Source organism: Vreelandella profundi (genome assembly GCF_019722725.1).
GTDB classification, from domain to species: Bacteria; Pseudomonadota; Gammaproteobacteria; order Pseudomonadales; family Halomonadaceae; genus Vreelandella; species Vreelandella profundi.
Window position 1 is genome coordinate 3,219,536 of sequence record NZ_CP077941.1, and the last position, 230,686, is coordinate 3,450,221.

General features: G+C 54.8%; 207 protein-coding genes, 1 tRNA gene, 6 pseudogenes and 1 other annotated feature (2 of these 215 cut by a window edge). Of the genes and pseudogenes, 103 read left to right on the top strand and 111 right to left on the bottom strand.

Annotated features, from left to right (window positions below):
* The 5 genes from KUO20_RS14725 to gmtY form a co-directional block, all read right to left on the bottom strand.
* Positions 1 to 281, bottom strand: the 5' portion of a protein-coding gene (locus KUO20_RS14725) for a hypothetical protein (RefSeq protein ID WP_235040584.1). The gene continues 238 nt to the left of window position 1, outside the view; only the first 281 of its 519 coding nucleotides appear in the window; its start codon is at positions 279 to 281; its stop codon lies off the left edge, out of view.
* 209 nt (positions 282 to 490) lie between these two features.
* A complete protein-coding gene (locus KUO20_RS14730; protein ID WP_235040585.1) occupies positions 491 to 871 on the bottom strand; it encodes a DUF1198 family protein in 381 nt (126 codons plus the stop codon).
* 108 nt (positions 872 to 979) lie between these two features.
* Entirely contained in the window at positions 980 to 1,648 is a 669-nt protein-coding gene (gmtX, locus tag KUO20_RS14735; protein ID WP_235040586.1) for a gamma-mobile-trio protein GmtX, read from the bottom strand.
* Entirely contained in the window at positions 1,645 to 4,278 is a 2,634-nt protein-coding gene (gene gmtZ, locus KUO20_RS14740) for a gamma-mobile-trio integrase GmtZ (RefSeq protein ID WP_235040587.1), read from the bottom strand. Before gmtZ ends, gmtX begins: the two co-directional genes overlap by 4 nt.
* Positions 4,279 to 4,280: 2 nt before the next feature.
* The gene (gene gmtY / locus KUO20_RS14745; RefSeq protein ID WP_235040588.1) at positions 4,281 to 5,747 is read right to left on the bottom strand and encodes a gamma-mobile-trio recombinase GmtY; all 1,467 of its coding nucleotides are present in this window, start codon (positions 5,745 to 5,747) and stop codon (positions 4,281 to 4,283) included.
* A gap of 203 nt (positions 5,748 to 5,950) precedes the next feature.
* On the opposite strand from gmtY, the gene KUO20_RS14750 reads away from it, so the two are divergent.
* Positions 5,951 to 6,418, top strand: coding sequence for a TspO/MBR family protein (locus KUO20_RS14750; RefSeq protein ID WP_235040589.1), 468 nt, complete (start codon positions 5,951 to 5,953; stop codon positions 6,416 to 6,418).
* A 96-nt stretch (positions 6,419 to 6,514) separates the two neighbouring features.
* On the opposite strand, the gene KUO20_RS14755 is transcribed toward KUO20_RS14750, so the two are convergent.
* Positions 6,515 to 8,104, bottom strand: a complete 1,590-nt coding sequence (locus tag KUO20_RS14755; protein ID WP_235040590.1) for an ABC-F family ATPase — start codon at positions 8,102 to 8,104, stop codon at positions 6,515 to 6,517.
* 94 nt (positions 8,105 to 8,198) lie between these two features.
* A complete protein-coding gene (locus tag KUO20_RS14760; protein WP_235040591.1) occupies positions 8,199 to 9,053 on the bottom strand; it encodes a sirohydrochlorin chelatase in 855 nt (284 codons plus the stop codon).
* A gap of 187 nt (positions 9,054 to 9,240) precedes the next feature.
* Between KUO20_RS14760 and KUO20_RS14765 the strand changes: the two genes are divergently transcribed.
* Positions 9,241 to 9,825, top strand: coding sequence for a gamma-glutamylcyclotransferase (locus KUO20_RS14765; protein ID WP_235040592.1), 585 nt, complete (start codon positions 9,241 to 9,243; stop codon positions 9,823 to 9,825).
* Between the two features lie 2 nt (positions 9,826 to 9,827).
* Here KUO20_RS14765 and KUO20_RS14770 read toward each other — a convergent pair whose 3' ends face one another.
* The gene (locus KUO20_RS14770) at positions 9,828 to 10,355 is read right to left on the bottom strand and encodes an HPP family protein (protein WP_235040593.1); all 528 of its coding nucleotides are present in this window, start codon (positions 10,353 to 10,355) and stop codon (positions 9,828 to 9,830) included.
* Positions 10,356 to 10,529: 174 nt separating this feature from the next.
* Positions 10,530 to 10,823 carry a hypothetical protein gene (locus KUO20_RS14775; RefSeq protein ID WP_235040594.1) on the bottom strand — a complete coding sequence of 98 codons (294 nt, stop codon included), beginning with the start codon at positions 10,821 to 10,823 and terminating at the stop codon, positions 10,530 to 10,532.
* A 149-nt stretch (positions 10,824 to 10,972) separates the two neighbouring features.
* Here KUO20_RS14775 and KUO20_RS14780 point away from each other — a divergent pair, with 149 nt between their 5' ends.
* From KUO20_RS14780 to madM, 5 genes are all read left to right on the top strand, one after another.
* Positions 10,973 to 11,734 carry an SDR family NAD(P)-dependent oxidoreductase gene (locus KUO20_RS14780; RefSeq protein ID WP_235040595.1) on the top strand — a complete coding sequence of 254 codons (762 nt, stop codon included), beginning with the start codon at positions 10,973 to 10,975 and terminating at the stop codon, positions 11,732 to 11,734.
* 406 nt (positions 11,735 to 12,140) lie between these two features.
* Positions 12,141 to 13,448 carry a malonyl-CoA decarboxylase gene (locus KUO20_RS14785; protein WP_235042494.1) on the top strand — a complete coding sequence of 436 codons (1,308 nt, stop codon included), beginning with the start codon at positions 12,141 to 12,143 and terminating at the stop codon, positions 13,446 to 13,448.
* A 27-nt stretch (positions 13,449 to 13,475) separates the two neighbouring features.
* Positions 13,476 to 15,017 (top strand): malonate--CoA ligase, encoded by a 1,542-nt coding sequence (locus tag KUO20_RS14790; protein WP_235040596.1) that lies wholly within the window; start codon positions 13,476 to 13,478, stop codon positions 15,015 to 15,017.
* A 138-nt stretch (positions 15,018 to 15,155) separates the two neighbouring features.
* Positions 15,156 to 15,596: a malonate transporter subunit MadL gene (gene madL, locus KUO20_RS14795; protein WP_235040597.1), complete on the top strand. Its 441-nt coding sequence runs from the start codon at positions 15,156 to 15,158 to the stop codon at positions 15,594 to 15,596.
* Between the two features lie 15 nt (positions 15,597 to 15,611).
* Positions 15,612 to 16,373: a malonate transporter subunit MadM gene (madM, locus tag KUO20_RS14800; protein ID WP_235040598.1), complete on the top strand. Its 762-nt coding sequence runs from the start codon at positions 15,612 to 15,614 to the stop codon at positions 16,371 to 16,373.
* A gap of 15 nt (positions 16,374 to 16,388) precedes the next feature.
* Here the strand turns inward: madM and KUO20_RS14805 are convergent, their stop codons facing one another.
* The 8 genes from KUO20_RS14805 to ltnD all read right to left on the bottom strand — a co-directional run bounded on the left by KUO20_RS14805 (position 16,389) and on the right by ltnD (position 24,540).
* Positions 16,389 to 17,261, bottom strand: coding sequence for an NAD(P)-dependent oxidoreductase (locus tag KUO20_RS14805; protein ID WP_235040599.1), 873 nt, complete (start codon positions 17,259 to 17,261; stop codon positions 16,389 to 16,391).
* 28 nt (positions 17,262 to 17,289) lie between these two features.
* The gene (locus tag KUO20_RS14810) at positions 17,290 to 18,747 is read right to left on the bottom strand and encodes an aldehyde dehydrogenase family protein (protein ID WP_235040600.1); all 1,458 of its coding nucleotides are present in this window, start codon (positions 18,745 to 18,747) and stop codon (positions 17,290 to 17,292) included.
* Positions 18,748 to 18,796: 49 nt separating this feature from the next.
* The gene (locus KUO20_RS14815; RefSeq protein ID WP_235040601.1) at positions 18,797 to 20,071 is read right to left on the bottom strand and encodes a TRAP transporter large permease; all 1,275 of its coding nucleotides are present in this window, start codon (positions 20,069 to 20,071) and stop codon (positions 18,797 to 18,799) included.
* The gene (locus tag KUO20_RS14820) at positions 20,068 to 20,646 is read right to left on the bottom strand and encodes a TRAP transporter small permease (protein ID WP_235040602.1); all 579 of its coding nucleotides are present in this window, start codon (positions 20,644 to 20,646) and stop codon (positions 20,068 to 20,070) included. The genes KUO20_RS14815 and KUO20_RS14820 overlap by 4 nt, the downstream gene beginning before the upstream one ends.
* Before the next feature lie 61 nt (positions 20,647 to 20,707).
* Entirely contained in the window at positions 20,708 to 21,703 is a 996-nt protein-coding gene (locus KUO20_RS14825) for a TRAP transporter substrate-binding protein (RefSeq protein ID WP_235040603.1), read from the bottom strand.
* Between the two features lie 104 nt (positions 21,704 to 21,807).
* Positions 21,808 to 22,770, bottom strand: a complete 963-nt coding sequence (gene denD / locus KUO20_RS14830) for a D-erythronate dehydrogenase (RefSeq protein ID WP_235040604.1) — start codon at positions 22,768 to 22,770, stop codon at positions 21,808 to 21,810.
* A gap of 50 nt (positions 22,771 to 22,820) precedes the next feature.
* A complete protein-coding gene (gene otnI, locus KUO20_RS14835; RefSeq protein WP_235040605.1) occupies positions 22,821 to 23,618 on the bottom strand; it encodes a 2-oxo-tetronate isomerase in 798 nt (265 codons plus the stop codon).
* Positions 23,619 to 23,667: 49 nt separating this feature from the next.
* On the bottom strand, positions 23,668 to 24,540 hold the full coding sequence (gene ltnD, locus KUO20_RS14840; protein WP_235040606.1) for an L-threonate dehydrogenase: 873 nt from the start codon (positions 24,538 to 24,540) through the stop codon (positions 23,668 to 23,670).
* 193 nt (positions 24,541 to 24,733) lie between these two features.
* On the opposite strand from ltnD, the gene KUO20_RS14845 reads away from it, so the two are divergent.
* Positions 24,734 to 25,768 carry a LacI family DNA-binding transcriptional regulator gene (locus KUO20_RS14845; RefSeq protein WP_235040607.1) on the top strand — a complete coding sequence of 345 codons (1,035 nt, stop codon included), beginning with the start codon at positions 24,734 to 24,736 and terminating at the stop codon, positions 25,766 to 25,768.
* A 30-nt stretch (positions 25,769 to 25,798) separates the two neighbouring features.
* Here KUO20_RS14845 and KUO20_RS14850 read toward each other — a convergent pair whose 3' ends face one another.
* Positions 25,799 to 26,686 carry a LysR family transcriptional regulator ArgP gene (locus tag KUO20_RS14850; protein ID WP_235040608.1) on the bottom strand — a complete coding sequence of 296 codons (888 nt, stop codon included), beginning with the start codon at positions 26,684 to 26,686 and terminating at the stop codon, positions 25,799 to 25,801.
* Positions 26,687 to 26,783: 97 nt separating this feature from the next.
* Between KUO20_RS14850 and KUO20_RS14855 the strand changes: the two genes are divergently transcribed.
* Positions 26,784 to 27,398, top strand: a complete 615-nt coding sequence (locus KUO20_RS14855) for a LysE/ArgO family amino acid transporter (protein WP_235040609.1) — start codon at positions 26,784 to 26,786, stop codon at positions 27,396 to 27,398.
* A gap of 148 nt (positions 27,399 to 27,546) precedes the next feature.
* Here the strand turns inward: KUO20_RS14855 and KUO20_RS14860 are convergent, their stop codons facing one another.
* Positions 27,547 to 29,682 (bottom strand): PhoX family protein, encoded by a 2,136-nt coding sequence (locus KUO20_RS14860; protein ID WP_235040610.1) that lies wholly within the window; start codon positions 29,680 to 29,682, stop codon positions 27,547 to 27,549.
* 245 nt (positions 29,683 to 29,927) lie between these two features.
* Between KUO20_RS14860 and hemP the strand changes: the two genes are divergently transcribed.
* From hemP to KUO20_RS14905, 9 genes and pseudogenes are all read left to right on the top strand, one after another.
* Positions 29,928 to 30,107, top strand: coding sequence for a hemin uptake protein HemP (hemP, locus tag KUO20_RS14865; RefSeq protein WP_235040611.1), 180 nt, complete (start codon positions 29,928 to 29,930; stop codon positions 30,105 to 30,107).
* A 108-nt stretch (positions 30,108 to 30,215) separates the two neighbouring features.
* Positions 30,216 to 30,584 carry a TonB-dependent receptor plug domain-containing protein gene (locus KUO20_RS14870; RefSeq protein WP_235040612.1) on the top strand — a complete coding sequence of 123 codons (369 nt, stop codon included), beginning with the start codon at positions 30,216 to 30,218 and terminating at the stop codon, positions 30,582 to 30,584.
* Positions 30,563 to 30,691, top strand: a pseudogene (locus tag KUO20_RS14875) (iron chelate uptake ABC transporter family permease subunit); the annotation flags it as partial. The gene KUO20_RS14870 and the pseudogene KUO20_RS14875, both read left to right, overlap by 22 nt.
* Positions 30,685 to 31,446: an ATP-binding cassette domain-containing protein gene (locus KUO20_RS14880; RefSeq protein WP_235040613.1), complete on the top strand. Its 762-nt coding sequence runs from the start codon at positions 30,685 to 30,687 to the stop codon at positions 31,444 to 31,446. The pseudogene KUO20_RS14875 and the gene KUO20_RS14880, both read left to right, overlap by 7 nt.
* 286 nt (positions 31,447 to 31,732) lie before the next feature.
* Positions 31,733 to 32,107: a YbaN family protein gene (locus tag KUO20_RS14885; protein WP_235040614.1), complete on the top strand. Its 375-nt coding sequence runs from the start codon at positions 31,733 to 31,735 to the stop codon at positions 32,105 to 32,107.
* Positions 32,108 to 32,289: 182 nt separating this feature from the next.
* Positions 32,290 to 33,576 (top strand): 3-oxo-tetronate kinase, encoded by a 1,287-nt coding sequence (otnK, locus tag KUO20_RS14890; RefSeq protein WP_235040615.1) that lies wholly within the window; start codon positions 32,290 to 32,292, stop codon positions 33,574 to 33,576.
* A complete protein-coding gene (gene otnC / locus KUO20_RS14895) occupies positions 33,573 to 34,220 on the top strand; it encodes a 3-oxo-tetronate 4-phosphate decarboxylase (protein WP_235040616.1) in 648 nt (215 codons plus the stop codon). Before otnK ends, otnC begins: the two co-directional genes overlap by 4 nt.
* A 335-nt stretch (positions 34,221 to 34,555) precedes the next feature.
* On the top strand, positions 34,556 to 35,911 hold the full coding sequence (gene mgtE / locus KUO20_RS14900; protein ID WP_235040617.1) for a magnesium transporter: 1,356 nt from the start codon (positions 34,556 to 34,558) through the stop codon (positions 35,909 to 35,911).
* Between the two features lie 160 nt (positions 35,912 to 36,071).
* The gene (locus KUO20_RS14905; protein ID WP_235040618.1) at positions 36,072 to 36,815 is read left to right on the top strand and encodes a sulfite exporter TauE/SafE family protein; all 744 of its coding nucleotides are present in this window, start codon (positions 36,072 to 36,074) and stop codon (positions 36,813 to 36,815) included.
* Here the strand turns inward: KUO20_RS14905 and KUO20_RS14910 are convergent.
* From KUO20_RS14910 to KUO20_RS14930, 5 genes are all read right to left on the bottom strand, one after another.
* The gene (locus KUO20_RS14910; protein WP_235040619.1) at positions 36,787 to 37,524 is read right to left on the bottom strand and encodes an HAD family hydrolase; all 738 of its coding nucleotides are present in this window, start codon (positions 37,522 to 37,524) and stop codon (positions 36,787 to 36,789) included. The genes KUO20_RS14905 and KUO20_RS14910 overlap by 29 nt on opposite strands.
* Before the next feature lie 87 nt (positions 37,525 to 37,611).
* Positions 37,612 to 38,517 carry an NAD-dependent epimerase/dehydratase family protein gene (locus tag KUO20_RS14915; protein WP_235040620.1) on the bottom strand — a complete coding sequence of 302 codons (906 nt, stop codon included), beginning with the start codon at positions 38,515 to 38,517 and terminating at the stop codon, positions 37,612 to 37,614.
* Positions 38,518 to 38,716: 199 nt separating this feature from the next.
* Entirely contained in the window at positions 38,717 to 40,021 is a 1,305-nt protein-coding gene (locus KUO20_RS14920) for a TRAP transporter large permease (protein WP_235040621.1), read from the bottom strand.
* 47 nt (positions 40,022 to 40,068) lie between these two features.
* Positions 40,069 to 40,632: a TRAP transporter small permease gene (locus tag KUO20_RS14925; RefSeq protein ID WP_235040622.1), complete on the bottom strand. Its 564-nt coding sequence runs from the start codon at positions 40,630 to 40,632 to the stop codon at positions 40,069 to 40,071.
* Between the two features lie 81 nt (positions 40,633 to 40,713).
* On the bottom strand, positions 40,714 to 41,697 hold the full coding sequence (locus tag KUO20_RS14930; protein WP_235040623.1) for a TRAP transporter substrate-binding protein: 984 nt from the start codon (positions 41,695 to 41,697) through the stop codon (positions 40,714 to 40,716).
* 320 nt (positions 41,698 to 42,017) lie between these two features.
* Here KUO20_RS14930 and KUO20_RS14935 point away from each other — a divergent pair, with 320 nt between their 5' ends.
* From KUO20_RS14935 to KUO20_RS14945, 3 genes are read left to right on the top strand one after another with little or no spacing between them, the layout of a single operon-like run.
* A complete protein-coding gene (locus tag KUO20_RS14935; RefSeq protein ID WP_235040624.1) occupies positions 42,018 to 42,770 on the top strand; it encodes a 5-oxoprolinase subunit PxpA in 753 nt (250 codons plus the stop codon).
* A 26-nt stretch (positions 42,771 to 42,796) separates the two neighbouring features.
* Positions 42,797 to 43,495, top strand: coding sequence for a 5-oxoprolinase subunit PxpB (gene pxpB / locus KUO20_RS14940; protein WP_235042495.1), 699 nt, complete (start codon positions 42,797 to 42,799; stop codon positions 43,493 to 43,495).
* Positions 43,492 to 44,442 carry a 5-oxoprolinase subunit C family protein gene (locus tag KUO20_RS14945; protein WP_235040625.1) on the top strand — a complete coding sequence of 317 codons (951 nt, stop codon included), beginning with the start codon at positions 43,492 to 43,494 and terminating at the stop codon, positions 44,440 to 44,442. Before pxpB ends, KUO20_RS14945 begins: the two co-directional genes overlap by 4 nt.
* A 65-nt stretch (positions 44,443 to 44,507) precedes the next feature.
* On the opposite strand, the gene KUO20_RS14950 is transcribed toward KUO20_RS14945, so the two are convergent.
* From KUO20_RS14950 to KUO20_RS14970, 5 genes are all read right to left on the bottom strand, one after another.
* Positions 44,508 to 45,539: a 2,5-dihydroxypyridine 5,6-dioxygenase NicX family protein gene (locus tag KUO20_RS14950; protein WP_235040626.1), complete on the bottom strand. Its 1,032-nt coding sequence runs from the start codon at positions 45,537 to 45,539 to the stop codon at positions 44,508 to 44,510.
* A 158-nt stretch (positions 45,540 to 45,697) separates the two neighbouring features.
* Positions 45,698 to 47,206: a sodium:solute symporter family protein gene (locus KUO20_RS14955; RefSeq protein ID WP_235040627.1), complete on the bottom strand. Its 1,509-nt coding sequence runs from the start codon at positions 47,204 to 47,206 to the stop codon at positions 45,698 to 45,700.
* On the bottom strand, positions 47,199 to 47,402 hold the full coding sequence (locus KUO20_RS14960) for a hypothetical protein (RefSeq protein ID WP_235040628.1): 204 nt from the start codon (positions 47,400 to 47,402) through the stop codon (positions 47,199 to 47,201). The genes KUO20_RS14955 and KUO20_RS14960 overlap by 8 nt, the downstream gene beginning before the upstream one ends.
* A 21-nt stretch (positions 47,403 to 47,423) precedes the next feature.
* Positions 47,424 to 50,459, bottom strand: coding sequence for a c-type cytochrome (locus KUO20_RS14965; protein WP_235040629.1), 3,036 nt, complete (start codon positions 50,457 to 50,459; stop codon positions 47,424 to 47,426).
* Positions 50,452 to 50,940: a (2Fe-2S)-binding protein gene (locus KUO20_RS14970; protein WP_235040630.1), complete on the bottom strand. Its 489-nt coding sequence runs from the start codon at positions 50,938 to 50,940 to the stop codon at positions 50,452 to 50,454. Before KUO20_RS14970 ends, KUO20_RS14965 begins: the two co-directional genes overlap by 8 nt.
* Positions 50,941 to 51,400: 460 nt before the next feature.
* Here KUO20_RS14970 and KUO20_RS14975 point away from each other — a divergent pair, with 460 nt between their 5' ends.
* The 4 genes from KUO20_RS14975 to KUO20_RS14990 are packed head-to-tail and all read left to right on the top strand — an operon-like array spanning position 51,401 to position 54,861.
* Positions 51,401 to 52,567 carry an FAD-dependent monooxygenase gene (locus KUO20_RS14975; protein ID WP_235040631.1) on the top strand — a complete coding sequence of 389 codons (1,167 nt, stop codon included), beginning with the start codon at positions 51,401 to 51,403 and terminating at the stop codon, positions 52,565 to 52,567.
* Complete coding sequence (locus KUO20_RS14980) at positions 52,564 to 53,382, top strand: alpha/beta fold hydrolase (RefSeq protein WP_235040632.1); 819 nt, start codon at positions 52,564 to 52,566, stop codon at positions 53,380 to 53,382. Before KUO20_RS14975 ends, KUO20_RS14980 begins: the two co-directional genes overlap by 4 nt.
* A gap of 30 nt (positions 53,383 to 53,412) precedes the next feature.
* A complete protein-coding gene (locus KUO20_RS14985; RefSeq protein WP_479715081.1) occupies positions 53,413 to 54,165 on the top strand; it encodes a maleate cis-trans isomerase family protein in 753 nt (250 codons plus the stop codon).
* Positions 54,166 to 54,195: 30 nt separating this feature from the next.
* The gene (locus KUO20_RS14990) at positions 54,196 to 54,861 is read left to right on the top strand and encodes an N-carbamoylsarcosine amidohydrolase (RefSeq protein ID WP_235040633.1); all 666 of its coding nucleotides are present in this window, start codon (positions 54,196 to 54,198) and stop codon (positions 54,859 to 54,861) included.
* Here the strand turns inward: KUO20_RS14990 and KUO20_RS14995 are convergent.
* Complete coding sequence (locus KUO20_RS14995) at positions 54,858 to 55,340, bottom strand: MarR family winged helix-turn-helix transcriptional regulator (RefSeq protein ID WP_235040634.1); 483 nt, start codon at positions 55,338 to 55,340, stop codon at positions 54,858 to 54,860. The two genes, KUO20_RS14990 and KUO20_RS14995, sit on opposite strands and share 4 nt — an antisense overlap.
* A gap of 199 nt (positions 55,341 to 55,539) precedes the next feature.
* Between KUO20_RS14995 and KUO20_RS15000 the strand changes: the two genes are divergently transcribed.
* Together KUO20_RS15000 and KUO20_RS15005 are read left to right on the top strand one after the other, a co-directional pair.
* Positions 55,540 to 57,804: a xanthine dehydrogenase family protein molybdopterin-binding subunit gene (locus KUO20_RS15000; RefSeq protein ID WP_422823084.1), complete on the top strand. Its 2,265-nt coding sequence runs from the start codon at positions 55,540 to 55,542 to the stop codon at positions 57,802 to 57,804.
* Positions 57,791 to 58,231, top strand: a pseudogene (locus tag KUO20_RS15005) (XdhC family protein); the annotation flags it as partial. The gene KUO20_RS15000 and the pseudogene KUO20_RS15005, both read left to right, overlap by 14 nt.
* A 109-nt stretch (positions 58,232 to 58,340) precedes the next feature.
* On the opposite strand, the gene KUO20_RS15010 reads toward KUO20_RS15005, so the two are convergent.
* The 7 genes from KUO20_RS15010 to KUO20_RS15040 all read right to left on the bottom strand — a co-directional run bounded on the left by KUO20_RS15010 (position 58,341) and on the right by KUO20_RS15040 (position 68,984).
* Positions 58,341 to 59,378, bottom strand: coding sequence for a hypothetical protein (locus tag KUO20_RS15010; RefSeq protein WP_235040635.1), 1,038 nt, complete (start codon positions 59,376 to 59,378; stop codon positions 58,341 to 58,343).
* 188 nt (positions 59,379 to 59,566) lie between these two features.
* Positions 59,567 to 61,720: a catalase/peroxidase HPI gene (gene katG / locus KUO20_RS15015; protein WP_235040636.1), complete on the bottom strand. Its 2,154-nt coding sequence runs from the start codon at positions 61,718 to 61,720 to the stop codon at positions 59,567 to 59,569.
* Positions 61,721 to 61,907: 187 nt separating this feature from the next.
* Positions 61,908 to 62,912: an aldo/keto reductase gene (locus KUO20_RS15020; RefSeq protein ID WP_235040637.1), complete on the bottom strand. Its 1,005-nt coding sequence runs from the start codon at positions 62,910 to 62,912 to the stop codon at positions 61,908 to 61,910.
* Between the two features lie 25 nt (positions 62,913 to 62,937).
* Positions 62,938 to 64,704 (bottom strand): ABC transporter transmembrane domain-containing protein, encoded by a 1,767-nt coding sequence (locus tag KUO20_RS15025; protein WP_235040638.1) that lies wholly within the window; start codon positions 64,702 to 64,704, stop codon positions 62,938 to 62,940.
* A 154-nt stretch (positions 64,705 to 64,858) separates the two neighbouring features.
* Complete coding sequence (locus tag KUO20_RS15030) at positions 64,859 to 66,301, bottom strand: NAD(P)(+) transhydrogenase (Re/Si-specific) subunit beta (RefSeq protein WP_235040639.1); 1,443 nt, start codon at positions 66,299 to 66,301, stop codon at positions 64,859 to 64,861.
* A 16-nt stretch (positions 66,302 to 66,317) separates the two neighbouring features.
* Positions 66,318 to 67,889 (bottom strand): Re/Si-specific NAD(P)(+) transhydrogenase subunit alpha, encoded by a 1,572-nt coding sequence (locus KUO20_RS15035; protein ID WP_235040640.1) that lies wholly within the window; start codon positions 67,887 to 67,889, stop codon positions 66,318 to 66,320.
* 153 nt (positions 67,890 to 68,042) lie between these two features.
* The gene (locus KUO20_RS15040; protein ID WP_235040641.1) at positions 68,043 to 68,984 is read right to left on the bottom strand and encodes a LysR family transcriptional regulator; all 942 of its coding nucleotides are present in this window, start codon (positions 68,982 to 68,984) and stop codon (positions 68,043 to 68,045) included.
* 162 nt (positions 68,985 to 69,146) lie between these two features.
* Here KUO20_RS15040 and speB point away from each other — a divergent pair, with 162 nt between their 5' ends.
* Positions 69,147 to 70,049 carry an agmatinase gene (gene speB, locus KUO20_RS15045; RefSeq protein WP_235042497.1) on the top strand — a complete coding sequence of 301 codons (903 nt, stop codon included), beginning with the start codon at positions 69,147 to 69,149 and terminating at the stop codon, positions 70,047 to 70,049.
* A 60-nt stretch (positions 70,050 to 70,109) separates the two neighbouring features.
* On the opposite strand, the gene KUO20_RS15050 is transcribed toward speB, so the two are convergent.
* Positions 70,110 to 70,505 carry an amidase family protein gene (locus KUO20_RS15050; protein WP_235040642.1) on the bottom strand — a complete coding sequence of 132 codons (396 nt, stop codon included), beginning with the start codon at positions 70,503 to 70,505 and terminating at the stop codon, positions 70,110 to 70,112.
* Positions 70,506 to 70,858: 353 nt separating this feature from the next.
* Here KUO20_RS15050 and KUO20_RS15055 point away from each other — a divergent pair, with 353 nt between their 5' ends.
* Both KUO20_RS15055 and KUO20_RS15060 read left to right on the top strand, forming a co-directional pair.
* Positions 70,859 to 71,215, top strand: coding sequence for an aspartate racemase/maleate isomerase family protein (locus tag KUO20_RS15055; RefSeq protein ID WP_235042498.1), 357 nt, complete (start codon positions 70,859 to 70,861; stop codon positions 71,213 to 71,215).
* Between the two features lie 97 nt (positions 71,216 to 71,312).
* Positions 71,313 to 72,083 carry a fumarylacetoacetate hydrolase family protein gene (locus KUO20_RS15060; RefSeq protein WP_235040643.1) on the top strand — a complete coding sequence of 257 codons (771 nt, stop codon included), beginning with the start codon at positions 71,313 to 71,315 and terminating at the stop codon, positions 72,081 to 72,083.
* A 114-nt stretch (positions 72,084 to 72,197) separates the two neighbouring features.
* On the opposite strand, the gene phnP is transcribed toward KUO20_RS15060, so the two are convergent.
* From phnP to phnC (KUO20_RS15125), 13 genes are all read right to left on the bottom strand, one after another.
* Positions 72,198 to 72,983 carry a phosphonate metabolism protein PhnP gene (gene phnP, locus KUO20_RS15065; protein WP_235040644.1) on the bottom strand — a complete coding sequence of 262 codons (786 nt, stop codon included), beginning with the start codon at positions 72,981 to 72,983 and terminating at the stop codon, positions 72,198 to 72,200.
* Positions 72,984 to 73,006: 23 nt separating this feature from the next.
* On the bottom strand, positions 73,007 to 73,561 hold the full coding sequence (gene phnN / locus KUO20_RS15070; RefSeq protein ID WP_235040645.1) for a ribose 1,5-bisphosphokinase: 555 nt from the start codon (positions 73,559 to 73,561) through the stop codon (positions 73,007 to 73,009).
* Entirely contained in the window at positions 73,561 to 74,709 is a 1,149-nt protein-coding gene (locus KUO20_RS15075; RefSeq protein WP_235040646.1) for an alpha-D-ribose 1-methylphosphonate 5-triphosphate diphosphatase, read from the bottom strand. The genes phnN and KUO20_RS15075 overlap by 1 nt, the downstream gene beginning before the upstream one ends.
* 2 nt (positions 74,710 to 74,711) lie before the next feature.
* The gene (phnL, locus tag KUO20_RS15080; RefSeq protein ID WP_235040647.1) at positions 74,712 to 75,434 is read right to left on the bottom strand and encodes a phosphonate C-P lyase system protein PhnL; all 723 of its coding nucleotides are present in this window, start codon (positions 75,432 to 75,434) and stop codon (positions 74,712 to 74,714) included.
* 40 nt (positions 75,435 to 75,474) lie between these two features.
* On the bottom strand, positions 75,475 to 76,293 hold the full coding sequence (gene phnK, locus KUO20_RS15085) for a phosphonate C-P lyase system protein PhnK (protein ID WP_235040648.1): 819 nt from the start codon (positions 76,291 to 76,293) through the stop codon (positions 75,475 to 75,477).
* The gene (locus KUO20_RS15090) at positions 76,290 to 77,159 is read right to left on the bottom strand and encodes an alpha-D-ribose 1-methylphosphonate 5-phosphate C-P-lyase PhnJ (protein ID WP_235040649.1); all 870 of its coding nucleotides are present in this window, start codon (positions 77,157 to 77,159) and stop codon (positions 76,290 to 76,292) included. Before KUO20_RS15090 ends, phnK begins: the two co-directional genes overlap by 4 nt.
* Complete coding sequence (locus tag KUO20_RS15095; RefSeq protein WP_235040650.1) at positions 77,156 to 78,259, bottom strand: carbon-phosphorus lyase complex subunit; 1,104 nt, start codon at positions 78,257 to 78,259, stop codon at positions 77,156 to 77,158. The genes KUO20_RS15090 and KUO20_RS15095 overlap by 4 nt, the downstream gene beginning before the upstream one ends.
* Positions 78,259 to 78,993: a phosphonate C-P lyase system protein PhnH gene (phnH, locus tag KUO20_RS15100; RefSeq protein ID WP_235040651.1), complete on the bottom strand. Its 735-nt coding sequence runs from the start codon at positions 78,991 to 78,993 to the stop codon at positions 78,259 to 78,261. Before phnH ends, KUO20_RS15095 begins: the two co-directional genes overlap by 1 nt.
* Before the next feature lie 2 nt (positions 78,994 to 78,995).
* On the bottom strand, positions 78,996 to 79,490 hold the full coding sequence (phnG, locus tag KUO20_RS15105; protein WP_235040652.1) for a phosphonate C-P lyase system protein PhnG: 495 nt from the start codon (positions 79,488 to 79,490) through the stop codon (positions 78,996 to 78,998).
* Positions 79,491 to 79,550: 60 nt separating this feature from the next.
* Complete coding sequence (gene phnF, locus KUO20_RS15110; RefSeq protein WP_235040653.1) at positions 79,551 to 80,285, bottom strand: phosphonate metabolism transcriptional regulator PhnF; 735 nt, start codon at positions 80,283 to 80,285, stop codon at positions 79,551 to 79,553.
* Positions 80,286 to 80,356: 71 nt separating this feature from the next.
* Complete coding sequence (gene phnE, locus KUO20_RS15115; RefSeq protein WP_235040654.1) at positions 80,357 to 81,151, bottom strand: phosphonate ABC transporter, permease protein PhnE; 795 nt, start codon at positions 81,149 to 81,151, stop codon at positions 80,357 to 80,359.
* A 99-nt stretch (positions 81,152 to 81,250) separates the two neighbouring features.
* The gene (phnD, locus tag KUO20_RS15120) at positions 81,251 to 82,291 is read right to left on the bottom strand and encodes a phosphonate ABC transporter substrate-binding protein (RefSeq protein ID WP_235040655.1); all 1,041 of its coding nucleotides are present in this window, start codon (positions 82,289 to 82,291) and stop codon (positions 81,251 to 81,253) included.
* Between the two features lie 48 nt (positions 82,292 to 82,339).
* Positions 82,340 to 83,197 carry a phosphonate ABC transporter ATP-binding protein gene (phnC, locus tag KUO20_RS15125; RefSeq protein ID WP_235040656.1) on the bottom strand — a complete coding sequence of 286 codons (858 nt, stop codon included), beginning with the start codon at positions 83,195 to 83,197 and terminating at the stop codon, positions 82,340 to 82,342.
* A 360-nt stretch (positions 83,198 to 83,557) separates the two neighbouring features.
* Here phnC (KUO20_RS15125) and KUO20_RS15130 point away from each other — a divergent pair, with 360 nt between their 5' ends.
* Complete coding sequence (locus tag KUO20_RS15130; protein WP_235040657.1) at positions 83,558 to 84,727, top strand: M20 metallopeptidase family protein; 1,170 nt, start codon at positions 83,558 to 83,560, stop codon at positions 84,725 to 84,727.
* 59 nt (positions 84,728 to 84,786) lie between these two features.
* The gene (locus tag KUO20_RS15135) at positions 84,787 to 86,292 is read left to right on the top strand and encodes an AbgT family transporter (RefSeq protein WP_235040658.1); all 1,506 of its coding nucleotides are present in this window, start codon (positions 84,787 to 84,789) and stop codon (positions 86,290 to 86,292) included.
* Positions 86,293 to 86,304: 12 nt separating this feature from the next.
* On the opposite strand, the gene KUO20_RS15140 is transcribed toward KUO20_RS15135, so the two are convergent.
* The 3 genes from KUO20_RS15140 to KUO20_RS15150 form a co-directional block, all read right to left on the bottom strand.
* Positions 86,305 to 87,201: a LysR family transcriptional regulator gene (locus tag KUO20_RS15140; protein WP_235040659.1), complete on the bottom strand. Its 897-nt coding sequence runs from the start codon at positions 87,199 to 87,201 to the stop codon at positions 86,305 to 86,307.
* A gap of 88 nt (positions 87,202 to 87,289) precedes the next feature.
* The gene (locus KUO20_RS15145; RefSeq protein WP_275415645.1) at positions 87,290 to 88,096 is read right to left on the bottom strand and encodes an alpha/beta fold hydrolase; all 807 of its coding nucleotides are present in this window, start codon (positions 88,094 to 88,096) and stop codon (positions 87,290 to 87,292) included.
* 15 nt (positions 88,097 to 88,111) lie between these two features.
* A complete protein-coding gene (locus KUO20_RS15150) occupies positions 88,112 to 89,857 on the bottom strand; it encodes a sensor domain-containing protein (RefSeq protein ID WP_235040660.1) in 1,746 nt (581 codons plus the stop codon).
* Positions 89,858 to 90,028: 171 nt separating this feature from the next.
* On the opposite strand from KUO20_RS15150, the gene mapR reads away from it, so the two are divergent.
* Positions 90,029 to 91,450 (top strand): GntR family transcriptional regulator MpaR, encoded by a 1,422-nt coding sequence (gene mapR / locus KUO20_RS15155; RefSeq protein ID WP_235040661.1) that lies wholly within the window; start codon positions 90,029 to 90,031, stop codon positions 91,448 to 91,450.
* Positions 91,451 to 91,452: 2 nt separating this feature from the next.
* Here the strand turns inward: mapR and KUO20_RS15160 are convergent, their stop codons facing one another.
* Entirely contained in the window at positions 91,453 to 92,109 is a 657-nt protein-coding gene (locus tag KUO20_RS15160; protein WP_235040662.1) for a hypothetical protein, read from the bottom strand.
* A gap of 375 nt (positions 92,110 to 92,484) precedes the next feature.
* Between KUO20_RS15160 and KUO20_RS15165 the strand changes: the two genes are divergently transcribed.
* A complete protein-coding gene (locus KUO20_RS15165; protein WP_235040663.1) occupies positions 92,485 to 93,348 on the top strand; it encodes a sensor domain-containing diguanylate cyclase in 864 nt (287 codons plus the stop codon).
* Positions 93,349 to 93,424: 76 nt separating this feature from the next.
* Here KUO20_RS15165 and KUO20_RS15170 read toward each other — a convergent pair whose 3' ends face one another.
* From KUO20_RS15170 to KUO20_RS15180, 3 genes are read right to left on the bottom strand one after another with little or no spacing between them, the layout of a single operon-like run.
* Positions 93,425 to 94,831, bottom strand: a complete 1,407-nt coding sequence (locus KUO20_RS15170; protein WP_235040664.1) for a Na+/H+ antiporter NhaC family protein — start codon at positions 94,829 to 94,831, stop codon at positions 93,425 to 93,427.
* Between the two features lie 34 nt (positions 94,832 to 94,865).
* Positions 94,866 to 96,155 (bottom strand): NAD(P)/FAD-dependent oxidoreductase, encoded by a 1,290-nt coding sequence (locus KUO20_RS15175; RefSeq protein ID WP_235040665.1) that lies wholly within the window; start codon positions 96,153 to 96,155, stop codon positions 94,866 to 94,868.
* Between the two features lie 6 nt (positions 96,156 to 96,161).
* Positions 96,162 to 96,971, bottom strand: coding sequence for an IclR family transcriptional regulator (locus tag KUO20_RS15180; RefSeq protein WP_235040666.1), 810 nt, complete (start codon positions 96,969 to 96,971; stop codon positions 96,162 to 96,164).
* A 236-nt stretch (positions 96,972 to 97,207) separates the two neighbouring features.
* Here KUO20_RS15180 and KUO20_RS15185 point away from each other — a divergent pair, with 236 nt between their 5' ends.
* Together KUO20_RS15185 and KUO20_RS16860 are read left to right on the top strand one after the other, a co-directional pair.
* Positions 97,208 to 98,482, top strand: coding sequence for an O-acetylhomoserine aminocarboxypropyltransferase/cysteine synthase family protein (locus tag KUO20_RS15185; protein WP_235040667.1), 1,275 nt, complete (start codon positions 97,208 to 97,210; stop codon positions 98,480 to 98,482).
* Positions 98,483 to 98,701: 219 nt separating this feature from the next.
* On the top strand, positions 98,702 to 98,749 hold the full coding sequence (locus tag KUO20_RS16860; protein WP_479715083.1) for a hypothetical protein: 48 nt from the start codon (positions 98,702 to 98,704) through the stop codon (positions 98,747 to 98,749).
* A 98-nt stretch (positions 98,750 to 98,847) separates the two neighbouring features.
* Here KUO20_RS16860 and ovoA read toward each other — a convergent pair whose 3' ends face one another.
* A complete protein-coding gene (ovoA, locus tag KUO20_RS15190) occupies positions 98,848 to 100,995 on the bottom strand; it encodes a 5-histidylcysteine sulfoxide synthase (RefSeq protein ID WP_235040668.1) in 2,148 nt (715 codons plus the stop codon).
* Positions 100,996 to 101,693: 698 nt separating this feature from the next.
* Here ovoA and KUO20_RS15195 point away from each other — a divergent pair.
* Positions 101,694 to 103,001 carry an ATP-grasp domain-containing protein gene (locus KUO20_RS15195; protein WP_235040669.1) on the top strand — a complete coding sequence of 436 codons (1,308 nt, stop codon included), beginning with the start codon at positions 101,694 to 101,696 and terminating at the stop codon, positions 102,999 to 103,001.
* Between the two features lie 284 nt (positions 103,002 to 103,285).
* On the top strand, positions 103,286 to 104,908 hold the full coding sequence (locus KUO20_RS15200; RefSeq protein ID WP_235040670.1) for a BCCT family transporter: 1,623 nt from the start codon (positions 103,286 to 103,288) through the stop codon (positions 104,906 to 104,908).
* A 207-nt stretch (positions 104,909 to 105,115) separates the two neighbouring features.
* Here KUO20_RS15200 and KUO20_RS15205 read toward each other — a convergent pair whose 3' ends face one another.
* The 7 genes and pseudogenes from KUO20_RS15205 to KUO20_RS15235 all read right to left on the bottom strand — a co-directional run bounded on the left by KUO20_RS15205 (position 105,116) and on the right by KUO20_RS15235 (position 110,306).
* Positions 105,116 to 105,328: a hypothetical protein gene (locus tag KUO20_RS15205; protein WP_235040671.1), complete on the bottom strand. Its 213-nt coding sequence runs from the start codon at positions 105,326 to 105,328 to the stop codon at positions 105,116 to 105,118.
* Positions 105,325 to 105,819: a hypothetical protein gene (locus KUO20_RS15210; protein ID WP_235040672.1), complete on the bottom strand. Its 495-nt coding sequence runs from the start codon at positions 105,817 to 105,819 to the stop codon at positions 105,325 to 105,327. The genes KUO20_RS15205 and KUO20_RS15210 overlap by 4 nt, the downstream gene beginning before the upstream one ends.
* A 185-nt stretch (positions 105,820 to 106,004) precedes the next feature.
* On the bottom strand, positions 106,005 to 106,934 hold the full coding sequence (locus KUO20_RS15215) for an IS3 family transposase (protein ID WP_235042500.1): 930 nt from the start codon (positions 106,932 to 106,934) through the stop codon (positions 106,005 to 106,007).
* Positions 106,862 to 107,125: a transposase gene (locus tag KUO20_RS15220; protein ID WP_078087611.1), complete on the bottom strand. Its 264-nt coding sequence runs from the start codon at positions 107,123 to 107,125 to the stop codon at positions 106,862 to 106,864. The genes KUO20_RS15215 and KUO20_RS15220 overlap by 73 nt, the downstream gene beginning before the upstream one ends.
* A gap of 938 nt (positions 107,126 to 108,063) precedes the next feature.
* Positions 108,064 to 108,576 (bottom strand): annotated as a pseudogene (locus KUO20_RS15225) (molybdopterin cofactor-binding domain-containing protein); the annotation flags it as partial.
* A 69-nt stretch (positions 108,577 to 108,645) separates the two neighbouring features.
* Complete coding sequence (locus KUO20_RS15230) at positions 108,646 to 109,128, bottom strand: hypothetical protein (protein WP_235040673.1); 483 nt, start codon at positions 109,126 to 109,128, stop codon at positions 108,646 to 108,648.
* A 755-nt stretch (positions 109,129 to 109,883) separates the two neighbouring features.
* Positions 109,884 to 110,306: a hotdog fold thioesterase gene (locus tag KUO20_RS15235; protein ID WP_022523788.1), complete on the bottom strand. Its 423-nt coding sequence runs from the start codon at positions 110,304 to 110,306 to the stop codon at positions 109,884 to 109,886.
* 564 nt (positions 110,307 to 110,870) lie between these two features.
* On the opposite strand from KUO20_RS15235, the gene KUO20_RS15240 reads away from it, so the two are divergent.
* The 10 genes and pseudogenes from KUO20_RS15240 (at position 110,871) to KUO20_RS15280 (ending at position 122,609) form a co-directional block, all read left to right on the top strand.
* Entirely contained in the window at positions 110,871 to 111,104 is a 234-nt protein-coding gene (locus KUO20_RS15240) for an MbcA/ParS/Xre antitoxin family protein (RefSeq protein ID WP_235040674.1), read from the top strand.
* A gap of 178 nt (positions 111,105 to 111,282) precedes the next feature.
* Positions 111,283 to 111,396 (top strand): annotated as a pseudogene (locus tag KUO20_RS16845) (hypothetical protein); the annotation flags it as partial.
* A 557-nt stretch (positions 111,397 to 111,953) separates the two neighbouring features.
* Positions 111,954 to 114,929: a xanthine dehydrogenase family protein molybdopterin-binding subunit gene (locus KUO20_RS15245; protein WP_235040675.1), complete on the top strand. Its 2,976-nt coding sequence runs from the start codon at positions 111,954 to 111,956 to the stop codon at positions 114,927 to 114,929.
* Positions 114,926 to 115,753 (top strand): FAD binding domain-containing protein, encoded by an 828-nt coding sequence (locus tag KUO20_RS15250; protein WP_176305019.1) that lies wholly within the window; start codon positions 114,926 to 114,928, stop codon positions 115,751 to 115,753. The genes KUO20_RS15245 and KUO20_RS15250 overlap by 4 nt, the downstream gene beginning before the upstream one ends.
* Entirely contained in the window at positions 115,737 to 116,252 is a 516-nt protein-coding gene (locus KUO20_RS15255) for a (2Fe-2S)-binding protein (protein ID WP_022523793.1), read from the top strand. Before KUO20_RS15250 ends, KUO20_RS15255 begins: the two co-directional genes overlap by 17 nt.
* Positions 116,245 to 117,774, top strand: a complete 1,530-nt coding sequence (locus tag KUO20_RS15260; RefSeq protein ID WP_235040676.1) for an AMP-binding protein — start codon at positions 116,245 to 116,247, stop codon at positions 117,772 to 117,774. Before KUO20_RS15255 ends, KUO20_RS15260 begins: the two co-directional genes overlap by 8 nt.
* A gap of 31 nt (positions 117,775 to 117,805) precedes the next feature.
* A complete protein-coding gene (locus tag KUO20_RS15265) occupies positions 117,806 to 118,609 on the top strand; it encodes an enoyl-CoA hydratase/isomerase family protein (protein WP_235040677.1) in 804 nt (267 codons plus the stop codon).
* A 144-nt stretch (positions 118,610 to 118,753) separates the two neighbouring features.
* Positions 118,754 to 119,983, top strand: coding sequence for a benzoate/H(+) symporter BenE family transporter (locus tag KUO20_RS15270; RefSeq protein ID WP_176305015.1), 1,230 nt, complete (start codon positions 118,754 to 118,756; stop codon positions 119,981 to 119,983).
* Between the two features lie 682 nt (positions 119,984 to 120,665).
* Positions 120,666 to 121,634, top strand: a complete 969-nt coding sequence (locus KUO20_RS15275; RefSeq protein ID WP_235040678.1) for an XdhC family protein — start codon at positions 120,666 to 120,668, stop codon at positions 121,632 to 121,634.
* A gap of 114 nt (positions 121,635 to 121,748) precedes the next feature.
* Positions 121,749 to 122,609 carry a helix-turn-helix transcriptional regulator gene (locus KUO20_RS15280; RefSeq protein WP_235040679.1) on the top strand — a complete coding sequence of 287 codons (861 nt, stop codon included), beginning with the start codon at positions 121,749 to 121,751 and terminating at the stop codon, positions 122,607 to 122,609.
* Positions 122,610 to 122,709: 100 nt separating this feature from the next.
* On the opposite strand, the pseudogene KUO20_RS15285 reads toward KUO20_RS15280, so the two are convergent.
* A pseudogene (locus KUO20_RS15285) lies at positions 122,710 to 123,878 on the bottom strand (IS3 family transposase).
* Positions 123,526 to 123,635: a sequence feature (AL1L pseudoknot), on the bottom strand. Its footprint overlaps the pseudogene before it by 110 nt.
* Positions 123,879 to 124,315: 437 nt before the next feature.
* On the opposite strand from KUO20_RS15285, the gene KUO20_RS15290 reads away from it, so the two are divergent.
* Positions 124,316 to 125,335 (top strand): IS30 family transposase, encoded by a 1,020-nt coding sequence (locus KUO20_RS15290; RefSeq protein WP_235040680.1) that lies wholly within the window; start codon positions 124,316 to 124,318, stop codon positions 125,333 to 125,335.
* Between the two features lie 8 nt (positions 125,336 to 125,343).
* The gene (locus tag KUO20_RS15295) at positions 125,344 to 126,981 is read left to right on the top strand and encodes a hypothetical protein (protein WP_235040681.1); all 1,638 of its coding nucleotides are present in this window, start codon (positions 125,344 to 125,346) and stop codon (positions 126,979 to 126,981) included.
* Between the two features lie 77 nt (positions 126,982 to 127,058).
* Here the strand turns inward: KUO20_RS15295 and KUO20_RS15300 are convergent, their stop codons facing one another.
* Both KUO20_RS15300 and KUO20_RS15305 read right to left on the bottom strand, forming a co-directional pair.
* Positions 127,059 to 127,988, bottom strand: coding sequence for an IS3 family transposase (locus KUO20_RS15300; protein ID WP_235042500.1), 930 nt, complete (start codon positions 127,986 to 127,988; stop codon positions 127,059 to 127,061).
* Positions 127,916 to 128,179, bottom strand: coding sequence for a transposase (locus tag KUO20_RS15305; protein WP_078087611.1), 264 nt, complete (start codon positions 128,177 to 128,179; stop codon positions 127,916 to 127,918). The genes KUO20_RS15300 and KUO20_RS15305 overlap by 73 nt, the downstream gene beginning before the upstream one ends.
* A gap of 378 nt (positions 128,180 to 128,557) precedes the next feature.
* On the opposite strand from KUO20_RS15305, the gene KUO20_RS15310 reads away from it, so the two are divergent.
* Complete coding sequence (locus KUO20_RS15310; protein WP_235040682.1) at positions 128,558 to 130,264, top strand: class I SAM-dependent methyltransferase; 1,707 nt, start codon at positions 128,558 to 128,560, stop codon at positions 130,262 to 130,264.
* Positions 130,265 to 130,421: 157 nt separating this feature from the next.
* Here the strand turns inward: KUO20_RS15310 and KUO20_RS15315 are convergent.
* Positions 130,422 to 130,498, bottom strand: a tRNA-Arg gene (locus KUO20_RS15315).
* Between the two features lie 143 nt (positions 130,499 to 130,641).
* On the opposite strand from KUO20_RS15315, the gene KUO20_RS15320 reads away from it, so the two are divergent.
* Positions 130,642 to 131,640, top strand: a complete 999-nt coding sequence (locus KUO20_RS15320) for a TRAP transporter substrate-binding protein (protein ID WP_235040683.1) — start codon at positions 130,642 to 130,644, stop codon at positions 131,638 to 131,640.
* A 92-nt stretch (positions 131,641 to 131,732) separates the two neighbouring features.
* On the opposite strand, the gene KUO20_RS15325 is transcribed toward KUO20_RS15320, so the two are convergent.
* Positions 131,733 to 133,118 carry an FAD-binding oxidoreductase gene (locus KUO20_RS15325; RefSeq protein WP_235040684.1) on the bottom strand — a complete coding sequence of 462 codons (1,386 nt, stop codon included), beginning with the start codon at positions 133,116 to 133,118 and terminating at the stop codon, positions 131,733 to 131,735.
* 301 nt (positions 133,119 to 133,419) lie between these two features.
* Between KUO20_RS15325 and KUO20_RS15330 the strand changes: the two genes are divergently transcribed.
* The 4 genes from KUO20_RS15330 to fdhD all read left to right on the top strand — a co-directional run bounded on the left by KUO20_RS15330 (position 133,420) and on the right by fdhD (position 137,133).
* Positions 133,420 to 134,418, top strand: coding sequence for a TRAP transporter substrate-binding protein (locus KUO20_RS15330; RefSeq protein WP_235042501.1), 999 nt, complete (start codon positions 133,420 to 133,422; stop codon positions 134,416 to 134,418).
* 1 nt (position 134,419) lies between these two features.
* The gene (locus tag KUO20_RS15335; RefSeq protein WP_235040685.1) at positions 134,420 to 134,944 is read left to right on the top strand and encodes a TRAP transporter small permease; all 525 of its coding nucleotides are present in this window, start codon (positions 134,420 to 134,422) and stop codon (positions 134,942 to 134,944) included.
* Complete coding sequence (locus tag KUO20_RS15340; RefSeq protein ID WP_235040686.1) at positions 134,941 to 136,203, top strand: TRAP transporter large permease; 1,263 nt, start codon at positions 134,941 to 134,943, stop codon at positions 136,201 to 136,203. The genes KUO20_RS15335 and KUO20_RS15340 overlap by 4 nt, the downstream gene beginning before the upstream one ends.
* Before the next feature lie 84 nt (positions 136,204 to 136,287).
* Positions 136,288 to 137,133, top strand: a complete 846-nt coding sequence (gene fdhD / locus KUO20_RS15345) for a formate dehydrogenase accessory sulfurtransferase FdhD (protein WP_422823086.1) — start codon at positions 136,288 to 136,290, stop codon at positions 137,131 to 137,133.
* Positions 137,134 to 137,378: 245 nt separating this feature from the next.
* Here the strand turns inward: fdhD and ureG are convergent, their stop codons facing one another.
* From ureG to KUO20_RS15380, 7 genes are all read right to left on the bottom strand, one after another.
* Complete coding sequence (gene ureG, locus KUO20_RS15350) at positions 137,379 to 138,014, bottom strand: urease accessory protein UreG (RefSeq protein WP_235040687.1); 636 nt, start codon at positions 138,012 to 138,014, stop codon at positions 137,379 to 137,381.
* A gap of 61 nt (positions 138,015 to 138,075) precedes the next feature.
* Entirely contained in the window at positions 138,076 to 138,789 is a 714-nt protein-coding gene (locus KUO20_RS15355; RefSeq protein WP_237673381.1) for an urease accessory protein UreF, read from the bottom strand.
* A complete protein-coding gene (ureE, locus tag KUO20_RS15360) occupies positions 138,779 to 139,318 on the bottom strand; it encodes an urease accessory protein UreE (RefSeq protein ID WP_235040689.1) in 540 nt (179 codons plus the stop codon). The genes KUO20_RS15355 and ureE overlap by 11 nt, the downstream gene beginning before the upstream one ends.
* A gap of 209 nt (positions 139,319 to 139,527) precedes the next feature.
* Positions 139,528 to 141,243: an urease subunit alpha gene (gene ureC / locus KUO20_RS15365; protein ID WP_235040690.1), complete on the bottom strand. Its 1,716-nt coding sequence runs from the start codon at positions 141,241 to 141,243 to the stop codon at positions 139,528 to 139,530.
* A complete protein-coding gene (locus tag KUO20_RS15370; protein ID WP_096277282.1) occupies positions 141,240 to 141,560 on the bottom strand; it encodes an urease subunit beta in 321 nt (106 codons plus the stop codon). The genes ureC and KUO20_RS15370 overlap by 4 nt, the downstream gene beginning before the upstream one ends.
* Before the next feature lie 23 nt (positions 141,561 to 141,583).
* Complete coding sequence (locus KUO20_RS15375; RefSeq protein ID WP_235040691.1) at positions 141,584 to 141,886, bottom strand: urease subunit gamma; 303 nt, start codon at positions 141,884 to 141,886, stop codon at positions 141,584 to 141,586.
* Between the two features lie 37 nt (positions 141,887 to 141,923).
* Entirely contained in the window at positions 141,924 to 142,841 is a 918-nt protein-coding gene (locus KUO20_RS15380) for an urease accessory protein UreD (protein ID WP_235040692.1), read from the bottom strand.
* Positions 142,842 to 143,164: 323 nt separating this feature from the next.
* Between KUO20_RS15380 and KUO20_RS15385 the strand changes: the two genes are divergently transcribed.
* The 4 genes from KUO20_RS15385 (at position 143,165) to KUO20_RS15400 (ending at position 147,656) form a co-directional block, all read left to right on the top strand.
* Complete coding sequence (locus KUO20_RS15385) at positions 143,165 to 143,407, top strand: DUF1272 domain-containing protein (RefSeq protein ID WP_235040693.1); 243 nt, start codon at positions 143,165 to 143,167, stop codon at positions 143,405 to 143,407.
* A 122-nt stretch (positions 143,408 to 143,529) separates the two neighbouring features.
* Positions 143,530 to 143,964 carry a DUF2946 domain-containing protein gene (locus KUO20_RS15390; RefSeq protein ID WP_235040694.1) on the top strand — a complete coding sequence of 145 codons (435 nt, stop codon included), beginning with the start codon at positions 143,530 to 143,532 and terminating at the stop codon, positions 143,962 to 143,964.
* A gap of 76 nt (positions 143,965 to 144,040) precedes the next feature.
* Positions 144,041 to 146,212, top strand: a complete 2,172-nt coding sequence (locus KUO20_RS15395) for a TonB-dependent receptor domain-containing protein (protein ID WP_235040695.1) — start codon at positions 144,041 to 144,043, stop codon at positions 146,210 to 146,212.
* Positions 146,213 to 146,297: 85 nt separating this feature from the next.
* The gene (locus tag KUO20_RS15400) at positions 146,298 to 147,656 is read left to right on the top strand and encodes a PepSY-associated TM helix domain-containing protein (RefSeq protein WP_235040696.1); all 1,359 of its coding nucleotides are present in this window, start codon (positions 146,298 to 146,300) and stop codon (positions 147,654 to 147,656) included.
* Positions 147,657 to 147,759: 103 nt separating this feature from the next.
* Here KUO20_RS15400 and KUO20_RS15405 read toward each other — a convergent pair whose 3' ends face one another.
* The 14 genes from KUO20_RS15405 to KUO20_RS15470 all read right to left on the bottom strand — a co-directional run bounded on the left by KUO20_RS15405 (position 147,760) and on the right by KUO20_RS15470 (position 163,434).
* The gene (locus KUO20_RS15405; protein ID WP_235040697.1) at positions 147,760 to 148,338 is read right to left on the bottom strand and encodes an SCO family protein; all 579 of its coding nucleotides are present in this window, start codon (positions 148,336 to 148,338) and stop codon (positions 147,760 to 147,762) included.
* A 27-nt stretch (positions 148,339 to 148,365) separates the two neighbouring features.
* Positions 148,366 to 148,806 (bottom strand): copper chaperone PCu(A)C, encoded by a 441-nt coding sequence (locus tag KUO20_RS15410; protein ID WP_235040698.1) that lies wholly within the window; start codon positions 148,804 to 148,806, stop codon positions 148,366 to 148,368.
* Between the two features lie 127 nt (positions 148,807 to 148,933).
* Positions 148,934 to 149,278 carry a hypothetical protein gene (locus KUO20_RS15415; protein WP_235040699.1) on the bottom strand — a complete coding sequence of 115 codons (345 nt, stop codon included), beginning with the start codon at positions 149,276 to 149,278 and terminating at the stop codon, positions 148,934 to 148,936.
* 159 nt (positions 149,279 to 149,437) lie between these two features.
* A complete protein-coding gene (urtE, locus tag KUO20_RS15420) occupies positions 149,438 to 150,148 on the bottom strand; it encodes an urea ABC transporter ATP-binding subunit UrtE (RefSeq protein ID WP_235040700.1) in 711 nt (236 codons plus the stop codon).
* Positions 150,148 to 150,984, bottom strand: coding sequence for an urea ABC transporter ATP-binding protein UrtD (urtD, locus tag KUO20_RS15425; protein WP_235040701.1), 837 nt, complete (start codon positions 150,982 to 150,984; stop codon positions 150,148 to 150,150). Before urtD ends, urtE begins: the two co-directional genes overlap by 1 nt.
* Positions 150,981 to 152,144: an urea ABC transporter permease subunit UrtC gene (gene urtC, locus KUO20_RS15430; protein WP_235040702.1), complete on the bottom strand. Its 1,164-nt coding sequence runs from the start codon at positions 152,142 to 152,144 to the stop codon at positions 150,981 to 150,983. Before urtC ends, urtD begins: the two co-directional genes overlap by 4 nt.
* A gap of 3 nt (positions 152,145 to 152,147) precedes the next feature.
* Positions 152,148 to 153,758, bottom strand: a complete 1,611-nt coding sequence (gene urtB / locus KUO20_RS15435; protein ID WP_235040703.1) for an urea ABC transporter permease subunit UrtB — start codon at positions 153,756 to 153,758, stop codon at positions 152,148 to 152,150.
* Positions 153,759 to 153,845: 87 nt separating this feature from the next.
* Entirely contained in the window at positions 153,846 to 155,135 is a 1,290-nt protein-coding gene (gene urtA / locus KUO20_RS15440) for an urea ABC transporter substrate-binding protein (RefSeq protein ID WP_235042503.1), read from the bottom strand.
* Positions 155,136 to 155,642: 507 nt separating this feature from the next.
* The gene (locus tag KUO20_RS15445; protein WP_235040704.1) at positions 155,643 to 157,136 is read right to left on the bottom strand and encodes a tripartite tricarboxylate transporter permease; all 1,494 of its coding nucleotides are present in this window, start codon (positions 157,134 to 157,136) and stop codon (positions 155,643 to 155,645) included.
* Between the two features lie 52 nt (positions 157,137 to 157,188).
* Positions 157,189 to 157,671 (bottom strand): tripartite tricarboxylate transporter TctB family protein, encoded by a 483-nt coding sequence (locus KUO20_RS15450; protein WP_235040705.1) that lies wholly within the window; start codon positions 157,669 to 157,671, stop codon positions 157,189 to 157,191.
* A 147-nt stretch (positions 157,672 to 157,818) separates the two neighbouring features.
* On the bottom strand, positions 157,819 to 158,817 hold the full coding sequence (locus KUO20_RS15455; RefSeq protein ID WP_235040706.1) for a Bug family tripartite tricarboxylate transporter substrate binding protein: 999 nt from the start codon (positions 158,815 to 158,817) through the stop codon (positions 157,819 to 157,821).
* A gap of 273 nt (positions 158,818 to 159,090) precedes the next feature.
* On the bottom strand, positions 159,091 to 160,419 hold the full coding sequence (locus KUO20_RS15460; RefSeq protein WP_235040707.1) for a CitMHS family transporter: 1,329 nt from the start codon (positions 160,417 to 160,419) through the stop codon (positions 159,091 to 159,093).
* A gap of 478 nt (positions 160,420 to 160,897) precedes the next feature.
* Positions 160,898 to 161,635: a response regulator gene (locus KUO20_RS15465; protein ID WP_235040708.1), complete on the bottom strand. Its 738-nt coding sequence runs from the start codon at positions 161,633 to 161,635 to the stop codon at positions 160,898 to 160,900.
* Between the two features lie 119 nt (positions 161,636 to 161,754).
* Positions 161,755 to 163,434, bottom strand: coding sequence for an ATP-binding protein (locus KUO20_RS15470; RefSeq protein WP_235040709.1), 1,680 nt, complete (start codon positions 163,432 to 163,434; stop codon positions 161,755 to 161,757).
* 142 nt (positions 163,435 to 163,576) lie between these two features.
* On the opposite strand from KUO20_RS15470, the gene KUO20_RS15475 reads away from it, so the two are divergent.
* The 3 genes from KUO20_RS15475 to KUO20_RS15485 all read left to right on the top strand — a co-directional run bounded on the left by KUO20_RS15475 (position 163,577) and on the right by KUO20_RS15485 (position 167,136).
* Positions 163,577 to 164,305, top strand: coding sequence for a DUF481 domain-containing protein (locus KUO20_RS15475; protein WP_235042504.1), 729 nt, complete (start codon positions 163,577 to 163,579; stop codon positions 164,303 to 164,305).
* Positions 164,306 to 164,527: 222 nt separating this feature from the next.
* The gene (locus KUO20_RS15480; RefSeq protein WP_235040710.1) at positions 164,528 to 166,084 is read left to right on the top strand and encodes a BCCT family transporter; all 1,557 of its coding nucleotides are present in this window, start codon (positions 164,528 to 164,530) and stop codon (positions 166,082 to 166,084) included.
* A gap of 137 nt (positions 166,085 to 166,221) precedes the next feature.
* Positions 166,222 to 167,136 (top strand): LysR substrate-binding domain-containing protein, encoded by a 915-nt coding sequence (locus tag KUO20_RS15485; RefSeq protein ID WP_235040711.1) that lies wholly within the window; start codon positions 166,222 to 166,224, stop codon positions 167,134 to 167,136.
* A 61-nt stretch (positions 167,137 to 167,197) separates the two neighbouring features.
* Here KUO20_RS15485 and hglS read toward each other — a convergent pair whose 3' ends face one another.
* From hglS to trhO, 6 genes are all read right to left on the bottom strand, one after another.
* Positions 167,198 to 168,559 (bottom strand): 2-oxoadipate dioxygenase/decarboxylase HglS, encoded by a 1,362-nt coding sequence (gene hglS / locus KUO20_RS15490; RefSeq protein WP_235040712.1) that lies wholly within the window; start codon positions 168,557 to 168,559, stop codon positions 167,198 to 167,200.
* Between the two features lie 294 nt (positions 168,560 to 168,853).
* Entirely contained in the window at positions 168,854 to 171,268 is a 2,415-nt protein-coding gene (gene ybiO / locus KUO20_RS15495; RefSeq protein WP_235040713.1) for a mechanosensitive channel protein, read from the bottom strand.
* Between the two features lie 136 nt (positions 171,269 to 171,404).
* Positions 171,405 to 171,836, bottom strand: a complete 432-nt coding sequence (locus KUO20_RS15500; RefSeq protein WP_235040714.1) for a YqaA family protein — start codon at positions 171,834 to 171,836, stop codon at positions 171,405 to 171,407.
* Positions 171,837 to 171,882: 46 nt separating this feature from the next.
* A complete protein-coding gene (locus tag KUO20_RS15505) occupies positions 171,883 to 172,704 on the bottom strand; it encodes an IclR family transcriptional regulator (protein ID WP_235040715.1) in 822 nt (273 codons plus the stop codon).
* 216 nt (positions 172,705 to 172,920) lie between these two features.
* On the bottom strand, positions 172,921 to 173,646 hold the full coding sequence (locus KUO20_RS15510) for an enoyl-CoA hydratase (RefSeq protein WP_422823153.1): 726 nt from the start codon (positions 173,644 to 173,646) through the stop codon (positions 172,921 to 172,923).
* Positions 173,647 to 173,822: 176 nt separating this feature from the next.
* Complete coding sequence (gene trhO / locus KUO20_RS15515; protein ID WP_235040717.1) at positions 173,823 to 174,797, bottom strand: oxygen-dependent tRNA uridine(34) hydroxylase TrhO; 975 nt, start codon at positions 174,795 to 174,797, stop codon at positions 173,823 to 173,825.
* A 229-nt stretch (positions 174,798 to 175,026) separates the two neighbouring features.
* On the opposite strand from trhO, the gene KUO20_RS15520 reads away from it, so the two are divergent.
* Positions 175,027 to 175,716, top strand: coding sequence for a pirin family protein (locus tag KUO20_RS15520; RefSeq protein ID WP_235040718.1), 690 nt, complete (start codon positions 175,027 to 175,029; stop codon positions 175,714 to 175,716).
* Positions 175,717 to 175,805: 89 nt separating this feature from the next.
* Here KUO20_RS15520 and serA read toward each other — a convergent pair whose 3' ends face one another.
* A complete protein-coding gene (serA, locus tag KUO20_RS15525; RefSeq protein WP_235040719.1) occupies positions 175,806 to 177,050 on the bottom strand; it encodes a phosphoglycerate dehydrogenase in 1,245 nt (414 codons plus the stop codon).
* 236 nt (positions 177,051 to 177,286) lie between these two features.
* Here serA and KUO20_RS15530 point away from each other — a divergent pair, with 236 nt between their 5' ends.
* The 3 genes from KUO20_RS15530 to dxs are packed head-to-tail and all read left to right on the top strand — an operon-like array spanning position 177,287 to position 180,443.
* Positions 177,287 to 177,601 (top strand): exodeoxyribonuclease VII small subunit, encoded by a 315-nt coding sequence (locus KUO20_RS15530; RefSeq protein ID WP_235040720.1) that lies wholly within the window; start codon positions 177,287 to 177,289, stop codon positions 177,599 to 177,601.
* A complete protein-coding gene (locus KUO20_RS15535; RefSeq protein ID WP_235040721.1) occupies positions 177,595 to 178,503 on the top strand; it encodes a farnesyl diphosphate synthase in 909 nt (302 codons plus the stop codon). The genes KUO20_RS15530 and KUO20_RS15535 overlap by 7 nt, the downstream gene beginning before the upstream one ends.
* Positions 178,504 to 178,520: 17 nt before the next feature.
* Entirely contained in the window at positions 178,521 to 180,443 is a 1,923-nt protein-coding gene (gene dxs / locus KUO20_RS15540; RefSeq protein WP_235040722.1) for a 1-deoxy-D-xylulose-5-phosphate synthase, read from the top strand.
* A gap of 27 nt (positions 180,444 to 180,470) precedes the next feature.
* Here dxs and KUO20_RS15545 read toward each other — a convergent pair whose 3' ends face one another.
* Both KUO20_RS15545 and KUO20_RS15550 read right to left on the bottom strand, forming a co-directional pair.
* A complete protein-coding gene (locus KUO20_RS15545; protein ID WP_235040723.1) occupies positions 180,471 to 180,767 on the bottom strand; it encodes a MarR family transcriptional regulator in 297 nt (98 codons plus the stop codon).
* A 16-nt stretch (positions 180,768 to 180,783) separates the two neighbouring features.
* Positions 180,784 to 183,108 carry an FdhF/YdeP family oxidoreductase gene (locus tag KUO20_RS15550; protein ID WP_235040724.1) on the bottom strand — a complete coding sequence of 775 codons (2,325 nt, stop codon included), beginning with the start codon at positions 183,106 to 183,108 and terminating at the stop codon, positions 180,784 to 180,786.
* Positions 183,109 to 183,327: 219 nt separating this feature from the next.
* On the opposite strand from KUO20_RS15550, the gene djlA reads away from it, so the two are divergent.
* From djlA to mnhG, 9 genes are all read left to right on the top strand, one after another.
* Positions 183,328 to 184,086, top strand: coding sequence for a co-chaperone DjlA (djlA, locus tag KUO20_RS15555; RefSeq protein WP_235040725.1), 759 nt, complete (start codon positions 183,328 to 183,330; stop codon positions 184,084 to 184,086).
* Between the two features lie 78 nt (positions 184,087 to 184,164).
* Positions 184,165 to 184,536: a hypothetical protein gene (locus KUO20_RS15560; RefSeq protein WP_235040726.1), complete on the top strand. Its 372-nt coding sequence runs from the start codon at positions 184,165 to 184,167 to the stop codon at positions 184,534 to 184,536.
* Positions 184,533 to 185,150 carry a glutathione S-transferase family protein gene (locus tag KUO20_RS15565; protein WP_235040727.1) on the top strand — a complete coding sequence of 206 codons (618 nt, stop codon included), beginning with the start codon at positions 184,533 to 184,535 and terminating at the stop codon, positions 185,148 to 185,150. The genes KUO20_RS15560 and KUO20_RS15565 overlap by 4 nt, the downstream gene beginning before the upstream one ends.
* Positions 185,151 to 185,421: 271 nt before the next feature.
* Positions 185,422 to 188,352: a monovalent cation/H+ antiporter subunit A gene (locus tag KUO20_RS15570; RefSeq protein WP_235040728.1), complete on the top strand. Its 2,931-nt coding sequence runs from the start codon at positions 185,422 to 185,424 to the stop codon at positions 188,350 to 188,352.
* The gene (locus KUO20_RS15575) at positions 188,352 to 188,696 is read left to right on the top strand and encodes a Na+/H+ antiporter subunit C (protein WP_096277176.1); all 345 of its coding nucleotides are present in this window, start codon (positions 188,352 to 188,354) and stop codon (positions 188,694 to 188,696) included. Before KUO20_RS15570 ends, KUO20_RS15575 begins: the two co-directional genes overlap by 1 nt.
* Positions 188,693 to 190,306 carry a monovalent cation/H+ antiporter subunit D gene (locus tag KUO20_RS15580; protein ID WP_235040729.1) on the top strand — a complete coding sequence of 538 codons (1,614 nt, stop codon included), beginning with the start codon at positions 188,693 to 188,695 and terminating at the stop codon, positions 190,304 to 190,306. The genes KUO20_RS15575 and KUO20_RS15580 overlap by 4 nt, the downstream gene beginning before the upstream one ends.
* Positions 190,303 to 190,806, top strand: a complete 504-nt coding sequence (locus KUO20_RS15585) for a Na+/H+ antiporter subunit E (RefSeq protein WP_235040730.1) — start codon at positions 190,303 to 190,305, stop codon at positions 190,804 to 190,806. Before KUO20_RS15580 ends, KUO20_RS15585 begins: the two co-directional genes overlap by 4 nt.
* Before the next feature lie 12 nt (positions 190,807 to 190,818).
* Positions 190,819 to 191,097 (top strand): K+/H+ antiporter subunit F, encoded by a 279-nt coding sequence (locus KUO20_RS15590; RefSeq protein ID WP_235040731.1) that lies wholly within the window; start codon positions 190,819 to 190,821, stop codon positions 191,095 to 191,097.
* Positions 191,094 to 191,471, top strand: a complete 378-nt coding sequence (gene mnhG / locus KUO20_RS15595; RefSeq protein WP_235040732.1) for a monovalent cation/H(+) antiporter subunit G — start codon at positions 191,094 to 191,096, stop codon at positions 191,469 to 191,471. The genes KUO20_RS15590 and mnhG overlap by 4 nt, the downstream gene beginning before the upstream one ends.
* A gap of 19 nt (positions 191,472 to 191,490) precedes the next feature.
* On the opposite strand, the gene ribA is transcribed toward mnhG, so the two are convergent.
* Positions 191,491 to 192,126 carry a GTP cyclohydrolase II gene (gene ribA, locus KUO20_RS15600; RefSeq protein ID WP_235040733.1) on the bottom strand — a complete coding sequence of 212 codons (636 nt, stop codon included), beginning with the start codon at positions 192,124 to 192,126 and terminating at the stop codon, positions 191,491 to 191,493.
* A 239-nt stretch (positions 192,127 to 192,365) separates the two neighbouring features.
* Here ribA and hemE point away from each other — a divergent pair, with 239 nt between their 5' ends.
* The 7 genes from hemE to KUO20_RS15635 all read left to right on the top strand — a co-directional run bounded on the left by hemE (position 192,366) and on the right by KUO20_RS15635 (position 199,932).
* Positions 192,366 to 193,478: a uroporphyrinogen decarboxylase gene (hemE, locus tag KUO20_RS15605; protein ID WP_235040734.1), complete on the top strand. Its 1,113-nt coding sequence runs from the start codon at positions 192,366 to 192,368 to the stop codon at positions 193,476 to 193,478.
* Positions 193,478 to 194,338 carry a polyamine aminopropyltransferase gene (speE, locus tag KUO20_RS15610; RefSeq protein WP_235040735.1) on the top strand — a complete coding sequence of 287 codons (861 nt, stop codon included), beginning with the start codon at positions 193,478 to 193,480 and terminating at the stop codon, positions 194,336 to 194,338. The genes hemE and speE overlap by 1 nt, the downstream gene beginning before the upstream one ends.
* An 89-nt stretch (positions 194,339 to 194,427) precedes the next feature.
* Positions 194,428 to 195,438: an amino acid ABC transporter substrate-binding protein gene (locus KUO20_RS15615; RefSeq protein WP_235040736.1), complete on the top strand. Its 1,011-nt coding sequence runs from the start codon at positions 194,428 to 194,430 to the stop codon at positions 195,436 to 195,438.
* A gap of 241 nt (positions 195,439 to 195,679) precedes the next feature.
* On the top strand, positions 195,680 to 196,705 hold the full coding sequence (locus KUO20_RS15620; protein ID WP_235040737.1) for an amino acid ABC transporter substrate-binding protein: 1,026 nt from the start codon (positions 195,680 to 195,682) through the stop codon (positions 196,703 to 196,705).
* A 99-nt stretch (positions 196,706 to 196,804) separates the two neighbouring features.
* Positions 196,805 to 197,995, top strand: a complete 1,191-nt coding sequence (locus KUO20_RS15625; protein WP_096277161.1) for an amino acid ABC transporter permease — start codon at positions 196,805 to 196,807, stop codon at positions 197,993 to 197,995.
* A 15-nt stretch (positions 197,996 to 198,010) separates the two neighbouring features.
* Positions 198,011 to 199,111: an amino acid ABC transporter permease gene (locus tag KUO20_RS15630; protein ID WP_235040738.1), complete on the top strand. Its 1,101-nt coding sequence runs from the start codon at positions 198,011 to 198,013 to the stop codon at positions 199,109 to 199,111.
* 59 nt (positions 199,112 to 199,170) lie between these two features.
* Positions 199,171 to 199,932, top strand: coding sequence for an amino acid ABC transporter ATP-binding protein (locus KUO20_RS15635; protein ID WP_273543214.1), 762 nt, complete (start codon positions 199,171 to 199,173; stop codon positions 199,930 to 199,932).
* Between the two features lie 42 nt (positions 199,933 to 199,974).
* Here the strand turns inward: KUO20_RS15635 and KUO20_RS15640 are convergent, their stop codons facing one another.
* Positions 199,975 to 200,574: a histidine phosphatase family protein gene (locus tag KUO20_RS15640; protein ID WP_235040739.1), complete on the bottom strand. Its 600-nt coding sequence runs from the start codon at positions 200,572 to 200,574 to the stop codon at positions 199,975 to 199,977.
* 242 nt (positions 200,575 to 200,816) lie between these two features.
* Here KUO20_RS15640 and phnD (KUO20_RS15645) point away from each other — a divergent pair, with 242 nt between their 5' ends.
* From phnD (KUO20_RS15645) to KUO20_RS15665, 5 genes are all read left to right on the top strand, one after another.
* Entirely contained in the window at positions 200,817 to 201,809 is a 993-nt protein-coding gene (gene phnD / locus KUO20_RS15645) for a phosphate/phosphite/phosphonate ABC transporter substrate-binding protein (protein WP_096277155.1), read from the top strand.
* A gap of 57 nt (positions 201,810 to 201,866) precedes the next feature.
* Positions 201,867 to 202,664, top strand: coding sequence for a phosphonate ABC transporter ATP-binding protein (phnC, locus tag KUO20_RS15650; protein ID WP_096277153.1), 798 nt, complete (start codon positions 201,867 to 201,869; stop codon positions 202,662 to 202,664).
* Positions 202,651 to 203,463, top strand: a complete 813-nt coding sequence (gene phnE / locus KUO20_RS15655; RefSeq protein WP_235040740.1) for a phosphonate ABC transporter, permease protein PhnE — start codon at positions 202,651 to 202,653, stop codon at positions 203,461 to 203,463. The genes phnC (KUO20_RS15650) and phnE (KUO20_RS15655) overlap by 14 nt, the downstream gene beginning before the upstream one ends.
* Positions 203,457 to 204,266, top strand: a complete 810-nt coding sequence (gene phnE / locus KUO20_RS15660) for a phosphonate ABC transporter, permease protein PhnE (protein ID WP_235040741.1) — start codon at positions 203,457 to 203,459, stop codon at positions 204,264 to 204,266. The genes phnE (KUO20_RS15655) and phnE (KUO20_RS15660) overlap by 7 nt, the downstream gene beginning before the upstream one ends.
* A gap of 80 nt (positions 204,267 to 204,346) precedes the next feature.
* Complete coding sequence (locus KUO20_RS15665; RefSeq protein ID WP_235040742.1) at positions 204,347 to 204,775, top strand: host attachment protein; 429 nt, start codon at positions 204,347 to 204,349, stop codon at positions 204,773 to 204,775.
* A gap of 28 nt (positions 204,776 to 204,803) precedes the next feature.
* On the opposite strand, the gene KUO20_RS15670 is transcribed toward KUO20_RS15665, so the two are convergent.
* Positions 204,804 to 205,730 carry a LysR family transcriptional regulator gene (locus KUO20_RS15670; protein WP_235040743.1) on the bottom strand — a complete coding sequence of 309 codons (927 nt, stop codon included), beginning with the start codon at positions 205,728 to 205,730 and terminating at the stop codon, positions 204,804 to 204,806.
* Positions 205,731 to 205,896: 166 nt separating this feature from the next.
* Here KUO20_RS15670 and KUO20_RS15675 point away from each other — a divergent pair, with 166 nt between their 5' ends.
* Positions 205,897 to 206,673, top strand: coding sequence for a ferredoxin--NADP reductase (locus tag KUO20_RS15675; RefSeq protein ID WP_235040744.1), 777 nt, complete (start codon positions 205,897 to 205,899; stop codon positions 206,671 to 206,673).
* Positions 206,674 to 206,830: 157 nt separating this feature from the next.
* Here the strand turns inward: KUO20_RS15675 and glnK are convergent, their stop codons facing one another.
* The 3 genes from glnK to KUO20_RS15690 form a co-directional block, all read right to left on the bottom strand.
* Complete coding sequence (gene glnK / locus KUO20_RS15680) at positions 206,831 to 207,169, bottom strand: P-II family nitrogen regulator (RefSeq protein WP_235040745.1); 339 nt, start codon at positions 207,167 to 207,169, stop codon at positions 206,831 to 206,833.
* Positions 207,170 to 207,351: 182 nt separating this feature from the next.
* Positions 207,352 to 208,599, bottom strand: a complete 1,248-nt coding sequence (locus tag KUO20_RS15685; protein WP_235040746.1) for an ammonium transporter — start codon at positions 208,597 to 208,599, stop codon at positions 207,352 to 207,354.
* A gap of 45 nt (positions 208,600 to 208,644) precedes the next feature.
* Entirely contained in the window at positions 208,645 to 208,983 is a 339-nt protein-coding gene (locus KUO20_RS15690) for a P-II family nitrogen regulator (RefSeq protein ID WP_096277138.1), read from the bottom strand.
* 347 nt (positions 208,984 to 209,330) lie between these two features.
* Between KUO20_RS15690 and KUO20_RS15695 the strand changes: the two genes are divergently transcribed.
* The 4 genes from KUO20_RS15695 (at position 209,331) to KUO20_RS15710 (ending at position 214,087) form a co-directional block, all read left to right on the top strand.
* Positions 209,331 to 209,675, top strand: a complete 345-nt coding sequence (locus KUO20_RS15695; protein WP_235040747.1) for an accessory factor UbiK family protein — start codon at positions 209,331 to 209,333, stop codon at positions 209,673 to 209,675.
* A gap of 198 nt (positions 209,676 to 209,873) precedes the next feature.
* A complete protein-coding gene (locus KUO20_RS15700) occupies positions 209,874 to 210,788 on the top strand; it encodes a helix-turn-helix transcriptional regulator (protein WP_235040748.1) in 915 nt (304 codons plus the stop codon).
* Between the two features lie 173 nt (positions 210,789 to 210,961).
* Positions 210,962 to 213,082: a TonB-dependent siderophore receptor gene (locus KUO20_RS15705; RefSeq protein ID WP_235040749.1), complete on the top strand. Its 2,121-nt coding sequence runs from the start codon at positions 210,962 to 210,964 to the stop codon at positions 213,080 to 213,082.
* Positions 213,083 to 213,211: 129 nt separating this feature from the next.
* On the top strand, positions 213,212 to 214,087 hold the full coding sequence (locus KUO20_RS15710) for an ABC transporter substrate-binding protein (RefSeq protein WP_235040750.1): 876 nt from the start codon (positions 213,212 to 213,214) through the stop codon (positions 214,085 to 214,087).
* Positions 214,088 to 214,109: 22 nt separating this feature from the next.
* On the opposite strand, the gene KUO20_RS15715 is transcribed toward KUO20_RS15710, so the two are convergent.
* Positions 214,110 to 216,173, bottom strand: a complete 2,064-nt coding sequence (locus tag KUO20_RS15715) for a TonB-dependent siderophore receptor (RefSeq protein WP_235040751.1) — start codon at positions 216,171 to 216,173, stop codon at positions 214,110 to 214,112.
* Positions 216,174 to 216,367: 194 nt separating this feature from the next.
* Between KUO20_RS15715 and KUO20_RS15720 the strand changes: the two are divergent.
* Together KUO20_RS15720 and KUO20_RS15725 are read left to right on the top strand one after the other, a co-directional pair.
* A pseudogene (locus KUO20_RS15720) lies at positions 216,368 to 217,216 on the top strand (YifB family Mg chelatase-like AAA ATPase); the annotation flags it as partial.
* 80 nt (positions 217,217 to 217,296) lie between these two features.
* The gene (locus KUO20_RS15725) at positions 217,297 to 219,066 is read left to right on the top strand and encodes a hypothetical protein (RefSeq protein ID WP_027957951.1); all 1,770 of its coding nucleotides are present in this window, start codon (positions 217,297 to 217,299) and stop codon (positions 219,064 to 219,066) included.
* Positions 219,067 to 219,176: 110 nt separating this feature from the next.
* On the opposite strand, the gene KUO20_RS15730 is transcribed toward KUO20_RS15725, so the two are convergent.
* Complete coding sequence (locus KUO20_RS15730; RefSeq protein ID WP_235040752.1) at positions 219,177 to 219,866, bottom strand: bile acid:sodium symporter family protein; 690 nt, start codon at positions 219,864 to 219,866, stop codon at positions 219,177 to 219,179.
* A 435-nt stretch (positions 219,867 to 220,301) separates the two neighbouring features.
* On the opposite strand from KUO20_RS15730, the gene KUO20_RS15735 reads away from it, so the two are divergent.
* From KUO20_RS15735 to KUO20_RS15750, 4 genes are all read left to right on the top strand, one after another.
* Complete coding sequence (locus tag KUO20_RS15735; RefSeq protein WP_016916432.1) at positions 220,302 to 221,216, top strand: cation diffusion facilitator family transporter; 915 nt, start codon at positions 220,302 to 220,304, stop codon at positions 221,214 to 221,216.
* A gap of 113 nt (positions 221,217 to 221,329) precedes the next feature.
* Positions 221,330 to 222,007, top strand: a complete 678-nt coding sequence (locus tag KUO20_RS15740; RefSeq protein ID WP_016916431.1) for a DsbA family protein — start codon at positions 221,330 to 221,332, stop codon at positions 222,005 to 222,007.
* Entirely contained in the window at positions 222,007 to 222,996 is a 990-nt protein-coding gene (locus KUO20_RS15745; protein WP_016916430.1) for a M23 family metallopeptidase, read from the top strand. The genes KUO20_RS15740 and KUO20_RS15745 overlap by 1 nt, the downstream gene beginning before the upstream one ends.
* Positions 222,997 to 223,108: 112 nt before the next feature.
* Positions 223,109 to 223,891, top strand: coding sequence for a ZIP family metal transporter (locus KUO20_RS15750; protein WP_016916429.1), 783 nt, complete (start codon positions 223,109 to 223,111; stop codon positions 223,889 to 223,891).
* Positions 223,892 to 223,919: 28 nt separating this feature from the next.
* Here KUO20_RS15750 and KUO20_RS15755 read toward each other — a convergent pair whose 3' ends face one another.
* Complete coding sequence (locus KUO20_RS15755) at positions 223,920 to 224,378, bottom strand: MerR family transcriptional regulator (protein ID WP_027957954.1); 459 nt, start codon at positions 224,376 to 224,378, stop codon at positions 223,920 to 223,922.
* Between the two features lie 86 nt (positions 224,379 to 224,464).
* Here KUO20_RS15755 and KUO20_RS15760 point away from each other — a divergent pair, with 86 nt between their 5' ends.
* The 4 genes from KUO20_RS15760 to KUO20_RS15775 are packed head-to-tail and all read left to right on the top strand — an operon-like array spanning position 224,465 to position 229,785.
* The gene (locus tag KUO20_RS15760; protein WP_235040753.1) at positions 224,465 to 226,651 is read left to right on the top strand and encodes a heavy metal translocating P-type ATPase; all 2,187 of its coding nucleotides are present in this window, start codon (positions 224,465 to 224,467) and stop codon (positions 226,649 to 226,651) included.
* A complete protein-coding gene (lspA, locus tag KUO20_RS15765) occupies positions 226,648 to 227,151 on the top strand; it encodes a signal peptidase II (RefSeq protein WP_027957956.1) in 504 nt (167 codons plus the stop codon). The genes KUO20_RS15760 and lspA overlap by 4 nt, the downstream gene beginning before the upstream one ends.
* Before the next feature lie 4 nt (positions 227,152 to 227,155).
* Entirely contained in the window at positions 227,156 to 228,688 is a 1,533-nt protein-coding gene (gene lnt, locus KUO20_RS15770) for an apolipoprotein N-acyltransferase (RefSeq protein WP_027957957.1), read from the top strand.
* A gap of 53 nt (positions 228,689 to 228,741) precedes the next feature.
* A complete protein-coding gene (locus KUO20_RS15775) occupies positions 228,742 to 229,785 on the top strand; it encodes a L,D-transpeptidase family protein (protein WP_035539261.1) in 1,044 nt (347 codons plus the stop codon).
* Between the two features lie 126 nt (positions 229,786 to 229,911).
* Here KUO20_RS15775 and KUO20_RS15780 read toward each other — a convergent pair whose 3' ends face one another.
* Positions 229,912 to 230,686, bottom strand: the 3' portion of a protein-coding gene (locus KUO20_RS15780) for a hypothetical protein (protein WP_027957958.1). Its footprint extends 131 nt past the window's final position; the window shows 775 of its 906 coding nt (coding positions 132-906); its start codon lies off the right edge, out of view — the gene reads right to left on this strand; it ends in the stop codon at positions 229,912 to 229,914.

Sequence of the window (230,686 nt, forward strand, 5' to 3'; positions counted from 1 at the left end):
GCATGATTTCCGCCCATATTCCCAGGTATGTGAACTAGAAAATCCGGTTTCACGCTATCCAGATCATTTCCTCTAATTAACCTGTGCCCGGCTTTATCAATCTCTCCTCCAAGAGAATAGTCGCAATTTTTCGGCCAAATGCTACGCAACTGGTGGTAAAGCTCGTAGCAATATACCCTCTCCCTATAAATCGGATCTTCTTGGCCATCTATAGGTAGCTGAAAGTACTGCCTTGGAATCGCAGCGGCAGCTTGGGCAAGTAATTCATTCAGGAAGTGCATCTGACTCCTTCCGTATAATAGTTTATTAATAAGTATTGTGAGCAACAGAATGAAGTGAATATGTAATTCTGGGAGAACGAGCGCAATAGGCCGCCTTAGGCCTTAAGAAGTATCAATACTTCGCAGACAAGCTTGATCGGCTCTAACCTCTCGAATTTTCCAAGAGATTATCCAATAAAAATTAAGTACCGGTAAACTTTTTCAATCACTTACATGAAGTGTTTCTTATAATCATGGAGGAACTCACTTGCCAAGCTAATATCCGCTCCGGCATCTCTTAAGAACATGAACGCCGCTTCAACATCTTGGATGTTTATATCTGGGCTGTAGCTGCTCTGGGCCAGCTGTGACTGCCACCAGAGCACATTCTTTGGATGAGAGTTTTTGATAACCTGGTAGATGAAAAATGTTTTAATTCCAATTTCTAAAACATCTGGGTCTCGACGGCGATCACTTACTGTTGTTAAAAACAACTTCCCTCGCTCAGCTCCCATTCTACTTACCATTTCTTCTACAAATTCAGGCTTGATGTTTATTTCATGCCCTATTCTATCGGCCACACTGTCGTTTTTCTTAAAAAAACCAAACATTATGTCACCTGCCATTATCCATTATGAGAAAGCCTAGTGCGATCATTGAAGACTTTCAATATTTTTGGGATGTCCGCATCGAGTTGACTTTATACCTTCGCTTGACCACTATTCACCGACTTCACCAAGTATTTTTTTTAGCCCTGTCAGGAATCCGCGAGGCAAGATTTCCATACCATACTCATCCTTCACTTGACCCAGCGAATTTGCCTGAAACCCCAGCTTCTCCAGCCACTCCTCGGAGCTGATGGTTTGTAGTGCCTTAATCTCATTGTCAGAGCAAATTCTCTTCAATGATGGAAGCCAATCTACGCTGCCTTCAGTCTGGGATTCAGTGAATGCTGTGGGGCGCTTATCAATGATGATTTTGGTTTGATTCTTAAGCATACTGGCTTCGCTTTTGTAGCGATCCCGCTCACGAATGATCTGTCCAAAGAGAGCACGCACAGCCGTATCGTCGATACGCTCTAGCAGCTGGTAATCCTGACCGGTTTTCTTGGCTGGCCCCATGGGCGGCTTCTTGGTTGTTGTCTGGGCCTTCACGGCCCAAGCTTCGATCAAGTCACGATAATGCTTATTCGCGGTTGCACGAATAGACTGGTAACCCACTCCGCCATTTTCCTCTGACACTCGACCGATTGTGGTGACGGAGAAATCTCGTGCACCCGATTCGTAATAGTGCTTGAGGGTCTTACTGAGTTTATCCAGTGACGCTTGGGTTTTAGCCGTTTTACCGTCTTTGAGGGTTTCCAAAACAGCGTCAATGTCGATATTCATTCGCCAACCTCCATTGAAGGTATTCGTTTCATGGAGCTAGGCGACAGCTTGACTGGTGTAATGTTCTTCACTGCCTCAAATCCGGATTTCAGCAGCCCGGCATCACTCAGGTACTCTTGCGCTTCGATGTAGTTTGCTGCGATTCGATAGCCCTCCAGCTTGTTATCTGGATCGGCAATCTTCGCCATCTTCCGCATGATGGCATTGCCCGCGATAAGCTGGGCGTGCTCGTCCATTTCAAGAAAGATTGGCTGATAACCGGAATAAGCCATCATGCGGCTCAGGGCATTAGTGCGCTTTGCGATAGCTGGCGTTTTGCGAAGATCATCGTGCAGGTCGGGGTAAAACTCAGCATCCTCACACATCAAGGATAAGTGCAGTAATTCTGAGTTTGTTTCGATGAACTTCATGCTGACGTTGAGATCCTCCGGAGAGCCAACTGCGATAAGCTTTTGAGTTTCATCGTCTTCTTCGCGATGATTCTCGATTTTAATCACGCGGTTGATCAGGTTGAAGGTGGCGATATAGTCCTTCACATACTCATCAGATTCCACTCGCTGCTTTTCGTAGCGGCGCTCCAATGCCTGCAATTCGCTATTTTTGAGGAACACTTCGCCTGCTTCCTCGGCTATGAATAGTTCATCCTTCAGCGCCTCTAGCTGCCCCTCGATTTCAACGGCCAGCTCAGCCGCTTGATGGGCCTTGTAACTGATCTGATTGAAATGGGCATTAAGCGCTGGAAGGTAGGTGGCATCGGTGATGAACCAGCGGCACCGAGTACAATTTTCAGGTCCGTGTGGTACAGGGCCATAAACCCTTGATTGTGCCGATTCTGAATCTCTGACAAGGGAGCCGCCATTCCAGCAACCGCCCAAGGTAGACAACTCATCAGAGCGTACTGAGTTACCTCCAACCAGGCATAACCCTGTTGCTCGTTCCTCCCATCCAATTGGATTCCGATTTGCGAGCACTGCTTCCACAGAATTGTATTTATCGCTGTTATACGCACTGCGGAGTTGGATTTGATTCATCTCTGCATCTTCGAGGAAGTTACGAAGCGAGACTTCACCTTTTTCAACCAAAGCGGCGTCAGCCTCTTTCATCTTCTCGGCCATGACGGAAGGGGTGATCTTATTGTAATAGATCGTCATGAGTAGTCGGGTATGCCCTGCAAGAAGCTTGGAAATCACCGGCAATGGCAGGTCGGTGTCCATCGTATAGCAGGTAATTAGGGAGACCCGAAGGCTATGAAGTGGGTATTCCGTTGCTACTTTTGCGGTTTTTTGCCCTTCATAATCCTCACCGTAGTCTTTCACGAACCGCAAGCATTTTCCGTTAGACAGTGTTTGACCCGTCCGGAACACATCTTTTTCCAACTTGTACAAAAGGCGATACCAAGGGGAATACACTGTATTTTTAGCAATTGGAAAGTGTGAATTACTCTCTCGAAATAGGAAAGAGAATTCGCCCATCGCTTCCAATTGTTTCTTGGATTTTACTGCGCCTATATGCGACCGCCCAAGCTCTGTTCCTTTGGTTAACCGATCAATGGGATTGTATTTTTCCTGCCAGTTGCGTAGCTTTTCCAGCCAATATAGAAGCTCTTCATGCTGCCAAGGGATAGTGTATCCACGCTGAATTTCATCTTTATTCTGATCGGCGGTTTTGTTGGTAGAGACATAGAGCCCCGTAGAAAAGCACTCGCTCATTGAGTCATACATCCGCCGAAACACGCCTTTTTGGTATGACCGTTTAGGGGAGCCGTATTTGAACGCATGCAGTGTGTTTTCGCTCCATTGACCTTGTTCGTAACGCCACGTATCACCTTCCCCCGAGTCAAGAAATCGCACCTGGAAGGTGCGTAATGGCATATGCAGCTTGGTAAACAGAAACATCGCCATCACGGGCGACCAGATTTCGTGGATCTCAACAAACTTTCTCAATGTTCCGATTTTTCGAAAAACCATTCGAGTGCGAGCAATGCAGTCAGGATCGCTGGGGTCAATCCTCTCCGGAGGAACCTCCATCCAAGCTAAATTGCCGTATTGAAGATGGTTGATTGTCCAATGCCAGTCTCGAAAATGATGGCCCACCCATGGTGTATTATTGCCGGAGTCACCAGTTGGATACGGGCAGAGAATTTGCCTTAGTTGCTGGATATAGCGATAAGGCAATGGGCTGTGAACGGTCTCAGTATTCGATGTAAATTTCTTAATTCTCTCAAATGGATTTCTGAGCAGGGGCGTTGGAGCCCCATCATCATCTTCGGTACTCAAATGCTGCTCCAGGATGTAACCGCATAGTTCAATCACATAAGCAACGAATTTTTGGTTTGCCGCTTTTGATCCACATGCAAGCAGATAGACATTAAACTCTTCGCTAGACACTTTGTGACCACCTTGATGCCCCTTAAACATCGTCGTTACATCGACGGCGTAAGGGGCCTTTGTGTTTAGGTAGTTCAGAAAATGTTTTAACGCTTCCATTCGCCAGCTCACGCCTTGGTCTTTCGTGGCGAGCCATTCGGCGCCGTACTGCTGCCATTGAAGCCATTCCGAACCAAAGTCTTGAGTGACCCATCCAAGCGTCAGGTCGGTGGTATATCCTTTGCCGTTCATCTTTTTTGGCACTGTTAGCGCTTCCCTAGACGTGGTTTTTTGCCCGTCAAGTTGCTGTTTGGGTCGATATCGTTAAAGCCGTGTTCTGCCAGCGTCTTCCAATCAAAGGGTGTGGCGGTTTTAGATGTCGCTGAACCCAATTGAAGTTGCTTAGATGCCTGGGAAAGCGCTTTTGACGCCTTGGCGTTTGATGGCAGGGTGTAAACAACTTGCGAGTCCAAACTTTTGTGATGCAAGCACTTTTTCCTTATGAGCGGATCGACTTCAGCATCTGTCAACCTGCGCCCATAGTTATGGCGATGCCCATGGGGGTCTAAGCCTTCAGCCTTATTAGGTTCCAGGCCGATTCGCCTTAGTCCCGACGCATAACTCTGGTTGAAGGCGTTGTAGGTATAGGGGTTTCCTAAGAACCGGGAATCGAAGTTGATGAACGCATAAGGGTGGTGGCACTGCACGGAGGCCCGGTAAATCAGATACTGTCGCCACAGGGACATGAAGACCCGCGCAAACTCCTGTGGGAAGAAATACGCCTCCAGGTAGCCGTCCTTGTGATCAACTACCTTCGACTTCCAGCCGAGATGCTGGGTGCTTTGCATCTCCTGCCGTGGCGAACGCGCATATTTTTCTTGCAGGTAGGCCTTGCGGGTCTTTATTCCTCTCCGGCTTTTCCAGCCTTCAGGCGCTACACCTTCTACCTCGTTGTAGATTCTCACGATTGCCTGATCAGGATCGGAGGGGTTTTCAAATACGTCAGTGACCCAAAGCAGAAGTGCCTCGCTACGTCTGAATCCCGCACCATGCACAAGAAGCAGTATGAGCTTGTCTCTCAAGGCAACACGCGGGTCTTTCGCGCCGCCCAAACCGTTCAGGTAAAAGTCTTCAAACTTGCTCGAAGGGAAGGCTATGGCGTCATCTTCTGTTTTCGCCAAAGGCGTTCTGCCTTTGATGCTGCGTGCTCTTTTTACTGTGGCATTGATCGATTTGTCTTTGATATGCCCCAAAAAGTCGTTCTGATTCCGGCGGAACCAGGCAGCATATTGGATGCGCTCCTCATGACGGGTAGCTGTTCGTAGGTTATTTAATGGTTTTCCCAGGCCTTTATCAGAGACCCAGCTAGTGAAGTTTGTCAGGTGGCTGATGTGTCGAGCTACCGTGCCTGTGGTTGCCGGAATCCAGTAGAGTCCTGAAGGGTCTAGCCCATTCTCACCTACGGTTCCGCTGTAAAGCCTTCTGACAAAAACCGAAAACATCTCTTCTGGACTATCAAACATGTCTTTGTTGGCATCCATGAACTCAATCAGCAGTATGATCGACTGGATATGCTTGTTGATAGTGGAAAGTGAGGTGCCATTGAGGTGTAGGCTGAGTACGTAATCTGTAACAGATTGCAAAACGCCTTCGTCGGTCAGAATGATAGGAATATCAGTGGTCACGCCGCTGTTGTCCTGTGCGATTTTGGCAATGACTTTCGTGGCGATCATAGCTGTTCCTTACATGAACTACATATATTACACTACACGCCTACATGGATATCAAGCATAAAATAACCCCCTAAGAAGGAGGTTATTATCAAAATTACATACTTTTAAGCACTATACGTACCATACGTGATGCTTTTTTTATGCCTACTCCTTTTCAAACGCTGGTAGGCTATGACTCTTTGCGCTAACGGAGCAGCGTTAAAATGCTTGAATCACTGATTGTGTTACTGATTTCGATAGCGCTGGTGGGATTAACGGCGAGTACCGGCGCGCGCTTTCGGCCTGACAGCTGGTATCGCGAATTGAATAAGCCTTCCTGGACACCGCCAGATATCGCGTTCCCGATCGCCTGGGGAATACTGTATATATTGATGGCGATAGCCGCATGGCGACTGTATATGGCCGATGAATCATCTTGGCGAACAGCGGGTTTAGCCGTTTACGCACTACAGTTACTCGTTAATGCTGCGTGGTCTTGGCTGTTCTTTGGCCGTAAGCAGATTGTTGCAGCGCTTGCCGATATCGTGGGGCTACTGAGCCTGATAACGGTCGCTATTGCGCTGTTTTCCCAGGTAAGTACCCTAGCCGCATGGCTAATGGTGCCCTACTGGCTGTGGGTAGCTCTTGCGCTGGCACTCAATGCATCTATTTGGCGGCTGAATCGACGTTAATTGAATGAGCAAACATCACGAGATATTCCAGGGCGGGCGGCTCAATGCTGATCGAGCCGCCCGCCACTGACGCTACTTACATCAGCGTGTTATCCCTTAAACAACGCCCTGGCTGCGCAGGTAGTCGTCATAGCTGCCGCTGAAATCGACAATGCCTTCCGGCTGCATATCAATAATGCGCGTGGCCAGCGATGACACAAACTCGCGGTCGTGGCTCACAAACAGTAGCGTGCCGGGGTAGTTTTCCAAAGCCAGGTTTAACGCTTCGATAGACTCCATATCCAGGTGATTGGTCGGCTCATCCATCAGCAATACGTTGGGCTGAGTAAGAATTAACTTACCAAACAGCATACGGCCCTGCTCACCACCGGAAATAACCTTCACCGACTTGCCGATATCGTCGCTGGAAAACAGCATCCGCCCTAGTGCGCCGCGAACTACCTGCTCGCCACCATTGGTCCAGCTAGACATCCACTCAAACAGCGTAGCGTCGACAGCGAAATCATCGCTATGATCCTGGGCAAAAACACCCACATCAGCGGCTTCCGTCCATTTCACTTCGCCAGCATCCGGGTGCAACTCGCCAGCCAGCGTTTTAAGCAGCGTGGTTTTGCCGATACCGTTGGGCCCGATAATGGCAATACGCTCACCGGCTTCAACGGTCATGGATAAGCGCTTAAACAGCGGCGCGTTGCCATCGTAGGCTTTGGTAATCGCATCCACATTCACAGCGTTACGGTGGATTTTTTTGGCCTGATCAAAACGGATAAACGGGCTAACGCGGCTGGAAGGCTTAATGTCTTCGAGCTTGATTTTATCGATTTGACGCGCACGCGATGTGGCCTGCTTGGCTTTCGAGGCGTTGGCAGAGAAACGGCTAACAAACTGCTGTAGCTCAGCAATTTGCGCTTTTTTCTTGGCATTATCAGAGTGCTGACGCTCGCGAACGGCGGTAGCAGCGGTCATGTAATCATCATAATTACCGGGAAACAGAGTAATCTCACCGTAATCCAGATCCGCCATGTGCGTGCATACGCTATTCAGAAAGTGGCGGTCGTGAGAAATGATGATCATGGTGCTGTTGCGCGCTTTAAGCATATCTTCCAGCCAGCGGATCGTGTTGATATCCAGGTGGTTGGTAGGCTCATCCAGCAGTAACACATCAGGATCAGAGAACAGCGCCTGGGCCAGCAATACACGCAGTTTCCAACCAGGCGAGACTTCACTCATCGGGCCAGTATGCTGCTCAATAGGAATACCCAAACCCAGCAGCAGTTCGCCAGCGCGCGGCTCGGCGGTATAGCCGTCCAACTCAGCAAAGCGTACTTCAAGGTCAGCGACGGCCATGCCGTCTTCTTCGCTCATTTCTGGCAAGCTATAAATACGCTCACGTTCAGCGGCTATTGACCACAGCTCAACGTTGCCCATGATCACGGTATCGATTACCCGCTCGTTCTCAAACGCGAACTGATCCTGGCGCAGTTTACCTAGCCGCGTGCTGCTATCCAGCATCACCTGGCCGGAAGAGGGCTCCAAATCACCACCTAGAATTTTCATAAAGGTGGATTTTCCGCAGCCGTTTGCGCCAATCAGGCCGTAACGGTTGCCGTTGTTGAATTTAACGGAAACATTTTCAAACAGGGGCTTAGCCCCAAACTGCATGGTGATATTGGCGGTTGCGATCACAAAAGGAGCCCAGTTAGCGTGTCATTTACTATACGAAAGGCTCGCGATTCTACGCGCTCTTGGGCGCGTATTCATCCATCATCCGTTAGTGGTTTCAGGCAATTGCCGGAATATCGAGCAGAAAGCGTTCACCATCAATCGCTTGGCGCAATCGAGTGATCAAAATATCGACAATGCCAGGGTGCTCCCCTACAAGCCGAGTAACGCTTACCTCTAAGTGTGAATGTCGCTGCTGGGCCGCTGTGTAAATCTCAGCAATGTCTCCACCCTCACCTGCATGGCGCCCTGGCGAAAGAAACAGCATGGCTAAGATAACCGGGCCGGCGCTGAATTCAGGCGAGTCCAGCAGGCTTTCCAACAGCGGCTCGTTAAAGCGGTACTCTTCACCCTCACGGCGCTCCATAGAAGCAGCGGTAACGCTAGTGACATCCTCACCCAGCAGCACGCTAAGCTGCCCCGCTAAGCGATTACGTACCGCAGTGACCTCAGGGATCGGGCTGCCGTGATCGACCAAGGCCACGCGAGGAGCGGTGCCGGTCGGGTACTTTTCGCGCACGTTATCAGCCAGTAAATGCGCAAGGCGCAGATCGTTATCGCCGCGTTCATCGACCAGCGGCTGGGCCACGCGTATCTTAACGTGTGGAAAGCGCGCCTGTAGTGTAGCCATGCGTTCAGGCAGATAGCCGGTGAGCGCTTTACTCGGCCCGAAAAAAAACGGTAAAACGATAATCTCCGTTGCCCCCTGCTCGGCGCTGCGCTCAGCGGCGGGGCCAAGCGTCGTCGCGGGAAGTCCTTCAACGGCTTCCACGGGAATCTTATTGGAGTGCAGGAGCGAAGCAGCCTGTACGTTTTCACCCATCTGTTGGCTAAGCATAGACGCCACGCGACGCAAGTTGAGCGTTGCCTGCGGGCGTAACGAGCCGTTATCCACCAAAAAAATTGCGCGCATGCCTGCCTCCTGCCGCCGTTAGATAAGCGATCACCAGTGACATGATAAGCTAGATTATTGTCTTATAACGCACTGGCTCGCACTGTTATTTACAAAGCCATAGGTATTTATAAAACTAGGTATTTATAAAACTATAGGTATTTACAAAATCATAAGTATTGATAAAACCATAGGGTGCTTGATAACGATGTTAGATACCACAGCCCTTAATCAGCAAAGAAATTTCTTCGATGGCCATTCGAGCCTATGGCTGTTCGGCTACGGGTCGTTAATCTGGAAGGCTGACTTTGACTATCTAGAGCGCCGTTCGGCGTATATTCACGGCTGGGAACGAAGGTTTTGGCAAGGCTCCCACGACCACCGCGGTACTCCTGAAGCACCGGGGCGTGTTGCCACACTGATTCGTGCCCAAGGAGCAGTTTGCCACGGCATGGCCTATCGCATTACGCCAGACGTACTCGCGCCGCTGGATACGCGGGAAAAAAACGGCTATTTGCGGGAAAAAGTACCGCTCACCTTTGTTGATGGCAATGTTGGTGACAATGGCGATGCCGCTGAGCAAAGCGAGGGGCTGATTTATTTGGCCAGCGACGACAATCCGGCCTTTTTAGGCGAGGCGCCGCTTGCCGATATTGCCCAGCAAATTGCTTATGCACACGGGCCCAGCGGCGCTAACGCAGAGTACTTGCTAAACCTTGCAACCGCCCTACGTGAACTGGGCGCAGAAGACGCCCATATCTTTGCGTTAGAACACCAGTTGAAGCTTCTTTAACGTTACCAGTAGCTTGGGTAGCGGCGATGTCGGGCAAGATTATTAACTAATATCGCGATGATCAGCATCAGTACGCTGCCGGCCCCGATCGGCAACAGCGGGTACCACCAGCCCAATTGATGAACGCTTGCGCCACCCGCCACAGCAATCAATGCCGCCGCTGCTCCCGGCGGGTGAACCGTGTGCGTTAACTGCATGCCAAGCACCGATAGCGATACGGCCAGCGACATGGAAAGCGGAGAGGTACCCAGCAGCTGATAGCACGCAACGCCAATGCCTGCTGATAACATACTGCCAAACAGTACGTGGCTTGGCTGAGCAAAAGGACTTTCAGGCGCTGCATAAATCAGCACTGACGTTGCCCCAAAGGAACCTACGATGAGCAGCTGCTGCGACAGCCACGCTGAACTGAGCAAACAAATGACTGCCATACCGGTAAAGGCGCCAAACCAAGACCAACATGCATCCTGCCAACCCACTCGCGCACGCTGTATTCGTTGCCCCCGCATCTTGCCAAGATAAGTTTTCATCGCCATCGCTTTGCACAAAAATAGTGCGACATAATGGCAAATTGCACCAAATAGGCAAATGACAATTGATCATAGCGTTATGAATTAAGTTCAGGCGCTTACCGTCAGTGCGAATTAATGCTTTCCACACAAATACTTAGCAAGCTTAATTAAATCCCAAGATCGAAATTCGGGTTACATCATTAGCCACGAGAGGATAAATAATCCCAGTAAAGTGCGCACAATACCGCCTATCAGTGAGCCGCGCAGAAAGGCGCGCAGCCCGCCCCATAGGATCAATAGGCCCACAATCAGCACGGCAATGCTGAAAAATGAATCATTAATACCTAAAGAACGAGTGAGGCCATCAATAAAATCACCGAAGGCACCAAAGAAGTTGGTGAAAATGCCTAGCAGAAACTCAACCACCACGCGGATTGCTTCGCCGATGGTTTCACCTATTTCGTCAAAAAAGCCGTTTTCCTGCATCGGTAGTACCTAAGGCTGAGAAGGATAAGCATGGCATTGTCAGCTAAAATGCTAGCGCAGGCAAAAACAGCGTCATAAGGCTCAACACTAATAAAGTGTGAGAGCGCCGCGTCGCGTTTTAATGCGTTAACTAACATGGAGATACTGCAATGCCTAGTGTACTCATCACCGGTGCTACTTCCGGCTTTGGTAAAGCCGCCGCCCAACGCTTTGCTAAAGCAGGCTGGTCGTTAATTCTCACGGGGCGCCGAGAAGAGCGACTAAAAGCACTTGAGAAAGAGCTTTCTGAGCACGTGCCCGTGCTAACGCTGACGCTCGACGTACGCGACAGCGCCGCGGTAGCCGACGCCATTGGCAATCTGCCAGAAAGTTTTTTGCCGCTCACCTGCTTAATTAACAATGCGGGGCTAGCGCTAGCGCCAGAACCGGCGCAAAAGGTGGATTTGCAAGATTGGCACACCATGATCGACACCAATATCACAGGGTTGGTCAACGTGACTCACGCAGCGATGCCGCTACTGCTTAAAACCGGGGCTGGTGCGAGCATCTTGAACCTTGGTTCAGTCGCGGGGCAGTGGCCCTACCCAGGCGGACATGTGTATGGGGCGTCCAAAGCCTTTGTCCAACAGTTCAGCTACAACCTGCGCTGTGACCTGCTGGGTACCGGCGTGCGCGTCACCGACCTTGCTCCCGGCATGGCCGAAACCGAGTTCACGCTGGTGAGAACGAAAGGCAATCAGGCGGCCTCCGACGCGCTTTATCAAGGCACCACGCCACTCCAGGCAGAGGACATTGCCGAGCAGCTTTTCTATCTGGCAACGCTGCCCGCGCACATCAATATAAACCGCCTTGAAATTATGTCGGTACGCCAAGCATGGTCATCCTTTGCGATTGATCGCGATCCTAAATAGTTAGCCCTCGCTACCGCAACATTATCCAAGCGACCGCGTCATTGCTTACGATAAGCCATGGCATGGTCGCCTAGCGTCTATTTAGCACCTCTCTAGTCCTACTTTGCGCCCCGCCCTAACTGCCACTATTGCCGCCATCTTCAAGAATGCACGTCCCGTTTCGTTAGTCGCTAAAACTAGCTGCTTAAAGCTAGTCACTTAAAACCAGTCGCTTAAAACCAGTTGCTTAAAACCAGTCACTTAAAACATAGCCCGCATGCGTGCGCCTTGGCCAAAGGTCGGGGGGTGTCTGCCTTGACTAAGAAATCCCAAAAGGCTATCTGTTATATATATCAATCGTAGATGATAAATTTATTACTCATTTCCTTGGAACCGCCGTTTTTAATCTCGAGGTTGGCGCATGAATATGAACATGTCGTTTTTACAGGATCTGCTTTCCAACATAAGCGTGCGCACCCGAGGCCGAAGCAGTCTTTTCGGCACGCTGGACAAGAACGCCAGTTCTTTGCAAACCCTTATATCGGCTTGCGATACGCTGATGCATCGTGGCGGCGAGGCCTCGCAAATACTGACCGCACAGCGGGCACTGGAACATTATCGACGCTTAAGCGATGAGGAGAAACTGGCCTTTTTCACGCTGCTGGCCGACGATTATTCCGCTGACCCTGCTCCTATTCATGCCGCTTATCAGCTTTATTGCGAGCATCAAGATAACGCTGCTCTTGAACGCCTCTTTAATGCTTGTGAACCACGCCGACAGGATTTACTACGACGCCTGAACCTGTGCCCGGGCGGCACCTTTGAACTGGTTCACATGCGTGCGGACTTGCTTAAACGGCTCAAGCAGAACCCTGAGCTTTCAGCCTTGGACGCCGACTTTGCTCATCTGTTCGCGTCTTGGTTTAACCGTGGCTTCTTAGTGCTGGAAAGCATCGACTGGAATACGCCGGCAGCGGTTTTGGAGAAGCTGATTCGGTACGAGGCCGTGCATGAGATTGGTGACTGGCATGACCTGCGCCGCCGTTTAGACCCCGAAGACCGCCACTGCTACGCCTTTTTCCACCCGGCCACCGGCGATGAGCCGCTGATTTTCGTTGAAGTAGCGCTTTGCCGCGGCATCCCTGGCAACGTGCAAAAAATACTCGAGCACGGTGAGGAAGTGCCGCTAGACGAGGTGGATACGGCGGTGTTTTACAGCATCAGCAACTGCCAAGCGGGCCTTAAAGGCGTCTCTTTCGGCAACTTCCTGATTAAGCAGGTGGTCCAGGAGCTCAGCCGGGAACTGCCTCAGTTAAAGAATTTTGTCACGCTGTCGCCAATCCCTGGGTTCTCAGCCTGGCTGGATCAGCAGCTGGAAAGCCCGCAGGCTGGCGAGGAAGATGCGCCCGATAGCGGTACTCAGAAAGAGTTATCGCGCCTTGCCGCCACGTATTTAGTCAACGCCAAACATCGCAGTGGTCAGCCGCTAGATCCCGTTGCACGTTTCCACCTTGGCAATGGCGCCAGCCTGCATCGTATTAATTTTCAAGCAGATATGTCCGCAAAAGGCTTGCAGCAATCTAAGGGCCTGATGGTCAACTATCTCTATCAATTAGACCGGATCGAACATAATCACGAGACCTTCAGCCGCGACTATAGCGTGGTATGTACGAGCGACATTCGTCGCTTGGCCAGCCAGGCCAAACAACCATTGAGCTTAGAGCCCAGCGCCTAAGCGTAACGACAACAAGAAGGAGTCCCCATGAGCGACAACCTTTATTTACAGTTTTACCCCCATTTCGAGCGCCAGCCCGACAAAGTGCTAATGCATACCCAGGAAGGCACTGACTACCGTTACGCTGATGTGCTTGCGACCAGCCGCCGCATGGCGAGCGTACTGATTTCCTTAGGCATTACGCCCGGCGACCGGATTGCGGTACAGGTCGACAAAAGCCCTGAAATCGTCATGCTTTATTTAGCATGCCTGCAAGTGGGCGCTGTTTACCTTCCGCTCAATACCGCCTATACCGATAACGAAATTCACTATTTCCTCAGCGACGCTGAGCCCCATGTCTTTATCTGCCGCCCACAGGATCACGCGACCACTCGTGCGACCGCCGAGCAGTGCGGCGTCACGCACATTGAAAGCTTGGGAACGCATGCTGACGGCAGCTTCATGGAGAAGGTGGCAGCAGCAACACAAACGCAGGAGGTGTGTGAAGTGGCTGGCGATGATCTTGCGGCTATCCTTTATACGTCAGGCACGACCGGCCGCTCTAAGGGTGCGATGCTCAGCCACACCAACCTGGCATCCAATAGCCAGGCCTTAACCAAAGCCTGGCAGTATAGCGAGCACGACCATCTTCTCCATGCCCTGCCGATTTTCCATACCCACGGCCTTTTCGTCGCGTGCAATATCACCCTGCTTAACGGCGCCTCCATGACATTCTTGCCCAAGCTGGATGTCGACCAACTGATTGATTTAATGCCACGCGCCACCGTATTAATGGGCGTACCGACGTTCTATAGCCGGCTGCTGCAGTCACCGCGCCTCAGCCGTGAGGTGGTCAGCAATATGCGCTTGTTCATCTCAGGCTCGGCGCCGCTACTGGCGGAAACTCACGAAGCCTTCGAGCAACGCACCGGCCATGCCATTCTTGAGCGATACGGCATGACAGAAACCAATATGAACACGTCTAATCCTTATCAGGGCAAACGCCGCCCAGGCACCGTGGGCATGCCACTATCGGGCGTGGAAATCCGTATTGCTGACCGTGAAAGCGGTGTCTCACTCCCCCAAGGGGAAACGGGCATGGTCGAGCTACGCGGTCCCAATGTGTTTCAGGGCTACTGGCGTATGCCTGAAAAGACCCAGGCTGAGTTTCGCGACGATGGCTTCTTCATTACCGGCGACTTGGGCTGCATCGACGAGCACGGTTATCTGAATATCGTTGGTCGTGATAAAGACTTAGTTATTTCAGGCGGTTACAACGTCTATCCCAAAGAAATCGAGCTCTTGATCGACGATCTCTCAGGCGTCTCAGAATCCGCGGTGGTCGGTGTACCGCATGCAGACCTGGGTGAGGGCGTTATTGCCGTTGTCGTACGCGAAGCGCAAGGCGAGGTTAGCGAAGCCAGTATACTGGCGGCCCTGAGCGATCAGTTGGCGCGTTATAAACAGCCTAAGCAGGTCTTCTTTGCCCCCGCCCTGCCTCGCAATGTGATGGGCAAGGTACAAAAAAATCAGCTGCGCGATACCTTCGCCGACACCTTTGTATCGAAACAGACCGCTGCCAACGCTTAATACTATCCTAAATACTATCCTACGCCGCAGAGGGAAACCGGGAGATAACCCCTGCGGCTAAAATCTATGTAGCAAAAACCTATGTAGCAAAAACCTATACAACGCCACTCAAAATAAAGATAAAACAGGAAGTTAACTATGGTGATCTACGGAGTTGCCCTTCTCGCAGGGTGTATGTTGGTTGGCCTATGGGCCGGAGATGTGCTCGGCATGCTGCTGGATATCGACTCTAATGTCGGTGGCGTGGGTATTGCGATGTTGCTGCTGATTTTTATCGGCGGCTATCTTAGCGACAAGCACAAAATGCCGGCCAGCACTGAGAGTGGCATTACGTTTTGGAACGGTATGTATATCCCCATTGTGGTTGCCATGGCGGCCAGCCAGAACGTCGCGGCAGCTATCGATGGCGGCCTCATTGCACTGTTCGCAAGCCTTGCTGCCGTTAGCGCCAGCTTTGCTCTGATTCCTCTTTTTGGTCGCTCAAGTAAGAAAAAGCCTTCATCAGACGCGCCTTCTACCGATCAGGCTCCGCTATCTGCTCCGTCCGTGGCGAGCAGCCACTCACGCCCTACGCGCTAAAAAGAGGCCATATTTATGCTTGAATCACTGCTTACTCAGCTGGAAAAACAGCACCTGATTGCCGCCTTTGCACTAGTCGGCGGGGCCATGTACCTGTCTTATATTGTCAGCGATAAGCTAACGCGTGGCCGCGTTCATGGATCGGCTATCGCTATCATGGTCGGTTTGATACTGGCCTACGTAGGGGGAATTGCGACCGGCGGTACGAAAGGGCTTGCCGACATCAGCCTGTTCGCGGGGCTAGGGCTGATGGGCGGCGGCATGCTGCGCGACCTGGCCATCATCGCCACGGCGTACGGCGTTCGTTTTCAGGAGATACGCGAAGCGGGAATGAGCGGCGTGGTGGCCTTATTTTTAGGCGTTATCGTGTCGTTCGTTGCCGGTGTCGCGATTGCCTACGCCTTCGGCTACCGCGACCCGGTCATCTTAACCACTATCGGTGCAGGTACCGCCACGTATATCGTCGGCCCGATTGCCGGTGCCGCCATTGGCGCCTCTTCTGAAATTATTGCGCTATCCATTGCTGCCGGTCTGTTCAAATCAATATTGGTTATGATAATGACGCCCATGCTGGCACGTCATATTGGCTTGGATAACCCACGCTCGGCCATGATCTTCGGCGGGCTAATGGGCACTACCAGCGGCGTTGCAGCAGGGCTTGCGGCAACCGACCCTAAGCTTGTTCCTTATGGCGCGATGACGGCGACGTTTTACACCGGGCTTGGCGCATTGCTAGCGCCGTCGGTGCTTTACCTAGCCGTTCGCGCCATTTTCTAACCTGACGACTTGCCGTTAACGTTTCGCCAAAACGCCAATGAGCTCGGGAATGGAAAGGCTCTGATCCTCAACGGAGGTGTAGAGGCTGTGAACAGCGGCGGCAACGCCTCCTTCAACGCCAAGATCATCGGTCATCGTGTGGTAATAGCCCAGGTCTTTACTGGCATTGGCGACGGAGAATCTAAAGCCCGACGGATCGTTCTCAGCAATATAAGGACGCAGCCGCTCTAACACGACCCCGCCGCCGCCGCCGGCGCCTAGCACTTCAAGCAATGCGTTATCGCTGATCCCCGCTTTGCGGGAGGCAGCGGTGGCCTCCGCCAATACCGCCGAAAAGCCTAACGATACAAAATTATGCAGCAGCTTCAGAGTATGGCCCGCGCCAACGTCGCCCGCATGGGCAATGTTTTCCGCAAATCCCTGCAATAACGGGAGCGTTTCATCAAACAGCGCCTTCGGTGCGCCCACGATGAGATTGAGCCGCCCTTCGGCCGCCTCTTTAGGCGTGCGCGTCATGGCCGCATCCATAAAGCGGCCGCCTGCCTCAGCAACTCGGGCAGCGACTTTTTCCGTTGAGCTAGGCAGCGCCGTGGAACAGTCCATCACAATGCTGCCAGGCTTCAATCCTTCCAGCACACCGTTAGGCTCAAAGAGTACGGCCTCCACCTGGGGCGATCCCGTCACGCACAAAATCACCACATCAACGCTCTGCGCCAGCTCGCGTCCTGAAGGCTGTGCGTGGGCGCCGGCGGCTAACAAATCGTCCACGGGCTGATTGCCCGGGTGCTCTAGAAAACTGACAAAATGGCCTGCGCGCTGCAGGCTGCTGGCAATGCCGTGGCCCATCAGGCCCACGCCGACGATGCCTACCTGGCGTTTTGCTGTCATTGGTGTCTCCTTTAAGAGAAAGCGCCTGTTAATGTTTAATCGCAATGGTTTTAATACGCGTGTAACTACGCAGTCCCTCAAAGCCTTTCTCACGACCATGCCCCGAGCGGCCAATACCGCCGAAAGGTAGCTCTACGCCCCCCGCTGCACCGTAATTATTGATAAATACCTGGCCACTGCGAATGCCTTTGGCCAAGCGCAGCTGACGACCGCCATCACGCGTCCAAACACCCGCACAAAGGCCAAAATCAGTCGCATTCGCCAAGGCCAGCGCTTGCGCTTCATCATCAAAAACCTGGACGACCAGCACAGGGCCAAACAACTCTTCGCGCAGTACTTCGTGCCCGTCGGGAATGTTGGTTAGCAGTTGCGGCAGCACGAAGTGCCCGCCAGCCGGTGCGCCATCAGCTAACTGGCCTTTGGCGGCCACCCGAATGCCGTCGACTTCAGCCGCTGCCAAACGCTCTTCCAGCTTGGATTTCTGGCGCGCATTGATCAGCGGCCCGCAGTCGGCATCGGCTTCACCCACATCGCAACGCAGTGCCGCAAACAGCTCAGACAGCGTAGCGACAACGCTATCGGCAATATCGCGCTGTACTAACAGCCGGCTGCCGGCCGAGCAGGTCTGACCCGCATTTTGGATAATGCCGCGCACCACGGCTGGCAGCGCTGCATCGAGATCGGCATCGGCAAAGACCAGCTGAGGTGATTTCCCGCCGAGTTCTAGGGTCACCGGCACATGGTGCTGAGCGGCTGCCTGGGCAACCTGGGTACCGGTTTCTGGCGAACCGGTAAACGACAGATGATGAATATCCGCATGTGACGCAAGCGCAGCGCCTGCCTCATAACCCAGCCCTGGCACTACGTTAAGCGCACCGGCAGGTAAGCCATGATCGGTCGCAAGCTCAGCAAGGCGCAGCACGCTCAAACAGGCATCTTCTGCAGGCTTCAGTACGATGGTATTGCCTGCTGCCAACGCTGCCGCCGCGCAGCGTCCAAAAATTTGTGCGGGGTAGTTCCAGGGAATAATTTGTGCACACACCCCGTAGGGTTCACGCAGCGTCATGACGGCAAAGTCATTTTCAAAGGGAATGGTTTCGCCATGCAGCTTGTCCGCCGCGCCGCCGTAAAAGCGGAAGTAGCGCGCGCAGGCGGCAATATCCCCCTTCGCCTGGGTCATGGGTTTACCCGTATCGGCACATTCAAGCTGCGCCAGCTGCTCGTGATGGGCTTCAATCACGCCTGCAAAGCTCAGCAGCCATTCGCTGCGAAGGCGTGCAGACCAGCCAGACCACTCGCCTAATTGGCCAGAAAAAGCGTTTTGGGCTGCCTGCACTGCGGCGTTCACCTCTTCAGCTTGGCTGCGAGCAATACGCGCCAACGGTTCCCCGGTGGCGGGTGCCTCAACCTGAATCGTTGCAGCGGTATTTATCCACTGCCCGCCAATTAACGCCTGCTGAGGTGGCAAGGCCAACGCATGGGACATAGGTCACTCCTTCATTGTGGCTATATGTATAAATTGAAAAGCCATGTATCTAACCGTAGAAAATATTGACTAACCCCATCGAAATCCATGGCATATAGGTAATCATCATGAGACAAACCAGCACCACCAGCACAAACTGCACCAGCCAGGGCAGCATTTGATCAATCGATATTTTGGCGACGGCACAGGCTGCGAAGAGATTCACGCCCAGCGGTGGCGTAATCATACCCAGCGCCAGATTCACCACCATCACCAGGCCAAAGTGAACGGGATGGATGCCGAACTGCATTGCAATCGGGGTAAGAATCGGCGCCAGCACCAAAATGGCAGCGCCGGTTTCAATGAACATTCCGACAACGAGCAGCAGCGCATTGACCGCCAACAAAAATGCCCAGGGGCTATCGAACACGGCCGTTACCCAGGCGGCAACGTGAACCGGCAGCCCAGAGCGGCTGATAAGAAAACTGAACAGCGCCGCCGCGGCAATAATCAGCATCACAGCGGCCGTTGAGATAACGCTTTGGCGCAGCACCGGCATCAGCTCCGCAAGCTTAAGCTCCCGGTAGCAAGCGCCGACGACTAAGGCATAAAACACCGCCACGGCCGAGGCTTCCGTCGGGGTGAAAACACCGCCATAGATACCGCCAATCACCACGATGGGCATGAGCATCGCTGCCCACGCCCGCTGGAAAGCCGTCACGAAATTAGTACGGCCTTTACTATCCTCAAGGCCAAAACCACGCAGCTTGCAGAAGACATACAGAAAGAGCAGCAGCGCACTGCCGATAAGAATCCCTGGACCAATACCGGCGATGAACAGCTGGCCAATGGAGGTATCGGTGCTCACCCCGAACAAAATCAGCGGAATAGAAGGAGGAATCAGCACCCCAAGCTCCGCAGAGGATGCCTGAATAGAGGCAGCGAGCGGCTTCGGATAGCCATGCTTAACCATCGCCGGAATAAGGATCGCACCGATAGCAAAGGTCGTTGCCACGCTTGAACCTGACACCGCAGCAAACATCATGCAGGTCAGTACGCACGTCATCGCCAAACCGCCTTGAACGCCGCCGACGATAGATTTGGCCAAGTCGACAAGGCGACTAGAGATGCCGCCAGCCGCCATCAGGTTGCCGGCTAGAATGAAGAAAGGAATCGCCATTAACGGGAAGTTATCAAGCCCCACAAACAGCTGCTGAGGAACCATGACCAGCGGCAGCCGTGAGAAAAACTCGATACCGATGATCGATGCCAGCAAGATAGAAATCGCGATCGGCACGCCAGTGGCGAATAAAATCAGCAGAGAAAGGCCAATGGCTAAGTTCATGAGTGTGGCTCTCTCTGGGTCGACCCTACATTTTGTTTGATAGCGTCTTTGTTGGTCGCATCTTGCTCAATAGCTTCGTCATGCATAGGCCCCAGCGCTTCAAGACCACAGCTTTGCGCAAGCAGCCTCGCCATCACGGCCAGCATCGCAAACGCGCTGCCCACGGGAATCGCCGCGTATGCCCACGCCATTGAAACCTCAAGCGCCGACAGCGTCTGGCGGCTGACTCGCTGGGTCATTTGAATGCCGTAATAAACCAAGACCGCCAGCACCAGCAAACAGCACAGCCCAATCATCCACTCCAGCGCCAGCAGGGTGCGCTTGGGTACTAACTTATAGATCACCTCTACCGCCATCATAAAGCCACCACGGAACGTAGCCGCCGCCGCCATAAAGACACACCAGATCATCGATGCCCGTGATAGCGTTTCCGACCACGTAGAAGGCGCATTAAAGATAAATCGAGTGAGCACCTGATAGAAACTCAGCGACACCGATATGATCAACATCACAATAGCGATCGCTAGTGCCAGACGAGTCAAGACATGTTCGACACGCAGAAGCCAAGAAACCATGAGTCACCTCACCCCGTCAGGTTGTGGGAAGGTGGCGCCCAGCGGGCGCCACGGGATGGGCTCAGCAGCTGCTGTTACGAATGCGCTCTAGCATGTCATCGCCGTACTGCTCAACAAAGCGAGAGTAGACATCCTCGACGGCCTCTTGGAAAGGCGCTGGATCAATCTTGTCCGTCACTGTCATGCCTTGTTCTTGTAGAAACGCGACGCCTTCTTCTTCTAACCGTGACACCTCAGCACGCGTAGCGACGGTGGCGGCTTGAGCGGCCTCATCGAACCACTCTCGTTCTTCATCACTCAGCCCATCAAGTAGCACCGGGGAGCCCAGCAGAATAGCAGGCGAGTAAACATGACCCGTTAGAGACAGCTGGTCCTGCACTTCGTAAAGATTCGCGGCAACAATGACCGCAATCGGGTTTTCTTGGCCATCGACCGTGCCCTGTTGCAGCGCGGTGAACAGTTCAGGCATGGCCATCGGCGTAGGGCTTGCGCCTAATCCTTCAAAAGCCTGCTGGTGAATACGGTTCTCCATGGTGCGAATCTTCAGGCCACTTACGTCCTCAGGCGCAGCGATGGCACGCTGGCTATTGGTGATATGACGGAAACCGTTTTCCGACCAGGACAGGCCAACCAAATCGTGCTCGCCCATTTTATCCAGCAGCTCCTGACCGATCTCGCCATCAAGCACACACCGCGCCTGCTCGTAGCTAGTGAACAAAAATGGCAGGTCAAGCACATAGGTTTCCGGAACAAAGTTACCCAGCGGCCCGGTAGAGGTGATCACGACATCGACGGTACCGATCTGCAGCCCCTCGATCATGGCGCGCTCTCCGCCAAGTGAGCCGCTAGGATGATCCGACACGGTAAATTCGCCGTCAGAAAGGCGTTCTAATGTTTCTTTAAAGGCGCGCGAGCCCTCGCCGTAGTGGGAGTTGCTGGAGATGGCGTAGCCCACGCTGATTTCCGTGGCTGCCTGGGCTTGAAACGCAAGCCCCGTCAGGGCGATAGCGGTGCCGATGGCCGTTACGAGCGTGCGTTGAGTGAAACGAGTGGTCATGGTGATGCTCCTTCGTTGTATTTATTAGTAAGGATGACGGGAGTCTTGGCTCCCCTTATTGCTCGCCCATCAACTAGGCGTCGTGACATCTAGGAATAGCGACATCAGTGATACTCGGCCACATAGGCATCAACAATCTGCCGGAAGTCACGATCTCCGACAAAGCCAAGCTGAGTAGCCTTCGCCGTTTCAAAGCGGGCGGGCCAGCTAGCCACTAAGGGCTCAATGCGAGGATCCTGCTCATGATGCACAAGCGCTACCGCCTCTGGCCCGGCGACCTCCTGCAAAGCATCCAGCATCTCAGCGACATGGGTGGTGATGCCGGGCAGGATGAACGCGCGGAATTTACCGAGCGCCTCTTGAGCAATATCGGCCCCTTGTACCAGCGCATCAATCACCTTGTCCGGCGACATCACGAACAGCGCCTGGTTTATCGAGACAGGGCAAACGGCCTTCTCACCGTTCAAAGGCTCACGCAGAATACTTGAGGCAAAGCTTGAGGCCGCTGCATTCGGCCGCCCAGGGCGAATCACAATCGTTGGCAGGCGCAGCACAAGGCCATCGATAAACCCACGACGGCTGTAGTCGTTAATTAACAGCTCACACATCGCCTTTTGCGTGCCGTAAGACGTTTGCGGCTGCAAAGCGGTCATATCATCAAGTACTTCGGGCAAATCACCGCCATAAGCAGCCACGGAGCTTGCCATGATCAAGCGAGTGTTACTCAGATCACGAGCACGGCAACCTTCTAGGAGCGCTCGCGTGGCATCAAAATTGACCAGCATCCCCAGGTCAAAATCTGCCTCGGCGGCGGAGCTCACCACCGCGGCCAAGTGATAAATAACGTCAGGGCGTTGATCCAGCACGCTATCCAGCGCACCGAGCTTAGTAATGTCGATTGCCAGCGATGTCACCGAGACATTGCTTTGTGATGGCTGCGGCGCCTCAACTTGGTCAATCAGCGTTAGCCGGGTGATAGGCTGCTGACGAAGCTCGCCTCGCGCCAGTAATTGCTGAACTAAGCGCTGGCCGAGAAAGCCGGCCGCCCCGGTAATAGCGATATGCATTGTGTCGATCCTATGTGGCAATTGTTATTGTGTCTTCAGCTGAAGTTAGCTCAGCGATCCGTTAAACCCCACGGCTTACCCCAGCCTAAGCCTGAGCGGGTGTCTGCCTGCGGACGATACTCGCAGCCGACCCAGCCGCTATAGCCCAAGGTGCCCATACGCTCAAAAAGGGCGGGGTAATGCACTTCCCCAACGTCAGGCTCGTGACGCGTTGGCACACCCGCAATCTGAATATGGCCGATGGCGCTAAACTGGCGCTCAAGATGACGTAGCAAATCACCGTCCATAATCTGGCAGTGATAAAGGTCAAACTGAAGCTTCACATTATCTGCCCCGACCTCTTCGAGTACCGCTATGGCCTGGGCTTGGCGAGACAGAAAAAAGCCGGGCATATCGCGAGTATTGATGGGCTCGATCAGGATATCTCGGCCGACTTTCGCCGCCTCGCGCGCCGCATAGCGCAAATTGCTGATATAGATCGCGTGATGCTCAGCCGCGGTATCGGCATCGGCGCCCTGCGGTAGCAGCCCTGCCATGGCATGTATCCGCGGGCAGTTGAGCGTTTCAGCGTAGCGTAGGCCCTCAATTACCGAGTCACGAAATTCACCTTCGCGCCCCGGCAGGCTCGCCAAGCCTCTTTCACCCGCATCCCAATCGCCTGGAGGCAGGTTGAACAGCACTTGTTCCAACTGCGTTTCTGCCAACGCATGGCGTAATTCTTCCGCAGCAAACGCATACGGAAACAGGTACTCCACGCCCTTAAAACCAGCCTCTACGGCGGCTGAAAAGCGGTCTAAAAAGGTATGCTCGTTAAATAGCATGCTGAGGTTGGCGGCTAGTCGAATCATCGCGGGGCTCTTTTGAATAGCGGTGCTGTTTTTATGGGCTGCATTGCTCTCAGCCTCCGCAGGCATCGTTAGCCGCTTCAGGTAACGTGATGCCCGATAAACGCTGATACACTTTTATCACCGCCGAGTCGTCTTCACGTCCAAAACCTGCGCCGCTGGCAGCGGTAAACAGCTGCAGCGCGCTAGCCGCGATCGGCGTGGTTAGCGCCAATTCCCGCCCGGTTTGATGCACGATATTGAGATCTTTAACGAAAATATCCACCGCTGAAAGCGGCGTATAGTCACCGCTTAGAATATGCGGCACGCGATTTTCAAACATCCAAGAGTTGCCTGCCGAATGGCTAATGACGTCAAAAATCACCTCTGGGTCGAGCCCCATCCGAATACCTAGCGCCATCGCTTCAGCAGCGGTGGCAATATGCACCCCGGCCAGCAGTTGATTCACAAGCTTCATACTAGAACCAACGCCCGGCGCATCGCCTAGGCGATAGACTTTGGCTGCCATGGCATCAAGCACAGGCTGAGCGTAGCTGAACGCCTCGGGCGAACCGGACGCCATCACTGATAAGTCACCGCTTTTCGCTTTAGCCGCCCCGCCGCTAATCGGGGCATCAAGCATCATTAAGCCTTCCGCCGCTAAGCGCTTGCCAAGCTGCTTTGCTTGGCTAGGCGCCACCGTCGCGCACTGCATAACGAGGCTGTCCGGTGCCAAATGGCCGGCGACTCCCTGCTCACCAAACAACACTTGCTCAACCTGGCCGCCGTTAACAACTACCACCAGCACAATATGGCAGTCGGCAAGCTCTGCAGGCGTTGCAACGCTTTTGCCACCCTCTGCCGTGAAGGCTTCGCGGGCTGCCTGCGAAATATCACAGCCTGTCACATTAAGCCCACGCTGAAGCAAGGCGGTAGCGGTTCCCATCCCCATAACGCCTAGGCCTATGACTCCAACCCGAAGGGCTTGTTGGCTACGTTCACTCACCTGGCGGTACCTCGCTGCGGTTGTATTGGCTGTCGCTGTACTGGCTATAGCAGTGCTGCGAATGATAGCGCTACCATCCTTTCTAGATTATTCTTTGCGTATCGACAAGCTGAACATGAGGGATGCGCGACCAATGTCTAAAGAGCCTACCAGCGGCACTAAACAGCGCCGCCGCTCCGATCAGGTCACGCTTAGCCAAGTGGCTGAGGCCGCAGGCGTATCACCGATTACCGCCTCGCGAGCGCTGAATCATCCCGATAAAGTGAGCGACCGCGCTCGGCTCAGCGTTCATGACGCGGTGGAGCGTTTAGGCTATGTCCCTAATCTAATCGCAGGCAGCTTAGCTTCTTCCCGCTCACGGCTAATTGCGGTCATTGTGCCTTCGCTGGTTAATACTGTTTTTGTTGAGGTTATTCAGGGGCTTCAAGAAACGCTAGAGACACAGGGCTACCAAATCCTGCTCGGCAATACCGATTACGACCTGGATCGTGAATATCAGCTGGTGCGCACCTTTTTGGGCTGGTCATGCTCGGCACTGGTCACTGCAGGCCTGCGCCATAACCAGGCATGTCATACGCTGCTCGCCAACTGGGACTATCCCATTATGGAGGTGATGGAGCTGGGCAAAGCGATGGATCTGAACGTTGGGCTCGACCATGTGGCCGCAGGGCGCTGCATGGCTCATCACCTTATTAAAAAAGGCTATCGCCATATTGTTTATGTCGGTGCTCGTCTGTCTCAGGATTATCGCGCAGGCATGCGCTTTGAAGGCCATAAAGCGGTGCTGCAAGCGAACGGGCTTGCAGCACCGCTGGTAGAGCTAAACACGCTGGGTAGCCTGCAGGCTGGCGCGGAAGGCCTAGCCCAGGTGCTGGCACACTACCCGCAAACTCAAGCCATCCACTTCGCTAACGACGACTTGGCCGCAGGCGCTTTGCTTGCCGCCCAGCGCCAAGGCCTAAGGGTGCCAGAAGATATCGCCATTGCCGGATTCAATGGTTTGCCGCTAGGCCAACACGTAACGCCACAGCTCACCACTATTCTCTCACCCAGAGAAGAGATGGGGCGTTTAGCCGCCAGCGTCTTAGTACAGCGGCTCAGCGGCAAAGCCGTTGAACACCGCCAGCATGATGTTGGCTTTACCCTCCAAGCGGGTGGCAGTACTTAAGCCGACACTCTCTACACTTGGCACGGATCACTAAAGCGGCACCAACACTTTTAACGCTGTGCGGCGAAGGTGCTGCGTCAAACCGGATAGCAGGCGCCCGCCATTACGCCAGGAGTGCCAGTACAGCGGCACGTCGATGGATCGTCCTGGAATCAGCTCCACTAGCTTGCCTTGCGCCAACTCATTACGCACTTGCAGCTCCGGCACCATTCCCCAGCCAAGCCCACTTTCGAGCAAGCGTACAAAGCCCTCAGAAGAGGGACACAGGTGATAGGCAAAGCTGCCCGTTACGCCAAACGTTGCTAAATAGCGATGCTGCAGTAAGTCATCTGCACCAAAGACGATAGCGGGCGCCTGGGGTAAAACCTGCGCCCGAACGCCACCTGCGAAATACCGCGCGATGAAGGCTGGGCTTGCCACGGCAAGATAGGGCATAACGCCCAGCACTTCGCTATTCGCTCCCGCCACCGGGCGCTCGGCGGCGCATACGCAGCCCGCGACCTCACCAGCGCGCATGCGCTTTAATCCCACTTCCTGATCTTCGACTATCAGCTCCAGCAGTACGTTTTGATGGGCGCAAAAACCGCCAACCGCCGCCGCCCACCACGTCGCCAAACTGTCAGCATTGATCGCTAGACGTAGACGCTCCGGCATGGCGTCATCGAGCATTGGCACTTGGTCTTGAAGGTCGCGTTCAAGCAAGCGCACCTGCTGCACATGATTGAGCAATCGACGGCCAACATCGGTCGGCGCGGGCGGCGTCGCTCGAATCAGCACAGGCTGGCCAATGCGTGCTTCAAGCAGCTTAATACGCTGAGAGATAGCCGACTGCGACAGCCCCAGCGCTTGTGATCCCCGCTCAAAACCACCCTGCTCGACGACTGCCGCTAACGCCGCCAGTAATTTGTAATCAAGCAATTCATTTTCCTAATGGTATATCAGCAATATTCGTTTTCCTTATACACGCAGCGGCAGCACACTTACCAACAATTTCATCAACATTAAGTAGGGCGCTATGTGGCAGGGTGTGTGGCAAAGTTATATCAACGGCCTGCTGGTCGCTATCGGTCTAATTATGGCGATTGGTGCTCAGAATGCGTTTGTGCTCTCACAAGGCCTGCGCCGTGAATATCATCTAGCCGTAGCGTTGGTATGCATGGTTTGCGACGCGGTGCTGGTAGCCGCGGGCGTATTCGGATTGGCAGGCATATTGATGCAAAGCCCGCTACTGCTCGGCATTGCGCGATGGGGAGGCATTGCTTTTCTGCTTTGGTACGCAAGCCAAGCACTGTGTCGCGCTTGGCGCCCCGTTACGCTTGAGGCAAACGGCACGCAGGCGCGTTCTTTCCACGCGGTGATGCTGGCGACACTGGCCGTGACCCTGCTCAATCCGCATGTTTATCTCGATACGGTCGTACTGATTGGCTCGCTAGGTGCCCAGCAGCCAGTGCCGAGCGCCTACGCGCTGGGCGCAGCTAGCGGCTCGGCGCTATGGTTTAGCGCGCTAGCCCTGGGAGCTTCCTGGCTAGCGCCCTGGCTATCACGGCCACTAACTTGGCGACTGATCGATATTGGCGTGGCCATTATGATGGCGACCATTGCCTTTCAGCTGCTTGTGGGTGGGCTTTAAGGCCATAGACAGGAGGATGCTTAGTGGACCAATCAGCGCCCATTGAAGATCGGTGCCTTTGAGGCGTTGGATGCCCGGCAGAAAAAGCGTCGAACCTGGGAGTGGTTCGACGCTTTTAACATGACATCAAGATATGGTGGCTAGCTGCCTACACCCCCACCGGGCCACCGTCGCGCTTCTGAATGACCACGGTCGCGGCTCTAGGGCGCACCTGACCGCTGGCGACCATGGTGGCATCTTGAGTCAGCGCGTTAGCATCAGCGGGCCAGTTGCCTGGGTGCTGAATATTGATGAACAGCGCAGTCTTATCCGGTGTGGCAAAGATGCCGGTGACTTCGCCGCCGTTAGGCCCTACCGCGAAACGTTTTAGCTGCTGCTGATTGCTACTATTAATCACCGGGCCGGTGCCTTGAATATCGTCCAGCCCTTTGGGTACGACCGCAAGTAACTGGTCGTTGGTGTACTCCGTTAGCCCGTCATAACCGTTATCGGTTTGAATCCAAAGAATGCCCTGACCGTCACCACGCTCATCGAACCACAGCCCGTCGGGGCTTGCGAACTGGTTCATCTCGCTCAGGCCAGAGTGGTTATCCATATCGCTTGCCGCGGCACCAAACACAAACACTTCCCAGGTGAAGGCATTCGGCAAACGGCTTTCGCGCCAGCGAATAATATGCCCCGCTTCGTTATTGGCGCGCGGATTAGATGCATTGGTGGGCGCTGTGTCATAACCCACCCCTAGCTGCTCAATGTCGTCACCTGTATTAGTAAACGTCGGTGCGGTTTCTGCGGCGGTACGCTGCGTGTTATTGGTCAGCGTGAGGTACACCTCGCCTGATGTGGGGTCGACAGCCGCCCATTCTGGCCGGTCCATTGGTGTGGCGCCCATAAAATCCGCCGCATCGCAGGTATTAATAATAATTCCTGCGTAGTCATCGTCTGCCAAGCCCAGCGCCACGGCTAGCGTGCGGCCATCTTGCGTTGTCGCATCAGGCGTCAGTGCTAGCCACTCACCGCTGCCGTCGGCATGGAAACGGGCCACATACAGCGTGCCGTTATCCATATATTTACTACCGATAGCCAGGCGGTCGTACTCTTCGCCGGGGCGATTAGCATCGGCGGGATCCCACGCAGCATCGGAGACGTACTTATACACATACTCATTGCGGGAATCATGGCCGGAGTAGTACACCACCGGCTGACCGGCTTCCAGCTTGCCCAGCCAGCAGCCTTCGTGGCGGAAACGGCCCAGTGCCGTGCGCTTAACGGCGAGCGCATCGCTATACGGGTCGACTTCCACCTGATAGCCAAACGAGCGCGCCTCGTTGCGATAATCGTCAGCCGCGTTTTCGCTCCGGGGCGTGATATCAAAACGGCCAAACTCGTCGTTTTGTTCGCTGGCATCACCTGCGGATGTATCCCAACCGTAGCGGCTTTTATCGGTAGGAATACCGATGCGCGCATCGTCCTGGAAACGTTCACCACGATTCACGAAAATATCCGGCCAGTTCTCTTCGCAGGCAATATAGGTGCCCCAGGGAGTGACGCCATTGCCACAGTTATTGTTGGTGCCACGGGTCTGTATCCCCGACGGTGAAAACTGCGTTTTGACGTAGTCACTACCCGCCACAGGGCCTGCGATATCCATCACGGTGGCACTCGTCAGGCGACGGTTATAGGCCGACCCCGGCACATGCGCCCAGTGGCCGTTAGCGTCTTTCTCAACTTCAACCAGGGTCACACCGTGCGCATTGATCTCAGTGCGTGACTCATCGGCGGGTCGCTTACCGCTTTCAGCATTCGTCGGGCCACCCTGAGGTGCCCACAGCGCCTCTTGATCGATATATTCATTATTGAGCGCCAGTACAAACCGGCGCGATGCGTTATCGGCATCCAGCGCAAACCCGGCCATGCCGTCATGGTGCATGCCTACGCTCGCTGCCTGGCGATCAGGCGTCATCGGCTGGTCAGCCTGCCATGTAGCGCCAGCGCTGAGCGGCGTACCCCAAGGCACCAGCACCTGGGCTACATAGCCTTCTGGCACTATGATGGCATCAGTGAGCGACCCGCGAACCGCTTCAAACGCCAGCGTAAGCGGTGTTTTTTGCGTGCCGTTTGAGGCAAGTGCCTGAGCGGCGCCACCAAAACTCAGCATTGAGACCGCCGCCATACTCAAGCCGCCCCGCATCACATCGCGCCGAGATACATGCTTTGCCAATATCGCTGCAAATGGTTCATTGCGGCTTTGGTTAAACAACCGATGATCTTCGATCTCTTTACTCATTTTGGGTCTCCCTCTTATCGTTTATCAGCCAACGACTAAATTTCAGAAGACTCTAACGGAGCTAAATGACAGCGCGATGACGGTCTGCATGTTTGTCTGTAGGTAAATTAAGGACACACTTTGGCACTGTTACTGCCCGTCGTCGCATGACAACACTCGCTTGCCCTCCAAAGGCTATTGAGTGATATTCTCGACTCTGTTAAATTAACGCTAATAGTTATCATTAACACAGGAGTCATTATCGCATGCAGTTTCCCGACGAGGGCGCTGAGCAACGTCATGTGCCTGTAGTGGCGCCGATAGTGGCGCGTGAAGTAGAGAGTAAAGAGCTGCTGGGCAGCGCGGGCCAGCTGATCATTCATCATGAGCAAAGACGCTATATCCTGCGTCGGACCAAAAGTGGCAAGTTAATCCTTAACGCGTAAGCACGGCCTAATCTTAAAAACTGATACAGCAACAACCAGCCAAATTGCAGCCTGACTGCACTCAGCCAGCGATGTATTCCACCTCTTCTTGTTGGAACTATCCGGCTCATGAAATACACATGTGCGTTCAGCGGCCTTTGCCTCACTCTTTTCCCTTTACTCGCCGCTTTTGCAGGCGATGCCGAACTTAATCCGGTAACGGTGACGGGCACTCGCGCGCCGACGGACCTCTCTCGGGCGCCGCTGATTATCGACATCATTAACCGCAATGATGCGGTGCTAGCAACGGCTAGCCGAGTGGAAGACATCCTTAGCCGCCAGCCGGGCCTGCATGTCGCTGGCCAGGGACGTCGCAACGGTCAAACCTTGAGCATGCGTGGTTTTGGACGTTCAGGCGTGCTGGTACGTTTAGACGGCGTGCGGCAGGGCTGGATGCCTCGCGCCTCAAGCGTCGCGTCGTCGTCGCCGACACGTTAGCACGCACGCTAGGCGCACCGGCTGAGATTCCGGTAGGTCTTCTTACTAGCCTCCTGGGTGGGCCTTACTTTCTTTACTTATTGATGCGCCGGAGCCCGTCATGCTGACCCTGCATAAAGCAGGATTATCGACGACGCCCGCCTTAGCCCCCATCGACGGCACCATTCGCCCTGGTGAGCTACTCGCTATTGTCGGCCCCAACGGTGCGGGTAAAAGCACGCTACTCAGCCTGTTGTCAGGCTATCGCCCTTGCGAAGAGGGCGAAGTCCGCCTGGATGGTCGTTTACTACAGGAATGGGAGGTGGGCGCCCTCGCCAGCCGCCGTGCGCTGGTCGTACAGCAAGAGCCGCTAGGCTTTGATTGGCGGGTGGAGGAGTTAGTGTGCTTAGGCTGTAACCCAGAAAAAGCGCTCATTGCCGAACTGCTCGATGACTTAGACCTCATCCATCTTGCTAAGCGCAGTGCACTCACTCTTTCCGGCGGCGAACGCCAGCGGGTCATGGTCGCGCGAGGCGCCTGCCAGGTTCTCTCCAGACGCTCTGCGACCGCCAAGGATGGGGGGCTTCTGCTACTGGACGAACCGACAAGCGCACTGGACATTGGCCAACAGCAGCGACTCATGCGCCAGCTGCGTGTCTGGGCTGAACAGCATCAGATGGCAGTCGTCTGTGTGCTACACGACCTGAATCTGGCCAGCACCTACGCTGATCGGGTGTGGTTGCTCAATAAAGGCCAGCGCATTAGCCACGGTTTACCAAACCAAGTGCTCAGTCTCGACACTATCGCTGACATTTATGCAGCTGAACTCCAGCTCATTCGCGCCAGCCCCGCAGCGTCGCCTTTTCTTGCCCTTAGACCTTGATGCTTTTATTTATGCGATGAGCAAACAGCGTGTACGCCCTTGCTTCGCAGGCTCTAGACTCATACTTGGCTAAGCAGTCATGATGGGCTTGCTCTACTTATTGGCCGAGTTCACGGTCACGACGCATGAAAAAAATAGAAGCCTGCGCTATAAAGACGCAGGCTTCGTTCATAATAGCGATAAGTAACGATTCACTTACCGGTCATTAGCATGAAAAAATAGAAACAGAGTAGGGACACACGAGTCGGTACACATCGTGATCCAGACATGTCCCCGGGGAGAATCTATGGCGCTAGTACGTATATTGTGGGTAGCGATCGCAGCGCTGAGTTTTAGCATCGGTGTACTGGGCATTTTTTTGCCCTTACTTCCCACCACCGTCTTCATGCTGATCGCCGTTTACTGCGCCTCTAAAGGCTCGCCGCGCTTTGAGGCCTGGATTCGATCAAGGCACTATGTTGGCCCACTGCTGATTACCTGGGAGCAAGAGCGCGCTATTCCACGGCCCGCAAAGCTGACAGCCGTTGGCATGATTGCATTGAGCGGGCTGATCACCGGCTGGACGCTCGGCCCTGGCTGGCGGAGCTTCTCCATTATCGCGCTGCTGGTAATTGTGGCGGTGTGGCTGGCAACCCGCCCAGAACCATCCTCTTCGAAGTAAGCTGGCCTGTTTATCGTCAACGGTATGATCCTGCTATTTTCTACGCCATTTATCATTCTGTTCACTAAACTATTGAACGTGCCCTACTCGGCACAACGATCAACATGTGCTGTATTGTGAGTGCATAATCAGTGCGCGCATAAAAGCCGCCACGCCCTGAATCCTGACGACGGAAGCGACGTATGACAATCGTATTAGGCGCCATTGCAGACGACTTCACCGGGGCTACCGACCTCGCCAATAATCTAGTGCGTGGAGGGATGCGCTGCCTGCAGGTGATCGGCGTACCGCAGCAAGCGCTCGACCTTGCCAACGTCGATGCCGTGGTGGTGGCGCTGAAGTCGCGCTCCTGCCCGCCAGACGAGGCCATCGCCGATTCACTGGCGGCCCTCGCCTGGCTGCGCGACCAGGGCGCCAAGCAGCTGTTCTTTAAGTACTGTTCAACGTTCGACTCCACCGATCAGGGCAATATCGGCCCGGTGGCCGATGCGTTGCTAGATGCCTTAGGGGCATCACAGACCGTCATGGTGCCGGCGTTTCCGATTAACGGCCGTACGGTCTATCAAGGCCACCTGTTTGTAGGCGATCGCTTGCTCAACGATAGCGGGATGCAGCATCACCCGTTAACGCCGATGCAAGATGCTGATTTAGTGCGCGTCCTCTCTCGACAGACGGCACATCCGGTAGGTTTAACCAACCGCGCCGTGCTGGCCAAAGGCGCTGACGCGACGCGTGATCATTTGTCCGCACTCGCGGAGCAAGGCGTTCGTCATGTGATCTGCGACTCGTTAGACGAGCAGGATCTCAGCGTGCTGGCAGAAGCCACCGTATCGCTACCGTTAGTCACCGGCGGCTCTGGACTAGGGCAAGCATTACCGGCTCAGTACCGTGCTCAAGGCTGGCTAGATACGATTACCGAACCAGGGCGTTTACAGCCGGCCTCAGGCAGTTCATTGGTTCTCTCGGGCAGCTGTTCACGCGCAACCCTGGCCCAAGTGGCGAACTTCCTCGAACGCCATCCTGAGAGCGGCTTTGCGCTTGATCCACTCTCGTTGGACGAGGGGGACAAACAGTGGGAGCAGGCGCTGGCCTTCGCGTTTGAGCGCTTGGAGCAACATGCCCCAGCGCTGATTTACGCCTCGGCAGACCCTGATAAGGTCAACGCCGCTCAGCAAGCCTTGGGCATCGAGCGTGCCGGAAAGCTGGTAGAGGATGCGCTGAGTCAGCTCGCCGTCACGCTGGTCAACGAAGGCGTTGGTCGATTGCTGGTTGCGGGCGGCGAAACCTCGGGCGCGGTGGTCTCTGCACTGGGTATCACGACGCTGCGCATAGGCGAGCAGATCGACCCTGGCGTGCCCTGGACCCAGGCGCCTTGGCCCGGCCGCGAGGCGCCGCTCTCGCTGGCGCTTAAGTCAGGTAACTTTGGCGGGGTGGACTTTTTCACCCGGGCGTTTGAGGTGCTGGCATGAGCACACACGATCAGAACGCTCAGCGAGAGCAGATTAGCACGCTGGGTAAATCACTGTTTGATCGTGGCCTGACCATGGGCTCCAGCGGCAATATTAGCGTACGGCTAGCCGATGGCGGCTGGCTAATGACGCCCACTAATGCCTGTTTGGGGCGATTGGACCCGGCGCGAATTTCCCACCTGGATCAACACGGCCAGCTGCTCAGCGGCGACAAGCCCACTAAAGAGCAGTTTCTGCACATGGCAATGTACGCAGAGCGCCCGCAGTCCGGCGCCATTGTGCATCTGCACTCCACCCACTCGGTGGCGGTCTCGTGCCTGCCGGAAGTGAATCCGTGTGACTGCATTCCACCGTTCACCGCCTACTACGTTATGCGCGTGGGCAAACTACCGCTGGTGCCCTATCACATCCCGGGCGACCCCAAGCTGGGCGATGCCGTGCGCGGCTTAGCGGGTAAGCACAGCGCAGTGCTGCTCGCCAATCACGGCCCGGTAGTGGCCGGCAAGAATCTGGAAGCGGCAGTCTACGCCACGGAAGAACTAGAAGAGACCGCCAAGCTTTACCTGCTTCTGAGGGGCGAAAACCCGCGGGGGTTAACGCCAGAGCAAGTCGCTGAGCTGGAAGCACGCTTTCCTAGAGATTAAATCGGCACCTTATGGGTCGACAGCACCTCAAATAGCCCCATAACCGAGTGGATCTGGCGTCATCCATCTAGCGCCACGCCAACCCTACCCGGCATGACTAACATAGAGCATAACAGTGAATGACCTGATGCCTCGTCTGATCGTACGTTTTGATAGCGCCGATTAGCTGAGGCTTTCTAAATGACGGTTATTAAAAAGCCCCCTCCGATCCTCTAGCTTATATTAAGCAACGCTTATGGTGGCATATCGCTCACCGACTCCCGTCACGCCGTATGCATAGCTTTCAACCAAGCCTGTCTATAAGATTAAAATAGCTGCCACAAAGGATGAGGCTTATGCGTGATGATGAAAAATACACCAATACAGAAGAGCAACTGCTGTATCTTCAAAAGCGGTTAGACGAGGAAGATACAAAGGCGTTAAAAGCGCTATTTACTGAGCTCGACACCTTAGAGATTGCGCGAACACTCGAGTCTTTTCCTGCTAAAACCCGCGACTTGCTTTGGGAATACGTTCCTGAAGAATTCATTGGTGAAGTGCTGGCAGAAGTCGATGAAGAGATTCGTGCCGACTATATCGAAGACCTTTCCGCCAGCGATGTAGAGCAGATTGTTAAAGGGCTGGATGCACAGGAAGTCGCAGAGGTATTAGACGTTGCTGACGAGGCCATCAAAACCAGCGTTTACGCCAGCTTAGACCAAGAAATTCGCGCCCAGGTTGAGAATCTTCACGCCTATGAAGATGACGTGGTGGGTCGTTACATGGACCCCGAAACGGTCAATGTAAAACAAGGCGTCTCGCTAGAAGCCGTGCAGCGCTACATTCGCATCTACCACCTGCTCGATGATGAATCGCAGCAAATTATGATCACCGATAAGGATAAGCGCCTGCTTGGCACCCTGACCTTAATCGATTTAATCAAACAACCACAAGACGCCGTGGTTGATGATTATATGGATGATTTTTTTACACTCAATGACCAAATGAAAGTCGGTGATGCGGCAGCGTTATTACGCTCAAAAGAACTCCACTTCGTGCCTGTCTGCGATAGCGATGGCTTATTGGTCGGTCAGTTAAATGCCACCGACGTACTCGAAATCACGCAAGATGATGCTGACATGACGTTAAAGCATTTGTCTGGCATCAGTGACGAAGAGGAAGTCTTTACGCCCGTTTTACGCAGTGCAAAAAGTCGTGGGATTTGGCTGGGCATTAATCTATTAACGGCTTTTTTAGCCGCGTTTGTTATCGGGCAATTCGAAGCGGCATTAGATCAAATTGTGGCGCTGGCCATTTTAATGCCGGTAGTGGCGAGCATGGGCGGCATTGCGGGCAGTCAAACTCTAACCGTGGTTATACGCGGCTTGGCGCTTGGCCAGCTCGCGGGCAACAACGTCCGCTGGCTTTATAACAAAGAGATGTGGGTGGGTATGAGTAACGGCCTGGTTTGGGCGTTAGTGGTCGGCTTAATTTCCCATATCTGGTTTGGCGACGCCATGATTACACTAGTGATCACCCTAGCTATCTTTATCAATATGAGTCTCGCCAACTTATCGGGCGTCTTCATTCCTATAGTGTTGAAAAAACTACAGATTGATCCTGCGTTATCTGGAGCGGTTATTTTGACTACCATTACCGATGTAGTGGGCTTTTTATCCTTCTTAGGGCTCGCGACGCTGATTATCCTGTGACGCATACCCTGGGCATGCGTTGAGATGTTTGCTACGGTTTCACGAGGTTTTTACTCCAGGCATTCAAACGACAATTCGCCCGCTAACGTTTATCTAATGCTATGCTGACAAGCCCCGCCGATGCGGGGCTTTTTTGTGAATCATTTTTCAGAGGCCCCTCATGCTGCCCGACTACTCCGTCATCGCCTGGCTGTTAATCGTGTTTTCCGTTTACCTGACCGGCATCTCAAAAGGTGGTTTTGCGGGGGGCTTCGGTACGCTCTCAGTGCCGTTGATGGCGCTGGCGATTAGCCCCGCTCAAGCGGCGGGCCTGCTGCTACCACTGTTGCTGGTTATGGACGTGTTTGCGGTAAAAGCGTGGTGGGGAAAGCATGATATAGCCGAAGTATGGCGCTTTGTGCCGGGGCTGTTCGTCGGTGTTGCAGTGGGGACGCTGCTGTTTGACCGCCTAAGCGAAGAAGGCTTACGTCTGACACTCGGTGCGATCACCTTATTGTTCGCTGCGTACATGCTGCTTAAACCCGTCGCCAAGAAACCTATTTCCACCCGATGGGCGTTACCGGCTGCCACCATCTGCGGCTTTACCAGTTTTATGGCCCACGCAGGTGCGCCGCCGCTGAACGTTTATATGCTGCCACGCAAACTGACTAAAGAGACCTTTATCGCTACCTGCGCAGTAACGTTTGCGGTGGTTAACGTCATTAAGCTGGCGCCCTATATGTGGCTTGGCGAGATTAACGTGACCAGTGCCTGGGCCTCGCTGGTGCTGGTGCCGATTGCCTGGATTGGCGTGCGCAACGGCCTGTGGCTACAAAGCCGGGTTAACGAAGCGTTGTTCTATCGCTTAGTGATTTTGGCTATGTTTTTGGTGGGCTTTAATTTGATCTGGCAGGCGCTGACATAGACAAAAAACGCTCATTCACTGATAAAACGCTTAAGGGCGTTCGCCAGTCTAAACGCCGCCACCCTTCTACACTCGCTACCTCAGCCAACACATGGTCGGGGTTAACCACCACGGGGCAATCCACATATTGCAGCAGCGGCAGGTCATTACGTGAATCTGAGTAAAACGTAGTGTGACTGGGAGTAACGTGTTGTTCGGCCAACCATTGCTTCAGACGTAGCACTTTGCCACCGCGATACGAAAGAATACCTTCGCTGCCGCCCGTATAGCGCGCTTCTTCGTTAATACCGTTTTCTACGCTTAGCTCTACTGCCAACACGTGCTCAATGCCTAGCGTGGCCGCAATCGGCTCAACCAGATGGCGCGAGGAAGCAGAAATCAATAGCAGCGTATCGCCTGCCTGACGGTGCGACTCCAGGCAACCCCACGCTTGCTCAAAGATACGCGGCTGCAGATGTGTGGCAACAAAACGCGCCACTTCTTTTTCCACATCTGCCACGCGGCGGCCCCGCAGCGGCGCCAGCGTCATCGCCAGATATTCTTCCAATTTAAGCTTACCCGCGTGATAGGCCCGCTGCATTTGCTCCGCGCGCGCCATAAAGGTCTCGGCATCGCTTATCCAGCCTTGCTCTATCATCCATAAATTCCAGCGGGCGCTGCAGTCTCCGTCCAGAAGGGTGTCATCAAGATCAAACAAGGCCAGGCGCATAGCAGCACTCCTTTCATCGCGGGTTGGCGGTCAGTAGAGTATGCCAAAGGCCATGACAAAACGATGACGCTGCTAGCCCCACCCCATTTATCGCCCGCTATCAGCACTCGGTAAAGCATCCCGCCATGAATAAGACGGTGCGAAACCGACAAGGCGACGCGCTTTGTCATTGCTATAGAAAGTCTCGAACTCCCCCATCTCGCGTCTGACCGGCACGTTCGGGTAAAAACGTTCAATCACCTGGGCATTCGTCAGGCCAACCGAAAGATCGTTATTGGCGACATTGAATACCTCGTAACCCAGACCATCTGTCTTCAGGCAACAGTCGACCATTTGCCCCAGATCACGAGCATCAATGTAGGCGAAGATGTTGCGTCGGCGCATAGCCGGTTGATCCAAGAAGGCCGGAAATAGCTCGACATATTCATGCGGTTCAATAACGTTGTTGATTCTCAAACCGTAGATATCGATGCCCGAACGCGCCTGAAAGGAACGTGCCGTTACCTCATTGACCACCTTGCTCATGGCGTAGCTGTCCTGGGGAACGGTGGGGTGCTCCTCATCGACAGGCAGATAGTCCGGTGCCTTCTCACCATCAGCAAAGCAGATACCGTAAGTGGTCTCGCTGGAGGCAAAAATCACCTTTGGAATGCCTAGCCGAGTAGCGGCATCAAGAATGTTGTAAGTGCTGAGTGTGTTGATGCGGTAAGTTTCATTATCCGGCCGGTGAAGGATAGCGGGAATAGCGGCGAAATGGACAATAGCATCGTAACGCGGCACGCCGGTGCCCGGTTCAAGCTCGTCGATCCCTGCATAGGCTTGGCATGCATTAAATACTTGGCCAGCGTCGGTCAGATCAACCTTCAGGGTGGTGATACCGGGCACGTCAGACACGACCCAATCCAGATTGATGACTCGGTGGCCCTGATCGCGCAGATAAGCACTAGCATGACGACCGGCCTTGCCGCTGCCGCCAGTGAAGAGAATTCGCATGGAGACTCCTTAATTAATAGAACGAACCACTTCACCTTAGCAAAGAAATGTCCGGTACTGATTGATTGAGAACAGGGTTTGCTAAAAGGACGGTTGCATTAGATTAGGTGGTTAACCGCGCGGCAACTAAGAAATGCCTATTAAACATCCAGGCATTTTCAAAGCAGCCTGGATGCTTGTTCATGGCCAATCCGTGCGTTTATTGATTCATTGCCTGTGGCAAATACAAGACGATGCCTGGGAAGATGTGCATCAACGCAATCGCCAGCAGCATCAGCAGGAAAAACGGCAGCGTGGCCTTGGTGATGGTCAGAATATCTTTACCCGTTAATCCTTGGATCACGAACAAATTAAAGCCAACGGGCGGCGTAATCTGCGACATTTCAACGACTACGACCAGGTAAATACCAAACCAAATCAAATCGAAGCCCGCAGCGCTCACCACCGGCATAATAATCGCCGTCACCAGCAGAATCAGCGAGATACCGTCGAGAAAACACCCCATCACCAGCAACAGCAGCGTCAGTGCTACCAGCAGCATGGTGGGTGAAAGCCCCATTTCACTAATCGCCTGGGCCAGCTTCATGGGCACTTGAGTAAAGCCCATCGCCGAGGTTAAAAATGAGGCGCCGGCAATAATAAACGCGATCATGCAGGCCGTGCGAACCGCGGCAAACAGCGAGTTTTTGAAAATATCGCGATCAAAGTGGCCGTTAAAACGTGCAATCACAATCGATAGCACCACACCCACCGCAGCAGCCTCAGTGGGCGACGCTAGCCCGCCATAGATCGAAAAGACAATGCCGCCAATCAGTAGCAAAATAGGGACCAGTGACCACGTATTACGCAGCTTTTCCGCAAAGCTCATGTCCGACTCATCTTCACCGGTAAGCCCTTCACGATTGCCTTTCAGCAGCGCCCATAAAATGAGATAGGTCATAAACATTGCCAGGATCATTAAACCGGGGCCAATACCGGCCATAAACAGCCTGGAGATCGACTGCTCCGTCACAACACCGTAGACGATCAACACGATAGACGGTGGAATCAACAGCCCAAGCGTCGAAGCGCTGGCCAATGTGCCAATCGCCATATTGCTGTCGTAGCCCCGTCGTTCAAGTTCTGGTAGCGTCATCTTGCCCACCGTGGCGCAGGTCGCCGCGGAAGAGCCGCACACCGCGGCAAACATCCCGCTACCAATAATATTGGTATGCAGCAAGCGACCCGGCAGGCGGTTTAGCCAGGGTGACAGGCCGCGAAACATATTGTCGGCGAGCCCCGAGCGAAACAGTATCTCGCCCATCCAGATAAACATCGGCAGCGCAGTAAGATCCCAGCCGTAGCTGGCTCCCCAAAAATCCGAGGCCAGAATAGAGCCCGGTGAAAATGAGCTGAAGAACTCTAGCGCGATCCAGGCAGTGCCGATCAGCGCAAACGCGATCCACACACCGCTGCCAAGCAGTAGCACGAGGGTGAAAATGGTAGCAAGGCTTAGTAGTAGCACGAAATACTCTCCTGAATTGAGGGCATAGGCATTATTAATATCGCCACTTATCTCGCCTCACTGTCATCAGCCGCGGTGGCCTCTCGAAAGCTTGAGGGGTCGCGGGCAGCGATGCGCAATGCCATCAACAGGGCTTCGATCAGGGCCAAACACAGCAGGCCAACGCTCGTCGCCAGCACGGTTTGGGGAATCCATAGCGGAATCGACAAAAATCCTGAGGAAACGTCGTTATACGCCAAACTTTCTCTTGCCAGCTCAATCAGGCCGTAACTCAGCATTAGGCTGATCGCCAGCGCAATGATCAAACAAAACACTTCAAACCACACGCGCACTGCCGATGGCAGCCGTGCAATCAGCAGCGTCACACGAATATGGGCGTGGTGCACAAAGGTATACGCCAATCCCAAAAAGGTCGCCCCTACCAGCAGGTAAGAAGCCAGTTCCGAAACGCCGGTAATACTTAAGCCCAAGCGGCTCAATCCCACCAGTACAAGCAGCGCATCGATCAAGCGAAAGGTCACCTGGAACGCGATGAGCGCACAGATAGCCACCATACACGCCGCGGCTCCCCAAGCCCCCAGACGATAGAGTTTGTCGAATTTAAACGTCATATTCATAGTCTCGCGAAGCACATGGGAAAAGCAGAGGGTCTGGCCAAGACCAGCCCCTCACAAGAGCTATCAAGATGAGGATTAGCTATCCCGCTGCTCGCGATAGGCTTCCAGTGCCTGTTTAGCGTCGTCATCGGCACGCGACTGCCAGTCTTCAAACAGCTTGTCGCCAGCCGCTTGTAGGGCAGCGGATATAGCGTCATTAGGCTCAGAAACCGCAACACCTTTTTCTTCCAGCGTGACCAAACTGGCATCGTTATCTTCTTGGCTCATCTCCCAGCCACGTTTTTCCGCCTCAGCGGCGGCTTCCATTAACGCGTCCTGAGTCGCTTCATCCAGACCATCAAAACTACGCTGGTTAATGAATACGATATTTTTAGGCAGCCACAGGTTGGCATTGGTGTAATCCGTTACATAGTCCCACGCGGCCATGGAACTGCCGGTGGAGCTGGAGGTAATCATGGCATCCACTCGGCCGGTGCTGAACGCGGTGGGAATATCAGATTCTTCGGTTTCCGTGGGGCTGCCGCCCAAGTTATCGACAAAGCGCTGGGTGTTGATATTAGGAGCACGAACGCGCAACCCTTCAAACTGCGCAGGGTCGGTTAGTGCTTCTGAGGTGTAAATGCCTTGCGCGGGCCAAGCAACCGCATACAAAGGAATCAACCCTTCATCAGCAAACAGCTCGGTAATCATGGGCTTGGTGGCTTCCCACAGCGCGTAGGCATCATCGTAGCTACCCGCTACGCCCGGCAGCGTATCGACTTCAAAAATAGGGTCATCGTTGGACAGAACCGAAAGAAACACTTCACCTGCATCAATAGTGCCTCGACGAACCGACGGCTTAATTTCCCCATGCGCTACCAATGAACCGCCGCTATGAACGGTGATGGTGAGCTCGCCATCGGTGGCTTCTGCCACATCGTCGGCGAACTGCTTGGTATTTTGCGTGTGGAAGCTGGCATCGCCATAGGGCGTGGCCATCGTCCATTCGGCAGCGTGAGCCGTGACCGTTAAGCCGCAGGCAGTTGCCAGTAGCAGTGTAGACGTTAGTGTTTTGCGCATCTTGAGAACCCTCTTATTCATTTTAGTAATGTGTGACTGATGGTATTGGGCCCAAATCTCGTACACACAGGAGTACGATACCTCTGCGTCAATAAAACAACATACCATCATGCAACATCGAGACCATTCCCAGCGCTGAAGCTTAACCAACGCTGTTATCACGCCCGTCATCAAGGCCATTAGAATGAACCGACCCACCATCCACTGGCTTACGTTATTATTCCCACAAACGGTTGGCAGTGGGCAAATCATGTTTATATATTGGTGGTGAATTAACCTTCAGCATGCGTCTTACTCACACCCAAATAACAGGAGTCGCTATGGCCATCCCCCTGCTTAACTGCGATATGGGCGAAAGTTTCGGCAACTGGAGCATCGGCTTAGATGCCGATGTGATGCCCTATGTCGACTGCGCCAATATTGCCTGCGGCTTTCACGCCTCTGACCCTCATGTGATGCGACGCACCGTCAAACTGGCTGTCCAGCACGGCGTGCGTATTGGTGCGCACCCAGGCTACCCCGATTTAATGGGCTTTGGACGCCGTTCAATGGCCTGCTCCCCGGAAGAAGCCGAAGACATGGTGCTCTACCAAGTCGGCGCACTGGCGGGCATATGCCAAGCGGAAGGCGCTCAGTTGAGCTACATAAAGCCCCATGGCGCGCTGTATAACGACATGGCCGCTAACCTTGCGTTACTCGAAGGCGTGATGCGCGCCGTGCGCGCCTATGACCCCAGCCTGCCGCTGATGGTGATGTCGACGGCCGACGCTGCGCCGCACCGCGCGTTAGCCGCCAAGCTGGGCATTACCCTATGGTTCGAGACCTTTGCTGACCGCGCCTACGATGCCAATGGCCATCTGGCCTCACGGCGTTTACCCAACGCCGTTCATCACGATCAGCACACTATCGTCAATCAAGCGGTGATGCTGGCAAAAGGCGAACCGCTCACCGCACTTGACGGCACCCCGCTACAGCTGGCCTGCGACACACTTTGTGTTCACGGCGACAATCCCGAATCAGTGGCCGCCGTGCGTGCCATCCGCGAGGCCTTTCAGGCGTTGGAGCAGGCGTGAAACCGAGCATTCAAATACGTCCTAAAATGCGCATTGAAACGACCGCCATGGACGCCCTAATGGTGCGCCTGTTCGACACCATTGATGAAGCCAATATGGCGTGGGTGATCGCCGCCGACCAAGCCCTGCGCGCCGCCTTTGGGAACGCTTTAATTGATTTAGTCCCCTCATATACCACGCTATTAGTTCACTACGACTGTCAGCAACTGGATCACAGCGACGCCCTGAACCTTATCAACAAGACGCTTTGCAACCTCACGCCGGCAGATACCCAGGCGGGTGAGCTACACATAATTCCCGTGTGGTATGACGAAAGCGTGGGGCCTGAGCTGCCCTTAGTCGCCAAGCGCGCGGGCTTAAGCGTCGAGGCGCTGATAGAACAGCACTGCAACCACGACTACTGTGTATTCGCACTCGGTTTCGCGCCCGGCTACGGCTTCATGGGTTTGGTAGATGAAGCGCTGGCCACTCCGCGCTTAAAAACACCGCGCCGCAAAGTCGCGGCAGGCAGCGTAGGTATTGCTGATCGCCAAACGGCGATTTACCCACTGCTTTCGCCAGGCGGCTGGAACATTCTTGGACGTACCAACGTGCCGCTCTTCGAGTATGCCAAGCGTGGCGATCCCCTGTTCCGCCCTGGTGACAAAGTACGGTTTAAAGCGATATCGCGCGCCGAGTTTGAAGCGGACGGTGGTGATACCACGCCGATGGAGGAGCGCTCATGAGCCAAGTCGCTACGCGTAAAGCGCCCGCAGGAATGCTCGTTAAACAAGCAGGGCCGCTGGCGTTAATTCAAGATGCCGGCCGATTTGGCGTGGGCCATCTTGGCGTGACCCAAGGCGGTGCGGCCGACTGGATTTCTTTTCGATGGGCCAACTGGCTGCTAGGTAACGAGCTCAACAGCGCAGCCCTTGAGATTGTCATGGGCGGCGGCTTAAGCCTCGAAACCGAAAGCGAAGTGCGCCTAGCGCTAACGGGCGCAGACCTGGATGCCCAGCTAGACAGCCAACCACTCGCAGTGAATACAAGCTTCACGCTGACGCCCGGCCAGCGCTTAGTATTTCGCCAGCCGCGCCAGGGACTGCGGGCCTATCTCGCGTTTCCTGGCGGGCTAAATGCGCCCGAAGTGCTGGGCAGCCGCGCCTGCACCGCCCGTGAGCAGCTCGGCGGCCTACAGGAAGATGGCAAACCACTAAAAGTAGGCGACCGCTTAACGTGGCAAGGCGATGCCCCAGCGGTTAAGCAACTCCCTGACAGCCAAGGCCTGCGTATGCCCGCAGCAGAATGCCGCCTGCCTGTCGTGCTCGGCTCACAAATCGCCACCTTCAGCGGCCGCTCTCTGTTCCAGGCGTTTAATCAGCCTTGGACGGTGGACAACCGCGCCGACCGAATGGGCGTGCGGCTCACGGGTCCGGTCCTGAATGGCTCACTGACAGGTATTATTTCCGAAGGCATTCCGCTCGGCGCCGTTCAAGTGCCGCCTGACGGCCAGCCCATCATCCTCATGAATGATCGCCAAACGATTGGCGGCTACCCGCGCCTGGGTGCGCTCACCCCGACCGCCTGCGCGTTGCTTTCCCAGTGCTTGCCGGGTACGAAGGTGTGGCTGACACCGGTCGGTGCCAGCCAAGCGCAGGCCGATTATCGGGCACAGCTCAAAGTGTGGCGCTAATACGTCAAAGCCCCTCACGTGAGGGGCTTTGTTGAGGGGCTTTGACGCGTACAGGTTCTAGCGCATTAATGTCTGGCCATCTGCAGCTCTTTAACCACAATATCGCCATCAATCACAATAGGCTCACCATCCAGAAACAACGAGCAATTGCGCATCGGAATATCGAGATGACAGGCAGTATCGTTAGACCCGCCCAGTTCGCTATTCGGGCCAGTGGAGAACATCACGTTGCCATAGAAGCTGCGCGGCTCCATGCCCATGCCGCCAGGAAACTCCCCCGGCACCATGCGGTGCCATTTGGCATTAGGGTTCATGCCCCAGCCTACATGGCTCATCCCCATTCCGCGCGGGTCGTTAAAGCTATCCATATAGGACTTCACTAGCTCCGCATCGAGCCCACCGCGAATATCGGTAATCCAGCCCTTCTCGATGGTGTACGTAATCGGCTCTCTGACGTACATATTCTGGGGGAGCAGAATGTCGCCCGGCGCCACCACAATGGTGCCATCAACGCCGTCATCATCACCGCCGGTAAATACAAAGCCTGAAGGCCAGTGATCCCACCGCCCGGGTTCATCGGTACAAGCATACTCAGCAACGGTGGCGTACGTATTGAGTTGATAGGTGACATCAGTTCCGTGGCGCGAGGTGATGCGCATCACTTTGGCTTTTTCCAGCAGCGCGGCGGCCAGTTCGACCTTTTCCCTTAGCTCCTTGGTGGGCAACATTCTGGCCAGCAGCTCTGGCGGCTCAACCGCCGTCAGAATGCGAGTACCTGCCGCTTGAATGGCCATTTGCTCAGGTGAGAAAAGCAGAAAAATACAATCGATCAACATGTCGCAGTTTTTAAGGGCTTCCACCGCATCGGGCATGCTAGCAAGCCCTGTTGTTCCCACGGCCCAGCCACCTGTAGGTAACGGCGCGGGTAATCGCATGTGGTACATATTGGCGCCTAAGCGCTGGCCTGCAGCCATAAAGGCATCGGCATATTCCAGGCGCTCGCTTCCCTGCGTCAGCACCACGAGCCTTTCACCTTCGTGTACGCCGGACATTTTTAACTGATGGAGACAGATTTCCGTAAAGCCTGCATGATCCATAAAGACTCCTACTTCGCTGGTGTACAGCTTATATCGTGTTAGGGAACCTCTGATTAACTATTACGCTAATCAGAGGCTCCTTAGGAAAATCTTCTTGAGAGCGTTTGAGCTTCTAATGTTGAGCCTCACTCAAACGCTCTAAACATTGTCAGATAAAACTAAACGTTAGCCTCCTGAACCGGCGGGCTAACCTTGTGGCTGCGCTTTTTACCCAGCTCTTCTGATATGGCGTCAAAGAAAGCATCGGTGGCTGCTTGATGAGGCTTGGTCATCAGACTAACGCCAACAAACAGCACGCTAGCGACGACGATTCCCCATATCCCGGAAGGCAGACCCAGCAACGAGTTTCCGGTGGCATACATCAGCAGTACAAAGGCACTCGTGCCTACTACACTGACTAAGGCACCAGTGCCAGTACCACGCTTCCAATAGAAAGCGCCGATAATGGCGGGCACCATTGCGACCAGGCCAGACGATGCGGCGACTGACAGTACGGCAATCAAGTCCAACTGCAGCTCGGCAAAGCCCAACGCCAAAATTGCGATGACAGGCACAACAAACTTACCGACCAGCAGCTGGCGTTTTTCACTGACGTTAGGCTTCACGTTCGCGTACACATCACGAGAGACCATTGAGGCCAGCGTCAGCATGATGGAATCAATAGTAGAAACGGCGGCGGCCATAATGCCGACCATCACGATTACGCCCAGCACCGGTGGCACAAACTCGGATGCTAGCAGCGTGGGCGTCGCCAAATCGGCACGTGCAAGGCTGGGGAACGCGGCTAAGGCCGAGAAGCCCCACAGTACCGACACCATGGTGTAGATAAAGCCAAACACTAGAAAACCAATCAGCATTTGCCGCATTGCGCGCAGTGAAGAAGGCATAAACAGGCGCTGGCTAACTTGGGGATTAGAGAGGCTAAAGAAGAACCAAGGAATCGTTAGCCCTAAGAAAGTAACAAAGCTGAACAAACCTGAGCCCGGCACCGTGAGTGACTGAGGGTGCTCCGTCGCAAGCGTGTCAAATAGCGCGCCAAAACCACCCAGGCCCTGAATGACCAGGAATGCCACGAGCGTCGAGGCCACAATCATCATGATCGCCTGGAGAGAGTCGGTCCACATGACCGAGCGAATTCCCGCTATATAAGAGAAGAAGATAGCAATCATCGTGGCCATGATGACGCCCGTCGTAAAGGTAATCGCGCCGTCGGTAATACCTTGCAACAGGTAACCTACACCCGCCAACTGAACCGCTGAGTAAGGAATCAGGAAGATACAGCTGGCAAGAGAAACCGCCATCGCGACGTGTTTGCTGTTATAGCGATGACCCAGCATTTCGCTCGGCGTCACATAACCAAACTTTTTCCCGACGGCCCAAAACTTCGGCCCGAAGATAGCCACTAGGGAAACGCCCGCAAAATAAATAATTTCAAAACCCAGTGCGCCCACGCCTCCGGCGTAGGTGAGGCCTGCTAAACCGACCATCATAAAGGCGCTGTAGGTGGTGGCACTGTAACTCAGCGCCGAGACAAAGCCATTCATCTGTCGATTGCCCAAAAAGTATCCAGACATACTTTCTGCAGCGCCTTGTCGCGACATAATCGCAATGCCTACCGCAATCAATAAATAGATAGCAATAGACCACCAAATGAGTGACTCAGTCATTGCTGTGATCCTCGAAATCTTTAGTGATAAACACATTCAGCGCAATGACAATTAACCCTGCCACCGCCCAAAACAAAAAGCTGCCGTACCAAAGCGCGACATTGCTCAACAGGGTGTAAGGCACTAAATAGCTCAGCAGGACAATTATCCATACGAGCCATATCCATTTACTTCGTTTTCCGAATTCAGGTTTCATAGTCCACCTCGTTTTATTACATCATGGAGTAGAGTGTGTGTTGTTTTGGTGAGGCTGGCGTAAATCAGCGCTACGTTGTTCTAGTTGTTGCCAAGGCGCTTTATCTGGTGCAAAGCGCGCTCGAAGATACATCGCTAAATCAGCGACTTGGGTATTGCTAAAACTGTCGGAAAAACCAGGCATGCTGCCGACGCCTGGAACGTGGTCTGCGTGGACACCGCTTAAAATCGACTGAATAACGTTGTCCGGATGGTCGCTATGAATATTGGTATTTAGCGCGAGTGACGTCCTCGCGCTAGAGAAAGTAGGTACTCCGGTCGCCACATGGCAGGCTGAGCAAGCGCCATCGAATAGGCGCTCGCCCGCCTCCAGTCCAGGTGTACTCAGCGTGGCGCCGGCCACACGCTGCTCGGCCCTCTCCACAGCTACCTCGCTATCATCCGTTGGTGCCTGCATTTGCGTGGCCACATAGTGGGCAATGGCTCTCACGTCGTATTCAGGCAATTCGGCCAACCCTGCAACGACTGGCGCCATCGGGCCAGAGGCAACGCCATGCAGCGCCGACTCACCATGACGCAAATAGTCGTAGAGCGATGTTTCACTCCAAGCAACCGGCGCACGCGACAGCGCATTGAGTGGCGGCGCCTCCCAGCCATCAACAAAGGCCCCTGCAAAATAATTCTTGCCGCTTTTCTCCGCGCCCATGGCATTACGTGGGCTATGGCAAGCACTGCAGTGGCCTAACCCTTCGGCAAGATAAGCACCTCGATTATAAAGCTCGCTTTGCATCGGGTCTGGCTGAAAGGAAGTGGGGTCGTGATAAAGCGCGTTCCAGCCGGCCATCAAAGAGCGCACGCTGAAGGGAAAAGCAAGATCGTTAACGGTTTTATCCGATGACACCGCCGGCTGAGACATTAGGTAGGCGTACAGCGCCTGTAAGTCGGTATCACTTGTTTTGGCAAACGCCGTATAGGGAAAAGCGGGATAGAGATGACTGCCATCGCGACTGATGCCATGCCGCATTGCTCGTTCAAACGCCGCGTAGGACCACTGACCAATACCGGTTACCTCGTCTGGCGTAATGTTAGTGCTGTAGAGCGTTCCAAAGGGCGTTTCAAATGAACGCCCACCCACGTTGGTGACACCATTGTCCACGGTATGGCACGCTGCGCAATCGCCAGCAGCGGCGACTAGCCGTCCGCGCTCAATGGTATCGGCGGAATAAAGATTGGCGGCTGGCCGAGCAATAGGTGCCACGGCGCCCTTCCACGGCCATGCGATAGCCACCGTGCTCGCCATTGTAGTCAGTGCCGCAGCGGCTAACCAGCGCCGCTTCGCAGGGCGCTGCAGTTTAATCGGGCGCCCTGCACTCTCCATCGCTGGCTCTTGGAGCGCTTGGCGGACACGCTTGGCCGTAAAAGGGGGCTGGCGAAAACGAATGCCGGTCGCATCAAATAACGCGTTGGCAATCACGGCAACCCCAGGCGACAGCTCTGCCCCGGTTAATACATCGGCAGCAGGCTGGTTAAAAGAAGAAGGCGCCCTTTGCGTTACCGGTTGATAGCCACGCGTAGCCAGCTCGCCCACCCTTGCAGCGACGGGCAAGAATACATTGCGACCATCACCCCACTCATCAAACGCGGGGCTTTGCCCTAAAAGCGGACGGGCTTCACCCAACACCCGTTTTTGGAGCGTTTGCTGAAGACGCTCAGTATCCACATCAGGGCCGGTGTCTTGGCCAACAACCAAACGGGTCAGCTGCACCTCACCGGTAATACGGTTAACCACTACGTCAGCAATCCACGCAGAGCGTACACCGGGTGTCTCACGTTGATCACGGCTTGGCAGCTGGGAGTATGCAAAACCGCGACCTCGCAGCAGATCCTGCGGCGCTGACGAGGGAGAAAGCGGCGACAGCGGCACCGTCCATTCAGCCCGTTTAGCGACCGACTCTATCAGCGCTATGCCACGCGCATCGTCGAGGTGACGAAGACGCAGAGCAATGGGGTCTTGTTCGCTATCACGAGCCACCTCGTCTAGAAATGACTCTCGCGCAAACGCCTGCTGAATGTCGACGACAGTAGAATCGCTTGAAAAGGCATTGGATTGGCTTCTTGAAGCAAGATATTGATCGCGAAAAACGTAAGGTGAAAACGGCGCTGCATCGTTACTATTATCCGAAGCCTCAGTAGCCCAAGCCTCAGCCGTAAGCTCAGTGGTCACGGCCTTGCCACTCAGCCAGAGCCCGACGGCGGCTACCTCACCGATAATACTGGCCTGCTGGTAATGATAGCGAGCGATCTCACCGCTGCTGGCAAGATCGGCTTCTAGCGTCATCCGCTGCGCCTGCCCCAGCGCCTCTTTATCTTTTGCATAACGGGCATCAAGCCAAACCGCTACCGGCCCCCCCACCGCCTTAGACATTAGCGCCGCATCGACAGCGGCATCATCGCCGCAATGACGGCCAAGCCCGGTTGCTTGGCGCGACACCTGCGTTTGGTCGAGGCAGTAGAGCTCAATCTGGTTAACGGGCAATGCGGTTAAGCGACTTAAATCGTGCTTAAGCGCCAGCGGCGTAACGGTTTCTCCCCAAATATCGAGCTGGTGCTGGCGATAATCCGCGATCACCCAGCCGGGGCTATTTCCCCAATGCATCCGGCTCGGCCAGCCATACTGCTGGCGCATTGACGCCTGCGATTGAGGGCTTTGTTTAACAGCGCTAAATTTGAGAGGAGTAGATTTAACAGAATCAGGTGCGTTATTGGTTGGCTGGCACACGGCTTGCCACTCAACCTTGAGCTGCTTAGCCGCATCAATGGCCAAGGCCAAACTGCTGGCGACAATCCCCACAAAGTCTTCTTCAACCACCACCTCAATAGCGCCAGGTAGTGAGTCGACGCTGGACCTATCGACACTGATTAAGCGATCGCTCTCGAAACGCTCACCATCCCAATGATAGTGAGGTGGACGTACGACGACGCCATAGCGTGTATGCGCCAATGTCGCGGGAATACTCGCCTGATTCTGACGATGACCCAGCCACTGCCCTTCACTCATGAAGTGGCTCCTGCAATCGGCTCGCATTGAGGTCGACCGCAAGTTGCGCTGCTTGCAAAATTTCAACGTGGGTACCGCAGCGGCACAGATTATGCTCAAGCGCTGTACGAATCTGTTGTGCAGAAGGCTGTGCATTATGATTTAGCAGCGCACGAACGGTGATGATCATACCGTTCAGACAATAGCCACACTGGGCTGCTTGAGCCTCAATGAAGGCTTGCTGAACAGGATCAAGCTGGCCGTTGCTGGCCAGCCCGTCAAGCGTGATGACGTTATGGCCAACGGCAGCGGACACGGGTAGCACGCACGTTCGTGCGGCCATGCCATCGATCAATACACTGCATGCACCACATTCGCCCAAGCCACAGCCGTATTTAGGGCCATTAAGCGCTAGGTCATTACGCAGCACATTGAGTAGCGGCGTATGCGGGGACACCGCCAACTCATGCTCTTGTCCATTGACTGTCAACGTTAGCGTCATAAGGAATCATCATCTTATTGTTAAAACGGCCTTCTTGCCTGGATACGACTCAGCTATTAATTAGATATTACGCATAAAATCTGCTCGCCAAACACCTTTCGTAGCACTGAATACTCAGTCTATTTTCACCTTTATCGCTAGGCATGCACCGGTAAAGTGCGACGATGCTCACAAACGTGCATAACAAGTGTATACGCCATAAAAAAATACTAATAAAGATATAGCACTCAAATGACTCGTCTTTCAAGTTTTTTATAAAAATCATTAAAATACAAAAAAAGTTATTAAATTCAGATAAATATAATACATAGCAACATTTTTAGTGACAAAAAATAATTTTATCACTAAATCCTTGACCAATAAATAAATGGTGTATACGTTGTTTTATAGCATCTACAAACTCACTCATCGTGGCGCTCTTCACGGTGATGCGTGGATAAAACAGCGAGGCAACGACGACATGAAAAATAAACCCACCATTGCAGTCATTGGCGCAGGCCTTGGCGGTGCCGCGGCTGGCGCATTGCTGCAGCAAGCGGGCTATCCCACCAAGGTGTACGAACAAGCGCCGGCTTTTTCTCGTCTGGGCGCGGGGATTCACCTTGGCCCCAACGTTATGAAAGTCATGCGACGTATCGGCATTGAGGAAAAACTGAATGCCATGGGGTCACACCCCGATTACTGGTTCAGCCGTAACGGCATGACGGGGGAATATCAGTCGCGTATCCCGCTGGGTGAGTTTGCTCTCGAAAACTACGGGGCAGCCTATATCACCGTCCACCGTGGCGACCTCCACGAATTAATGGTGAGCACGCTCGATCAGGATAATCTACATTTCGATAAGCGCCTGGTTGATGTCGATGACAGCGGCGATAAGGTCGTCATGACCTTCGCCGATGGCTCAATCGAAGAGGCCGACTTAGTCATTGGTGCTGATGGTGTTAATTCACGCCTGCGTGAGAAATTACTCGGCACTGAAGCGCCTATCTACAGCGGCTGGGTCGCCCATCGCGCCATTATTTCTGCTGAAAAGCTCAAAGCGTACGATCTGGACTTTGAGGCGTGCGTAAAGTGGTGGTCAGAAGATCGTCATATGATGGTTTATTTCGTTACCGGCGACGAAAAAGAGTATTACTACGTAACGGGCGTCCCCGAGCCCGACTGGAACCACGGCACCTCCTTCGTCGATAGCTCCCAGGAAGAAATGCGTACAGCGTTCAAAGGCTACCACCCCACCGTGCAAGCGCTGATCGACTGCACGGAAAGCGTCACGAAATGGCCGTTGCTTGAGCGTAATCCGCTACCCCTGTGGCATGAAAACCGCCTCGTATTGCTCGGTGATGCCTGCCACCCAATGAAGCCACATATGGCTCAAGGCGCCGCTATGGCGATTGAAGATGCCGCCATGCTGGTGCGCTGCCTGGAAGACGTTGGTGCTGACAATTATCAAGATGCTTTCGAGCTTTATCGCACCAATCGCTTTGAGCGTGCCTCGCGAGTGCAGCAGGTCTCCCACGACAATACATGGCTACGCGCAGATGAAGACCCGGCCTGGGTATTCGCCTACGATGCCTTTGAAGTACCACTGAAGCAACCTGACGCGATCAACGAAGGAAGCCCAGTATGAGCAGCACCTATCTTTATGGCGCGAACCTACACGCCAACGGCATTCGCCAGCACTACCTGCGTTTCGGCGGCAGCGCCACGTCCTCGCGCCAGCCGCTGGTGCTGATACCGGGCATTACGAGCCCCGCTATCACCTGGGGATTTGTAGCCGAGCGGCTGGGCCAGCACTTCGACACCTACGTGCTGGATGTCCGTGGGCGCGGCTTATCGTCTACCGGCCCCGAGCTCGCTTACGACATCGACACCTGCGCTGACGATGTGATTGCGTTTATTGATGAGCTAGGGCTCGACAATGTCATTCTGGCAGGCCACTCCATGGGCGCGCGCTTTGCGCTTCGCGCCATAAGCCGCGGCGCAAAGGGCATCGCCAAGCTGGTACTGATCGACCCACCGGTCTCAGGACCAGGACGTCGAGAATATCCCAGCAAGCTGCCGTGGTATGTGGACTCGATTCGTGACTGCACGCGTGGCGCCGACGTTGAGACTATGCGTCACTACTGCCCGACCTGGAGTGACGAGCAGCTGCGGCTGCGCGCCGAGTGGCTGCATACCTGCTTTGAGCCCGCCATTGTTCAGGCGTTTGAAGAGTTTCACAGCGTCGATATCCACCAAGACCTCCCCAACATCAGCGTGCCTACCCTGCTGATGTGCGCGGGCAAAGGCGGCGTTATTCAAGATGAAGATCGCGCTGAAATGATTGAGCTGATGCCCACCCTGCGTATTACCACCGCAGAAAACGCGGGCCACATGATTCCCTGGGATGACTTCGACGGCTTTTTTGCCGCTTTTGAAGACTTCCTCGGTACACAACTCTAATAAAGGCCAATGATCATGACTCACACCACCATGACCAAAACATACCGTATCGGCCAGATCGTCCCCAGCTCAAACGTCACCATGGAAACGGAAATTCCGGCCATGCTGGCGGCACGGCAGCTGATTCGCCCCGAACGCTTTACCTTTCACTCCAGCCGCATGCGTATGAAAACCGTCAGCAAGGACGAGCTCGCAGCGATGGACGCTGAGTCAGACCGCTGCGCATTGGAGCTTTCCGATGCTGCGGTCGATGTGATGGGCTACGCCTGTCTAGTCGCGATCATGGCCATGGGGCCTGGCTATCACCGCGAATCACAACAGCGCTTACGCAGCCGCACCAAAGAGAACGGCTGCGATACCCCGGTGGTGACGAGCGCGGGTGCGTTGGTCGATGCACTAGGCGTGATGAAAGCCAAACGCGTTGTCGTGGTAGCGCCCTATATGAAGCCACTCACCGAGATGGTGGTTGATTACATTCGCCAAGAAGGCATTGAAGTGCTTGATTACCGGGCACTCGAAATCCCTAATAACCTGGATGTCGCCCGCCACGATCCCGCTAATCTTCCTGACATTGTCGCTAGCCTCGATTTAAGCAACGTCGATGCCATCGTGCTATCAGCCTGTGTGCAAATGCCATCGCTGCCGGCGGTTGCCAAGGTAGAGGCACTAACCGGCAAACCGGTCGTGACCGCTGCAATCGCCACTACCTACGCCATGCTTAAAGCGCTCGATTTAGAGCCTATTGTTCCAGGGGCGGGTGCACTTTTATCCGGTGCTTATTAAAGATATCGAGCGCTTATTAAGGAGATGACCATGCCGCCACACACTACTGATGTCAGCGATGACGCTGTTGATAGCACTGCCACGGACAACTACAAAGGCGTTTGGGATGGGCGCATCGGATTTGGCACCAAGCCTGCGCTGCTTGTGGTCGATTTCATGCAGGGCTACACCACGCCTGGCTCACCGCTATTTGCCCAGGGCGTTGTCGATGCCGTTGCTAATATGCCGACGCTTTTAGCCGCCGCGCGACGCAGTGGTACTCCGGTCATCCACACCAATATTCTGTATCACGCGCCGGATCAAATCGACGGCGGCATCTGGGTTAAAAAAGCACCTGTGATGCGAGCCATGGTGGCAGGCAACCCGTACGCAGCGTTCTGCCCCGAAGTAACGCCTGGCGAAGATGAGCTGGTGATGACCAAGCAGTATGCCAGCGCCTTCTTCGGCACCTCGCTTGCTTCAACGCTCGTCGCCATGGGGGTCGATACACTGATCATCACCGGCTGCTCAACCAGCGGCTGCATCCGCGCTACTGCGGTTGACGGCCTACAGCACGGCTTTCGCGTGATCGTCGTGCGCGACTGCGTCGGCGACCGCCACCCAGCACCACACGAAGCCAATCTGTTTGATATCGATAGTAAGTACGGGGATGTGATTAGCCTGAATGAAACCTTGGATTACTTAGCCACTAGCTAGCTATCCGCGTTCATTTTTTCGAGCAGATGCATCAGCGCAACGCGCTCTGCAGGATTGAGATTTTGCATGGTCTGATCGCTGATTTGCTTGGCGCTGGGTACCATATTTTCGACCAGCTCAGCGCCCAACTCAGTGATGACGACCATCACTTTTCGCTGATCATTAGGGTCCGTGGTCAGCGAGATCCATCCGCGGGCCTTGAGGCGTTTAATAACGCCACGGATCGTCGCCGGGTCTATCGCTGTGACATTGACGATATCAGTTAACGAGCTGGGACCACGTTCCATCACCGTACACAGCGTCACAAACTGGATAGCCGTTAGCTGTTTATCGCTACTGTATCGTTGAAAAATAGCCGTGTGGCGCTGATAGGCTTTACGTAGCAGGTGCCCCACTTGTTCTGAAAAATCATAGCCTTGCTCTGAAGGCGTAGGATGCTCACCGGCCGACGAGTGATGAAGCGCACTATCCGTTGTCATTCAATATCCTTAATGTATTGGCGCCGCTATGTACCGAGTATGGCACTGATGATCAGGGGCATGTATCAGCCCACCAAATACTGCTTGCGTGAGAACAATTCACCATGCTTTTATGGCGTACACGCTATAATTTTACCTTAATTATCGCCAGTTCATCACCTCAATTACATTAATTTAAAAGATAGCTTGGGAATCGGTTATGGCGGATAAATCAAACTATACAAGACAGTCACTGCTGCATGAGCCAGATCTTCTGGTTGTCTATAGAGATCCTATAACGCCGCCCAAACCAGCCCCAGGTCAACCTGGCACCCTTTCTCTCTTCACGCCCATTGAGCCCGAGATATTCATCGCCATCTTGAGCGATAGCCATATCGTGGCATTCAACGGACACGTAGATCTCGGCACCGGCATACGCACATCGCTGGCACAAATCGTAGCGGAAGAGCTGAGCACGGCCTTCGATAGTGTCACCATGGTGCTCGGCAATCCCTTTGATGTGCCCAATCAAGGGCCCACCATTGCCAGTGCGACGATTCAGATTACCGCGGAACCTCTGCGCCGCGCAGCGGCACAGGCACGCGAATACCTGCTCACACTGGCCGCCAAACACTTTGGCGTCGAGCGCTCCCTACTAAGCTGCCAACACGGCGCTATTCATTTCAGCAGTACTATCCAGCCCAACGACAAGCATCAACCTTCAATTAGCTTTGGAGCACTACTACAGGGTGCACGCCATGCGTTGAAGCTAGATGATCGCGCACCGCTCAAGCCCGCCAGCGATTACACGCTAGTAGGTCAAGCCATGGCTCGCGTTGATATCCCGGATAAAGTCACGGGCAAATTAACCTTCGTCCATGACTTCCGCCTTCCCGACATGCTGCATGGACGAGTAGTTCGCCCCCCTTATGTAGGTCACGATAAGGGCGCGTTCATCGGCACCAGCTTGGTAGCCGTTGATAAAAGCTCTGTCGCTCATTTGCCAGGCGTGATTAGCGTTGTCGTAATAGGGGATTTTATCGGTGTCGTCGCTGAGCGTGAAGAGCAAGCCGCCGCCGCCGCTAAACAGCTTAAAGTCGAGTGGCGCCCAGTCGAAGGGCTTCCCCAACTGGACAATATTGAGCAAGCGCTACTGGATTTACCCAGCAAGCAGCGCATGCTCATTGACGAGGGTGATCTAGATAGCGCGCTTAGCGCGGCCAGCCAGCCGCTCAATCGCAGCTATGTTTGGCCTTTTCAACTGCATGGCTCGATAGGCCCTTCTTGCTCAGTGGCTGATGCGCAAGCAGGCACGATTCACGTTTGGTCGGGAACACAGAATCCACATAGTTTGCGTGCAGACTTAGCGCGCCTAACCGGCTTAGATGAGAGCGTCATTACCGTCACGCGCATGGAGACGTCGGGCTGTTATGGCCGCAACTGCGCTGACGATGTGGGCGCCGACGCCGCGCTGCTTTCCCAGGCAGTCGGCCGCCCTGTTCGCGTGCAGTTAACGCGCGAGCAAGAACACACGTGGGAGCCCAAAGGAGCAGCTCAGTACATGGCTATTGAGGGCGGGCTGAACGCAGACGGTAGCCCAGCAGGCTATCGTTTTAGCTCACGCTATCCTTCTAACAGCGCGCCGACACTGGCGCTGCTTCTGACAGGTGCAGCGCCGCCGATCGATATCCCCTTTGAAATGGGCGACCGAACATCGGTGCCGCCCTATCATTACCCTCATCGACAAATCATTTGTGACGACGTGCCAACGCTTGTTCGTGCCTCTTGGCTTCGCGGCGTCTCGGCATTACCCAACACCTTCGCTCATGAAAGCTACATTGATGAACTGGCCTGTTTGGCAAACGAAGATCCCGTCGCTTACCGATTGCGCAACTTGCCTGACGCCCGCGCCTGCGAGCTTATTGAAGCGCTCGTACAGCGTGCGAACTGGAAAACAGGTATCGCCAATAAAAATCCGAAAAAAGACGCTGACTGGTGCTATGGCCGTGGCTTCGCTTATGCGCAATACGTGCACAGTAAATTTCCAGGCTTTGGCGCGGCACTCGCCGCCTGGGTTGTCGAGCTTAAAGTGAATACGAAGAGCGGACGTATTGTCGTGGAACGGCTATTCGTAGGGCAGGATGCGGGCCTAATGGTGAATCCTGCCGGCGTTCGCCATCAGGTACATGGCAATGTCATTCAGATGCTAAGCCGTACCTTAAAAGAACGGGTAACTTTTGAAGATAGCCTACCCACCAGCAGGGAATGGGGTGGATATCCAGTGCTGCGTTTTTCTGATCTTCCTGCAATCGATGTCATGCTGCTTGATCGCCCGGAACTACCGCCACTAGGCGTAGGAGAATCCACATCACTACCCGGCGCTCCCGCGATTGCTAACGCGCTCTTCGATGCAACGGGCGTGCGATTCACTCATCCTCCTTTTACACCGGACAACGTTCGCGAGACGATAATCGCTCGGTTTTGAAGTCATTGTCTGCGACGCCAGAGATGAGGCGCGAAGAAACTTCGACGTATCCGGCGTGGAAGTGCAGTCTGTGCTGCCCTCAGCGTTCATTGCCTCGGGCGGCTGTCATGCCAATACCGCCGTTGTCGCCTTAACGCATGACCCCCGCATTGACGATTTAGCGATGATTGAGGCCGTCCGGACGGAGGCATTTTACATTGGCGTCATGGGCTCTCAGAAGACTTCACAACAACGGGGAGAACGTCTACTGCGTTCCGGCGGCCTGACGGAAGCCCAAGTCGCAAGAATCGCCATGCCGATTGGACTTAATCTAGGCAGTAAAACGCCTGCGGAGATTGCGCTAGCCGTGATGGCCGATATTGTCCGTCTCAGGCGTGGAAAACACTCGACGAACTGTAATCACCTTCCCAGCAAAAAAATGAAATAGCGAAGTGGGGGGAGTTCTGATCTTATTGATCCCTGAATTCAACCAATAACGCTAAAAGGCACCCGCTGGGTTGCCTTTTGACTTAGCAGCAGTCGATGTAATACAAGTCTCATTCCATATGTAACAGCGTATAAAGCGCCTCGCTAGCATGGCGTTCATCACGCTCATCAATGCTGCCAACACCCATTGCACGATCATTGTCATACACCACAAAAATACGCTCATGGTCCAATACCGCCAACCCTTCTGCCTTATGCTCAAACTCAAGAGGAATACCGTCCAGCCCATGTATCAAGGCAGGCGGCTCGCCAGTGTAGAGACTGCCTAGCTCCATTACCCATAGATAACCACCGATACGCTCCACGTTATCGATTTCTGTTTCAAAACTGGTCATCAGATAGAGCCGATGGTGGTAGGGATCATATTCAAGGCTCGATAAACCGCACGCAACGGTGACGTCTTCATGTTGAGTCGGCTCAAACGCATATATTTCGCGCATCTCGTCGATAAATTCGAGATTGCCAGAAGCACTTACCACGTAATGGGCTCCGACCACACGGCTCACGTAGGAAAAGTCATCGTGTCGCTGCCCCTGCTCGCGCACGCCAAAAAGCAGCAATCCATCGCCTTGCTCGCTCGGCACCGCGGCTAACCCCTCTATCTTGTAGTAGGAAAAACCAATCGCCTGATTGAGCTTATGGCGCAACTCAAGTGAACCTTCAACCCCGTCACGCGGATCAGGATCAACGGCCTGAACCTTATCCGGCTCACCGAGTGGCCAGATAAGCAAATGGTTATAGGCGTTCAGGTCGTGGGTAGCATCGTCAATGCGGTCAAAACCGGTCGTGGCCAATACGTGTTTGCTATCGGCGGTTAACGCAAAATCTTCGTACTTTACGGCGCGTTTAATAAGCGGCGCTGTAAAGTATTCCAGCCGCGAATCATCAGGCCCTTCTGCCGTCATCGGCAGCGAAAACACGGCGGAGCGATGCTCACCAGGAATCGGCTTGTCACTGGCTAGCAGTAATCGCTCACCGTCGTACACAACGGCTGACACTTCTGCGTTGGCGAGTTGGCCCTGCTCATCACGCAGGCCAACGGGAAAACAGTGAATACTGCCCTGCTGCACAACTCTGGCTTTCTGCATCGTTATACTCCTTGGAACTATCATTCATAGAGAGAAAAGATCATTTATAAAGACAGTGCCAAGACTGGAAAACTCCATGCTTGGACAAATCATACTGTGGACTAAATTAAGCGGCATCTTCATCACGCCAATAAAAAGCCCGCATCGTTCGATGCGGGCTTGGCAAAGCGAATTAAACCTCGTCGTGCTTACGCAATATCAAATCGATCCGCGTTCATCACTTTCGCCCAGGCTGCGACGAAGTCTTTAACAAACTTCTCGTCGTTATCGTCCTGCGCATACACTTCTGCGTAGGAACGCAGAACTGAGTTCGCGCCGAACACTAGGTCAATGTGCGAAGCAGTCCATTTGAGAGCATTCGTTTGACGGTCGCGAATCTCATAGGCATTTTTACCTACCGGCTTCCAGGTATTGCCCATGTCCGTCAAGTTGACGAAGAAGTCGTTGGTCAACTGGCCTTCACGGTCGGTAAATACACCTTGCTGAGTACCGCCGTAGTTGGTGCCCAGTACGCGCATTCCGCCGATCAGCGCGGTCATTTCGGGGCCTGTGAGCCCCATCAACTGGGCGCGGTCGAGCAGCAGTTCTTCGGGTTTCACCGCATAGTCTTTCTTCTGCCAGTTGCGGAACCCGTCTGCCAGCGGCTCTAGCGGCTCAAACGATTCACCGTCGGTCATCTCAGCAGAGGCATCGCCACGCCCTTTCAGGAAGGGCACGCGAACATCATAACCTGCTGCTTTAGCGGCTTTTTCGATCGCCACACTGCCGGCCAGAACAATCACGTCGGCAAGGCTCGCGCCGGTATCGGCAGCAATCTGCTCGTATGCTGCCAGCACTTTGGCGAGACGCGCAGGCTCGTTGCCTTCCCAATCTTTCTGGGGCGCTAAGCGAATGCGAGCACCGTTGGCACCGCCACGCATGTCAGAGCCGCGGTAAGTCCGCGCGCTGTCCCAGGCAGTGCTAACCATCTCGCTGATACTCAGGCCGCTTTCGGCGATGCTGTGTTTCACCACTTCTTCGCTGTAATCGGTATTGCCCGCCGGAACCGGATCCTGCCAGATCAAATCTTCGGCAGGTACTTCCGGGCCGATGTAGCGGGCTTTTGGGCCTAGGTCACGGTGGGTCAGTTTGAACCACCCTTTGGCGAAGGTCTTTTGGAAATAAGCCGGATCAGCCATGAATTTTTCGCAAATGGCGCGATAGGCCGGGTCCATCTTCATCGCCATGTCTGCATCGGTCATGATCGGATTGCGACGAACAGAAGGATCGCTGGCATCAACCGGCTTATCTTCTTCTTTGATATTCACGGGCTCCCACTGGTGGGCGCCTGCCGGGCTCTTCTTCAGTTCCCACTCATAGCCAAACAGCAGGTCAAAATAGCCCATATCGAACTGCGTAGGATTGGTCGTCCAGGCGCCTTCAATACCGGAGCTCACGGCATTGCTTGCCTTGCCGCCCATGGCCGGATTACCCCAGCCAAATCCCTGGTTCTCAACAGATGATCCTTCGGGCACGGCACTGAGCGCCCCCGCATCACCATTGCCGTGACATTTACCCACGGTGTGGCCACCGGCGGTGAGCGCGGCGGTTTCTTCATCGTTCATGGCCATGCGGGCGAAAGTTTCACGCACCTGCTGAGCCGTCTTGAGCGGATCAGGCACGCCGTTAACGCCTTCAGGGTTGACGTAGATAAGCCCCATCTGCACCGCAGCTAGGGGGTTTTCCATGGTTTCAGGCTTTTCAACGTCGCCGTAACGCTCATCAGAAGGCGCCAGCCACTCTTTCTCATTGCCCCAGTAAATATCTTTTTCCGGATGCCAGACGTCTTCACGGCCAAACGAAAAGCCGTAGGAAGGAAGGCCCATGGATTCATAAGCCACCGTGCCCGCCAGAATCATCAGGTCGGCCCAGCTAATTTTGTTACCGTACTTTTTCTTGATCGGCCATAGCAGACGGCGCGCTTTATCAAGGCTGACGTTGTCCGGCCAGGAGTTGAGCGGTGCAAAACGTTGGCTGCCGGTACCACCGCCACCACGGCCGTCGGCAAGGCGATAGGTGCCCGCAGAATGCCATGCCATACGAATCATTAAGCCGCCGTAGTGGCCCCAATCGGCTGGCCACCACGACTGGCTGTCGGTCATTAGCGCATGAACATCTTGCTTCAGCGCGTCAAAATCGAGTTTTCTGACCTCTTCCCGGTAGTCAAAATCAGCATCCATCGGATTCGTTTTGCGGTCATGCTGGTGCAAAATATCCAGATTAATCCCTTCAGGCCACCAGTCTTTATTCGACGTGCCCGTGGAGGTGTTACCACCATGCATGACAGGACATTTACCGCTCATAGCTTTCTCCCTTATTGCTTGTGCCTTGGTGGCGCTGTTTTTGACTAGCGCTTATCCAAAACTTTCACCTAGTACTTTCACCCAGTACTTTCACCTAGCTCTGTTTTAAAGCAGAACGGTCATAGTCACAATTTGCTTTTTATTAAAGGGCTAATAGCTTTTAACCATTAGGCGCCATCGGCCGCCGCTACGCGGTGAACTCCTCGGTGTCGATATCCGCCTGCTGTGCTTCGCTGTAGCGGGCACCCGCCACTTGGTCTGGCGTCATCATGGCATCCAGCTGTGTCAGGGTGATGTCATCAAGACGCAGCGTTTGCGCCGCTAAGTTTTCGCGCATATGGGCAGGCGTACGCGTGCCCGGAATAGGGATAATGTGGCTGCCTTTCGACGTCAACCACGCAAGCGCCAGCTGCCCTGGTGTGACGCTTAATGCCTGCGCCAACGCAGCTAAGCGCTCAAACAGCGTGACATTGTGCGGATAGTTCTCGGCACTAAAGCGCGGCATATTACGACGCATATCGCCCTCTTCAAGACGCATTGGATCTTGAACCGCGCCGGCCAAAAAGCCCCGCCCCAAGGGACTAAACGCGACCATCGCCGTGCCCGTCTCATGGCACGCATCAATCAGCGCGATTTCAGGATTGCGCGTCCACAGCGAGTATTCCGACTGCACGGCCGCAACGGGGTATTCAGCCGCCGCGCGGCGCAACGTTGTGGCGGAAACTTCAGACAACCCCACGCCGCCAATTTTGCCCTCTTCCATCAAGCGCCCTAGCGCGCCTACGCTCTCTTCAACGGGGACTTGGCGATCCAAGCGGTGCAGGTAGTAGAGATCTAAATGGTCGGTACGCAGCCGCGCAAGGCTCGCTTCGCACTGTTTGCGCAATGTTGCCGGGCGGCCGTCAATCACCCGCTTGCCTGACTCAGGGTCAATAGCCAAGCCGCATTTACTGGCCAGAAACAGCTGGTGCCGCTTGCCCTCCAGGGCGCGTCCGACCAAACGCTCATTAGCGGTGCCACCGTACAGCGTAGCGGTATCGAAGTGGCGATAGCCCATATCAAAGGCCTCATCAAGCGCTCGCAGGGCAGCACTTTCAGGCACGATGCTGCCGTAACCATGGGAAAGATTCATGCAGCCAAGCCCAATCGAAGGGGCATTAACAGCATTAAAACGTTGGAAAAAATTCGACATAGGAACTCCCGGCTTTAAAACAGTTTTATAACGTTTCACCGCCAAACTGCAGCGCGGCTAAATGACGATAGAGCGGGCTATTGGTGATTAACTCAGCGTGCGTGCCCGCCGCAACGAGTCGCCCGCCATCCAGCACCAGTAACCGATCGGCGGCGATAACCGTGGCGAGCCGGTGGGCGATCACAATGCTGGTGCGCCCCACCATCAGCCGGTCCAGCGCCTGCTGCACCAGTCGTTCGCTTTCGGCATCCAAGGCGCTGGTGGCTTCGTCCAGCAACAGCACGGCGGGATTTTTTAGCAGCGCTCGGGCAATAGCGAGCCGCTGACGCTGGCCACCGGAAAGCTGCACGCCTCCCGGCCCCAAGGGCGTATCAAAGCCCTGGGGCAGCGCCTCGATAAACGCAAGCGCGCTGGCATCCTGAGCAGCGACCCGTAATGTGCCAAGATCAGCCTCGGCGTCGCCATAGCGAAGGTTCTCGGCCACCGAGCCGCTAAACAGCACCGGCTCTTGGGCCACCAGCCCGATGGCACGGCGCAAAGCACCCAGGTCTAAGCGACGGATATCCAGACCATCAAGGGAAACATGTCCTTGGCTAGGGTCATAAAAACGCAGCAGCAGCGCCAAGAGCGTGCTCTTTCCCGCTCCCGAGGGGCCGACAATAGCCACGCGCTCTCCCGGCTGGATATGTAAATCAAACGCCTCCAGCGCTGGCGTCGTTCTGCCGGGATAAACGAAGCTAACGTTCTCTAATCTAATCTCACCACGCGGTGGATTGGGTAGCGCGTGAGGGCTTACGGGCGACTGGATAGCGGGCGGCGTATCCAGCAGTTCCAGCAGCCGCTCAGCGGCCCCCGCTGCGCGCTGCACATCGCCCGCTACTTCGGCAAGCGTTGCAATAGAGCCTGCCGCCAGCACGGCGTAGAAGATAAACGCCGACAGCTCGCCAGCGCTCATGGTGCCTGCTAGTACCGCTTGGCCGCCCTGCCAGAGCATCAGCCCCACGGCCGTAAACACGACCAGCATGGCAATACCCGTCAGCCAGGCGCGCTGCTGCGTGCGCTCTACAGCGCTGCCAAACGCCTGTTCCACGCGCTGGCCGTAGCGAGCTTTATCCGCCGCCTCGTGGGTAAACGCCTGAATGGTTCGGATACCGCTCAGCGCCTCTTCGGCATAGCGGCCAAGTTCGGCCACGCGGTCTTGGCTGGTACGCGATAGCCGCCGCACTCGACGGCCGTACCAAACAATGGGCAGCAGCGTGGCGGGAATGCCAATCAGCACCATTGCCGAAAGCCAAGGCTGAGTAATCAGCATTAATACCACCGCACCGATTAACATCACGGCATTACGCAGCGCCAGCGATACGGAGGAGCCAAACAAGCTCTGTAGCACGCTGGTGTCCGCCGTCAAACGAGAGGCAATTTCACCGGCGGCACGCCCCTCACTGGCGCTTTCAAAAAAGCTGGGCTCTAAGGCGAGTAAATGGTCAAACACACGCTGGCGAAGGTCAGCGGCCAAGCGTTCGCCAATCCAGGTCACCTGGTAGTAACGCAGTGCAGACGCCAGCGCCAGCACGGCCACGACAACCAGCATCAAGACCAATGCCTGCGCGAGGGCGCGTTCATCGGCACCGATAAAGCCGCGATCAATCACTAAGCGCAGCCCATTACCCAGCAGCAGCACGCTGCCAGAGGCCAGTATCAGCGCCAGGCCAGCCAATGCTAACCGTAGCCGGTATGGGCGAAGGAGCCCCAGCAAACGCAGCAGCACACGGGGGTTAGAACGTTGATTCATAATAGTGAGTGCTCAGCAGCCAAGGCGGTTAATGACCATAGCAGGAGTGGCAATGGCCTGCACAGCACAAAAAAGCCCGCGAATAATCGCGGGCTTACGGGCAGACTGACGCAGCTAACGGCGGATTTACGCCGCTTAACGCCCTCGCCTGAACCTAATCAATCAACGGCAGCAGCGTATTGAGGCTATCGCGCGCATCGCCATAGAACATCCGCGTGTTGTCTTTGAAGAACAGCGGATTCTCAATGCCGGAATAACCGGTGCCCTGGCCACGTTTGCTGACAAATACCTGCTTCGCCTCCCACACTTTAAGCACGGGCATACCGGCGATAGGGCTATTCGGATCTTCTTCAGCCGCGGGGTTAACGATATCGTTGGAGCCAATCACGATCACCACATCCGTAGAGGCGAAGTCATCGTTAATTTCGTCCATTTCCAGCACGATATCATAGGGCACTTTGGCTTCAGCCAGCAGCACGTTCATGTGCCCTGGCAAGCGCCCCGCGACCGGGTGAATACCAAAGCGAACGGTTTTACCCGCCGCGCGCAGCTTGCGCACCAAATCGCTGACCGCGCTTTGTGCTTGAGCCACGGCCATGCCATAACCCGGCACAATAATGACGCTGTCAGCATCATTCAGTGCACTCGCCACGCCGCCTGCATCAATGGCCACCTGCTCGCCTTCGATTTCAGCCGCTGGCCCTTGGTTACCGCCAAAGCCGCCTAAAATCACGTTAACGAACTTGCGGTTCATCGCCTTACACATGATGTAAGAGAGAATCGCGCCCGATGAACCCACCAGCGCGCCCGTCACAATCAATAGATCGTTGGAGAGCGTGAAGCCGATGGCCGCCGCCGCCCAGCCGGAGTAGCTGTTGAGCATCGACACCACCACCGGCATATCCGCCCCGCCAATACCCATAATCAGGTGATAGCCGATAAAGAACGCCAATGCCGTCAGCAGAATCAACGTCCAGAAGCCGGCACCGTTAAGGTAAAGAATGGCTAATAGCAGCGACAGCACCGCCGCGCCCGCATTGAGCAAATGCCCGCCGGGCAGTTGGCGAGGCTTGCCATCAATCTTGCCCGCCAGCTTGCCAAACGCAATCACCGAGCCGGTAAAGGTCACCGCGCCGATAAAGATGCCCAGCACTACCTCAACCTGCAGAAACGTAAGCTCGTCAGGGGCTTTGGTGGCGACCAGCGCCGCAAAAGCGGAGAACTGATCCAGCGATGCATCGACAGCCCGCGCAGCCACTACCCGGCGGCGTTCTAAATCAGCGCTCCACGCCACAAGTACCGCTGCCAAGCCTACAAAACTATGCAGTGCCGCCACGAGCTGAGGCATTTCGGTCATCTCGACCTTGCCCGCTACATAAGCGCCAACCCCTGCGCCGATCAGCATCATGGGAATTAGCCACCAGTAGCCGCCAATACCGGGGCCGAGTGCCGTGAAAAACACCGCCACTGCCATGCCCACAATGCCGTACCACACGGCGCGTTTGGCTTTTTCCTGATTACTCAAGCCACCTAGCGACAGAATAAATAGTACGCTTGCCGCGATTGCCGCGGCAGATACGAATCCTTGACCCAACATATCGTCTCTCCGCCGCTTAGGATTTTTGGAACATGGCCAGCATCCGGCGTGTCACCAGGAAGCCACCCACGATATTAATTGACGCGATAAGCACTGAGATTGCCGCCAATACGCTAACCACTGCGCTGCCGGAACCAATCTGCAGAATCGCCCCCAAAATAATGATGCCCGAAATCGCATTGGTCACCGCCATCAACGGCGTGTGCAGCGAGTGGCTGACTTTCCAAATCACCTGGAAGCCGATAAAGCAGGCTAGTACAAAGACAATAAAGTGCTGCATAAAGGAAACAGGAGCGACTTGACCGAGTAGCAGCATCAACGCGCCACCGATGGCCAACAGCCCCACTTGGCGCGTGGTTTGCGCTTTAAAGCCGGCAATCTCGGCGGCTTTTTTCTCTTCAAGCGTGGGCTCTTTCTCTTTCTTCTTCGGCTTAGCCGCGCCAATCGCTTTCACTTTAGGCGGCGGCGGTGGGAAGGTGATTTCGCCCTGATGCGTTACCGTGGCGCCACGAATCACATCGTCGTCCATATTGTGATTAATCACGCCCTCTTTCTCAGGCGTTAGATCCGTCAACATATGGCGAATATTGGTGGCGTAGAGCAAGGATGACTGCGTTGCCATGCGCGAGGGGAAATCGGTGTAGCCGATCACGACCACGCCGTTATCGCTGACCACGCGCTCGTCAGGCTTGGTGAGATCGCAGTTACCGCCCTTCTCGGCGGCCAGATCAATAATCACCGAGCCCGGCTTCATGGCTGCGACCATATCTTCCAGCCACAGCTTGGGCGCAGGCTTGCCGGGGATCAGTGCGGTAGTGATGACGATATCGACATCGAGCGCCTGCTCACGGAAGCATTCAAGCTGCTTCTCGCGAAACTCAGGGCTTGAGGGCGATGCGTAACCACCGCTTTCGGAACCGTCCTGGCTATCTTCAAAATCGAGGAACACGAACTCCGCGCCCATGGACTCGATCTGCTCAGATACCTCAGGGCGCACATCAAACGCGCGTACCACGGCACCCAGGCTGGTGGCGGTACCGATCGCGGCCAACCCCGCCACGCCCGCGCCAATCACGAGCACCTTCGCCGGTGGCACCTTGCCCGCGGCGGTCACTTGGCCGGTAAAGAAGCGGCCAAAGTTGTTGCCCGCTTCAATCACTGCGCGATAGCCCGCGATATTGGCCATGGACGAAAGCGCGTCCATCTTCTGCGCCCGTGAGATACGCGGCACCATATCCATCGCTACTACGGTTGCGCCCTGGGCCTTACATTTTTCAAGCAGCGCTTCATTTTGAGCCGGCCAGAAGAACGCGATCAATGTTTGGCCTTCACGCAACCGCTCGGCTTCTGCATCGGAGGGCTCACGGACTTTAATGACCACCTCAGCATCGCGCCAGAGCGCATCAGGACCGTCCACTACGGTCACGCCAGCCTCGCGATAAGTATCGTCATTAAAGCCCGCCGCCAAACCTGCGCCGGTTTCAACCAGGCACTCGTGGCCTAGTTTCTGGATCTGCTTTGCGCTCTCAGGGGTTAGCGCTACACGCGCTTCTCCCTGGGCACTCTCCTTCGGTGCGCCTATTTTCACTGGCGTTCTCCTTTTATTAATTGTCTGCAGCGCCCCTTAAATGAACGTAATGCAACGCACATTCCGCTCAAGGCATAGCATCATTACCGACGGCTAGTTTTCTTTCAACCGTATTGAACCTTGTCAGGCCAACATTAAAAATTAATTTTTCTTTTAGTAAGCCGCGAAAGGCCGGTGGTTGAAGGCCTGCGCAAACGTCGTAAGCTGCTGATAAAGCCAGGCAATGGCCGGATCACTGGCATAGAGCCCATGCTGGATCAGGGTCATTTTTAACGCTGGCAACTCCTGCGGTGGTTCCACTAAGCGTACCGGCAGCATATCGACAAACCGTTCAGCCATTTGCAGCGGGAGCGTCATGATCGCTTCTGTTAACGCCACCACCCGCGCGGCGGCGATATAGTTGAGATTCTTAGAAATCACATGCCGCCTTAAGCCGTGCTGCACCAAACAGCTGTCAATGTTACTGGGGCGCAGGCCGCTGATATCGGTCAGTTCCACATGCCTTTCTCGGGCAAATTGCACGATATCTAACGTTTCACCTATGCGCTTATTATGAGTCGCCGCCAAACAGACCAGCTCCTCATCCATCCAGGGCGTTTGTATCACGCCACTAGGCAGTGCGCTTTGGCTATCCAATCCTACCACCATGTCGACATGGCGTTGTTCAAGACCTTCACTTAATACATCAGGGGTAATCAGCTCAATTGAAAAGCTAATGCCCGGCGCATAGGCCAATAGCTGGCTAAGAAAAGGCGGGTACATCACCTCTTCAAAGTAATCCGTGGTGGCAAGCGTAAAGCGCCGCGTGCTCTCGGCAGGCGAAAATATCGCAGGCGGCGCGAGCCCCTCACGAAGCAACGCCAGCGCCTGCTGCACGACGGGCAATAGCGCCAGCGCGCGTGGGGTTGGCTGCATACCGTTTTCTGTGCGCACCAACAGCGGGTCGCCCAGCGACTCTCGCAGACGCTTAAGCGCATGGCTCAGCGCTGGCTGGCTTAGATAGAGCGCCTCTGCCGCCCGAGTAACGTGGCGTTCACGCATCAATGTCTCAAAGACCAGCAGCAGATTAAGATCGAAATAACGGAACGAGCGCATAGCGCCTCACTATTCATTCTATGAATGATTAAATTCTAAACATTCATTTAAATTATCGCCAATTATTCCTTATCGTCTGCCCCATTCGCGACCATCAGAAAGTTCCTGCACATAAGGAGAAGCACACCGGTGACTCACCACCACGCAATGCCTGCACAAACGATGCCCAGCCTTTATGGCGATGTGATTTCTACTTTTATGGGTGTCGCAAAAGCAACGGACCCCAAGGCAACCGACGCCGATGTCGTGGTGAGTGGCGTGCCTTTTGACCTTGCCTGTTCGGGCCGTGCCGGCACCCGCATGGGGCCAAATGCTATTCGTCAAAGTACCGCTAATTTAATCTGGGAAGGCAAACGCTGGCCCTGGGACTTTGCGCTAGAAGAACGCTTAAGCGTGTGCGATGCCGGCAACGTTGACTATGCGTATGGCGAGCCCGAGAGCCTGGTAGACAATCTGGAAAAGCATGCCCACCGCTGGCTAAGCGCAGGTAAAAAAATGCTGACGCTCGGCGGCGATCATTACATTAGCCTGCCGCTGCTGCGCGCCCATGCGCGGGTACACGGCCCGTTAGCACTTATTCATTTCGATGCTCACACTGACACTTACGAGCAAGGCACGCGCTTTGATCACGGGACCATTTTTCACCATGCCCTGAAAGAAGGCCTGGTCGTGCCTGAGCACTCGCTGCAAATTGGCATCCGCACCAGCTACGACCGCAGCAACCATCCTTATGAAGTGCTGGACGCTGACTGGGTCAACGACCACGGCCCCGCTGCGGTGCTGGAACGTATCCGCGCCCGCGTTGGCCATCACCCGGCCTACGTTAGCCTGGACATTGATGGACTCGACCCGGCTTACGCACCCGGCACCGGCACGCCCGTTTGCGGCGGCATGTCGACTGACTTAATGTTGAAAGTCATCCGCGGCATGGTCGGTATGGATTTAATCGGCATGGACGTGGTGGAGGTCAACCCCGCCTATGACCACGGCGACATCACCTCATTGGCCGCCGCCACGCTGGGGCTGGAGTTTTTGTATACGTTAGCGGCGTCTAAGGGCGTTTGAAACGTTACTCATGATGCTTAGCCGTTATTAACAGCGCCAAGCATCAAGCCAATTGATTGCTCACTGCCAGATGGCCCTATAGTTATGCTGCCAGGGATGGTCATCCTGATAACGTGCGGCCAGCGCCAGCAGCAGGTGGTCCGCCTGCCAGGGCCCGATAAGCTGCAAACCGATTGGCAGACCTTCACGGGATAGCCCCGTAGGTAGGCTGATCGCTGGATTGCCGGCAGCATTCACCCAGCCGGTGAAAATCGCATGGCCACGGGGGCCAACTGGCTGACCATCGATCATGGGCGGATAGGGTTCATCAGCGGGCCATGACAACGCCGCAATGCTCGGCATCAGCACAACATCGGTACGCGTAAACAAACCATCCACTTGATTTCTAAGCTCATCAATAACGTTAAGCAGCTGCCAGAGTTTGGTTGATAGCAGGCTAGCGCCCGCCTCAGCCATCTCACGGTATTTAGACGACGCCTGTGCGATCCAGTCAGGTTCGTCAGCGCTAACTGCGCCAAGCCAATCTTACCGATGTCACTCCAAGCTTCATTGAGCGATGCTAAATCGAGAGGGAAATCTGTTCGTTCTACGCGCATGCCAAACTGCTCAAAGCGGTCTGCGGCTGCCTCTACCTGCTGTCGAATCTGAGGATCCACCGGCTGACCATCCAGCGAAGTAATGCATAACAAGCGCGTAAGTTTTCTATCGCGAGAAAGCTTGAGCACCTGAGAGCGTCGATCTAAGCAATCACTTCCTTCAAACTGGCACTCAACGAGCGGCTATCAATAGACGGCGTTGAACGCCTGGGACTGGTCTCTCCCTACGTTAGTGATGTACAGAACAAAATCATCAAAAACTATCGCTCAATCGGCGTTACCTGTATTGCCGAGGATCATCTCAGCATTAGCGACAATTTTTCATTTGCCGAAGTGAGTGAATCAACGCTTGATAGCCAAGTTCGCAACGTGGCGAAAGCCGCACCTCAAGCTATCGCCACCTATTGCACTAACCTGCATGCGGCTCAGGTAGTATCACGCTGGGAGCGCGAGCACGGCATTCCGATATTTGACACAACCGCCACCGTAATATGGAAAATACTGCGCATGATCGAGGTTGATCCACAGTCGTTACGTGGGTGGGGGCAGCTCTTCACACAAAGCCGTTAACGCTCTTCAAGGCCGTGCGATCAAAACATACTGGTCAGTTTGTAGCATGCGCCAAACCCGACCCTGTTCAACTCAAGCATAACGCGGAGGTTATTAAATGAATCGATTAGCGACGCACCTCCTCGCCAAAGCACTCTGTAACGCCTGGACAACCGGACAATCGCTCTCTAATAAACAAGCACATCAGCTAGCACCGCAAAGTAGCGAGGAAGCCTACCTGATACAACAGCAGGTGGCCGCCCAACTTAATTTTTTCGATGGGCAAAGGCCGACAGCATGGAAGGTTGGTGGAAATCGCGAACTATCTGCGGCTACGCCTATTGCTGATGCCCATACCGTAAGCTCACCCTTCACATTTGACACCTCCACGGCTCATAACATGCTGGGCATAGAGGCGGAGCTCGCCGTTCAGCTAAAGGCGCCGCTATGGGCAGGAAGCACCCGACAAGAGGCGCAAGAGGCGATAGGCCACGTCGTTGTTGCTATCGAACTATGCGATGTAAGGGCAATCGGCTGGCCGCAACTTCCACCCCACTTCTTATTAGCCGATCAACAGATGAACCGCTGTCTAGTCCTGGGTAGCGGCTTAGCAGAGGGTTGGCAACCACAGTTTGCTCATTCCACGGCCAGCCTGTCGGTTAACGGAACCACGCTGCAAGAAAAGCAAAGCGCTCATCCGCTTAATGATCCACTCGCGCTTTTACCGTGGCTTGCCAATCATGCAGAGAAGCAGGTTGGTTCTGGCCTAGCGGCAGGCGATTGGATCACTACCGGCGCTTGGCTAGGGATCTATGAAGCCAAGCCAGGAGACACTATCGTGGTGAGTTTTTCAGGCATTGGCGAGGCTAGGTGTGTGTTTTCCAAGTAGTCATCCTCTACCAGAATATTAAGGCCTAGAAGTCTCTACGAAACCCGGGTCGATTCATAAGAACATCATAAAAGACCAGAGCAACATAAGATTCTAGCGGCCTGGGAAAGTGCATCAATAGGCCGTACTTCTCTGTAGTGTAGGCTTTGTCTCCCACACCTCGCCATCCTGGGCCATACGTACTTTGGGGGGTAGGCACGGCGGGGTTACTAAACACTCGGCATCAAGGTCATGACCAATATGGGTCAGATACGCTTGCGGCGGGTTAAGGCGGGTGATGATATCGAGTGCCTGGGTAATGGTGTTGTGGTTTCGTGGCGTTGCGTAAGACGCCGGGTGGCAAGCATCAAGTACCACGACATCCGGCCCCCAACTGCGCAAAAAACGCTCAGTTTCTACAGGCAAGCCGAACGTATCCGTAAGATACGCTAACCGCGTTCCGCCATCGTCTAGGCAATAGCCCAGCGTGGGTTTTGAGTGATTGAGCGGCACCGGCGTTACCGTCAAACTTTCCAATGTGAGCGGCTTAAACGGCTTTAAACCGGGCTGAAAATCCAGCACACCTGAATTGCGATAAAGGTCGGCACATCCTTGGGGATCTTTTGGCCCGTAAACCGGAATCGATTCGCCACTGCCCCAGCGCAGGTGGAATAACCCCTGCACGTGGTCAGCATGATAGTGAGTAATTAAAAAAGCGGCGGGGCGCTCTATATCACAGCTATGGGCCAAGTCCATACGGCCCGCATCGAGTAGGTAGCGCTTTCCATCCACGCGTACCTCGGCGCAACAAGGCCCTCGCTGCAGGCTAGTAAACACTCGTGCCCGTGTGCAGGCCGCACAACCGCAGCCAAAACAGGGCACCTGGGCGCTGTCACCCGTGCCGATAAATTGAAACTCCATCGCTCAGCTCTCCCGCTGTGGTTCTAGCACGTGGAACACTCCTCAATCACCGCCGTTAAGGCCGCTAAACTGTCGCTCAGCTTTCCACCGTTATCGACTCTTGCAAGCCCCGGAAAGGACTCTTTCAGCTCGCGTTCTACTTCGCGGTGGCGCTCAAGTCGGCGCTCAATGTCCTCTGGCGATTCACGCCCCCGTGCGACTAGCCTACGCCGCAGCACATCAGCAGGCGCGATGACCAGCACCGGCACCAGGGCGTTACCAAACCGCTGTTGTGCTTTTGGTAAGGCGCGCCGGCTACCGTTAAGCAGCACCGTGGTGCCACTGGCTAGCCACGCCTCCACCTCAACCCCAATGCCATAGTTCAGGTTGTGGGCATGCCAGTCGAGACACAGCAGCCCGGCTTCGCGGCGCACCGCAAACTCAGCGTCACTAAGCGCAATGCAGCCTTCATCCACACCACTTTCCCGCGTGAGGTAGCGATGAGCAATCAGCCACTCGGGGTGCGCGCGACGTGCAGCCTGCAGCAGGCTATCTTTGCCTACCCCACTAGCGCCGATCAGGTAGATTAAACGCCCCATCAGTGCACCTGTTTTCCGGCGCACCATACGCGCTGCACCAATGGATAGCCTTCAATTTCCCGCACCCGAATAAGATCGGCTCGCAGTCCTTCACCTATACGGCCCCGATCATGAAGTCCGACCGCTTCAGCGGGGTGGCGTGCCGCGCAGGCCACCGCACGAGGTAAGTCATAGCCGCCTTCCATGGCGGCAACCTGGAAGACCGCATCTAGCAACGCCGCCGGGTAGTAGTCCGAAGAGAGGATATCGAGTACGCCATGGCGCACCAGCTCACTCGCGGCGATATTGCCGGAGTGGGAGCCACCGCGTACCACATTAGGGGCACCCATCATCACCGCCATACCGTGCCGGTGAGAGGCCGTGGCAGCGGCCAGCGTGGTGGGGAATTCGGCTACCTTGGTGCCATATTCCAGGCTTTCGGCCACATGTTCAACGGTAGCATCGTCGTGGCTGGCAAGTGCTAGGCCACGCGCGTGGCAGGCCTGGGAAATCGCTTGGCGATAGGCGCTTGAGTACTGCGCACTAAAGTCTTGCTGGCGTTCAATAAACGCGTCAAGGCTGGCATCATCGAAACCGTGCTTGCCTTTGTAATACACCCGGTAAGCATCAAGGCTGACAAATTGACGCTGCCCTGGCGAGTGGTCCATCAGCGAGACCAGCCCAAGCTCTGGCAGGTCTGCCAGCGACTGAAAACGCGCCAGCGTATCCGGGTGGCACACCTCACAGCGCAGGTGCAAACGGTGGTCAACACGCGCCATGCCGCTGCGATTGATCTCGGCCAGCGCCTCGACCATTTGGTGCAGCGCATTCTGGCGCATACCTTGGTCATCCACATCACCGATAGAGACCGCATCAAACACCGTGGTGATACCACTTGCGGCCATCTGAGCATCATGCGCCAACGCGGCTGAGCGTGATGGCCACGACACCCTGGGCCGGGGCTGAAAGTACTTTTCCATATTGTCCGTATGCAGTTCAATCAGCCCAGGCATCAGCAGATCGCCTTCGCAATCAATCGTCCCCGGTAGCGTGATAGACCTGCGTTCCACGGCATCAATCAGCCCATCTTTCAGCACAAGGCTGCCGTGTACGACCTCGTTATCGAGCACCAAGCGGGCATTGGTCAGAATCTGGTTATGGGTACTCATCACTACGGCTCCTGGGTAGCGCTCAGCATGTGCCCTTCCAGCGGCAGCAGGCTGTCGGCGACGCGTTCACGCACGTCTTCATCGTGGAAAATGCCTAGCATTGCGGTGCCACGCCTTTTGGCTTGATGAATCAGTTCAACCACCACATCGCGGTTGACGCTATCCAATGAGGCAGTGGGCTCGTCCAATAACAACAAGGGATGCTCAGCGATAAAACCTCGGGCGATATTAACGCGCTGCTGCTCACCACCAGAGAAGGTGCCGGGGGCTAAGCTCCATAGCCGTTCCGGCAGGTTGAGCCTGGCGAGCAAGGTCTCGGCGCGCTGGTGTGCCTCGCTTAGCTCGCAGCCTCGAGACAGTAGCGGCTCCATTACTACTTCACGCGCCGACACCCGTGGCACCACGCGCAAAAACTGACTGACATACCCAATCACATCACGGCGCAGTACATGCCACGCCTGGGCGGGCAAGTCGCCAAGCTCTAGATCGCCATCGTCAAAGTGCAGCGTCAAGCGGCCGCCAGAGACGCGGTAGTTACCGTTAATCATCTTCAGCAAGGTACTTTTACCAATGCCGCTGCGCCCGGCCAGTACCACGCACTTGCCTGGCGCTAAGCTCACGTCGAGGCCGCGCATAACGGCTAGCTGCTGCCCACCTTGGGCGTGCAGCACAAAGGTCTTATCAAGCGCCGAGGCGCTTAGAAAAGGTTGGCTGGTCGCTGTCATAGCGGGCTCCTCGCGATGGAATCCTGGGAATTAACACGGCTCATGGTGTCAACACCGATGACACCAACAGTTGGGTGTAGTCATGCTGTGGATCGTCAAGGATTTGGTCGGTTAACCCAGCTTCCACCACTCGGCCTTGGCGCATAACCATCAGCCGGTGGGCTAACAAACGCGCGACCGCTAGATCATGGGTGACCAGAATGACCGACAGGCCCAGCTCACGGGTTAGCGTGCGCAACATATCCAGCAGACGCGCCTGAACCGAGACATCAAGCCCGCCGGTCGGCTCATCCATAAATACCAAGCGCGGCTGCGTGACGAGCGTGCGGGCAATTTGCAGGCGCTGCTGCATGCCGCCAGAAAAAGTACGCGGCGCATCATCAATGCGCTGCGGGTCAAGCTCCACCCGGGCCATCCAGTCTTGGCCGGCCGCCCGCAGGTTGCCGTAGTGGCGCTGGCCAAGCGCCATTAAGCGCTCGCCTACGTTGGCCCCAGCGGATACACCAAGGCGCAATCCATCACGCGGGTTCTGATGCACTAGCCCCCACTCCATGCGCAGCAGCGCCCGTCTACGAGCCTCGCTAATCGCGTATAAATCGAGTTGATCGCCGGCCTCTCCGGTCACCGCACTGGTGTGCTTCGTGCTGTGGTAAACCACCTGCCCGTGGTCAGGTTTTTCCAGCCCTGACAGTACGCGCAACAGGGTCGATTTGCCCGAGCCTGATTCACCCACGATGCCCAGCACTTCGCCTTGATGCAGCGTAAAGTCGATGTCTTGGCAACCCTGATTGGGGCCATACAAACGAGTGATATTGCGCGCTTCAAGCAGCGCGGGGAGCGTAAGCTGTGGGCGTTTCATACCCCCTCCTCGCGGCGGTCCTGGCAGTAATCAGTGTCGGAGCAAACAAACATGCGTCCTCCTTGATCATCGGTAATAACCTCGTCGAGGTAGCTATCGGTGGCCCCACACAAGGCGCACGGCTCATCCCACACCTGTATCTCGAACGGGTGATCCTCAAAATCCAGGCTTTTGACACGGGTGTACGGCGGAATCGCATACAGGCGCTTTTCGCGGCCAGCGCCGAACAACATAAGAGCCTCATTCATATCAAGTTTAGGGTTATCAAATTTGGGAATGGGTGACGGGTCCATCACATAGCGATCATCCACCTTGACCGGGTAGGCGTAGGTCGTGGCGATATGGCCGTGACGGGCGATGTCTTCGTACAGCTTGACGTGCATAACCCCATACTCTTCCAGGGCATGCATCACCCGGGTTTCCTCTTCACTTGGCTCAATAAAACGCAGCGGCTCGGGAATGGGCACCTGAAACACTAGAATTTGGTTTTTAGTCAACGGCCTTTCAGGAATGCGGTGGCGGGTTTGAATCACGCTCGCCGCGCCAGTGCGCGTGGTGGTTTCTACCCCGGCCACGCGTTCAAAAAAGCTGCGAATACTGACCGCGTTGGTGGTGTCATCAGCGCCTTGGTCGATCACTTTAAGAACGTCATCAGCCCCCAGAATGCTAGCGGTAAGCTGCATACCACCTGTGCCCCAACCGTAGGGCATAGGCATCTCACGGCCGCCAAAAGGCACCTGATAACCGGGGATAGCGACCGCTTTGAGCAGCGCGCGGCGGATCATGCGCTTGGTCTGCTCGTCTAAATAGGCGAAGTTGTAGCCGCCATAGGCATTACCGGCCTGATCATCGATAGTGGCGTTCATACCGGACGCTCCTGTGAAGGCTGAGAGACGGCGGACTCGCGGGCAACGTACTCACGGCGCAAGCGACGCAGTAGCTCTAGTTCCGATTGAAAGTCGACGTAGTGCGGCAGCTTCAAGTGGGAAACAAAGCCGGAGGCTTCGACGTTATCAGCGTGAGCCAGTACAAACTCAGCCTGCTGGGCCGGGCCTTGCACCGGCTCACCGAGCTCTTCAGCGCGCAGCGCACGGTCCACCAGCGCCATGGCCATGGTCTTACGTTCGTTGCGCCCAAAGGCCAGCCCATAGCCGCGGGTAAACTGCGGAGCTTTTTCGCGGCTGCCGCTAAACTGATTGATCATCTGGCACTCGCTGAGCACGATTTCACCGATACATAACGGGCCATCAAAGCCTTCCACCTCGATCTCTACTTCAACGGTGCCTTGGCGAATCTCACCGGCAAACGGGTGGTTGCGGCCATAGCCGCGTTGGGTCGAGTAGCCCAGCGCCAGCAAATACCCTTCATCGCCGCGGGCCAGCATTTGTAAGCGGGTAGCACGGTCTACCGGGAAGTCGGGCGGGTCGCGTGTAATGTCATAGGGTGCGGCGCCATCGTCGACTTCCTGCTCAATCAGTCCTTCGGCGTCAAGGGCATCAAGAATCTGTGGGCAGGCTTCAAGTCCTGCCTCGGCGCGCTCTGGCGCTGGCGTTTCGCCTTCTGCCAGCAGCATGAAATCGAGCAGGCGATGAGTATAGTCATAGGTTGGCCCCAGCACTTGGCCACCCGGCACATCTTTGAAAGCCGCGCTAATACGGCGTTCGACGAGCATATCGGCGGTGTTGAGCGGTACGCTGTCGGCAAGCCTGGGCAGCGTGGTGCGATAGGCACGTAACAGAAAGACCGCTTCGGTCAGGTCACCGCTAGCCTGTTTCAATGCCAATGCAGCGAGTGCTGGGTCGTGCAGCGAGGCTTCGGCCATCACTCGGTCAACGGCAAGCCCTAACTGATCGCATACCTGCTCAACCTTAAGTTCAGGCTGGGCACGGTCACCGCGGCGGCGGTCGGCCATCCAACGGTGGGCGTTGGCGATAGCCTGTTCTCCCCCTTTAACAGCAACGTACATTAGGTACTCTCCTGCGTGGCGGTGGGCGTCGAGGCAATGGCTGAAATGTGCGCAATGCGAGTGCTACGCGGGATAGCAATCAGGCGACCTGCGCAAGTCAAAATAGCGTCTGATCCACACGGGAAGCTTTTACGATTAGCGCTTAGTCGCATCATTAGCGCCTCGGCGCAGGCATCAAGCGTAAGCACTTTGGTCTCCAGAATGCCGGGCCCACTCAAGCGCCAGCGACCCGCGTTATTAATATCGTGGTGGATATTGTGATGGATGCCCTGATAGTCAGTGCTGCTTAGTGCCTCTAGTACCACTACCAAGGTTGTGCTGCGATCCGGATAGCTATCGCTGCCTTCGGCAAAGCCCGGCAGCTTCTGGCAACTCTGTGGCGTTAGTAATGCGAAATCAGCTTGGTCGGCCTGTGTCACTATGCATGCGCCGGTATGAAACCCGATCGCTTCTGCCAAACCGTCACGGTTCAACTCAGGGGCAATCCACACGCGGGTATCCAAATCACACAGAGCCAGCATCGCCCCCCAGGCAGCGCGCGAAAGAGCAACACCGCTTGGCAGTGGCGCAAGGCCAACCTCTGCAATGGTGCCTGGTTCGGCCATGGCGCTTAGCAATTGGCGGAACAAGCGCTGCCCGTGGTGAACAGCGTCATCCAGAGCGGGCCAATCATGTGGTCTTGGCACAGTGGACTGTTGGTTGTGCGACACAGCACCTGTTGAACTATCGTGCATGGTTACTCCCCCCGTACCATGGTGAAGAAATCGACCCGGGTCGCCTCGGCGGTCTGCGAGAGCTGCGTACGTTCATCGGCTAGCGCCTGGGTCAGTGGCTCAATCAGTTCTGCATCAATGCGGCGCGCCCAGTGCGCCTTGCGAGCGCAGGCATCAATCAACGCGATTAACTCGGCGTGCTCACGGCTACGCCCGGCTACCCAGCCGTGACCTAAGTCACCTCCGCCGGGCGTGCCATCGTCTAGCGCCACACTGACTCGCGTAAGGGTCATTTCGCCGAGATTAAACGCGTTGCCGGAGCCCCCCATGCGCCCGCGCACCATGACCATGCCGGTCTCTGGCCCGCGCACGCAGCGGTGCTCAACATGAATGCCAAGCGTTGCCCAGCCCTGGCTAAGGCGCTTGAAGGGCGTCAGCGCGAGAATCCGATGGCGCTGCTCTGGAGATAGAGGGTCTGGAGATATACGGTCTGTCGACATACGTTCAGGCGTCATCATGATTCCTCATCGTTGTCATGATTGGCTGCAACCAATACATTGCTAACGTTAAATTTAAATTTAAAAATCAAAGTGATAAGAAACACGGTCAGCCCTGGCACGGCTGACAGAAACCTCCACCAACCGTTGGTCTTCATCAACGTTGTCGCTGGTCAACACCAGCAGCGGGGCGAGCTGTGCGCATTGCAATAAACGGCTATCGTGACGGTCGGCCTGGCATGCTTCTAAACGCACCCTGGCGCGGGTTAGCCGCAGGCCGTAGTGCTGGCCAAGTAATGCCCGAGTTGAACCACCGCGATAGCGATCGCACCAATCAGACACTCGCGCGGCATCAAACCAGTGGCGTAAGCGCAGCAGCGGCGAACTATCCACCAGCCGCAGTGTATCCACGCAGATCAGACGCTCGTCATCGGCCAACTTGAAGCGTTGGGCGATGGCCTCGGGTGGCCGCTGCAAGCCTTGCTCTAAACAACGGGTCTCGGTGTTTAACCCCATCTCTGCCAGGTTGTGGGTCACCTTGCTACCGGCGCTGACCGTGTAATCCAGCCGCCGGTCCACAACCTGGGTGCCCCAGCCCTGATGGCGTGTCACCATGCCTGCGGCGACTAGCTCATCCAATGCGCGCCGCACGGTGTGGCGATTGACGTCAAAGCGCTTAGCCAGCGCCACTTCGCCCGGCAACTGGTCGCCGGCGCTATGCTGGCTACGCACCTCTTGTGCCAGAATGCTGGCTAACTGGCGGTAGCGCGGCTCGCGGAACTCTTCACGGCTACCCTGCATCAGTTGTCTAGACATTTTCACTCCTGCTATAAACCCATCCCGCAGTGGCTGACGTGCTACCGGCGAGCCCATCACCTTTTTAAGAACTAGATAAAGCGCTTACGCAGGCGCTGAGATGCCATATCCAGCACCGTGACGGCCACAATAATCACCAGAATGATGGTGGCGGTTTCGGCGTACTGAAATCCGCGCATGGTTTCCCATAACGCCACGCCGATACCGCCCCCACCGACCATGCCAAGTACCGTGGCAGAACGGATGTTCGACTCGAAGCGATAAAGACTCACCGAAATCCATAGCGGCAGTACTTGGGGAATCAGCCCAAAGATGATCTCTTCGATCCGCCCTGCGCCGGTCACTCGAACACCTTCCATTGGCCCTGCATCACTGGCTTCTACGGCCTCGGAAAATAGCTTTGCCAGCACGCCGGTAGTGTGTACAAACAGCGCCAACGTGCCGGCAAAGGGACCAAGGCCCACGGCCACTACAAACAGCATGGCAAAGACCAGTTCATTGATGGCACGACAGGCATCCATCAGCCTTCTCATTGGCTGATACACCCACCAAGGCACTAAATTTTCAGAAGAAAGCAAGCTGCAAGGCACCGCCACAATGATCGCCAGCAGCGTGCCCCAAATAGCAATTTGAATGGTCACCAGCATCTGGTCGATATAATGGCTAAGGTTGCCGAAGGATGGCGGAAAGAAGTCACCTGCCAAAGTGGCCATGTTGCCCGCATTGGTCACCAGTAAGCTGGGGCGTAGCTCGGCACCCTGCCAGGACCAGACCAACACGCTAAGTAACACAAACCAGCCCATTAGCGAGAGCCAGCTACGCCGCCGAGGCACTGTGAGTGGACGTTGAGACGTATGGGTGTTCATGGTTGCTCCGGGCGGGGTAAGCAGCCTGCGCTCCCCCGCCTTGGGTGGTGTATAGATATGAACTGAGGTGATGTATATGTATGAACCGGGATGGCTATGTCAGCCAGCGGAGGCAACTGCGTGGACATCTTCAGATTCTGCGTCTTCAGGCATGGCGCCTTCTAACGCTTGAAGACGTGCATTGAGGGCTTCCAACTGAGCATCAAGCTCGGCTATCTGCGCTTCACGATCGGCGTCAGACAAACGGTCGTTATTGGCCACGTCCGCACGCTTTTTGAACAGTGCAAGCTGGCGAATCGGTAACAGAGCGTCGTTATTGGAAGCTTCAAAGTGATCCCACTGCAGCGGCGTTAAAATGGCCTGTTCTGCATCAGTTTCACCATAGTTAAAGAAGAAGTTACGCAGGTTTTCTTTGGTTTCTTCCGGCAGGTTGGTGCGCCACACCAAGGGGTCTGACGGAATCAACGGCGATTTCCAGACCACGCGCAATTGCTCCGCTTTCTCGGGCGCGGTGATCTCCAAGCGCTCCATACCCTCGCTATTGAAGGTGGCGACATCAACCTGGCGATTGGCCACCGAAAGCGCGTTAGTCTCATGGCTGGAGTTCAAGGTGCGCTTAAAGGCCGTGGAGGCATCAATGCCATTTTCAGCAAATACGTAGTAACCCGGTACTAAATAGCCCGAGGTGGAATTTGGATCACCATTACCAAACACGAGACCTGAGGCGTTAGCCAGCACGTCGTCGATGCTGTGCAGATCGCTGTCCTGATGCACAATCATTAAACTCCAGTAGCCTGGCTGGCCACTTTCCGGAATCGTCTGAGCAAACACCTCGCCACCAGCACGGTCTACGGCTTCCATGGCCGACTTATTGCCGTACCAAGCCAAGTCAATTTGATCGAACCGCATTGCCTGGATGACCGCCGCGTAATCGGTGGCAAAAAACGGCTCTACCTCCATGCCAAGACTTGCCGACATGTCGTCCAGGAACGGCTGCCACAACGGCTGCTGATTCTGGCTTGACTCAGTGGAAATAATGCCAAATTTGAGCGTGTCAGCAGCGGCAAGCTGGGCGCTGGCGACAAGGCCAAATCCAGCGATTAACGGCAAGGTAAAACGACGAACAGAGGCCAGGATCATGGGTGCTTCTCCAAGGTAATAGGGTTATCTGCTACGGGGTCGCTGGCATTAAACAAACGCAGGCGCTGCTGGCGGAGTCCCGCCTCGACGATGAGTGGGCAACGCTTCTCCACTTAAAGCTTCGCCAGCGCGAAGTTCATCTAGACCGGCATTTTCATAAAGGGCCTGCAGACGTGAGTCGGTGAGTTCACCAATGGGACCATCGAAATACAGGCGACCATCCTTAAGCGCGATCGCGCGATGGCAGTAGCGGCGCGCAATATCGACTTGATGCAGAGTGACGACGACCGTGCGGCCATCTTCAGCGTGAATACGGCTAAGAATTTCCATCACTTCACGAGCACTGCGCGGGTCAAGCGATGCAATCGGCTCATCGGCCAGGATCAAATCGGCGTCTTGCATCAACACCCGTGCAATCGCAACTCGCTGCATCTGTCCACCGGAAAGCGTGTTGGCCCGCTGGTCCACTATATCTTCCAAGCCAACGCGGGCCAGACAGGCCCGTGCGCGCTGGCGCTCCTCAGCGGTGAATCGCCCCAACAGGGCGCGCAAGCGAGACATGCTTCCCAGCCGCCCGATCAGCACGTTGGTCATCACACTTAGGCGGCCAACCAAATTGAACTGCTGGAAGATATAACCGGTGCGGCATCGCTCAATGCGAGCGGCACGGCGTAGGCGGCCACTGGCCTGCACTTCGCGATCCATCAACGAGACGCGCCCGCCCTGCGCCCGATTGCTGCAGGTAAGGCCGACCAGGTGGCGCAATAGCGTGGACTTACCCGAACCGGATGGACCAATCAACGCAACCATTTCGCCCGGTGAAACGCGAAAGCTAACGTCGTCGAGCACCTGGCGGTGCCCGAACGATTTGTTTAAACCTTCAACGTGAATAGTAGAAATAGACATGACGCTTCTCCTCTGGGGATGGCGTCATTCTGGGCGAGCAAGATGACTGTCAGTTGTCTAGACAATGTCAGTTTGATGATAATTTTCGCAGCCGTATGGCCTTTTCAGAGTGAACATCCGCGATCCCATAGCGACATATCAACTACTTGGCTCCGATTGAAATGTTTTTGTCATTCATCTGCCATCAGTCAGTCATTTTATTTTTTTATGTTTTCTATCCTGACGACGGAAAGGTTGAAGGTGGCTAAACCGTTGCTCAAAAAGCAACAAACTTGTCACGCTAGCCCCTACTTCCTGCCCGCTAAGTCGCTTAGCTTATAGCCTCTAAAATAATGACGCTAATAACGGCAGGAACAGGCAATGCTTTCAAAACACGTTTTCTCAGAAAAACAGCTGCAAGATGCCACCGCGCTGCGGCATAGACTTCATCAAAACCCTGAGCTTAAATTCCAGGAAACCGACACCGCGACGATCGTTGCAAAACAACTTCGTGCGCTTGGTTACAAGGTCACCGAGGGCATTGCTATCACGGGTGTGATGGCTGAGCTGGACACTGGGCGAGACGGCCCTGTGATTGCTTTCCGAGCCGATATGGATGCTCTTCCTATTCTTGAAGCTAACGCTTTTGATCACTGCTCCCAGCGGGACGGTCTAATGCATGCCTGCGGCCACGACGGGCACACCGCCACGCTACTGCTTGCCGCCGAAGCCATTATGGCGATGCGCGATGAGCTATGCGGCTATATAAAGCTGCTGTTCCAGCCAGGAGAGGAAGGCGGTAACGGTGCAGACTTAATGGTCAAGGCAGGCGTGCTGGAAAATCCCAAGGTATCCGCCGTGTTTGGCTACCATAATCGCCCTGGTTTTCCAGCGGGCCAGCTATTCGTCAAATCTGGTTCGGCAATGGGCGGTAACGACACTTACAAAGTCATTATTAAGGGCGTTTCCGGCCATGCCGCCATGCCACACTTGGCGGTTGATCCTATTTACGTAGGCGCATCACTGGTACAGCAGTTACAGGGATTGGTGGCTCGCCATAAGTCTCCGCTCGAAGCTGGCGTGATTACGGTAGCGTCTTTCCACGCTGGTGATGCCGCCAATGTCATTCCCGGCCATGCTGAACTGCTGATCAATATTCGCAGTGACCGCCCTTCTTCCCGTGAGGCGCTGACCGGCAAATTAGAGCAGGTAATACAGGGTGTATGTGCAGCCCACGGTGCGCATTTCCAGATTGAGCATCTTCATCAAATTCCGCCGCTGGTTAACGACCCAGAATGGTCAGAAAGAGTCCTGGCAATAGCCGCTGAGCATGCGGTTAGTGACGATATTCAGCAGCTAGATTACATGCCTACCATGGGCGCAGAGGACTTTGCATTTTATCTACAGGAAGTGCCCGGCTGCTTTTTCTTTGTCGGTAACGGCGACAGCGCTTATCTACACAACGAAAAGTATGACTTCAATGATCACATATTACCGGTCGCTGGCGGCATGTTCGTGGCCCTGGCAAAAAGCGTTTTATCCCAGCGTTAGTGGCCTCCCTTCAATCCATTAAGATTAAAAAATAACGTTTAACAATAAGGGCTAAAACGATGCAAGGCGTACTTTCCTCTATTGAGCGGGTGGGCAATAAACTCCCACATCCGTTTATTCTGTTTGCCATTCTGGCCGCCATTGTGGTGATTATCTCCGCCATTCTCGCGATGTTTGGTGTTTCTGCCATCAATCCACAAACGGGCGACAATGTTGCCGTTCGCAATCTGCTTTCTGCAGATGGAATCGAGTTCATGCTGACCAGCGTGGTCAGTAACTTTGTAAACTTCCCTCCGCTGGGACTTATTCTGGTAGTCATGTTCGGCATCGGCCTTGCGGATAAAGTAGGCCTAATGTCGACCCTGATGCAGGCTAGTGTGGCCAAAGCACCGCCTTCTCTGCTTACCTTCTGCGTATTTCTGGCGGGCATTTGTGGCAGCATTGCATCCGATGCTAACTATCTTATTCTGATCCCCCTGGCGGCCATGCTGTACTACTCAGTGGGCCGTCATCCTATTGCCGGGGCCGCTGCGGCCTACGCTGCCGCAGGCGCTGGCTTTGATGCCAGCCTGTTCATCACTGTGGGAGACGCGCTGTTTGCGGGCATTACCACCGATGCGGCACGCCTAGTCGATCCCGACGCCTATATTTCGCCGGTCGATAACTACTACTTCGTTGCCTGCTCAGTCTTCGTGCTGGCTATCGTTGGCACATTAATCATCGACAAAATAGTGGAGCCAAGGCTTCAGCGCACCCTACCGATGGACAAAAACTTCAAAACGGACATCGTCAAACCGGAGTTAACCGCTGCGGAGAAAAAGGGGCTCAAACGTGTCGGTTTTGCCACCCTAATTTATCTGGCTTTGGTGCTTATTGCGGTGGTTCCTGAGGCGTCGCCGCTGCGCAATGAAGAAGGCGGTCTAATTCCGTCGCCTTTCTTGCGCTCGCTGGTGCCACTGATGTTTATCTATTTTGTGACGATTGGCTTGGTCTACGGCATCACCACAGGCAAAATCACCAGTAGCCGAGACGTGCCGCAGCGGATGGCAGAATCCGCCAGCGATCTAGCCCCGACGCTGGTACTGTTTTTTGCGATATCGCAATTTATTGCTTACTTCCGCTGGTCAGAACTTGGTCAATATATTGCCATTGAAGGTTCTAATATCCTGCAAAGCACCGGCTTTACCGGTCTGCCTTTGGTCGGAGCGTTTATTGCTATGAGTGCGGTACTTAACGTCTTTATGACCAGTGGCTCGGCCCAGTGGGCATTAATGGCACCGGTTTTCGTCCCAATGCTGATGATGATCGACTTTGACCCAGCCTTTGTATTGGCGATGTTCCGTATTGGCGATTCAAGCACCAACATCATTTCCCCAATGAGCCCATACTTCTCTGTCGCGCTGGTCTATATGCAGCGTTACAAGCCTGATATGGGCCTGGGAACACTGATTGCCACAATGCTGCCGATGGCACTCGGCTTTTTAATTGCTTGGTCGGCGTTCCTGATGTTCTGGCTCGCCATGGGATGGCCGATTGGCCCTGGTGTTTACATGATGGCAAGCTAACGGCACCCGATATTATTGCATTGTCATCATCAGCTTCCATAGATAGTCGGCGGCGGGCGAAAGCCTTCTGCCGGCTCGACGCACGAGATTTCCCTGGCTGCTGGCCGCTAGTGGGTGCGTAATGGGGATCGCTTTCAATAATCCCGCCTCTATCTCATTTCTGGCGGCAGCAGCAGTCATAAATGATACGCCTATGCCCGCGCTGGCCATGCGCCGTGAGACGGAGTGCAAATTACAGCGGTAGGCGGGCGTTGCTAGCTGCCCAGCGGCTCCAAGCACCGCGCTAACAAACTTCTGCGACCCTGATACATCCGGTAAGAAAATCAACTTGTGCTGCAAGAGCTCGGCCACGGTAACGCCAGCCTGACTAGCCAATGGATGTAAAGGCGCCACCAGCGCACATAGTGGCCCACGCTCAAAGGAGTGAACAACTAGTCTAGGATCCGAAATAGGGCCATAGGTAATGGCAATATCAACCTCATCTGTCGCTACCATTTCATGCGGCTCGCGAGGATAGTAGATGCCCGTTTTAATTTCGATTAACACCTCAGGGTATTGCTCGGAAACACGCCGCATCACGTGGTTAATAAAGCTATCGACAAAGCCGTCGCCCACTGACACTACGACTTTACCCGTCTGCAAGTTGCGTAAGCGGGAAAGCGTATCACTTAGTTCAGCATTCAGGCGTCGCTGGGCCAGAAAGCTTTCCAGCACTAGCCGTCCCGCTTCCGTCAGCATGACATGACGCCCCTGCCTTTCCAGCAACGCCATGCCAAGCTCTCGTTCTAAGCCCCGCACCTGACGGCTCACCACGGAAGGGTTGATATTCATATGCTCAGCCGCCGCGCGGATACCGCCACAGCTGCTGACCTCTAGCAAATAGAAAGCGCGTTTATCCAGTATGTTCATGGCATGCACGTGTTGTAACGCAGGCAGCGATTATGCAAGAAGCAGCTCTCACCCTATCCATGTTAATAAAACCTAAGCATCCCGCTCATTAACTTAGCCATGCTTTAATTTCTTGAGCGACCAGGTCGGGGTGCGTTATGTGAATACAATGCCCTTCGGTGGCCACCTCCCGTAACGAACTATTAGGCATGTGGGCATGTATATAAGCACCGACGGTGGGGTTTGCCAGCGTGTCGCGCTGGCTTTGAAGCACCAGCGCGGGGTGCTTTGATTGAGGCAACAAATAGCGATAATCAGAAAAGAAAGTAGCTCTAGCAAATATCTTGGCTACCAGAGGATCGGTTGAGCAAAAACTGCTGGAAAGCTCGTTAATCAGCTGCGGTGAACTGTCTGCGCCCATGACTAACGGCGCGAGATAATTCGCCCAGCCCAGATAGTTTCGATCCATCAGATCAAGCAGCTCTTCAAGATCGGCGCGCTCAAAGCCACCATGATAGTCTGGGGGCATATTCAAAAAGCAAGGCGAAGGGCAGACCATGATTTGGCTGGCAAACTGCTCGGGATGAGCAATCGTTGCCAATAGGCCAATCGTACTGCCCACCGAATGGCCGACGAAATGCACCTGCTCTAACGCTAAGGCCGTGCAGATATCATTAACATCACGTGCGTAGCCTTCTAGCGTGCGATAGCGCGATTCGCTAAAGGCTGAAATATGCGATTTGCCAGACCCCACGTAATCAAATAAAACCAGCGTGTACTGTTCTTTTAATGTTGGAGTCAGATATTGCCACATGTTTTGATCGCAGCCAAAGCCATGGGCAAGCATCAATGTTTGTTCGCCAGAGCCCATAATAGTGACGTTATTACGCGCCATTATCCGTTCTTTCGTCAGCACGTTGGCGTTACTCCCTTATGACAGCTCAATACGTTTAAATTTATGGCGAAACTCGTGCTGCTCCCACGCATCAGCCCACGCGCTAAACGCCTGGGCGGGCATAGGACAAGCAATGTAATAGCCTTGGGCACACTCAAAGCCAAGTTCAATGAGTTGCTGACCATGCTGCAGTGTCTCAACGCCCTCAGCCACTACATCGCACTCAAACGCGCGAGCAAAGCCAACAACCCCTTTGAGAATGGCCAAATCACCGCTACTGATGAGCATGTTTTTAACAAAGCTGCGGTCCACTTTAAGCGTATCTACCGATAGATCCCTGAGATGGCTCAGCGATGAATACCCCGTGCCAAAGTCATCCAACGAGATTCGAATGCCCATTGTCCGGCAGGCAGTCAGCACTGAGTACACATACTTCACATCTTCAATGATGCTCGTTTCAAGTACTTCAAGCTCAAACCGATGCTTTGGTAGTCCTGGGAAACCGGCAAATATCCAGCGCAGGTCGCGTAGAAAGTGAGGATGCTGCAAGTGGTAGCCATCAATATTAACACTGACATGCACGTCTAATCCCTGCTCAAGCCACGCCTTCAGTTGGCTCAGAGCAGTGGTGATAACCCATCGCCCCAGCGCTAAGCCTAGCGATGTCTTGTTAAGTACCGGCAAGAACGATATGGGGTTCTTCAGCCCATCCTCAGGGTGGTTCCAACGTATAAGCGCTTCAAGCCCGAGTATTTTACCGGTACGCATGTTGACCTTAGGCTGGTAGTAAAGCTCAAACTGGCCGGCATCCATAGCGGTTCTAATCGCGGATAGCTCCGAATATTTTTCCTTTTGAATATCCTCATCGTCGCTATTAAATAGGCAAACCTGATTTTTGCCAGCAAGCTTAGCCTGATACATCGCCTGGTCGGCCTGGCGAATAAGCTGGTCAGGCTCAAGCTCATTTGACTGCGGATAAAGCGTCACGCCTATGCTGGCTGAAAGCTGTAGCTGCACCGAATCTATTTCAAAAGGCTCCGCAAGCTTATTTATAAATCGAGAAAGCGTTTCCTCGACCAAGCTGGCACTAAACTGACCATTTAAAAAGATAACAAACTCATCTCCGCCAAAACGAGCGATTAAGTCCTCACTTCTAAGGTTGCTGACTAAACGCTTCGCTACTAGCTGCAGGACTTTGTCGCCCATATAGTGCCCATAAAGATCATTCACCTCTTTAAACCCATCGAGGTCAACAAACGCCAGCGCAAAGGCAACGCCGCCGCTCTTTCTATCCATAATTTTCTGATCAAGATGGCGTGTTAAAGCCGAGCGATTAGGTAAATTTGTCAATGAATCCATATCGGATCGCGTACGGAGCAACGATACTTTCTGCTCAAGAAGCTTTTTGGTTGACGTCAGCTCTTCAAACAGCTGATCGGAGCGACTGGCGCTGCTAATGCTCCAAAAAAACTGCCCGCTTCCGCTATTATCACGAAGCATGTTGACCACGACAGGCTGCATGCGCGCAGATCGCATTCTTAAAGACAAACGAATTTCATCACACTGCCCGTCTTGCCTTAAAATAGGTACGATATAAGTGTCGTACATAATTTGAGAGGCTTTACTAAGTAAAACAAACAGATCCGCACCTAACAGTTCATCCGATGAATAACCGTACTGCTCTTCCATATAGCGATTAGTATAGACAATGCGTCGCTTATCATCGGTGACCATGCATCCCACCGGAAAATTATCGAGAGGAAATAGCTCGGCTGTATACATAGCTTTCCTTCAATAAGCTCTAAATGACTCACACGTAACCGTCTTTAACGGTCTTATAGCCTTGAATAATACCCTAATTTTTATTTTTACAACGTAACCATTTGATACAATTAACAACACAGCCATAAGCTCTGCATTTAAACAAGTAATAAAACCACGGTGACCTGCCCCATGAAACGTTATGAGCAATTTGCCGATGAGATAGCTGCGCTGATTCGCGAGGGAGTGATAAGCCCTGGGGAGCGAATCCCTTCAGTTCGCCAGGCCAGTCGCCATCATGGCATTAGCCCATCGACGGTATTTCAGGCCTACTACTTACTGGAAAACCAAGGGCTGATCACTGCTCGCGCACGTTCAGGCTATTTTGTCCGCGAGCATGCGCAGCGTTTGTGGGATGAACCACGCGTAACGCTGCAATACGCAGACCCCGCGGAAGTAGAAGTCAGCGAACTGGCATTCTCCGTGCTCGATTCACTGCAGGATACACAAACGGTGCCCTTTGGGTCTGCGTTCCCCAGCCCCGAGCTTTTTCCACTTTCTCGGTTAAGCACTAGCATGACGCGCGGCTTACGCGCTCTTTCGCCACAACAGCTGGTGGCTGACATGACCGCAGGGCATACCGACTTACGTCGCCAAATTGGCTTGCGCTACATGCTGGGCGGCATTCAACGACCTATCGAAGAGCTGGTTATTACCAATGGCGCCATGGAAGCACTCAATTTGGCCCTGCAGTGCGTAACTCAGCCGGGTGATCTTGTCGCGGTCGAATCGCCCGCTTTTTATGCCACCCTGCAAGTGTTAGAACGGCTGAAATTAAGAGCGGTTGAGATTCCGGTACACCCTCGAGAGGGCATCGACCTTGAGGTGTTGGCAGAGCGGTTGGAATCACTCCCTATTAAAGCCTGCTGGTTTATGAGCCATCTGCAAAACCCACTCGGCGCCAGCCTTAGCAAAGAGCGCAAGCGGATTCTTTATCAGCTGTTAAAGCAGCATCAAGTACCGATGTTAGAAGATGATGTCTATGCGGAGCTTTATTTTGGCAGTGTGCCCCCCGTTTCCGTTAAAGCCTTTGATGATGAGGGGCTGGTCATCCACTGCAGCTCTTTTTCAAAGTGCTTGGCGCCGGGCTATCGCGTCGGCTGGGTAGCGGGTGGCCGCTATGCCAAAGCCATCTCACGGCTAAAGCTGATGACAACCATTTCGCCGTCTATTCCAGCACAGGCAGCCATTGCCGATTATTTGCAGCACGGCGGGTTTGATCGCCATTTGCGTAAGCTGCGCCACGCACTAGAAGCCCAGCAAGCCAGTATGCTGGCCGCTGCAGACCGCTACTTTCCTGCTCAAACCCGCATCACGCGGCCTGCAGGCGGCTATTTTTTATGGGTCGAGTTTCCGGAGCATATTGATTCACTGCGTTTATTCACCATGGCGCTTGATCACGGCGTTAGCATAGCGCCTGGCCCTATTTTCTCGGCGACGCAGCAGTTTCGCCACTGCATACGCCTGAGCTACGGCCACCCCTGGACCGCCAGTAGCGAGCGCGGAATGGAAACTCTCGGAAAGCTATTACAAAGCAAACGGCGTTTGGAGTGACATCAAACGCGCACTTCACCCTCGTCTGAGTTCGCATACCGACTTAGCTTACCAATTTGATAAATATCGTTCATATACATATCAAGCCTGGAAATACAGAACGTCATAAAGATTAATACATAAATAATAATCATTAGATAAAACGGCTCATTAAGCCATAAAAATGCGGACGCCGAAAATTTATAGTGGATAGTATAGATACTCATCCCGCCTAAAAGCTGTGCCAAAAAACAGTTAATAATAACAAGCGTTATCAGCAAGCCACGCACGTCAAACGTAGGCAGTTTCGTTATCCAAAACGATAGATGCTTTACTTTAATATCGCCGTTATAGACCAATTTTTCCCTGCGCCTTAATAGAGGAATGGCATAGCGCCCTTCTTCCTCATCGTTAAATGCTGTCAAGGCCATTTTTCGCGTAATGCCAGGGCCAAAAACAGCCGCAGCGGCTTGGTCGAAATCTGCCTCTGAATGCTCGCTTGAAGACGTTTTTACTTTGGCAGAGAGCTCTGCTAAGCGGGCTTTATCCGCGCGCGATAATTTCTTTTCATTGCCGACATTTATATTATGGTTAACGTCATACACCTGGTATAAAGCGGCCGTCACGCCCACAAAAATAATGACAAAAATGATATAGATCAAAACACGTCCTCCACTCACTGCTTATCTATCAAGAACAGTCGAAAACTTGACCGCTATTTGCTTTCATTACATCGACACCATGCTCCCTGCCGGCCCCACGAACTCAGCGTCTAGGTACGAATGATGACGATGATGAACCTAACTTGCGCAGATGCAGACACGATATCTATGCATGGTAACTATGACTATACACCCTTGATCTGTACAGGCTCAGAAAGCCTCTATAAAGGCAGATCAGATCAACGCAGCTGAATAAGAATAATTCCCGGCGTTGTCTCTCGGTTTCATAGAATCACTGGGCCCACGTTTTCCCTAAACGTTTAATCGATTTTTTATCGCCTCACTTTACGAGCGGTCTATACTCGCGAGATGTAAACCGGACTACGCCAACCTATGCCCGCTGACCTGCAAGCACTCTACCCCAAGCTGATTCACCTGATGCTGGACACGGTTTTTGTCGTCGATGAAGACAACATGATCGTCTTTGTCAGCGATGCCTGTCAGTCACTGCTCGGCTATCGCGCCGATGAATTGATCGGCACCCTGATCACTGGCTACATGCATCCGGATGATCTCGCGGCCAGCCACAGCTCCATTCAACGTGTTATGAGCGGTCAGCCTCATATTGATTTTCGCAATCGCTATATCCGCAAGGATGAAGGGATCGTGCATATCCTATGGTCTGCTCGTTGGTATGAAGAAGAAAGAGTGCGTGTTGGCGTGGCGCGGGACGTATCGGCCCTAATACAGTCCGAGGCAGAGTTACGCTTTCTCGCTCACCATGATCCGCTGACAAAGCTAGCCAATCGGTCACTGTTCTACGACCGACTGAATTCAAGCCTGAGCGCGGCCCAACGCCACCAAAATGGACTGGCACTCCTGTTTTTGGATATCAATGACTTCAAAGTGATCAATGATGTTCATGGTCATGCCGCGGGTGATCGCGTGCTGTGCACGGTGGCTCGCCGGCTGGAAAGCTGCCTACGCGAAATGGATACTGTCGCCCGAATGGGCGGCGATGAGTTCACGATTCTATTAACCGACATAGAATCAGTGGATGCCGTCGCGAGAAAAGTAGATCAGATATCAATGGCGATGAGCGCACCGCTGGGCGCTGAATTCGGTGGACTCGCGATGCCATCCTGCAGCATCGGCGTGGCATGCTACCCTGCCGATGGCAACGATGCTGATACTCTGCTCAGCTATGCAGATGCGCATATGTACCGGATTAAAAAGCACCGTTGGATCGCTACATAAGCACCGCAGGGAATACTAATAACTCCTCTTTTTCGACTGTGCCCTGCGGCGCGCTAACTCCGGCATGAAACAAGCCTCACAGCATGAGGCCGATCAATAAATACGCGACCAGAGACACCAAGGCGACAGCGAGAGCAAAGGGAATTTGCGTCTTGATATGGTCAATGTGGTCGGAAGCGGCGCCGGTGGAAGCCAGTACCGATGTGTCCGACAACGGCGAGCAGTGGTCCCCAAACACACCTCCGCCCGCGACTGCGGCGACGGTGGCATAGAGCAATGGCGTAATGGCATCTGCGCTGAAATTGAAGGCCAGAGGCACGGCTAACGGCATCATAATGGCAAAGGTGCCCCATGATGTGCCGGTGGAAAAGGCAATGACGGCGGCAATCAAAAATGTCATGGCGGGTAGTAACGCAGGCGTCAGCCAACCGGCGGTTGCTTCAACAATGTAATTGGCCGTGCCCATATCTTTTGACAGGTGATTCAGCGAATAGGCCAGCGCCAGGATGATGATCGCGGGCATGACACCCTTCATGCCGGAGAGTGAGGTTTTCATAATGTCGTTGAAAGGAATGCCCTGCAGGCGCATGACAATCCCTAAGAACACCGACGCCGCCAGGAAGGCTTCCATGGTCTTGGCCGAATCCATCACAATAAACGTCCCTACCGCCACACCGATCACCACCATGACCGGGGCGAAGAAGTTCCAAAATAGGCTGGTGCGCACACCTTCATAAGGTGGAATATCGGTTAGCTCCTCTCCCACCAGCGGCTCAGCACCATCACGCAATACCTTGCCTTCTTCTTGGGCCCGACGCTCAGCTTCACGCATTGGTCCGAAAAGCGGAATAACGCCAACAATCACCATCCCCACCACCAGCACAGAAAGAAATGCATAAAGGTTGAAGGGGATGGCATAGAGAAACACACTCATTGCCTGCGCCGCATTCTCAATAGGGCCCATTCCGATCAGCAGCCCAGAGATAAATACCGCCCAGCCGGTGATCGGGATCAGAACGCTCACGGGGGCTGAAGTTGAATCCGCGATGTAAGCGAGTTTTTCACGGGAAATACGGTAGCGGTCCGTCAGGCCACGCATCGTGCTGCCGACAAACAGCGGGCTGAAATAGTCACTGAAGAAAACAAACATCCCCATGACCCAGGCAATCAGCTGAACCTTCACGCGCGATAAGGCGCGGCGCTCCACCCAAGCAGTAAAGTTTTGAATAGCCCCCGTCCGCTGGAAAAAAGCGATCACCGTACCGATGAATAGCTCTAGCAACAATATCCAGGAGAAGCTCGTCGTGCCCAGCGTTTCCTTTAACAGTGTCGGAAACCCCATCAACCCATTGCCAAGGGTGATTACCCCAACGAAACAAGCGACGGCCAATGAAAAAACGGTATTACGCGTGACAAATGCCAGCACAATCGCAAGTGCCGCCGGCAGAATAGACAACAGCCCAATATGCTCTTGAGGATTCATTGTAATCTCTCTTTTTTATAATAAACGTTGGGGGTCAGGTTTCGGATTTCGCTTTAAGGCGCTCTACTTGGCTGGTTAGATAAAAACCTAACCGGCGTACAGGATCAGGCGGCATCCAACTAGCGGTGCCAAACAGCGATGCAATATCCTCAACGGGCTGCCCTAACGCTTTGCGCGCCAGCGCATCGCCGAGGAAGGTGCCCTTGACGATCCCGCCACCATTACACCCTGCCGATACATACAAATTGGGCTGAATCTCACCCCAGAATGGCGCGCCGTTATAGGTAAGCCCGGTGGTGCCTCCCCACATCTGGTCAAAGTGCACGGGAGCGATGTCGGGATAGCGAGCTTCAAGGCTTGCTCTTAATCCGTCTTCGACACGAGCGTTATCGGCTTCGCGCTCATAGCTGTAGCCTGAACGAATCATCAATCGCCCGTCGGCCGTGGTGCGCAGCGTACAACCCAGCCGGTGCGCAGGCAGCAGCCCCCAGGTTGTAGCCGCAATACGCTGACGATCCCGCCCCGCTAATGGCTCGGTGATAGCGGCATAGGTATAAATAGCCGTTAGCCGCGAAGAGTCGGCACCAAAAGCCCTCGAAAAAGCGTTATTGGCGAGTATCACTCGCCCAGCCAATACTTCACCTTCCGAGGTAGAAACACGCCATTTTTTGCCGTCAGGCACAATCTGCGTGGCGGGCGAATATTCGTGCAGCTCTATTCCGGATTCCAACGAATCTGCCAAGCCGGTAATTAATGCGGCTGGCTGGACCAGATAACAGTCCGGCGAATAAATGCCGTGCGAGTAATAATGGGTACCAATTTGTTCAGCGAGCTGGCCCCCACTTAAGGTCTGATAGGACAGTCCAGCCGCGTTAAGAAAGTCTTCGTATTGTTTAAGTGAACGCTGGCCTATCACGCTTCTGGCCGCTCGGTAAGTGCCGCTATGCGCTAACTGGCAGTCGATACCTAGGCGCTCAACACGCTCACGCAGCAGCGCCATCGTTTGCCGGCTCAGCGCGTTTAGCTGCCCCATGCGTTCAAGCTCTTCGGGCTGAGCGTCGTTCGCTAAGGCAATTTCTAACATGAAGCCAGAATTGCGCCCCGGGCTACCTTCACCGACTCGATCAGCCTCAAGAATTTTGATGCGATCATCCGGCCGCGCTTGCTGCCAGGCAGTGGCCGCCGCAAAACCGGTATAACCCGCGCCGATGATGACCACCTCTGCCTCAGACTGGCCGCTTAACGCTGGGCGTACCTTTCGCGAAGGCAGCCATGAATTCCAGCCGCAAGGGCGCTGATGGGAAGGATGTGTAAGGGGTTTCATGGTGATTTAATCCAAATACAAAAGGCCGTGTGCCTTGTTAACCATGCCGGCCACTTCGTCCTGCATGCCTTTGAGAACGTCCGCCTTGTGGTCAGCTGTCATACGCGATTTCAGCATCGAGCAGCTCATAGCCCCCAAAGGATGACCGCTGTGATCAAGGATAGGAATGGCCAAGCCGCTGTACTCAGGCAGTAGAGATCCCTCCACGCCGTGAGCATAGCCATGGGTAAGTAGATAGTGTATTTCCGCTTCAACATCGGCAACGGCGATCGCATATTCGCTATGCAGTCGTGCGGCGTTATGGCTGAGTATATCGCTGCGCTCATCAGCCTCCAGATAGGCAAGCAAGGCGATAGATGCTTGCCCAACACCTAACGGCAGGCGGCCGCCCGTAGCGCTCACGAAACTGCCCACAGGGTAGGCGCCGTTCTGTACTTCCAAGCAAACAGCATTAAAACCATCGCGCGCAAAGAGATAAAAACTATCGCCACAGCGCTGAGCTAAAGCCAGCAGCCTAGGCCGAACCAGGTCACGCAGCCCGGCGCCATTGCCTGCCTGAGCGCCGAGCACCAGCAGTTCATACCCTAATAGATAGCGCCCACGAACAGGAGAAGAGCGCAAAAATCCTTGCTGCTTGAGCCCTTTTAATAATCGATAAAGCGTTGGACGACTGAATTCGAGCGCATCGAGATAATCATTGATGCTGGCACCACGGTGCCCGCCACGTGCAGTGATCTGCAGCACCTGCATGGCATGAACCAACGTCGAGGGAGTCTGTTGCGTATTACTACCGGGTGAAGGCATGTGTGCAGGCATGGCGTGCGTCATTTTTTGTTGGTGTGGCTTAGAACATAGCAAGACAACTTTACGATTTCATCTCACTAAATGAGACACAGCAATCTTGACAGCCGTCTGCCGAACAGGCCATTGCCGATACATAGTGACTTCATCCGGCCTTCAATTGAGGCAGGGCATCCGACTAAACAACGTTGGCCCAGCCGCCTCGATTTCTCTAAGATAAGGGTTACTCTTTTCTTTCACGAGCCGCCTTTATGAAACCTGAAACTATCGCCCTCCATTATGGTTACGCGCCGGATTCGCAAAATGCCGTTGCGGTTCCGATACATCAGACCACCTCGTTTTCCTTTGACAGCGCACAGCACGCAGCGGATCTGTTTGATCTGAAAGTGGAAGGCAATATTTATTCTCGCATCATGAACCCGACCTGCGCCGTGCTAGAGCAACGAGTAGCCGCGCTGGAAGGCGGTATTGCGGGCCTAGCGGTAGCATCAGGAATGGCAGCGATCACCTACGCCATTCAAACCATTGCAGAAGCGGGCGACAACATCGTCTCAATTAGCGAGCTGTATGGTGGCACCTACAATCTGTTTGCTCACACTTTACCGCGCCAGGGTATTCAGGTGCGCTTTGCCGACAAAGACGATATTGCCGGCATCGAAGCGTTGATTGATGAGCGCACGAAAGCGGTATTTTGCGAAAGTATCGGCAATCCCTCTGGCGGGATCGTCGACCTACGGGCGCTTGCGGATGCCGCGCATCGCCACGGCGTCCCGGTGATTGTGGATAACACCACGGCATCACCGTTCTTATGCCGGCCAATTGAACACGGGGCGGACATTGTCGTCCATTCGGCCACCAAATACATTGGCGGCCACGGCACCACGGTGGGCGGCGTGATTGTAGACTCTGGCAACTTCCCCTGGGCGGAACACGCCAGCCGGTTCCCGCTGCTAAACGAGCCGGATGTCTCCTATCACGGCGTTAGCTATACCCGCGATGTAGGCGATGCCGCTTTCATTACCCGCGCGCGCGTTGTGCCGCTGCGCAATATGGGCGCGGCACTATCTGCCCAAGCAGCCTGGAATCTTCTGCAGGGGCTGGAAACGCTGTCACTACGAATTGAGCGGATCTGCGCTAATGCGCTGGCGGTCGCCAAGCATCTAGACGGCCATCCGCTGGTGGCGTGGGTGCGTTATGCAGGGCTGGAAAGCCACCCCGATCACGCATTAGCCCAACGCTATATGCATGGCCACGCTTCGGGCATTCTTAGCTTTGGCATTAAGGGTGGCCAAGCCGCTGGTGAGCGCTTCTACGATGCACTTTCGCTTATTTTGCGGCTGGTCAATATTGGCGATGCTAAGAGCTGCTCCTCTATTCCGGCATCTACCACGCACCGCCAGCTGGATGATCAAGAGCTAAAAGCAGCCGGCGTCACCCCGGACATGGTGCGCCTATCGATTGGCATCGAGCATATCGACGATCTGCTGGCCGATATCGACCAAGCGCTCGCCGCCTCCCAAGGCTAGCGATGTCTCAAGCGCGCTGGGCAGTTACACTCATCGCTTCCGGTGCGCTTGTATTGGCTGATTATTTAAAGATGTGGCATAGCCCAATTCGTTGGCGCGAACTAACGTTGGCTTCTATCATAAACAAATGGACAGCGTTAACTCAGGATGAACTAACGCGACAAATACAAGGAGAAGAGCATGTTGAAATTTTTAGCTAGCACCGTCGGTATCATCTTTATGATCGGCCTGATAGTTGTTATTGGCCTTCTAATGCTGATCTTCTAATAGGCCTGTCAACACCATAAAGGCCCAGTTAACCGAACACGTATCGATTAACCGGGCCATTGAGCACTTAATGTGCACGCCGAGTGATGAAAGCCTCGTTAGGAACGACGCTCCCACAGCGTGACTTCCGAGAGGCTGTGCTGGTATTTATGCATTGTCTCTCTAATCACAAAGGGGACTTTTTCGGGATCGCTAATCATCCGGAAATGAAGTTCAAGCAGCTCCTTCAGGCCATTCAAGGTGCTGACATTTTCGCCGTTTTTCTTGATTCCGCCGATCCACTCCTCCTTCGGCGTATATTCCTCCAGCCACGTGTAGGGTGAGGCGATCATGAGAATGCCACCTGCATTGATGCGCTGGTGCACGGTTTGCAGGAACTGTGCAGGCTTATACAGCCGATCAATTAGGTTAGCGGCCACTACCAAGTCGTAACCGCTGAACTGCGGCTTGAGGTTGCACGCATCGCCTTGGTGGAAGCTGACGCGATCGACCACGTCTTCTAGTCCTAGGCTTGCCAGCGTACGTTCCTGGTAGGTGACCAGTTCGCCCTCTTCTGCACGGGTATAACGCAGCACTTTCTGCTCCGCCATTTCGACGCCCTGGCGGATAAAGTTGGCCGAAAAGTCCACGCCATCCACCTGCTCAAACTCACGGGCCAGCTCGAAGCTGCAGCGCCCGCTGGCGCATCCTAGGTCCAACGCGCGTTTCTTGGGTCGGCCATCCATACTGGCTAATGACCTGTTTGCCAGTGCCTGCGGAAAGTTGGCAACGCCAAACCACTCTTCGCCGTAATGGAATTCTGCGTACTCCGCCATACGCGCATCACTTTCGTAATAAGCGCTGGGTAGCGTGACTTCCGCATCTGACACCACATAGCGAAAGCCCGCATGCTGGAAGAAATGCCGCCGAAACGCATAGCGAGCGCTAAGCCGCGTTTCATTACCGCAGGAGATCCAGGAGCCGCCCTTGATCAGATTATGCTGGTTGTCGAACGTCGGCGTGGTGAAATCATCGTACAGCGGGTGCACATCAAAGCCTGGGAACGGGTAGGTGGGCGTTTCCACCCACTGCCACACATTGCCCACCACATCGAACCACTGGCCATGCTGGAAGCGCGTCACAGAGCACGAAGAAGCGCCGTGATCCAAATGCAGATTGGCATTGGCAGCCGCGTCATTTTCCAGCTCGGACACACCCGCTTCATCCGCCAAACGATGCCACTCATCTTCCGTGGGCATACGCACGGTCTGGCCCGTCTGTTCGCTTTTCCAATGACAAAAGGCTTTGGCCTCGTGGAAGTTGACCTCTACCGGCCAGTCCCAAGGCATTGCCACTTCTTCGGCCATCAAGCGCAGATGCCATTCGTTTTTCCACACCCAGAAAGTGGGATGGCTCGCCTTGGCAAAATTGCGCCAGCCCAATCCCTCCTCCGACCAGAAGGCGTCGGACAAATAACCGCCGGCTTCGACAAACTCCAGAAACTCGTTGTTACTGACCAGGAACTGGCTCGCTTTAAACTCTTCAACGTCGGCACGGTGATGACCGTACTCGTTATCCCAGCCGTACCACGGGTCGTCAAACGACTTGCCTAGCGCCACCTCGCCTTGAGGCACCGTGATCAAAGTGTTCTCTGGCGGCTCACCGGTGGTGCGAATAGGCGCCCACTCAGGCTGTGGTGACACCAGGTCGATTGACTGCTGACGAATCAATACCGAAGACGTTTCAAGGTGGATACGCTCGTGCTCGATACCCATGACGATAGGCCAGAAAGGACTATCCCAACCAATAGGCAGCGACATCGGCAACTCACGAATCAAAGCGAGCACTGCGGCGCGAACCTTGGCGCGGTAATCCATCACCTCACTGACCGACGGCCACTGATAGTGAGCGTCATTCAGGTCGTCCCAGCTCATCTCATCAACGCCAATCGCAAAAATAGACTCCATATTCGCGTCTATCCGAGCGGGCAAGAGCTTAGCCAGCACCAGCTTATTAACGAAGAACGTCGCGGTATGCCCGAGGTAGAACATCAGCGGATGCCGAAGGGAGATCGACTTACGCAGGTAAGCTTCTTCGCTGGCAAGCGTTGTAAACAATGACTCGTATCGATCGAAGGTGGCAGTGAAGCAGGCCTCGATGTTGCGGCGCGTTGCTTCCGGGTCATTACCTGCGAGCATGACAGTACGGGGAAATAAATCGGACGACGTCGATGCTTGCCGCCCAATGGGGGAACGTGTTGAGGACATATTTTGGGGCGCCTTTATCGGTAAACGACGATGGGATGCATGACGGAGCTGTTCACTGAAGCGAGTGTCCAGCGTGGGATTTGAACGGAAGCTATTCGCATTTTGCGACACGTACACATGCCGATAGCCACCACACTCTTGGTAATCGTCGTGTCTCCGCTGCAGCAACTGACGTTAAGTGTAGAGGTAAACATAGTAAGACATTAAAAACCAAAAACTCGTACAAAATCTACCTTTGGTTGTACAAAACTTTCCACGCATCAAAAGACACCTCTATAGCAGGCCACTAAAAAAGTGATTCGATACTCTGGCAACCAGTAGGCAAGGGGAAAGATGAGTGCCCGCACGGGCGTAGCAACAGCCTGATAAGGAAGTATTTTTCTAACGGAATAGGGTACAATTGCAGAGCAGCAAAGGGTTCCAAAGCGTCACGAAACGACGTATATAAGGCTGTCCACTTTAGACAATGATCCGCACCTCAATGGCAAGAAAACCTCTACATTAATTTCACAGGTACTCTACAACCTAATTGCTAACTGTAACGATCTCAACTAACTTTGTTACAACGGGTGCGCTAAAACTTTTCTAATGCTGGCTTACTCACTCGCTTCTGAACACCACTGACTGCGACTGCGCCCACTTGGTGCGCTCCAACCGCCGCGCAGGCAGTCTGAGTCAGCCAGCAAGGAGGACATTGAATGTCGATAACATCAGAAAAGCACTTGCCCGAATCAGTAGCGGCCTGGCTTGATCCAGAAATGGACTCGGTTAAAGGTACAGAGACGCCTAAAGATCCCAATAAAGGCTATATCGCCCTGCTTGGCTGGAGCATTAATGCTATCAAAGCGGCGCAAAAATTTGACCGCCGTTATATCGTGATTGCTCCGGAGTGGGCTGCGGATTTTTGTACCGCCAATAACATCCCATTTATCCCTTGGGATTTTATCCGGTTGAATGATCGGTCCATGGAAATCGCCGTGAGGTTGAAGGAAGAAGGCGTCGATATCGCCATTCCGCTGTTTGAAGAAACCGTTGAGTGGTCCGGTGCCATCAACTCGGTTCTCCTCGACAGCCCTCGCATGTTTGGTCAATCCATTCTGTTCCGTGACAAGGCCTTGATGAAGCGTCGCGCGCAGCTTGGTGGTATCCGTGTGGGTATCTTCGAAGAGGCGCACGAGAAAGAAGACATCGTTCGCTTTATGAAGCGCGTTAACCAAACGCTGCTCAAACTTGATGGCGACCCGAACGACCCGATTCACGTGAAGGCGTTCGACAAAGCCGGCTGTCTCGGTCACCGAATGATCCGCACGCTCGAAGAAATCGACAACATTCCGGACGAAGAATATCCCTTACTGATGGAAAGCCATCTGGATGGTTGGGAGTTCGCCGTTGAGGCCTGGATTCATGATGGTAAAATCCAGTTCCTGAACATTTCCGAATACGTAACGTTGGGTTATTCGGTATTCGTACCGGCAACGGCAGAACTTGAAAGCTGGCGTAATGCGATCACCAAACAGATCGAGCTGTTGATTAAAACGTTTGATATCAAGTTTGGCTTGATTCACCCCGAGTACTTCGTCACCGCTGATGGTGAGATGTACTTTGGCGAGGTGGCCTATCGCCCACCCGGGTTTAAAGCGTTTGAACTGATCGAAAAAGCCTACGGCTTCAATGCCTATCAGGCATCCATGCTAGTGTTCGATCCGAAAAGCACTAAAGAGGAAGTAGCGGCCTTCTTCCCCAAAGAAGTGGTCGATGCGAAGGGTTACGCAGGCTGCTTTGGTGTCTATCCGCGCCGTCGCGTTGTCAGCAAACTGGAAATGCCTACAGAGTGCGTTGATCACCCCTATTTCGAGTCACATGAGCTGGTCGCGCCGACGGAAGAGACGGTGCCTGACCGGGCTGCTTTCGGCACGCACTGGGGCTTAGTCTTCTTCTTTGGTGACGACCCCATCAAGATGCGCGATCTGCTAAAAGCGCAAGAGGACCTCGACTTCTACGTGTAGAGAGTCGTTGAAGCGAGGTCGCTGAAGCTGGCCCGTTGAAACAGCACGCGCCTCTATGGACGCGCTATTAGCATCAGAAAGCGATGCTGATAGCGCGTATTTTTTTGCCAGCATGGCGTAATCGCCCTATAACTCCTACGTTGTTTTAAGGGCGAGGTTTTAAGGGCGAGTTTGAAAGGCCGGTTTTGAAAACAGGGCTGCAAAACAGAGTCGCAAAGATAGCTATAAAGACAGCTATAAAGACAGTTATAAAGACAGTCGTAAAGACACAGGGAGCTACAACAATGGATGCACTGGCGCGAAAGCTGGGCCTTAAGACAGATTCCACCATATTTTTCACATCGGCCGGGATCATGATCCTGTTTTTAGTGGCGCTGTTGATTGCGCCTGACCCCATAGGAGCAGCCTTCGGCGCCGGGCGTGAATGGATCGTTACTAATCTTGGCTGGTTCTTTATTTTAGGGGTAACAACCTGGGTGGCGTTTCTGCTGTGGGTGGCTTTCAGCCGTTACGGTGCGATCCGCCTAGGCGGCAATGATGCGAAGCCTGCCTATACCAACGCTTCCTGGTTCGCCATGCTGTTCGCTGGCGGTATCGGCACGGTGCTGATGTTCTGGGGCGTAGCCGAGCCGATTTCCCACTTCGCAACACCTCCGCGCACGGGTGTCGAACCCTTCTCAGCGACAGCCGCCGCCGATGCCATGAGCTTTTCGATTTATCACCTGGGACTACATACCTGGGCGATTTTCGCCATGCCGGGGCTAGCGTTCGCATACTTTATCTATCGCTACAACCTGCCAATGCGTTTCAGCTCGGTCTTCTATCCTTTTTTAGGTGAGCGTATTTACGGCCCTATTGGCAAATCTCTCGATATCTTTGCCATTCTCGGCACGCTCTTTGGCGTAGCCGTCTCTATCGGCCTGGGCACCCAACAAATCAATGCGGGGCTAACGGAGCTGTGGGGTGTTCCGGATGCCGTGATAACCAAGGTGCTGATCATCGCTGTGCTCACCACCGTGGCCGTGGGCTCAATCGTGGCGGGGCTGGATTCTGGCGTGAAACTGCTCTCCAATATCAATATCGGCATGGCCGTTGGTCTGTTGCTGTTTGTGCTTTTTACTGGATCGACCGTTTTTCTTTTGCGTGCCGTGGTCGAAACCTTTGGTCTCTACATAACCAACCTGCTGCCCATGGCGTTCTGGAATGACACGCTGGCACGGTATTCCAGCGAAGGCGGCGCCTGGGGCTGGCAAGGCAGCTGGACGGTCTTCTACTGGGCCTGGACAGTCACCTGGTCACCGTTTATCGGCATCTTCGTGGCGCGGATTTCTCGCGGGCGGACGATCCGCGAGTTCGTTCTCGGCGTGCTGTTCGCCCCTTCCATCTTCACGCTGATCTGGTTTGCAATCTTCGGCTGGTCGGCGATGGAGATTGACGGTATTGGACCCGAGGCCCGGGCAGCATTAGGCGATCAAGCCGGTATCTTGTCAGCAGCCGTCGCCGAAAGCATTCCGCTCGCCATGTTCGCGTTTTTTGATAACTTCCCGGCCGCGACATTGATTAAAGGCTTAGCAGTGGTGATCGTCGCGATCTTCTTTGCCACCTCATCAGACTCCGCCTCTCTCGTCGTCGATATGCTATGTACCGGCAGTCCAGACCCAGGCCCCTGGCATCAGCGCGTTTTCTGGGGTGTCTCGGAAGGCATGCTGGCTGCCATGCTGATCGTACTGGCCGGCGATGCCGGGCTGACAGCACTGCAGCAGGTTATTACCGTTGTCGGCCTACCGATGTTTATTCTAGTATTTATCATGATGTTCTCGCTGTATCGCGGCCTCTCTCAGGAGGATCTCAGCGAAGTACGGGTAGGCGCACCGCCCAAGCGGGAAGAGTTGAAGCCGCAAGATTAGGAGGCACATAACAGGGGCCTGTGGGCAATCGCAGGCCCCTGCATTCCCATGGACAGACACAATCCACGATAATGAAACAGCGCGTTACAGCGCTGCTAACTTTTCCTGCTATTTAAATCCCATGCCTGTCTTAGACGAGTCACCGCATGCGACCATTTAGGAGCGGTGGGTTTACAGACCGTGTTCTGGTTGCCGAATAAACCCACTTCACTGAATGCTTGGCTGCGCCCTTCGGTATACTGGCACCAAGTACTCGGCGCTCTCCTCTTCGCCATCAAGCACTCGATAAAGAGGTGGATACTCGCTCGCCGAAGCAAGTTCTAGCAACGTTTTGGCGCCGCTCTCAGTTTCAAAGTGATACTCTGCGGCACGGCAGCGCTCACCAATAACCTCGCCGACACCGACATAGCCCGTTTTCATACTGTTGACCCATACACGGTCGCCTTCTGAAAGCATTGCAAGAGTTTTGGAATACCACGCCGTGCTAGCTCCCACGGCCTATCATCGCCAAATGACGCGTAGAATCCTCCGTTCCAGGGCTCTTTATTGGTTTTTCTTGCTACCGGTTTAGTCGGCTCGTCGGGGTCGATCATCCAAGCGCGGCTGAGGTAGCGGTTGCCGTTATCCTCAAACGCGCTAAAGAACATGGCATTAATCGATAGCTGAGCATACTCATTCAGATAGTTGATAATCCGCTCGCTACTGGCATCTAGCTGCGTGGCAGCCACCACCATCTGATGACTTTCATTGAGCGTGACACCGTCTAGCGAGAGACCGAACTTGGCCTCTAAAGCTTCACCTAATGTGTCATGAGTGCGTGAATAGCGTTCAGCGAATTGCTGGTAAATATCGATCAGCTGATAGTCGGCTAGCGTCACTATCCAAGAAGCGTAGTCGATAGACTGAGCCACCACATTATCTTCGAAGAAAGCGCGGACGAAGATGACTAGGCTTTCCTCTTCTGAGCGGCGGAGTGATCAGCCTAGAGAACACAGAGTTTGGTCGCTTATGCCGGATCACCAAGCTACGTGACTCGGACTTTAAAGAACAGCAACATTTCCATCAACTTAACAAGCAGGGCGACGTCACCCCATTCTCAGTAGCATCCGGGTTTAGAGTCTGAAGTTACTTTATCGTTTTTTAACGCCAGTTGCTCTGCATAGGCGGAAGGCGTTAACCCTCCAAGTCCTTTCTTCGGCCGCTCCTCGTTGTATTCCCGTCGCCACGCCTCGATGACGACCCTGGCGTGATGTAGGCTGGTGAACCAGTGCTCGTTGAGACATTCATCCCGAAAACGCCCGTTAAACGATTCGATGTAGGCGTTTTGATTGGGTTGTCCAGGTTCGATTAAAAACAGTGCAACGCCACGTAGATGCGCCCATAACAGCATGGCCCGCCCACAGAATTCCTTTCCATTGTCCGTACGAATGGCGCTAGGTAGGCCGCGTTGTAAAGCCAGATGATCCAGCATCCGTGTTAAAAACAGACCACCAATGGCACGTTCAGGCACGATAGCCACGGCTTCATGCGTAGCGTCGTCGACAACGGTGAGGTTCTTAATGACGCGGCCTTCCGCTGTACGGTCAAACACAAAATCCATTGACCAGACCTGATTGGCAGCATTAGGGCGGCTCAGTGGCTTACGCTCAGACATGGGAACCTTCTTGCGCTTGCGCCGTTTTATCTGCAATCGAGCCGCGGCATAGAGGCGCTCGACGCGCTTATGATTGACCCGTTCACCGGCTTGACGCAGCTTCAGATAGATCATGCCAGCGCCATAACGACGATGCCGATGGGCCAAGCTAACAATGCGTTCACGCAGTGCCTCATTGCGATCAGGGGCCGCTTGATAGCGCAACGCGCTGGCACTCATACAGATGACACAGAGCGCACGGCGCTCACTCAGGCCACGCGAGACCATGAAGCGCACCATCTCGCGGCGTGCAGGCGCGCTCACCACTTTTTTCTCAGCGCCTCGCGAGTGACCTCCATCTCCAGTAGCGATTCGGCGAGTAGCTTCTTTAATCGCGTATTTTCGGTTTCGAGTTCTTTGAGTCGCTTGGCGTCCGGTACGCTCATTCCGCCGAACTTGCTGCGCCAAAGATAATAGCTGGCTTCTGAGAAACCGTGCCGACGGCACAGCTCCTTGATGGGCAGTCCCGCTTCGGCTTCGCCCAGGAAACCAATGATCTGTTCTTCGCTGAAACGCTTCTTCATGTCCAATCTCCTTACGCATAGGATCGGACTCTAAAGTGTAGCGCTACTCAATCAGGGGGGGACGTCGAGCTCTTCCCACTTTATCCCGATTCACACCGACCATTGCCCATCATCACCATCAAGGTGGACACATAGCGTGATTTTAACATGTCCGGTTTTCGGACCATTTTGACCTTTGGCGGCAGTGCCTTACCTGTGCTTCACATCCTATTATGATTACCTTTGGCGATTGCACTCGCTTTCCCAGTTTAGCATCACGATAAAATTCCAAAATGCCCGTACAGGCTAATCATCGGAGGATATGTCATCCACTTATCACCGTGAACTCTCAATTGAGATTCAGACTTTCTGACACCCGTGAATGCGATTACTAAGACAAAAAGTTTCCCAATAGTGAGTGCCTTATCAACCAAGGTAAGTGCAACTTTCTTTCGTACCCAAGGCGTACCTGTAAGTACTTGATGCTGGATATTCTGCTCTGCCTGTTCGAAGGCCACCAAGAGTTGAGTCGTGGGAATATATAACCACGATAAGAGGGGTTAGCAGAAAATATACCCCATTATCCAATTAAGCTATGGAATGGTGTGATACAAAGTCGAGAAGCGAAAGATATTCGTATTAGTGAACAGCTGCATATCGAGCGTGAGCACCTCGGTTTTTCACTAGATTAGCGGATCAATATCCCTGGAGAATTTTAGGTATTTTTTCGGAAGCCACCGACTCTTTTAGCCAACACGCTGTTATCCCGATCAATGAATGCGACAAGACTATGCTAGTGGGTGGATGCATTCTAAGTGCAACACTACTTAATGGTTGGCGGCTGGACTTTCTTAATGCTTTGCCATTAAGAAAGTCCAGCACTTCAATTAGGCACCTAAAGTGCTCCCCGCCCAATGTGTAACATTGGACGGGGTAAGTGCCAGAAGCACTATTAACTTTTATTGACCAAACGCTCCATGTTTAGCGCAATTGACAATACCAAAATCAAACCTTCTTTTAACAACGACATACCTATTACGGCGAAGTAAAAATACACCAGCATGATCGAACCTGAGAGCAGTTACTCTCCCATATTTGGTAACCGCTGCCTCGATGTTGATGACACGGTTGGTGCCTGGCGACGCGCCTTGTAGATGCTCTAGACGACCTTCAACCCATTTGACCGGAGCGCCAACCTTGCGCGCAGCCAGTCCCATCATTACCACATAAGTGAAAACCCCCTGCTTGATGCCAAAACTGCCACCGGAGTCCGGTGGTGTACGCAAGCGTAAGCAGTTAGATGAAACTTTCAATGCACGCGCCATCACCGAATGCAGCGCGAATGGCCCTTGGAAGTTAGAGGTAACGTCATTGGTGGAAGAGGCTGGATAAAACTGGGCGAGTACGACGTAACATTCGATCGGCATGCAAGAACTACAGGGATACTGAACCTTGAGCGATACGCGGCGAACAGCCTCTTCAAAGGCCTTCTCAGGATTGCCATAGCTAAAATGTCGATCATTTACGACATTTCCCCTAGTTTAATCATGAAGGACAGCTGCAGCTTCCCCAAGCGCGTCTTCTGGATCGATCACGACGAGCAATATTTCATAATCGACACGGACAGCATCCAATGCATCTTCGGCAAAGTAGCGACTCTCGGCAATCACGACAGCGACAGGTTCACCGACGTAGCGCACTTTATCGACCGCCACACACCAATGCTCCATGGGCTGACGTACACCAACAGCAAATGGAGCCTCCCAGCGCTTGACATATTCCCCTTTCAACACGCCGTGCACACCAGGCATGTCTAGAGCTTGGGGTAGGTTGACCGAAGTAAGCCGTGCATGGGCATGCGGTGAGCGCAACACTGCAGCATGCAAGGTACCCGGAGGTGTAGCGAGATCACCACCATAGCGTCCAAGCCCCCTCAGCAGGGCTTCGTCTTCGACGCGAGCTTGGCTCTTGCCAATAAAGTTGCTGTGCTTACTATTAAGTCCGGTTGGCTCAAGCGCGGTCATGCTCTCCTCCTTGGTGGCGTCATGAAGGCCGACCACCTGTAAGGGAGTCTAAGGAGCACACGTGGGGAAGCCTTGCCTCACAAAATGAGAACCTCCCGAATTGTACTGAGATTTTCCCGAGAGTCTGATCCGTGCAATAGCCCCCAGACACAACGCGCCGCGACAGGGTGGTTCAACACATTAATAGAAGGCAATTGACCTTCACTGCGCTCAGCGAGCACTGCCGTCTGGCAGGCGTGCGAATCGAAGAAGGCTGTCGAGGGTTGCTAAGATAGTTTTGGAAACTGTTTCACACCTAGGGTGCGAACCGCTGAAAAATATGACATTTCCAGATGAAAGCTAAGCATATCGTCTTCGCTTGCATCGATGCCTGATTCTTACTGAGTCGGGTTAACAATGCTTTTCAAAACCTGCCTCGAAGCTTGTTCAGACAGAACAGCGAGCATCCCAGCAGCGTAAGGCATAATGAATATCAACACGACGCTGATAGAGTATCGCCATCGTCTCACTCAACCTAGCCAGACAAAGGTTCTCTCGACAAGCCAGCGATGGCGTCCGAGTCGTTGATCACCCTCTATGCCCCGGCGAGCGATGCGAGGCTGGATGCCGCGAGCCTGATATGACCGGCGGCAGCGAGAACGCTCTGGTCGGCCCCATGAAACTGCTGAACACTATCGAGCATCGAGCAGAGCCATCAAAAGCAAACTGTCATGCATGTTGACCCTCGACAGTAGGATGGCCAACGGAACATGCGTTTACCATTTATTGATAACGGCCATGGTCAACCTAGAAACGCAAACCAACCTTTCATCGTTATTTTTGATATGTATTTCCCATATCTGAGTAGATCCGCCGATATGTAGCGGCCTCGCTGTTCCATAGACCCAGCCAGACTGCATTGGCCTCACATGGTTCGCATTAATCTCCTGGCCAACGGCGATCTTGCTGCAGTCTTTCAGACAGAAGTTAGCAGCTATACTACCTAGGGTTTCAGCAAGTACTACCGATGCACCACCATGCAGTATGCCGGCAGGCTGAATGGTTCTTGCATCTACTGGCATCCTTCCACTAAGAGAATCATCCCCAATTTTAGTGAACTCAATTCCGAGATGACTTATTAGGGTCTCCTTTGCACTCAAGCCAAGCTCATCAAGAGTTATCTGTTTTTGCCAAATCATAATTCATACCCTGTTATGATAACCAATCACACGATTAATAAAAAACCGCAGATACAAGCGTTGCTATACTATTAGAAAGAATCTACGTCTTTCCTGAACCGTTGAACAACAGCTCCTCCCTAGCCGGCTATCAGCCCATACATGTTCAAGCCCCATTAACTTAAGCCAGTTTGGCTTATTAGTGAAGTCGAGCAGCCCTCTTATTAAGCGGCATGCTTGCGAGGATGTAGAGCCGAAGGAGCAATATTCAGGCGCTTTCGCTATCGAAACCTTCTTATTAGTGAGGAGCACCCAAAGGTATAGCGATTCCTCACGGGAGCGTTGCCGCCGGACTGGTATCGCCAAAGCGTCGTCGAACCAAGTCCTTCCCATGCGGTCAACATGGACTTCACCTCGCAGCTGTACGAGCGCCTATTCAGCCCCGGCGGATTATTCATACGGAGCCTACCCGGAAGGCTGGAAGTGCCAAATGATCTTTTCAGTAAGCCTCTATTAATATCCGTAACCATGTTTGCATTACCCTCTCTATGGTCGAGTCCTGTCAAAAAAGGAAACCTGCATCGCTTGTACAAGCGTAAGGCCCTGGGCCGTGCTCAGAGCGAGGAAGTGCTGGATACACTGAAGCTATATGTCGAAGCCGGAAAGGTCTTAGGTGATCGTGATAGCGCCCAGGAGTGGCTTCACAGCGAGGTTCGAGCGCTGAATGGGTCTCAGCCCATCGATATTTTCGAGACCTTCGCTGGCCGCGAAATGGTGAGGGATGTACTGGGCAAGATTGAGCTCGGGGAGTTCAGCTAATAATATTTTGGATGCGGGGAGGCAATCATCTCGCAAAGCCACATAAATGCCCTTAGCACTTACCAACACTAAGGATACCCGAGTCAAGTTATATCGAATCACCTAAGTACGCTATTCGACCACCCTTTCTGGCCAGGGCGGAAGCTGCCGAGACGGTGGACGCTGGAACAAAACCGGCCATTCTTTACTGTATTTCGGCCTGTTAGCTGCGACCGTCATGCTCGAAATGGGGAACTACACCTCGAATCCCCGGCGGCGTTGCCAAAATCATGCACATCACCGCGCCAAGTAATGACTTCTTCAGGCTACCGCCCTCGGTGAACACCACGAATAAAGCCCATCGTGAACGTAAGCATGGCCACCAAAGTGATGGGCAAAAAAATCCAGCAGCCCATGCCAGAAGTTGGGGTCCCTGCCACTCATAGGGCGTTTCTCTTTTCGTCTTGGGTTCATAGCGCACCTCTCGGGCGGGCTTCGTCAGTTAGTCGATGGAAATACCGCCAGCCGCTTCATAAACACTCAGCAGCTCATCTGTCGCCAGCTCCCGCTGACCATAGCCAGCATCTGGGACGCTTGCCCAGATGCGCCGACACGTATGAGTCGCTTCTTTGATGCGGCCATAATGGATTAGGGAAAATGCCTTGCATTAGCGTATTAGTTGAATAGCTCCTAGACTCAGTATTGAGACTGACTATTGCTGAGGAAGGCCACTACACTCACCGTACTATAAGACTCCAGGGCAAATAACCAGACTCTAAGGCATGAATGCATATTTCCGGGCAAAGCGTCGCGCCGGGTAATTGGCGAGAATTAGCTTTGAATGTTCGTGCATAAAAACAAGAGCTCGCCATGTATATGCAAAAAAGTATTGCCGAAGCCACCGTCGGTCATATCGGAAGTCGTCAGGCTCGAGTCGAGGACGCAGCTCTGCTTCAAGGCCAAGGTCGCTACGCTGACGACATGGCGACACCACCAGGGACCCTGCAAGCCGCTGTTGTCCGTTCTCCCCATGCCCACGCCCGTATCCGTTCGGTGGATGCCTCACGCGCTCTGACTATGAAAGGCGTACATGGTGTGCTCACTGGCGACGACGTCAAGCGCTGGTCTAACCCATTTCCGGTAGGCGTCAGAGCACCTATGGAGCATTGGCCTCTGGCTGTCGACAAGGTGCGCTACGTTGGCGAACCGGTCTGCGTAGTGATTGCCGACGACCGCTACCTAGCCGAGGATGCTCTGGATGCCGTTCAGGTCGAATACGAGCCGCTGACACCGATCATCGACCCCGAAGCGGCCACCCTAAATGATGCGCCGATTCTGCACGAAGCCGTAGGCAGCAACGTGGTAAACGAACGCAACTTCCGCTACGGCGACCCGGAGCGGGCTTTCGCCGAAGCGCCACACCGCATCACACTGAAGGTTCAGTACCCGCGAAACTCCTGCACGCCGATTGAATGCTACGTGGTACTGGCGCAGTACCTGCCAGCCTCGGAAACCTATGATGTGATGGCCAATTTCCAGGGCCCCTACGCGCTGCACTCGGTAATGTGCCGGGCACTCAACGTGCCGGCCAACCGCCTGCGCCTGCGTACCCCGCCGGATTCCGGTGGCAGCTTCGGCATCAAGCAGGGGGTGTTCCCCTATGTGGTGCTGATGGGCTTGGCCTCGCGCAAGGTCGGTGCTCCGGTGAAGTGGGTGGAGGATCGCCTCGAGCATCTACAGGCCTCTTCCAGCGCCACCAACCGCGTCTGCGAAATCGAGGCCGCCGTGGAAGCCAATGGCCGCGTCACGGCCCTGCGCTACGACCAGATTGATGATTGTGGCGCTTACCTACGGGCCCCTGAACCAGCCACCTTCTACCGCATGCACGGCAATCTCAGTGGCGCTTACACCATCCGAAACCTGGCGGTGCGCAACCGGGTGGTGCTCACCAACAAAATGCCTACCGGGCTGAACCGCGGATTCGGGGGCGGTCAGGTCTATTTCGCCCTTGAGCGGCTGATGCAACACGTCGCTGCAGAACTCGGCCTCGACCCGCTCGAGGTCATCCAGCGCAACCTGGTTCCCGCTGGCGTGTTCCCTTACCGCGCAGCAGCGGGCGCACTGCTCGATTCCGGCGACTATCCTGCTGCTGTGGAACTGGCGCGCCGTAAAGGCAATCTCGACGAGCTCCTACAGCGCCGTGACCAGGCCCGTGCCGAGGGACGTTTGTATGGCATCGGCTATGCCGCTGTGGTGGAACCCTCAATCTCCAACATGGGCTACATCACCGTCGCCATGACGCCGGAAGAGCGTCAGAAGGCTGGACCGAAGAATGGAGCAGTGAGCACTGCCACAGTCAGTGTCGACCCGCTCGGCAGCGTGACCGCTCACGTGTCCTCGACACCGCAAGGTCAGGGCCATCAAACAGTGGTGGCGCAGATCATTAGCGAGTTACTAGGTGTGAAGCTGGAAAGCATCAACGTGAATGTCGAGCTGGACACCGGCAAGGACGCCTGGTCGATAGCCTCCGGCAACTACTCGAGCCGCTTCTCCGGCGCCGTCGCCGGGTCGGTGTATAACGCCACCTTGAAGATCCGTGAACGCATGGCCGCCATCGCCGCGGACATGTGGCAGGTATCCTCCACTGACGTCCGCTTCGCCGACGGCAAGATCTTCGTAGAGAACGGCCCTAGCCAGCCCTTTCATCGTGTGGCTGGCACCACCCATTGGTCACCGGGCCTGCTGCCGGAAGGCGAAACAGGCGGTCTGCGGGAAACTGCCTTCTGGACGCCTCCCCAACTCGAGGCGCCGGACGACCAGGACTGCATTAACAGCTCTCTGTGTTACGGCTTCATCCTCGATTTCTGCGGAGTAGAGATCGATCGTGTCACCGGTCAGGTACGCATCGACAAGTACGTCACTACCCATGACGCCGGGCGCATTCTCAATCCAATGCTGGTCGAGGGACAAATCCTCGGTGCCTATTCCCAGGCGCTAGGCGTGGCGCTAATGGAAGAGTTTGCCTACGGCGAGGACGGCAGCTTCCTTTCTGGCACCCTGGCCGACTACCTGATCCCGACCGCACCGGAGGTAGTCGACCCGGTGATCCTGCACATGGAAACTCCCTCGCCCTTCACCCCGCTGGGGGCTAAGGGTGTCGGTGAAGGCAACAACATGAGCACTCCGGTGTGCATCGCCAATGCCGTAGCCGATGCGCTAGGCCGCTCTGACATCAAGCTTCCTCTGACGCCGTCGCGGGTTCGCTCAATGATCGGCATCGACGAGCCGACGGCGCCAGAAGGTCTTGTTATGGATGCACCGAAGGTAGCCGGTGGTTCGGCCCTGCAGGCTAACGACTTGATTGAGATTCCCGCGTCACCGCAGCAGGTATTCGACGCCATTCTCGACCCCGAGACGCTGAAGGCCATCATCCCGGGTTGCCACGCCTTGGAACTGGAAAGCGAAAACCATTACCGGGCCGACGTCACCGTCGGCGTGGGCATGATCCGCGCGCGCTTCGCCGCACGGGTCGCCCTGACCGACCTCGATCCACCGCACTCGCTACGTCTGTCCGGCTCCGGCAACAGCCCTATGGGCTCGGCTACCGGCAGCGCAAAGATCAATCTGGTGGCGCTGGAGAACGGGAATACACGGTTGGAGTACGCCTATGAGGCCGCAGTGACCGGTAAGGTCGCCGCCGTCGGCGGGCGCATGTTGCAGAGCGCCTCGCGCGTAATCATTGGCCAAATATTCACCCGTCTGGCCCAGCGGCTTTCCGGCAAGCCTATCGACACCAGCCTGTGGCAGCGCCTGCGCGCCCTGCTCGGCATGGGAGGTACGAAATGAAACCCGCCGTATTCGACTACGTCCGCGCGGCCAACAAGCGCGAGGCCCTGCAGCAGCTTACAGAGCACGGTGAGCAGGCCCGGATCATTGCCGGCGGCCAGTCGCTGATGGCCGTTCTGAACATGCGCCTAGCCCAGCCGAAGGTGCTGATCGACATCAATCAGGCCAGCGATCTGCATTATCTGAAGGTGGAAAACAACTGCCTTAAGGTCGGTGCGGCGGTGCGTCAGGTCGAACTGCTCGACCGTACAAGCTTAGTCGATGAAGTCCCCCTGCTGGCCCAGGCGATGCCTTGGATCGGCCACTTCCAGACGCGCAATCGCGGCACCGTGTGCGGCTCGGTCGCGCATGCCGACCCGAGCGCCGAAATTCCGCTGTGTCTGGTCACTTTGGGCGGCACTGTAGTGCTCGAATCGCTCAAGGGCAAGCGCCGCGAGGTTCCCGCCGCCGAGTTCTTCCAAGGCGTGCTAACCACTGAGAAGCGGCCGGACGAGATGGTCGTGGAAGTCCAATTTCCACTGCGTGAGGCCGACGTGATCTACCGCTTCCACGAGGTCGCCATGCGCCACGGTGACTTCGCCCTGGTGGCGCTCGCCGCCTGTATCCGCCAAGGAGAGGTGGACCTGGGTGTCGGCGGCGTCGCCGACCGGCCAACGTTGCGCCGCCTGCCCTTGGGGGCAGAACTGAAGGATTCACTCAATACCCTGGCCTGGTCGCTTGGCGCCCAAGACGACGTGCACGCCAGCGCACCCTACCGCCGCCAGCTGGTACGGGAACTGGGCCAACAACTGATCGAGGACAACGACCATGCACGTGCGAGCTGATCAGCGCTTCCCCATACAGATAGAACTCAACGGCCGTCAACGCGAAGGGCTCGCCGAGCCGCGCATGCAGCTGTGTGATTTCCTGCGCCACGAATTGGGCACCACCGGCGTGCATGTCGGTTGCGAACACGGCGTCTGCGGCGCCTGCACCGTGCTGGTCGATGGCGTTGCCTCACGCTCCTGCCTAATGCTCGCCGTGCAGGCCCACGAGCGCCGGGTCGACACGGTGGAGTCGCTATCACGTGACAACATCATGAACGACCTGCAGCAGGCCTTCAGCCGCCACCACGCACTGCAGTGCGGCTTCTGCACCGCGGGCATCCTGATGTCCTGCGTGGAATTCCTCGAGCGCGTCCCGAGCCCGGACGAAACCCAAGTTCGCGACATGCTCTCCGGGCATCTGTGCCGCTGCACCGGCTACACCGGCATGGTCCGGGCGGTGCTAGAAGTGGCGCAGCAACGACAAGTAACACTTGTGGAGAACAACAACGATGTTTGACCTTGGACGCAGCTTTCTCGCCGCGGTCGAGCGGCGCCCCAATGCCGTAGCGATCAGCGACGGCGACCTGAAGAAGAGCTACGAGGCTTGGTTCAGCGACATCCAGCGTGCCGCGCACGGCCTCGAAAGGCTCGGCCTGAAAAAAGGTGACCACCTCGTGGCGGTGATGCAGAACCGCTGGCAGATGGCGACCCTGCACTGGGCCTGCCAGTTCAGCGGTATCATAATGACCCCGCTCAACTGGCGCTCCTCCGCCGACGAACTCGCTTGGTGCACCAATGACGCCGAAGCGCGTGTGGTTATCCATGACGATTCCGCCCAAGAAGCCGTTGCCGGTTGCGGCAAGAGCACCTGGCAGTGCGTCAGTGTCGGCCAGCCGGGCAACGATAGCGCGATCAGCTTCGAAGAACTGTGCGCCGAAACGCCAAGCGAAATCATCCTGCGCGCCGACCCCGAGGACTGGTCGTTGATGCTCTACACCTCCGGCACCACCAGCCGGCCTAAGGGCGTGCCGCGCCGCCACCGCGCCGAGCGCGCCGCCGCGGTCGCCCACGTAGCGCAGAACATGTACGGCCAAGAGGAATGCACCCTCGGCGTGATGCCGCTCTACCACACCATGGGCGTGCGTTCGCTACTGTCGATGGCATTGCTAGACGGGCATTTCGTCTGCGTGCCAAAGTTCGATGTGGAAGCCACGCTGGACGCCATTGAGCGCGAGAAGGTCACCAACCTGTACTTGGTGCCGACGCTCTACCACATGCTGATTGAACATTCGGCCTTTAGCCCCGAGCGGGTAGCCAGCGTCACCAAGCTAGGTTTCGCCGGCGCGGCCATGAGCGATGGGCTGCTGCAACGTGTTGAGGCCGCGTTCAAGCCGGAGCTGTTCGTCAACCACTATGGCAGCTCGGAAATCTACACCTTCACCATCGACCAGAAGGCCAGCGCCAAGCCTGGCTCGTCTGGCCGCAGCGCGCTGAACCAACGCATTCGCGTGGTGGCGCTGGGCAGCGAGTCGCCGGACGACCTCTGCAAGCACAACGAGGAAGGCCAGATCATCGCCGACCTGTCCAGCGACGAGGCCTTCGAAGGCTACTGGAAGCGGCCCGACGCCGATGCCAAGTCGATCCATGAGGGTTGGTACTTCACCAGCGATACTGGCTTCTTCGACGAGGACGGCGACCTGTTCGTGACTGGTCGTGTCGACGATCTGATCATTACCGGTGGCGAGAACGTCAGCCCGGCGGAGATCGAGAACGCCCTATCGCTGCACCCTGCGGTCGAGGAAGTCGCCGTGATCGGCCTACCCGACGAACAATGGGGCAAGCTGGTCGTCGCCTTCATCAAGCTGCGTCATCCGATTACTGAGGAAGAGCTGGACGCCCACTGCGTATCCTCGGGTCTGGCGCGCTTCAAGCGCCCGCGCCGCTATGAATTCATCGACCAGATCCCCAAGTCCCCGGTCGGCAAGATCTTGCGCCGCGTACTGGTGACCGATTACGGCCACCCCACTTCCGCCAACTAACACTATTGCTTTACACGAGGAAAGAACTTACATGAATACTCAGCAGATCGAACAATTCCTGAGCACGGAGTTCGACGGCTTCACCGTGGAACTGAACCTCGAGCACGAGCGCGGGGACATCATCCTCGGCCGCCCGCCGTTCAACGTCATCGCCATGAGCCAGCGTGAGATCCTGCGCCAAGTCTTTGAAGCGTTTGATGCCCATTCCGGGATCCGGGTGATCGTGTTACGTGCCCAAGGCGAACACTTCTCCAGCGGCGGCGATATCAAAGGCTTTTTGGAGGCCTCGCCGGAGCACGTTTCTAAGCTGGCCTGGAACGTCGCCGCGCCGGAGCGCTGCACTAAGCCGGTGATCGTGGCCAACCGCGGCTACACCTTCGGCGTCGGCTTCGAGCTGTCGCTGGCCTGCGATTTTCGAATTGCGTCGGAAACCACCCGCTATGCTCTGCCCGAGCAAAACCTCGGTCAGATTCCCGGTTCCGGCGGCTCGGCTCGGCTACAAAAGATGATCGGCATCACCCGCACCAAGCACATCGTTATGCGCGCCAAGCGCATCTCCGGCCAGCAAGGTTATGACTGGGGCTTCGTCACCGAGTGCGTGCCCGACGCAGATCTAGAAAGCACCGTCGACGCACTGGTCGATGAACTGCGCCGATTCTCGCCGCTCGCCCAGCGTACGGCGAAGAAACTGATCAACGACAACGAGGACGCATCACTAAAGGTCGCCATTGAGATGGAAGGCCACTGCTACAGCCGCCTGCGTAGCTCGGCGGACTTCAAGGAGGGCGTCGAGGCGTTCCACAGCAAGCGTCCGGCCGTATTCCGCGGCGAGTAATACCTATGTGACTGCGACGGTTGCACGTCTGGGCAACCGTCGACCTAGCACCTGATGCCCTGTATGGGCTAAGCGCTAAGCGCCCCCCACCGTATGCCAAACCGCCCTGGCTCTTATAAAACAATTAACTAGCGGAGCACACCCATGTCTAGCCCCGTCGCACCCGATGCAAACGCTTCCCATGCCGAACCAGTTACGAAGACCCCCTTGCGCCATGCATTCAACTCGAAGTCCATCAGTGCAGGTGTTGTCGCCGCGCTGTTCGGTTGCACTGGCCCTGCGCTGGTCATTATCAATGCCGCCGAAGCAGGGGGCCTGACCAATGGCCAGACGGTCGCCTGGCTGTTCGCCGTGTACGTGCTGGGCGGCCTGATCAGCCTTTTCATGGCGCTGCGTTATCGTCAGCCGATCTGCGGTGCCTACACCATTCCCGGCGCAGCGATCCTGGTCGGTTCGCTCAGTGTCATTCCCTTCAGCGAGGCTATCGGGGCCTTCATCATTAGCGGCCTGCTAGTGCTGATCCTCGGTGTCACCGGGTTGATTGGCCGGTTAATGCGCTGGCTACCGATGCCGATCGTGATGGCGATGATCGCCGGTGCGCTGATCCGCTTCGCCACCGGTGCGGTGGACTCGGTTGTCACCGCGCCCATCATCGCAGGAGCCGCGGCGCTGAGCTTCTTCCTCGTTACTCGGTTCGCCAAATCGGTACCACCGGTGCTGGTGGCTGGCGTTGTTGGGCTGGTCCTGGCCTTCGCCATGGGCCAACTGCAGCCGGCCGACGTGAATATCGGTTTCGTCATGCCGGCTTTCACCCTCCCTAGTTTCTCTCTGGACGCTTTCCTGGCTATCACCATCCCGCTGACGGCACTGGTGATTGGTGCAGAAAACGCTCAGGCGACCGGTGTGCTGATTACAGAGGGCTACCGCCCTCCGGTCAATGCAATGACGGTAATCAGTGGCATCGGAGGCATGCTCGCCGGGCTACTCGGCGGTCACAACGCTAACATTGCCGGCCCGATGACCGCCATATGCTCCTCTGAGCAGGCCGGTGAGGACCGCAACCTGCGTTATGGTGCAGCCTTGGTGAACGGTGCGCTGTTCGCGCTGTTCGGCTTATTCGCCGGGCTTGCCGTACCCTTCATCCTGGCTTTCCCCAAGGCGCTGATCGTCGTGATCGCTGGCCTGGCCATGCTGGGCGTACTGCTCGGCGCACTGCAGCAGGCCTTCCAAAAGGGCGGTTACTGCCAGATCGGCGCCTTTATTGCGCTAGCCGTGGCGATGAGTCAGTTCTCCTTCATGGGCATCAGCTCGCCGTTCTGGGCACTGCTATTTGGAGTTTTGGTGTCCGGGCTACTGGGCGAAATCAAGCGCTGATCGGATGTGACTACCGTGCCAATCGCACGGTAGTCACCTATAGCGGACTGTGATGAGGTGCATCAAAATTCATTAATGGACAGGGCTTACCCGCTACTCCTAACTTGGGCTCAAGCCAATCAGGACGACAGCCACGCCCTGCAATGGCATTTGCGGTGTCGTCGCAATACGGTCGGTACCGCACAGACAATGCCGATTCATATAAATAAAACTATAACTATCAGATATTCGAGCCTGGCTATGGCGTTCTCAATGAATTGTCGGCGTGTCATCAAATTCGATTTCGGCTATCAGTACCTCAAGGGTTAACTGACTGGAACAGTCCTCTTATAGTGCAGCCATTAATAGAATAAGATGAAAAACGATCTCACCACTCCCGAGCTCAAGGGCTAAACCTAGATAAATGAGGCACAGCGCAACATAAAAAAACTGATTCAGGGCAAGCCCTGTTGATCCCTGAGAGCAGCATGAGTCTGAGCTGCGGTGAAAAAAGGGGCCTTGGGCTAAGCCAGAGCCATTATCAAACGCCGCTAGAGCCGGTGCTAAAACGAAGAACGGCCACATCGGTCTCTTAGCTATAAAATCCGGGCATACTCTTCAGTAGCAACGTGGATGTGCAGAACCGTAGACATTACAGACTTACGCGGCGCCTCATGCGACCGCCCATAACGAGGATGCTGTTATGCGTCAACTCGACCTTCAGGTCGTTCACACCGCTTTGCAGTGGGCTCGCAAGGGTCACTCCTTTTGGCTGTGCACGGTGCTTTCAACCTACGGCTCGGCACCCCGTACACCCGGCGCGATGCTGGCCGTGCGGGCGGACGGCCAACTCATCGGCTCCCTTTCAGGCGGCTGCGTCGAGGAGGCCTTTCTCGAAAGTCTCGCTGACGGCGAGCTGCGTGCACCGACCCAGATCGTCCTGTATGGGGAGAGCGATGAAGAGCGTCAGCGGCTGCAACTGCCGTGCGGCGGTGTTCTTAAGGTACTAGTCGAGCATCGCGCACCGGACAAAACCTGGGTCGACCATCTGCAGGGCATGTACAACGCACTGCTCGGCCAACGTCGGTTGGTGCGTGAACTCGACCTGTCCTCCGGTGCCTTCGTGCTCATGGCGGACGACCATGGCGGCGAGATTGCGCAGCTCCTGAACGAACGCGTGCGAATACGCATCGGCCCTGTGCTTAGGCTGATTCTTGCCGGGTTGTCGCCGGTGGCCGAATACTGCGCCAGCTTCGCTCGTACCATCGGCTGTGAGGTGATTGCCTGTGACCCGCGCGAAGAGATGCTGCGACGCCCACCCGAGGGAGTCCAAGTACATCCAGTGCTGCCTTCCGAATTCATCGCCGCTGGCCATTGCCACGAAGCTACCGCTGTGGTCGCACTGACCCACGACCCACGCATCGACGACTTGGCGCTGATGGAGGCAGTGCGTTCCCCGGCCTTTTACATCGGCGCTATGGGCTCGCGGCAAACCTCCATCCGGCGTGCTGAACGGCTGAGCCGGGTCGGCGGACTGTCTTCACAGCAGATCGCGCGGATCCACATGCCCATCGGGCTTGACCTCGGCAGCAAAACGCCTGCCGAGATCGCCTTATCAGTGGTCGCCGACGTACTGCGCGTTTATCACGGGAAAGGTCGCGATGCGCTCTGAAACGAAAGTAGTAGACTTGTCGCTGATCGACCTACACCTGCCGCGGCAGGTTGGGTGATAAACTTATAGAGCACACCATCCTGCCACTACACCCGCGACCATAAGGAGCTAGCGATGTCCACCGCGCAACGCGTCTTCCACGGCAAGTTCGGGAGAGTCGCCCTCCTCGATATGGACCGACCACTTGTAACCCATTCGCACCACGAATGCCATGTGCTGGTGAAGGTGTCAGGCTCCGACACATTTTTCAACGTCAATGGCCACCAAGTACCTCTTACCGACCGCAATGCGGTACTGATCAACGCTTGGCAGCCGCATTTCTTTGATTACCAGCCCAGCGCCGAGCAGACACAGATTCTCGCGCTCTATATCGAACCGGCCTGGCTGGCTGAAGCCCAGCATACGTTAGCCCTGAGCTCGCATCCGGGATTTTTTGCCCAGCCTAGTATTGAGCTTAACAGCAAGAAACGGGCGATGGCCGACCGGTTAATAGCCGAGGCCTATAGTGCCGGGCTAATTCCACGCGAACACATTGAATTTTTACTATTTGATTTTCTAATCGAGCTTATCGAGGATTTCTCTCAATGGAAGCACCTGTGCCGCCTCGGCACTCAGATGCGCCAAGGATTCAATGATGCACGCATCCGCCGTGCTTGCGCCTACCTGCAAACCCATCTTGACGATCCTGATTGCGTTGCCAACGCTGCGAAGGCCGCTGGGTTATCCCGTGCGCACTTCTTTACCTTATTTCGCAAAGACACTGGCATGACACCAAGGCTCATGCTCAATGATGCGAGAATGCGGCGGGCCTTCATTTGGCTTGAGCGAGAGCGCAGCGGTACTCTAGGCCAACTCGCTGAGAACCTTGGATTTACCGAGCAGGGTCACTTTACTCGATTCTTCCGCCAACACATTGGCGCATCTCCAAGCCAGTATCGATGTGTAGTGGACAGTTATTGGACAGGAGATATGTGACCACGATAGTGTGACCCACAAGATGTTCGCGAGACTAGCTCAACGAACATACAGATAAAAGTGAACCGCCCCGGTTATTCCGGAGACCGGTTTGTTTGAGTCAGGCAGCTTCACCCGACTCCTCCAATTGACGATAATACGTCCTTTCTCGTTCTGCTGGTGGAACGTTTCCAATGGATTCCAGCAGTCGGCGATTGTTGAACCAGTCAACCCACTCCAGCGTGGCATACTCAACGGTATCCAGTCCCCTCCATGGGCCACGATGATGGATCACCTCCGTTTTGAACAAGCCGATGATGGTCTCGGCCCGCGCATTGTCGTAGGAGTCGCCGGTGGTGACATCTGAGGCATTGATACCCTGGTCAGCCATACGCTCGGTGTAGCGGATCGAGAGATATTGGATTCCCCTATCACTATGGTGGATCAACCCTTGTCTGTGTTTTCGTGCCCACAGAGCTGGCTCCAGAGCGTCCAGCACCAGTGCTGTTCTCATCGACGTCGCTACACGCCAACCCACCGTGCATAAACATCGATAACGAACGCAACGTAAACGAAGCCAGACCAAGTAGCGACATAGGTAAAATCGGCCACCCAAAGCTGATTAGGACGCATGGCCGTAAAGTCACGCTTCACTAAATCAGGTACCCGTTTCTGGCCGTGATCACTTATTAGCCGTGAAGGGGCGTTGGCCTCGCACCACGCCGCGAATTCCTAGGCGGCGCATGAGCTGTTCTACAGTGCAACGAGCAACATTAACGCCTTCACGGCGGAGTTGCCGCCAGACCTTACGGGCACCGTAGACGCAGAAGTTTTCTTCCCACACTCGCTGAATCTCAGCGGTAAGAAACTCATCCTGCCGATACCGGTCTGCCCGCCGTTCAGGGTCAGCTTCAAGTGCCTTGTGGTGATATGGCAGTTGGGCAGTTGGCTACAAATCGACTCGACCCCGAACTGAGCAAGATGCTCATCGATAAATGACACTATCAACTGGGTTTGCGGTCGAGCTCCGCCTGGGCGAAAAAAGCAGCCGCCTTACGGAGAATTTCATTGGCCGCTTCAATTCGGTGTTTTCACGCTCTAGCTGCTGGAGTCGTTCATGTTCAGACAGGTTAACCGAGCGTTTTCCTGCGTGAGTTCTGTGCGTTTGCACCAGGCTCTCAAGGTCTCTGGTGTACAACCGAACTTGCTGGCAATGGAACAGATCGCCGCCCACTTGGACGGGTATTCGCCTTGCTGTTCAATAACTAAACGAACAGCTCGCTCCCGCACTTATGGGGAATATCGTTTTGGTGAGTTCATGACTTCATCCTCTCAAGATATGAAGTCTCTGGTAAAGCCGGGGCGGTTCACACTTCAAAAAATATCCTTGGGTCCTATCACCACAAATTTACCAAGCTGAAAATATCGATACTCTTGTTCACACTATTGTTCAAAATTGTGAGCAGCAACTTGCGTCGTGAGTCTAACAATCGCATGTTGTCAGACTGGTTTTCCGCTGCACTCCAAACCAGCCGCAAATACGGGCGTTATGTGCTTATAAATGTCTTATTACTAGATTTAGGAATTAATTAATATTATGGAAAATGTTTTTAGATCTCGTCCATTCAAAATAAGAAATGCTGACGAATATGATGTGACAAATGTACTAGGATTAGGCGGTCTCAATAACCAAGTGCAACACCTGACTCACTTGGTAAGCTATCGCCATGACTCATCAATACCACCATCTCTCCGCCGAAGAACGTGCTGCCATCATGTTAATGCACACGAAGCATTCGTTGCGTGAGATCGCTCGTCGCCTCGACCGCTCCGTGAGTACCGTATCGCGTGAGCTACCACGTCATACGATCAGTGCTGAAAAGGGGTACGACGCCAGTCTTGCAGGGTTTCGAGCCCACTTAACGCGACGACGAGCACGCCGCGTACCAAAGCTGCATCCGGATAGCCAGCTGTTTGAGCTAATGATCTACTTGCTGCGCAAGTACTGGTCACCGCGCCAAATCGCCCTCACACTGAAGCGTATGTATCCTCATGACCCAAAACACCATGTCTCGCACGAGACCATCTACAATGCGCTCTATGTGATGCCTCGTGGCTCGCTCAAGAAGGAACTCATCGCTTGCCTACGTCAGGGAAAAGGTAAGCGACGTCCTCGCAGTCGAGGCAACGACAGACGCCAACAAATTCCAGAGCTTGTGAGCATTCACATGCGACCACCCGAAATTGAAGATCGCCTCATGCCTGGCCATTGGGAAGGTGATCTCATTATGGGTGCAAATAACCGTTCCGCCGTAGGCACGTTAGTGGAGCGCACTACCCGACTCGTCATCCTAGTGAAGCTAGAGGGCACCACCGCGACAGCCACTGCGGTGGGCTTTAGCGACAAACTGAATGAAGTGCCTAGGGCTCTGCGTCTGTCCATGACTTACGACCAAGGACGCGAAATGGTAAAGCATGCGGAGATTACGCAGCGCACGGGCACCGCTATCTACTTTGCAGATCCGCACAGCCCTTGGCAGCGCGGCTCTAATGAAAACACTAACGGCCTTCTCCGTCAGTACTTACCGAAGGGCACCGATTTGTCGGTGTACTGCCAAGAAGAACTTGATGCCATTGCTGATTCGTTAAATACCCGACCTAGAGAGACACTGAACGCACGAACACCTTTAGAGGTTTACGCTGACGTGCTGAAGAAAGCGATACCTGGCACTCAGACCTTACAATAGTGTTGCGTTTGGAACTTGAGACCGCCTTATTTGTAAGCCCCATAAATGGACTGGCAACTCCGTTTGATTACGAAAATTCGATAATCAAAGGTCGTATGGGGTCAGGTAAAACAATGTATTTGAGAGCAAATCACGCCTACTATTTGTCAGCGCTTGTTCCTAGCTTGATTCATAATCACGATGAGGTTATCCTGCCCGTTTTTATACGTTTGAATGATTTTCAACATATTAAAGAACCGTCTGAAATATATCGTGCAATTATAATAAAAGTGATAGAAGAGCTTACTTCAATTTATCTGCATTTAGTAGATATGAAGCACTTGGCTGCTATTCAATCAGGAATAAAACATCTGCCCGATTCATTGCTAGGGGCGCACAAACTTGCTTCCAATATTAAGCTGTTGGCGCAACTTGGTAGTGAAGAATACATTGAAAGGGTTACTAATGAGCTTGGTTTAAAGGGAGGCTTAAAGCCAAAGTTTATAGAGTTATCTGCGGAATACAAAAATATAAGCTTCACTGAACTTAAAAAGAAGCCTAATCCCGGTATAAAAGATATCGAAGATTGTTATAAAAACCTCTTAGAAGGACAGGGGGGAAAAATATTATTGCTAATTGATGAGGCGGGATCATTGGATAAAAGCTTCTTTAAAGAAAACGATGACTCATGCTTCTTTGAGATTTTAATGAATCAATTTAGAACCTCTTCTTTTATAAGAACTAAAATTGCAGTTTACCCAAACTCCTATTCAGATATGTTGACTGAAACTCGATACGGTGATGCGGTTAATTTGGAAGATGATGTGAAAAACCAAGCTGGATTTGAGGTTTTCCGTTCCCGAACAGTGAACATGATTGAGAATTATCTAAACCCTAACTCATATGAAGAAGTATCTATAAAAATTTCAGATATTTTTGACTTGTCAACAACAGATACAACAGGGGATGCAATAGAGCAAATAATATACGCTTCAAGCGGCAATATGAGGCGTATGATGCAACTATTGGATTTAACCATGGAAACAGCCTATTTAGAAAATAACGGGCCAACCAAGATTACCAAAGATCACGCCCTCATTACTTTAAATAAGCATGCGCAAAAAGCTGAAGCCGAATTCCCATCACAAGACCTAGACTTGCTAAATTCTTTGACGAAAGTTTGTAAGGCAAGAAGCGCTTTTAAATTTAAGTTTCCAAATGTGCCTCTTCATAAGTATACAAACCGCTCAGAAGAATTTAACCTAGTTAATGTTATGCAATTGGGTTCAGGCCGTAGAGCAACAGTCTACGAATTTGATTATGCTTATTCTGTTTATAAAGATATACCAACCCATAGAATGATTGATTCAGAAAAAGTTAATAGCTTTAGAACTAATGTAAATGGCCGTTGGCTGGAGCGTGAAGCAACTATAAGTGATGAAGTGCTTCTTCATGCTGATTTACCTGGAAAGATCGAAGGTACGGTTGACTATATGAAAGGTGAATCGGGGTTTATTGTTTGTGATCACGGGGAACAATACTTTTTTAGAGTTGGTGATGTAATTGAATCTGATAGATCCAAGCCAATTTATCAATCAAAACGAATTCGTTTCTACCCGTCAATGCTTGGAGACTCAAAATCGGCCGTGCTCTTAGAGGTGATTTAAGGCACATAAAAAGTAAATGCAGGTGACGCCTTTGGTGCACCTGATTTAAGCGCTCTATCAGCGACGTCACCCCATTCTCAGTAGCATCCGGGTTTAGAGTCTGAAGTTACTTTATCGTTTTTTAACGCCAGTTGCTCTGCATAGGCGGAAGGCGTTAACCCTCCAAGTCCTTTCTTCGGCCGCTCCTCGTTGTATTCCCGTCGCCACGCCTCGATGACGACCCTGGCGTGATGTAGGCTGGTGAACCAGTGCTCGTTGAGACATTCATCCCGAAAACGCCCGTTAAACGATTCGATGTAGGCGTTTTGATTGGGTTGTCCAGGTTCGATTAAAAACAGTGCAACGCCACGTAGATGCGCCCATAACAGCATGGCCCGCCCACAGAATTCCTTTCCATTGTCCGTACGAATGGCGCTAGGTAGGCCGCGTTGTAAAGCCAGATGATCCAGCATCCGTGTTAAAAACAGACCACCAATGGCACGTTCAGGCACGATAGCCACGGCTTCATGCGTAGCGTCGTCGACAACGGTGAGGTTCTTAATGACGCGGCCTTCCGCTGTACGGTCAAACACAAAATCCATTGACCAGACCTGATTGGCAGCATTAGGGCGGCTCAGTGGCTTACGCTCAGACATGGGAACCTTCTTGCGCTTGCGCCGTTTTATCTGCAATCGAGCCGCGGCATAGAGGCGCTCGACGCGCTTATGATTGACCCGTTCACCGGCTTGACGCAGCTTCAGATAGATCATGCCAGCGCCATAACGACGATGCCGATGGGCCAAGCTAACAATGCGTTCACGCAGTGCCTCATTGCGATCAGGGGCCGCTTGATAGCGCAACGCGCTGGCACTCATACAGATGACACAGAGCGCACGGCGCTCACTCAGGCCACGCGAGACCATGAAGCGCACCATCTCGCGGCGTGCAGGCGCGCTCACCACTTTTTTCTCAGCGCCTCGCGAGTGACCTCCATCTCCAGTAGCGATTCGGCGAGTAGCTTCTTTAATCGCGTATTTTCGGTTTCGAGTTCTTTGAGTCGCTTGGCGTCCGGTACGCTCATTCCGCCGAACTTGCTGCGCCAAAGATAATAGCTGGCTTCTGAGAAACCGTGCCGACGGCACAGCTCCTTGATGGGCAGTCCCGCTTCGGCTTCGCCCAGGAAACCAATGATCTGTTCTTCGCTGAAACGCTTCTTCATGTCCAATCTCCTTACGCATAGGATCGGACTCTAAAGTGTAGCGCTACTCAATCAGGGGGGGACGTCGTCAGTGCCGCCGAAAAGACTGCTCCTGTCCGAGGCTGTGTGAAAACGTAGCTGTCGCTATACTCTACCCATAACAGATCGTGGGAGGTACCGATGAAACGTTTCGTCGCAGGTGAATCCCGGTCCCAAGCTACGTTGTTTCCTGTGCTTCTGGATGATTTCCTTTCTGAAGACAATCCGGTTCGGGCCATTGAGGCTTTCGTGGACGCCCTCAACCGATAGCTGAATAGCCCAGCATCTCACTCACCACCAGAAGTGCACAAAACTGGTAAGGTTAAGTGCATTTCCGTGACTGCTTACCAAGGATTTGGCATGGCGAATTCCCAACCATTCATTACGTCAATGCGTTTCTACGACGACCACGCTGATCGATTGTTTAACCAGTACCAGTCCCTGAGTTTTGAAAATGCGCATAGTGAATGGATGCATCAACTTCCTGAGCAGGCTGGTTTAGCACTAGACGTTGGCGCTGGAAGCGGGCGCGATGCTAAAGCACTTGCAGAGCGCGGTTGGCAGGTAATGGCGGTAGAGCCAGCAGAAAAGCTGAGAACGTTAGGGCAAAAGTATACGCACGAAAGGGATGTCAGTTGGATTGACGATACTTTGCCTGCTTTAAATTGCATTCGTCAGCTTTCACAGCGCTTTCAACTGATTCTGGTATCAGCGGTGTGGATGCATTTACCACCTAATGAACAGCAACGTGCTTTGCGGGTTCTTAGCTCACTGCTTACGCCGGGTGGGCTTATGGTAATCACCTGCCGTGAAGGCCCGGATAGTAATGAGCGTCAGTTTCATTCGGTCAACATGAGCATGCTGGATAGTTGGGCTCGTGATCTGGCGTTACTCCCCTTGCAGGCAAGCCATAGCGGCGACCAGCTTGGGCGCCAAAGTGTTGCTTGGCATCTACGTGTGTTCAGGCTGCCTGATGATGGCACTGGGGCACTGCCTTCCCTTCGGCATATTATCGTTAATGATGACAAGGCATCTTCTTACAAGCTCGGTTTGCTACGCACGCTGACACGCCTTGCCGATAGCGCACCTGGCATAGTGATTTCACGAACAGAAGAATGGGTGACGGTACCTCTGGGAGCAGTAGGTCTCTTCTGGATAAAACTGTACCGTCCCTTATTGATAGAGCGTGATTTGCGCCAATCTCCCGGCGAGAAGGGGTATGGTTTCGCTAAGGATGATTTCTATCGCTTAAAGCAACTATCGCCACATGATCTGCGCATTGGCTCAGCCTTTTATGATCCTCAATGTGCTGCCACCGTCATGCGAGCAATCCGCGATGCCTGCCAAACAGTTCTAAAGATGCCTGCTCACTTCACCACCTGGCCCGGCAGCCAGCGGCCTGTATTTGATGGAAGTTATCAAGGGCTACGCATCCGCGAACAGGCCGTTCGACTTGATAGCGCCACGCTGGCTTCTTTCGGAACATTTCGTATCCCTACCTCGCTATGGGACTCTATGAGCCGCTACGCCTGCTGGATCGAGCCTGCCATTGTTCATGAGTGGGCTCAGTTAATGCAGCGGTATGACGCCACTTACGATATCGGCACATTGCATCTCGCCTTGCAGTGGCAAGAAAGTCGCCGTGACACACAGCAGGCGCGTCAACTGGTCACTCAACGTTTACATGAACCGGCCCCATTGTCTTGCGTCTGGTCACAAAATGATTTGCACAGGCAAAATTACGCTATCGACCACTGCTTTCCCTGGTCGCGCTGGAACAACAATGATCTATGGAATTTGCTGCCAGCGACAGCAAAAGCCAATCAATCCAAATCGGATCGACTGCCTGCAGCTCAAGTGATGCAAAAGGCTAAACAGGACATTATGCACTGGTGGCAATATCTCGATGCCAGTACAGTCCGTCAGCAATTTCGTGATGAAGCTGCCGTAGCACTGCCACTTGCCACGCCAACGTCTTCTCTGGATGGAATTTTTAACAGCGCATTACTACAACGCCAACGATTGAAGGCGAATCAGCAACTTGCGGAATGGATGGGAGTGCGCTGATAAGCCTGTGCCACACCTTGTGTCAGGTAAGAGCTAAAGGTCATTAGCTTGATGACAGTTATTAGATCAAATGTTGACGAGTTTGGCACACTGATGACACAGATTTGACACACGCAAAACAAAAGGGCCTACGCGTTAACGTAAACCCTTGATATTATGGCGCGCCCGGCAGGATTTGAACCTGCGACCCTCGGCTTCGGAGGCCGATACTCTATCCAACTGAGCTACGGGCGCTTGTGGGTGCGTATCGTAACCGTGCGGGCGCGATGTGTCCAGCCGTATGCCGCGTGAGTCCTTTGGTCAATTGACCCTTTTCCTTTCTCTGGTGCATGCTTCGTAGGCACTTTCTCACCTTCGTACATTGGGAACATAATAAAATGAAAACTTTTGCACGTAGCACGCTGGCATTGGGCATCTCACTGGCGTTCGTTAGCGCCGCGAACGCCGCTGATTTTGCGGATATGGACCCCGTTACCCTGCGCTTGGCCCACGTGGTCAATGAGCAGGATGGTTTCCACATCGCGGCCACTAAGTTTGAAGAGCTGGTGGAAGAGCGCACCGAGGGCAAGGTGGATATTGAGATCTACCCCAATGCTTCGCTGGGCGACGAGCGCACGCTGTTGGAAGGCATGCAGATCGGCACAGTGGATATGGGTGTGATTACCAACGGGCCGGTGGCCAACTTTGTCGAAGATATGGCGGTGTTCGAACTGCCGTTCCTATTTCCCTCGCCAGACGCCGCCTATAAAGTGCTCGATGGCCCGATTGGCCAGGAGCTGCTGGATAAGCTATCAGACGTCAACCTGAAAGGCCTGGCCTACGCCGAGCGCGGCTTTCGTAACCTGACTAACAGCGAGCGGGCGATTAACGCGCCAGAAGATCTTGATGGCCTGCGTATTCGCGTGATGGAAAACCCGGTGTATACCGACACTTTCCGTGAGCTAGGCGCCAACGCGATTCCCATGGCGTGGACCGAAGCCCTCACCGCGATGCAGCAGGGCACGATCGACGGGCAGGAAAACCCGGTGAACGTGATCCATTCGTTCAAGCTCGATGAAACCCAAAATTACATGACGCTTTCGCGCCATACCTACGCACCGGCCATTTTTGTGATGGGCATGCCGGTCTGGAATCAGCTACCCGAACCCGTGCAGGTGGTGTTGAAAGAGTCGGCGCAGGAAGCGGCGGAGTACGAGCGCCAGGTCAACGCCGAGATGGAAGCCGAGCAGTTAGCAGCGCTGCGCGAAGCGGGCATGGAGATCAACGAAACGCCGGATATTGAAGCGTTCCAAGCCGCGGTTGCGCCTGTGTATGAGAAGTACGGCGAACAGTTTGGCGATTACCTACCGCGTATTCGCGAAGCGCTGAGCGAGTAAGCAGCACCTCAAGCATTGCTTAATCCGTTAACGCGAAAGGCCACCGTTTGGTGGCCTTTTGCTTAGATTAAAGCAGCTATTACGTGGCGCGCTTAGGCTAAAATTTTGCCTGGATTGAGCAGGTTCTTAGGATCTAGCGCCAGCTTCATGCGCCGCATCAGCGCGATTTCTTCTGGCGAGCGTGAAAGCGCCAGGTAGTCGCGTTTTTCAAGCCCCACGCCGTGTTCGGCGGAAATCGAGCCGTTGTATTTGACTAACGAACCGTATACCAGTTCTTCCACTTCGCGGCGGCTGTGCGGGCTGGCATCGCGCACCGTAATCATAATGTGCAGGTTGCCATCGCCTAAATGGCCAAACACGACCATCGTGCCGGTTTCCGGCCACTGCGCGTTTAGCTTGCCCTCTAATGCCGTTACGTATTCATTCATATGCGTGATCGGCAGGCTGATATCGTAGGAGAACATGGGATTAAGCTCATGCACCAGCGTTTCGATATCCTCGCGCACATCCCAGATACCCTGGCGCTGCGTGCTGGAGTTAGCCAGCACGGCATCGGTGATTAGCCCCGCTTCCAGCGCTTTTTCTAGCACGCGGGCGAATGCCTCTGCTTCCTGCTTTTCATCAGAGCCCAGGGTTTCGATGATGGCATAGAACGGTGAGTCGGTTGCCAACAGCGGCGTATGTTTGGTGGTTGCAGAGGTCATCAACGCGTAGTGATTGTTCCACAGCGCTTCAAAGGCGCTCAGGCTGTTCGCAAGCTCTTTAGATGCGAGCTTTAGCAGCGATGTCAGCGCGTCAAACGAGGGCACGGCGACGAGGGCCGTTTGCTCGCTGGGCATATTCGGATGCAGGCGCAGCACGGCGCGCGTGACGATCCCTAGCGTACCTTCGCTGCCGATGAACATCTGCTTAAGATCATAGCCGGCGTTATTTTTCAGCATGGTATTCATCGAGCTCACCACGGTGCCATCGCTCAATACCACCTCTAGCCCCAGCACTTGCTGGCGCATCATACCGTAGCGTATAACCCGGATACCGCCCGCATTGGTAGCGATGTTGCCGCCAATGGTGCAAGAACCGCGTGCGCCTAGGTCGAGTGCAAACTGCATGTCGATCTCTTGGGCAGCTTCCTGGACACGCTGAAGCGTCACGCCTGCCTGTACCTGCATCGTCGAACCGATAGCGTCGATGCTCTCGATCTGATTCATTAGCTCTAGCGATACAACCAACTCATTGGGGCTGGCCACGGCGCCGTGCACGATGCCGGTTAATCCGCCATGCGTCACCACCGGCTGCTTGGCGGCATGGCATTTCGCCATGACTTGGCTGAGTTGCTCGGTCGATTGCGGTCTGATGATCGCTTTCGCTTCGCAAGGCGCTTTGGTGAACCAGTCGACGCTTCGCTGCGCGATATCGTCGCCTAGCAGCACACCCGTTTTGCCTACGATGTTTAAAAGATCGTTAATCAGCGTGTCCATTATCTGTTCCTATTATGGCCAGTCGGCGCAGTGAGCAATCTGGCGATCTTGGGCAGGCGTGCCGCAACGCCCCTCTTCCGATTCGCTGGGCTGTGCAGGCTATCGCCAACGGGGCGCTTGCTCAAGCCCGCGTTCTAGCACTTTTTTCCTTTCTATGATGAATCACAGGAGTAGAATCATTTATTTGTGCGCTAAAACCAATATGCTATAGATGACGCCCCTGTCACAGATAGCCCCTTGTTTCACTATAAAAAACTGCCCACTCCAAGGAGATTACGTGGATAACGCCACCCGTTCCAAGATGCCTTACCCGCTGCTTCAGCGCGCGACGCTTGCCATGGTTTGCACCAGCCTTCTGGGCCTTTCGCTGGCCGCTCATGCCGACACGCTACCCGCCACCACGCTGCGTTTAGCGCATGTTGTTAATAGCGATGACACTTACCATATTGCGGCAACGCGCTTTCAGGAACTGCTCAGCGAAAAGAGCGACGGTGCGATCAGCATCGAAATTTTCCCGAATGCTTCGCTAGGCGATGAGCGCACGCTGCTGGAAGGTATGCAGATTGGTACCGTCGATATGGGCGTTATTACCAACGGGCCGGTGGCTAACTTCGTTGATGAGTTTTCCGTTTTTGAGCTGCCGTTTCTGTTTCCTTCTGCCGAAGCCGCCTACTCGATGTTAGATGGTGACATCGGCCAGGAGATCCTCGATAAGCTGGAAGGCGTCAATCTCAAAGGGCTGGCTTACGCCGAGCGCGGTTTTCGTAACATTACCAATAGCCGCAACGCGATTAATACGCCTGACGATCTTGATGGTTTAAGGCTGCGCGTGATCGAGAACGAAGTGTATGTGGATACCTTCCGCACGCTGGGTGCCAATGCCGTGCCGATGGCCTGGACCGAAGCACTGACCGCCCTGCAGCAGGGCACCATTGAGGGGCAGGAAAACCCCATCAATGCGATCTATGCGTTCAATCTGGCGGAAACTCAGGACTACCTGACCATGACCCGCCACATTTATGCACCGGCGCTGTTTATTATGAGCCTGCCCAAGTGGAATGCACTGCCCGAAGACGTGCAGACCTTAGTGCTTGAGGCATCACATGAGGCCTCCGCCTACGCACGCGAACAAAATGCCGAGATGGAAGCCGAGCAGCTAGCCGCCCTTGAAGCCGCCGGCATGGAAATCAACGACTCGCCGGACCTTGAAGCGTTTCAGGCCGCGGTAGCCCCGGTCTACGAAAAGTACGGCAGTCAGTTCGGTGACTATCTTCCCCGCATCCAGGAGGCGCTGCAGTAACGTGGCCACTTTGTCGCAATCGTTATTATCGCTATTAAGAGGCATTGAGCGCGGGCTGGATAAGATTCTCCAGCCTATCGTATTCCTTGGCATGGCCGCCCTGATTGGCGTGATCACGCTGCAAATTGTCTCGCGGGTACTGTTTAGCGCCGTCGGCTGGACCGAAGAAGTCGCCCGTTTTCTACTGGTATGGATCACCTTTTTGGCCGGCACCCTGGCGTTTCAGCGCGGGCGGCATATTGCCGTGACCTTTGCGGTGGATGCCCTGCCCGGCCGACTTCGCCAAGCGGCACGGATTATCGCCCTACTCATCGTGCTGGCCTTTATGATCACGCTGATTGTGATTGGCTACCGCTATATGCAGGTGCAGAGCTTTCAGAAATCTGCCTCGCTGCGCTTGTCGATGACCTACGTGTATGCGGTGATGCCTATCTGCGCGGCCATGATGGCGTGGTATGCGCTGGTCGATATTCTAGAGCTGCTGCTTAACGGCGAGACCTCTCATCACCAGGAGGAGCCACTATGACGCTACTACTATTTGGGCTTTTCTTCCTATTTATGCTGCTGGGCGTGCCGATCGCTTTTGCGATTGGCGCAAGCGCCCTGTATGCCCTGTATCAGTCGGGCGTGCCGCTGATGGTAGTAACCCAGCAGATGTTTCAGGGCATCAACTCCTTTGCGCTCGTCGCGATCCCGATGTTTATTCTGGCCGGTGATTTGATGGCGCAGGGTAAGGTGAGCGAGAAACTGGTCAGCTTTGCCGATTCGCTAGTGGGTTTTATGCGCGGCGGGCTGTCGGTAGTTTCCGTAATGGCGGGCATGTTCTTTGCCGCGATTTCCGGCTCAGGGGCCGCTACAACGGCGGCCGTGGGTTCAAGTCTTGTGCCAGAGCTTAAGCGCAAGGGTTACGATCCGGCCTCGGCGGCTAGCCTGATCGCGGCGAGCGGCACCATTGGCGTGGTCATTCCGCCCTCGGTGCCGATGATTATCTATGCGGTTATTGCCCAACAGTCGGTATCCAAGCTGTTTTTAAACGGCTTTTTGCCAGGGCTCGCAATGGGATTAGGGCTAATGGCCATCGCCATTGCGCAGGCTTATAAGCGCCAATACCCTAAAGGTACGCCGCTATCGCTAACCACTATTCTGCGCACCTTTAAAGATGCCAGCTGGGGGCTGATGACGCCGGCGATCATCCTGGGCGGTATTTTCACGGGGCTATTCACACCGTCCGAAGCCGCGGTCGTCGCGGTTAATTACGCCATGCTGGTATCGCTGTTTGTGTACCGTGACCTTACGCTAGTGCAGGTTTATAAGCTGTTGATTCGCTCGGCGATGACCACGGCGGTGATTATGCTAGTGATTGCGATGTCAGCGGTGCTGAGCTGGACGCTCTCCAGCTGGCAGGTGCCGGGCGCCATTGCTCAAGCCGTGCTGTCGCTCTCGACCAACCCTTACGTGATTATGCTGCTGGTGGTTGGCATTATTTTGCTCACCGGAGTGTTTATTGAAACGGCCAGTGCGCTGATTATTCTCACGCCGGTGCTGTTACCGCTGGTGCTGCAGCTAGGGATTGACCCTATCCACTTTGGTTTGATCATTGTAGTGGGGCTTTCCATTGGCATGATTACCCCGCCGGTGGCGATTAACCTGTACGTGGCGTCATCGATCACGCAGCTGCCGCTTGAGCGCATCACCCGCGCCATCGTGCCGTATTTATTGGGGCTGATTGGCGTGCTATTGCTTGTCGTTTACGTGCCGATACTCATGGGCTGGTCGGGACGTTAACAACGCAGACCTTTGTGGGCGCAGCCACCTTCAATGCCTTAGACCAAGCCCAGGATGGCTTGGTCGGGCTTAGCAGGAGACACCATGAGCGCACAGCGCCCAACAAGCTCGTCACAGGCCGCCTTGGCGTATCAGCCAATGGAGGTGCGCCACGATGCCACTGGCTGGCATGCCAACGTTCAGGAGGACATGCTGGCACTGGAAGTACCGGTGGCGCTGGTCTACAACGGCATCTCCCACGCGGTGATGATGGCCAGCCCTACCGACCTGGAAGACTTGGCGCTGGGGTTTAGCCTTTCTGAAGGTATCCTTGCCCATCCGCACGAGTGCTATGACATGGAGCTAAGTGAGGAAGAGCATGGGCTGGCCGTTCACCTAACGATTTCGACCCAAAGATTGGTGGAACTCAAACAGCGCCGCCGCAATTTGACCGGCCGCACCGGCTGCGGTCTATGCGGAACAGAATCCTTGGAACAAGCGATTCGCCCGGTTCCCCATGTGGTTGCGCCAGCGCTTAGCGACGCGGCTATTCAGCACGCGCTTGGCGAATTATCCGCCCACCAGCCGTTACAGGCGGTGACTGGCGCCAGCCACGGTGCCGCCTGGTGCGATTTACACGGGCGCATTCAACGGCTGCGCGAGGATGTTGGCCGCCACAATGCGTTAGACAAGCTGATCGGCTCTCTGGCCCGCGATGGGGTGCCGCTTGATGAAGGCTTTGTGCTGGTATCAAGTAGGGCTAGCTACGAGATGGTGCACAAGTGTGCCAGCGCAGGCATTGGTGCGCTGGTCGCTGTCTCTGCGGCCACGGCGCTGGCAGTGGAACAGGCCCGCGAGGCGGGTTTACTGCTGGCTGGCTTTGCACGCCCAGGTCGTCATTTGATCTATCACCGCCCTCTTACAACAGCTGCCTATGGACAGGATGACTAGCGCGAAAGCCCCTTAAACTGATGGTCTTACATGTGCCAATTTTGCCCACTTTAGGTATTTTTCTACTGTGTAAGCAGTTATTTAGCTAACAATTGTAGGTTTCATAACATGGGTTAAGGTGTGCATTAGGTTAGTCGTTCAATGTACTTAGGTGGTGGCCAAGGATGGCCCGTTTTAGCAAGCTGCTAACCACATTCTTCAGTTGCCCCGACCACTTATACCGCCTGGTCAGGGCGACTTTTTTGTTATACGGCTGTCGTAACACCAGGCCGACGCTCGTCAAGCATCCCTTTATCGAGAATAAAGCGGATGATCTCCTCAAGCCCGACCCCGTCATAGAGATTGGTAAATACAAACGGCCGCTCGCCGCGCATCTTCTTGGAATCTCGCGCCATAATGTCTAACGACGCGTGAACCTGTTCCGCGATATCCATCTTATTGATAATCAGCAAATCAGACTTGGTGATGCCTGGCCCGCCCTTGCGCGGAATTTTGTCCCCAGCGGAAACGTCGATCACGTAAAGCGTTAGATCGGAAAGCTCAGGGCTAAAGGTCGCCGAAAGGTTATCGCCACCCGACTCCACCATCACTAGCTCAAGCTTCGGGTGGCGCGCCTGTAGCTCATCAATGGCGGCAAGGTTCATCGAAGCATCTTCACGAATAGCCGTATGCGGGCAGCCGCCGGTTTCGACGCCCAAAATGCGATCTGCTGGCAGGGCATCGTGTTTGAGCAAAAAATCGGCGTCTTCGCGGGTATAGATATCGTTAGTGACCACGGCGATATCGTAATAATCGCGTAGCGCTAGGCAAAGCTGCTTGAGCAGCGCCGTTTTACCAGAACCCACCGGGCCGCCTACTCCAATACGTAAACAGTGCGTCATAACTATGTCCTCAATAAGCGGGTTAACCGCTGAGCTATTTAACTTCTTAAAGGTAAATATTTTAGCTTCTAAACAGGCGTGAATATTGCGTTTCGTGTAATGCGCTGGCGAGCGCCAACCCAGGCAGCACCGGGCCAAGCTCGTCGTCATCTAACGTCAGCGCATGATCAACCGCAGCGACCAAAGCGGGGCGCAGCTGCTCAATAATGCGCTGCGCGGCGGTGTGGCCAAGCGGTAGCGCTTTGCAGGCCACGGCTAGCTGATTTTCCAGCCACGCCCAGGCAAAGCCGAGCAACATTTGCCGAATAGACGCGCCACGCAGGTGGGCCGCGAAGGCAAAGAGCGTCACATAGCCAGGGTGAGCCGGTAGCAAAGGCGGAAGTAAGTCTTCACTTGGCATCAGGTTCAAACTGCCCAACAAGCGCTTTAGCGATGCGCCCAGGCGGCTATCTTCAGCGGCTAACTCCGCCGTTTCCCGCGTGGCGGCCAGCCACTCATCCCACTGCGCGATTGAATCGCGGTCTGCGCAACCAATGGCCTTGTGCAACCGCGCGAGTACCGGTAGTTCGCAGCGCGTTATGCCATCTTCTAAGACGCCGCACAGCCATTCAGTCAGGCTGGCCTCATCCCGTACCCAGTCAAGCTCAAACGCGCTTTCCAAGCCTTGCGAGAAAGCAAATGCCCCAATGGGCAACGCCGGGCTAACCAGCTGCATCAGCCCAAGCAGCGCTAAATCGTCGTGCTGCCCGGCGGATGCGGTTTGCTCAGTGGGCATGGTGGTGCTCATGCGCATGATCGTGATCGTGATCGTGATCGTGCGTATGGTCGTGGCCGTGCGCATGGCCATGGGAGTGCCCACCGCCTATTTGGTTATAGGCGCCCGGTTCTGGGTCGAAGGTCGCGTCATGGTGCTCCAGCGTGGCGCCTAACAGCACGGCCAGTTCCTCCAGCACGTGATCGGGCGGGAAGCGCACCCAGCTGCCTTTTTCATCGTCACCTAAGGCTAACTGAACGTGGCGATTACCCAGATGATAAGCCAGCCGCGCAAGCGGTAAGCCAGTACTCACTCGCGCGGTAACCACCGGTTCTATGGCGGCACAGATACGTACCACTTCGCCGCTTTCAGCTTTTAGGCCTTCGCCGCTACGCAGTACCGGCCCGCGATCTAAAAACAACCCAAGCTCACGGCCACTGTCGCTTTTTGCTTTTAAGCGACCACGAATGCGCAGCTCAAAGGGCAGCGTGAGCGTGTCATTAGCGGCGCTCTCGTCTATCGGCCCTAAACGTTCTATCAGTTTTAGCATTGCTATTTCCCGTTGAAATTTTCCGCAGCCTAGCCGGGATAGCCCTACGTGAGGGCGCTGTAAATACATCCTTGTAAGCTACTTGTGCCATCTGACCGCCATGGATGGCGGAAATGCCGGAATTGTTGGGAACATTTTCCGGCCATGGCAAAAGACTCTCACTACGAGCTACCCCGGCTAATCTGACTGTGGAGGTGTCGCCCACTCTTTCAAAACAAGTGATAGCGCTGGGCCAGCGGCAGCTCGGTGGCCGGTTCACAGGTTAAAATCTCGCCGTCACAGCGCACTTCGTAGGTTTGCGGGTCGACGGTGAGTTCGGGGCAGGCATCATTAAGCTTCATATCTTTTTTACGAACACCGCGAACGTTTTTACACGCAGCCAGGGTGCTTTGCAGGCCCAGGCGCTCCTTAATACCGGCATCTAGCGCGGCCTGGCTAACGAAGTTGAGCCGAATTTGACTAGTGGCACGGCCAAAGGCGCCAAACATGGGCCGGTAGTGAACCGGCTGCGGCGTGGGAATTGAAGCATTGGGATCGCCCATGGGCGCGCCCACAATCATGCCGCCTTTTAAAATCAGTGCCGGTTTAACACCGAAGAAAGCAGGCTTCCACAGCACCAGGTCAGCCAGTTTACCCACTTCTATTGATCCCACTTCATGGGCGATACCGTGCGTGATCGCTGGATTGATGGTGTATTTAGCGATATAGCGCTTAGCGCGAAAGTTATCGGCGCCCAGTGCTTCGTCTTCTGGCAGTAAGCCCCGCTGTACTCTCATTTTATGCGCAGTTTGCCAGGTGCGGCAGACCACCTCGCCTACGCGCCCCATGGCTTGGGAGTCTGAGGCGATCATCGAGATCACGCCAAGATCATGCAGAATGTCTTCAGCGGCAATGGTTTCGCGGCGGATGCGTGAGTCTGCAAAGGCCACGTCTTCAGGAATATTAGGGTCAAGGTGATGACACACCATCAGCATATCCAGATGCTCGTCGATGGTGTTGATCGTGTAGGGCCGTGTCGGGTTGGTGGATGACGGCAGCACGTACTCTTTCGAACAGGCGGTTAGGATATCCGGCGCGTGGCCGCCGCCCGCCCCTTCAGTGTGATAGGTGTGAATACCGCGCTCTTTAAAGGCTGCCAGGGTGTCTTCGACAAAGCCCGACTCGTTGAGCGTGTCGGTATGAATAGCAATCTGCACATCATACTTTTCCGCCACGGTTAAGCAGTTATCAATGGAGGCCGGCGTGGTGCCCCAATCTTCGTGGAGCTTTAGGCCCATGGCACCCGCTTCTAGCTGGGCCTCAAGCGCCTCAGGCAGGCTGGCGTTACCTTTACCCAACAGGCCGATATTCATTGGCAAATCATCAACGGCTTGCAGCATTTTACCAATATGCCAGGCGCCGGGCGTGCAGGTCGTGGCGTTGGTACCGGTAGCCGGCCCGGTGCCGCCGCCTAGCATGGTAGTGATACCACTCATCAATGCTTCTTCGACCTGCTGGGGGCAAATAAAGTGAATATGCGAGTCGATGCCGCCCGCGGTAAGAATTTTGCCTTCGCCTGAGATAATCTCAGTGCCGGGGCCAATCACGATGTCTACATCGGGCTGTACGTCCGGATTGCCGGATTTTCCAATCGCAGCGATCCGGCCATTTTGCAGCCCTACATCGGCTTTAACGATGCCCCACCAGTCTAAAATCAGCGCGTTGGTGATCACAGTATCCATCACCATGTCATCCACACGCTGGCTTTGGCCCATGCCATCGCGAATCACTTTGCCACCGCCGAACTTCACTTCATCGCCGTAATGCGTGGCGTCTTTTTCAACTTCAATCCACAGCTCGGTGTCGCCCAGGCGCACACGGTCGCCCACCGTGGGGCCATACATGTCGGCATAGGCCCGCCGACTGATCTTATTAACCGGTTTCATTGTTTACCTCCATCGAGCGCACCCATGACTTCGCCACGGAATCCGTAAATTTCGCGCTTGCCGACAAAGGGAATCAGCGTGACTTCACGAGTCTGGCCAGGCTCAAAGCGAATCGCCGTGCCTGCTGCCACGTCTAAACGAAAGCCGCGTGTTTTGACGCGATCGAAAATGAGCGCGGGATTGGCTTCAGCAAAATGATAGTGAGAGCCTAGCTGGATGGGCCGGTCGCCGGTATTCGCAACGTCTACCGTAATGCGCTCACGTCCCACGCACAGCTCGATATCGCCCTCTTTTAACTGATACTCACCAGGAATCATCGTATCTTCTCCAAGAGGGGCGCTTAGTTGATGGGAGTGTGCACAGTGACCAGCTTAGTACCATCCGGAAACGTGGCTTCTACCTGGACTTCGTCAACCATCTCGGCAACGCCTTCCATTACGTCTTCACGGCTAAGTATTTCACGGCCATAGCTCATTAAATCCGCCACGCTGCGGCCATCCCGAGCACCTTCAATGATTTCAAAGCTGATCAGCGCCACCGCTTCGGGATAGTTGAGTTTCAAACCACGCGCTTTGCGGCGCTCGGCAAGCTGGGCGGCTGAAAACAGCATCAGCTTATCTTTGTCTCGCGGGGTTAATTCCATTGGGTGTCTCTCCACAGGTGTAGCACAAGCGTGATTATCAGGTTAGCCAAATACGCGGCGTATGCGCTTCACGTTCAATCCAGCGCGGGCGCAGCAGCTGCCAGGCCTGTTCACACAGCGCCCAGGCTTCATTGCGTGAATGGCCCAAGTAGCGCAGCAGCAGTACGCCGTAACGCACGGTGACGGCCCAGCGGGGGTTATCCGGCAGCGCTTCGCGCAGGGCATCAATAGCGGCAGGTGCATCAGCAATACCTACCGCCCAGAGAGTAGCCTGTACGGTTGCGCCGCCTTGCCCCCAGCGTCCTGCAAAGCGCGGGTGTAACGGGTCAAGTGGCTGGCGCTCTAACCACAGCGGCCGGCCATCTAACGTGAGCCGAAAGTGTTGTTCAATGCGCCCAGAAATGTAGGGCAAATCGCTTGCCGGGCGCCCCAGCGCCATCATTTCCCAACCTAAGCAGCGAGCGCTGCCGTGCAGGGCGATATGCGTGCGCTGCTCACCTTTCGAGCCATCAAAGGCGATGGTTTCTTGAGGCAGCCATTCCAGAATCGCGTCGTCTTCCACGTTTAGCTGAGTGTGCTGGGTCCAGGCAACGCCTTGGCTGTCGGCTTTGTACAGTTTGTTGGCCGCGGGCGTGGTGAGCAGCGCATGGGCACCGCTTTTTACCTGGGCCGAAATGGTTAACGCATCGCCACTCACTAATCCGCCGGGCGGATGCAGCACATAAACATGGCAAGGGCCGTCGTAGGCACCGCTCTTGCCTTCCATGTAGCGCCCCTCTGGATAGAAAGGCCGCTGCACTCGCAGCGGCCCCTGATGGCGCGCCTGTACCATTCGCGTGGCGCCACCGCGCTGAGCAAACGTTAATGCCAGCGAGGCCGCCCAGCGGCGGCTTGCATCAAAGCGATGCCCGGAGTCAGCGTGCAGCGTCGGTGTTGTGGTGTCGCACAAAATCATGAGGCGCGGCTGCTCTCTTTTTAATAGGCGTTTCAATAACAAGTGCAATTAATGCGCCAAAATAGTGAAAGACAGCTTAAAGCAACGCTTACATAGGCTTAGGTATCAAAATGCATCTTTGACCAGCCCCGCCTGCACCAGTAGCGATCAAAAAAATAATTTAATGCACCAAAAAGATGCTCTTAGCGTTATTCACAACTCTCGATTAACGCAACATCCGCCTTAACAAAGAGTGCTGTTCGCCTTAGCCAGTTAATGGCATAACATTAGTTAATATAGCCAAATAGCTACGCTCTCTAACGCACTGACATAGGAGCCTGCCCATGCTTGAACTGCGCCCCAACTGTGAATGCTGCGATAAAGATTTACCGCCTGAAGCAGACGCGCTGATCTGCACGTTTGAATGTACGTTTTGCCCAACGTGTGCCAATGACGTGTTGGATGGGCTCTGCCCAAACTGTGGGGGCAACTTTGCACAACGCCCACTTCGACCCAGCCACTTACTGGTGAAGTACCCGGCGTCAAGCGAGCGTATCGTTAAAGCTCACGGCGGTAACAGGGCCTAGCGGTTTACCGCTATGTGTCAAAAGACCACAGGCTGGCTACTTTTCATTTGGAAGCTTTCCGATAACATCTACTTCTCGCTCCAGCAGCAACTGCTCTGCTGCCCACCAAGGTAGATGGCTTCGTGCAATTACAACGTTCTGCAGACAGGCTCTGGTATCGCACAGCGCTTTTTATAGCGTTTGTGGCGATGAGTCTGCTGCTGGTGGGGCCGCTCATTTCGCAGTATCAGGCCAACGGGGAGCATCACGCTGATCACAAAGCTAGTCACCACACTGGCGACCATCATCAACACGCGGCCCCGCAAGCAAGTAATAACCATCAGCATCATACGAGTCACGTTGAAACGCTAGAACCTATTTTCACCTGGTTCCACCAATGTGGCTATTGCGCGGTCTGGCAGCAGTTTCCGACAACGCATACTTTTCTTCCCGCGATCAGCCTGCAGGCGTTTATCAAGCATAACACTCTGCTGACGCAACCGAAGCAGGCGATGCAGTCCTGCGACAACTACCCCCACGCGCTAACGCGCGCCCCACCCTTTTTCCGCTTTGTATAACGCCACATCATCAGCCCTTTCAGCCTGAAGCTCGCTTCTGGCTGGCGGCTGTGTATACCAAGAAAAAGGGATCATCATGTCGCATCCAGTTATTGGGCATGGCGTCGTTACGCCTGCCCGCTTGAAAAACCGTTTTCAACGACACGCACTGACATTAAGCATCGCCGCGGCATCAGGCTTCGCTGTCCAAGGCGTATGGGCGCAGTCGCCTTCCGCTCACCACGAGCATCAGCATTCGCTGAATACGATGGTGGTGACCGCCGTACCGCTAAGCTCACCGCTCACGGTGGAAACCGACCCGCGCATACCGCGACAACCGGCCCCTGCCAGCGACGGCGCCGACTATCTGCAGACCATCCCCGGGTTCTCTGCCATTCGTAACGGCGGCACCAACGGTGACCCGGTTTTCCGTGGCATGTTTGGCTCTCGGTTGCGCATTCTTACCAATGGCAACCAGATGCTCGGCGCCTGCCCAGCGCGCATGGACGCGCCTACGTCCTATATCTCACCTGAAAATTACGACAGCCTCACCGTCACCAAAGGTCCGCAGTCCGTTCTGTGGGGCCCTGGCGCTTCAGCGGCAACGGTGCGCTTTGACCGCGGCCCGGAGGAGTTCGATGAAGCTGGCGTACGTATAGATGGCAGCGTCATGTTGGGTACCTATGGGCGCTTTGATCGCCGCATTGATGCCGCTATGGGTAATCAAGACGGCTACCTGCGCCTTACCGGCAACCAATCCGAAGCCAATGACTATCAGGATGGCGACGGCAACGCCGTGCCCTCGTTATGGGATAAGTGGAACGGTGACGTAGCGCTTGGTTGGACACCCGACGATGATACCTGGCTTGAAGTCACCGCAGGCCGAGGAGACGGTGAAGCGCGCTATGCCGGGCGGGGTATGGATGGCAGTAAATTCCTGCGCGAAACCGTGGGCATTCGTTTCCAGCGCGAGAATTTAGGCGAGCACTGGAAACGCCTGGAAATGCAGGCCAACTATGCCTATGCCGACCATATTATGGATAACTTCACGCTACGTTCACCGGGCAGCATGGACATGGGTGGCGGCATGGACATGGGCGGCAGCATGGATATGGGCGGCGGCATGGATATGGGCGGCGGCATGGATATGGGTGGCGGCATGGACATGGGCGGCAGCATGGACATGAGTGACGGCATGGCTATGCGGCTAGATCGCCGCACCCGCAGCGCGCGCGTCGCATCAACGTGGGAGTGGGAGAATACTACGTGGACTGCCGGTGTCGATGTTGAGCATCAGGTACACCGCAATCTGGATGGCGAGCGCTGGCAGCCGGACTACGAGCAGACCCAGTTTGGCGCCTTCAGCGAAGTCACCCGTTTTATCGGTGACCGTGATCGCCTTATTGGTGGGGCTCGCTTGGACCGCTATCGCGTCAGTGACGAAAGCCTGGACACGGATACTGCCGGGCTCACCCGCCGCGACACCCTGCCCAGCGCCTTTATCCGCTACGAGCAGGATTTAACCTCAGCACCGGTCACTTGGTATGCCGGTATTGGGCATGTGGAACGCTTTCCCGACTACTGGGAACTGAGTTCCAGCCAGGCAGGCCCGGCCGGTAGCGTGAATGCCTTTGACGGTGTTCAACCCGAAAAAACCACCCAGCTGGATATCGGCGCGCAGTACAACGACCAGCGCCTAAGCGCATGGGTGTCAGGGTATGCCGGGTATGTTAACGATTTCATCTTGTTCGATTACAACACCGCGGGTATGGGCGGTACTCAAATCGATAACATCGATGCCCAGATTGCGGGTGCCGAAGTGGGCGCCAGCTATCAAATAACCGACAACTGGGTAAGCAATGCCTCGCTGGCCTATGCCTGGGGGCGAAATGCCAATGACGATGAAGCATTACCCCAGATCCCGCCGCTGGAAGCGAATGTCGGCCTGACCTATGCACGCGATGCCTACTCCGTGGGTGGCCTATGGCGTGGCGTTGCGGCACAAAACCGCACTGCGCTGGAAAAAGGCAATGTCGTCGGCCAGGACCTGGAATCGTCCTCAGGCTTCGGGGTGTTCTCGCTTAACGGCGCGTATCAGGCAAGCAACCACCTGACCTTGAGTATGGGGGTGGATAACGTGTTCGACACCACCTACACCGAGCACTTGAATCTGGCGGGTAATGCATCCTTTGGCTACCCCGCTGATTTGGATCGCGGCATTAATGAGCCTGGCCGCATGGTGTGGGCACGGGCCGATTTCAGCTTCTAATTTACTTAGGTGCTTAGTAGAGCACCTGTTTATCCTTACCGCTTAAAACCACCAGGCTAGATGCCTGGTGGTCTGGAGACACTGCATGTCTAGTGCATCATCCCCACAAGAAGGTAAACGCAAGACCTTCGATCTGTATCGCGCCGTCTGGCGCTGGCATTTTTATGCAGGCCTTTTGGTGCTGCCCTTTATGATTACCCTGGCGATTACCGGCGGGCTGTACCTTTTCAGAGACGAACTGGATGCACTGATACACGCTGATGTGAAGCGCGTGGCTGTTCAAGAGGCAGTGCTGCCGCCCTCTTCACTGGTGAGCGCAGCGCTGACGGCCCACCCCGGCACCGCTATAAAATTCACCGACCCCGCGACGCCGGAAAGCTCGGCAGAAATCACGGTTAATACAACGGCGGGCGAGCGATTAGCGGTTTACGTCGACCCATATACTGCCAATGTGCTGGGTGCGCTGGATGATCGTGGCACGGTGATGTGGACCGTTCGCTATTTGCACAGTTTGAAATACTTTGGCCCTACGGCGCGCAAACTGATTGAAATAGCCGGCGGCTGGTCAATTCTTCTGGTGCTCACCGGCATTTACCTGTGGTGGCCACGGCGTAAAGGCGCGGGCGGCGTGATTAGCGTACGCGGAAAGCCCAAGAAGCGCGTTTTCTGGCGCGATCTTCACGCTGTAACGGGCATCTTTGTCGGTGGGTTTATTGTGTTTCTGGCCATTACCGGCATGCCCTGGTCGGGCGTATGGGGCGGGCAGGTTAATCAGTGGGCTAACGGTAACAATTTCGGCTATCCCGCCGGTGTACGGGTGGAAGTGCCCATGTCCGAGGCACGTTTAAGCGAGCAAAGCCCAACGAGCTGGTCACTCGAACAGGCGCAGGTTCCAGAATCCACGCAGGGGCCAGAACAGGCAGAGAGCATTGGCCTGGACGACGCTGTCGCCACCTTCAATGAACTGGGGCTATATCATGGCTATACGGTAAGCCTGCCGACGACGGAAACAGGTGTTTACACCGGCTCGGTCTATCCCAATGACCTTAGCCAGCAGCGCGTGGTGCATCTGGACCAGTACACTGGTGAGCGCTTGATCGACATGAGTTACGCCGACTACGGCCCCTTGGGTCGCTGGCTGGAGTTTGGCATTAACGTGCATATGGGCCAGCAGTTTGGGTTATTTAATCAGCTGCTGTTTCTGGCCGTCTGCATGGCGATTATCTTACTGGCAGTATCGGCTGGCGTGATGTGGTGGAAGCGCCGCCCCTCGCGCGCGATGGGTGTACCGCCACTACCGGCTGATAAACGCGTGTTCCGGGGATTGATTGCCATTTTGGCGGTCGGTGGTCTGCTATTTCCGCTTGTCGGCGCGTCGCTAATCGTGATGCTGCTGCTTGATTGGCTGATTGTGCGTCCAAGACAAGAAAAACAACTAGCCTAAGCTCACTAACGCTCCGGCCCTTATGCTATCACTAGCATAAGGGCCGGAAGGTGTTTAAACATGTGCCTTAGCAACCACGTCTGGCATGGTTAAAAACTCATTATCAGGGGCCTGATACCAAGTTCTTAAGGTCAGCCACGATAGACGTCATCGAATCACTGTCGCGGACCATGAATTTTGCTTTACCGTGGCGATCAAACGCAAAAACGGCGCTGGAGTGAGTGACCTCATAGTTGCCGTGCTCATCCTTTTCGCCGTATTCGTAGGCAATACGATATCGGTTAGCGACCGCGTCTATATCAGCTCTATCGCCGGTCAGGCCGATAAACTCGGGCCCAAATGCATCGGTATAGGTTTGCAGCACGCTGGGCGTGTCACGCTCAGGATCAACCGAGATAAACAACACATGTAGCTTGTCCCGATCACCCTCATCCAATTGCCGTATGGCTGATGCAACGGTTGAAAGCATGATAGGGCAAACATCAGGGCAGTTCGTAAAGCCAAAGTAAACCAGCGTGGCTTTATCGGCATAGGCCGTTTCATCGACGGTCTCGCTATCTTCATTGACTAAATCAAAATCGAGTTCCGGCAGCATGTCGGAAACGTCGTTAGTGCGCCAACTTTCGTCGCTACATCCTACTAGCAACAATAGCCCGATAAACAAACATAGCCTTTTAATCATAGCTAAACATCCACCGCAAGAACTGTCTTACATTGATCCGGGAGCAACGACGGTGAAGGTAACCGGCAGCTCTGGCTGATTTTCAAAGTGAAGCAGCACATCCACTTCGTCGCCTTGCTCCAACGGCTCAGCTCTGTGCATGAACATAAGATGATAACCTTTGGGAGCAAAGGCAAAGCTCTCACCAGGCGCGACGTCGACTTTTTCAACAGACTCCATGCGCGCCATATCATTTTCAGTGGTGCTAACGTGCATTTCGGTCATATGAAACGCAGCGCTTTCTGCGCCCACCAAGGTGAGCGGTTCATCACTTGTATTGGTAATATTAAAGTAGCCGGCACCGGGTAAGTCGCCGGGCAATAGACTCAGCCTCGCGTCGGTGACTTCAGGTTCAGCAGCCTGCACGCTGCCTGCCGACAGCGCTAACGCTAAGAGCCCCCACACTGCTTTAGTACGCACGTTTAGCATTTTAACTTCCCCTTATTGTTAACGTTAAGTTGTAGACAGAAAAGTGTTAAGCCACCTGATGAGACACTATTCGACAACGCAGCGGACGCTGTCATGGGACTAATCAGGCGTTAGTAAAGAAGCGCTATTAACACAGAGAGCCAAGCGCACAGTTCGACTTATATCGACGCGAATTAATATCGAGCACGAGGTCGTGGTTAGTCGTGTCATAAAAGAAGGGCGCAAAGCCTTTTTCTGCTGACGGCGTTTTGTATAAGCCGCACACACCGTAGCCGTAGTTAACACTCTGCAAATACTGAAGCTCGACGTCACCAGGCGTCTCAAGCGATGTCGCCGTCGCTAATGCTCGCTGAATATCCCCTTCTTGCTTTTGATCAGACATCGCCTGACTACCAAAAATGAGCCCGCCCAAAATGAGGATGGCGGTAAGGGGAATGGCGACAAGCAGTATGAAAGGACGGTTTTTACGCATAGGTGAGCTTTCTTAGCAGTAGTCCACATTGAGGTTAACGTCGTTGACAATGACTCTAGCGGTTGCAGACCCATTTATCCATTGAGAGTGGCCAATTGCGCCAATCTGCCACACCCAATGGAGCGCTACTAGACTATTTCAAAGGCCTCGTTGAGCATGCTATACCGTCAGGTGCTGCTTAATAAGCTCGTTAGAAAGCTCACTGATCTCGCCTTTGGCAACCGGACGGCCGCGGTCCATAATCACGAAGCGGTCGGCGTACTTGCGCGCAAAAGGCAGCTTCTGTTCGACCAGTAGCACCGTCAAACCATCCTCGTTAATCAGCTGACGAATGACCTGGCCAATCTGGGCGACGATATTGGGCTGAATGCCCTCCCCCGGCTCATCCAAAATCAGCAGCTGGGGTTCAATCACCAGCGCCCGGCCAATCGCCAGCTGCTGCTGCTGGCCACCGGAAAGGTCGCCGCCACGGCGGTGTTTCATTTCTTTCAGCACGGGGAACAGTTCGTATATCCGTTCGGGGATTTTCTTCAGCCCGTCCCGGCGCGCAGCTAAGCCGGTGCGCAGGTTCTCTTCCACGGTGAGTAGTGGAAAAATCTGCCGGCCCTGGGGCACGTAACCGATTCCCAGCCGTGAGCGTTGTTCAACGGCTTTTTGCGTCAGATCAATCTCACCTGCATCTCCGCCTGTGTAGCGTAACGCGCCGCTCTTAACCGCCACTTCGCCCATTACTGCTTTTAATAGCGTGGTTTTACCCACGCCGTTGCGGCCCATCACGCAGGTACACTGGCCGGCGGGCACCTCAAGATCCAGGTCCCAAAGAGTGTGGCTTTCGCCATAAAACTGGTTGAGCTTTTCAATGGCTAGCATCAGGCGGCCTCCTCGTCATCAGCACCCAAATACACCTCGATCACCTTGGGGTCGCTGGATACCTGATCCATGGTGCCTTCCGCCAGCACGCTGCCCTGATGCAATACGGTGACTTGGCGTGCAATCGAGCGCACAAACCCCATATCGTGCTCCACGACGACCACGGACTGCTTGCCAGCAAGCCCCGTGAGCAGTTCAGCGGTGCGCTCCATCTCTTGCTCGGTCATGCCGGCGACCGGCTCGTCCACGAGCAGTAAGCGCGGGCGCTGCATTAATAGCATACCGATCTCTAGCCACTGCTTCTGGCCGTGGGAAAGGATACCCGCGGGCTGGTGGCGTAGCGCCGTCAAGCCGATGGTTTCCAGCACTTCATCGATGCGGTCTTTAATCTCACCGGTCATGCGGGCGGTGAGCGTGGGGAAAATTCGCTTATCCGCCGACATGGCAAGCTCCAGGTTTTCAAATACCGAGAGCGCTTCAAACACCGTGGGCTTTTGAAACTTGCGACCAATGCCTAAGCTTGCGATATCGGGCTCGTTCATATTAAGCAGGTTATGGCGGCTGCCAAACCAAACGCTGCCGCTATTAGGGCGAGTTTTACCGGTGATAATATCCATCATGGTGGTTTTACCTGCGCCGTTAGGGCCGATAATGCAGCGCAGCTCGCCATCATCAATGGTCAAATTAAGGTTATTGATCGCTTTAAAGCCATCGAAGCTAACGGTGACATCCTCCATATACAGGATAGGGCCATGGCGCACGTCCACCGGTGAATCCTGCGGTGCCATAAAGTCGAACACCCGATCACGCTGAGTTAGCGATTGCAGCAAGCTCATGCGGAAGCCTCCTTGGGCGTGGTGGGTTTGGCGGTATTATCGTCGCGCTTACGCCGCTTGATATGGCGAAACAGCCCCGCCACACCCTTGGGCAGAAATACCGTGACCAGTACGAACATCCCCCCTAGCGCAAACAGCCACGCATCCGGCATGACGCCGGTAAAAAACGTTTTGGCGTAGTTGACTAAAATAGCGCCAATCACCGCGCCATAAAGCGTGGCGCGACCGCCTAAAGCCACCCACAGCACAATCTCAATGGAGAAAATCGGCGAGAACTCGCTGGGATTAATGATCCCCACCTGCGGCACATACAGCGCTCCCGCCAAGCCTGCCAACATCGCCGACACCACGAACACAAACAGCTGAAAGCGTTCGACTCGATAGCCAAGAAAGCGCGTACGTGCTTCGGCATCACGCGTGGCGATACTGACCCGGCCCAGCTTGCTGGTCACTATGGCGCGGCACAGAATATAACCCAGCGCCAGCGCAACCCCGGTGGCGATAAACAGGCCCAGGCGCGTATCGTTACTGCGCAGGTTGTATCCCAGCAGCTCGCGGAAGTCGGTTAAGCCATTGTTGCCGCCAAACCCCATCTCATTGCGAAAGAACGCCAGCATTAAGGCAAACGTCAGCGCCTGGGTAATGATCGACAGGTACACCCCGGTCACCCGCGAGCGAAACGCCAGGAAGCCAAACACTAACGCCAGCAGCCCCGGTGCCAACAGCACCATGGCAAAGGCAAACCAGGCCATGTCGAAGCCCTGCCAGAACCACGGCAGGCTGTCCCAGTTTAAGAACACCATGAAGTCCGGCAGCACCGGGTGGCCGTAGGTACCCCGATCACCTATTTGGCGCATCAGGTACATGCCCATGGCATACCCGCCAATGGCAAAAAAGGCGCCGTGCCCCAGGCTCAAAATACCCAGATAGCCCCACACTAAATCCACCGCCACCGCTAGCAGCGCGTAGCTTAGGTACTTACCGAACAAATTGACTGTATACGCCCCCACATGCAGTGGATTCTCCGGCGGCACCGCCACGTGCAGCAGCGTCACCAGCACTAGCGCTGCCAATAGCACCGCTAGGAAAATCTGCGTAGAGCGCTCGCCGAATGGGCGAATTAGCCAAAAATTGGTCGATGATTCGGTCGTTAATGACATCGCTTAGCCCTCCGCAGCCCGGCCCTTCTGCGGGAAGAGTCCACGCGGGCGTTTTTGAATGAATAGGATGATAAAGACCAAGACGATAATTTTGGCCAGCACTGCGCCCGCCCAAGGCTCTAACACCTGATTAATAATCCCCAGCGAGAGGCCCGCCACCAGCGTTCCCCACAGGTTGCCGACGCCGCCAAACACCACCACCATAAAGGAGTCGATGATGTAGTTTTGCCCCAGGTTAGGGCCAACGTTGGTTAACTGGGAAAGCGCGACACCGGCCAGGCCGGCCACGCCCGAACCGAGCGCGAAGGTCATAATATCGACACGGGTAGCGCGAATACCCATCGAGCGGGCCATGGTCCTGTTTTGCGTCACGGCACGCACATCAAGCCCTAGCCGTGTGCGGCGCATAATCAGCATCAGCGCCGCAAACACCACCAGCGCAAACCCCAGCACCACCATACGGTTAAGCGTGAGTGACAGCGCATCGTTAATCACCAGCGAGCCACTCATCCATTCCGGCGTAATCACCGTGCGGTTAAGCGGCGAAATAACGGTGCGCACCAGCTGCTGCAGAATCAGGCTGATACCAAAGGTCGCTAGCAGAGTTTCCAGCGGACGGCCTTTCAAAAACTGAATAACGCCACGCTCGATAGCAATTCCCGCTAACGCTGCGACCATAAAGCCCGCAGGAATAGACAGAATCAGCGCCAACCCAGGCTGGCCGGGCAGCAGCTGCTGCATTCCCCAGGTGGTATAAGCGCCCAGCATCATCAGTTCACCGTGGGCCATATTGATTACGCCCATGACGCCAAAGGTAATCGCCAGGCCTATCGCTGCCAGCACCAGCACCGAGCCGAGACTTAAGCCAAAGTAGAGAGTTTCCAAGCCACGATTAATCTTGAGATTTTGTTCAATGCTGCCCAAAGCGCTCGCCGCTGCGTCTGCCACAATAGGATCATCCCCGTTCACGGCGCGGCTTAGCGCGACTCGTGCGCGAGGATGCAAACTGCCACGCAGCGCTTCAACGCCCGCCAGCTCACCGCTTTCCACTTGGTAGATCGCTAACGCTTGGGAAAGTCTGCGGGCAACCTGACTATCCTGCTCGTCGGCAATCAGTTCACTGAGCGGCTCAGCCAGCGTTTCGTCCACTTCGCCCAACAGCCGTTCTGCCGAGCGGCGGCGACGCTCAACGTTAGGCGAGTAAAGGTCAACCACGGCGATGGCGCTACGCAGCTGATTGCGCAGCGCGTTATTTATGCCGATACGATCTAAGTCGCGGCGCGACATCTGGCCCAGCGCTTCGCCCGCTAGTACATCGGCAACCGGCCACTCGCGGCCGCTATTGTCGAGCACCAGCACTATTCTGCCATCGTCGGTACTCTGTAAGCGGCCATCCAATAGCGCCTGCAGCCAATCGCGGGCGCGCTCATCATCGCTTTGCAAAATCGCGGTGATGGCGTCGCCTTTGTCGCTATATGATTCAACGTCCAGCGCTTCTAGCAGCTCAAGGGCGACGGCGTCAGCGTTAGCGGTAGAACTCGTTTGGGCTTGCGAGGTGACTGTGATGCTCAACAACAGCAGGCACAGTAGCCCTAAGGAAAGGAAACGCCTCATGGGGTTCTTCCTTTGGTTATCTGAGAGGGAAAGGTAGCGTGCTCCTCTACGCCTCACTTTTCAGTCAGGCGTAGAGGGAAATCATCGTTATTCTGCGAGGGCCGCTTCGGCTTCTTCTACGGCGGTACTGCCGCCGCACGAGCCGTTCACGACGTTAAAGTTGCCGCATTCCATCGGCTTGCGCCAATCGGCAATCAGGTCACGCGAACCGGGTAGGTAATCCGACCAAGCATCGCCGGCCACGGTAGACGGCGTCTGCCAGACAATATCAAACTGGCCGTTATCCTGAATTTCACCAATCAGCACCGGCTTGGTGATGTGATGGTTGGGCATCATCGCCGCATAGCCGCCGGATAGATTCGGCACCGTCACGCCAATAATCGCATCTTTTACGCTGTCGACATCGGTGGTGCCTGCTTTACGAACCGCTTCTGCCCACATGTTAAAACCAATGTAGTGCGCTTCCATCGGGTCATTCGTCACCGCCTCTTCGTCGCCGGTGTAGTCGATCCAGGCATCGATAAAGTCATAGTTGTCATCATTATCGACGCTCATGAAGTAGTTCCAAGCGGCTAAATGCCCCACCAGCGGGCTCGTATCGATACCGGTAAGTTCCTGTTCGCCCACGGAGAAGGCGATGACCGGAATATCGGCAGCGTCGATGCCCTGGTTAGCAAGCTCGGTGTAAAACGGCACGTTGGCATCGCCATTAATCGTCGAGATGACGGCGGTGCGCTTGCCCTCTTCACCGAAACGGCTCAGCTCAGACACAATATTCTGCCAATCGGAATGGCCGAATGGCGTGTAGTTGACCATGATGTCTTCGTCGGCGATGCCATACTCATCTTTGAGAAACGCCTCAAGAATGCGATTGGTCGTGCGCGGATACACGTAGTCGGTGCCGATCAGCGCGAAGCGCTCGATGCCCACTTCGTTGATTAGATACTCAACGGCAGGAATCGCCTGCTGGTTAGGCGCTGCGCCGGTGTAAAAGACGTTTTCTGAGGACTCTTCACCTTCATACTGCACCGGATAGAACAGCAGGCCGTTGAGTTCTTCCACGACAGGCAGCACCGCTTTACGTGAAACCGAGGTCCAGTTACCGAATATAACGTCAACCTCTTCCTGGGCCAGCAGCTCACGGGCGCGTTCAGCAAATAGCGGCCAGTTAGAAGCGGGATCGACAACAACAGCCTCTAGCTGACGACCCAGCAGGCCACCCGCTTCGTTCTGCTGCTCAATCAACATTTCGACGGTGTCTTTAAGAACGGTCTCACTGATCGCCATAGTGCCGGAGAGCGAGTGTAAAATGCCGACCTTAATCGGATCTTCGCTCTGATCAGCGTCTTGAGCGATGGCCGGAGCGCTGGCGCCCATCACAGCAGCGGTGAGCAAGGCGAGCGCAAAGCGACCAGGAGAGCGGATTGCGCTCAGGTGTGTCGAGCGAGCGCTTGTGTTGTATGGCAATGTGATCACTTGAACCTCCTTGCACCCCTTATGTGTGGGGCTTGTTAATTGGCTTCGCATTCAGGGCCGTTGTGTTAGTTCCCCTAATACGTCCACGAGCCATTAACACTTGCAAGGGATGCGCCAGATTGGCACAACACTTTTTTATAGCTATCTATTCAATCACTTATTGATATTCTAAAAAACCATAGGCTAACCCAACGCACCAAAATGAAGCATCACATCTAACCTTAAGCACTCTATCAATGCACCAATAAAAACCTGTGCACCAACCAGGCACTTGGCGGGCGACGCTGCGCAACAGAAACTCTAGGCTCACTGCCTGGTTACAAAGGCGACAAAAGCGTGAGATACAAAAAAGGAGCCTGGGTATCCCCAAGGCTCCTTATTAATCATCCAAAACGTACCGCTAATGAGTTACGCAGCGGCACTTTTCTTGCGACGTTTTTTCAGTAGCGGTAAGCCAAGCGACAGTAAGGCTACCAGCAGCAGCCCCAGCGAAATCGGCTTATCGATGAACGTTGTCCAATCGCCACCCGAGATTTGCAGCGCACGGCGCATGGACTCTTCCATGATATTACCCAAAATCAGCGCCAGGATTAGCGGCGCCGCCGGGAAACCAAACAGGCGCATTCCCAGGCCAACCAAGCCAAAGCCCAACAGCAGCAGCAGATCAAACACGCTGAAGCTCATACCGTAAACGCCGATCATGCAGAAGATTAGGATGAGCGATAACAGCAATGGCCGGGGCATATCGAGAATTTTGGCGATATAGGGAATCAGCGGCAGGTTAAGTGCCAGCAGGAAGATATTGCCGATATACATACTGGCGACCACGCCCCAGAACACGTCCGGACGCTGTTCAAGCATCATAGGGCCGGGGTTAACGCCCATTACCAGCAGTGCGCCGAGTAGAACCGCGGTAGTGCCCGAGCCCGGCACACCTAGCGTTAATAGCGGTACAAAGGAGCCGGTACAGGCAGCGTTATTGGCCGCTTCTGGCGCCGCAACGCCCTTGATATTGCCCTGCCCAAAGGTGTGGCCATCTTTAGCAATACGCTTTTCCATGCTGTAGCCCAAAAATGAGCCGATGGTTGCGCCCGCACCCGGCAGTACGCCGGTAAAGAAACCCAGCACCGAGCTGCGGCCAACCGGACCTGCGATCTCTTTTACTTCACTGCGGGTCAGCTTCAGCGAGCCAATCGCATTGCGCGGCGCTTCTTTGCCACCGCCGCCGCGCAGCAGCATGTAAAACACCTCAGCAAGCGCGAAAATACCCAGCGCTACGACCAGGAAGTCGATACCGTCCAGCAATTGAATCGACCCGAAGGTGAAACGTTCGGTACCGGTCTGCATATCGATACCCACAATCGAGATAATCACCCCAACCACGGCGGCAATCAGTCCTTTGACCAGTGACTTATCCGACAGCGAAACCACGGCGGTTAAGCCTAACACCATAAGCGCAAAGTACTCAGAAGGGCCAAAGCTGACGGCCACTTTCGATAACAGCGGTGCGACGAGCATCAGGAAAATAACCGACACCGTGCCGCCTACGAATGACGAATAGGCCGCAATGGCCAGCGCTTTACCCGCCAGGCCTTTCTTGGCCATCGGATAACCGTCAAACGAGGTCGCCACGGTGCCCGCCACGCCCGGAGCGTTGAGCAAAATCGATGACGTAGAGCCGCCGAAGATAGCACCGTAATACACCCCTGCCATTAAGATTAAGCCTGAAGAAGGCTCCATGGAAAAGGTGATAGGAATCATAAGGGCAAGCGCGCTAATAGGGCCTAGGCCCGGCAGCATACCGATAATAGTGCCGGCAAATACGCCAGCAAACACGTAAGCGATATTCATCGGCTCAAGCGCGATGCCAAAGCCGTACATCAGATTATTGAAGGCATCCATGGGAATTACTCTCTTAAAGACCTGCTAGCTTAATTTCGGCTAAACGGCTGGTTTAGAAAGGCAGCACGCCAGTGGGTAGATAGACATCCATCACTCGCGTCATGGTGAGATAGAGCGCTAGCACTACCCCCAGCGATGTCGCGAGGTTAACCGTATGGCGACGGTAGCCGTAGTAAGCCGTTAAGCCCACGCAGAGCAGCGTCGAGGCGAGCACAAAGCCAATCGGCACCAGTAAAAACGCATAGGCGGCAATCGCCAGCGAGGTCACGATGATGCGTGCCCAGGGCGTTAATAGCAGCGGCCCTTGCTGTGCCTCTTGATCAATGTCATCAGCACCGGCAATCGGCGTAGGCTTCTCAAAGAACAGAAAACCCGACAGGATCAATAACGAAAACCCCAATACTTTGGGAAACAGGTCAGAATCGACCGGCCGCGGTAACGGGAAGGTTGGGATTTGCCATGCCATCGCGATGTAGGCGACAGCCAGTAGCGCCAATATCAGCGCTAACCACTGATTGGTGTTTAAACGAGTCATAGGAATCTCTCCGAAGGAGCCAACGCACCGACTGTCGTTAACAACCCGCTTTAGCCACGGTCTTTAAGAACAGGTGGTTAAAAACAAGTGATTAACAACAGGCGTGCCCCAGCCGCACTTAGGCGGCCGGGTTATACGGTAGTAGGATTACTGGCGCAGCAAGCCAAGTTCGCCCAGCACGTCGCTGAACTGCTCTTGCTGCTGATCCAGGAAGGCACCAAATTCTTCGCTGTCTTGGTAGGCGTCGATCCAGCCCAGCTGGTCGCTCGCTTCACGCCAGGCGTCGGTTTCAAGCATTTCAGCGAACAGATCTTCGTAGTAAGCCACGGCTTCTTCCGGCATATCCGGCGTGCCCATGATGCCGCGCCAGATATCGAAGGTATAGTCAAAGCCCTGCTCTTGATAGGTAGGCACTTCACTCAAACCGCCACCCAGGCGCTCTTCAGAGGAGACACCCAGCGCACGAAGCTGGCTTCCTTCACCAAGCTGGCCAACCGCTTCACCAGCGCCACCGACCACGGCTTCGATATGGCCGCCCATCAGGTTGGTCATGGCATCGCCGCCACCTGAGAAAGGAATGTAATTAACGGCAGAGGCTTCTATACCGGCCGCTGAGGCCAAGCCTGCAATCGCAATATGATCCATGGAGCCAGGCGCACTGCCGCCGCCAACGCTCAAGCTGGGGTCTTCTTTCAGCGCATTGAGCAGATCTTCAAGGGTCTGATACTCAGAGTCCGCCGCCACCAGAATGATCGAGTAGTCGGTATTAATCCTAGCGATAGGGGTAAAGTCGGTGTGGTCATAGCGTGAGGCGCCAGCCAGCGGTACCAGAATCATCGGCGGGCTGGTTGCAAACAGCTTGTGCGGGTTGCCGGTGTCGCGAGCCACTTGCGCCCATGCAACAGCGCCGCCGCCGCCGGGTACGTTGATCGCGGCAAAGCTTTCGTCAGCCAGCTCTTCTTGCTGGATCACCCGCGACATGGTGCGGGCAAGCGTGTCCCAACCACCACCCGGATTAGCTGGCGCGACGAATTCAATCGAGCGGCTTGGCGCCCACTCTTGCGCCTGTGCGGCGCTCGTCATTCCAGCAAATGCGGCTAGCGGTAAAGCAAATACAGATAAGCGCTTGAGAGTAAGCGAGGTCATGATGGCGTTCTCCATATCTCAGTGTTGTTGTATGGGTATTGGTATAAATAATTGTCTTATTATGTGATGACACGCCGCGAACGTTAGAAGACCGTGCCCCTGACCGACAAGCTTGTGCGCATAAAAGACAAAAAGTTCTTTATGGGCATTTTGTTCATTGTGTTCAAGCGCATTCATCGCTCATTAACGTGGCGGCGGCGCATCTTTCAGAATACACCGCCGCCTATTGCTAACAATGCCCAAAATTCAGCTTAGCTGTGAGGCATCATTGAATCAAACGGCTATTACGCCAAGCAAAACAGCACACATCAACAGCACGATACTCAACCCCCACATCCAGAAGAACGAGTAGCGCAAGTGCTTGTGCATCTCAAGACCTGATAGCCCTAGCGCCAGCCATACGGCGGGAGCCAAGGGAGATACGAAAGTGCCCACGATGTTACCAATGATCATGGCATAGGCCGTCGAATAGGAGTCGATATCAAAGGAAAGGCCGATTTGCTCTACCACGGGGAACAGGGCGAAGTAGTAGGCATCCGTGCTAAGCAGCAAGTCTAACGGCACACCCAGCACCCCAATGATGATATGCAGGTAGTCGGAGAAAGCGCTCGGCAGCACCGTCACCACATCATTGGCGATGGCATTTAACATGCCCGTGCCGTTCAAAACCCCCAGGAACAGGCCAGCGGAGATAATGATAGAGGCCATGGTTAAGGCGCCCGGCGCATGCGCTTGAATGCGCGCCATCTGCTCTTTAGGCGTGCGATAGTTCACCAGCAGCGCCACAGAGACACCCAGTAAAAACGCCAAACCCGCAGGCAATATACCGGCAACCAGAATCGTGATGACGGCAAGAGCGATGATGGCATTAAGCCAGATCAGCTTCGGGCGCTGCAGGCTGGGATCGACGTCATTTGAGACGACGCCCTGGGTCAGTGGCCCTTCTCCATGCTCCTGACTAGGCTGCAGGGTGCCGTAGGTTCTTAAAATTCTGCGCTTTTCCAGAATGCCCATAAAAATCGCCAGCGCCAGCATTAACACCACGCCGATGGCCTGGATCTGAATCAGCGGATACCACAATTCGGTGACATCTAAATCCAGTACCGATGCCACTCGCCCCAATGGCCCGCCCCACGGCACCATATTTACTATGGAAGCAGAACCGGCGATAAGCAGCAGCAGCAAGTAAGGATTCATGCGTAGCCGCAAATAGAGCGGCAACAGTGCCGGTATAGTAATCAGGAAAGTGGAGGCACCGGAGCCATCTAGCTGTGCCACCATGGCAATGAGCACGGTAATCAGAGCGACGGTAATAATGTTGCCTCTCGATAAGGCGATCATCTTATTGATCACCGGCTCGAACAGCCCCGTGTCCTGCATGATTCCAAAGAAAATAATGGCGAAAATGAACATTACTGCGACATTCATCACGGAGCTTAGCCCCGCGCTAAAAAACTCGCCTAGATCCGTCGCACCAAAGCCTGCCGCAAAGGCTGCAATGACCGGCGGAATAACCATGGCTACCAGAGGAGAAACGCGCCCACTAATAAGCAGGCCGACGATAACGATGATGGTGATAAAACCAATGACACTTAAGCTCATTCGTCATTAACCTTTTCTTTAATTCTTAAGCTTAATCATCCCTAGCAACGCCGAACACGCGCCCGCCTTAGGTCTCAATAGACTTAGCGACGAGCCGCATCGCGCTCAGACCCATTGAGGGCATAGCGACAAGCGTTGGTTGCCTAATAACTGAGTCGGGGTATTCTCCCCGCCCAAGGGAATGACTAACGTTAGAAATTGGCTGAAATGGGAAGGATCCTACGCATTCACCTTCAGGGTGACACTAGGTCCAGTCAGGAACATCGGAGGCAGTCCAGACCCTCTCAAACGCCTTAATGTCAGGGATTCTGACTATCATGGCGCTCTTCTTGTGAAGAAATTATTACTATGCTGGCGTGCTGGGCGCACATTAAAGGATTGGTGCAACGCCTCTCAACGTTATGAACATAATGAACAAAAAGTTCGTTTTGAGCGTTGTGTGCATTTTGCTCACGCGGCATCGTCCTTTCTTGTAATGCTATTCCTCTTCACACCAAGGCAAGGCGTCACCGACCAAACGATATCGGCGCTCGGGCCTGCCGACATCGCCGTAGCCTAGCTCGGCGTTTACCAGCTGCACCGAGACCAAAAACTCTAAATAGCGGCGCGCCGTCGAGCGGCTAGTGCCCATCTCCCGCGCCACCTGCATCGCAGCCTGGGGCTGAGATGATGCCTGAAGCGCGGCCACCACCGCACGCAGGGTTAGGCGATCAATCCCCTTGGGAAGCACGCGTGCTTTCTGCGTCGAACGTCCCGCTCCGCTGGGCTGTACTCGCGCTAGCACGTGGTCCAATTCATCCTGACTCAGCTCTGCGTAGTTGGCCAGCACTTCGCGCTCACGGCGAAAGCGAATGAGCATCTGGCTCATCCGGGCGGCTTCAATCGGCTTAATCAGATAATCAAAGACGCCGCCGCGCAGCGCCTCGCTAATCGTTTCCACCTCACGAGCAGCCGTTACCATCACGATATCCACATGCACATAGTCACGCCGAATGGCCCATAAAAGCTCCAGCCCTTCTACATCGGGTAAGTAGGCATCCAGCAAAATCAGATGAATATCATTGGCATGCTGGGCCATCAGCGCTTTAGCCTCACTGCCATTGCGCGCCATACCGACAACATAAAAGCCGTCGCTTTGCTCAATAAAGGCTTTATGGATATCGGCAATGCGAAAATCATCTTCGATGACCAAGATGCCGTATTGCTTGGCAGACATGCGTTTTCCCCTAGCAATGTTTCATCATTGTTGTAGTGGCAATATGTAGTGGCGATGGTAACAGGCGCCGGTGTTGCCGTTTGCGCCGATCAGCTCGCTAGAGCAACAAAGTGCTGCGTTCATACGGTGCGGGAAGCGGCGCACAGCGAGCGGTCTAGCACGGCGATAAAACACGCGCCCTCAAGCTCACTTTCCTCTAGCGTCACCGCGCCTCCGTTTTGACGACACAGCCTTGCGACGAGCGCTAAGCCAATGCCCTGATGCTTGCCGCTTTTGGTTGAAAAGCCGTCTTGGAAAATCGACTCTGCGAGTTCAGCGGGCACGCCTGGGCCGTTATCTTCCACCTCAATCAGCAGCTGCTCGCCTAGATCAGTGAAGAACAGGCGCACTTTAGGCTCCTTACTCGGCCCATTAAGCGCGGCGTGGCAGGCGTTATCTAACAGATTGCCGACCACACTCATCATGACTTCTTGCCCAGTAGGGGTGAGCGGGCAAGAAAGCGAACTTTGCGAGTCGATTTCCAGCGCCACGCCCAGCTCCCGCGCTCGGGTGAGTTTACCCAGTAGCGTGCCACTAAGCACGGCGTCAGCCACATGGCGCATTAAAAAGCTCATCTGCGCCTGGGTACGCTTGGTTTCTTGGTGGATCAGCGCCAGCGCCTCGTCGGTGCGCTTTAACTGCAGCAAGCCCGAAATAGTGTAAAGCTTATTGGAAAACTCATGCGCCTGAGCGCGCAGCATATCCACGTCACGGCTGGCCTGGGTCAGTGCTTGAGACAGGTCAATGATCTCGCGACGGCTACGAAAGGTCGCCACCGCGCCTTCGATCTCACCCTCATGCAGAATCGGCACGCGGTTCACTACCACCGGGTGATCGCCCAGCCACATCTCCTGATCAAATTCCTGCTCGCCGTGCTTGAGGACTTCTAATAATCGAGAATTCGGCACCACCCCGCGAATGGGCTGCCCGAGCAGCACATGCGCATCGTCTAGATCAAGAAAGCGCCGCGCCTGCTGGTTAACCAGAGTGATATGGCCCTCACGATTAACCGCCAGCACCCCCTCGTGAATAGATTGCAAAATGGCTTCTTTTTCCATCGCTAGGCGGGCAATTTCATAGGGTTCAAGCCCCAGAATCACTCGTTTAAGATGCTGCGACAGCCAGTAAGCACCGGCAAACCCCAGGCAAATCATTAACCCAACCAGCCACCAGCCGAAGCTGGTGTGTCTGCCGACATCCATAGCAACGCGATCCATCATAAAGCCGACGGAAACAACGCCAATGATATTGCCCTCTTCATCCCAGATAGGGGCTTTACCTCGCATAGCGGTGCCCAATGAGCCGGTCGCCTCTGAGACATAAAATTGACCATAAATCAGCGCTTGATCGTTGTCCCCCCCCACCATCTTCTCGCCAATCCGTTCCTGCACCGGATGCGAGTAGCGCCTGCTTTGCGCGTCACCCACCACGACATATCGGGCCCCCGTTTCATGGCGAATGCGCTCCGCGAGCGGCTGAATAATGAAAGACGGGTCGGGAATAGCAAACGCGTTGATAATTTGCGGCATCGACGCCACCGTTTTAGCCACCGCCAGCGCCCGCTCGCCCATCTGCTGGCTAATAATTTCCGCCTTACGATGATTGAGATACGTACCCTGTGCCAGTAGCATGCCGGCTAGCAATAGCCCGACCAACAGCATTACCTGAAGACGAAAGCTGCGTTTATACCAGCTGCGTCTGGCGCGAGTACGGCGCCAGCGCTGTAGGTCCGCTAAGGTGCGGAGGCGAGAAATGGTCATAGATACGCTCAAAATACGTGGCATCGTCATTATGACACGCGCCAGCAAACGGCGTTGAACGTCGTCACTTTCTGTCATCGTTCGCTGATATAATGGCCGAATGCCTTACTCAAGGAGGGACCTTGTGGCGATCACTCGATGGATGCTTTTGCTGGCCTGCTGGCCATTTTGGCTAACCGCAGCTTATGCTAGCCCTTTCTATGCACCACCGGCGCCGAAAGAAGACGCCCCGGTTTTCAGCGGTGATGCTGAATTCGGCTTTACGCGCCTTTCAGGCAACACCGACAGCCAAACGCTGATTGGCAAAATGCTGTTAACGTGGCTAACGGGTAATTATACCTATTCGCTGCGCGGTGAAGTCCGCAACGTGACGAAAGATGATGAAACCAGCGCTGAGCAATATTTGGTGGCCGGGCGCGAGCGCTATGATTTAGAAGGTCCACACTATTTGTTTGGCTTCGCCCGCTGGGAAAAAGACCGCTTTGCCGGCTATGACCAGCAGCTCTCCGTGATTGGCGGCTATGGCCGACAGATCCTTGAGACCGATGCTCATACGCTGTCGCTAGAAGCAGGCCCCGGCTACCGTCATGACCGCTTACGCGACGACGATAACGATCGACTGGCCGTGGCCTACACCGCCCTCGACTACCGCTGGGGATTTTCTGAGTATGCGGATCTTCAGCAGGAAATGTCAGTAGAATACACCGAGCAAAATATCACCTCTCGTTCGCTAACCGCGCTTACCGCACGGCTTAACTCAAAGCTTTCCCTGCGCCTGTCACACGAAATCAAGCACAACTCCGAGCCGCCTGCTGATGCCAGTGAACGTACCGACAGCACCGTAAGCGCGTCGCTTCTTTACCGCTGGTGAGCCAAAAGTGTGCAGGCCAATCTTTTTACGCACCAAAATAAAACGGATTAGACGTTGGTCTATATTGTCGATATACTGTGTCCAGTTTCCTGTCCTCGCGCCATTCATTGAATGGCGCTTTTTTTTGAGCTGATTTCAGACGACATAGACGCGTCAGATCCTTATCGACGTGTGTTGATAGCGGCTTATCCGCCTCCCGGCCCCCATAAAGGTAGTTAAAACATGAACAACCCTGGCCCTAACGCTGAGGGCGCCAAGCGGTCTCCTCTCGGCGATCCTATTGTACTGATTCTCAGCGTCGGCTTTATCATCGCCTTTTTGGCGCTGTCGCTTTACGACGTTGACCTAGTTGCCAACAGCATAAGCGCAGGCTTTGCATGGACTGCACTGGTCTTAGGTAGCTACTTTCAACTGCTGCTACTGCTGACGTTCTTTATTGCGATTGGCTTGGCCATGACCCCGGCCGCCAAAGCTAAAATCGGCAACCTAGACACACCGGAAATGAGCACCTTTAAGTGGCTCTCAATTATTCTGTGTACGCTACTCGCAGGCGGCGGCGTATTTTTTGCGGCTGGTGAGCCGGTGTATCACTTTGTAGTGACGCCTCCCGCCTTTGATAGCGAAGCAGGCACGCCCGAAGCCGTTACCGGTGCATTGGCTCAATCGTTTATGCATTGGGGCTTTATGGCCTGGGCGGTGTTGGGTTCTCTAACCGCCGTTGTATTGGCCCATGCCCATTACGTGAAAGGCCAGCCGCTTCAGCCGCGTACGCTGCTTTATCCCATTCTGGGCGAGCGGCTAATGCGCGGCCCCCTCGGCGGCATAGTCGACGCTTGCTGCGTGATCGCCTTAGTGGCAGGCACCGTGGGCCCGATTGGCTTTCTAGCCACCCAGGTCAGCTATGGACTGCACGAGCTATTCGGCCTGCCCGAGGGCTATACCGGTCAGCTAATCATTCTTGCCGTGCTTGGCACCGTCTATGTGCTTTCTGCGATGAGCGGTGTCCATAAAGGCATTCAAATTCTTAGCCGCTTTAATGTGATTCTGGCGCTGGCTATCGGTGCGGTGATTATTGTCTTTGGCCCGACGCTATTTTTAGTGAATAGCTATGTTTCCGGCATGGGCACCTATATTAGCGAATTCTTCACGATGGCGACGATGACCTCAGAAACCGCGCCGGCGTGGTGGATGCAGTGGTGGACCGTCTTCTTCTTTTCCTGGTTTATCGGCTATGCGCCGCTGATGGCGATTTTTGTGGCGCGCATTTCACGCGGCCGCAGCATTCGCGAAATGATCGTTGCCGTGGCGATTCTTGCACCGATTGCGACCACCGTGTGGTTTACCCTGCTGGGCGGTTCGGGCATTTATTACCAGCTAAACGGCGTGATCGATTTAACCGATGCGCTGACGAACTTCCAGTTTGACGTTGCCACACTAACAGTTGCCCAGGCACTGCCCGGCGGCACCTGGATGGCTCTGGCGATTCTGCTTCTGACCACCATTTTTGTCGCAACGACAGGCGATTCAATGAGCTACGCCATTGCAGTCGTCGGTGCAGGCCATGACGACCCAAGCTCAGCAATGCGTGCGTTCTGGGGCATCGCCATGGCGCTGATGGCCGCCGTTTTGCTACATATGGGCGCAGGTCAAATTGGCGCGCTGCAGCAGTTTATCGTCATAACCGCGATTCCGGTGTCGTTGATTTTGCTGCCCTCACTCTGGAATGGCCCGCAGGCGGCGTATGCCATGGCGCGTGAGCAGGGGATTATTGACCGTTAATCACATCCGCCGCTGCTAATAATGGCAGTGGCGTTTGGCAATTAATTTTCCGCTCGCTTCATGAGCTATGATTAACCCCTTACACCGCCCCGGTGCTAGTCACCGGGGCGATTGACAGGTTATCAGGAGCTCCTCGCTTGGCATCACGCAATCTTCCTTCAACCGCCGCCATGCAGTGTTTTGAAGCCGCGGCGCGTCATATGAGCTTTACCCGGGCAGCCGATGAGCTGAGCCTGACGCAAAGCGCGGTCAGCAAGCAGGTCGCGCATCTTGAGTCGATCTTGCAACATAAGCTGTTTCGACGGGTTAGACGCAGCCTTCTACTCACGCCAGAAGGCGCTATTTTTCTGAGCGACGTACGCAAATTGCTTGCCCAGCTTGAGATGTCGACCCATACCATCATGACCTACAGCGGCAATAGTGAGGTACTCAAAGTCGCCACGCTGCCAAGCTTTGGCAGCCGCTGGCTAGCCGACAAACTGCCGGCCTTTTTAGCCGCGAATCCGGGTATTAGTCTGGAGTTTCATGACCGCGTGGAGGACTTTGATCTAGAGCAGCAAGATATCGATATCGCGCTGTTTTACGGTCACGGCAGTTGGCCTAATCTTGCCTGCCATAAACTGGTGGATGAAGAGATGGTCGCCGTTGCCGCCCCTACTCTGCTGGCTCAGCACCCCGTTGAGGCCGCCAAAGACTTAGCTCAACTGCCGCTACTGCACCTTTCCACTCGCCCTGATGCCTGGCACCACTGGTTTGCGGGCCAGGAGATTGCGACTGATCGCAGCTATCACGGCACCCGCTTTGAAACCTTTCCCATGCTGGTACGCACCGCCATGGCCGGCGGCGGCGTCGCGCTGGTTCCACACTTTGTCGTAGACGAAGAGCTGGCCGCCAACCGGCTTATGCTGGCCTGGCCGCATCGTTTGCATAGTGAAAGCGCGTATTACTTGGTCTATCCCGAGCATTTAGGCGAGCTTGCTAAAGTTCGCCGTTTTGTCGAGCACTTGACGGCGAGTGCGGCTGTGACCACAGCCATTGAGAGTCGTCTATAAACAACTCAGGCCGCACGTTTAATGCAGCCCGAGGGGTGTCACATCATCAAGGAAGAGTGAATTAGCCCGCTAGCGCTGCCAATATGCGCTGCTGAGAGGCCTGCTCCCGCTCGGCATAAAGCGCCAGCTCATCCGTCACCGGCACACCTAATGCTTCTTCAAACGCCTCTCGATTGGCGTTGCCAGCATAGGCATCGTTGGCGCCGCCGCCCAAATTAGACTGAAAAATACCCGCCGCGCTGACCGGCAAAAAGTCTTCATAGGTAATGGGCTGCGCCTCTACCAATCCTTGTGCTATCAGGGCATCCATATCGCTATTGGTATTGCCTGTCGCGGCTTTTCCGGCATCGGTGAGGTGATAGTGGAAGTAGGCGAGCCCTTCGCGGCGCATCGCTTCATCACTGTCAGGTAGCGCGGTAAATACTTTATCCATCACCGCTTGGTGGGCATCGTTATCGAGCCCTGCGGTCTGCTTACGGCCTTCATTTAACAGCTGATCGTAAAGCGCCCGGCCTTTAGGCGTGAGCGCCATGCCTCGCTGCTCGATCTCGCCAAATCGTGCGGTATGCGTACCCTGGGCATCACCGGCAAAGCGAATGGATTCTTCTAACGCTTTAAAACTCGTTTGGCGAAGTAAGATAGGGTTTTCACGGCGCGGCGGACCTTCGATCACGGCCTTAGGATTCATGCCAACGCTCGGCATGCGGCGCTGAGCTTCGTCAATATCCAGGGTACGCGGGGTTAAATGGTTGATGTGCGGGCCACGAAAACACACTACATCGGCAATCAGGCGGTGTTCAGCGCTCAGCGCCTGATAGGTGTCTAGGTCTACCGTGGCATCCTGGTGCCAGCGGAAGGTTTCCAGGGCCTCTTTAACGAACTGGTCTGCCTCGTCAGAGGTCAACCCACCCTGGGTTTCAAAGCATTCAATCAGCTCGCGCGCCTTGGCGGTGAAAATATCCCGCTTTGCGAGGATCTCCTCAGCACGCTGACGCAGCGTCTCGCTCTCGATAAGCTCTAGGCGCAGCAGCGACGTAAACACGCGGAAAGGATTACACGCCAGAGCCTCATCTTCGATAGGACGAAAAGCCGTCGAGTGCACCGGCACGCCTGCCTCTGACAAATCGTAATAGCCAACCGGGTACATGCCCATCACCGCAAATAGGCGGCGCAGCATGGATAATTCATCGGCGGAACCTACGCGAATTGCCCCGTGGCGCTCTACGCTCAGTCGCGCCAGTTCTCCCTGGGCTTCCAAGCGGCGGCGCAGCTCAGGCTGCTGGCTTAGCGTCTCCTGGTTAACCTGCTCCACCAGCTCCAACAGCGTGCCGTACTGGGGCACTTCCGTTTGGTACATCTCCGACATGGCAGTGGAGAAACGGTCGCGCACGTCATTGGTGGCTAAAAAAGGGGTCTGAGTCATTTCACGGCTCTTGATAACGTATTGCGAGAGTGACAGCAGCGCAGGCATGCAGAGAAAATCATCGCCGTTGCTTATTCTGTCATTGAGAGTTAATGCCCCTATCAAAGCAAATTCAAACGGTAGATCACAAACGAAAAAAAACGCTCAATGCATGCCAAATTGGAATGCATGGCGAATTAAGTGACTTTCGTTGAAACGTTTGAAGCAAACACGCGCAGAAAAGAAATGAATAGCGCACGCAACGCAGTGAGGCCGCCCGTAGGCGGCCTCACTGAGGTTTAAGATGACAACGGATTAGGTTTCATCCACATCATCATGGTCAGGCTTTTCATGCTCAAATGTTTCGGAGGCTGATTGACGGCTGCGAGGGTCAAACCGATCATCCGACGTGGAGAGATCACCGGTTTTAGGCTGCCCAGCGGGGCTACCATCAATCGTAAAGGCTTGCTGCATAACCCGTAAGTTCGCGGGCGGTGCAGAGCCGGTTTTATCTTGCCCGAAGTAGAGCGTCGTATGCGGGAACGGAATCTCGATACCAGCCTCATCAAAGCGCAGCTTGACCAAACGGTTGTAGGCACGGCCAACGCCCCACTGATCGCCCGGCGTGGTTTTAATCACCACGCGGATGTTCACGGAGCTATCTGCCAAGGCGATTACGCCTGCCACCGTCATATCGGCCAACAGCTTATGGCTATGCTCTTCGCTGGCTTTGAGATCTTCAAACGCAAGCTTGAGCTGCTCAATGGCGCCGTCAATGCTTTCACGGTAAGCAATACCGTACTCGCCAACGTGATTACCAAACTCACGCATATAGTTGGAGACAGTATCGACGCTTGAAAACGGCACAATGTGATACGTGCCCGAAAGGTCACGGATGCCCACAGAGCGGATGCTGAGCTTTTCAGCGGTACCGGTAATGCCACCCACGGTGACGACATCGCCGGTATTCATCGCGTTTTCGATCTGAATAAACACGCCCGTAATCACGTCTTGAACGAGCTTCTGGGCGCCGAAACCAATCGCTAAACCAAGCACACCGGCACCTGCAATCAGCGGGCCAATATTGATGCCAATTTCCGACAGCACAATCATGCCGGTAATGGTCACCATGGCAATGGCCAGCGCATTGCGGAACAGGCTGAGCAGCGTTTTCGCCCGTGCAGAAGGCTCACCCATACCCGTTTCCGGGTTGAGCTTGTGCTCAATCAAGCTTGCCAAACACAGCCAAACAGCGAGTGAAACAACCAAGATAACGGCAACGCCGGTTAGGTTGCCGACTAAGTTCGCGCCGCGCTCAGAGGCGTACCAGGCGGCTAAATTAAAGGCACCCCAGGCATTCAGCACCAGCATGATGACCACGACCAAAATGATCGTGCGCAGCACGCGCAGGGCATTAGGCACATAGCTATTTAGGCGCGTTTCAAGCAGCGGTAGCTTACGACGCAGGTCGTCTGACAGCGTGATGCGCCGGCCAATCGTCTGCGTCAAGAAAGTTGACACCAATAGCCCGATCACAACCGCTGCTAACGTCTTCAGCGTTGCGTACATAACAAACGGCAGCGCATCGCCAGGGCGAATGAGCGTCAGTACAAACACCATCAGGAAATAAAACAGAGCAAACAGATGCCAGGTGCGTGCAAATAGCTGCAGAGACACACGGCTGGCCGTCATCGTGGTTCTTGAGGCGGCTGCGTTAAGATTATTTCGCACGCGAACACGGTTTTTAAGCACAAAGCCGACGGCGTAAATGAACGCCATTAGCATGATCAGCGTACCCACTACCTGACCAAGCGATAGGGCCAGATAGAAGTTAACCAACGGCACCACAACCATAAGGCCGTAACCAACCATGCCAATCAAACGTGCCAACCAACGGTTCCAGTAGGACGCTTCCTGGGCCGAAATAGGCAGCAGGCGCAGCCCTTCATAGCGTGAAGAGAACAGCATCCGCACAGCGGCTTTAAGCAGTTCGATAATTAAGAAAGCATTTAAAAACAGCGATGCGCGAGTAGAAAGCTCACCGGTTTCACCCACCGCAAAGGTGGCTAATAAATTACCGCCCACATAGGCAAGGGCAACGAGCAGCACATCAATGAGCGCGGCAATCAACACGCAGCCAATCAAGCGCAAGACGGGGGTTAAGTTGCTGCCATTGAGCGACCAGCTGCTGAGCTTGGTAAACAGCGGCTTGGCTAGGCGCCGAAAAATCATAAACATCGCAAATGTCGCGACAATCACGATGCCCAGGTTGATCGCTGCACTGGTGAAAGCAGCCAAATCAAAGACGCTATCGGCCTCTTGCCCCGTGAATAGGTCTCCTAAGATGCTCACTACTTGCTCAAACTGGCCCCCCACATCGCTCACTATTTGGCTGGTGAGCTCGGCTAACTGGCGCGGCAGGGATACATCTTCCGGCGCCAGCTCGCTGCCCTGGGCAGCGGCCTCGGGCGACAGTTCAGAAGCAACGCTTTCGGGCAGCGCTGAAGCTTGATTGCGCAACATTTCAATCAATTCTTGTCGCGAAGACTCATCTTCTAACAGACCGGCCAACGCCTCGTAGGAGGTAGGCTCTGCCTGAGCAGATGAGGCTGAACTATCGGCATTGGCCGATTCGCTGGGCGTGCTCTGCGCCATTGCTGGCGTGGCCATTAAGGCAATCATTGCCAGCAGCCAGACACCTAGCCAGGGTAATATACGAAGTGGCTTCACACCTTAACCTCCCTTTGGGTGAGTATTCTTTTCAATCTAGCGGCTGCAGGGTGTTACGCAGCCAATATTGCCGACACTGACAACTAAGCCAGTTATAAAGCTGTACAGGGTAACACGACTTGATTAACAAGGTGTTTCACTGACATAGCGGTGCCAGCCATTGATTCGCCAAGAGCAGCACCAGTGCGTAGCGAGCGCCCTTGGCAACCACAATCCACGCTAACGCCCGCCACCAGGGCAGCCGAAATACACCGGCGAGCACGGTGAGCGGATCACCGACAATCGGCGCCCATGACATCAGCAGACTCACTTCGCCAAAACGGTGGTACCAACCCTCGGCGCGTGCCAAGCTGCGTGGCGATGCCGGAAACCAGCGGCGGTCCTGAAACCGGCGTGCATAGCGCCCCATCGCAACGTTGATCATGCTGCCGAGCGTATTGCCCGCCGTGGCCACGAACCACAGAGCAAGCGTAGGCTCACCCACGCACCAGAGCCGTGCTAGCCACACTTCAGACCCACCGGGTAATAAGGTGGCGCTTACCAAGGCGACTAGAAACAAACTTAGCATTGCTTTAAAAACATTATTGCAAAACCATAGCCCCTGTCGGCCTACGCTAGCGCGGCACTTGCCCGCCCAGCTGCTGGGTAATTTCATCGGCGGTTTGACGAACAAGATCACCCAGGGTTAGCAATCGAGCTTCGGGAATCCTTGCCATCGGGCCTGAAACCGATATTGCCGCCATTGGCCTGCCGTGCTCATCAAACACACAGGCAGCCACGCAGTGCAGGCCAATGGCATGCTCCTCACGATCACAGGCAAAGCCCTGCGCGCGAATTTTCGCCATCTCGGCTTGCAGCGTGTCGGGCTGATAGAGCGTATTCGTCGTCACTCGTGCAAGCTCGCCTTGTTCCAGCAGCTGCAGGCGCTCATCATCGGGCATCCACGCCAGTAGCGCTTTACCCACACCGGAGGCGTGCAGCGGCGCGCGGGAGCCCAGGCGGGTAATCATGCGCATCATCTGAGGCGACTCGTGCTGAGCAAGAAATACCGCCGTTGCCCCATCGCGAATGCCCACGTTAGCCGTTTCGGCCGTTTCGGTCGTTAGCCGACGCAGAAATGGGCGACTGGTCGCCACTACGTCGCGCGCTTCCAGAAAGCTGTTGCCGATACGGAAGGTTTTGACATCGATCCGCCACAGACCTTGCTCATTTTCTTGCGTCACAAAGCCTTGGCTTTGTAGCGCCTGCAGCAGCCGATGGGTCGTTGAGGGCGCAAGCTCAGCCATCTCTGCCACTTCTGACAGCGCTAAGCCTAGCGGGCTGGCCGCGAGATGCTCCATCAGCGTTAGGCCACGTACCAGTGACTGGCTATGGCCCCCGCTGGCTTTGGCGGTACTCGCCGGACGACCGACCGTCCTGCGTTTGGCTTCACTCACCGGGCTCTCTCCTAAAAGGCTCTTTTAAAAAACGATCTTAAAAGCGCCTTTCCTGAAGACGCCGTCCCTGGAAACAGCATTTCTGACAATACCGTTCCTGAAAATACTATTTCTAAACATACTATTTCTAAACATAATCAGAGCATCAGGATAACGTGCCAAAGCGACCGCTGTCGCGTTTACGGAAACGAATTCCACTAAAGCAGTAGCGTCACGTTAACAATGCCGCCATTGCGGTGGTCGCTTGCCAATAAACGCATCAATACCTTCGCCTACGTCCTCGGCCAGCATATTGCAGGCCATCGTTTCACCGGCAAAGGCGTAAGCCTCGTCAAGCGGTATGGCAAGCTGGCGAGCAAACATCGCTTTGCCGGTACGCACCGCCACGGCGCTTTTAGCACAGATGCTTGCGGTCAGCGTCGCTACAGCCTCATCCAGCGCATCATCGTCGGCCACACGATTAATCAACCCCCACTCGGCGGCCTGCTCGGCGCTGATAAACTCGCCGGTGAGCAGCATTTCCATGGCACGTTTACGCGCCACGTTGCGCGACAGTGCCACGGCGGGCGTAGAGCAAAATAGCCCTACATTAATGCCCGACACGGCAAACCGGGCACTGCGCGCGGCTACCGCTAAATCGCAGCTCGCCACCAGTTGGCAGCCAGCGGCCGTGGCAATACCCTGAACCTTAGCAATCACCGGCACCGGCAGGTTAACAATGGCCTGCATTACCTCGCTACAGCGGGTAAACAACGCCTGGTAGTAAGCTTTAGTGGGGTTGGCGCGCATCTGCTTTAAATCATGCCCGGCGCAAAAGGCCTTGCCCTCTGCGGCGATCACGACGCAGCGCACGCGGCTATCGTCGGCAATCTCGGCTAACGCCTGCTGAAAGGCTTGTAGCATAGCTTCAGAGAGCGCATTAAAACGCTCAGGAGCGCGCATGGTTAGCGTTGTAACACCTTGATGGTCGCTGCGTTGCAGGATGGGGGCGATTGAAGATGGTTCTTCAGAAGAGGCCCCTTGAGAAGACGAGCCGTTAGAGATGATGGGCATGATGAACTCCAATTTGAGTAACACATGGCCCATCAGTCTAGCGCACAAGGTGCGCGCATTGATCGCTACTTCTTCATTTTGCGCGTGTCGCGCCCTAAGGGATGGGGCTCGCCACGAGACTTGGCAAGCTCAATCTGGCGCTGGCGTTCGCGCGCAGCGGCGCGGGTTTTCTCGGGCAGCGAATCAATACAGTGGGGGCAGCTAATGCCGGGCTCAAAGGCGGAGGACTGCATATCGTTGGCCGAGATCGGCATACGGCAGGCGTGGCACTGCTCAAACTCACCTTTGCTTAAATCGTGGCGTACCGTGACGCGGTTATCGAACACAAAGCACTCGCCGCGCCACAGCGACTGCGCTTCCGGGACCTTCTCCAGGTAGTTCAGCACGCCGCCCTTTAAGTGATAAACCTCTTCAAAGCCCTCTTTAAGCATAAAGCTCGAGGCTTTTTCGCAGCGAATGCCGCCGGTGCAGAACATGGCCACTTTTTTATGCTTTTCAGGGTCGTAGTGCTCGCGCACGTACTCAGGGAATTCCCGAAAGGTCGTAGTTTTTGGGTCTATCGCGCGCTCAAAGCTGCCGATGGCCACTTCATAGTCGTTGCGCGTATCGATCACCAGCACTTCTGGGTCGGCAATCACGGCGTTCCAGTCTTCCGGCTCAACGTAGGTACCGACGGTGTCGTTGGGGTCAATATCCGGCACGCCGAGCGTCACGATCTCTTTTTTGAGCTTCACCTTAGTGCGATAGAACGGCGTTGCATCGCAGTAAGACTCTTTATGATCAATATCAGCCAGGCGCGAGTCGGCGGTCAGCCAGCTAAGCAGCGCATCAATGCCAGCGCGACTGCCTGCAACCGTGCCGTTAATGCCTTCTTTAGCGAGCAGCAAGGTACCCGTGACACCGTTATCCAGCATTGTTTGGTGCAGCGGGTCACGCAGCGCTTCAAAGTCGTTCAAAGTGACAAATTTATACAGCGCCGCGACCACGGTGGGCGGCACGGGGCTGGAAGGAGTGCTGGAGATTGTGGTGGCTACTGACATGTGAAGCTCCTGGTAGTCGCCCTCGCAAAGGGCGGACCGGGTGAATAATCGCGCTCATTCTACCCCAAAGCGTCGCGCGCTTGAATCTTGGATGCCTTCGCCGGGGGTCAAACGGTGATCTCAATCCATCGATTTATTCGACGAGATCGTACTGAAACCTTCACCCCACGCCGTTCTAACGAGGCGTATATTGGGCCTATTCCACCCCACGCACGTCAGGGAGTACTTCATGATTATTCGTCGAGCTAATGAACGCGGCTACGCTGACCACGGCTGGCTACGTTCTTACCATACCTTTTCCTTCGCCAACTACGTCGATCCAAAGCACATGGGGTTTCGCGCCCTGCGCGTTATCAATGAAGACCGCGTGACGGGCGGCAATGGCTTTGGCGCTCACTCCCACCGGGACATGGAGATTATCTCCTACGTGCTGGAAGGGGAAATGGAGCACAAAGACAATATGGGCAACGGTGAGGTCATGCGCCCGGGCGACGTGCAGCGTATGTCGGCAGGCACCGGCGTGCAGCACAGCGAGTTTAACCATTCTCAGCAGGCCGACCTGCATTTTCTGCAGATATGGATTGAGCCCAAACAGCTAGGCATTGCCCCCAGCTACGAGCAGAAAGCCTTCCCGACGGCTGAGCGGCAAGGAAAGTGGCGCCTAGTGGCCTCTCAAGAGGGCCGCGAAGGCTCCGTCAGCGTCAATCAAGACGTTAACCTTTATGCAGGGCTGTTCGCGGCAGGTGAGAGCGCGACTACGCCAACCACTCGCCATGCCTGGCTGCATGTTGTTAACGGCACTATGGCGATTAACGGTGAAACGCTCGGCGCAGGCGACGCAGCCGCTTTTCAGCCGGAAGAGGCAATTACCCTTACCGGCAAGGAAGCGGGCGAAGTGCTGCTGTTTGATTTGGCTTAGCGGTTTGACCTGGCTTAATAGCCTGCACCAACTAAAACGGCGCCTCAAAAGAGGCGCCGTTTTTTTGCTGTGGCTTTTACCGCTAAGCGTTAGCTGTTATGCGCCGAGTAGAGCGCACGAATTTTCAGCGTGTGGTCTACCTGCTTCAACGCTTCAAGCGCTTGAGGGCCGTAGGCTTTATCAACATCGATGACCACATAGCCGACTTTCTCATTGGTCTGCAGATACTGGCCGGAGATATTGATGCCATTTTCAGACAACACACGGTTAATCTGCGACAGCACGCCCGGTACGTTGTCATGAATATGCAGCAGGCGATGCTTGTCTGGATGCGCAGGCAGCGCCACTTCAGGGAAGTTAACTGAGGTCACGGTAGTGCCGTTATCAGAATACGTAATCAGTTTTTCTGACACTTCAATGCCGATGTTCTCCTGAGCTTCCAGGGTTGAACCACCCACGTGCGGCGTCAAAATCACGTTTTCTAGGCCACGCAGCGGGCTCTGAAACTCCTCGTTGTTACCTTTCGGCTCCACTGGGAAGACATCAATCGCCGCACCGTTTAGCTTGCCCGCTTTAATCGCATCCGCCAGCGGTTCGATTTCCACCACGCTGCCGCGTGCAGCATTGATCAAAATTGCGCCTTGTTTCATGGCCGCAATCTCTTTCGCGCCGATCATCCAGCGGGTTGAAGCAAGATCAGGCACGTGAAGGCTGACCACATCCGCACGCCCTAACAGCTCTTCAAGGCTGCCCACTTGGCTGGCATTACCCATGCCCAGCTTAGCAATGACGTCGTAAAAAATAACGTTAAAGCCCAGCGACTCGGCCAGCACAGAGAGCTGCGCGCCGATGCTGCCGTAGCCAACAATACCCAGCGTTTTACCGCGGGCTTCATGGGAATTTTTCGCTGATTTCAGCCAGCCGCCCTGATGGGCACGAGCGTTTTTCTCAGGAATGCCGCGCAGCAGCATAATCGATTCTGCCAGCACCAGCTCAGCCACGGAGCGCGTATTAGAGTACGGGGCATTGAACACCGCGATGCCACGCGTCAGCGCCGCCGTCAAATCGACCTGGTTGGTGCCTATACAGAAACAGCCAACGCCCACCAGCTTCTCTGCCGCTTCGAAAACGCGCTCAGTCAGCTGCGTCCGCGAGCGAATACCGATGAAGTGCACATCGCGGATCTTTTCGATCAGCGCATCTTCATCCAGCGACGTCGGCAGGTGCTCAATGCTGGCGTAACCTGATGAGTGAAAATTGTCCACCGCGCTTTGGTGGACGCCCTCGAGTAGCAGGATCTTGATCTTGCTCTTGTCCAGGGACGTTTTGGCCATGGCTGAATCAACCTCTAATGGGCGGCGGCATGCGCCGTGTATCGGTTCACGGGAGGCCCATATCCTAGCACAGCCCGCCCCATTCAGACCGATTCAAGATGATGAAAAGTGTGCGGGCTAACGATGAATCTGTCGCAAGTCGTTGCCTTAAGCGTATGTGGAAAGGCAGACGTCCCCCCCAGGCGTCGGTGTATACTGTGTGCTTATATTTAAAATATCGGTTTGCAGGCACCCCAATGAGCGACACCACATCATCTCCGCAGGATTTTGCCGCGACGGTTGAGCAACTTGAAACCATCGTCGAACGCCTAGAGTCAGGCGAGCTCTCATTGGAAAATGCGCTGACGGCATTTGAGCAGGGCGTGCGATTAACCCGCGATGCTCAGCAGCGCCTGGATACCGCTGAGCTTAAAGTGCGGGCACTCAGTGAAGACAGCGAAGGACGCTTAAACGTGACACCCTTTGCCGGCCCTGACGATGCTAAGCCCGATCTCAAGGACGTTCCCAAGGGCGAGGCCGAGGAAGACAGCAAGGAGATGCCCCCATGGTAGCCACGCAGTCTAGCCAGCTTGCCGCCCTGCGCCTTACTAGCACTGCCCGCGTAGATGCGACCCTAGCGGCGCTGTTTGATTATAGAAAGCTTGATAATCGCCCAGCGGTCGCGCCCCGGCTTGAGGCCGCCATGCGCCATGGCCTGCTAGCCGGCGGTAAACGCCTGCGCCCACTGCTGGTGTATATGGCGGGCCACGCGGTGGGCGCAGAAGACGACGCGCTGGACGCCCCTGCCGCAGCGATTGAGCTGATTCACGCCTACTCGCTGATTCATGACGACCTGCCCGCCATGGACGACGACGATCTGCGTCGCGGCCAGCCTACCGTGCATAAAGCCTTCGATGAGGCGACCGCGATTCTAGCCGGAGATGCGCTGCAGGCGCTGGCCTTTGAAGTACTGGCCAGCACGGCGCATCCACGGCTAGGTAATTTGATATATACGCTTGCCTGCGCCTCGGGGCGCGATGGCATGGTGGCAGGCCAAGCGCTGGATCTGGACGCGGTCGGTGGTCATCCGGATGTCGATGCGCTGGCCCACATGCACGCCCATAAAACCGGCGCCCTGATCGTTGCCGCCGTGCGCTTAGGCGGCCTTGTAGCGGTGGCGGAAGACGACCCGCGTTTAAACGCCCTGACTCGCTACGCCGCCGCCATTGGTTTAGCCTTCCAGATTCACGACGACATACTGGACGTGACCGGCGACACCGCTACCCTAGGTAAAACGTCAGGCGCCGATGCCGCGCGTGCCAAGCCCACCTATCCCAGCCTGCTGGGTTTAGAGGGCGCACAGCGTAAAGCACAAAGCCTGATCGACGAGGCCATTGCCGCGCTTACCCCACTGGGTGAGCGTGCTGCACCGCTGGCCGATCTTGCTCACTATATGATCGAGCGCGACCACTAAACAATGTCTATGAAAACATGCCCATGAAGCTGTTCGACGAGATTCCCCGTGAGCGCCCGGCAACGCCGCTGCTCGACTCTTTTGATCATCCCGCTGCTCTGCGGGCCATGAATTCGCACCAGCTCGCCCAGCTGGCCGACGAGCTGCGCGCCTATTTGCTGTATAGCGTAGGCGTATCTGGTGGCCACTTTGGCGCAGGGCTTGGCGTTGTCGAACTCAGCGTTGCGCTGCACCGCGCCTTTCATACGCCGGACGACCGTTTAGTGTGGGACGTTGGCCATCAGGCCTACCCGCACAAAATCCTTACCGGTCGTCGTGAGACGATGCTAAGCATTCGCCAACACGGCGGCTTAGCGGCCTTCCCAAACCGTGCCGAATCCGAGTACGACACCTTCGGCGTGGGGCATTCCAGCACCTCCATTTCAGCGGCGCTCGGCATGGCCTTGGCCGCCAAAGCGCAGGGCAGTCAGCGGCGCGTTTGCGCCATTATTGGCGACGGTGCGCTGACCGCAGGCATGGCGTTTGAAGGCCTTGCCCATGCCGGCCACGTCAATGCCAATCTGCTCGTGGTGCTCAACGACAACGAAATGTCGATTTCCGAGAACGTTGGCGGCATGGCCACCTATCTCGCCCGGGTACTCTCCAGCAAGCCCTATCTCAAGATTCGCGAAGAGAGCAAGAAAGTTCTTTCACACCTGCCCGGCGCGCTAGAACTTGCTCGGCGCACCGAAGAGCACATGAAAGGCATGGTCAGCCCCGCCACGCTGTTTGAAGAGATGGGCTTTAACTACGTAGGCCCCATCGATGGCCACGATTTGGGCGCGCTCACCGAGACGCTTGAAAACCTGCGTGAGCTTGACGGGCCGCAGTTTCTGCATATCAAAACGGTGAAAGGAAAAGGTTTCTTACCAGCAGAAGCGGATCAGATTGGCTATCACGCGATTACTAAGCTCGAAAAGCCCAGCGCTATCGCCAACGCCCCGACGGTTAAAAAACCTGACGTTAAAAGCGCCGTTAAGAAAAAGTACTGCAACGTGTTCGGCGATTGGCTTTGCGATATGGCTGCACACGATTCGCGCCTGCTAGGGATCACCCCCGCGATGCGTGAAGGCTCCGACTTAATTCGCTTCTCTAAGCAGTACCCGGAGCGCTATTTCGATGTCGCGATCGCCGAGCAGCACGCCGTAACGTTAGCGGCGGGCATGGCCTGCGAAGGCATGAAGCCCGTCGTTGCCATTTACTCGACCTTTCTGCAGCGCGGCTATGATCAGTTAATTCACGATGTGGCGGTGCAAAACCTGGACGTCACCTTCGCGATTGATAGAGCGGGCCTGGTAGGCGAAGACGGCCCCACGCATCACGGCAGCATGGATCTTTCCTTCTTACGCTGCGTGCCGGGCATGGTAATTCTCGCCCCTGCCGATGAAGCCGAGTGTCGCGCCATGCTCAGCGCTGCTTATTACCACCCTGGCCCTGCTGCCGTGCGCTACCCGCGTGGCACCGGCCCGGGCGTCGATACTCCCGCCCACCTTGAGCCTTTAGCGATTGGCAAAGCGCAGATCCGCCGCCAGTCTTCTAACGACGGCGTGCGCATCGCGCTGCTCGCCTTTGGCAGCTTAAACGGCCCTGCTGCCGAGATTGCCGAGCGCTTAAATGCGACGCACATCAATATGCGCTCCATTAAACCGTTGGATCGCGATGCCGTGCTTCACGCCGCCGATGAACACGAACTGCTGGTCACGTTGGAAGAGAACGTTGTGGCTGGCGGTGCAGGCAGCGCGGTTAACGAGCTGCTGCATGCCGAAGGCGTTCAGATAGAGATATTAAATCTCGGCCTACCGGATACCTTCATCGAGCACGGCACGCCCGACCAGCTGCTGCGCGACTGCGGCCTGGACGCTGAGGGCATTGAAGCCGCCATTCGCCGGCGGCTGCCGTAGCGAATGCTAGGCGCTTAAGCCGCAATCTTAATCCATCTCGAAAAGCGGTTTAATCAACAGTACCCGCAGCGCCGAGCTTGCCCCACCGGCGGGCTGGGTGTGAACCCAGCCCGCCTCTTCAAGCGTGGCGCAGGCGCGGCGGATAAGCGCATGCTCAATATCCAAACGTCTCGCTAATAGCGCGCTGGAAACACCCTTGTCAGAGGGCGGCGACGCATCAACCGCCAGCAGCACTAGCGCGGCCAGGGTGTCGAGTTCCGGATAAGCGGCCTGCAGCGCGGCGAGTGCGCGCTGCAGATGCTGATCCTCCGTTGGTTCAGGCATTGGCTCAGACACTTACTCAGACAATCCGCGCGCTGGCTTCCAAGCGAATAGCAATCGACTTGGAGGCTGGGGTATGGCTTTGATCGCCTTTATGATCCAGCGGGATCAGCGGGTTAGTTTCAGGGTAGTAAGCGGCGGCACAGCCTTCGGGCGTCGCGTAGGCAACGACTTTAAAGCCATCCACCCGGCGGGTAATGCCATCGCCCGATTCGCCAATCAAATCAACCCACTGGCCTGCCTTAAAGCCCAGCCGATCAATATCCTTCGTATTCAGGAAAATCACCTGGCGGCCGTTTTCAATGCCGCGATAGCGATCGTTATAGCCGTATATCGTGGTGTTGTACTGATCGTGGGAGCGCATGGTTTGCAGGGTTAGCCAGCCGCCTTCTCGGCCCGTCATCTGCTGATGCATTACCTGCTCTGGCAGCCTGTCATCAGAAAACTCGGCCTTGCCGCTCTGGGTAGGAAAGCGCAGCTCAAAGGCCGGATTCATCAGCCAAAAACCGCGCGGTTCGCGCACGCGCTCATTAAAATTATCAAAGCCGGGAATGACGGCCTCGATATGATCACGGATCACGTCGTAGTCGTCACGCATGGCGGCCCAGTCAACCACGTCGTTACCCAGCAAGCGCTCGGCCAGGCCGGTCAGTATGGTGATTTCAGAGGGTAGCGTGCTATCCACCGGGCGGTTAATGCCCGCCGATCCGTGCACCATGCTCATTGAGTCTTCTACGGTAATCAGCTGCGGCTTGCCTGCTGCGCTGCGATCGACCTCGGTGCGCCCCAGGCAGGGCAGAATCAGCGCGTCTTTACCCGTCACTAAATGGCTGCGGTTGAGCTTGGTGCTAATAAACGCCGTTAGGCGGCATTGAGCCATCGCCGCTTCGGTCACTCGGCTGTCGGAAATAGCGCGGGTGAAATTACCGGCTAGGCCGATAAACACCTTGCCCGGCTGATCGCGCATGGTCTGAACAGCGGCCACGGAATCAACGCCGAACGCTCTTGGCATGGGCCTTTGGTAACGGCTTTCCAGGGCATCTAGCAGTGCATCCGAGGGTTTTTCGAAAATACCCATCGTGCGATCACCCTGCACATTGGAATGTCCGCGTACCGGCGAGGTGCCCGCGCCGGGCTTACCCAGGTTGCCGCAGAGCAGCAGCAGGTTAACAATTTCGCGAACGGTGGGTACCGAGTGCACGTGCTGCGTAATGCCCATCGCCCAGCAGATGATAGTGGCTTTGGAGCGGGCATACAGCATCGCGGCCTGCTCGATTTCCGCTCGACTTAATCCTGCCTGAGCCTCAATCGTCTCCCAGGCAGTGGCCTCTACTTCGCTTCGATAGGCGTCAAGCTCAACGGTGTGTTCAGCGATAAACTGATGGTCCAGCACGGCTTCGCCGGCGGCATCTCGCTCAAACAGCGCTTTCGCCATGCCGCGCAAAACGGCCATATCGCCGCCCAGTTTAGGGCAAAAGTAATGTGAGCTGATCGCATGGCTGCCGTTATGCAGCATTTCAAGCGGCTTTTGCGGGTCGGCAAACTTCTCAAGCCCCCGCTCGCGCAGCGGATTGACACTAACAATAGTAGCGCCACGCTCGGCGGCTTCACGTAGCGTACCCAGCATACGCGGGTGGTTGGTGCCGGGGTTCTGGCCAAATACAAAAATCGCCTCGGCCTGCTCGAAATCCTCCAGCCGCACGCTGCCTTTGCCAGTGCCCAGCGCCGCGCCAAGGGCCACGCCGCTCGCCTCATGGCACATATTGGAACAGTCCGGCAGGTTGTTGGTGCCATAGAGCCGCGCCAGCAGCTGAAACACGTATGCCGACTCATTGCCCGCCTTGCCGGAGGTATAGAAGATAGCGTCATTGGGCGTGGGCAGCGCCTTAAGTTCAGCGGCCATCAGGTCGAGCGCCGCGTCCCAGGCAACCGGCTCGTAGTGATCGGTTTCGGCGTTGTAGCGCATTGGTTCGACTAGCCGCCCCTGATCTTCCAGGCGATAGTCATCCCAGGTTTTGAGTTCGCTAACGGTGTGCTTGGCAAAGAAATCTCGCGTGACTCGCTTGGAAGTGGACTCCCACGTCACTGCTTTTACGCCGTTCTCGCAGAACTCGAATGAAGAGCCGTGCTCAGGGTCACCCCAGGCGCAGCCGGGGCAGTCAAACCCATCGGGCTGATTAAGCTTAAATAGCGCCCGTGCATTGGCAGCCACAGAGCGGCTATGCAGTAAATGCTTGCCTACGGCCTTGAGCGCACCCCAGCCCCCGGCCGGGTTGTGATACTCAAAAACCTTGGGATCGTGTACCTTAGAGCTTTTTGGGGCATCCGGATTCGGCGAGGACATCGTGCTTCTCCATACAGAAGGGAAGGAAGCGCCGCGTTAGTCATTAGCCTGCTTCCTTATAGGACGTTACGTTCGACCAAAAGCACCGCCTGGTCAAGTAATGAACGCGCGGTGCTGCCATTAGCGATATGCGCCTTTACTGACCGGCGCTAAGCAAGCAGAGCGCTCGCCGCGCAAGAATGCCTTAAGCCCTTATCTTTCAACTACTTCGAGATTGCTATGCTATTACTTATTATCATTTTCAGCCTAATCGGCCTGGCGTTTGGCGGACCGGTTGGACTGCTGGTTGGCGGCGGTCTGGGTTGGTGGGCGGGGCAGCGACTCAGCCGCCGCTTAAACGGCGCCCGAGTGCGCATTCAAGAAGGCTTTCTTGAGTCGATTTTTTCCGTTATGGGCTGCCTGTGCCAAGCCGACGGAAAAGTCACCGAAGGCGAGCTGGACGTTGCCGAAAAGCTCTTTGATCAGATGCGCCTGCAGGGCGAGCATCGCGCCAAGGCGCGCGCCGCTTTCGAGCGGGGCCGTGCCGATGACTTCAACCTAGACGCCGAGCTTGCCGCGGTTAATCGCCTGACCCAGCGCCAGCCCGTTTTACGTCAGGTTTTTATCCAGGTTCAGCTCACCGCTATCTCAGCCGACGGCGTTCTGCATCCTGCCGAGCATGAAATGATTCTGCGCGTTGCACGCGGCGTGGGCTGTAGCGAAGCCGAAGTTCAGCAGATCGAAGCAATGCTGCACGGTGCCGCCGCAAACTCTCAAGGCGCCAGCGAAGAAGCGCTTAAAGACGCTTACCGTGTTCTGGGCGTTTCTGAAGACGCCAGCGATGCCGAGATCAAGAAAGCCTACCGCCGCTTAATGAGCCAAAACCACCCCGACAAGCTCGCGGGCAAAGGCTTGCCAGAAAGCATGCGCGACGTTGCACAGGCGCGCACTAGCGAAATTGGCAACGCCTATGAGCGTATCAGCGAATCACGCGCTTGATCATCGCGGCCTATTCGCCTTCAACGCCTACCTGCGCTAGAGTTAAACGCACCTTATTCAGATACTGGAGAAAGCATCATGCGCGTACAACTTTCTAGCATTATGGGCGTTGGTTTCACTATAGCGCTGGGCAGCCTGTCTGCTAGCGCGCTTGCTGAGCCCGCTGGTGAGCGACTTTCTGGCGATGAAATTCGTGAGCTGGTGTGGGGAAACCAGGTACAGGGAGCGATGGCAGGCGGCCAAGACTATAGCGAAATCTACCTTCCCGAAGGTGAAATTGTTGGCGACGGCTACTCAGGCCAGGCGACCATCGTTGATGACACCATGTGCTTCGATTACGGTGACGACGATATTAACTGCTACGGGGTTAGCCGCGATAGCGATGGCCGCATCGAATGGATCTCTGATGACGAAGTCATCGGCTACGGCAATGTCAGTGATGCGCCATGATCACGCTATACAGTTTTCCAAAATCGCGCTCTTTACGTGTGTCGTGGGCCCTTGAAGAGCTTGGCGTTGAGTATCAATGCCAACACATAGCGCTAGATAAAGGTGAGGGCCAAACGGCCGAGCATTTGGCGCGCCACCCTGATGGCAAGGTGCCTGCGCTTGAGGATGGTGACGTCCACTTATTTGAATCTGTGCCGATTTGCCGTTATTTGGCGGAAACGTATAGCAACGGCACGCTGCTACCTGATGACCCTGCTGCCCGTGCTCAGGTCGACCAGTGGCTCAGCTTTATCGTGACGGAAATCGAGCAACCGCTTTGGAATCAAGCCAAGCACACGTTTGCCCTGCCAGGCGATAAGCGTGTTCCCGCGATTCTACCGGTGTGTGCCTGGGAGTTTCAGCGCGCGCTGGCCGCTTTAGAGCGTCGCTATCACGGTCAAGAAAACTTGGTCGATGAGTCGTTTACACTCGCTGATGTGTTTTTAACCCACACTCTGTCGTGGGCGATCAGCATGAAACATCGCCTACCTGACACGCTAATGGCCTACCGCGAGCGCCATATTCAGCGCCCGGCTATGGCGCGTGCTATAGCCCGCGAAGAAGGCGCGGCTTAACGCCCTTAGCTGCCTTTCTGGCGAGGTGACCGCTGGAAAGGCAGATGGCTTATAGGGGCATTTCAGCCCCCTAATTCAGCCAATTCGTGTGTGCTGAGATCGCTTACTGCTCTCGAAATGTGTGCGTAAAACCGCACATTTACGCTTGTGCATCATTACGTGATCACGTAAATTCAACACTAAAGTCGATATCACATTCACTCACTTTGGTGCATTACCGCCCTCGATTTAGCCCTCCCGCCCTACGATCAACGACCTTTTACGGAGCCCTATGCTGCTACTGTTACTCATCCTCATGCCAGTAGCTGGCAGCATAATCGCCGCGCTCATGCCGACCAATGCGCGTAACCGTGAAGCATGGCTGGCCGGTGGCATTGCCTTTATCGGGCTGCTCATTACCGCCTATCTCTATACGCAGATAGGCCCTGGTGAACTAGGTACTGGAGAACTAGGCACTGGTGAGGTCGTCCGTTATCAGCTTGAGTGGATGCCCGATTACGGGCTGAATTTCATACTGCGTATGGATGGCTTAGCCTGGATGTTCTCGATGCTGATTCTAGGCATCGGCGTGCTGGTGGTTATTTACGCGCGTTACTACATGTCACCCGATGACCCCGTACCGCGCTTTTTCTCTTTCCTGTTAGCGTTTATGGCCTCCATGCTCGGCGTGGTGCTATCGGGTAATCTTATCCAGCTGGTTGTGTTTTGGGAGCTGACCAGCCTGACCTCCTTCTTACTGATTGGCTACTGGCATCACCGTGCAGATGCACGGCGCGGTGCGCGCATGGCGTTTACCGTGACGGCCACCGGTGGGCTTTGCTTACTGGTCGGCGTACTGATGCTTGGCCATATCGTTGGCAGCTATTCATTAGATGTGGTGCTGGCATCGGGCGATCTGATCCGTGCGCACCCTTGGTACTTGCCCACGCTGATTTTAATCGCGTTAGGGGCGCTGACAAAAAGCGCCCAGTTCCCGTTTCATTTTTGGCTACCTCATGCCATGGCGGCGCCGACGCCCGTCTCGGCTTTTTTGCATTCGGCGACGATGGTGAAAGCCGGCGTGTTTTTATTGATGCGCCTATGGCCGTCTCTTTCCGGCACGCCCGAATGGACATACATCATTGGTGGCGCGGGGCTCTGCACGCTACTCATTGGTGCATTCACCGCTATTTTTCAGCACGACCTTAAGGGCCTGCTGGCTTACTCAACGATCAGCCACCTGGGGTTAATTACCTTATTGCTGGGCATTGGCACACCGCTGGCGATGGTCGCTGCACTGTTTCACACGCTTAATCACGCTACGTTCAAAGCATCGCTGTTTATGGCGGCGGGTATTATCGACCATGAGAGCGGCACCCGAGATATGCGCCATTTGCGCGGGCTCTTTAAGGTGCTGCCGTATACCGCCACCTTGGCGATTGTTGCGAGTGCGGCCATGGCCGGCGTGCCGCTACTTAACGGCTTTCTGTCTAAAGAAATGTTTTTCGCCGAGGCGTTGGCAGTAGGGTCGGCCCGCAACTGGAGCATGTCCGCCGCGGCCGTGTTAATGGGTATTTTCAGCGTTGCCTATTCACTGCGGTTCATCAACGTATTCTTTGGGCCGCTGGCGACTGACCTACCGCGTGCGCCGCATGAACCACCGCGCTGGATGCGCTTCCCGGTTGAGCTACTGGTACTCTGCTGCCTGATCGTGGGGGTGATTCCTGGCTTGAGCGTGGGGCCGTTCCTCAATACGGCGGTAATATCAGTGCTCGGTGAGCAAACGCCCGACTATAGTCTTTCCGTTTGGCACGGCTTTAACCTGCCGCTGCTAATGAGCGTGATGGCTTTGGGCGGGGGCGTACTGTTTTACATCTGGCTACGCACACGCCACGGCTTGATCCAATCCAACCGCGTGCCGTTTCTCTATCGCTTTAATGGCAAACAAGCCTATGAGAGCACGATGCTGAGAATTTCCTCCAGCGCCTCGCTGCTTGAAAGGCTGTTGAGTACGCGGCGCGTACAGCCACAGCTGCTGCTAATGATTACGCTGCTCTTAGCGGTGCCGCTGCTGATCGTTCGGCCCGTTTCACTGCTGACTTTTTCAGCCAACGGCGAGTTTTCCCCGCTGTTCGCTGGCCTGTGGGTGATTGGCGCGATTTGTGCCGTGGCCGCCGCCTGGCAGGCTAAATACCACCGCTTAGCGGCGCTCAGTTTGGTGGGCGGTGTCGGCATCGTGGTCAGTATTACCTTCCTCTGGCTATCGGCGCCCGATCTCGCCCTGACCCAGCTCATGGTCGAAACCGTCACGACGGTGCTGATTCTACTTGGCCTTCGCTGGCTGCCTGCGCGGATTACCCCCAAAGAGCTAAACATACGGGCCACGCGCCTTTCGTGGTTTAGACGCTCGCGGGATATGGTAGTCGCCGTGGTCGCGGGCCTCTGCATGAGTATTGTCAGCTATGCGGTATTGGTGCGCTCGGCGCCCGTAGGCAGCATCTCTGACTTTTTCATGACCCGCGCGCTTAGCGAAGGCGGCGGCAGCAATGTGGTTAACGTGCTGCTGGTGGATTTTCGTAACTTCGATACGCTAGGCGAAATTGCCGTCCTCGCCGTGGTAGCGCTGACGGTATACGCCCTGCTGCGGCGCTTTCGCCCGGCGCCGGAAAGCCTGCCCATTCCGGCGCAACAAACCAATAATGTCGACCCCGCCGCCGGTCAAACGCCCGTACAGCAAGTGGAAAGCGGCTATTTAATGGTGCCCGCCGTTTATCTGCGCATGCTGCTTCCTATCATGGTGGTCATTGCTGCTTACTTCTTTATTCGTGGCCATAATCTTCCCGGCGGCGGTTTCGTTGCGGGGCTTACGTTTGCCGTCGCAATTATTGTTCAGTACATGCTGGGCGGCACGACCTGGGTAGAAAAACATCTGCGCTTACAGCCACACCGCTGGATTGCGTTTGGATTAATCATCGCGTGCGCAACGGGGCTGGGTTCCTGGCTGTTCGGCTATCCTTTCTTAACCACGCACACTGCCCATATGACGCTGCCGATACTGGGCGAGATTCACCTACCCAGCGCCTTTGTTTTCGATTTAGGCGTCTTTGGCGTAGTGGTAGGTTCAACAATCTTGATTCTCGTGGCCTTGGCTCACCAATCGGTGCGTAGCCATCGTCTGCCCATTAGTAACATCGCCCCCGTTATCAACAAGGAGGCCAACTGATGGAAGCCGTCATAGCGATTGCCATTGGCATTATGTTTGGCGCTGGCGTCTGGCTGATCCTGCGCCCACGCTCTTTCCAGGTCATTACCGGCCTGCTGCTCATTTCCTACGCGGTGAACCTGTTTATTTTCATTATGGGCCGCCTGTCGATCAATCAAGCACCGCTGACGCTGGGTGAAGGCGCCATTGACCCTTCGCTGTACGCTGACCCGCTACCGCAGGCGCTGGTGTTAACGGCGATAGTGATCGGCTTTGCGACCACCGCCCTCTATCTAGTGGTGATGATCGGCGCACGCGGCTTAACCGGCACGGACCATGTCGATGGTAAGGAGATGGATAAATGAGCCTACCGTGGGTTCAACACCTCATCCTTGCCCCGGTACTTGTACCCTTGCTATGCGGCGCACTGCTGATTTTGATTAACGAGCGCCGCCATGAGCGTAAGTTTTTTATCAATCTTGTCAGCACCGTGTCTTTGCTAGTGACTTCACTGGTGCTGCTTTATCTGTCTGACAGCGAATACTGGCCCGACGGCATTGGCGTTTATCTCTCAGCTAACTGGGCGGCGCCCTTCGGTATTGTGCTGCTGGTCGACCGGCTTACCGCGGTGATGATGCTGCTGACGTCAGTGCTGGCAATCGCCTCGTTAGTGTTTTCGATGTCGCGCTGGAGCCGTATCGGCGTCCACTTTCACTCGCTGTTTCAATTCTTATTAATGGGCATTAACGGCGCTTTTCTGACCAATGACCTGTTCAACCTATTCGTCTTCTTTGAGGTGATGCTGGCAGCGTCCTATGGGTTAGTGCTGCACGGCTATAACACCCGTCGCATCCGCGCGGGTATGCAATATATCGTGGTCAACTTGCTGGCATCGTTTTTCTTCTTGATAGGCGTGGCGCTGATTTACGCAACGACCGGCACCTTAAACATGACCGACCTCGCAGCGCGTTTAGACCTGTTAGCTGCCGAAGACTTGGTGCTGCTGAAAGTGGGCGTTGTCATTCTAGCGCTCGCCTTTTTGACCAAAAGCGCCATGTGGCCGCTGGGGTTCTGGCTGCCCACCACCTATTCAGCCGCATCGCCGCCGGTGGCCGCGATGATGGTACTGATGACCAAAGTTGGCGTGTACGTGCTGCTGCGACTGTGGCTGCTGCTGTTCTCGGATGGGCCGGCGGCAGGCTTTGGCTTCGATCTATTGCTATGGGGCGGGCTCGCCACGCTGGCCTTTGGCACCATTGGCTTGCTGGCCAGCCAAGAGCCAGGCCGTATGGCCGGCTATACTGCGGTCATTTCGTCCGGCACGCTGTTAGCAGCGGTAGGCTACGGGCAGCCCGAACTCATCAACATTGCGCTGTTTTATATGATTAGTTCGACACTCGCCGTCGCCGCGTTTCTGCTGCTGATTGAGCTGGTTGAGCGGATCAGAACGCCCGGCGCGGCGATGCTAGCGCTTACCATGGAGGCCTTTGCCGTTGATGACAAGCCTGACGAGCCGGTGGGTGTGCCGATTCCAGGCGCGCTGGCGTTTTTGGGACTCGCCTTCGCCGGATGCGCGCTGGTGATCACCGGCCTGCCGCCGCTCTCGGGCTTTGTGGCGAAATTTGGCCTGATGCATACCTTGCTCAATCCAGAGGGAATGTCGACCAGCATGGTGACGTGGCTACTGCTGACGCTGATAGTGCTTTCAGGTTTGGCGGGCATTATTTCGCTGATGCGCTTTGGCGTACGCACCTTTTGGGCCACTAAACATACGACAGCACCGCATTTACAGCGCTCGGAGGTGGCACCCATCACCGCACTGCTGCTGCTCTGCGTGCTGCTAACGGCCCAGGCGGGGCCGACCGTGGCCTATCTGGAGCGTAGCGCTGAGCCGCTTCATCAACCGGGGCTGTATATTGAGCGCATTGAATCGGCCCCGGTGATCACCCGAGAGCCATTGGGAGAACGCACATGAGCCTGCGCCGCTGGCTACCTTCGCCGATGCTTTCCGCAGCCCTGCTGGCCATGTGGTTAATGCTCAACCAGAGCGTAGCGCCCGCCCAGATACTGCTCGGCACGCTGCTTGCGATTGCCGCCCCCTTAATGACCAAGCCGCTGCGCCCGATGACGCCGGTACCGTTTAGAAAGCCGCTGGTGATGGCGCGCCTGCTGACGCTATCGTTAATAGAGATTATTCGCTCTTGCTTCAACGTGAGCCGAATCATTCTCTTCGCCAAGCCTAAAGGGCTGAATTCACAGTTTATTAAAGTGCCGCTGGACTTGAAGCATCCTCACGGCTTAGCGCTACTCTCGTGTCTCATTAACTCTACGCCGGGTACGGTGTGGGTAGAAATCTTACCCGACACACATGATTTGGTGCTGCATGTGTTTGATCTGCACGACGCCCAATGGTGGGTCGATACCATCAAGACACGCTACGAGAAACCGTTGATTGAGATCTTCGACACTGTATAGGAGCGCGCGCCCATGACGGCCCTTTTATCGTTAGCCATCAACTTCACGCTGGCGTGTATCATGCTGGCGATGATGCTATGCGTCGTGCGCCTGCTGCTTGGCCCCGCCGCGCAAGACCGGGTGCTCGCACTGGATACGCTATGGATGTGTGCAATGCTGCTCGCGTTAGCGCTAGGCATGCGTTTTGGTAATCTGATTTATTTTGAAGCCGCCATGCTCATCGCCTTGACGGGTTTTGTCTCGACAGTGGCACTCACGAAATTCTTAATGCGCGGCGAGGTGATCGAATGAGCCCTGACTTTGACAACCTGCCCTTATGGGTCAGCCTGCCCGTCACTCTGCTGCTGGTGCTGGGCAGCCTAATAGTGCTGATTGGCGCGATAGGCCTGGTACGTTTGCCGCACTTTTTTCAGCGTATTCATGGCCCGGCGATCACGGTCACCTTGGGCGCTGGCTGTATTTTAATCGCTTCAATGGTGTTCTTTACCGCGCTGCAGTCGCGCTTAGTGATTCACGAGCTGCTTATCACCGCGTTCATTTTGCTCACAGCGCCTGTCGTGGCCATGCTGATTATGCGCACCGCGGTCTATCGAGACCTTCGGGCGCGCCGGCGCGACGGTAAGACAGAATCCAACGAGGTTTATCCCTTCTCACCGGATGAGTAAGAAGGGCACAGCCCTTTGCTTAGCCCTTACGTTCAATATCCACATCGCTGGCGTGAGTAAAATCATCCAGGGCCATCATGTGGCCAAGTTTGCCAGCTTTGGTCGAAAGATAGTGTTCGTTATGGGGGTTTAGGCCGGTCGTGATGGGCAGGCGCTCCACTACGTTTACACCGTCGCGGGTGAGCGCATCAACCTTGCGCGGGTTATTAGTCATTAAGCGTAGCGATGTAACGCCTAAGTGATTGAGCATGGGTACGCACAGGTCGTAACGGCGCATGTCAGCACCAAAGCCGAGCTGCTCGTTGGCTTCAACCGTATCGGCGCCCTGGTCTTGCAGGTTGTAAGCCCGAATTTTGTTCAAAAGCCCAATGCCGCGTCCTTCTTGGCGCAGATAAAGCAGTACGCCGCGGCCCTCTTCAGCGATGCGTTTGAGCGCCTCCTGCAGCTGGTAGCCACAGTCGCAGCGCATCGAGAACAGCGCATCGCCGGTCAAACACTCAGAGTGCACGCGCCCAAGTACCGGCTCATCGCCGGTCACATCACCCAGCGTTAGCGCGATATGATCTTTGCCAGTAGCCTCATCTTCGAAGCCATGCATAGTAAAAGTGGCCCAGGGCATGGGCAGTCGGGAAGCGGCAATGAAGCGAATGGTCACAGGTTACCTCGTTGATTAACCAAACCAGTTAACCACACCAGTGTTGGCAAAGTAGGCAGGTATTCTATCAGGAAGCGGCGCCCGCCTCACGGTGGTTAGACGGCTAAATAGCGGAGAAAAATTGGCTGGGTGCGACGATTTTGCCACGCGGTAAGCCGCTCTCGCGCCTATCTTCAAGTACAACTTCAAGTACAATTACCCCCATACAATGCGGGCAAATTTCTTAAGAGCAAGTGTTTATGACGACTACACCGTTGAAAAATGATCGTTTTCTTCGCGCGCTGGCGCGTCAGCCCGTGGATCGCACGCCGGTATGGATGATGCGTCAGGCTGGCCGCTATCTGCCAGAATATCGCGCCAGACGGGCCGATGCAGGTAGTTTTATGGACCTGTGCCGCAATCAAGACCTGGCCTGCGAAGTAACGCTCCAGCCGCTGGAACGCTATCCATTGGATGCGGCTATCCTGTTTTCGGATATTTTAACCATTCCGGATGCGATGGGGCTTGGCCTGTACTTTGAAACTGGCGAAGGCCCTAAATTTCGTAAAACAGTACGCACGCAGGCAGACGTTGACGCGCTGAGCGTGCCCGATGCCGAGCGCGACCTGGATTACGTGATGCGCGCGGTGTCGACTATTCGCCACGAGCTGAACGGGCGCATGCCGCTGATCGGGTTCTCTGGCAGCCCCTGGACACTGGCGACTTACATGGTGGAAGGCAGCTCTAGCAAAGACTTCCGCCACTTGAAAACCATGCTCTATGACACGCCAGACACTCTGCACCAGTTGCTGGATACGCTGGCGCAGTCGGTGACCGACTATCTGAATGCGCAGATTCGCGCGGGTGCCCAGGCGGTGCAGATTTTTGATACCTGGGGCGGCGCGCTTTCAACACCTGCCTACCTTGAGTTTTCGCTGCGCTATATGAAGCAGATCGTGGCGGGCCTGATCCGCGAGCACGACGGGCGCCGCGTGCCGGTGATTCTGTTCACCAAAAACGGCGGCCAGTGGCTAGAGCACATCGCCGACGCCGGTGCCGATGCGCTGGGTATCGACTGGTCCACCGAGCTTTCCGATGCGCGCGCGCGCGTTGGTCATAAAGTGGCGCTGCAGGGCAACCTGGACCCCAACGTGCTGTTTGCCCGCCCCTCGGCAATCCGTAAAGAGGTTGCTCGCGTGCTGGAAAGCTACGGCCACGGCCCTGGCCACGTGTTTAACCTGGGCCACGGCATCAGCCAATTTACGCAACCGGACAACGTCACCGCCTTCATGGAGGCGCTGCACGAGCTAAGCCCACAGTATCACCAGGATATCTCGAGCCCATCCAACGTCACGCACCCAGGAGCCAATTGATGAGCGAATTACGCGACGACCAGTGGTTTACCGAAGTCTTTGATAGCCACGGCAGCGCCTTCTCACTGAAGATTTCTGAAAAGTTGCTGGACGTGCAGAGCCCGTACCAGCACCTGGAAGTCTACGCCACCGAAACCTACGGCAACTTAATGGTGCTGGATGGCTGCGTGATGCTGACCGATCGCGATAATTTTCTTTATCACGAGATGATTGCGCACCCGGCGCTGTTTACCCATCAAGATCCTAAGCGCGTGGTGATTATTGGCGGCGGCGACTGCGGCACCTTAAAAGAAGTGCTGCGTCACCCAGGCGTTGAAAAAGTCACTCAGATCGATATTGATGAAGAAGTTACCAAAGCCTCAGAGCGCTTCTTCCCAAGCCTAGTTGAAGCCAATAGCGACCCGCGGGCCGAGCTGCTGTTCGCCGATGGCGTGAAGTGGGTCGACGATGCACCGGATGAGAGCATCGACGTGCTGATTATCGACTCCACCGACCCGGTTGGCCCCGCCGAAGGGCTGTTTAAAACCGATTTCTTAACGCGCTGCCATCGTATTTTGAAAAGCGGCGGCGTCATGGTGCAGCAGAGCGAGTCGCCGCTTTATCACAGCGGATCGATCATTCGCGAACTGCGCCACGATATGCAGGAAGCTGGCTTTGACAGCGTTGCTACGCTGCCCTTCCCACAGCCGGTTTATCCCTCAGGCTGGTGGAGCGTCACGCTGGCCGGTAAATCTATCGACGTTAATGCATTCCGCGAACAGGCAGCGGCAGAGCATAATCTACCGCTTGAGTATTACAGCATTGAGGCCCATCGTGGTGCGTTAGCGCTGCCGCCATTTATGCGTAAAGCATTCGCGTAAATTTGCGCGCTGCATTTCGCTAAGGCCGGCACTGCTCGGCTTTCTTTTGCTTACGTTAACTTGCGGCCTTTCACGCTAAGGAATAATAAATGAATAACGCTCGTTGGTTGGGATTAGGAATCGGAGTATTGGTACCTGCGATGGCGATGTCCTCTACGCTGGAAACCGTTCAAGAACACGATAGCGTTCGCTGTGGCGTTAACGCTGCCCAACCGGGCTTTTCGTCCTTGGATGACGACAATCAGTACCGCGGTCTTGATACCGATGTGTGTCGAGCGATTGCCGCGGCAGTGCTAGGTGACGCTACAAAAGTAGACTTTGTGCCACTCAACTCGGTAGAGCGCTTCACCGCACTCCAGGCCGGAGAAGTCGATGTGCTATCTCGCACGACCACTTGGACGTCCAGTCGCGACACTACCCTGGGAATGAACTTTACCGGCGTAAGCTACTACGATGGCCAAGCTTTTATGGTCGCCAGCGATTTAGGTGTGCAAAGCGCCAAAGAGCTCGATGGTGCAGCCGTATGCACTCAGGCCGGCACCACCAGTGAGCTTAACCTCTCTGACTACTTTCGTATTAATGGCATGAGCTATGATGCGATTGTATTCGATGCTCCCGAGCAGTCAATTGCAGGCTTTGAAGCGGGCCGCTGCGACGTTTTAAGCTCTGATGCTTCCCAGCTGTACGCTCAGCGTATACAGCTCGCCGACCCCAATATGGCCATGGTGCTGCCCGAAATTATCTCTAAAGAACCGCTTGGCCCCGCCGTCCGCCAGGGTGATGACCAATGGTTCAATATTGTGAAATGGTCGCTATTTGCAATGCTCAATGCGGAAGAAATCGGTGTCACACAAGCCAACGTCGATGAACAGCTCAACTCCGAGAACCCCGATGTCATGCGACTGCTTGGCCAAGACAGTGATTTTGGCGAACCTATGGGCATCAACGCCGACTGGGCGTATCAAATCGTCAAACAGGTAGGCAACTACGCCGATATTTATGACCGTAATGTCGGCGCTAACTCTGATTTCCACATTGCCCGAGGCTTAAACGCGCTGTGGAAAGACGGCGGCATTCAATACGCTCCCCCTATTCGCTAACCCCGCACAAACCTCTCTTCGCAAGGGCAACATTAGTGGCTACGCACCAAAATAGAACAATCAGTAGCCACTAATGTTCTTTTTTACACCCATCCTTTCGTATAAAACGCTAATTTTGCGTTGAAAAGCGATGAAGTTACTGACATATCCTTGTTGGCATCTTACTTGCTAGGTTTAGTTACATGCTCCGGCATGCGTAATTCTGGGAATTCAGGATTCTAATTGATTCAAGGGGAACTATATGTTGAATAAAAAACACCTCGTGCTACTGGCGTCTGCTGGCTCAATGACGTTAGCGGGAATAGCAACGGCTCAAGCAGACGTCTTAGAAGATACCATCGAGCGCGGGGCCGTTCAGTGTGGCGTGAGTGACGGCCTGCCTGGTTTTTCTGCACCGGATGGCGACGGTAACTGGCAAGGCCTGGACGTTGATGTATGCCGTGCAGTCGCCGCCGCCGTTCTCGGCGATGCCGACGCGGTGAACTATATTTCACTCAACGCCGTTGAGCGTTTTACCGCGCTTCAGTCGGGCGAGGTGGATGTTCTTTCGCGCAATACCACCTGGACCACCACTCGGGATACCACCCTGGGCCTAAATTTCGCAGGGGTTAACTTCTACGACGGTATCGGCTTTATGGTTAGCCGCGACCTGGGTCTTAACGGTGCCATGGAACTGGATGGCGCCGCTATCTGTATCCAAACGGGCACCACGACCGAACTCAACGTGGCCGATTACTTCCGCGCCAACGATATGGAATTCGACCCCATCGTTTTCGATACCTCTGAGCAAACCGTTGGCGGCTTCCAGGCCGGGCGCTGCGATGTATTGACCTCCGACACCTCGCAGCTGGCCGCGCTACGTATCCAGCTTGACGACCCCGAAGGCGCGGTCATTCTGCCTGAAATTATTTCTAAAGAGCCGCTTGGCCCCGTCGTGCGTCAAGGCGATGACACGTGGTTTAACATCGTTAAGTGGTCGCTGTTCGCGATGATTAACGCCGAAGAATACGGCGTGACCAGCGAAAATGCTGAAGAAATGCTCAGCTCTGAAAATCCCGACGTGGCTCGCCTGCTAGGCCAGGACGGTAACTATGGCGAAGGCATGGGCTTAGAGGCTGACTGGGCTTACAACATTATCAGCCAGGTCGGTAACTACGCTGAAAGCTTTGAACGCAACGTCGGCATGGGCTCTCCGCTTGAAATTGAGCGCGGCGTGAACGCTCTTTGGAACGCCGGTGGCTTCCAGTACGCTCCCCCGATTCGCTAAGCGTCTCGCTTGACCCCGGCCCGCCGCCCTTTTCAGATACCCCTTTCAAGGGCTAGGCGGGCCATCTGATTGACCTTCCGTGTAGCGGAGACGCCATCCATGTCGGTAAGACCCAACATTCGCCCCGTCGGCCACAAGCCGCCGTTTTGGCGAGATCGCGCTAAGCGCGCGCTTATTTTCCAAATCATTTTGGTCGCCGTTGTCGCGGCTTTTCTGGCCTACATCATCCACAATACCCAAGCCAACTTAAATGCTCGGGGCATTACCACCGGCTTTGGATTTTTGAGTAACACGGCGGGCTTCGGCATTGTTCAAAGCCTGATCGATTACTCCTCGCAAAGCTCCTACGGCCGCACCTTCGTGGTTGGCTTGATCAATACGCTGCTGGTCGGCGGGCTGGGCGTCATCGCCGCGTCCATTATTGGCTTTACCGTCGGCATAGCGCGGTTGTCACCCAACTGGCTAATCGCACGCTTAGCCAACGCCTATATTGAAACTTTTCGAAACATTCCCGTGCTGCTGCAGATCTTTTTCTGGTATTTCGCGGTACTGCGCACGCTGCCCGGCGCCCGGGATAGCATGGCCTTTGGCGAAGCTTTCTTTCTGAATGTTCGCGGGCTTTATCTACCCCAGCCGCTGTTTGAATCCGGTTTTGGGCTGATTCCCGCTACGTTTGTAGTCGCGATCATTGCCAGCATCGCACTGATTATTTGGAACAGGCGCCGTCATGAAGCCACCGGCAAACGCCTGCCCGCCGGTTTGATATCGCTGGTAATCATTTTTGGTCTGCCGCTGCTGGTGCTAATCGCCACCGGCGTGCCGGTCACCTGGGAAATGCCTGAACTGCGCGGCTTTAATTTCCGAGGCGGCATTACCATCATTCCCGAGTTCCTGGCGCTGTGGCTGGCTCTGTCGATCTATACCGCATCGTTTATCGCTGAAATTGTGCGCTCAGGTATCCAGGCTATTCCCCATGGACAGACGGAAGCGGCACAGGCACTGAGCTTGCCGCGCAAACTGGTATTACGTCTGGTGGTCATTCCACAGGCCATGCGCGTCATCATTCCGCCGCTCACTAGCCAATATCTCAACCTGATTAAGAACTCGTCACTGGCCACCGCCATTGGCTACCCCGACCTTGTGTCGGTATTCGCCGGCACTACGCTCAATCAGACCGGTCAGGCAATCGAAGTTATTGCCATGACCATGGCGGTTTATCTTGTCATCAGCTTGCTGGTGTCCATGTTCATGAACTGGTTCAACGCTCGCGTTGCGCTGGTTGAACGCTAGGCCGGAGGCGACACCATGATTCACAACAAAGACACCATCCCTCAGCATCCGGCGCCCAAAGGCACGATTGGCCCGATCGCCTGGCTGCGCGGCAACCTGTTCAATGGGCCCGTCAATAGCATCTTCACGCTCTTGGGGCTGTATGTGCTGTATCTATTGGTCGTCCCCACGATTCAATGGGCCTTTATTGATGCTGACTGGGTGGGTTCCAGCCGCGAAGACTGCTCTCGAGCAGGCGCTTGCTGGGTATTCATTAACGCGCGTTTTTCACAGTTCATGTACGGCCTATACCCCAGCAGCGAGTACTGGCGGCCCAATATTGTGTTTGCCATGTTTGCGGCCATTATTGCCTGGATGGTCATTCCACGCCTGCCGTTTAAACGTTGGGTGGCGCTATTGGCTCTGCTGGTATTCCCGGTGATCGCCTACGTGCTTCTACACGGCGGCTACTTTGACCTGCCGCGTGTTTCAACGCATCGCTGGGGCGGTCTGATGCTGACGCTGCTATTGGCCACCGTCGGCATGGTAGGGGCACTGCCTATTGGCATTGTATTAGCGCTCGGGCGACGCTCGAACATGCCTATCGTCAAAACGTTCTGCGTGATTTTTATCGAGTTTTGGCGCGGTGTCCCACTCATCACCATTTTGTTTATGGCCTCGGTGATGCTGCCCCTGTTCCTACCTTCCGAAATCAGCGTGGATCGCCTTGTGCGTGCCCTGATCGGCTTAACGCTGTTCCAGAGTGCCTATATGGCGGAAGTTATTCGCGGCGGCCTACAGGCCATCCCTAAAGGCCAGGACGAGGCCGCAGCGGCGTTAGGTATGACCTATTGGAAACGTATGGGCCTGATCGTCATGCCTCAGGCGTTAAAAATGATGATCCCCGGCATCGTTAATACGTTTATCTCACTGTTTAAAGACACCACTTTGGTCATGATCATCGGGTTGTTTGACCTGCTGGGCATCGTGCAAGCGGCGCTTTCCGACTCGAACTGGCTGGGCTTCTCGCTTGAGGGCTATGTCTTTGCCGCATTCGTGTTCTGGATTTTCTGTTTCAGCATGTCGCGCTATAGCCAGTACTTAGAGCGCAAGCTCAATACCGGCCATCAGCGCTAACGCCGCTTCCCACTTTTTTAACATCCGTTTTAACACCCGATTTTGAGCAGGATGACAACATGACACAAGCAGCCACCAACGCTTCTGACCTGATGGTCGAGATGCGCAACGTCAACAAGTGGTACGGCGATTTCCACGTACTGCGTGATATCTATCTGGAAGTAAAACGCGGCGAGCGTATCGTGGTATGCGGCCCTTCGGGCTCAGGAAAATCAACGTTAATTCGCTGCATCAACCATCTTGAAGAGCATCAAAAAGGTGAAATCGTGGTGGGCGGCATACCGCTTACCCAGGATGTGAAACGCATCGAGCAGATTCGCCGCAGTGTCGGCATGGTATTCCAGCACTTCAATTTGTTCCCACATCTAACGGTACTGGAAAACTGCTGTATCGCACCGATGTGGGTACAAAAGAAGCCGCGCAAAGAGGCCGAAGCACTGGCGATGGAGTACCTAGAGCGGGTGCGCATTGCCGAGCAGGCCACTAAGTATCCGGGACAGCTTTCAGGCGGCCAGCAGCAGCGTGTGGCGATTGCCCGCTCGCTGTGTATGCATCCCGACGTGATGCTGTTTGACGAGCCTACCTCTGCACTTGACCCTGAGATGATCAAGGAAGTACTCGACGTTATGGTCGAGCTTGCGGAAGAAGGCATGACCATGATCTGTGTTACTCACGAAATGGGCTTCGCCAAAAAAGTGGCTGACCGGGTGATCTTTATGGACCAAGGGCAAATTATAGAAGAGAACGCGCCTGAACCCTTTTTCAACAACCCCCAGTCAGAGCGGACCCAGCTGTTCTTAAGCCAGATTTTGGGCCACTAGCCAATTGGCGAATATGCATGCTTTTTGACGCCTATATTTCGCTTACTTCTGCGCGCCTAGCGGCGTAATACTGGCTGGCATCAACGGCGTTTGCTGGCGATGCTGGCTCAGTGGCTTTTCAGCCAGGGCGGTCAAAAGGATTTGCAACGGATCACCGTGGCTAACCAGCAAGATCGTTTCTCCGCTGACCTTTTGCTCCCACTCACGGATTACCGCCTGCATACGCCCGGCAACGCTGCTAACGGCTTCAACCTGGTGTTGTTGATGCTCGGCATCCTGAGCATCTAATGCCCATATGCGGGGATAATGTTCATCCTCCTGCCCGTCTAACTCGCCGAAATGGCGTTCTCTTAAACGCGTATCCACGCTGAGGGCTAGTCCAAACGCAGCGGCCACGCGAGCAGCGGTCTGGGTAGTGCGTAGGAAATCAGAATGAATAACGCGCGTGGGCCTAGGCCACTGCCAGTCGATCATCACCTGGGCAAGCTGCTGCTCGCCATGTTCGGAAAGGCCAAAATCGGCGACCCCGCGCTCAGGCGAACTAATGATCAGCCCTTGCTGATTCGCTTGGCTATGGCCGTGACGCATTAATAAATAGCGGTTACGCCAATGGTCTGAGAGTGACTGTAAAGTATTTGACATAAGTTCGTCTTAAACCCTAAATTGAAGGTGTCTGTTTTCGGAAATAACCATTCTTCGTGCAAAATGTCCACTTACGAAACGTAGTTTGCGTCGTCTCAAGTGAAAACCACGAAGATTACAAAGCGAAATAACTACTCAGTTTTCAAAGACACGCTGCATTCAAAGACGCATCAAGCAGTAAAAAGCAGCAAGGCTTTAATAAAACAGCAAGACACAAAAACAACGCACAAACGAGGCTTACTATGGCAACTTCGCTTTTCTGCAAGCGCCCGCTTGCAATGCTGACAGCGGCATCCCTGCTTCCGCTAGCCCTGCTGTCTACCCACGCCTATGCGGAATGTGAGCGTGGTGATTTAGACGCCATTTATTGTGATGAAAATGGTGATATGGTCGCCGACCTACCCGCTGATGAGGCGGAATGGGCCAATCCAGATACGCTGATTTTTGCCTACACGCCGGTCGAAGATCCCGCGATCTATACCGATATCTGGCAGCCGTTCATTGATCATCTAGCGAAAGTCACCGAGCGCGACGTACGCTTTTTCGCGGTGCAGTCTAACGCTGCCCAGGTAGAGGCTATGCGCAGCGGCCGGCTACATATCGCGGGCTTCTCCACGGGCCCCACGCCTTTTGCAGTGAACCTTGCTGGCGCCGTTCCCTTCGCGTTGATGGGATCAGATGACGGGCAGTTTGGCTACACGTTACAGCTGTTTACGCACGTGGACTCCGATATTCACGAGCTGGCAGATCTAAAAGGCAAGCGCGTCGCCCACACATCACCAACGTCCAACTCGGGCAACTTAGCGCCCCGCGCACTGCTTCCTGAGCTCGGCATTACCCCGGATGAAGACTACGAAGTGGTCTATTCGGGAAGTCACGATCAGTCGATGCTCGGCGTTGTGGCGAAAGATTATGATGCCGCCCCCGTCGCCTCTGAAGTGGTTGACCGGATGGCCGCACGTGGCCTCTACGATGCCGACGACGTGCGCCTGATCTACGAGTCTGACCGCTTCCCCACCACCTCCTATAACTACGCTTATAACCTTGATCCCGCTTTAGTCGAAAAAATAGAAGAAGCCTTTTTCACCTTTGACTTTGCTGGCACCGAGCTTGGCGAAGAGTTTGAAGGCGTCGAGAAGTTTATTCCTATCAACTACAAAGATAACTGGCAGGTGATTCGTACCATCCAGGCAGCTAATAACGTGAGCTATACGCCCGAAAACCTGGAAGAGTAAAACGTAACGCACCGCTACTGGCGGTGCGCTTATTTTCTCGATGATGGAAGCGAACACATGCTGGAAATTACCAATCTGGTCAAACGTTATGGCCACGATGAAGCCGTACTTAAAGGGCTTGACCTAAAGGTAGAAGGAAACAGCGTTGTTTCTATCGTAGGCGCCTCGGGTGCGGGCAAAAGCACCATGCTGAGATGTATTAATCGTCTGGTCGAGCCGACCTCCGGCTCTATCAAACTCAACGGCACTGAGCTTGTGAATTTGAAAGGCGGCGATTTACGTCGCGCTCGGCGCAAGATTGGCATGGTGTTCCAAGGCTTTAACCTGTTAGATCGCTTAACCGTGATGGAAAACGTGCTGGCCGGCCGGCTAGGCTACGTAAATCTCTACCAGGCGATTTCACGTCGCTACCCGCAAGAAGACATTGAACGCGCGTTTGTGCTGATGGAGCGCGTCGGTATTGCCCATTACGCCAATAAGCGCGCTGATGAGCTTTCTGGTGGCGAGCGCCAGCGTGTCGGCGTGGTACGTGCGCTGATGCAAGAGCCTGAAGTCCTGCTGGCCGATGAGCCCACGGCCTCATTGGATCCGCGCACGTCTGAGCAGATTATGATCTTGCTGCAAAGTCTGGCCAGCGAGCTCTCACTGCCAGTGTTGATTAATATCCACAACGTCGCCCAGGCCAAAACCTATACCGAACGGATTGTCGGCTTACGTCACGGCAAAATGATTTTTGATGGCCTACCCGCGGACTTCAATAAAGACGCCTTAGACGCCATTTACGGGGGCATTGAAGCGCCAGACGATGCCATCACGGATACGCCCGTCGAGGAACGCTCCCATGACTCCGCCTGACGCTCATCCAGCGACGCCCCGCACGTGGAAAAAGCCACCGTTTATCGCTAACCCTCTGCTGCGCTACGGGCTAATCATTGTCGCAGCGGTGTACTTGGTATGGGCCTTTGGCTCGCTGCCGTTCAACTGGGCGCGTATTTCTGAAGGCCTACCCCGCGCTGCGCGCATATTTAGCGGCGGCTTTCCTCCTAATCTAGAGCGCTATGGGCTGCTCATTACGGGGTTTAAAGAGAGCTTTCAAATCGCTATTTTGGCCACCCTGCTGGGAGTTTTTCTGTCGATTCCCTTTGCGGTGATGGCCGCACGCAATATCGCCCCGATGCCTATTTATATCATTGGAAGAGCGGTGATTATTATATCGCGCAGCTTTCACCCGGTGATTGTGGCGATCCTCTTTGTGGCCGCCGTTGGGTTTGGCCCGCTGGCAGGTATTCTCACGCTAACCCTCTACTCGATTGGCTTTGTGGGCAAACTGCTCGCTGAGGAAATCGAAGAAATTGACTGGGGCCAAGTGGAAGCCATGAAGGCCGCCGGGGCAGGCTATGTCGCGATTCTGTTCTATGCGGTATTCCCACAGATTCTGCCGCGCCAAGTGGGCCTTTCGATGTACCAACTCGACAGCAACCTGCGCGCCTCTGCGGTCGTCGGGATTGTCGGTGCTGGTGGCATTGGGGGCACGCTAATGAATGCCTTTGGGCGCTACGACTACGATTTCGCCTTTGCGATTTTGCTCATTATCATCGCGGTCATTTTGCTCAGTGAAGGTGTCAGCGGCTGGGTAAGGAAAAAAATATGGTAGATCACGCACAGCAGCTTGCCGATCGCGTTTGGCAACGCTATGACCGCAAACAGCGCCTTACTCGCTACGCCGTACTGCTCGCCACCGTCATGCTGGTGGTATGGGCCGTGCGCGATATTGATATTTTCTGGCCCTGGGTATGGGACGCACCGAATCAGATCTCCAACCTGGGCGCACGCATGTGGCCACCCAGTGCAGCGGGTTTCAACAGTATTATCGCAGCGCTGATCGAGACCGTGCATATCGCGACGCTGGCCACTTTCCTAACTATTTTTTTAGCGCTACCGGTGGCTTTCATTGCCGCTCAAAACACCACGCCAAACCGTGCGTGCCTATGGTTGGGGCGTTTCATACTCGTCTCCAGCCGCTCGGTGAATACCATCATTTGGGCACTGCTGTTTGTGGCCATTTTTGGCCCCGGTGTGTTAGCGGGCATTCTCGCCATCGTGTTTCGCTCTATCGGTTTTATCGGCAAGTTGATGGGCGAAGCCATTGAGGAGATCGACCGCAAGCCGGTAGAAGCGATGGAAGCCACGGGCGCGTCCAAAGCCAAGGTGATTGCCTATGCGATTGTGCCGCAAGTCATGCCCGCCTTTTTTGCCATTGTGATACTGCGCTGGGACATCAACATCCGTGAATCGACGGTGCTGGGGCTTGTTGGTGCGGGTGGCATCGGGGTTATTTTGCAGGGCGCTATTGATACTTTCGCTTGGCCAACCGTGGCGACGATATTGATTGCGATCATCGTGCTGGTGCTGATTGGTGAGGCCATTACCAGCCTTCTACGTAGCAAGGTGCTGTAGAAGATTGTGCAAGCGTTTGACCTATCGTCAAACGCTTGCCATGGTTAAAGCATCATCAATGACCAGGAGGATGCACAGTGATGACAACCTATATTGTGGTAGCCGACGCCGCTCGCGCGCGTATCTTTACGCGTGATGCGCTGACGCTGGAAGAGCACGAAAGCCTGGTTCACGCACAAGGACGGCTGCACGAAGGAGATCTGGTCACCGATCGGCGCGGCGACATGCACGACGCTACGTCCACCACGTCACGCTCAACTGGAGAAGAAGGCTCGGCCTCCAAGCACGAAAACGAGCTCTTTGCGAAAGAGGTTGCCAACCGCCTTTATAACGCCCGTGTGGATAATCGCATGGAGAAGCTCATCATGGTGGCACCACCCAAATTCTTAGGCCTGCTACGCGACAAAATCGATGGCCCTACTCAGAAGCTAGTCATTCACTCGCTCTCGAAAGATCTTAGTAAAGCGTCACTTGAAGATATCCAGGCTGCCGTCAGCGATTTACGCTAAGCGAACAGTTAAGCAATCATCTAAACGATTAAGGAATCGGCGGCAGCGAGATATCGTCGCTGCGCTTGGCGCCGGCCGTCATCTCACGGCAGAGGCGTAGAAACTCGCGCACGCCCGTCGTGAGGTATTTATGCCGGTGCCAGATAAACGTGAATTGACGCCTTAGATCCAACTCCGGCGTGGGCAGCGGTACTAAGCTGCCGCGCCTAAAGGCATCGCGTAGCGCTAGGCGCGAAACGCAGCCAATCCCTAAGCCCGACTCCACCGCACGCTTAATACCCTCAGTATGTTCAAGTTCTAGCAGGGTATTGAACCGGCTGCGCCGGTGGCGGGCGGCGTGCTCGAGCGTCATACGCGTGCCGGAGCCCTCTTCGCGCATGATCCAGTCCTCACGCAACAGCTGCTCAAGCTCAAGATGCTCCAGGCCTGCCAGCGGGTGGCGCGGCGAGCAAAAGACACACAGCTCGTCTTCTACCCACGGCTGGCTAATGATCATGTCATCGTCGCACTGCCCCTCAATCAGCCCTAAATCCAGCGAGTGCTGGCGCACGCCTTCGATAATATGGCGGGTATTGCGCACCGCCAGGCGCACGCGGCTGCCGGGATGGCGCTGCATAAAGTCGCTGATTAAAAGAGTGGCTAAATAGTTACCTATCGTCAGCGTGGCCCCCACATCCAGCGACCCCACACCCTGCTGCCCGCGTAGCAGCTCTTCTATCTCTTCTCCGCGGTCTAGCAACGCGACGGCCTTGGGCAATAGCTGAAACCCCAACGCGTTGAGCTTTAAGCGCTTACCCACTCGGTCCAGCAGTTGGCAGTCAAACTGGCGCTCAAGCTCAGCCAGCGATGTACTGGTCGCTGACTGCGACATCACAAGCGCCCGCGCCGCCTGGGAAACGCTTTCATGCTGAGCTACCGCCACAAATACTTCCAATTGGCGCAGGGTGTAGTGCATAAATCCGGCCTATATCTATTTTACAGATAAGAGTTATCAATATAATTCGCTTAACAGATATATCACTATTCACTTAGAATTACCGGCAACATATTTAATCATTTTTATTCTTTTTAAGAATAACGCTGCGGCAGTTTAGTCACCGCATCGGTTAAGGGAGATCGGTATGAGTAAGTTTGCTCTGGAAGAAGTGCTTAGCGTTCACCACTGGAACGATACCTTGTTCAGCTTCCGCACCACGCGTGAACGCAGCCTTCGCTTCAAAACGGGTCAGTTTGTCATGATCGGCCTGGAAGTTAACGGCAAGCCGCTGATGCGCGCTTACTCGATTGCCAGCCCCAACTATGAAGACCACCTTGAGTTCTTCAGTATCAAAGTGCCCGATGGCCCGCTGACGTCACGCCTGCAGCACTTAAAGGTGGGCGACCAGATTATGGTTAGCCGCAAGCCCACTGGCACCCTGGTCTGCGACGACCTGCTGCCGGGCCGCAACCTGTACATGCTTTCTACCGGTACGGGTCTCGCGCCCTTTATGAGCCTGATCCAAGACCCAGACGTTTACGAGCGCTATGAGAAAGTGGTGCTGATCCACGGCGTGCGTGAAGTCTCTGAATTAGCCTATGCCGACTTCATCACCAAAGAGCTGCCGGCCCACGAATACCTGGGCGAGGATATTGCTAAAAAGCTGGTTTACTACCCTACCGTCACCCGGGAAGAGTTTCACACCATGGGGCGCCTGACCGACCACATCCGTTCGGGCAAGCTGTTTGAAGATACCGGCCTGCCGCCCATTGATCCGCGTCAAGACCGCGCGATGATCTGCGGCAGCCCTGCGATGCTAGACGACACCAGCGCCTTACTTGATGAGCTGGGGCTGAATATTTCGCCGCGCATGGGCGAACCCGGTGACTACGTTATCGAGCGTGCCTTTGTCGAGAAGTGAGGCGCGAATCGTAATGAGTGAGTGGTGAATAGAAAAAAGTTTAGCCGCTAGAATGATCGCATCACTCATACAAAGCCCCTGTTGGAGATGCTCCACAGGGGCTTTGTGCTACTTACTACTTACTACTTACCACTTACAATTTACAGCTCACCAGCGTTTAAACCGCGTCTTTGCCCGTTTCACCGGTACGGATACGAATGACCTGCTCTAGCGGCATGACAAAGATTTTTCCATCACCAATTTTACCCGTGTTAGCGACCTGGGTAATGGCATCAATGACCTGTTCCGCCATCTCGTCATCCACCGCGACTTCCAGCTTCACTTTAGGTAGGAAATCCACCACATACTCAGCGCCGCGATAAAGCTCGGTGTGGCCTTTCTGGCGCCCAAAGCCCTTAACTTCTGTCACCGTAATGCCCTGTACGCCGATCTCGGAGAGAGACTCGCGCACGTCGTCTAACTTAAATGGCTTGATAATAGCAGTGATCAATTTCATTACGAGAATCCTCTCTAACTAGGTGGCCGTGATGGGCTTTGCTGTGCGGCGGCGGATGGCCCGCTAACGACCAGCATACACCGCTATGGGAGGAGAATAAAAAAGCCTCCCCAAAAGGGGAGGCCATGAGAACAACACTTGCTCATTTAGGCGCCTTGGAATTGCATTTTGGCGCCACCTAATTATTTTTTAACACTAAACTCTGGGTAAGCTTCGAGACCACACTCAGCGATATCGACACCCTCATACTCTTCTTCTTCACTAACGCGCACGCCCATGATCGCTTTGAGAATAAGCCATACCACCAGGCTAGCAAAGAAGACCCAAGCAAAGATGCCCATAATGCCAATGATCTGGGCACCAAAGGTTGCGTCGGCGTTGTTCAGCGGCACTGCTAACACGCCCCAGATACCGACCACACCATGAACCGAGATAGCACCGACAGGATCATCCAGCTTCAGCTTGTCCAGTGTCACGATGGCAGCGACAACGATGATCCCGCCTATCGCGCCAATCATCGCCGCGCTCAAAGCAGAAGGAGAAAGCGGATCAGCAGTAATCGCCACAAGGCCGGCCAATGCACCGTTCAACGCCATGGTGAGGTCCGCTTTACGGAACCACAGTTTAGCCAGAATAAGCGCGGCAATGACGCCACCCGCAGCGGCCGCATTCGTGTTCACGAACACCTGTGCCACGTTGTTAGCGGAACCGATATCCGACATTTTTAGCTCTGAGCCACCGTTAAAGCCAAACCAGCCCATCCATAGAATCAGTGTGCCTAGCGCCGCCAGCGGCATGTTGGCACCGGGAATCGCATGAATCGAACCATCTTTACCGTATTTACCTTTTCGTGGTCCTAGCACCAATACACCGGCAAGCGCAGCGGCGGCCCCTGCCATGTGCACAATGCCCGAACCGGCATAGTCAGAGTAGCCCGCTTCAGCTAACCAACCACCGCCCCATGTCCAGTAGCCAGATACTGGATAGATCACCGCGGTCATGACAACCGCAAAGGCCAGGAATGCCCACAGTTTCATGCGCTCAGCCACCGCACCAGACACAATCGACATGGCGGTTGCGACAAACACAACCTGGAAGAAGAAGTCTGCTCGCATCGAGTAATAGGGTGCATCGTCGCCGCCCGCGGTGACGGCATCAACGCTGTTTTCGGCACCAATCAAGAAGCCCAGATTTGGCAGGAAGCCACCGGCAGAGCTTGAGTACATGATGAAGTAGCCAACCAGCAGATACATGGTGCAGGCAATAGCAAACAGCGCGATGTTTTTGGTTAGAATTTCTGCGGTGTTTTTCGAGCGCACCATGCCAGCTTCAAGCATGGAGAAACCAGCGGCCATCCACATGACGAGCACGCCGCAAATTAAGAAGTAAAAGGTATCGAGTGCGTAGCTAAGATCAGCCAATTCATTCATTGTTAGTTCCCCGTTGAACTAAAAAAGTATCCCTGTGAGTGCTACCTAAACGGCGTCTGCACCCCGTTCACCGGTACGAATACGGATCACGTCTTCCAGCGGCGTCACAAAGACCTTGCCGTCGCCAATTTTGCCGCTGTTTGCAGCGTTACAGATGGCATCCAGTACGCCCTCTAAGCGATCATCGTCTACGGCCACTTCCACTTTCACTTTGGGTAGAAAATCGACCACATACTCGGCACCGCGATACAGTTCGGTATGACCTTTCTGACGACCAAAGCCTTTTACTTCGGTAACGGTAATGCCCTGCACGCCGTTATCGGCGAGTGCTTCACGAACGTCGTCGAGCTTGAATGGCTTGATGATAGCGGTGATGAGTTTCATCCCGGATCTCCCCTGCTGGATAAGTCCTGCTAGATTAGTAGCGGCGCAGCCGCCAGAATAAGCACCTGAACCGTTAATGCGCATACTGTGCCAGCTGGCTTTTTTTTATTAGTAATCAGATAATTAACGCAATAAACAATGATTTTAAATGACTCATTTTGCGTAAAACCATTACCTCAACAGGCCTGACGCACCAAAAAAGAGCGTAAGCAAACGTTGCCTGCTCTATTTGGATGCAAAACACGCACAGGACAGTAAACACACGCGGCACATGCGAATTTGCCCACTGTTGCGTATCCTTACCGGTAAGCAAGTACCTTTTATGTGTGACCCATTAGGAGAGAGCCATGGCGCCTCAAGACCGTATTAGCCGACTGGCACAGCAGATTGGCGACCGCTTACAGAACGCATCCCAAGCGCCAGAAGATATTCAAAAAGGCGTACAGCAAGTGGTTCGCAGCGCGTTTGATCGCCTTGAGCTTGTCTCACGGGAAGATTTCGATATTTTGATGGATGTCGTGCAGCGCACGCGAACGCGCGTCGAGGCGCTGGAGCGCCAGGTGGCAAACTTGGAAGCCGTGATAGAAACGCAGCAGGCCGCAGCGCCGTCACCCGCGGTGTCTGTACAAGCGTCAGACCATTCTCCACAAGATGCGGCGGCCGCGAAAAAACCTGCCGCTGGCGAGGCGTGAGACGACGATAAGTCATCCGTTGAGTGGCGGTCTGATGGCCGCCGCTCAGCTCAACAGCAGCAGAGGCTGGCAGCATCCTTCAATTCTAAAAATGAGAACATTTATCATTGCGTTTTAGGCTGCCAATGATTACGATCACCGCCACTAACGATCCGTTCTCTGGATACTTCATGCAACGCTCCCTCATTGTAAGCACCGATGCCAACGCTCACCTCATTAACCCCGGCCACGCTTAGCCAGCTGGGGCATAAATTCGGCATCGACTACTTACACCCAGGGGAGGCGCCTGACTGCCCGCTTGCGCAGGGCAGCGTCAGCGATTTGGCGCTGCCTCCTGCGCTGCACCTCACGCTGTCGGATCTTGAAGTACGTCATCGCTATCTCTCGCGCTCAACCCAGTCCGTGCCGTGGTTTGTGTGTGTGGTCATGGATGGCCGTATTGATATCAGCCAGGGCAAGACGCGGCACACTATCAGTGCCGGCCAAGGGCTGTGCGCGCACTTTACCCCGCAGGCACCGCTGATTGTTGAGCAGCCCGCTCAGGTACGGCTGCGCACGCTGAATATTGCCGTTCTAGCCACTGCTCCCTATGCGCTACCCAGCGCACATGAGCCACAGCTTCATACCTGGACGCTGCCACCGGCACTCTTTGCACAGCTACTGGCTACAAGCGAACATCCGCTGGACGACTGGCGCCAGTCGCTGCTCTGGCATGGCCTTTCACTACAGCTACTTGGCTATGGGCTGCCCACGCCATCCGCCTTGGGTTTGTCACTAACGCCCGGACTTAAAGCGCGTGAGAACGAGCGTCTTGCTCAGCTGCATGAAACCCTATGCAACCACCCAATGGCCGAGTACTCACTGAAAGCACTGGCCCGCAGCATGGCCATGAGCCCGAGCAGCCTGCGCCAAAAGTTTCGCGGCCGATACGGCTGCACCATCTTTGATCATTTACGCCGCTGCCGCCTTCAAGAGGCCTATCGCCAATTAGAAAACGATCACAGCGTCCAACAAGTCGCCCACGCCTGCGGATATTGCCACGCAACCAACTTTGCGACCGCCTTTAAGCGCCAGTTTGGTATCGCCCCCACGGCGGTCATCAGCCGCTGCTAATGGTTTGTTTTGCTCGCACTGTGGGTCGCTTTGCGCAGCAAGTTCCTTCGCGCCCCGCGTTTTTGGCATATCCAATAGCTTCTTTGTCATCGCGCATACCTTTCTCTAGCGATTAAGCGCAATAATTCTCATTAACATATTAGTTAATGGCTTCCCCTTTTAGGTATACCTCCATGCTCTTCGCGCCTCATCGCTTCTCAAACGCTCCATTGTGCTTACGCTCCCCGCTAAGTGCCGCCATTATTGCCATACTCGGCGTCACATCCGCGAGTGCACAAGAGGCAACGCCGCTGGGCACAGTTACCATCACGGCACAGCAAGCCGCGACGAAGGTAGAAACGCCGTTTATTGAGACGCCGCAAAGCGTGTCCACGATTACCCGTGAGCAAATGGATAATCGCGGGGTAAGCACGGTGCAGCGGGCCACAGACTACACGCCTGGCGTGTACTCCAACCAAGTGGGCGCCTCCAATCGCTTTGACTACCTTGTGCTGCGCGGCTTTTCTGACGGCAGTTTAAGCAATACGTTTTTAGACGGCCTAAAAGTCATGGGCGATGCCAACTCACACAGCAGTATGCGCATCGACCCGTGGTTTTTGGAAAGCATCGAGGTGGTGCGCGGCCCCGCATCGGTACTTTACGGGCGCGCCTCCCCCGGCGGCGTGGTGGCCTTGAACAGCAAACGACCCGAGTTTGAACAAGGCGGTGAGCTGCGTTTTAGAATGGGTAATAACAACCAACGCAGCGCGGCGTTTGATGTCACCGGACCTATCGGCGCTGAACAGCGCGTTGCGTTCCGCTTGACCGGTATTGCCAGCGCTGCTGATACGCAATTTGGCCCCGCAGAAGAGCAGCGCTACGCCATTGCGCCCCGACTAACCTGGGACATGACTGACGATACTAGCCTGACCGTCGAAGCCTACCTTCAAGACGAACCCGAAGGCGGCTATCACTCTGGCGTTCCTTATGAGGGCGCAGTAGTGCCGCGCAACGGACGTAAAATCAGCAACAACTTCTTTGACGGCGAAGAAGACTACGATGCCTATGAGCGTACCCAGCGAATGTTCGGCTATTCATTAGAGCATCGCTTTAACGATCAAATCACTGGCCGCCAACTGCTGCGCTACCTCAACTCTGACGTCGTGCTTAACCAAGCCTATGGCTTTGGCTGGACCTCGCCGACCTCCAACGAATTGAACCGCTATTACTCCGGCAGCAACGAGTCTCTTGAAGCGCTGACGGTTGATAACCAGTTGGAAGCCCATTTCAGCAATGGCTTTATGGACCACACGCTGCTCTTTGGGGTCGATTACCAGCAGCGCGAAAATGACGTTTCATGGCCATCCGGCGCTTTCCCTTCCCTGAATGCGTTCGAGCCGATCTACGGTAGTAATCCGCTCGCGTTTTACGACCCGATTCGTGAACAGCACGAGATCGAACAAACCGGGGTGTATTTACAGGATCAGATTGCCGTGGATAACTGGCGCTTCACGCTGGGCGGGCGCTACGACTGGGTTAGCATTGATAACACCAACCTTGATACCGACGATACTAGCTCGCTCAGTGACACGCAGTTTAGCGGCCGTGCGGGCGTGGTGTATCTGTTCGACAATGGCGTGGCCCCTTATCTGAGTTACTCCACTGCGTTCACCCCGACCAGCTTCGTCGATGAGAGCGGCAATTTACTCTCTCCCATGGAAGGTGAGCAGTGGGAAACCGGGGTGAAATACCAGCCCAACGGTAGCGCCAACCAATATAGCGCGGCCATTTTCCATATCACTCAGGAAAACGTGGCGACTAAAGAGCAGCCGAGCGACCCTTATCGCGCCGTGGGTGAAATTGAATCCCAAGGGCTTGAGCTAGAAGCCCAAACGCAGCTGACCGAAACGCTCTCGCTTCAGGCAGGCTATAGCTTCACCGACATCACCTACGCTAAAAGCGACGACGGCAACCAGGGTAACAACGCGATTTACTCACCGCGCCATCAAGTACAGGCATGGGCTCACTACGAAGCCAATGACGGCTGGCTAAACGGCGTCGATATGGGCGTTGGTGTGCGTCATTACGCAGACATCGCCGCCGATCGGGCCAACACTGAAACAGTGCCGGACTATACGCTGGTCGATGCCAGCATCGGTTACGACCTAAGCCACGTAGGCGTTCCAGGCGTCGAAACACGCTTAAACATTAGCAACGTGTTGGATAAAGATTACGTCGCCTCGTGCAACTCGCTGGATTACTGCTACTTCGGCGCAGAGCGTGGTGTAACGGCTAGCGTTCACTACCGTTTCTAAGCCTCGCTATGCACAACCACACGCCCAGACCAATAGGCCTGGGCGTTGCCGTTTCTGAATTAGGTTTGCAAACAATAAACATTATCGTTTAAATATATCGCTTATATTCTTGAATGGCCTTCCTGTCTCATGCGTCACATCCCCCTGCTCGTTTTATGTGCTCGCTGCGGACTGTTCGCCGCATGCCTGCTAACCGTTACCAACGCGCATGCCCAGGTTGCCACGGTAGACTGGACCATTGCCGAAACGCTGCTGGCGATCGATGCACCTGTCAGCAGCATCGCCCAGCAGGCTGACTACCACGCCTGGGTGGGCGAACCGCGTATTCCGGAAAGTGCTACCGATATGGGTCTGCGCACGCAGCCTAATCTGGAGTTTTTGGCCCAGCTGCCCACCGAGCAGATGCTGATTTCCTCGATGTTCGCGAGCTTAGCGCCGCGCTTAGAGAAAATCGCACCGGTCACATCGCTGGCGCTCTTTTCAGCCGGCGCAGATACCTGGCAGGAAATGCAGGCGCTGACCCGCGAGCTGGGCGAAATAACCAACCGTGAAGTGGCGGCAGAGCAGTTGATCAATGACACTCAAACGCTGATGGCGTCGCTACGCCAGGCACGGCCAGAGACCGCGCCGCTGTTGATGGTGCAGTTCATGGATGCGCGTCACGTGCGTGTCTTTGGCAAAAGCAGTTTGTATAACGCCGTGCTTGAGCAGCTAGCGCTGCCCAATGCATGGGAGCAAACGACCAACGCCTGGGGATTTGCACTGGTGGGCGTTGAAGCGCTGGCGCACTATCCTGAGGCAACTATCGTGATCATCGACCCCTTACCCGCGGGGGTAGAGGCAGAGCTTGCTAGAAGCGGCCTTTGGCAGCAGCTGCCTAACGTCAAAAACGCTAACCTGCTGCGTCTGCCGCCGGTATGGAGCTTTGGAGCGCTGCCCTCTGCACAGCGCTTTGCTCGCGTACTGACCGCCGCGTTGGAAGAATCTCATCGCAGCGATCAGTAACACGGCTTACGCGTTGAACCGCTTACCAACGATAGCTAACGCTGCCGATGACGCTGCGTGATTCACCGTAGTAGCACCAGAACTCGCAGCTCGCGACGTACTCTTTATCGGTCAGGTTATTGACGTTGATCTGGGCCTGCCAGCCATCGGCAAACTCGTAGCCCACCATGGCATCCACTAGCGTGTAGCTGCTCACATCACTACTGCTATTATCCGCATCGACGCTACTGCCTACGTAGCGCACGCCGCCGCCCAGCGTTAAGCCATCGAGCGCGCCCCCCGTCACCGCATAGTCCAACCAGGTGGATGCTTGATGGCGTGGAATTAAGCTGGCACGACGATCATCTTCCAAGCGTGAATCGTTATACGTGTACGCAGCGGTGACCTTAAGGTCATCCGTTACGTAGCCCACTCCTTCCAACTCAAAACCTTGGGACGTACGTTCGCCCTCCTGCACTTGAAAGCCTGCCGGCGAGTTGACTAACGTGTTGGTTTCTTGGAGATCAAAAACCGCCGCGGTGATATAGCCGTCCCAGCTAAACGGTGCGATTTTCACACCGACTTCCCACTGCCGGCCTTCACGCGGCTCATAGAGATCGCCGCTACTATCGACGCGGCCTACCGGGTCAAACGACTCGGTATAGCTGACGTAAGGGTTAATGCCATTTTCACCCAGATACATCGCACCACCCGACCAAGATACCTGATCATCATCTGAGCGCTGTGTGGTATCGGCAGTTACATTGCGATTTTCCGTTTCCGCTTGATCATAGCGAACGCCGCCTAGCAGCACCCATTGGTCGTCTAAGCGCAGCTGGTTTTGTGCATAAAAACCGGTTTGCTCTTTGTCGATCTCACGGGTGAGCAGATCATCCTGACCAATGGGCGTGAAGTTGCCGTACGTCGGGTTGAAAATGTCGATCGGCTCACCGAAGGCGTAGTCATCTGCTTCCTGACCCTTTAAGGCAAGGTTTTGATAATCAACGCCTAGCAGCAAGGTGTTCTCGGTGCGATCCGTATACCAGGTGCCTACAACGCGGTTGTCGACCGTCCAGCTGTCGATGTTGCCATCACGATAAACATGCCCGCGAGAAGCACGCCGGTCATCGACCATCGAGAGCACATAGGTGCTGCGTAGATCTAGATCGAGCTCGCTGTAGCGCAAATCTTGCTCAAAATCCCAGGTATCATTCAGGCTATGTCTCAATTCATAGCCTAGCCCCCACTGGGTGCGTTTATCCTGATCGTAGCCCGGCTCGCTTAAATTAGTTTGTGGATCAACGCGGCCAAAAGGCGTGTTTTGCACGGTGCCGTAAGGCAGTTTAAAGCCGTTAACGGGGACACCGTCGTCTTTTTGCACGCTGGCCAAAAACGTCACGGTCGTGTCTTCGCTAAAGTCCACCGCTAGGCTCGGCGCAAAATAGTAGCGCTCGTTATCCGTCGCATTTAAATCGCCATCGCGCTCTTTATACAGGCCCACCATGCGGTAGCGTACGTCGTCAGACTCACCCAGCGGCCCGCTGGTATCAATACCAATTTGACGATGGTTACGATTACCCAGCTGAAAATTCACCTGCCCCTGCGGCGTTTGCGTTGGACGCTTACTCACCGCATTAATCAGCCCGCCGGGAGGCGCTTCGCCGTAAAGAATTGACGAAGGCCCTTTAAAGACATCCACCCTTTCCAGGCCAAACGGCTCAGGCAGCCACTGATAAAAGCCTTCGCGATAGATGCGCAAGCCATCTTGATACGTCGATTGATCAAAGCCGCGCACTTTCAACCAGTCAGTGTTGTTATCACTGCCGTAGTGGCCTGCTAACACACCTGCGCGGTAACGAAAGGTTTCGTCTAGCTGCTGCACGTTACGCGTGTCTAGCTCTTCGCGGTCAACACTTGAAACAGGGCGGGGCGTTTCCACCAGCGGCGCATCTACTTTCAGCGCCGTGCCCACTACAACCATCGTGCCATTGTTAACCGTGCCATCCTGGGCGCTAGCGGTAGAGCATAATAAAGTCGCGGTAATTGGAATCAACGCAGCAGCAATCGAGCGCGCCAAAGGGCGGCGTATAAACGGCACAGCAGGCATAGTCGGCAACTCATTATGAAGTTAGAGGAAAGCAGCAACGTCAGTATAGTAAAGATCATGATAATCGTTGTTATTTGTATTAATGATATCGTTTATACCGGCCCGCTATCAACGCCTTCTTAAATACGGTAGTTTAACGCTTGAGGTAAAGTTTGCTTAGAAAGCCAAGATTCAGATATTAGCGAGGAAAGGCGATGACGCTAGCCATTGTGGCCACGCGCGCAGGCGTGGGCTTAGACGCACCAGCAGTGCATGTGGAAGTACACTTAGCTAACGGCTTGCCTGGATTGACACTCGTAGGCCTCCCGGAAACCGCCGTCAAAGAAAGCCGTGAGCGCGTGCGCAGCGCTTTAGTTAACGCAGGCTTTGATTTTCCCAATACGCGGCGAATTACCCTCAACCTCGCACCTGCTGATCTACCCAAAGAAGGCGGCCGCTTTGATTTACCCATAGCGCTCGGGATTCTCGCAGCCTCAGGGCAGATTCCGGTTGAAGCATTAGAAGGCATGGAATGTGCCGGCGAGCTAGCCTTGGACGGCAAGCTTCGCGCGGTGCCGGGAATACTGCCCTTTGCGCTGGCCGCCCGGCGGGCAAAAAAAGCGCTGATTGTACCTCGCGACTGCGCCGATGAAGCCGCGCTGGCAGGCGATTTACCGGTATTGCCCGCCGATACGCTTTGGCAGGTCGTCGCCCACCTGCTAGATCAGGAGAAGATTCCACCGCATAGGCTCAGCGCCTCGGTAAAAGAGGCGGCGCCGGTGGATGACCTTGCCGATGTGCGCGGCCAGCAGCAGGCGCGACGCGCGCTAGAAATTGCCGCAGCTGGTGGCCACAACTTACTTTTTGCAGGCCCACCGGGCACGGGTAAAACCATGCTGGCCAGCCGCTTACCGGGCATTTTGCCGCCGCTTTCTGAAGAAGACGCCTTAGAAGTCGCCGCCGTGCGTTCGGTCTGCGGCCTGCCCTTAGAAGCTGATTGGGGTAAAAGGCCGTTTCGTCAGCCCCATCACAGTGCCAGCGCCGCGGCGCTGGTCGGCGGCGGCTGTCATTTTCAACAATTGTTGCGACTAAACAATAATTGCTGCGACAATCTCTATGTTGAGTTTACATAGAGCACGCCCTTGTGACCGTTTCTCTCAAACAATCCAGAACCTTTAGCTTTCAAGATGGCACCCTTAAAGACGAAACTGAGCGCTTGGTCGTTTGGTGGTACGGGCCTATCTTCAAAAATATCCGCTCACAAAGCGTCCCTAAAATTTATGTATTTTTAAGACCTATTGATCAGGAGAACAAATTAGGAGACGTGATTAAGCGAACGACGGTCTTAACGCATGTCGGACTATTGAGAATCGGCTCCGTCTGGGAAAAGGGCGTGAGCAACTCCCGCATCGCATTTGAGGAGAAAACATTCCCTGTTTCGTTCTCTCCGGGCGGCTGGCGGATTGTCTCCTTAGACGACTTGCACAAAGCAGGGCGCAGCCTCTATACCTCCTTTCATGAGGCAAGCTATTTACCGCTGGACAGAAAACACAAATCGTACCTGATTGAATTTGACCTCCCAGATGGCAAACATCTGCTCATCCCTTGCACCGAATTTTTTGCACGCGTTTACGGTCGATCATCTGAAATCAAGCGTGTGCTCGCCACTTACTGTTGGGAGGAGGTCAAAGAACGGCTTTATCGACCGCTTAATGCGCCCCCATCGCCAGGTACCTGGCCTGTCAGATTTACATATCGTGTTCATAGGCACGATGCGATTTTGCTCGCGCACATGCTGTACGACCCCTATGCCGAACAAGCTGCCAGAGATATTTATGCGCAGACTGAAGCCAGCTTCCCCCAAGATAAGATGCTTTTAAAAGTCACTCCATGGTTTCAAGGCAGCGGGGAAATCTCTGTTTCTGGCGTTCCAATTGATGGTGGCAACACATTCCTAGGCTTGCAGATATTAGGCTGTACGCAGCCCGATGGTGCCACGATCCACCGTGAAAGAGAGAAATCAACGACAGTACCAGCCACCGATGGCGACGATGCCCCCTCTCAGTTCCCCTATCATCAGCTTCAAGACATCCCCGATGTCATTGACCTGACGGATGATGACGAGCCCGACCATGGTTCTTCCTGGCTAGACCTTACTGAGGACGAATTCGTTATTTTAGGTAAGCCTCGCGCCGTCTTGGATAAACGATATACCCGAAAAAACGTGCCCGATACACGAGGCGTCCCCGTTCCGGGTGACGAAACCATTTTCTCCACTGGGGAGCCACATGGGTCAGGGAAGGGAGTGGGACAAGCGTCTATTCATGCTCCTATTACACTGGAATCACAGGGCTTTCTACGTGATATGTGGAATGCGCTTCTCTATTTACAATCGGCCTATCCCGCAACGATTCGTGGCGTTAGCTGGTTTACCTTTGAAGACGGATTCAGCACTTCTCCTGACCCTCGGTTAATCAGCCTCGAACCTTTCGAAATAGACGAGGAGGTGGAAACGTCAGTCGCTAATTGGGTTTACATTGATACTCAGACCAAGGTACCTCGCGGGGTGCTCGTCGTTCGGGTGCATGTGTTAGATCAAACGCTCTATCTCATGGAGATCCAACGACGCCCTCCAAAACCCAGAGCTGGCGGTAGCGAGGAGGCATCCAAGCCTCCTTCCTATAAAGGTTTAGTCTTCACGCTGAGCCACCAAGGCAGCTTCGAGCAGTGGTTACGCCAAGTGCTGTCTAACGTGCGGCACGTAGAAGGTGTTGTCCAAAAACTAGTTGGTCACTGCCCAGGATTCGCCGATACGTTCAAGCACCCTAAATCCAAAAAGGAACAGATACCCTGCGAAGCCTCTGTGTTAAATGCTTTTAGCAAGGTCAGTATTGGTCGCAGTGACTTAGCATAGGTACTATTTGCCACCTTTATGAGTAGCGGTGTCTGTTTTGTCGGTAAGAGCAACCTGTACACCCCGTGTGCAGGTTGCTCTTCTGACGAAGAGCCGATACGGCCATCCCTTCAGTGGCGGGCGAGGATCTTCGCTGCGATGGGCGAAGTGATCATTTGAATCACGGCAAAAAAAGCGGCTGGAATTGCGATCTCTGATGGCAAGCCAGAAGCAGCGACAAACGCTGCAGCGATGCTGAATTCCTTTTTACTGACCGTGAAAAGATAGGTAATCACCTCTTTGCGATCAGAGGTGAGTAACCGTGAGGACATACCTACCAGGTACCCAATCAAATTGAGGCACAGGGCCGCGCCCGCAATCACAAACGCATACCAGCCATAGCCAATGATCGTGGTGGCATTCGGCCCGACCACGGCGAGTAGGATCAGCAGATACAGAATCGACCCTATCCCTGCATACGCTGAATCATGCCGTGCAAAGAAAGCCGAGAACCTTGTACGCAAGCTGACCCCAATCACGGTAGGAAGAAGCACGATTAGTGTTAATTCAAGAATAATTGATCCAAGCGGCACGTCTAACTGAAGGCCGGTGAGCCATAAAAACAGGAAGGGAACAATAAACGGACATAACGCGGTGTTGACTGCGTTGAAAACAGCGGCAAGCGCCACATTGCCTTTCGCCATCAGTACCAAAAGAGGAGAAGACACATCTGTCGGCAGCGTGCCGAGCAAGGTTTGGCCAGCAGCCAGCGGGCCGCTTCCAAAAAATAGACGGCCCGTTAGCCACCCGGCAATCGACATAGGCCCATAGACCAGCCCCAATGCCAACAACTACCGTGACGGCTTTCGGAACACGATGCGCACTGCATGCGCATCGAATGTGAGGCTGATAATCAACATCAGTAATGCCAGTAATGGCCCAATCGCGAACTTAAGCATTATTCCGGTGGCCGGAAAGAGTAAGCCTCCCCCCGCGACGACGATTACAAACCAGACAAGGTGCGCCTCGACAAAATAAATGAATCTACCCATGGTGGATTGGACGTTACCGGTTGAAGTGGATTGAGCCCCGCACCTAAAACATGATCACCTTCGGCCCAGCACACAAAGGCTCCTTGGTAGCTAGGGACGTGCTTCCCAATCCAGCGATGCAAATAGATAATGCTCAAGGGTTGAAGCTTTAGTTGCTAGAGGTTTTATAGTACCAAGAACAGATAATTCGAGAGAAGGTAACAGATGGGACATCATCATGATCATCCCCACATTGATCCTGCCTCTGGCGACCGGCGCGTCAGCATCTCCATTTGGGCCAATGGGCTCTTAACCATCGCTCAAATCGTCGGTGGCATTATGGCGGGGAGCCTATCGCTGATCGCTGATGCGTTACATAACTTTTCTGACATGGCAGCATTAGTCATTGCCTTTGCTGCTCGTAAAATCGCCAGACGGCCTGCCGATGCGCATATGACCTTTGGCTATGGCCGCATCGAGATAGTGGCAGCACTCATCAATTACACCACCCTCATTATTGTCGGTGTCTACCTGATTTACGAAGGCGCTATGCGGATGGTCGATCCCCCTGAGATAGAGGGATGGACGATCGTGATTATTGGTGGCGTCGCGCTCGTCGTCGATGCCCTTACCGCCATGCTCACGTGGTCAATGCAAAAAGAGAGTGTCAATATCCGCGCCCTTTTTCTGCATAACTTATCGGATGCGTTTGCCTCCATCGCCGTGATTATCGGTGGTTCGCTTATTTTACTGTACGACATGCGCTGGGTGGACCCCGCGATCACGATAGGGATTGCGCTATATATTCTTTACCTAGCCTTCTCTGAAATTGGCGGCCCTATCCGTACGCTAATGCTGGGATCTCCCCCGGACATTGACGGGCAGGCAGTCGTTGAGACCGTACGAGATATCGAGGGAGTCCAGGATATTCACCATGTGCATCTATGGCAGATGCAGGAAAACATGGCAGCCCTTGACTGCCACGTGGTTCTGACAGAAACCGGCTGGCAGCAGCTTGAATCCGTCAAAGCAGAGATCAAGGAGCAGCTTAAAATGCGCTTCAGTATTGCTCATTCCAGCCTAGAGTTTGAGCATAGTGACCACGCGCATCAAAATGCCAATCTATATGGGCACGAGTGATAGACCGAGGCCGACTCCCGGCTCAGGTAGGTAGCGAGCGGCTTACTCCCATAGCGATTGGCTTATTTTTCAACCCTACTTTTCCACCCCATCGTTGAGAAAGAGAGAGAAACATGTTCAAAAAAGCGTCTTTTATATTGGCCGGTACGTTAATGCTGACCGCTGCGATCGTCGCCGTATCGAAACCTGCCCTCTTAGATATGCAAGCTCAGGCAGCAAAGGAGAGCAGTGTCCAGGCAGAGGACTCCTTGGTGCGCTCACACTCCCCCATCTTGGGACGAGAAGACGCGCCGGTGACGATTGTGGAATTCTTCGATCCGGCTTGCGAAGCCTGCCGTGCTTTCTATCCCCTGACAAAAAGTATTCTGGAAACCTACCCAGAAAAAGTGCGGCTCATCGTGCGCTACACTCCTTTCCACGGCGACGTATCTGATAAGGCCATTCGGGTATTAGAAGTTGCTCGTCGTCAGGGCGTCTTTGAACCGGTACTGGAGAGGCTGCTGGCTCGCCAGGATCAATGGGCTTCACATGGCAGTTTTGATGAATCCGCTATCCTCGATATCGCGAGCCAAGGAGGCCTTGATTTAGCGGCTGCCGAAGAGCAACTGACTTCTGCTGAGGTGCAGGCGGTGATTGACCAAGACATGGCGGATGTCAGAGCCAATCAGATTCGCCAAACACCTACCTTTTTTGTCAATGGCGAGCCTTTAGACCCCTTTGGTATGCAAGAGCTGATTGATGCCGTTGAGAGTGAAGTAGCGGAGATCTCTGGGGAAGAGGATGGCCAGTGATGCAGCGCTGGTGGTTACTAGGCTTTGTGGGCTTTTACCCCTTGCTAGCCGAAGCCAATTGGCAAACGCATCTGTCATTGCCTCCGTCTGAACTTAGCCCTGTCAAGTTACAGGCGGCTAGCGAGCAAGAAGGCACATTACCGCTCGATAGCGTTGATACCCTAACCTTTGGGCGTGATGTCGTCATTGATACCACCCTCTACGAGGCCTTGGCAGCAGAAGGTGTCCCAACGCGTTTCGCCACTAAACTGGAAACACTGCTCAGCGAGTTTATCGCAGCGCCGCTGGAGTTTTCTGGCAGTGAACGTATTCAATTAGTGTGGGAGGAAGATCGACGCCAGGACGGCGCCCGTGTTGGGCCACCACGCCTCAGTTATGCCGCTCTGCCTGATCAGGCAGAGCCCTTGGAGGTCATATGGCCGGTCACCCAAAAGGGGGACGTAGCTCTTTTCAAAAGCGACACCCTGCTAGGCACGTTGCGGTTGCCCGTGCTTAGTGCCCGCTTAACGTCTCGCTTTGGGAATCGGCGACATCCTGTGTATGGAGGGATGCGTCCTCATAATGGAATTGACTTGGCTGCGCCGACAGGAACGCCGGTCATTGCCACCGCACCTGGGCGCGTATTCTTTATGGGTCGCCAAGGGGGATATGGGCAGGTGATCGAGGTGGAGCACGACACAGGGGCCATTAGTCGCTACACACACCTTAGCCGATTCTCCCCACAGCTAGTGGTTGGGGATTTAGTCAATGCGGGAGAGTCGCTCGGAGAGGTAGGTTCCTCCGGGGTCGCCACGGGCCCCAACCTGCATTACGAAGTGAGAGTCAATAACCAGCCTGTTGATCCCCTTGGTCAAGGTCAACGCATCATGTTGGGTGAGCAGCCGACTCAAGGTGAATATCAAGCGTCACTTTACGAGGCAAGAGATCGCTTGGAACAAGCTATCGGCACGGCGTCCATTTATGACTTGATCTCGTTTAACGAGCCGTAACCACCCGTGCTTAGCAACGTTGCATGGATTGTTAGTAACGTGAACGTGTGCTTGCCTCGTTATGGAACCCTAGCGCTGTGATCACTCATCTACCACAAGACAGGTAATCGGTATGGAAGAGGTTTCTCTCGTCACAATGGGGGTATTGGGAAGCCTTGCCGCGGGCTTGATGACGGCTGTCGGGGCGCTTCCTATCTTGTTTACCAAAAGACCGAATCGTGGTGTTCGCGATTTAGCGTTGGGGTTCGCCGCTGGCGTCATGCTAGCGGCCTCTTTCTTCTCACTGATCATACCCTCCTTAGAAGCCTCGGAGCTGCGTTACGGAGGTAGCGTGGTACCTGCTGCCATTGCCTGTGCGGCCATCTTGCTAGGGATTGGAATGGTCGCACTACTGAACGAACTCTTACCTCATGAGCACTTCGAACAGGGGCGAGAAGGGCCAGAGGCTGCCTCACTACGTCGTATCTGGTTGTTTATTATTGCCATTACGATACACAACCTGCCAGAAGGGCTAGCCGTTGGCGTGGCCTTCGGCGCAGGGGGAAGCGAAGGAGGCATTCCACTAGCGATTGGCATTGGACTTCAGAATGCCCCAGAAGGACTGGCCGTAGCAGTATCACTGCTAGGCGTGGGCTATTCACGTTGGCGGTCATGGACGATTGCCGCCCTTACGGGGCTTGTTGAGCCGTTGGGTGGCTTATTAGGCGCTGGAGTCATCAGCATGTCACAAGCGCTACTGCCCTGGGGGTTGGCCTTTGCAGCGGGGGCGATGTTGTATGTGATCAGTCATGAGATTATTCCCGAAACTCATCGAAGCGGGCACCAAAAAAAGGCCACGCTGGGCCTCTCCATCGGATTGGTACTCATGCTGTTTTTGGATGTTTCGCTGGGCTGACCATTGGGCGTGGGGCGTAGCGTTAGTGCTAACCCAAGTCGAGAGCCCCTCCGTGCGATTTTTCAGTGATACAGAGTTGATGATCACTGATGACCTCAATGATTCGGCAGCTTTCCACTTTACCACCGGCACACTGCGTGACCATCCGTTGAAGCTCCTCACGCAGTATGGACAGTCGTTGAAGGCGGGACTCCACTTTCTTTAGGTGATGCGTGGCGATGGCATCGACTTCTTGGCAAGGCATATCAGGTTGATCTGACATGGCCAAAAGCTCTCGCACTGACTCCACCGAAAAGCCAAAGTCACGGGCATGACGAATAAAGGTCAAGCGCCGCACAGCGTCGTCTCCATAGCGGCGCTGCCCCCCACCGGTTCGTGTCGCATCGCGCAACAGCCCAATACGCTCGTAATAGCGAACCGTTTCAGGTTTGCAATCGGCTCGTCGTGCTAACTCACCAATGCTGATACTTTGGCCGATCATCGACATGGTAAAACTCCTTAGGCAGGGCTTGAAGCTGTAGTTGCTACAAGGTTTACACTTAAAAACCATAGCCCATTGGCAGGAGAGGCACCATGAAAACATCAACGCCGACAACAGCGCCTACCACCTTGACGCTGCGTGTTGAAGGCATGGACTGCGGCGGTTGTGAGCGCAAGGTTGTATCGGCGCTAGAGCGACTGGAAGGCATTGAGGAAGTCACGGCAAGCTCGGTCACGGGATCAGTGAAGATTCACCACCACGATCACGGGGCCCCCTCGCGAAAGACCATTGAGGGCATCCTGAACGAACTAGGCTATCAAGTGGCTTCCCATGATGGCCAAACACGCGCACCTGGTGCTTCATCCTCTTGGTGGCAAACCGCTAAAGGGCGCTTGGTCATTATCACAGGCAATTTGCTGATCGTAGCCTTCGCGCTTCGTTTAGCATGGCCTGCGCTGGGTAATATGCCTTTCATTTTGGCCACGCTAGTCGGCTTAATACCCATTGCGCAGAGTGCCTGGGGCGCCCTCAAAATGCGCAATCCCTTTACCATAGAGATGCTGATGTGCATCGCTGCGCTTGGCGCATTGGCCATCAATGCTGCCGCTGAAGCTGCGATGGTCGTGTTCTTGTTCGCCGTAGGTGAGCTACTCGAAGGGGTAGCTGCTTCACGAGCGCGCCGCAGTATCTCAGCCTTGGCAAATTTAACACCCTCAACGGCGAGGCTGATGGACAATGGCCATCTGCGTGACGTCTCGGCGGAGTCACTTAAACCCGGGCAGCGTGTGCTGGTGCGGCCCGGTGATCGCGTACCCTGCGATGGACGCATCCTGGTGGGCACCTCCGACATTGACGAGTCGCCGGTAAACGGCGAGTCCATACCCCGTTCGCGAGCGCCTGGTGATGACATTTTTGCTGGCACAGTGAATCTTGATGCCGCCCTGGAGGTGGAGGTAACACGAGGCGCTGATGACAATACGATCGCACGCGTTATTCGTCTGGTTGAAGAAGCACAGGCCGCCAAGGCACCGATAGCACGCTTTATTGATCGTTTTGCGTATTACTATATGCCCGCCGTCGTCTTACTCGCCCTACTGATGGCGATAGTGCCACCGCTGGTATCGACCATGGCATGGTCGGAGTCGATTTACCGTGCGTTAGCATTGCTGTTAATCGCATGCCCCTGCGCGTTAGTCATTTCCACCCCAGCCGCCATCGCCGCCGGTCTCTCGGCGGGAGCTCGGCGCGGACTACTGATCAAAGGGGGAGCCGTTCTTGAACAGTTAGGTAAGCTTCGCTTGGTGGCATTAGATAAAACGGGCACCCTCACTGCGGGTACCCCAAGAGTCACAGATGTGGAGTCTTGGATTGCTGAGGAAGACGATAACAGCGTATTGCGGCTCGCCGCCGCAATAGAGCGGGATTCCAGTCACCCTATCGCCACGGCTATCGTTGAGCATGCCCGACAGTCGGGCATCAACCTCCCCACCGTCACCGGCGGCCGCGCTCTGGCGGGGCGCGGTGTTTCCGGCCAGGTGGAGGGTCGCGAGCTGAGCTTAATGACGCCTCGTCACCTTCACGAGAAAGTCATCCTTGAGGAAAGTCTCAGTGCTCGGATTGTCGCGTTAGAAGAAGCCGGTAAGAGCCTCGCTCTCCTCGTCGAAGGCGAGCGTTTACTGGGCTTGATCGCGGTTCGCGATGAGCCACGCGAAGATGCCATTGAAGGCCTAGCGGCGCTATCCCGTTTGGGCGTACAGGCGGTCATGCTCAGCGGTGATAATGCCCGCACCGTCGCTGCCACGGGGGGTCGCTTAGGCATTGAAGCGTACGGCGAACTAATGCCTGAAGACAAGGCAGCGTATGTTCGAGACTGGCAAGCGGCTGGCCGTGGCCCCATCGGTAAAGTAGGCGATGGCATCAACGATGCACCGGCACTCGCGGCAGCCGATGTGGGTATCGCGATGGGGGGCGGCACGGATGTGGCGTTGGAAACCGCCGATGCAGCCTTGCTCAAGAACCGCGTTACCGGCATCGCTGAGCTGATAGACCTCTCTCGTGCCACACTGCGCAATGTGAAAACCAACGTTGTTCTCGCCCTTGGCTTAAAAGCCATTTTCCTAGTTACAACGGCGCTGGGTATTACCGGCATGTGGATTGCGGTGATGGCCGATACCGGTGCTACCGTCCTGGTGACGTTGAACGCCATGCGACTGCTGGGTTACCGCTTTTCGCCCAGTACCTCAATGACAGGCCTGTCACAAGGAAAAACAACGTCATGAGAACAGCGCCAAACGATAGCCCTTCACGACGTTGGCCATGGTTCACATTTGCTTGCGTATTGGCTCTAGCCGATCAACTGGTCAAAGAAATCGTGCACGCCCAGATGTCGTTTGGCCAAGTCATTCCGCTAACGCCGTTTTTTAACTGGGTTTATACCGGGAACACAGGAGCCGCTTTCAGCTTTCTCGCAGAAGCAGGGGGTTGGCAGCGCTACCTCTTTCTTGGTTTAGCGTTGGTGGTGGTCGTCGTATTGGTTGTGCAGCTATGCAAACCCCTGTCGCGCTTGGAGGCCTGTGCGTACAGCCTGATTCTTGGCGGCGCGCTCGGTAATACTGTTGATCGCTTAGCGCGAGGGTACGTCGTCGACTATCTGGACATTTACTGGGGCGAATGGCATTGGCCCGCCTTTAACATGGCCGATATCGCTCTGTTTGCAGGTGTATTGATGTTCGCAGTGGCGTTATGGCGTGAAAGTCCTGCTTTTAAGCGCTCTGAGTAACGCTATGGATGTGGTCGATAAAGATAAAGAATATACGCTTTTTGCTGGGCGCTCCTCACCAATAGTCGATTGCGTTGTAGCGCTCGCCGCTGGGGTAATGACCACCTTGAGTGCCGCCCCCTTTTCCCTATGGTGGCTTGGCCCAGTGGCCGTGGCACTGGTCTATTGGAAGATACAGTCGCTAACGCCCGCCATGGCCACCCTGCGTGGGTGGTGCTATGGGGTAGGCCTGTTCGGTTCTGGCACATCATGGGTCTTCGTTGCTATTCACGATTTCAGTGGCACCGGGGCCTTGGTGGCGATGCTCCTCACCACTCTTTTTGTCAGCGCCCTGGCGCTCTTCTTTGCAATCCCCTTTGGGCTCTATCGGCGCATCACGGGGCCACGGTTAGCCTGTCTTAGCTTTGCCGGTATGTGGGTGGTGAGCGAATGGCTACGCACCTGGTTGCTCACCGGCTTTCCCTGGTTATTGCTGGGCACCTCTCAGGTAGATTCTCCACTAGCCCCATGGGCGCCCGTTGGTGGTGTGTACTTGCTGTCACTCATGACCGCGCTGACAGGTACGTTAGGGGTAGAGGTACTGCGTCGCCGCTGGGGTTTCCTTGTCCCAATGGCCGCCTTGTGGATCGTTCCATTCCTATTGCCCGCCCAATGGACAACCCCGGCTGGCAAGCCCATCCGGGTGGCATTGCTGCAAGGGAATCTTGACCAGCGCATTAAGTGGACTGCCCAAGGGCAGCGCGAGGCGATCAGTATCTACACGGCGATGACACGGGAGCAAGCAAGGGATATCGATCTCATCGTTTGGCCCGAGGCAGCCCTTCCCATGCTTGAGCAGGAAGCACAGCAAATACTTGAGCAAGTAGCGTCCGACCTGGGGCCTGACACCGCCTTGTTGACCGGCATTTTGCAACGCGACAGTGAAGGGCGCTCTTATAACAGCGTCATAGGGCTAAATGATGTGCAGGGCGAATACCAGAAGGCGCACTTGGTGCCCTTTGGCGAGTATTTGCCATTCCAAAGTCTCCTCGCTGGCACCCTTGCTTTTTTCGACTTGCCAGTACCTCGCCTGACCCCAGGGACAGGCGAACAGGCTCCGTTACACGTGGCTGGAGCCACCATTGGCAATGCCATTTGTTACGAAATCATTTTTGCCGACCATGTCGCCCAACAGGCGCGTAATGCCGAGCTGCTATTAACGGTTTCCAACGATACGTGGTTTGGGCGCTCCATTGGCCCACACCAACATCTTCAAATGGCGCGTCTACGTGCCTTAGAAAATGGTCGTCACCTACTTCGAGCTACCAGTAATGGCGTGACGGCCATCATCGATTCACAAGGCCACGTCACAGCCCGTGCCCCACAGTTTGAACCGGCCAGTTTAACTGGCGAGGTGACCCCGATGCAGGGCCTAACTCCTTTCACACGCACCGGTAGTGGCCCCGCTTGGATACTCGCTGCGGTGCTGACACTGCTCGGGTTACAACTGAACTTATCTCGATCAAAAAACGACGCATTAGATGAAAAAGGAACCTAGCGATGCTCTTGGCAAAGAACGCAGCAATACTTAAGAGATTCCTCCCATGGCCAATGCAGATCGGCTTCATCGTGAGTGTGATGGTTTCGTTTCTGGCATGGCTCCCTGTCGCCATGGCGGCACAACCTTCCACTGCCCAGGAGACGGAATGGCCCAAAGGGCATTACCCGCTACCAGAGGAAGGTAATATTATCGGAGAGGCTGACACCTTTATCGTAAAGGATTACGACGATACCTTGATAGATATTGCCAGGCGTCACAACCTTGGCTATTTGGAGATGATCCGTGCAAACCCAGAGGTTAGCATCTGGGTTCCAGGGGTGGGCACGGAAGTGACTATTCCGGGACGTTTTATTCTGCCGAATGTGGAGCGTACTGGGATCGTCATCAATATCGCCGAGCTGCGGCTTTACTACTACCCAGATGTCAAAAACGGTGAGACACCGCGTGTTGAGACCTATCCTATTGGCATTGGTCGCGAAGGGTTTGATACTCCTCTAGGCGTGACCGAGACCACCATGAACATTAAAAACCCCGCGTGGTACCCGCCTGAGTCGGTAAAACGCGAAGCGGAAGCACGCGGTGAAACCGCGCCCAGCGTTGTGCCACCCGGCCCCGATAACCCGCTAGGAGACCATGCCATCATCCTAGGCTTCGATGGCTATTTGATTCACGGCACCAACCAGCCCGATGGCATTGGCATGCGCGCAAGCCGAGGTTGTATCCGCATGTTACCCAAAGACATCGAATCTATATTTGACCGCATTCCACCCGGCACCCAAGTCAACATCATCAATCAGCCGATCAAGATAGGTTGGGAAGGCGGTCAGCCGCTGATTCAAGCCTTTCCGCCGCTTGGAGAAGAAGAGCACAGTATGACCGCACTCACAGAGACCATGACACGCCTTAACCAATACAATGTCGATAACGTAAACCTCGATTACGAGCAGCTCAGCGATGTCCTGTCACTCTCTAACGGGCTTATAACCCCACTACATCCAAAGCAGGAACAGGAGCCACAGCGCCACAGCCCAGAAGAGAAGGCTATCAAGGGCATTTATGAAGACCTGGTTTTGACGTCATCTCAACGGTCATGACACGCCTTTTGGCACCCCGTTGAGCCCTGGCATATAGGTAGAGAGCCATAGCCCCGTCCAAACGGCGGGGCGACATTCGCCTACAGAGTCGCGGGGCCCTCCAAGTGACTGCGCGCTATCAGTGTCTTAGCACTCAATATCCAGAGGCAGCCAGTAGGTAACGCCACCCACTACCACCTGTATCCCGTCTGTCGTCCGCTCTACGGTCTGTTGTCGAAGCATTTTCTGCGTTAATTTTGTGTCATGGAAATACTCCATGGCAGCAACGATCCATGCCTCCCTCCAGGCCTCTCCTTGATCAGCACACCGGGCCATCGTCATCAGGGTGCGGGCTAGTGTTTCTTTTCGCCGCTTTCTTGCCCGTTTTACATCCACCCGAGGAGCCAACGTGGTGGCATGTTGGCGATTTAAGAAATTAGTAAACCCCGTGACCGAGGCTGCTTGTCCGGGCACCGCCTGCAAATAGTTGTCCACATCGCCCTGTTGAGGCAGTCGCTGCCCCTCCCGGTCAGTAGCGAGTAGCAATGCGGCTGCCGCTCTTAGTGCAAGTCGTGCGGAGGTGTGGGACGTTTTGCCCGCCTCTATACGGGTTTCCAATTGCTGCCAATAAGCATGCAGCGCTTTTTCTGATAAAGAAGCGGACGGCATAGACCTGAGACACGCTTTGATACGTCGTTTCTCTGAGTCGATCTTCTTTGCTTGGTGATCCGGCTCTACCCCTTGCTCTTCATGCAGCCATCGCATAGGAAGTCTTACACGCCGCAACCCCTCCGCACCGAAGTGATGAAGCAGCTCCGAATAGCTCGGTATCCGTGACCATGCCTGGTCGATCTCAAGGAAGAACGAGAAGAAATGATTGATCTTGAGGGCAGCCTTATGCGGCCCTGTGGTACGAATCAGC

Excerpts from the sequence above, each read along its gene's own strand:
- KUO20_RS14730 (WP_235040585.1), bottom strand. The coding sequence starts at position 871 with ATGTTTGGTTTTTTTAAGAAAAACGACAGTGTGGCCGATAGAATAGGG.
- gmtX (WP_235040586.1), bottom strand. The coding sequence starts at position 1,648 with ATGAATATCGACATTGACGCTGTTTTGGAAACCCTCAAAGACGGTAAA.
- gmtY (WP_235040588.1), bottom strand. The coding sequence starts at position 5,747 with ATGATCGCCACGAAAGTCATTGCCAAAATCGCACAGGACAACAGCGGC.
- KUO20_RS14750 (WP_235040589.1), top strand. The coding sequence starts at position 5,951 with ATGCTTGAATCACTGATTGTGTTACTGATTTCGATAGCGCTGGTGGGA.
- KUO20_RS14760 (WP_235040591.1), bottom strand. The coding sequence starts at position 9,053 with ATGCGCGCAATTTTTTTGGTGGATAACGGCTCGTTACGCCCGCAGGCA.
- KUO20_RS14765 (WP_235040592.1), top strand. The coding sequence starts at position 9,241 with ATGTTAGATACCACAGCCCTTAATCAGCAAAGAAATTTCTTCGATGGC.
- KUO20_RS14770 (WP_235040593.1), bottom strand. The coding sequence starts at position 10,355 with ATGAAAACTTATCTTGGCAAGATGCGGGGGCAACGAATACAGCGTGCG.
- KUO20_RS14775 (WP_235040594.1), bottom strand. The coding sequence starts at position 10,823 with ATGCAGGAAAACGGCTTTTTTGACGAAATAGGTGAAACCATCGGCGAA.
- KUO20_RS14780 (WP_235040595.1), top strand. The coding sequence starts at position 10,973 with ATGCCTAGTGTACTCATCACCGGTGCTACTTCCGGCTTTGGTAAAGCC.
- KUO20_RS14785 (WP_235042494.1), top strand. The coding sequence starts at position 12,141 with ATGAACATGTCGTTTTTACAGGATCTGCTTTCCAACATAAGCGTGCGC.
- KUO20_RS14790 (WP_235040596.1), top strand. The coding sequence starts at position 13,476 with ATGAGCGACAACCTTTATTTACAGTTTTACCCCCATTTCGAGCGCCAG.
- madL (WP_235040597.1), top strand. The coding sequence starts at position 15,156 with ATGGTGATCTACGGAGTTGCCCTTCTCGCAGGGTGTATGTTGGTTGGC.
- madM (WP_235040598.1), top strand. The coding sequence starts at position 15,612 with ATGCTTGAATCACTGCTTACTCAGCTGGAAAAACAGCACCTGATTGCC.
- KUO20_RS14805 (WP_235040599.1), bottom strand. The coding sequence starts at position 17,261 with ATGACAGCAAAACGCCAGGTAGGCATCGTCGGCGTGGGCCTGATGGGC.
- KUO20_RS14810 (WP_235040600.1), bottom strand. The coding sequence starts at position 18,747 with ATGTCCCATGCGTTGGCCTTGCCACCTCAGCAGGCGTTAATTGGCGGG.
- KUO20_RS14815 (WP_235040601.1), bottom strand. The coding sequence starts at position 20,071 with ATGAACTTAGCCATTGGCCTTTCTCTGCTGATTTTATTCGCCACTGGC.
- KUO20_RS14820 (WP_235040602.1), bottom strand. The coding sequence starts at position 20,646 with ATGGTTTCTTGGCTTCTGCGTGTCGAACATGTCTTGACTCGTCTGGCA.
- KUO20_RS14825 (WP_235040603.1), bottom strand. The coding sequence starts at position 21,703 with ATGACCACTCGTTTCACTCAACGCACGCTCGTAACGGCCATCGGCACC.
- denD (WP_235040604.1), bottom strand. The coding sequence starts at position 22,770 with ATGCATATCGCTATTACCGGGGCGGCCGGCTTTCTCGGCCAGCGCTTA.
- otnI (WP_235040605.1), bottom strand. The coding sequence starts at position 23,618 with ATGATTCGACTAGCCGCCAACCTCAGCATGCTATTTAACGAGCATACC.
- ltnD (WP_235040606.1), bottom strand. The coding sequence starts at position 24,540 with ATGGGAACCGCTACCGCCTTGCTTCAGCGTGGGCTTAATGTGACAGGC.
- KUO20_RS14845 (WP_235040607.1), top strand. The coding sequence starts at position 24,734 with ATGTCTAAAGAGCCTACCAGCGGCACTAAACAGCGCCGCCGCTCCGAT.
- KUO20_RS14855 (WP_235040609.1), top strand. The coding sequence starts at position 26,784 with ATGTGGCAGGGTGTGTGGCAAAGTTATATCAACGGCCTGCTGGTCGCT.
- KUO20_RS14860 (WP_235040610.1), bottom strand. The coding sequence starts at position 29,682 with ATGAGTAAAGAGATCGAAGATCATCGGTTGTTTAACCAAAGCCGCAAT.
- hemP (WP_235040611.1), top strand. The coding sequence starts at position 29,928 with ATGCAGTTTCCCGACGAGGGCGCTGAGCAACGTCATGTGCCTGTAGTG.
- KUO20_RS14870 (WP_235040612.1), top strand. The coding sequence starts at position 30,216 with ATGAAATACACATGTGCGTTCAGCGGCCTTTGCCTCACTCTTTTCCCT.
- KUO20_RS14880 (WP_235040613.1), top strand. The coding sequence starts at position 30,685 with ATGCTGACCCTGCATAAAGCAGGATTATCGACGACGCCCGCCTTAGCC.
- KUO20_RS14885 (WP_235040614.1), top strand. The coding sequence starts at position 31,733 with ATGGCGCTAGTACGTATATTGTGGGTAGCGATCGCAGCGCTGAGTTTT.
- otnK (WP_235040615.1), top strand. The coding sequence starts at position 32,290 with ATGACAATCGTATTAGGCGCCATTGCAGACGACTTCACCGGGGCTACC.
- otnC (WP_235040616.1), top strand. The coding sequence starts at position 33,573 with ATGAGCACACACGATCAGAACGCTCAGCGAGAGCAGATTAGCACGCTG.
- mgtE (WP_235040617.1), top strand. The coding sequence starts at position 34,556 with ATGCGTGATGATGAAAAATACACCAATACAGAAGAGCAACTGCTGTAT.
- KUO20_RS14905 (WP_235040618.1), top strand. The coding sequence starts at position 36,072 with ATGCTGCCCGACTACTCCGTCATCGCCTGGCTGTTAATCGTGTTTTCC.
- KUO20_RS14910 (WP_235040619.1), bottom strand. The coding sequence starts at position 37,524 with ATGCGCCTGGCCTTGTTTGATCTTGATGACACCCTTCTGGACGGAGAC.
- KUO20_RS14915 (WP_235040620.1), bottom strand. The coding sequence starts at position 38,517 with ATGCGAATTCTCTTCACTGGCGGCAGCGGCAAGGCCGGTCGTCATGCT.
- KUO20_RS14925 (WP_235040622.1), bottom strand. The coding sequence starts at position 40,632 with ATGACGTTTAAATTCGACAAACTCTATCGTCTGGGGGCTTGGGGAGCC.
- KUO20_RS14930 (WP_235040623.1), bottom strand. The coding sequence starts at position 41,697 with ATGCGCAAAACACTAACGTCTACACTGCTACTGGCAACTGCCTGCGGC.
- KUO20_RS14935 (WP_235040624.1), top strand. The coding sequence starts at position 42,018 with ATGGCCATCCCCCTGCTTAACTGCGATATGGGCGAAAGTTTCGGCAAC.
- pxpB (WP_235042495.1), top strand. The coding sequence starts at position 42,797 with ATGCGCATTGAAACGACCGCCATGGACGCCCTAATGGTGCGCCTGTTC.
- KUO20_RS14945 (WP_235040625.1), top strand. The coding sequence starts at position 43,492 with ATGAGCCAAGTCGCTACGCGTAAAGCGCCCGCAGGAATGCTCGTTAAA.
- KUO20_RS14950 (WP_235040626.1), bottom strand. The coding sequence starts at position 45,539 with ATGGATCATGCAGGCTTTACGGAAATCTGTCTCCATCAGTTAAAAATG.
- KUO20_RS14955 (WP_235040627.1), bottom strand. The coding sequence starts at position 47,206 with ATGACTGAGTCACTCATTTGGTGGTCTATTGCTATCTATTTATTGATT.
- KUO20_RS14960 (WP_235040628.1), bottom strand. The coding sequence starts at position 47,402 with ATGAAACCTGAATTCGGAAAACGAAGTAAATGGATATGGCTCGTATGG.
- KUO20_RS14965 (WP_235040629.1), bottom strand. The coding sequence starts at position 50,459 with ATGAGTGAAGGGCAGTGGCTGGGTCATCGTCAGAATCAGGCGAGTATT.
- KUO20_RS14970 (WP_235040630.1), bottom strand. The coding sequence starts at position 50,940 with ATGACGCTAACGTTGACAGTCAATGGACAAGAGCATGAGTTGGCGGTG.
- KUO20_RS14975 (WP_235040631.1), top strand. The coding sequence starts at position 51,401 with ATGAAAAATAAACCCACCATTGCAGTCATTGGCGCAGGCCTTGGCGGT.
- KUO20_RS14980 (WP_235040632.1), top strand. The coding sequence starts at position 52,564 with ATGAGCAGCACCTATCTTTATGGCGCGAACCTACACGCCAACGGCATT.
- KUO20_RS14985 (WP_479715081.1), top strand. The coding sequence starts at position 53,413 with ATGACCAAAACATACCGTATCGGCCAGATCGTCCCCAGCTCAAACGTC.
- KUO20_RS14990 (WP_235040633.1), top strand. The coding sequence starts at position 54,196 with ATGCCGCCACACACTACTGATGTCAGCGATGACGCTGTTGATAGCACT.
- KUO20_RS14995 (WP_235040634.1), bottom strand. The coding sequence starts at position 55,340 with ATGACAACGGATAGTGCGCTTCATCACTCGTCGGCCGGTGAGCATCCT.
- KUO20_RS15000 (WP_422823084.1), top strand. The coding sequence starts at position 55,540 with ATGGCGGATAAATCAAACTATACAAGACAGTCACTGCTGCATGAGCCA.
- KUO20_RS15010 (WP_235040635.1), bottom strand. The coding sequence starts at position 59,378 with ATGCAGAAAGCCAGAGTTGTGCAGCAGGGCAGTATTCACTGTTTTCCC.
- katG (WP_235040636.1), bottom strand. The coding sequence starts at position 61,720 with ATGAGCGGTAAATGTCCTGTCATGCATGGTGGTAACACCTCCACGGGC.
- KUO20_RS15020 (WP_235040637.1), bottom strand. The coding sequence starts at position 62,912 with ATGTCGAATTTTTTCCAACGTTTTAATGCTGTTAATGCCCCTTCGATT.
- KUO20_RS15025 (WP_235040638.1), bottom strand. The coding sequence starts at position 64,704 with ATGAATCAACGTTCTAACCCCCGTGTGCTGCTGCGTTTGCTGGGGCTC.
- KUO20_RS15030 (WP_235040639.1), bottom strand. The coding sequence starts at position 66,301 with ATGTTGGGTCAAGGATTCGTATCTGCCGCGGCAATCGCGGCAAGCGTA.
- KUO20_RS15040 (WP_235040641.1), bottom strand. The coding sequence starts at position 68,984 with ATGCGCTCGTTCCGTTATTTCGATCTTAATCTGCTGCTGGTCTTTGAG.
- speB (WP_235042497.1), top strand. The coding sequence starts at position 69,147 with ATGCCCAGCCTTTATGGCGATGTGATTTCTACTTTTATGGGTGTCGCA.
- KUO20_RS15050 (WP_235040642.1), bottom strand. The coding sequence starts at position 70,505 with ATGGCTGAGGCGGGCGCTAGCCTGCTATCAACCAAACTCTGGCAGCTG.
- KUO20_RS15060 (WP_235040643.1), top strand. The coding sequence starts at position 71,313 with ATGAATCGATTAGCGACGCACCTCCTCGCCAAAGCACTCTGTAACGCC.
- phnP (WP_235040644.1), bottom strand. The coding sequence starts at position 72,983 with ATGGAGTTTCAATTTATCGGCACGGGTGACAGCGCCCAGGTGCCCTGT.
- phnN (WP_235040645.1), bottom strand. The coding sequence starts at position 73,561 with ATGGGGCGTTTAATCTACCTGATCGGCGCTAGTGGGGTAGGCAAAGAT.
- KUO20_RS15075 (WP_235040646.1), bottom strand. The coding sequence starts at position 74,709 with ATGAGTACCCATAACCAGATTCTGACCAATGCCCGCTTGGTGCTCGAT.
- phnL (WP_235040647.1), bottom strand. The coding sequence starts at position 75,434 with ATGACAGCGACCAGCCAACCTTTTCTAAGCGCCTCGGCGCTTGATAAG.
- phnK (WP_235040648.1), bottom strand. The coding sequence starts at position 76,293 with ATGAAACGCCCACAGCTTACGCTCCCCGCGCTGCTTGAAGCGCGCAAT.
- KUO20_RS15090 (WP_235040649.1), bottom strand. The coding sequence starts at position 77,159 with ATGAACGCCACTATCGATGATCAGGCCGGTAATGCCTATGGCGGCTAC.
- KUO20_RS15095 (WP_235040650.1), bottom strand. The coding sequence starts at position 78,259 with ATGTACGTTGCTGTTAAAGGGGGAGAACAGGCTATCGCCAACGCCCAC.
- phnH (WP_235040651.1), bottom strand. The coding sequence starts at position 78,993 with ATGCACGATAGTTCAACAGGTGCTGTGTCGCACAACCAACAGTCCACT.
- phnG (WP_235040652.1), bottom strand. The coding sequence starts at position 79,490 with ATGATGACGCCTGAACGTATGTCGACAGACCGTATATCTCCAGACCCT.
- phnF (WP_235040653.1), bottom strand. The coding sequence starts at position 80,285 with ATGTCTAGACAACTGATGCAGGGTAGCCGTGAAGAGTTCCGCGAGCCG.
- phnE (WP_235040654.1), bottom strand. The coding sequence starts at position 81,151 with ATGAACACCCATACGTCTCAACGTCCACTCACAGTGCCTCGGCGGCGT.
- phnD (WP_235040655.1), bottom strand. The coding sequence starts at position 82,291 with ATGATCCTGGCCTCTGTTCGTCGTTTTACCTTGCCGTTAATCGCTGGA.
- phnC (WP_235040656.1), bottom strand. The coding sequence starts at position 83,197 with ATGTCTATTTCTACTATTCACGTTGAAGGTTTAAACAAATCGTTCGGG.
- KUO20_RS15130 (WP_235040657.1), top strand. The coding sequence starts at position 83,558 with ATGCTTTCAAAACACGTTTTCTCAGAAAAACAGCTGCAAGATGCCACC.
- KUO20_RS15135 (WP_235040658.1), top strand. The coding sequence starts at position 84,787 with ATGCAAGGCGTACTTTCCTCTATTGAGCGGGTGGGCAATAAACTCCCA.
- KUO20_RS15140 (WP_235040659.1), bottom strand. The coding sequence starts at position 87,201 with ATGAACATACTGGATAAACGCGCTTTCTATTTGCTAGAGGTCAGCAGC.
- KUO20_RS15150 (WP_235040660.1), bottom strand. The coding sequence starts at position 89,857 with ATGTATACAGCCGAGCTATTTCCTCTCGATAATTTTCCGGTGGGATGC.
- mapR (WP_235040661.1), top strand. The coding sequence starts at position 90,029 with ATGAAACGTTATGAGCAATTTGCCGATGAGATAGCTGCGCTGATTCGC.
- KUO20_RS15165 (WP_235040663.1), top strand. The coding sequence starts at position 92,485 with ATGCCCGCTGACCTGCAAGCACTCTACCCCAAGCTGATTCACCTGATG.
- KUO20_RS15170 (WP_235040664.1), bottom strand. The coding sequence starts at position 94,831 with ATGAATCCTCAAGAGCATATTGGGCTGTTGTCTATTCTGCCGGCGGCA.
- KUO20_RS15175 (WP_235040665.1), bottom strand. The coding sequence starts at position 96,155 with ATGAAACCCCTTACACATCCTTCCCATCAGCGCCCTTGCGGCTGGAAT.
- KUO20_RS15180 (WP_235040666.1), bottom strand. The coding sequence starts at position 96,971 with ATGCCTGCACACATGCCTTCACCCGGTAGTAATACGCAACAGACTCCC.
- KUO20_RS15185 (WP_235040667.1), top strand. The coding sequence starts at position 97,208 with ATGAAACCTGAAACTATCGCCCTCCATTATGGTTACGCGCCGGATTCG.
- ovoA (WP_235040668.1), bottom strand. The coding sequence starts at position 100,995 with ATGTCCTCAACACGTTCCCCCATTGGGCGGCAAGCATCGACGTCGTCC.
- KUO20_RS15195 (WP_235040669.1), top strand. The coding sequence starts at position 101,694 with ATGTCGATAACATCAGAAAAGCACTTGCCCGAATCAGTAGCGGCCTGG.
- KUO20_RS15200 (WP_235040670.1), top strand. The coding sequence starts at position 103,286 with ATGGATGCACTGGCGCGAAAGCTGGGCCTTAAGACAGATTCCACCATA.
- KUO20_RS15205 (WP_235040671.1), bottom strand. The coding sequence starts at position 105,328 with ATGAAAACGGGCTATGTCGGTGTCGGCGAGGTTATTGGTGAGCGCTGC.
- KUO20_RS15220 (WP_078087611.1), bottom strand. The coding sequence starts at position 107,125 with ATGAAGAAGCGTTTCAGCGAAGAACAGATCATTGGTTTCCTGGGCGAA.
- KUO20_RS15230 (WP_235040673.1), bottom strand. The coding sequence starts at position 109,128 with ATGACCGCGCTTGAGCCAACCGGACTTAATAGTAAGCACAGCAACTTT.
- KUO20_RS15235 (WP_022523788.1), bottom strand. The coding sequence starts at position 110,306 with ATGATTTGGCAAAAACAGATAACTCTTGATGAGCTTGGCTTGAGTGCA.
- KUO20_RS15245 (WP_235040675.1), top strand. The coding sequence starts at position 111,954 with ATGTATATGCAAAAAAGTATTGCCGAAGCCACCGTCGGTCATATCGGA.
- KUO20_RS15250 (WP_176305019.1), top strand. The coding sequence starts at position 114,926 with ATGAAACCCGCCGTATTCGACTACGTCCGCGCGGCCAACAAGCGCGAG.
- KUO20_RS15255 (WP_022523793.1), top strand. The coding sequence starts at position 115,737 with ATGCACGTGCGAGCTGATCAGCGCTTCCCCATACAGATAGAACTCAAC.
- KUO20_RS15260 (WP_235040676.1), top strand. The coding sequence starts at position 116,245 with ATGTTTGACCTTGGACGCAGCTTTCTCGCCGCGGTCGAGCGGCGCCCC.
- KUO20_RS15265 (WP_235040677.1), top strand. The coding sequence starts at position 117,806 with ATGAATACTCAGCAGATCGAACAATTCCTGAGCACGGAGTTCGACGGC.
- KUO20_RS15270 (WP_176305015.1), top strand. The coding sequence starts at position 118,754 with ATGTCTAGCCCCGTCGCACCCGATGCAAACGCTTCCCATGCCGAACCA.
- KUO20_RS15275 (WP_235040678.1), top strand. The coding sequence starts at position 120,666 with ATGCGTCAACTCGACCTTCAGGTCGTTCACACCGCTTTGCAGTGGGCT.
- KUO20_RS15280 (WP_235040679.1), top strand. The coding sequence starts at position 121,749 with ATGTCCACCGCGCAACGCGTCTTCCACGGCAAGTTCGGGAGAGTCGCC.
- KUO20_RS15290 (WP_235040680.1), top strand. The coding sequence starts at position 124,316 with ATGACTCATCAATACCACCATCTCTCCGCCGAAGAACGTGCTGCCATC.
- KUO20_RS15305 (WP_078087611.1), bottom strand. The coding sequence starts at position 128,179 with ATGAAGAAGCGTTTCAGCGAAGAACAGATCATTGGTTTCCTGGGCGAA.
- KUO20_RS15310 (WP_235040682.1), top strand. The coding sequence starts at position 128,558 with ATGGCGAATTCCCAACCATTCATTACGTCAATGCGTTTCTACGACGAC.
- KUO20_RS15320 (WP_235040683.1), top strand. The coding sequence starts at position 130,642 with ATGAAAACTTTTGCACGTAGCACGCTGGCATTGGGCATCTCACTGGCG.
- KUO20_RS15325 (WP_235040684.1), bottom strand. The coding sequence starts at position 133,118 with ATGGACACGCTGATTAACGATCTTTTAAACATCGTAGGCAAAACGGGT.
- KUO20_RS15330 (WP_235042501.1), top strand. The coding sequence starts at position 133,420 with ATGCCTTACCCGCTGCTTCAGCGCGCGACGCTTGCCATGGTTTGCACC.
- KUO20_RS15340 (WP_235040686.1), top strand. The coding sequence starts at position 134,941 with ATGACGCTACTACTATTTGGGCTTTTCTTCCTATTTATGCTGCTGGGC.
- fdhD (WP_422823086.1), top strand. The coding sequence starts at position 136,288 with ATGAGCGCACAGCGCCCAACAAGCTCGTCACAGGCCGCCTTGGCGTAT.
- ureG (WP_235040687.1), bottom strand. The coding sequence starts at position 138,014 with ATGACGCACTGTTTACGTATTGGAGTAGGCGGCCCGGTGGGTTCTGGT.
- KUO20_RS15355 (WP_237673381.1), bottom strand. The coding sequence starts at position 138,789 with ATGCCCACTGAGCAAACCGCATCCGCCGGGCAGCACGACGATTTAGCG.
- ureE (WP_235040689.1), bottom strand. The coding sequence starts at position 139,318 with ATGCTAAAACTGATAGAACGTTTAGGGCCGATAGACGAGAGCGCCGCT.
- ureC (WP_235040690.1), bottom strand. The coding sequence starts at position 141,243 with ATGAAACCGGTTAATAAGATCAGTCGGCGGGCCTATGCCGACATGTAT.
- KUO20_RS15370 (WP_096277282.1), bottom strand. The coding sequence starts at position 141,560 with ATGATTCCTGGTGAGTATCAGTTAAAAGAGGGCGATATCGAGCTGTGC.
- KUO20_RS15375 (WP_235040691.1), bottom strand. The coding sequence starts at position 141,886 with ATGGAATTAACCCCGCGAGACAAAGATAAGCTGATGCTGTTTTCAGCC.
- KUO20_RS15380 (WP_235040692.1), bottom strand. The coding sequence starts at position 142,841 with ATGATTTTGTGCGACACCACAACACCGACGCTGCACGCTGACTCCGGG.
- KUO20_RS15385 (WP_235040693.1), top strand. The coding sequence starts at position 143,165 with ATGCTTGAACTGCGCCCCAACTGTGAATGCTGCGATAAAGATTTACCG.
- KUO20_RS15395 (WP_235040695.1), top strand. The coding sequence starts at position 144,041 with ATGTCGCATCCAGTTATTGGGCATGGCGTCGTTACGCCTGCCCGCTTG.
- KUO20_RS15400 (WP_235040696.1), top strand. The coding sequence starts at position 146,298 with ATGTCTAGTGCATCATCCCCACAAGAAGGTAAACGCAAGACCTTCGAT.
- KUO20_RS15405 (WP_235040697.1), bottom strand. The coding sequence starts at position 148,338 with ATGATTAAAAGGCTATGTTTGTTTATCGGGCTATTGTTGCTAGTAGGA.
- KUO20_RS15410 (WP_235040698.1), bottom strand. The coding sequence starts at position 148,806 with ATGCTAAACGTGCGTACTAAAGCAGTGTGGGGGCTCTTAGCGTTAGCG.
- KUO20_RS15415 (WP_235040699.1), bottom strand. The coding sequence starts at position 149,278 with ATGCGTAAAAACCGTCCTTTCATACTGCTTGTCGCCATTCCCCTTACC.
- urtE (WP_235040700.1), bottom strand. The coding sequence starts at position 150,148 with ATGCTAGCCATTGAAAAGCTCAACCAGTTTTATGGCGAAAGCCACACT.
- urtD (WP_235040701.1), bottom strand. The coding sequence starts at position 150,984 with ATGAGCTTGCTGCAATCGCTAACTCAGCGTGATCGGGTGTTCGACTTT.
- urtC (WP_235040702.1), bottom strand. The coding sequence starts at position 152,144 with ATGTCATTAACGACCGAATCATCGACCAATTTTTGGCTAATTCGCCCA.
- urtB (WP_235040703.1), bottom strand. The coding sequence starts at position 153,758 with ATGAGGCGTTTCCTTTCCTTAGGGCTACTGTGCCTGCTGTTGTTGAGC.
- urtA (WP_235042503.1), bottom strand. The coding sequence starts at position 155,135 with ATGGGCGCCAGCGCTCCGGCCATCGCTCAAGACGCTGATCAGAGCGAA.
- KUO20_RS15445 (WP_235040704.1), bottom strand. The coding sequence starts at position 157,136 with ATGGATGCCTTCAATAATCTGATGTACGGCTTTGGCATCGCGCTTGAG.
- KUO20_RS15450 (WP_235040705.1), bottom strand. The coding sequence starts at position 157,671 with ATGACTCGTTTAAACACCAATCAGTGGTTAGCGCTGATATTGGCGCTA.
- KUO20_RS15455 (WP_235040706.1), bottom strand. The coding sequence starts at position 158,817 with ATGACCTCGCTTACTCTCAAGCGCTTATCTGTATTTGCTTTACCGCTA.
- KUO20_RS15460 (WP_235040707.1), bottom strand. The coding sequence starts at position 160,419 with ATGAGCTTAAGTGTCATTGGTTTTATCACCATCATCGTTATCGTCGGC.
- KUO20_RS15465 (WP_235040708.1), bottom strand. The coding sequence starts at position 161,635 with ATGTCTGCCAAGCAATACGGCATCTTGGTCATCGAAGATGATTTTCGC.
- KUO20_RS15470 (WP_235040709.1), bottom strand. The coding sequence starts at position 163,434 with ATGACCATTTCTCGCCTCCGCACCTTAGCGGACCTACAGCGCTGGCGC.
- KUO20_RS15475 (WP_235042504.1), top strand. The coding sequence starts at position 163,577 with ATGCTTTTGCTGGCCTGCTGGCCATTTTGGCTAACCGCAGCTTATGCT.
- KUO20_RS15480 (WP_235040710.1), top strand. The coding sequence starts at position 164,528 with ATGAACAACCCTGGCCCTAACGCTGAGGGCGCCAAGCGGTCTCCTCTC.
- hglS (WP_235040712.1), bottom strand. The coding sequence starts at position 168,559 with ATGACTCAGACCCCTTTTTTAGCCACCAATGACGTGCGCGACCGTTTC.
- KUO20_RS15500 (WP_235040714.1), bottom strand. The coding sequence starts at position 171,836 with ATGCTAAGTTTGTTTCTAGTCGCCTTGGTAAGCGCCACCTTATTACCC.
- KUO20_RS15510 (WP_422823153.1), bottom strand. The coding sequence starts at position 173,646 with ATGCGCGCTCCTGAGCGTTTTAATGCGCTCTCTGAAGCTATGCTACAA.
- trhO (WP_235040717.1), bottom strand. The coding sequence starts at position 174,797 with ATGTCAGTAGCCACCACAATCTCCAGCACTCCTTCCAGCCCCGTGCCG.
- KUO20_RS15520 (WP_235040718.1), top strand. The coding sequence starts at position 175,027 with ATGATTATTCGTCGAGCTAATGAACGCGGCTACGCTGACCACGGCTGG.
- serA (WP_235040719.1), bottom strand. The coding sequence starts at position 177,050 with ATGGCCAAAACGTCCCTGGACAAGAGCAAGATCAAGATCCTGCTACTC.
- KUO20_RS15530 (WP_235040720.1), top strand. The coding sequence starts at position 177,287 with ATGAGCGACACCACATCATCTCCGCAGGATTTTGCCGCGACGGTTGAG.
- KUO20_RS15535 (WP_235040721.1), top strand. The coding sequence starts at position 177,595 with ATGGTAGCCACGCAGTCTAGCCAGCTTGCCGCCCTGCGCCTTACTAGC.
- dxs (WP_235040722.1), top strand. The coding sequence starts at position 178,521 with ATGCCCATGAAGCTGTTCGACGAGATTCCCCGTGAGCGCCCGGCAACG.
- KUO20_RS15545 (WP_235040723.1), bottom strand. The coding sequence starts at position 180,767 with ATGCCTGAACCAACGGAGGATCAGCATCTGCAGCGCGCACTCGCCGCG.
- KUO20_RS15550 (WP_235040724.1), bottom strand. The coding sequence starts at position 183,108 with ATGTCCTCGCCGAATCCGGATGCCCCAAAAAGCTCTAAGGTACACGAT.
- djlA (WP_235040725.1), top strand. The coding sequence starts at position 183,328 with ATGCTATTACTTATTATCATTTTCAGCCTAATCGGCCTGGCGTTTGGC.
- KUO20_RS15560 (WP_235040726.1), top strand. The coding sequence starts at position 184,165 with ATGCGCGTACAACTTTCTAGCATTATGGGCGTTGGTTTCACTATAGCG.
- KUO20_RS15565 (WP_235040727.1), top strand. The coding sequence starts at position 184,533 with ATGATCACGCTATACAGTTTTCCAAAATCGCGCTCTTTACGTGTGTCG.
- KUO20_RS15570 (WP_235040728.1), top strand. The coding sequence starts at position 185,422 with ATGCTGCTACTGTTACTCATCCTCATGCCAGTAGCTGGCAGCATAATC.
- KUO20_RS15575 (WP_096277176.1), top strand. The coding sequence starts at position 188,352 with ATGGAAGCCGTCATAGCGATTGCCATTGGCATTATGTTTGGCGCTGGC.
- KUO20_RS15580 (WP_235040729.1), top strand. The coding sequence starts at position 188,693 with ATGAGCCTACCGTGGGTTCAACACCTCATCCTTGCCCCGGTACTTGTA.
- KUO20_RS15585 (WP_235040730.1), top strand. The coding sequence starts at position 190,303 with ATGAGCCTGCGCCGCTGGCTACCTTCGCCGATGCTTTCCGCAGCCCTG.
- KUO20_RS15590 (WP_235040731.1), top strand. The coding sequence starts at position 190,819 with ATGACGGCCCTTTTATCGTTAGCCATCAACTTCACGCTGGCGTGTATC.
- mnhG (WP_235040732.1), top strand. The coding sequence starts at position 191,094 with ATGAGCCCTGACTTTGACAACCTGCCCTTATGGGTCAGCCTGCCCGTC.
- hemE (WP_235040734.1), top strand. The coding sequence starts at position 192,366 with ATGACGACTACACCGTTGAAAAATGATCGTTTTCTTCGCGCGCTGGCG.
- speE (WP_235040735.1), top strand. The coding sequence starts at position 193,478 with ATGAGCGAATTACGCGACGACCAGTGGTTTACCGAAGTCTTTGATAGC.
- KUO20_RS15615 (WP_235040736.1), top strand. The coding sequence starts at position 194,428 with ATGAATAACGCTCGTTGGTTGGGATTAGGAATCGGAGTATTGGTACCT.
- KUO20_RS15620 (WP_235040737.1), top strand. The coding sequence starts at position 195,680 with ATGTTGAATAAAAAACACCTCGTGCTACTGGCGTCTGCTGGCTCAATG.
- KUO20_RS15625 (WP_096277161.1), top strand. The coding sequence starts at position 196,805 with ATGTCGGTAAGACCCAACATTCGCCCCGTCGGCCACAAGCCGCCGTTT.
- KUO20_RS15630 (WP_235040738.1), top strand. The coding sequence starts at position 198,011 with ATGATTCACAACAAAGACACCATCCCTCAGCATCCGGCGCCCAAAGGC.
- KUO20_RS15635 (WP_273543214.1), top strand. The coding sequence starts at position 199,171 with ATGACACAAGCAGCCACCAACGCTTCTGACCTGATGGTCGAGATGCGC.
- KUO20_RS15640 (WP_235040739.1), bottom strand. The coding sequence starts at position 200,574 with ATGTCAAATACTTTACAGTCACTCTCAGACCATTGGCGTAACCGCTAT.
- phnD (WP_096277155.1), top strand. The coding sequence starts at position 200,817 with ATGGCAACTTCGCTTTTCTGCAAGCGCCCGCTTGCAATGCTGACAGCG.
- phnC (WP_096277153.1), top strand. The coding sequence starts at position 201,867 with ATGCTGGAAATTACCAATCTGGTCAAACGTTATGGCCACGATGAAGCC.
- phnE (WP_235040740.1), top strand. The coding sequence starts at position 202,651 with ATGACTCCGCCTGACGCTCATCCAGCGACGCCCCGCACGTGGAAAAAG.
- phnE (WP_235040741.1), top strand. The coding sequence starts at position 203,457 with ATGGTAGATCACGCACAGCAGCTTGCCGATCGCGTTTGGCAACGCTAT.
- KUO20_RS15665 (WP_235040742.1), top strand. The coding sequence starts at position 204,347 with ATGACAACCTATATTGTGGTAGCCGACGCCGCTCGCGCGCGTATCTTT.
- KUO20_RS15670 (WP_235040743.1), bottom strand. The coding sequence starts at position 205,730 with ATGCACTACACCCTGCGCCAATTGGAAGTATTTGTGGCGGTAGCTCAG.
- KUO20_RS15675 (WP_235040744.1), top strand. The coding sequence starts at position 205,897 with ATGAGTAAGTTTGCTCTGGAAGAAGTGCTTAGCGTTCACCACTGGAAC.
- glnK (WP_235040745.1), bottom strand. The coding sequence starts at position 207,169 with ATGAAATTGATCACTGCTATTATCAAGCCATTTAAGTTAGACGACGTG.
- KUO20_RS15685 (WP_235040746.1), bottom strand. The coding sequence starts at position 208,599 with ATGAATGAATTGGCTGATCTTAGCTACGCACTCGATACCTTTTACTTC.
- KUO20_RS15690 (WP_096277138.1), bottom strand. The coding sequence starts at position 208,983 with ATGAAACTCATCACCGCTATCATCAAGCCATTCAAGCTCGACGACGTT.
- KUO20_RS15695 (WP_235040747.1), top strand. The coding sequence starts at position 209,331 with ATGGCGCCTCAAGACCGTATTAGCCGACTGGCACAGCAGATTGGCGAC.
- KUO20_RS15700 (WP_235040748.1), top strand. The coding sequence starts at position 209,874 with ATGCCAACGCTCACCTCATTAACCCCGGCCACGCTTAGCCAGCTGGGG.
- KUO20_RS15705 (WP_235040749.1), top strand. The coding sequence starts at position 210,962 with ATGCTCTTCGCGCCTCATCGCTTCTCAAACGCTCCATTGTGCTTACGC.
- KUO20_RS15710 (WP_235040750.1), top strand. The coding sequence starts at position 213,212 with ATGCGTCACATCCCCCTGCTCGTTTTATGTGCTCGCTGCGGACTGTTC.
- KUO20_RS15715 (WP_235040751.1), bottom strand. The coding sequence starts at position 216,173 with ATGCCTGCTGTGCCGTTTATACGCCGCCCTTTGGCGCGCTCGATTGCT.
- KUO20_RS15730 (WP_235040752.1), bottom strand. The coding sequence starts at position 219,866 with ATGTCGATTGCCGGGTGGCTAACGGGCCGTCTATTTTTTGGAAGCGGC.
- KUO20_RS15735 (WP_016916432.1), top strand. The coding sequence starts at position 220,302 with ATGGGACATCATCATGATCATCCCCACATTGATCCTGCCTCTGGCGAC.
- KUO20_RS15740 (WP_016916431.1), top strand. The coding sequence starts at position 221,330 with ATGTTCAAAAAAGCGTCTTTTATATTGGCCGGTACGTTAATGCTGACC.
- KUO20_RS15745 (WP_016916430.1), top strand. The coding sequence starts at position 222,007 with ATGCAGCGCTGGTGGTTACTAGGCTTTGTGGGCTTTTACCCCTTGCTA.
- KUO20_RS15750 (WP_016916429.1), top strand. The coding sequence starts at position 223,109 with ATGGAAGAGGTTTCTCTCGTCACAATGGGGGTATTGGGAAGCCTTGCC.
- KUO20_RS15755 (WP_027957954.1), bottom strand. The coding sequence starts at position 224,378 with ATGTCGATGATCGGCCAAAGTATCAGCATTGGTGAGTTAGCACGACGA.
- KUO20_RS15760 (WP_235040753.1), top strand. The coding sequence starts at position 224,465 with ATGAAAACATCAACGCCGACAACAGCGCCTACCACCTTGACGCTGCGT.
- lspA (WP_027957956.1), top strand. The coding sequence starts at position 226,648 with ATGAGAACAGCGCCAAACGATAGCCCTTCACGACGTTGGCCATGGTTC.
- lnt (WP_027957957.1), top strand. The coding sequence starts at position 227,156 with ATGGATGTGGTCGATAAAGATAAAGAATATACGCTTTTTGCTGGGCGC.
- KUO20_RS15775 (WP_035539261.1), top strand. The coding sequence starts at position 228,742 with ATGCAGATCGGCTTCATCGTGAGTGTGATGGTTTCGTTTCTGGCATGG.